At 72.2% G+C, this 228,144-nt stretch carries 195 protein-coding genes, 3 tRNA genes, 6 pseudogenes and 1 riboswitch (2 of these 205 only partly in view); of the genes and pseudogenes, 90 read left to right on the forward strand and 114 right to left on the reverse strand.

Features of this window, described 5'->3' with window-relative positions; genetic code table 11:
• Both DBP14_RS02740 and DBP14_RS02745 read left to right on the forward strand, forming a co-directional pair.
• On the forward strand, positions 1-270 hold the 3' portion of the coding sequence (locus DBP14_RS02740; protein WP_129305451.1) for an acyl-protein synthase. 897 nt of this gene lie to the left of the window's left edge; 270 of the gene's 1,167 nt are visible here — the last part of the coding sequence; the start codon falls outside the window, past its left edge; the stop codon is at positions 268-270.
• Positions 267-2,804, forward strand: a complete 2,538-nt coding sequence (locus DBP14_RS02745; protein WP_129305452.1) for an acyl-CoA reductase — start codon at positions 267-269, stop codon at positions 2,802-2,804. Before DBP14_RS02740 ends, DBP14_RS02745 begins: the two co-directional genes overlap by 4 nt.
• Before the next feature lie 122 nt (positions 2,805-2,926).
• Here DBP14_RS02745 and DBP14_RS02750 read toward each other — a convergent pair whose 3' ends face one another.
• Positions 2,927-3,967: a LacI family DNA-binding transcriptional regulator gene (locus DBP14_RS02750; protein WP_129305453.1), complete on the reverse strand. Its 1,041-nt coding sequence runs from the start codon at positions 3,965-3,967 to the stop codon at positions 2,927-2,929.
• A gap of 236 nt (positions 3,968-4,203) precedes the next feature.
• Between DBP14_RS02750 and DBP14_RS02755 the strand changes: the two are divergent.
• Positions 4,204-5,048 (forward strand): annotated as a pseudogene (locus DBP14_RS02755) (MBL fold metallo-hydrolase).
• Positions 5,049-5,076: 28 nt separating this feature from the next.
• Here DBP14_RS02755 and DBP14_RS02760 read toward each other — a convergent pair.
• The 5 genes from DBP14_RS02760 to DBP14_RS02780 all read right to left on the reverse strand — a co-directional run bounded on the left by DBP14_RS02760 (position 5,077) and on the right by DBP14_RS02780 (position 13,228).
• Complete coding sequence (locus tag DBP14_RS02760; protein ID WP_129305454.1) at positions 5,077-7,245, reverse strand: xanthine dehydrogenase family protein molybdopterin-binding subunit; 2,169 nt, start codon at positions 7,243-7,245, stop codon at positions 5,077-5,079.
• Positions 7,246-7,271: 26 nt separating this feature from the next.
• Complete coding sequence (locus tag DBP14_RS02765; RefSeq protein WP_129305455.1) at positions 7,272-8,267, reverse strand: xanthine dehydrogenase family protein subunit M; 996 nt, start codon at positions 8,265-8,267, stop codon at positions 7,272-7,274.
• Positions 8,264-8,824: a 2Fe-2S iron-sulfur cluster-binding protein gene (locus tag DBP14_RS02770; RefSeq protein WP_129305456.1), complete on the reverse strand. Its 561-nt coding sequence runs from the start codon at positions 8,822-8,824 to the stop codon at positions 8,264-8,266. The genes DBP14_RS02765 and DBP14_RS02770 overlap by 4 nt, the downstream gene beginning before the upstream one ends.
• Positions 8,825-8,942: 118 nt before the next feature.
• Positions 8,943-11,093: an RICIN domain-containing protein gene (locus DBP14_RS02775; RefSeq protein ID WP_241741155.1), complete on the reverse strand. Its 2,151-nt coding sequence runs from the start codon at positions 11,091-11,093 to the stop codon at positions 8,943-8,945.
• 224 nt (positions 11,094-11,317) lie between these two features.
• Positions 11,318-13,228 carry an ABC transporter ATP-binding protein gene (locus DBP14_RS02780; protein ID WP_206739416.1) on the reverse strand — a complete coding sequence of 637 codons (1,911 nt, stop codon included), beginning with the start codon at positions 13,226-13,228 and terminating at the stop codon, positions 11,318-11,320.
• A gap of 188 nt (positions 13,229-13,416) precedes the next feature.
• Between DBP14_RS02780 and DBP14_RS02785 the strand changes: the two genes are divergently transcribed.
• The 3 genes from DBP14_RS02785 (at position 13,417) to DBP14_RS02795 (ending at position 16,035) form a co-directional block, all read left to right on the forward strand.
• Complete coding sequence (locus tag DBP14_RS02785; protein ID WP_129305458.1) at positions 13,417-14,181, forward strand: crotonase/enoyl-CoA hydratase family protein; 765 nt, start codon at positions 13,417-13,419, stop codon at positions 14,179-14,181.
• 183 nt (positions 14,182-14,364) lie between these two features.
• A complete protein-coding gene (locus DBP14_RS02790; RefSeq protein ID WP_129305459.1) occupies positions 14,365-15,456 on the forward strand; it encodes a mechanosensitive ion channel family protein in 1,092 nt (363 codons plus the stop codon).
• Between the two features lie 81 nt (positions 15,457-15,537).
• Positions 15,538-16,035, forward strand: coding sequence for a DUF4186 domain-containing protein (locus DBP14_RS02795; protein WP_129305460.1), 498 nt, complete (start codon positions 15,538-15,540; stop codon positions 16,033-16,035).
• A gap of 59 nt (positions 16,036-16,094) precedes the next feature.
• Here DBP14_RS02795 and DBP14_RS02800 read toward each other — a convergent pair whose 3' ends face one another.
• Positions 16,095-17,249, reverse strand: coding sequence for a M48 family metallopeptidase (locus DBP14_RS02800; protein WP_241740779.1), 1,155 nt, complete (start codon positions 17,247-17,249; stop codon positions 16,095-16,097).
• Positions 17,250-17,624: 375 nt separating this feature from the next.
• Between DBP14_RS02800 and DBP14_RS02805 the strand changes: the two genes are divergently transcribed.
• The 10 genes from DBP14_RS02805 (at position 17,625) to DBP14_RS02850 (ending at position 29,113) form a co-directional block, all read left to right on the forward strand.
• Positions 17,625-19,844 carry an NADP-dependent isocitrate dehydrogenase gene (locus DBP14_RS02805; RefSeq protein WP_129305461.1) on the forward strand — a complete coding sequence of 740 codons (2,220 nt, stop codon included), beginning with the start codon at positions 17,625-17,627 and terminating at the stop codon, positions 19,842-19,844.
• A gap of 157 nt (positions 19,845-20,001) precedes the next feature.
• Positions 20,002-20,994, forward strand: a complete 993-nt coding sequence (locus DBP14_RS02810) for an alpha/beta hydrolase (protein ID WP_129305462.1) — start codon at positions 20,002-20,004, stop codon at positions 20,992-20,994.
• Between the two features lie 77 nt (positions 20,995-21,071).
• Entirely contained in the window at positions 21,072-21,851 is a 780-nt protein-coding gene (locus DBP14_RS02815) for an N-formylglutamate amidohydrolase (RefSeq protein WP_241740780.1), read from the forward strand.
• Between the two features lie 270 nt (positions 21,852-22,121).
• Positions 22,122-23,345, forward strand: a complete 1,224-nt coding sequence (locus DBP14_RS02820; RefSeq protein ID WP_129305464.1) for a cytochrome P450 — start codon at positions 22,122-22,124, stop codon at positions 23,343-23,345.
• Positions 23,346-23,476: 131 nt separating this feature from the next.
• Positions 23,477-24,637 carry an FAD-binding oxidoreductase gene (locus DBP14_RS02825; RefSeq protein WP_129305465.1) on the forward strand — a complete coding sequence of 387 codons (1,161 nt, stop codon included), beginning with the start codon at positions 23,477-23,479 and terminating at the stop codon, positions 24,635-24,637.
• Positions 24,634-24,936, forward strand: coding sequence for a (2Fe-2S)-binding protein (locus DBP14_RS02830; RefSeq protein WP_129305466.1), 303 nt, complete (start codon positions 24,634-24,636; stop codon positions 24,934-24,936). The genes DBP14_RS02825 and DBP14_RS02830 overlap by 4 nt, the downstream gene beginning before the upstream one ends.
• A 7-nt stretch (positions 24,937-24,943) precedes the next feature.
• The gene (locus DBP14_RS02835; protein ID WP_129311642.1) at positions 24,944-26,350 is read left to right on the forward strand and encodes an NAD(P)/FAD-dependent oxidoreductase; all 1,407 of its coding nucleotides are present in this window, start codon (positions 24,944-24,946) and stop codon (positions 26,348-26,350) included.
• Between the two features lie 103 nt (positions 26,351-26,453).
• On the forward strand, positions 26,454-27,350 hold the full coding sequence (locus DBP14_RS02840; RefSeq protein ID WP_129305467.1) for a dihydrodipicolinate synthase family protein: 897 nt from the start codon (positions 26,454-26,456) through the stop codon (positions 27,348-27,350).
• Positions 27,351-27,373: 23 nt separating this feature from the next.
• The gene (locus tag DBP14_RS02845; protein WP_129305468.1) at positions 27,374-28,375 is read left to right on the forward strand and encodes a proline racemase family protein; all 1,002 of its coding nucleotides are present in this window, start codon (positions 27,374-27,376) and stop codon (positions 28,373-28,375) included.
• 51 nt (positions 28,376-28,426) lie between these two features.
• A complete protein-coding gene (locus DBP14_RS02850; RefSeq protein ID WP_241740781.1) occupies positions 28,427-29,113 on the forward strand; it encodes a GntR family transcriptional regulator in 687 nt (228 codons plus the stop codon).
• Positions 29,114-29,156: 43 nt separating this feature from the next.
• Here the strand turns inward: DBP14_RS02850 and DBP14_RS02855 are convergent, their stop codons facing one another.
• The 3 genes from DBP14_RS02855 to DBP14_RS02865 all read right to left on the reverse strand — a co-directional run bounded on the left by DBP14_RS02855 (position 29,157) and on the right by DBP14_RS02865 (position 32,524).
• Positions 29,157-30,728 carry a cellulose binding domain-containing protein gene (locus tag DBP14_RS02855; RefSeq protein WP_129305470.1) on the reverse strand — a complete coding sequence of 524 codons (1,572 nt, stop codon included), beginning with the start codon at positions 30,726-30,728 and terminating at the stop codon, positions 29,157-29,159.
• 207 nt (positions 30,729-30,935) lie between these two features.
• A tRNA-Pro gene (locus DBP14_RS02860) sits at positions 30,936-31,009 on the reverse strand.
• A gap of 45 nt (positions 31,010-31,054) precedes the next feature.
• The gene (locus DBP14_RS02865; RefSeq protein WP_129305471.1) at positions 31,055-32,524 is read right to left on the reverse strand and encodes an MFS transporter; all 1,470 of its coding nucleotides are present in this window, start codon (positions 32,522-32,524) and stop codon (positions 31,055-31,057) included.
• 184 nt (positions 32,525-32,708) lie between these two features.
• Between DBP14_RS02865 and DBP14_RS02870 the strand changes: the two genes are divergently transcribed.
• Positions 32,709-33,287, forward strand: coding sequence for a TetR/AcrR family transcriptional regulator (locus tag DBP14_RS02870; RefSeq protein ID WP_129305472.1), 579 nt, complete (start codon positions 32,709-32,711; stop codon positions 33,285-33,287).
• 24 nt (positions 33,288-33,311) lie between these two features.
• Here DBP14_RS02870 and DBP14_RS02875 read toward each other — a convergent pair whose 3' ends face one another.
• The gene (locus DBP14_RS02875) at positions 33,312-33,836 is read right to left on the reverse strand and encodes a hypothetical protein (RefSeq protein WP_129305473.1); all 525 of its coding nucleotides are present in this window, start codon (positions 33,834-33,836) and stop codon (positions 33,312-33,314) included.
• Positions 33,837-34,021: 185 nt separating this feature from the next.
• On the reverse strand, positions 34,022-34,327 hold the full coding sequence (locus DBP14_RS02880; RefSeq protein ID WP_241740782.1) for a hypothetical protein: 306 nt from the start codon (positions 34,325-34,327) through the stop codon (positions 34,022-34,024).
• A gap of 313 nt (positions 34,328-34,640) precedes the next feature.
• Here DBP14_RS02880 and DBP14_RS02885 point away from each other — a divergent pair, with 313 nt between their 5' ends.
• The 3 genes from DBP14_RS02885 to DBP14_RS02895 all read left to right on the forward strand — a co-directional run bounded on the left by DBP14_RS02885 (position 34,641) and on the right by DBP14_RS02895 (position 36,667).
• The gene (locus DBP14_RS02885) at positions 34,641-35,510 is read left to right on the forward strand and encodes a helix-turn-helix transcriptional regulator (protein WP_129305474.1); all 870 of its coding nucleotides are present in this window, start codon (positions 34,641-34,643) and stop codon (positions 35,508-35,510) included.
• A gap of 2 nt (positions 35,511-35,512) precedes the next feature.
• A complete protein-coding gene (locus DBP14_RS02890) occupies positions 35,513-35,758 on the forward strand; it encodes a DUF397 domain-containing protein (protein ID WP_129305475.1) in 246 nt (81 codons plus the stop codon).
• Positions 35,759-35,842: 84 nt separating this feature from the next.
• Entirely contained in the window at positions 35,843-36,667 is an 825-nt protein-coding gene (locus DBP14_RS02895; RefSeq protein WP_129305476.1) for an SAM-dependent methyltransferase, read from the forward strand.
• Here the strand turns inward: DBP14_RS02895 and DBP14_RS02900 are convergent.
• Positions 36,657-37,667 (reverse strand): LacI family DNA-binding transcriptional regulator, encoded by a 1,011-nt coding sequence (locus DBP14_RS02900; protein ID WP_129305477.1) that lies wholly within the window; start codon positions 37,665-37,667, stop codon positions 36,657-36,659. The genes DBP14_RS02895 and DBP14_RS02900 overlap by 11 nt on opposite strands.
• A 198-nt stretch (positions 37,668-37,865) precedes the next feature.
• Between DBP14_RS02900 and DBP14_RS02905 the strand changes: the two genes are divergently transcribed.
• From DBP14_RS02905 to DBP14_RS02915, 3 genes are all read left to right on the forward strand, one after another.
• Positions 37,866-39,032: a Gfo/Idh/MocA family oxidoreductase gene (locus DBP14_RS02905; protein WP_277752684.1), complete on the forward strand. Its 1,167-nt coding sequence runs from the start codon at positions 37,866-37,868 to the stop codon at positions 39,030-39,032.
• A 62-nt stretch (positions 39,033-39,094) separates the two neighbouring features.
• Complete coding sequence (locus DBP14_RS02910) at positions 39,095-39,871, forward strand: SDR family oxidoreductase (protein WP_129305479.1); 777 nt, start codon at positions 39,095-39,097, stop codon at positions 39,869-39,871.
• Between the two features lie 35 nt (positions 39,872-39,906).
• The gene (locus tag DBP14_RS02915) at positions 39,907-40,911 is read left to right on the forward strand and encodes a Gfo/Idh/MocA family oxidoreductase (protein ID WP_129305480.1); all 1,005 of its coding nucleotides are present in this window, start codon (positions 39,907-39,909) and stop codon (positions 40,909-40,911) included.
• A 95-nt stretch (positions 40,912-41,006) separates the two neighbouring features.
• On the opposite strand, the gene DBP14_RS02920 is transcribed toward DBP14_RS02915, so the two are convergent.
• The 4 genes from DBP14_RS02920 to DBP14_RS02935 all read right to left on the reverse strand — a co-directional run bounded on the left by DBP14_RS02920 (position 41,007) and on the right by DBP14_RS02935 (position 44,375).
• Positions 41,007-41,255, reverse strand: coding sequence for a hypothetical protein (locus DBP14_RS02920; protein ID WP_129305481.1), 249 nt, complete (start codon positions 41,253-41,255; stop codon positions 41,007-41,009).
• 105 nt (positions 41,256-41,360) lie between these two features.
• A complete protein-coding gene (locus tag DBP14_RS02925) occupies positions 41,361-42,272 on the reverse strand; it encodes an ATP-binding cassette domain-containing protein (RefSeq protein WP_129305482.1) in 912 nt (303 codons plus the stop codon).
• A 7-nt stretch (positions 42,273-42,279) separates the two neighbouring features.
• Entirely contained in the window at positions 42,280-43,356 is a 1,077-nt protein-coding gene (locus DBP14_RS02930) for an ABC transporter permease (protein WP_164992236.1), read from the reverse strand.
• Positions 43,356-44,375, reverse strand: coding sequence for a sugar ABC transporter substrate-binding protein (locus tag DBP14_RS02935; RefSeq protein WP_129305484.1), 1,020 nt, complete (start codon positions 44,373-44,375; stop codon positions 43,356-43,358). The genes DBP14_RS02930 and DBP14_RS02935 overlap by 1 nt, the downstream gene beginning before the upstream one ends.
• Positions 44,376-44,896: 521 nt before the next feature.
• Here DBP14_RS02935 and DBP14_RS02940 point away from each other — a divergent pair.
• The 4 genes from DBP14_RS02940 to DBP14_RS35915 are packed head-to-tail and all read left to right on the forward strand — an operon-like array spanning position 44,897 to position 48,283.
• Positions 44,897-46,210 (forward strand): ABC transporter substrate-binding protein, encoded by a 1,314-nt coding sequence (locus DBP14_RS02940; protein WP_129305485.1) that lies wholly within the window; start codon positions 44,897-44,899, stop codon positions 46,208-46,210.
• Between the two features lie 32 nt (positions 46,211-46,242).
• Positions 46,243-47,229: a sugar ABC transporter permease gene (locus DBP14_RS02945; protein WP_129305486.1), complete on the forward strand. Its 987-nt coding sequence runs from the start codon at positions 46,243-46,245 to the stop codon at positions 47,227-47,229.
• Positions 47,226-48,113: a carbohydrate ABC transporter permease gene (locus tag DBP14_RS02950; RefSeq protein WP_129305487.1), complete on the forward strand. Its 888-nt coding sequence runs from the start codon at positions 47,226-47,228 to the stop codon at positions 48,111-48,113. Before DBP14_RS02945 ends, DBP14_RS02950 begins: the two co-directional genes overlap by 4 nt.
• 5 nt (positions 48,114-48,118) lie before the next feature.
• Entirely contained in the window at positions 48,119-48,283 is a 165-nt protein-coding gene (locus DBP14_RS35915) for a hypothetical protein (RefSeq protein ID WP_164992237.1), read from the forward strand.
• Between the two features lie 55 nt (positions 48,284-48,338).
• On the opposite strand, the gene DBP14_RS02955 is transcribed toward DBP14_RS35915, so the two are convergent.
• A complete protein-coding gene (locus DBP14_RS02955) occupies positions 48,339-50,945 on the reverse strand; it encodes a LuxR family transcriptional regulator (RefSeq protein ID WP_129305488.1) in 2,607 nt (868 codons plus the stop codon).
• A gap of 347 nt (positions 50,946-51,292) precedes the next feature.
• On the opposite strand from DBP14_RS02955, the gene DBP14_RS02960 reads away from it, so the two are divergent.
• Entirely contained in the window at positions 51,293-51,652 is a 360-nt protein-coding gene (locus DBP14_RS02960; protein WP_129305489.1) for a hypothetical protein, read from the forward strand.
• Here the strand turns inward: DBP14_RS02960 and DBP14_RS02965 are convergent.
• The 6 genes from DBP14_RS02965 to DBP14_RS02990 all read right to left on the reverse strand — a co-directional run bounded on the left by DBP14_RS02965 (position 51,643) and on the right by DBP14_RS02990 (position 57,411).
• Complete coding sequence (locus DBP14_RS02965; protein WP_164992238.1) at positions 51,643-52,374, reverse strand: sigma-70 family RNA polymerase sigma factor; 732 nt, start codon at positions 52,372-52,374, stop codon at positions 51,643-51,645. The genes DBP14_RS02960 and DBP14_RS02965 overlap by 10 nt on opposite strands.
• 17 nt (positions 52,375-52,391) lie before the next feature.
• Positions 52,392-53,021: an ATP/GTP-binding protein gene (locus tag DBP14_RS02970; protein ID WP_129305491.1), complete on the reverse strand. Its 630-nt coding sequence runs from the start codon at positions 53,019-53,021 to the stop codon at positions 52,392-52,394.
• Positions 53,002-53,478, reverse strand: a complete 477-nt coding sequence (locus tag DBP14_RS02975; protein ID WP_129305492.1) for a DUF742 domain-containing protein — start codon at positions 53,476-53,478, stop codon at positions 53,002-53,004. Before DBP14_RS02975 ends, DBP14_RS02970 begins: the two co-directional genes overlap by 20 nt.
• Positions 53,475-53,915 (reverse strand): roadblock/LC7 domain-containing protein, encoded by a 441-nt coding sequence (locus DBP14_RS02980; protein ID WP_129305493.1) that lies wholly within the window; start codon positions 53,913-53,915, stop codon positions 53,475-53,477. The genes DBP14_RS02975 and DBP14_RS02980 overlap by 4 nt, the downstream gene beginning before the upstream one ends.
• Positions 53,912-56,488: a nitrate- and nitrite sensing domain-containing protein gene (locus tag DBP14_RS02985; RefSeq protein WP_129305494.1), complete on the reverse strand. Its 2,577-nt coding sequence runs from the start codon at positions 56,486-56,488 to the stop codon at positions 53,912-53,914. The genes DBP14_RS02980 and DBP14_RS02985 overlap by 4 nt, the downstream gene beginning before the upstream one ends.
• A 176-nt stretch (positions 56,489-56,664) precedes the next feature.
• The gene (locus DBP14_RS02990; RefSeq protein ID WP_206739193.1) at positions 56,665-57,411 is read right to left on the reverse strand and encodes a GntR family transcriptional regulator; all 747 of its coding nucleotides are present in this window, start codon (positions 57,409-57,411) and stop codon (positions 56,665-56,667) included.
• A gap of 310 nt (positions 57,412-57,721) precedes the next feature.
• Between DBP14_RS02990 and DBP14_RS02995 the strand changes: the two genes are divergently transcribed.
• Complete coding sequence (locus DBP14_RS02995) at positions 57,722-58,864, forward strand: helix-turn-helix domain-containing protein (protein ID WP_129305495.1); 1,143 nt, start codon at positions 57,722-57,724, stop codon at positions 58,862-58,864.
• A gap of 9 nt (positions 58,865-58,873) precedes the next feature.
• Here the strand turns inward: DBP14_RS02995 and DBP14_RS03000 are convergent, their stop codons facing one another.
• The 3 genes from DBP14_RS03000 to DBP14_RS03010 all read right to left on the reverse strand — a co-directional run bounded on the left by DBP14_RS03000 (position 58,874) and on the right by DBP14_RS03010 (position 60,936).
• Positions 58,874-59,551 carry a hypothetical protein gene (locus DBP14_RS03000; RefSeq protein ID WP_129305496.1) on the reverse strand — a complete coding sequence of 226 codons (678 nt, stop codon included), beginning with the start codon at positions 59,549-59,551 and terminating at the stop codon, positions 58,874-58,876.
• Between the two features lie 395 nt (positions 59,552-59,946).
• Complete coding sequence (locus DBP14_RS03005; protein ID WP_129305497.1) at positions 59,947-60,555, reverse strand: hypothetical protein; 609 nt, start codon at positions 60,553-60,555, stop codon at positions 59,947-59,949.
• Positions 60,556-60,732: 177 nt separating this feature from the next.
• Positions 60,733-60,936 carry a hypothetical protein gene (locus DBP14_RS03010; protein WP_129305498.1) on the reverse strand — a complete coding sequence of 68 codons (204 nt, stop codon included), beginning with the start codon at positions 60,934-60,936 and terminating at the stop codon, positions 60,733-60,735.
• Between the two features lie 983 nt (positions 60,937-61,919).
• Here DBP14_RS03010 and DBP14_RS36630 point away from each other — a divergent pair.
• Positions 61,920-62,100 (forward strand): annotated as a pseudogene (locus DBP14_RS36630) (LuxR C-terminal-related transcriptional regulator); the annotation flags it as partial.
• Here DBP14_RS36630 and DBP14_RS03020 read toward each other — a convergent pair.
• The 3 genes from DBP14_RS03020 to DBP14_RS03030 are packed head-to-tail and all read right to left on the reverse strand — an operon-like array spanning position 62,049 to position 65,349.
• A complete protein-coding gene (locus DBP14_RS03020; RefSeq protein WP_129305499.1) occupies positions 62,049-62,654 on the reverse strand; it encodes a hypothetical protein in 606 nt (201 codons plus the stop codon). The pseudogene DBP14_RS36630 and the gene DBP14_RS03020 sit on opposite strands and share 52 nt — an antisense overlap.
• Positions 62,651-63,073, reverse strand: a complete 423-nt coding sequence (locus DBP14_RS03025) for a roadblock/LC7 domain-containing protein (RefSeq protein WP_129305500.1) — start codon at positions 63,071-63,073, stop codon at positions 62,651-62,653. The genes DBP14_RS03020 and DBP14_RS03025 overlap by 4 nt, the downstream gene beginning before the upstream one ends.
• A complete protein-coding gene (locus DBP14_RS03030; protein WP_164992240.1) occupies positions 63,070-65,349 on the reverse strand; it encodes a nitrate- and nitrite sensing domain-containing protein in 2,280 nt (759 codons plus the stop codon). The genes DBP14_RS03025 and DBP14_RS03030 overlap by 4 nt, the downstream gene beginning before the upstream one ends.
• Positions 65,350-65,641: 292 nt before the next feature.
• On the opposite strand from DBP14_RS03030, the gene DBP14_RS03035 reads away from it, so the two are divergent.
• Positions 65,642-66,448 carry a PucR family transcriptional regulator gene (locus tag DBP14_RS03035; protein WP_164992241.1) on the forward strand — a complete coding sequence of 269 codons (807 nt, stop codon included), beginning with the start codon at positions 65,642-65,644 and terminating at the stop codon, positions 66,446-66,448.
• An 18-nt stretch (positions 66,449-66,466) separates the two neighbouring features.
• Here DBP14_RS03035 and DBP14_RS36350 read toward each other — a convergent pair whose 3' ends face one another.
• A complete protein-coding gene (locus DBP14_RS36350; RefSeq protein WP_206739194.1) occupies positions 66,467-67,411 on the reverse strand; it encodes a polysaccharide lyase in 945 nt (314 codons plus the stop codon).
• 429 nt (positions 67,412-67,840) lie between these two features.
• Between DBP14_RS36350 and DBP14_RS03045 the strand changes: the two genes are divergently transcribed.
• The 4 genes from DBP14_RS03045 (at position 67,841) to DBP14_RS03060 (ending at position 72,070) form a co-directional block, all read left to right on the forward strand.
• A complete protein-coding gene (locus tag DBP14_RS03045; RefSeq protein WP_129305503.1) occupies positions 67,841-68,614 on the forward strand; it encodes a hypothetical protein in 774 nt (257 codons plus the stop codon).
• A 205-nt stretch (positions 68,615-68,819) separates the two neighbouring features.
• Positions 68,820-69,743 carry an alkaline phosphatase family protein gene (locus DBP14_RS03050; protein WP_129305504.1) on the forward strand — a complete coding sequence of 308 codons (924 nt, stop codon included), beginning with the start codon at positions 68,820-68,822 and terminating at the stop codon, positions 69,741-69,743.
• A gap of 27 nt (positions 69,744-69,770) precedes the next feature.
• Entirely contained in the window at positions 69,771-71,057 is a 1,287-nt protein-coding gene (locus DBP14_RS03055; protein ID WP_129305505.1) for an MFS transporter, read from the forward strand.
• Positions 71,054-72,070 carry a TolB-like translocation protein gene (locus DBP14_RS03060; protein ID WP_241740783.1) on the forward strand — a complete coding sequence of 339 codons (1,017 nt, stop codon included), beginning with the start codon at positions 71,054-71,056 and terminating at the stop codon, positions 72,068-72,070. Before DBP14_RS03055 ends, DBP14_RS03060 begins: the two co-directional genes overlap by 4 nt.
• A 47-nt stretch (positions 72,071-72,117) precedes the next feature.
• Here the strand turns inward: DBP14_RS03060 and DBP14_RS03065 are convergent, their stop codons facing one another.
• Positions 72,118-73,797 carry a sigma-70 family RNA polymerase sigma factor gene (locus DBP14_RS03065; RefSeq protein ID WP_129305507.1) on the reverse strand — a complete coding sequence of 560 codons (1,680 nt, stop codon included), beginning with the start codon at positions 73,795-73,797 and terminating at the stop codon, positions 72,118-72,120.
• A gap of 448 nt (positions 73,798-74,245) precedes the next feature.
• On the opposite strand from DBP14_RS03065, the gene DBP14_RS03070 reads away from it, so the two are divergent.
• From DBP14_RS03070 to DBP14_RS03100, 4 genes and pseudogenes are all read left to right on the forward strand, one after another.
• Positions 74,246-74,992, forward strand: a complete 747-nt coding sequence (locus DBP14_RS03070; protein WP_129305508.1) for an SDR family oxidoreductase — start codon at positions 74,246-74,248, stop codon at positions 74,990-74,992.
• Positions 74,993-75,209: 217 nt separating this feature from the next.
• A complete protein-coding gene (locus DBP14_RS03080) occupies positions 75,210-76,061 on the forward strand; it encodes a fumarylacetoacetate hydrolase family protein (protein ID WP_129305510.1) in 852 nt (283 codons plus the stop codon).
• Between the two features lie 212 nt (positions 76,062-76,273).
• A pseudogene (locus tag DBP14_RS03090) lies at positions 76,274-77,265 on the forward strand (IS3 family transposase); the annotation flags it as partial.
• 335 nt (positions 77,266-77,600) lie between these two features.
• On the forward strand, positions 77,601-78,593 hold the full coding sequence (locus DBP14_RS03100; RefSeq protein ID WP_241740784.1) for a site-specific integrase: 993 nt from the start codon (positions 77,601-77,603) through the stop codon (positions 78,591-78,593).
• 168 nt (positions 78,594-78,761) lie between these two features.
• Here DBP14_RS03100 and DBP14_RS03105 read toward each other — a convergent pair.
• A tRNA-Pro gene (locus DBP14_RS03105) sits at positions 78,762-78,835 on the reverse strand.
• A 112-nt stretch (positions 78,836-78,947) separates the two neighbouring features.
• Here DBP14_RS03105 and DBP14_RS03110 point away from each other — a divergent pair.
• Positions 78,948-79,472 (forward strand): DUF309 domain-containing protein, encoded by a 525-nt coding sequence (locus tag DBP14_RS03110; protein ID WP_129305513.1) that lies wholly within the window; start codon positions 78,948-78,950, stop codon positions 79,470-79,472.
• Positions 79,473-79,575: 103 nt separating this feature from the next.
• Positions 79,576-80,349, forward strand: a complete 774-nt coding sequence (gene cobF / locus DBP14_RS03115) for a precorrin-6A synthase (deacetylating) (protein ID WP_129305514.1) — start codon at positions 79,576-79,578, stop codon at positions 80,347-80,349.
• A gap of 36 nt (positions 80,350-80,385) precedes the next feature.
• Here cobF and DBP14_RS03120 read toward each other — a convergent pair whose 3' ends face one another.
• The 4 genes from DBP14_RS03120 to DBP14_RS03135 form a co-directional block, all read right to left on the reverse strand.
• Complete coding sequence (locus DBP14_RS03120; protein WP_129305515.1) at positions 80,386-81,147, reverse strand: cobalt-precorrin-6A reductase; 762 nt, start codon at positions 81,145-81,147, stop codon at positions 80,386-80,388.
• Positions 81,148-81,194: 47 nt separating this feature from the next.
• A complete protein-coding gene (locus DBP14_RS03125; protein ID WP_129305516.1) occupies positions 81,195-81,968 on the reverse strand; it encodes a sulfite exporter TauE/SafE family protein in 774 nt (257 codons plus the stop codon).
• Between the two features lie 79 nt (positions 81,969-82,047).
• On the reverse strand, positions 82,048-83,559 hold the full coding sequence (locus DBP14_RS03130; protein ID WP_129305517.1) for a long-chain fatty acid--CoA ligase: 1,512 nt from the start codon (positions 83,557-83,559) through the stop codon (positions 82,048-82,050).
• A 57-nt stretch (positions 83,560-83,616) separates the two neighbouring features.
• A complete protein-coding gene (locus tag DBP14_RS03135) occupies positions 83,617-84,804 on the reverse strand; it encodes a thiolase family protein (RefSeq protein ID WP_129305518.1) in 1,188 nt (395 codons plus the stop codon).
• Between the two features lie 154 nt (positions 84,805-84,958).
• On the opposite strand from DBP14_RS03135, the gene DBP14_RS03140 reads away from it, so the two are divergent.
• From DBP14_RS03140 to DBP14_RS03160, 5 genes and pseudogenes are all read left to right on the forward strand, one after another.
• Positions 84,959-85,768: an alpha/beta hydrolase gene (locus DBP14_RS03140; protein WP_129305519.1), complete on the forward strand. Its 810-nt coding sequence runs from the start codon at positions 84,959-84,961 to the stop codon at positions 85,766-85,768.
• A 327-nt stretch (positions 85,769-86,095) separates the two neighbouring features.
• Positions 86,096-86,623, forward strand: a pseudogene (locus DBP14_RS03145) (DNA starvation/stationary phase protection protein).
• 65 nt (positions 86,624-86,688) lie between these two features.
• Positions 86,689-87,021 carry a DUF3140 domain-containing protein gene (locus DBP14_RS03150; protein ID WP_129305520.1) on the forward strand — a complete coding sequence of 111 codons (333 nt, stop codon included), beginning with the start codon at positions 86,689-86,691 and terminating at the stop codon, positions 87,019-87,021.
• 5 nt (positions 87,022-87,026) lie between these two features.
• A pseudogene (locus tag DBP14_RS03155) lies at positions 87,027-87,744 on the forward strand (endonuclease).
• Positions 87,745-87,809: 65 nt separating this feature from the next.
• Positions 87,810-88,616 (forward strand): SAM-dependent methyltransferase, encoded by an 807-nt coding sequence (locus tag DBP14_RS03160; protein ID WP_129305521.1) that lies wholly within the window; start codon positions 87,810-87,812, stop codon positions 88,614-88,616.
• Between the two features lie 6 nt (positions 88,617-88,622).
• Here the strand turns inward: DBP14_RS03160 and DBP14_RS03165 are convergent, their stop codons facing one another.
• Positions 88,623-88,883, reverse strand: a complete 261-nt coding sequence (locus tag DBP14_RS03165; RefSeq protein ID WP_277752748.1) for an HAD hydrolase family protein — start codon at positions 88,881-88,883, stop codon at positions 88,623-88,625.
• Positions 88,884-88,899: 16 nt separating this feature from the next.
• Between DBP14_RS03165 and DBP14_RS03170 the strand changes: the two genes are divergently transcribed.
• Entirely contained in the window at positions 88,900-89,112 is a 213-nt protein-coding gene (locus tag DBP14_RS03170) for a hypothetical protein (protein WP_129305522.1), read from the forward strand.
• A 521-nt stretch (positions 89,113-89,633) separates the two neighbouring features.
• On the opposite strand, the gene DBP14_RS03175 is transcribed toward DBP14_RS03170, so the two are convergent.
• The 7 genes from DBP14_RS03175 to DBP14_RS03210 all read right to left on the reverse strand — a co-directional run bounded on the left by DBP14_RS03175 (position 89,634) and on the right by DBP14_RS03210 (position 96,513).
• Positions 89,634-90,383: an XRE family transcriptional regulator gene (locus DBP14_RS03175; RefSeq protein WP_347239633.1), complete on the reverse strand. Its 750-nt coding sequence runs from the start codon at positions 90,381-90,383 to the stop codon at positions 89,634-89,636.
• Positions 90,384-91,596: 1,213 nt separating this feature from the next.
• Positions 91,597-92,235: an HK97 family phage prohead protease gene (locus DBP14_RS03185; RefSeq protein WP_129305524.1), complete on the reverse strand. Its 639-nt coding sequence runs from the start codon at positions 92,233-92,235 to the stop codon at positions 91,597-91,599.
• A complete protein-coding gene (locus DBP14_RS03190; protein WP_129305525.1) occupies positions 92,235-93,668 on the reverse strand; it encodes a phage major capsid protein in 1,434 nt (477 codons plus the stop codon). Before DBP14_RS03190 ends, DBP14_RS03185 begins: the two co-directional genes overlap by 1 nt.
• Before the next feature lie 275 nt (positions 93,669-93,943).
• On the reverse strand, positions 93,944-94,279 hold the full coding sequence (locus tag DBP14_RS03195) for a hypothetical protein (RefSeq protein ID WP_129305526.1): 336 nt from the start codon (positions 94,277-94,279) through the stop codon (positions 93,944-93,946).
• 193 nt (positions 94,280-94,472) lie between these two features.
• On the reverse strand, positions 94,473-94,733 hold the full coding sequence (locus tag DBP14_RS03200) for a hypothetical protein (RefSeq protein WP_129305527.1): 261 nt from the start codon (positions 94,731-94,733) through the stop codon (positions 94,473-94,475).
• A 215-nt stretch (positions 94,734-94,948) separates the two neighbouring features.
• Positions 94,949-96,172 carry an AAA family ATPase gene (locus DBP14_RS03205; protein ID WP_164992243.1) on the reverse strand — a complete coding sequence of 408 codons (1,224 nt, stop codon included), beginning with the start codon at positions 96,170-96,172 and terminating at the stop codon, positions 94,949-94,951.
• Positions 96,173-96,246: 74 nt separating this feature from the next.
• On the reverse strand, positions 96,247-96,513 hold the full coding sequence (locus DBP14_RS03210; protein WP_206739195.1) for a hypothetical protein: 267 nt from the start codon (positions 96,511-96,513) through the stop codon (positions 96,247-96,249).
• Between the two features lie 149 nt (positions 96,514-96,662).
• Between DBP14_RS03210 and DBP14_RS03215 the strand changes: the two genes are divergently transcribed.
• Positions 96,663-96,878 carry a hypothetical protein gene (locus tag DBP14_RS03215; protein WP_129305529.1) on the forward strand — a complete coding sequence of 72 codons (216 nt, stop codon included), beginning with the start codon at positions 96,663-96,665 and terminating at the stop codon, positions 96,876-96,878.
• Here the strand turns inward: DBP14_RS03215 and DBP14_RS03220 are convergent.
• Together DBP14_RS03220 and DBP14_RS03225 are read right to left on the reverse strand one after the other, a co-directional pair.
• Positions 96,875-97,789: a tyrosine-type recombinase/integrase gene (locus DBP14_RS03220; RefSeq protein ID WP_129305530.1), complete on the reverse strand. Its 915-nt coding sequence runs from the start codon at positions 97,787-97,789 to the stop codon at positions 96,875-96,877. The two genes, DBP14_RS03215 and DBP14_RS03220, sit on opposite strands and share 4 nt — an antisense overlap.
• A 113-nt stretch (positions 97,790-97,902) precedes the next feature.
• Positions 97,903-98,613: pseudogene (locus DBP14_RS03225) on the reverse strand (HAD-IIB family hydrolase); the annotation flags it as partial.
• Positions 98,614-98,804: 191 nt separating this feature from the next.
• Here DBP14_RS03225 and DBP14_RS03230 point away from each other — a divergent pair.
• The 4 genes from DBP14_RS03230 to DBP14_RS03245 all read left to right on the forward strand — a co-directional run bounded on the left by DBP14_RS03230 (position 98,805) and on the right by DBP14_RS03245 (position 102,833).
• Entirely contained in the window at positions 98,805-100,208 is a 1,404-nt protein-coding gene (locus DBP14_RS03230; protein ID WP_129305532.1) for a glutamine synthetase family protein, read from the forward strand.
• 2 nt (positions 100,209-100,210) lie between these two features.
• On the forward strand, positions 100,211-101,386 hold the full coding sequence (locus DBP14_RS03235) for an amidohydrolase family protein (RefSeq protein ID WP_129305533.1): 1,176 nt from the start codon (positions 100,211-100,213) through the stop codon (positions 101,384-101,386).
• A gap of 16 nt (positions 101,387-101,402) precedes the next feature.
• Positions 101,403-101,930 carry an NUDIX hydrolase family protein gene (locus tag DBP14_RS03240; RefSeq protein ID WP_164992487.1) on the forward strand — a complete coding sequence of 176 codons (528 nt, stop codon included), beginning with the start codon at positions 101,403-101,405 and terminating at the stop codon, positions 101,928-101,930.
• A 111-nt stretch (positions 101,931-102,041) separates the two neighbouring features.
• Positions 102,042-102,833: a hypothetical protein gene (locus DBP14_RS03245; RefSeq protein ID WP_129305535.1), complete on the forward strand. Its 792-nt coding sequence runs from the start codon at positions 102,042-102,044 to the stop codon at positions 102,831-102,833.
• 116 nt (positions 102,834-102,949) lie between these two features.
• Here DBP14_RS03245 and DBP14_RS03250 read toward each other — a convergent pair.
• A tRNA-Pro gene (locus DBP14_RS03250) sits at positions 102,950-103,023 on the reverse strand.
• 153 nt (positions 103,024-103,176) lie between these two features.
• On the opposite strand from DBP14_RS03250, the gene DBP14_RS35925 reads away from it, so the two are divergent.
• On the forward strand, positions 103,177-103,353 hold the full coding sequence (locus DBP14_RS35925; protein WP_164992244.1) for a hypothetical protein: 177 nt from the start codon (positions 103,177-103,179) through the stop codon (positions 103,351-103,353).
• 323 nt (positions 103,354-103,676) lie between these two features.
• On the opposite strand, the gene DBP14_RS03255 is transcribed toward DBP14_RS35925, so the two are convergent.
• The 9 genes from DBP14_RS03255 to DBP14_RS03295 all read right to left on the reverse strand — a co-directional run bounded on the left by DBP14_RS03255 (position 103,677) and on the right by DBP14_RS03295 (position 112,604).
• On the reverse strand, positions 103,677-104,036 hold the full coding sequence (locus DBP14_RS03255) for an MmcQ/YjbR family DNA-binding protein (protein WP_129305536.1): 360 nt from the start codon (positions 104,034-104,036) through the stop codon (positions 103,677-103,679).
• Positions 104,037-104,077: 41 nt separating this feature from the next.
• Positions 104,078-104,980: a LysR family transcriptional regulator gene (locus DBP14_RS03260; RefSeq protein ID WP_129305537.1), complete on the reverse strand. Its 903-nt coding sequence runs from the start codon at positions 104,978-104,980 to the stop codon at positions 104,078-104,080.
• A 30-nt stretch (positions 104,981-105,010) separates the two neighbouring features.
• Positions 105,011-106,204: a glycine C-acetyltransferase gene (locus DBP14_RS03265; RefSeq protein ID WP_129305538.1), complete on the reverse strand. Its 1,194-nt coding sequence runs from the start codon at positions 106,202-106,204 to the stop codon at positions 105,011-105,013.
• A 143-nt stretch (positions 106,205-106,347) separates the two neighbouring features.
• Entirely contained in the window at positions 106,348-107,376 is a 1,029-nt protein-coding gene (gene tdh, locus DBP14_RS03270; protein WP_129305539.1) for an L-threonine 3-dehydrogenase, read from the reverse strand.
• A gap of 189 nt (positions 107,377-107,565) precedes the next feature.
• Positions 107,566-108,141 (reverse strand): GAF domain-containing protein, encoded by a 576-nt coding sequence (locus DBP14_RS03275; RefSeq protein WP_129305540.1) that lies wholly within the window; start codon positions 108,139-108,141, stop codon positions 107,566-107,568.
• A gap of 117 nt (positions 108,142-108,258) precedes the next feature.
• Positions 108,259-108,858: an ATP/GTP-binding protein gene (locus tag DBP14_RS03280; RefSeq protein ID WP_129305541.1), complete on the reverse strand. Its 600-nt coding sequence runs from the start codon at positions 108,856-108,858 to the stop codon at positions 108,259-108,261.
• Positions 108,836-109,207, reverse strand: a complete 372-nt coding sequence (locus DBP14_RS03285) for a DUF742 domain-containing protein (protein ID WP_129311649.1) — start codon at positions 109,205-109,207, stop codon at positions 108,836-108,838. Before DBP14_RS03285 ends, DBP14_RS03280 begins: the two co-directional genes overlap by 23 nt.
• Positions 109,208-109,209: 2 nt before the next feature.
• Positions 109,210-109,644 carry a roadblock/LC7 domain-containing protein gene (locus DBP14_RS03290; protein ID WP_129305542.1) on the reverse strand — a complete coding sequence of 145 codons (435 nt, stop codon included), beginning with the start codon at positions 109,642-109,644 and terminating at the stop codon, positions 109,210-109,212.
• Between the two features lie 83 nt (positions 109,645-109,727).
• A complete protein-coding gene (locus tag DBP14_RS03295) occupies positions 109,728-112,604 on the reverse strand; it encodes an ATP-binding protein (RefSeq protein ID WP_347239634.1) in 2,877 nt (958 codons plus the stop codon).
• A 474-nt stretch (positions 112,605-113,078) separates the two neighbouring features.
• Between DBP14_RS03295 and DBP14_RS03305 the strand changes: the two genes are divergently transcribed.
• The gene (locus DBP14_RS03305) at positions 113,079-114,176 is read left to right on the forward strand and encodes a vWA domain-containing protein (protein WP_129305544.1); all 1,098 of its coding nucleotides are present in this window, start codon (positions 113,079-113,081) and stop codon (positions 114,174-114,176) included.
• A 6-nt stretch (positions 114,177-114,182) separates the two neighbouring features.
• Here the strand turns inward: DBP14_RS03305 and DBP14_RS03310 are convergent, their stop codons facing one another.
• Positions 114,183-115,100 carry a class I SAM-dependent methyltransferase gene (locus tag DBP14_RS03310; RefSeq protein WP_129305545.1) on the reverse strand — a complete coding sequence of 306 codons (918 nt, stop codon included), beginning with the start codon at positions 115,098-115,100 and terminating at the stop codon, positions 114,183-114,185.
• Between the two features lie 144 nt (positions 115,101-115,244).
• Between DBP14_RS03310 and DBP14_RS03315 the strand changes: the two genes are divergently transcribed.
• A complete protein-coding gene (locus tag DBP14_RS03315; RefSeq protein ID WP_129305546.1) occupies positions 115,245-116,594 on the forward strand; it encodes a phosphatase PAP2 family protein in 1,350 nt (449 codons plus the stop codon).
• Between the two features lie 37 nt (positions 116,595-116,631).
• Here DBP14_RS03315 and DBP14_RS03320 read toward each other — a convergent pair whose 3' ends face one another.
• Complete coding sequence (locus tag DBP14_RS03320; protein ID WP_129305547.1) at positions 116,632-117,825, reverse strand: MBL fold metallo-hydrolase; 1,194 nt, start codon at positions 117,823-117,825, stop codon at positions 116,632-116,634.
• Positions 117,826-117,966: 141 nt separating this feature from the next.
• On the opposite strand from DBP14_RS03320, the gene DBP14_RS03325 reads away from it, so the two are divergent.
• A complete protein-coding gene (locus DBP14_RS03325) occupies positions 117,967-118,578 on the forward strand; it encodes a TetR/AcrR family transcriptional regulator (RefSeq protein ID WP_129305548.1) in 612 nt (203 codons plus the stop codon).
• Positions 118,579-118,879: 301 nt separating this feature from the next.
• On the opposite strand, the gene DBP14_RS03330 is transcribed toward DBP14_RS03325, so the two are convergent.
• From DBP14_RS03330 to DBP14_RS03340, 3 genes are all read right to left on the reverse strand, one after another.
• Positions 118,880-119,707 carry an SGNH/GDSL hydrolase family protein gene (locus DBP14_RS03330; RefSeq protein ID WP_241740787.1) on the reverse strand — a complete coding sequence of 276 codons (828 nt, stop codon included), beginning with the start codon at positions 119,705-119,707 and terminating at the stop codon, positions 118,880-118,882.
• A 146-nt stretch (positions 119,708-119,853) separates the two neighbouring features.
• Positions 119,854-120,759: a LysM peptidoglycan-binding domain-containing M23 family metallopeptidase gene (locus DBP14_RS03335; protein ID WP_129305549.1), complete on the reverse strand. Its 906-nt coding sequence runs from the start codon at positions 120,757-120,759 to the stop codon at positions 119,854-119,856.
• A gap of 4 nt (positions 120,760-120,763) precedes the next feature.
• A riboswitch (cyclic di-AMP (ydaO/yuaA leader) is annotated at positions 120,764-120,960 on the reverse strand.
• A 272-nt stretch (positions 120,961-121,232) separates the two neighbouring features.
• A complete protein-coding gene (locus DBP14_RS03340; RefSeq protein ID WP_129311651.1) occupies positions 121,233-123,305 on the reverse strand; it encodes an alpha-galactosidase in 2,073 nt (690 codons plus the stop codon).
• Between the two features lie 187 nt (positions 123,306-123,492).
• Here DBP14_RS03340 and DBP14_RS03345 point away from each other — a divergent pair, with 187 nt between their 5' ends.
• Positions 123,493-124,290, forward strand: a complete 798-nt coding sequence (locus DBP14_RS03345; RefSeq protein WP_164992245.1) for a tyrosine-protein phosphatase — start codon at positions 123,493-123,495, stop codon at positions 124,288-124,290.
• Between the two features lie 16 nt (positions 124,291-124,306).
• On the opposite strand, the gene DBP14_RS03350 is transcribed toward DBP14_RS03345, so the two are convergent.
• A complete protein-coding gene (locus DBP14_RS03350; protein WP_129305551.1) occupies positions 124,307-124,429 on the reverse strand; it encodes a DUF6126 family protein in 123 nt (40 codons plus the stop codon).
• On the reverse strand, positions 124,426-125,049 hold the full coding sequence (locus DBP14_RS03355; protein ID WP_129305552.1) for an XRE family transcriptional regulator: 624 nt from the start codon (positions 125,047-125,049) through the stop codon (positions 124,426-124,428). The genes DBP14_RS03350 and DBP14_RS03355 overlap by 4 nt, the downstream gene beginning before the upstream one ends.
• Positions 125,050-125,184: 135 nt before the next feature.
• Between DBP14_RS03355 and DBP14_RS03360 the strand changes: the two genes are divergently transcribed.
• Positions 125,185-125,475 carry a hypothetical protein gene (locus DBP14_RS03360; protein ID WP_129305553.1) on the forward strand — a complete coding sequence of 97 codons (291 nt, stop codon included), beginning with the start codon at positions 125,185-125,187 and terminating at the stop codon, positions 125,473-125,475.
• A 72-nt stretch (positions 125,476-125,547) separates the two neighbouring features.
• Here the strand turns inward: DBP14_RS03360 and DBP14_RS03365 are convergent, their stop codons facing one another.
• From DBP14_RS03365 to DBP14_RS03445, 17 genes are all read right to left on the reverse strand, one after another.
• Complete coding sequence (locus tag DBP14_RS03365; RefSeq protein WP_129305554.1) at positions 125,548-126,933, reverse strand: aspartate aminotransferase family protein; 1,386 nt, start codon at positions 126,931-126,933, stop codon at positions 125,548-125,550.
• Complete coding sequence (dxs, locus tag DBP14_RS03370; RefSeq protein WP_129305555.1) at positions 126,930-128,849, reverse strand: 1-deoxy-D-xylulose-5-phosphate synthase; 1,920 nt, start codon at positions 128,847-128,849, stop codon at positions 126,930-126,932. Before dxs ends, DBP14_RS03365 begins: the two co-directional genes overlap by 4 nt.
• Positions 128,850-128,896: 47 nt before the next feature.
• Positions 128,897-130,012 (reverse strand): flavodoxin-dependent (E)-4-hydroxy-3-methylbut-2-enyl-diphosphate synthase, encoded by a 1,116-nt coding sequence (gene ispG, locus DBP14_RS03375; RefSeq protein ID WP_129305556.1) that lies wholly within the window; start codon positions 130,010-130,012, stop codon positions 128,897-128,899.
• Positions 130,013-130,016: 4 nt separating this feature from the next.
• Positions 130,017-131,039: an adenosyl-hopene transferase HpnH gene (gene hpnH / locus DBP14_RS03380; protein ID WP_129305557.1), complete on the reverse strand. Its 1,023-nt coding sequence runs from the start codon at positions 131,037-131,039 to the stop codon at positions 130,017-130,019.
• Between the two features lie 5 nt (positions 131,040-131,044).
• Positions 131,045-131,740 carry a 1-hydroxy-2-methyl-2-butenyl 4-diphosphate reductase gene (locus DBP14_RS03385; protein WP_129305558.1) on the reverse strand — a complete coding sequence of 232 codons (696 nt, stop codon included), beginning with the start codon at positions 131,738-131,740 and terminating at the stop codon, positions 131,045-131,047.
• Between the two features lies 1 nt (position 131,741).
• Entirely contained in the window at positions 131,742-133,895 is a 2,154-nt protein-coding gene (gene shc / locus DBP14_RS03390; RefSeq protein WP_241740788.1) for a squalene--hopene cyclase, read from the reverse strand.
• A 116-nt stretch (positions 133,896-134,011) separates the two neighbouring features.
• Positions 134,012-135,145 (reverse strand): polyprenyl synthetase family protein, encoded by a 1,134-nt coding sequence (locus DBP14_RS03395; RefSeq protein WP_129305559.1) that lies wholly within the window; start codon positions 135,143-135,145, stop codon positions 134,012-134,014.
• Positions 135,145-136,572 carry a hydroxysqualene dehydroxylase HpnE gene (hpnE, locus tag DBP14_RS03400; protein ID WP_129305560.1) on the reverse strand — a complete coding sequence of 476 codons (1,428 nt, stop codon included), beginning with the start codon at positions 136,570-136,572 and terminating at the stop codon, positions 135,145-135,147. Before hpnE ends, DBP14_RS03395 begins: the two co-directional genes overlap by 1 nt.
• A 136-nt stretch (positions 136,573-136,708) precedes the next feature.
• Positions 136,709-137,659, reverse strand: a complete 951-nt coding sequence (hpnD, locus tag DBP14_RS03405; protein ID WP_129305561.1) for a presqualene diphosphate synthase HpnD — start codon at positions 137,657-137,659, stop codon at positions 136,709-136,711.
• Positions 137,656-138,582 carry a squalene synthase HpnC gene (gene hpnC, locus DBP14_RS03410; RefSeq protein ID WP_129305562.1) on the reverse strand — a complete coding sequence of 309 codons (927 nt, stop codon included), beginning with the start codon at positions 138,580-138,582 and terminating at the stop codon, positions 137,656-137,658. The genes hpnD and hpnC overlap by 4 nt, the downstream gene beginning before the upstream one ends.
• Positions 138,583-138,912: 330 nt before the next feature.
• Positions 138,913-139,692 carry an ABC transporter ATP-binding protein gene (locus DBP14_RS03415; RefSeq protein WP_129305563.1) on the reverse strand — a complete coding sequence of 260 codons (780 nt, stop codon included), beginning with the start codon at positions 139,690-139,692 and terminating at the stop codon, positions 138,913-138,915.
• Positions 139,685-140,614, reverse strand: a complete 930-nt coding sequence (locus tag DBP14_RS03420) for an ABC transporter permease (protein ID WP_129305564.1) — start codon at positions 140,612-140,614, stop codon at positions 139,685-139,687. Before DBP14_RS03420 ends, DBP14_RS03415 begins: the two co-directional genes overlap by 8 nt.
• Before the next feature lie 39 nt (positions 140,615-140,653).
• Positions 140,654-141,538, reverse strand: a complete 885-nt coding sequence (locus tag DBP14_RS03425; protein WP_129305565.1) for a glycosyltransferase — start codon at positions 141,536-141,538, stop codon at positions 140,654-140,656.
• Positions 141,539-141,543: 5 nt separating this feature from the next.
• Complete coding sequence (locus DBP14_RS03430) at positions 141,544-142,323, reverse strand: CDP-alcohol phosphatidyltransferase family protein (RefSeq protein ID WP_129305566.1); 780 nt, start codon at positions 142,321-142,323, stop codon at positions 141,544-141,546.
• Positions 142,301-143,362 (reverse strand): iron-containing alcohol dehydrogenase family protein, encoded by a 1,062-nt coding sequence (locus DBP14_RS03435; RefSeq protein ID WP_129305567.1) that lies wholly within the window; start codon positions 143,360-143,362, stop codon positions 142,301-142,303. Before DBP14_RS03435 ends, DBP14_RS03430 begins: the two co-directional genes overlap by 23 nt.
• Positions 143,350-144,102 carry a phosphocholine cytidylyltransferase family protein gene (locus tag DBP14_RS03440; protein ID WP_129305568.1) on the reverse strand — a complete coding sequence of 251 codons (753 nt, stop codon included), beginning with the start codon at positions 144,100-144,102 and terminating at the stop codon, positions 143,350-143,352. The genes DBP14_RS03435 and DBP14_RS03440 overlap by 13 nt, the downstream gene beginning before the upstream one ends.
• On the reverse strand, positions 144,099-145,931 hold the full coding sequence (locus DBP14_RS03445; protein WP_129305569.1) for a DUF5941 domain-containing protein: 1,833 nt from the start codon (positions 145,929-145,931) through the stop codon (positions 144,099-144,101). Before DBP14_RS03445 ends, DBP14_RS03440 begins: the two co-directional genes overlap by 4 nt.
• Before the next feature lie 278 nt (positions 145,932-146,209).
• Here DBP14_RS03445 and galE point away from each other — a divergent pair, with 278 nt between their 5' ends.
• From galE to idi, 3 genes are all read left to right on the forward strand, one after another.
• Positions 146,210-147,181, forward strand: coding sequence for a UDP-glucose 4-epimerase GalE (gene galE / locus DBP14_RS03450; RefSeq protein WP_129305570.1), 972 nt, complete (start codon positions 146,210-146,212; stop codon positions 147,179-147,181).
• A gap of 144 nt (positions 147,182-147,325) precedes the next feature.
• Positions 147,326-148,267, forward strand: a complete 942-nt coding sequence (locus DBP14_RS03455) for a cation diffusion facilitator family transporter (RefSeq protein WP_129305571.1) — start codon at positions 147,326-147,328, stop codon at positions 148,265-148,267.
• Between the two features lie 192 nt (positions 148,268-148,459).
• Positions 148,460-149,053: an isopentenyl-diphosphate Delta-isomerase gene (idi, locus tag DBP14_RS03460; RefSeq protein ID WP_129305572.1), complete on the forward strand. Its 594-nt coding sequence runs from the start codon at positions 148,460-148,462 to the stop codon at positions 149,051-149,053.
• A gap of 99 nt (positions 149,054-149,152) precedes the next feature.
• On the opposite strand, the gene DBP14_RS03465 is transcribed toward idi, so the two are convergent.
• Positions 149,153-149,647 (reverse strand): ATP-binding protein, encoded by a 495-nt coding sequence (locus DBP14_RS03465; protein WP_129311652.1) that lies wholly within the window; start codon positions 149,645-149,647, stop codon positions 149,153-149,155.
• 256 nt (positions 149,648-149,903) lie between these two features.
• Between DBP14_RS03465 and DBP14_RS03470 the strand changes: the two genes are divergently transcribed.
• Entirely contained in the window at positions 149,904-150,650 is a 747-nt protein-coding gene (locus tag DBP14_RS03470) for an enoyl-CoA hydratase/isomerase family protein (protein WP_129305573.1), read from the forward strand.
• A 13-nt stretch (positions 150,651-150,663) separates the two neighbouring features.
• Here the strand turns inward: DBP14_RS03470 and DBP14_RS03475 are convergent, their stop codons facing one another.
• On the reverse strand, positions 150,664-151,299 hold the full coding sequence (locus DBP14_RS03475) for a DJ-1/PfpI family protein (protein WP_129305574.1): 636 nt from the start codon (positions 151,297-151,299) through the stop codon (positions 150,664-150,666).
• Positions 151,300-151,367: 68 nt separating this feature from the next.
• The gene (locus DBP14_RS03480) at positions 151,368-152,327 is read right to left on the reverse strand and encodes a GlxA family transcriptional regulator (RefSeq protein ID WP_129305575.1); all 960 of its coding nucleotides are present in this window, start codon (positions 152,325-152,327) and stop codon (positions 151,368-151,370) included.
• A 195-nt stretch (positions 152,328-152,522) separates the two neighbouring features.
• Between DBP14_RS03480 and DBP14_RS37225 the strand changes: the two genes are divergently transcribed.
• Positions 152,523-152,654 carry an LPFR motif small protein gene (locus DBP14_RS37225; protein WP_277752685.1) on the forward strand — a complete coding sequence of 44 codons (132 nt, stop codon included), beginning with the start codon at positions 152,523-152,525 and terminating at the stop codon, positions 152,652-152,654.
• A gap of 103 nt (positions 152,655-152,757) precedes the next feature.
• The gene (locus tag DBP14_RS03485; RefSeq protein ID WP_129305576.1) at positions 152,758-155,151 is read left to right on the forward strand and encodes a Tex family protein; all 2,394 of its coding nucleotides are present in this window, start codon (positions 152,758-152,760) and stop codon (positions 155,149-155,151) included.
• Between the two features lie 192 nt (positions 155,152-155,343).
• On the opposite strand, the gene DBP14_RS03490 is transcribed toward DBP14_RS03485, so the two are convergent.
• On the reverse strand, positions 155,344-156,984 hold the full coding sequence (locus tag DBP14_RS03490) for an ABC-F family ATP-binding cassette domain-containing protein (RefSeq protein ID WP_129305577.1): 1,641 nt from the start codon (positions 156,982-156,984) through the stop codon (positions 155,344-155,346).
• Positions 156,985-157,099: 115 nt separating this feature from the next.
• Between DBP14_RS03490 and DBP14_RS03495 the strand changes: the two genes are divergently transcribed.
• The gene (locus DBP14_RS03495) at positions 157,100-158,038 is read left to right on the forward strand and encodes an FAD-dependent oxidoreductase (RefSeq protein WP_206739196.1); all 939 of its coding nucleotides are present in this window, start codon (positions 157,100-157,102) and stop codon (positions 158,036-158,038) included.
• 39 nt (positions 158,039-158,077) lie between these two features.
• Here the strand turns inward: DBP14_RS03495 and DBP14_RS03500 are convergent, their stop codons facing one another.
• Positions 158,078-160,045 (reverse strand): Xaa-Pro dipeptidyl-peptidase, encoded by a 1,968-nt coding sequence (locus DBP14_RS03500; RefSeq protein WP_129305578.1) that lies wholly within the window; start codon positions 160,043-160,045, stop codon positions 158,078-158,080.
• 207 nt (positions 160,046-160,252) lie between these two features.
• Between DBP14_RS03500 and DBP14_RS03505 the strand changes: the two genes are divergently transcribed.
• Positions 160,253-161,752 carry a M1 family metallopeptidase gene (locus tag DBP14_RS03505; protein WP_129305579.1) on the forward strand — a complete coding sequence of 500 codons (1,500 nt, stop codon included), beginning with the start codon at positions 160,253-160,255 and terminating at the stop codon, positions 161,750-161,752.
• A gap of 4 nt (positions 161,753-161,756) precedes the next feature.
• Here DBP14_RS03505 and DBP14_RS03510 read toward each other — a convergent pair whose 3' ends face one another.
• Both DBP14_RS03510 and DBP14_RS03515 read right to left on the reverse strand, forming a co-directional pair.
• Positions 161,757-162,671, reverse strand: coding sequence for a PfkB family carbohydrate kinase (locus DBP14_RS03510; RefSeq protein ID WP_129305580.1), 915 nt, complete (start codon positions 162,669-162,671; stop codon positions 161,757-161,759).
• Between the two features lie 234 nt (positions 162,672-162,905).
• Positions 162,906-164,372, reverse strand: coding sequence for an amino acid permease (locus tag DBP14_RS03515; protein ID WP_129305581.1), 1,467 nt, complete (start codon positions 164,370-164,372; stop codon positions 162,906-162,908).
• 222 nt (positions 164,373-164,594) lie between these two features.
• On the opposite strand from DBP14_RS03515, the gene DBP14_RS03520 reads away from it, so the two are divergent.
• Complete coding sequence (locus DBP14_RS03520; protein WP_129305582.1) at positions 164,595-165,374, forward strand: MerR family transcriptional regulator; 780 nt, start codon at positions 164,595-164,597, stop codon at positions 165,372-165,374.
• Here the strand turns inward: DBP14_RS03520 and DBP14_RS03525 are convergent.
• The 3 genes from DBP14_RS03525 to DBP14_RS03535 are packed head-to-tail and all read right to left on the reverse strand — an operon-like array spanning position 165,360 to position 170,015.
• Positions 165,360-167,543, reverse strand: coding sequence for a 3-hydroxyacyl-CoA dehydrogenase NAD-binding domain-containing protein (locus DBP14_RS03525; RefSeq protein WP_129305583.1), 2,184 nt, complete (start codon positions 167,541-167,543; stop codon positions 165,360-165,362). The genes DBP14_RS03520 and DBP14_RS03525 overlap by 15 nt on opposite strands.
• A gap of 42 nt (positions 167,544-167,585) precedes the next feature.
• Positions 167,586-168,800 (reverse strand): acetyl-CoA C-acetyltransferase, encoded by a 1,215-nt coding sequence (locus DBP14_RS03530; protein WP_129305584.1) that lies wholly within the window; start codon positions 168,798-168,800, stop codon positions 167,586-167,588.
• Between the two features lie 54 nt (positions 168,801-168,854).
• Positions 168,855-170,015 (reverse strand): CaiB/BaiF CoA-transferase family protein, encoded by a 1,161-nt coding sequence (locus tag DBP14_RS03535; protein ID WP_129305585.1) that lies wholly within the window; start codon positions 170,013-170,015, stop codon positions 168,855-168,857.
• A 240-nt stretch (positions 170,016-170,255) separates the two neighbouring features.
• Here DBP14_RS03535 and DBP14_RS03540 point away from each other — a divergent pair, with 240 nt between their 5' ends.
• Complete coding sequence (locus tag DBP14_RS03540; RefSeq protein ID WP_129305586.1) at positions 170,256-171,434, forward strand: saccharopine dehydrogenase NADP-binding domain-containing protein; 1,179 nt, start codon at positions 170,256-170,258, stop codon at positions 171,432-171,434.
• Between the two features lie 251 nt (positions 171,435-171,685).
• On the opposite strand, the gene DBP14_RS03545 is transcribed toward DBP14_RS03540, so the two are convergent.
• Positions 171,686-172,420: an endonuclease V gene (locus tag DBP14_RS03545; RefSeq protein ID WP_129305587.1), complete on the reverse strand. Its 735-nt coding sequence runs from the start codon at positions 172,418-172,420 to the stop codon at positions 171,686-171,688.
• Positions 172,421-172,481: 61 nt separating this feature from the next.
• On the opposite strand from DBP14_RS03545, the gene DBP14_RS03550 reads away from it, so the two are divergent.
• A complete protein-coding gene (locus DBP14_RS03550) occupies positions 172,482-172,778 on the forward strand; it encodes a YciI family protein (protein WP_129305588.1) in 297 nt (98 codons plus the stop codon).
• 9 nt (positions 172,779-172,787) lie between these two features.
• Here the strand turns inward: DBP14_RS03550 and DBP14_RS03555 are convergent, their stop codons facing one another.
• On the reverse strand, positions 172,788-173,126 hold the full coding sequence (locus tag DBP14_RS03555; protein WP_129305589.1) for a plasmid stabilization protein: 339 nt from the start codon (positions 173,124-173,126) through the stop codon (positions 172,788-172,790).
• Positions 173,127-173,260: 134 nt separating this feature from the next.
• Entirely contained in the window at positions 173,261-174,361 is a 1,101-nt protein-coding gene (locus DBP14_RS03560; RefSeq protein WP_129311654.1) for an oxidoreductase, read from the reverse strand.
• Between the two features lie 305 nt (positions 174,362-174,666).
• On the opposite strand from DBP14_RS03560, the gene DBP14_RS03565 reads away from it, so the two are divergent.
• From DBP14_RS03565 to DBP14_RS03580, 4 genes are all read left to right on the forward strand, one after another.
• On the forward strand, positions 174,667-175,083 hold the full coding sequence (locus DBP14_RS03565; protein ID WP_129305590.1) for an SsgA family sporulation/cell division regulator: 417 nt from the start codon (positions 174,667-174,669) through the stop codon (positions 175,081-175,083).
• 355 nt (positions 175,084-175,438) lie between these two features.
• Entirely contained in the window at positions 175,439-177,067 is a 1,629-nt protein-coding gene (locus DBP14_RS03570; RefSeq protein ID WP_129305591.1) for an ABC-F family ATP-binding cassette domain-containing protein, read from the forward strand.
• 127 nt (positions 177,068-177,194) lie between these two features.
• Positions 177,195-177,971, forward strand: coding sequence for a dimethylargininase (gene ddaH / locus DBP14_RS03575; protein WP_129305592.1), 777 nt, complete (start codon positions 177,195-177,197; stop codon positions 177,969-177,971).
• A 234-nt stretch (positions 177,972-178,205) separates the two neighbouring features.
• On the forward strand, positions 178,206-179,177 hold the full coding sequence (locus DBP14_RS03580; protein ID WP_129305593.1) for an acyl-ACP desaturase: 972 nt from the start codon (positions 178,206-178,208) through the stop codon (positions 179,175-179,177).
• A 2-nt stretch (positions 179,178-179,179) separates the two neighbouring features.
• Here the strand turns inward: DBP14_RS03580 and DBP14_RS03585 are convergent, their stop codons facing one another.
• Positions 179,180-179,425, reverse strand: coding sequence for a WhiB family transcriptional regulator (locus tag DBP14_RS03585; RefSeq protein WP_129305594.1), 246 nt, complete (start codon positions 179,423-179,425; stop codon positions 179,180-179,182).
• A 262-nt stretch (positions 179,426-179,687) separates the two neighbouring features.
• On the opposite strand from DBP14_RS03585, the gene DBP14_RS03590 reads away from it, so the two are divergent.
• Together DBP14_RS03590 and DBP14_RS03595 are read left to right on the forward strand one after the other, a co-directional pair.
• Positions 179,688-180,485, forward strand: coding sequence for a VOC family protein (locus DBP14_RS03590; protein WP_129305595.1), 798 nt, complete (start codon positions 179,688-179,690; stop codon positions 180,483-180,485).
• Positions 180,486-180,606: 121 nt separating this feature from the next.
• Positions 180,607-182,733: a HEAT repeat domain-containing protein gene (locus DBP14_RS03595; protein ID WP_129305596.1), complete on the forward strand. Its 2,127-nt coding sequence runs from the start codon at positions 180,607-180,609 to the stop codon at positions 182,731-182,733.
• 85 nt (positions 182,734-182,818) lie between these two features.
• On the opposite strand, the gene ligD is transcribed toward DBP14_RS03595, so the two are convergent.
• Positions 182,819-183,838, reverse strand: coding sequence for a non-homologous end-joining DNA ligase (gene ligD, locus DBP14_RS03600; RefSeq protein WP_206739197.1), 1,020 nt, complete (start codon positions 183,836-183,838; stop codon positions 182,819-182,821).
• Between the two features lie 73 nt (positions 183,839-183,911).
• Between ligD and DBP14_RS03605 the strand changes: the two genes are divergently transcribed.
• Entirely contained in the window at positions 183,912-184,976 is a 1,065-nt protein-coding gene (locus tag DBP14_RS03605) for an ATP-dependent DNA ligase (RefSeq protein WP_129305597.1), read from the forward strand.
• A 55-nt stretch (positions 184,977-185,031) separates the two neighbouring features.
• On the opposite strand, the gene DBP14_RS03610 is transcribed toward DBP14_RS03605, so the two are convergent.
• A complete protein-coding gene (locus DBP14_RS03610; protein WP_129305598.1) occupies positions 185,032-186,258 on the reverse strand; it encodes a zinc-dependent alcohol dehydrogenase in 1,227 nt (408 codons plus the stop codon).
• A 219-nt stretch (positions 186,259-186,477) separates the two neighbouring features.
• Here DBP14_RS03610 and DBP14_RS03615 point away from each other — a divergent pair, with 219 nt between their 5' ends.
• Both DBP14_RS03615 and DBP14_RS03620 read left to right on the forward strand, forming a co-directional pair.
• Positions 186,478-187,461 carry a DUF3048 domain-containing protein gene (locus tag DBP14_RS03615; RefSeq protein ID WP_241741160.1) on the forward strand — a complete coding sequence of 328 codons (984 nt, stop codon included), beginning with the start codon at positions 186,478-186,480 and terminating at the stop codon, positions 187,459-187,461.
• An 84-nt stretch (positions 187,462-187,545) separates the two neighbouring features.
• Complete coding sequence (locus tag DBP14_RS03620; protein ID WP_129305600.1) at positions 187,546-188,337, forward strand: SDR family NAD(P)-dependent oxidoreductase; 792 nt, start codon at positions 187,546-187,548, stop codon at positions 188,335-188,337.
• A 114-nt stretch (positions 188,338-188,451) separates the two neighbouring features.
• Here the strand turns inward: DBP14_RS03620 and DBP14_RS03625 are convergent, their stop codons facing one another.
• Positions 188,452-191,142, reverse strand: coding sequence for an AAA family ATPase (locus DBP14_RS03625; protein ID WP_129305601.1), 2,691 nt, complete (start codon positions 191,140-191,142; stop codon positions 188,452-188,454).
• A gap of 708 nt (positions 191,143-191,850) precedes the next feature.
• Here DBP14_RS03625 and DBP14_RS03635 point away from each other — a divergent pair.
• Entirely contained in the window at positions 191,851-192,843 is a 993-nt protein-coding gene (locus tag DBP14_RS03635; protein WP_129305603.1) for a DUF2510 domain-containing protein, read from the forward strand.
• Positions 192,844-192,985: 142 nt separating this feature from the next.
• Here the strand turns inward: DBP14_RS03635 and DBP14_RS03640 are convergent, their stop codons facing one another.
• Positions 192,986-193,600, reverse strand: coding sequence for a TetR/AcrR family transcriptional regulator (locus DBP14_RS03640; protein ID WP_129305604.1), 615 nt, complete (start codon positions 193,598-193,600; stop codon positions 192,986-192,988).
• 285 nt (positions 193,601-193,885) lie between these two features.
• Here DBP14_RS03640 and DBP14_RS03645 point away from each other — a divergent pair, with 285 nt between their 5' ends.
• Positions 193,886-194,734, forward strand: a complete 849-nt coding sequence (locus DBP14_RS03645) for a phosphatase PAP2 family protein (protein ID WP_129305605.1) — start codon at positions 193,886-193,888, stop codon at positions 194,732-194,734.
• Positions 194,731-195,705 (forward strand): hypothetical protein, encoded by a 975-nt coding sequence (locus DBP14_RS03650; protein ID WP_129305606.1) that lies wholly within the window; start codon positions 194,731-194,733, stop codon positions 195,703-195,705. Before DBP14_RS03645 ends, DBP14_RS03650 begins: the two co-directional genes overlap by 4 nt.
• 344 nt (positions 195,706-196,049) lie before the next feature.
• Here the strand turns inward: DBP14_RS03650 and DBP14_RS03655 are convergent, their stop codons facing one another.
• Positions 196,050-196,898 (reverse strand): phospholipid scramblase-related protein, encoded by an 849-nt coding sequence (locus DBP14_RS03655; protein ID WP_129305607.1) that lies wholly within the window; start codon positions 196,896-196,898, stop codon positions 196,050-196,052.
• Between the two features lie 65 nt (positions 196,899-196,963).
• On the reverse strand, positions 196,964-199,012 hold the full coding sequence (locus DBP14_RS03660) for a phospholipase C, phosphocholine-specific (protein ID WP_129305608.1): 2,049 nt from the start codon (positions 199,010-199,012) through the stop codon (positions 196,964-196,966).
• 399 nt (positions 199,013-199,411) lie between these two features.
• Here DBP14_RS03660 and DBP14_RS03670 point away from each other — a divergent pair, with 399 nt between their 5' ends.
• The 4 genes from DBP14_RS03670 (at position 199,412) to DBP14_RS03685 (ending at position 206,074) form a co-directional block, all read left to right on the forward strand.
• Positions 199,412-203,410, forward strand: a complete 3,999-nt coding sequence (locus DBP14_RS03670) for a BTAD domain-containing putative transcriptional regulator (protein WP_241740789.1) — start codon at positions 199,412-199,414, stop codon at positions 203,408-203,410.
• Between the two features lie 97 nt (positions 203,411-203,507).
• On the forward strand, positions 203,508-204,176 hold the full coding sequence (locus DBP14_RS03675; RefSeq protein ID WP_129305609.1) for a M15 family metallopeptidase: 669 nt from the start codon (positions 203,508-203,510) through the stop codon (positions 204,174-204,176).
• A 53-nt stretch (positions 204,177-204,229) separates the two neighbouring features.
• Positions 204,230-204,766 carry an RNA polymerase sigma factor gene (locus DBP14_RS03680; RefSeq protein ID WP_129305610.1) on the forward strand — a complete coding sequence of 179 codons (537 nt, stop codon included), beginning with the start codon at positions 204,230-204,232 and terminating at the stop codon, positions 204,764-204,766.
• Positions 204,767-204,901: 135 nt separating this feature from the next.
• Positions 204,902-206,074: an NlpC/P60 family protein gene (locus DBP14_RS03685; protein WP_129305611.1), complete on the forward strand. Its 1,173-nt coding sequence runs from the start codon at positions 204,902-204,904 to the stop codon at positions 206,072-206,074.
• Positions 206,075-206,139: 65 nt separating this feature from the next.
• Here DBP14_RS03685 and DBP14_RS03690 read toward each other — a convergent pair whose 3' ends face one another.
• The 7 genes from DBP14_RS03690 to DBP14_RS03720 form a co-directional block, all read right to left on the reverse strand.
• Positions 206,140-208,320: a discoidin domain-containing protein gene (locus DBP14_RS03690; RefSeq protein ID WP_129305612.1), complete on the reverse strand. Its 2,181-nt coding sequence runs from the start codon at positions 208,318-208,320 to the stop codon at positions 206,140-206,142.
• Positions 208,321-208,379: 59 nt separating this feature from the next.
• Positions 208,380-209,993, reverse strand: coding sequence for an alpha-amylase family glycosyl hydrolase (locus DBP14_RS03695; protein ID WP_129305613.1), 1,614 nt, complete (start codon positions 209,991-209,993; stop codon positions 208,380-208,382).
• Positions 209,994-210,028: 35 nt separating this feature from the next.
• The gene (locus DBP14_RS03700) at positions 210,029-210,904 is read right to left on the reverse strand and encodes a carbohydrate ABC transporter permease (protein WP_129305614.1); all 876 of its coding nucleotides are present in this window, start codon (positions 210,902-210,904) and stop codon (positions 210,029-210,031) included.
• Entirely contained in the window at positions 210,901-211,854 is a 954-nt protein-coding gene (locus DBP14_RS03705) for a sugar ABC transporter permease (protein ID WP_129305615.1), read from the reverse strand. The genes DBP14_RS03700 and DBP14_RS03705 overlap by 4 nt, the downstream gene beginning before the upstream one ends.
• A gap of 5 nt (positions 211,855-211,859) precedes the next feature.
• A complete protein-coding gene (locus DBP14_RS03710) occupies positions 211,860-213,212 on the reverse strand; it encodes an extracellular solute-binding protein (RefSeq protein WP_129305616.1) in 1,353 nt (450 codons plus the stop codon).
• A gap of 119 nt (positions 213,213-213,331) precedes the next feature.
• Positions 213,332-214,330: a LacI family DNA-binding transcriptional regulator gene (locus tag DBP14_RS03715; RefSeq protein ID WP_206739198.1), complete on the reverse strand. Its 999-nt coding sequence runs from the start codon at positions 214,328-214,330 to the stop codon at positions 213,332-213,334.
• 140 nt (positions 214,331-214,470) lie between these two features.
• Positions 214,471-215,142 carry a hypothetical protein gene (locus DBP14_RS03720; RefSeq protein WP_129305617.1) on the reverse strand — a complete coding sequence of 224 codons (672 nt, stop codon included), beginning with the start codon at positions 215,140-215,142 and terminating at the stop codon, positions 214,471-214,473.
• 245 nt (positions 215,143-215,387) lie between these two features.
• On the opposite strand from DBP14_RS03720, the gene DBP14_RS03725 reads away from it, so the two are divergent.
• From DBP14_RS03725 to DBP14_RS03735, 3 genes are all read left to right on the forward strand, one after another.
• Entirely contained in the window at positions 215,388-216,044 is a 657-nt protein-coding gene (locus tag DBP14_RS03725; RefSeq protein WP_129305618.1) for a helix-turn-helix transcriptional regulator, read from the forward strand.
• A gap of 32 nt (positions 216,045-216,076) precedes the next feature.
• The gene (locus DBP14_RS03730; protein WP_129311658.1) at positions 216,077-216,616 is read left to right on the forward strand and encodes a toxin-antitoxin system, toxin component; all 540 of its coding nucleotides are present in this window, start codon (positions 216,077-216,079) and stop codon (positions 216,614-216,616) included.
• A 176-nt stretch (positions 216,617-216,792) separates the two neighbouring features.
• Positions 216,793-217,020, forward strand: coding sequence for a hypothetical protein (locus tag DBP14_RS03735; protein WP_129305619.1), 228 nt, complete (start codon positions 216,793-216,795; stop codon positions 217,018-217,020).
• A gap of 113 nt (positions 217,021-217,133) precedes the next feature.
• On the opposite strand, the gene DBP14_RS03740 is transcribed toward DBP14_RS03735, so the two are convergent.
• The 3 genes from DBP14_RS03740 to DBP14_RS03750 all read right to left on the reverse strand — a co-directional run bounded on the left by DBP14_RS03740 (position 217,134) and on the right by DBP14_RS03750 (position 219,686).
• Positions 217,134-217,814 (reverse strand): 4'-phosphopantetheinyl transferase superfamily protein, encoded by a 681-nt coding sequence (locus DBP14_RS03740; protein ID WP_206739199.1) that lies wholly within the window; start codon positions 217,812-217,814, stop codon positions 217,134-217,136.
• A complete protein-coding gene (locus tag DBP14_RS03745; RefSeq protein ID WP_129305620.1) occupies positions 217,762-218,667 on the reverse strand; it encodes a metallophosphoesterase in 906 nt (301 codons plus the stop codon). Before DBP14_RS03745 ends, DBP14_RS03740 begins: the two co-directional genes overlap by 53 nt.
• 104 nt (positions 218,668-218,771) lie before the next feature.
• The gene (locus DBP14_RS03750) at positions 218,772-219,686 is read right to left on the reverse strand and encodes a GNAT family N-acetyltransferase (RefSeq protein WP_129305621.1); all 915 of its coding nucleotides are present in this window, start codon (positions 219,684-219,686) and stop codon (positions 218,772-218,774) included.
• A gap of 239 nt (positions 219,687-219,925) precedes the next feature.
• Between DBP14_RS03750 and DBP14_RS03760 the strand changes: the two genes are divergently transcribed.
• Positions 219,926-221,044 (forward strand): ATP-grasp domain-containing protein, encoded by a 1,119-nt coding sequence (locus DBP14_RS03760; RefSeq protein ID WP_129305622.1) that lies wholly within the window; start codon positions 219,926-219,928, stop codon positions 221,042-221,044.
• A 4-nt stretch (positions 221,045-221,048) separates the two neighbouring features.
• On the opposite strand, the gene DBP14_RS03765 is transcribed toward DBP14_RS03760, so the two are convergent.
• Positions 221,049-222,386, reverse strand: a complete 1,338-nt coding sequence (locus tag DBP14_RS03765; RefSeq protein ID WP_129305623.1) for a 6-phospho-beta-glucosidase — start codon at positions 222,384-222,386, stop codon at positions 221,049-221,051.
• Between the two features lie 364 nt (positions 222,387-222,750).
• Positions 222,751-225,438 (reverse strand): FAD/NAD(P)-binding protein, encoded by a 2,688-nt coding sequence (locus tag DBP14_RS03770; RefSeq protein ID WP_206739200.1) that lies wholly within the window; start codon positions 225,436-225,438, stop codon positions 222,751-222,753.
• 805 nt (positions 225,439-226,243) lie between these two features.
• Here DBP14_RS03770 and DBP14_RS03775 point away from each other — a divergent pair.
• A complete protein-coding gene (locus DBP14_RS03775) occupies positions 226,244-227,674 on the forward strand; it encodes a glycoside hydrolase family 16 protein (RefSeq protein WP_129305624.1) in 1,431 nt (476 codons plus the stop codon).
• Between the two features lie 76 nt (positions 227,675-227,750).
• Here DBP14_RS03775 and DBP14_RS03780 read toward each other — a convergent pair whose 3' ends face one another.
• A protein-coding gene (locus DBP14_RS03780) for an AraC family transcriptional regulator (RefSeq protein WP_129305625.1) crosses the window boundary here: on the reverse strand, positions 227,751-228,144 show its 3' portion. Its footprint extends 557 nt past the window's final position; only the last 394 of its 951 coding nucleotides appear in the window; its start codon lies beyond the right edge, outside the window — the gene reads right to left on this strand; it ends in the stop codon at positions 227,751-227,753.

Consider the following 228,144-nt stretch of genomic DNA (forward strand, 5'->3'; position numbering starts at 1 on the left):
CCGGTGTGGTCACGGGCGGCGGTCCGGGACGTGGGCACGCTGCGCCCGCTGCCGTACGGGGAGCGCGGCTTCCTGCACCTGGTCAGCCCGTACATCACGTCCGTGCCGGCGCACAGCGTGGTGATGGGCGACCTCGCCTCCCTGCACCCGGGCGAGGAGTGTCCCTGCCCGCTGTCCACCGACTTCTTCACCGTGCACGGGCGTGCCGGAGTGAGCCGCAACCGCAGCTGCGCGGTCGCCGCCGCCGAACTGATGAAGGGAATGTCATGACCAACTCCCACCTGTGGCAAGGCGAGTTCATCGACGACGCCGAGGCCGGCCGGCGGCTCGCCGGGCTGCCTGAGCTGGCCGGGCGTGTCCTCGGCCGGCCGCTGCCGACCGACGTCGTGCTCGGCGCCTGCGCCGCGGTCGGCCGTGACCTGGCCGACCCCGCCTCCGCCCTGTACGGCCGGCTGGCCGGGCTGCTGCCCGCCGACGAGGCCGCCGTCACCCTGGCCGAGCTGGCCGCCGCGCTCACCCGGCAGGCCCTGGAGCGCAAGCTGCGCCGCGAGCTGGGGGGCCTGCGTCCGGAGCGGCTGACCCGGCCGGACGCCCGGGAGACGGTGTACGAGGCCTGGGCTCCCGTCGGGCTGCTGGTGCACATCGCCCCCGGCAACGCGGCCGCCGTCGCACCGCTGAGCGTGGTGGAGGGCCTGCTGGCGGGGAACCTCAACGTCCTGAAGACCAGCCGGAACGACAGCGCGCTCGCCGCCGAACTGCTCGCGGCGCTGGGGGCGGCGGACCCGGCCGGGCTGATCGCCGAACGGATCGTCGTCCTCGGCTTCCCGTCCTCGCGCCGCGAGTGGCTCCAGGCGCTGTGCGGGCCGGCGGACGCGATCGCGGTGTGGGGCGGCGAGGACGCCGTCACCGCCGTGACCGAACTGGCGCCGCCCGGCTGCCGGATGGTCGAGTGGGGGCACCGGATCTCCTTCGCCTATCTGACCCGGGAGGCCGCGGCCGACGACCGTGTGCTGGACGCGCTCGCCGAGGACGTGTGCCGCTTCGAGCAACAGGCCTGTTCCAGCCCGCAGGTGGTGTACCTCGACACGGAGGGCACCAGGGACGTCGAGGGCGCTGAGAGCGGCGAGAGCGGCGAACTCTTCGCGTTCGCCGAGCGGTTCGCCGAGCGGCTGGCCAAGGTGTCCGGGGCCCGCCAGGCGCCGGTCCCCGGCCGGGCCGAGCAGGCGGAGATCACCACCGTCGAGCAGCTCGCCCGGCTGGAGCAACACCTGGGCCTCACCCGGGTGTTCGCCGCCCACGACGGCTCCTGGCGGGTGCTGGCCGACACCCGGCCGGCCCTGGACGCCTCCCCGCTGCACCGCAGCGTCCGGATCAAGCCGCTCCCCCGGCAGGCGGTCACCGCGACGCTGCGGCCGATGCGCCGCTACCTGCAGACGGCCGCCGTGGGCGGCGGCCGGTCGGACGTGGCCGAGCTGTCCCGCGCGCTGTTCGCGGCCGGCGTCACCCGCGTCACCCCGGTCGGCTCCATGCTCGACGGCTACGAGGGCGAACCCCACGACGGCGTCTACGCGTTGCAGCGCTACAGCCGCCGGGTCACGGTCCGCGCGGCCGAGCCCGGCTTCCGTACGGTGGCCTGCCTGGACGACCTGATCGCCGCCCCCGCGCTGCCCCCGGCGCCGGCCGCGCCGCTGCTCGGCAAGGAGGGCGTACAGCGTGCCCTCGCCACGCTGGAGGCCCGCCACACGCACCTGTACTTCCGCAGCGGGGGCTCCAGCGGTGCGCCCGCCCTGTCGGTGTTCACCTGCGACGACTACGACAACCAGATGCGCGCCGCCGCCGACGGGCTGCTCACCGCCGGTTTCGACCCGGCCCGCGACCGCGCGGCCAACCTGTTCTACTGCGGCGGGATGTACGGCAGTTTCATCAGCTTCTTCTCCATCCTGGAGCGGCTGAACGCCACGCAGGTCCCGATGGCGGCGGGCCCGGACCACGCCGTGGTCGCCGAGGCGCTGGTCACCCACGCCGTGGACACGGTCTTCGGCATGCCGTCCTACCTGTGGCAGCTGTTCCACGCCGAGGGCGAGCGGCTGCGCGGCTACGGCGGCATCCGCAAGGTGTTCTACGGCGGCGAGCACTTCACCTCCGAGCAACGGCGGGTGCTGACCGAGGAGTTCGGGGTGGAGGTGATCCGGTCCGCCGCGTACGGCAGCACCGACCTGGGGCCGCTGGGCTACCAGTGCACCGAGTCCGCGGGGTCGGTCCACCATGTGCTGACCGATCTGCACACCCTGGAGGTCCTCGATCCGCGTGAGGACCGTCCGGTGCCGCCCGGCGAGCCGGGACGGCTGGTGTTCACCTCCCGGGCCCGCGCGGGGCAGCGGCTGGAACGCTATGAGATCGGCGACCTGGGCCGGGCCGTGGCGGGCCCCTGCGGGTGCGGCAGCCATGTGCCGCGGATCGAACTGCTCGGCCGCTACGGCGATGTGGTGCGCGTCGGGACGTACTTCATCAACTACCGGAGCATCGTGCGCGCGGCCGAGGAGGGGCTCGGGTACCACGGTGAGGTGCAGGTGCTGGTGGCCTCCGGGGCCGGCCGGGAGCGGTTGACTGTCCGGCTGGACGAGGAGTACGCCGGCGGCGACCTTCGGGCCGCGCGGGAGGTCATCACCGGTGAGGTTGCGGAGTTGGCGGCGGCCGAGCAGGAGGGGTTGCTGGAGGTCGTTGTGGAGGCGGTCGCTCGGGAGGGGTTCGTTCGGACCGCTACCAGCGGGAAGCTGCGGACTGTCGTCGACCTGCGCGGGTAGGGCCGCGTTTCGGCTTGCGGTGCGTTGTGGCTGGGCGCGCCCACGCGGCGGAGCCGCATGTTGACACAGCCCCCCGCCCCTTCGGGGCGCGTCCCCGCAGGGGCGCGGCCCTAGGGGTGCGTTCAGGCTGTGGCCCTCTGGATCAGGCGGGTCGGGATGATCAAGGGGGACGGGGGCTGGTCGGCGGCGTGCTTTGCGTGGAGGTCGCGTAGGAGCAGGCGTACCATCAGGCGGCCCATTTCCTCGATCTCCTGGCGGACCGTCGTCAGGGGTGGGTCCGTCAGTTCGACGACGGAGGCGATGTCGTCGAAGCCGACGACGGCCACGTCCTCGGGGACGCGGCGGCCGTGTTCGCGCAGGGCGCGCAGCGCGCCGGTGGCCATGAGGTCGGAGGCGACGAAGACGGCGTCCAGTTCCGGCGCCCGGTGCAGGAGTTCCGTCATCGCCCGGGCGCCGCCCGCGCCGGTGAAGTCGCTGTGGGCGACGAGCCGGGGGTCGGCGTCCGGCAGGGCGTCGCGGTAGCCGTCGAGCCGGTCCACGGAGGCGGTCTGGTCGAGCGGGCCGGTGATCGTCGCGATCCGCCGGCGGCCGAGGGAGAGCAGGTGGCGGACGGCGTCTGCGGCGCCGCCCCGGTTGTCCGAGTCGACGTAGAGGACGCTGTCGTCCCCGTCGGCGCCGGGCCAGCCGGGGCGGCCGCCGAAGACCGTGGGGATGCCGATCCGGCGGGTGATGGCGGGCAGCGGGTCGTCGGCGTGCAGGGAGAACAGCAGGGCCCCGTCGACGTGGCCGCCGGCGAGGTAGCGGCCGACGCGGTCGTAGTCGGCGGAGCTCTCCACCAGCAGCACCACCGGCTGGGAGTCGTGGACGGTCAGCTCGCGGCTGATGCCGAGCATCTGTTGCCCGAAGAAGGGGTTGGTGAAGACCTTGGTCTCCGGTTCCGCGACGATGACGGCGACGGCTCCGGTGCGACGGGTCACCAGGGTGCGGGCCGCCTGGTTGGGGACGTAGCCGAGCTCCTCCACGGCGCGCCGGACCTTCTCCACCAGGACCTGGCGCACCCCGCTGCCCCCGTTGACGACCCGGGAGGCGGTCGCCCGCGAGACGCCCGCGCGTTCGGCCACGGCTTCCAGGGTGGGGCGGGGCGCGGAGATCTGGTCGGACAAGGAACGCTCCTCTCGGGACGGGACCAGCGTAGCCGTCGGCGGACCGGCGGGCGGGCCGGACGGAAAGCGCTCCCCGTACGGACCGCGGGCCCGCGCGGAGTCACTTCCCCGGGGGCTGGGTACTCGCGCGTCACCGGTACGGGGCGGTGGCCCGGGACCGGGCGGAAGGACGGAGCCGCCCCGCGGACGCGGTCCGTCGGAAGGAGCCCGCCATGGAGCCCGTCGTGGAGCCCGTCATGGGGCGCACGCCGCCCGAGGGCACCGTGGAGCTGCTGTTCATCGGCAACGCCACCGTGCTGATCCGCTACGGGCGGCTGACCCTGCTGACCGACCCGAACTTCCTGCACCGCGGGCAGCTCGCGCACCTCGGCTACGGGCTGGTGTCCCGGCGCCGTACCGAACCCGCGCTGAACGTGATGGACCTGCAGCACGCCGACCTGGACAGTGTGGTCCTCTCCCATCTGCACGGCGACCACTTCGACCGGGTGGCCAGGCGCGGTCTGGACCACGGCCTGCCGATCCTGACCACGCCGCACGCCGCGCGTCCGCTGAAGGGCCTGTACGGATTCCGGCACGCCACGGGCCTGCGCACTTGGCAGAGCCACACCCTGCGGCACGGGGACTCCGTTGTCCGCGTCACCTCCCTGCCCGGCCGGCACGCACCCGGTCCGGCGCGTGCGCGCTGCCGCCGGTGATGGGCAGCGTGCTGGAGTTCGGCGACCGGGCCGGCGAGGTGCGGCGGGTCCTCTACGTCTCCGGCGACACCCTGATGTACGACGGCCTGGCGGAGATCGCCGCACGGTACCCCGACATCCACCTCGCCGTCCTGCACCTGGGCGGCACGACCCTGCCGGGCGGTCTCGTCGTCACCATGGACGCGGCGCAGGGCGCCGATCTGCTCGACCTGCTGCGCCCGCGGCGGGCGATGCCGGTGCACTACGACGACTACACGGTGTTCCGCTCCCCGGTGGGGGACTTCCTGGCCGAGGCGCGGCGCCGGGGGCACGGGGCCCGGCTGCTGCGGTGCGCGCCCGGGGAGCGGGTGACGGTCGGCGCGGAAACGGTGGAAGCCGTTCGCTGACGGTGGTTCAGGCCGCCAGCACGGTGGTTCAGGCCGCCAGCAGACCGGTCAGCACCCGGTCGGGGGTCAGCGGGAGTTCGCGCAGCCGGACGCCGGTGGCGTGGTGGACGGCGTTGCCGATGGCGGCGGCGGTGCCGACGATGCCGATCTCGCCGATGCCCTTGCTGCCCATGGGGTTGAGGTGGGGGTCGTCCTCGTCGATCCAGTCGGCCTCGATGTCGGGGACGTCGGCGTGCGCCGGCACGTGGTAGGCGGCGAGGTCGGCCTCGGTGAAGTCACCGAACGCGGGGTCCAGGGTGCTGCCCTCGGTCAGGGCCATGCCGAGGCCCATGGTCATGCCGCCGGTGAACTGGGAGCGCGCGGTGCGGGCGTTGAGGATGTGCCCGGCGGCGAAGATCCCGAGCAGCCGCCGTACCCGGGTCTCGCCGGTCACGGTGTCGACGGTGACCTCGGCGAAGTGGGCGCCGAACGCGTGCCGGGCGTAGGGGCTGTCGGCGTCGGCGAGGCCGCGGGTGTTGTCGTGTGCGTCGAGGCCGCCGTCGGGCAGCGGGCCGGTGTGCACGGCGAGCCGGCCGGACAGTTCGGCGCAGGCCCGGTGTACGGCCCAGCCCCAGGAGGCGGTACCCGCGGAGCCGCCGGCGACCGGGGCCGGGGGCAGGTCGCTGCGGCCGATCTCGGTGCGCACCCGGTCCACGGGCACGCCGAGGGCGTCGGCGGCGATCTGCGCGAGGACGGTACGGGCGCCGGTGCCGATGTCGGCCGCGTTGACCCGGACGGTGAACGTGCCATCGGGCAGGGCGTGCGCGGACGCGGCGGACGGCCAGGCGTAGACGGGGTAGGTGGCCGCGGCCACGCCGGTGCCGACGAGCAGCGGGCCCTCGGTGCGGGAGCGGGGGCGCGGGTCGCGGTCCGCCCAGCCGAAGCGGCGGGCGCCCTCGCGCAGGCACGCCACGAGGTGCCGGCTGCTGAACGGCTTGCCGCTCCCGGGTTCGTGCTCCGGATCGTTGCGGACGCGCAGTTCGACCGGGTCCATGCCGAGCGCGTCGGCGAGTTCGTCGACGGCGGACTCCAGGGCGTACATGCCCGGTGTCTCGCCGGGCGCGCGCATCCAGGACGGGCTGGGCACGTCCAGCGCGACCACGCGGTGGGTGCTGAGCAGGTGCGGCGCCGCGTACATGACGCGGGAGGGCACGGCCGCCTGTTCCACGAACTCCTTGACCCGGGAGGTCTGGGTGGTGACCTCGTGCAGCAGCGCGGTGAGCGTGCCGTCGGGGCGGGCGCCGAGCCGCAGCCGGTGCAGGGTGGGGGCGCGGTGGCCGACGGAGGTGGGCATGAGGCGGCGCGGCCAGGCCAGGGTGACGGGCCGGCCGGTGTGCCGGGCGGCCAGCGCGGCGAGGACGGTGTCGGGGCGCGGGGTGCCCTTGGAGCCGAATCCGCCGCCGACGTGTTCGCCGACGACCAGGACGTGGTCCCGGGGCAGCTCGAACAGTCCGGCGAGCACGGCCCGGACGCTCGTGCCGCCCTGGGTGGAGGTGTACAGGGTGAGCCGGTCGCCGTCCCAGTGGGCGGTGGTGGTGTGCGGTTCCATCGGGTGGTTGTGCAGGGGCGGGACGTGGTAGGCGACGTCGACGCGGACGTCGGAGGCGGCGTACGCGCCCTCGGGATCGCCGTGTTCGACGCGGCCCGGGTAGCCGCCGTTGGCGGTCTCGGGTTCGTAGGCGTCGGGGTGTTCGGGGGTGAGACGCAGGTCGGCGGGTTCGGTGGCGTAGGTGACCCGGACGGCGTGGGCGGCGGCGCGGGCGGCTTCCAGGGTGTCGGCGACGGCGAGGGCGACGCACCAGCCGCGGTGCGGCACGTCCGGGTTCTGCAGGACGGCGAGGGTGGCGTCCTCCGGTTCGGCGAGGCGCGGGGCGTCGGCGTGGGTGAGGACGGCGAGGACGCCGGGCAGGGCGAGGGCCTCGGTGGCGTCCACGGCGGTGACCCGGCCGCGTGCCACGGCGGCGGGCACGGGCCAGGCGTGGGCGCGGCCGGGGAGGGCGTACTCGGCGGCGTAGCGGGCGGTGCCGGCGACCTTCTGCCGCCCTTCGCGGCGCTCCACCGGGGCGCCGAGGGCGGCCCCGGCGCCGTCCTGGGCGGTGCCGGTGCGGCGGCCCGCGGCGTCCGGGGTCGTGCCGGTGCGGTCCGTGGGGTCCTGCATGGGGGTCCTCCTCGGGCGTGGCGTGGTCAGACCGTCGCCGGCGCCGGGGCCAGGCGGTTCAGGACGTCCAGGGCGAGGTTGCGGGCGAGGGGCACCTTGTAGGCGTTGTCCCGCAGGGGTTCGGCGTGGGCGAGTTCGAGGGCGACGGCCCCCTCGAAGGCGGGCGGGGTGGCGGCCGCGCCGAGCAGCGCCTGCTCGGCGTGGCGGGCCCGCCAGGGCCGGTGGGCGAGGCCGCCGAAGGCGATCCCGGCGTGGTCGACGACGCCGTCCTGGACGCCTAGGACGACGGCCACGGACGCGAGGGCGAAGGCGTACGACGCCCGGTCGCGGGCCTTGCGGTAGGCGGACGGCAGCCCGGCGCGGGCGGCCGGGAGCAGCACGCCGGTGATGATCTCGCCGGGGCGGATCTCGGTGTCCCGCTCCGGATGGTCGCCGGGCAGCCGGTGGAAGTCGGCCACCGGGACGCTCCGGGCGCCCTCGTTGCCGTAGAGCTCGACGTCGGCGCCGAGGGCGGCGAGGGCCACGGCCATGTCGGACGGGTGGGTGGCGATGCACTGCGGGGAGTGGCCGAGGACGGCGTGGTCGCGGTGGACGCCGTCGCGGGCGCCGCAGCCGCTGCCCGGTTCGCGTTTGTTGCAGGGCTTGTCCAGGTCCTGGAAGTAGGGGCAGCGGGTGCGCTGGAGCAGGTTGCCGCCGGTGGTGGCCGCGTTGCGCAGCTGTCCGGAGGCGCCCGCGAGGAGGGCCTGGGACAGCACGGGGTACCGGTCGCGGACGAGGGGGTGGGCGGCGAGGTCGCTGTTGCGGACGGTGGCGCCGACGCGCAGGGAGCCGTCGGCCGTCTCCTCGACGGTGTCCAGCGGGAGGCGGCCGACGTCGATGAGGACGGCGGGCTGTTCGACGCCGAGTTTCATCAGGTCGACCAGGTTGGTGCCGCCCGCGAGGTAGCGGGCGCCGGGGTGGGCGGTGAAGGCCTCGGTGGCCTCCTCGACGGTGGTGGGCCTGAGGTAGTCGAACGCTTTCACCGGATCACGTCCTCGACTGCGTCGACGATGCGCGGGTAGGCGCCGCAGCGGCACAGGTTGCCGCTCAGCCGTTCGCGGATCTCGGGCCGGTCCAGCGGCATGGGCCCGCCGGAGGGGGTGGCCGGGTCGGTGATCTGCGAGGGGTGTCCGGCGCGGGCCTCGGCGAGCATGCCGACGGCGGAGCAGATCTGGCCGGGGGTGCAGTAGCCGCACTGGAGGGCGTCGCGGTCGAGGAACGCCTGCTGGAGGGCGTGCGGCTCCTCGCCGTCGCCGCTGAGCCCCTCGACGGTGGTGATCTCCGTGCCGTCGAGGGTGACGGCGAGGAGCAGGCAGCTGTCGACGCGGCGGCCGTCGACCAGGACGGTGCAGGCTCCGCACTGGCCGTGGTCGCAGCCCTTCTTGGAGCCGGTGAGGTCGAGGTCGTCGCGCAGTACGTCGAGCAGGACGCGCCGGTGGTCGAGGAGCAGGGTGTGCGGTTTCCCGTTCACCCGCAGGGTGACCTCGGACTGCCGGCCGGAGGCGTTGCCGCGGGTCCCGGTCTCGTTTTCGCTGGTCATGGCGGGGACGACCTTCCGCAGGGGCCGTGGGGGCCGTGGTGCCGTGCAGACCGCGTATCCAGGCGGCGACGGCTCACACGTCCCCTGCGGAACAGGTGGGTCGGGGAGGGGCGAGGAGTCAGGGATAGCGGACGAGGTCGGCCACGTTGCTCGCCGTGTTCGAGGGCCCTCCGGTGCCGTTGACGACGTGGCTGATGGTGCCGGTGCCGCCGAGGGACACGGTCACCATGCTGGTGAAGCGCACGCCGGGCGTGTCGGGCGCCTCGATGGCCCGGTCGGCGACGACGCCGGGGTTCGAGCTGAAGTAGCAGTAGCTGCCGAGGCCGTACGCCTGGTGGGAGGTGACGGAGTCGGCGACCTTGTAGGCGGCGTAGCCGCGGGTGGAGCCGTGGCTCCAGGCGGACTGGTTCGGCGGGTCGTACGGCATCTCGTTCTGGAAGAAGTAGGTGCGGCCGCCGTCGCCGTTCCACTGCACCTGGTACTTCTGGAAATGCTCCACGAACAGCCCGTACATGGTGACGCCGGCGCCGTTGACGACGAGCCCGGTGTCGGCGGTGTTGCTGGTCCAGCCGACGCCGCTGCCGTGGTCGGCGCGCCAGATCCACATGTGGTCGCCGATGACGTCGTCGCTGTTGACGACGAGGCCGGTGGCCGCCTTGCCGACGCCGGCGCCGCCGACGCGGAAGTACACGTCGTGCAGGGAGGTCGGGTCGGCCGCGTGGGAGGCGCCGGAGCCGGCCGGCCCGACCTCGACGAGGGTCTTCGAGCTGGTCGTGCCGGCGTCGAAGAGGAGCCCGGCGATCTTGACGCCGTCCACGTCGGCGACGGTCATCGCGGTGACGCCGCCGTCCGGCACGAAGGTGGCGAGCCCGAGACCGAGGACGACGGTGTCGGGGCGGGTCACCCTCAGGGTCTGGTCGAGGTGGTAGACGCCGGGGGTGACGAGGAGGTTCTTGCCGTCGGCGAGGGCGGCGTTGATGTCGGCGGCGGTGGCGCCGGGCTTGACGACGTAGAACGCGCTCAGCGGGAGCGAGGTGCCGGCCGGGTGGCCGTCCGCCCAGCTGGTGGCCGCCGAGTCGGTGCGCACGGCCGGCACGAACACCTGGTAGGCGCCGGAGCCGTCGACGTACAGGAACGGCTTCTCCCGGCTGACCGGGCTCGTGGCGACCGTGGTGTACGGCGGCTTGGGGAAGCTGGTGGCGGGGACGCCCTGGCTGCCGACGAAGACCATGTTCCAGTTGGAGCCGGTCCAGCCGCCGAGCCGGGAGTTGCGGGTCAGCCACTGCTGCTGGCTGCCGGAGTTCACCGTGCCGTCGATCCTGCTGTCGGCGAGGTAGCCGCCGGAGGACCAGCCGCCGTCGTCCAGGGCGAGGTCGCCGCGCAGGTGCATCCGCCGGTACGGCGCGGCCTGCGAGACCGCCCAGCGGTCGGCGCCCCCGGTGGGGTCGACGGACAGGTTCTCGGCACCGCGCCAGAAGTTCTGGGTGGCGTTGCCCTGGAACCAGTCGGCCTCGGCGTGGACTGCGCCGTCGATGCTGACGGCGTCGGGGGTCAGGCCGAGACCCAGGACCTGGGTGTAGAAGCCGACGTTGACGTCCGCGTCGTAGGCGCCGGGCTTGAACAGGACGGCGTAGCGCTGGGAGCCGAACTGGTTGGTCTCCTGCTGCTTGAAGATCGCGTCGAGCTTGCCCTGGATCGCGGAGGCGGACATGGAGGGGTCGAAGACGACGACGTTCGGGCCGAGGTCGGGGTCGTTCACGGACCGGTCCACGGGGACCACCTGGAAGCGCTGGGAGTCTGTGCCATTGCACGTGTACTGCTGCAACTGGACGCTGTTCGCGGTCGAGGCCCCGGGGTCGTCCAGGCACTTGCCGCTGTTGCGGTTGACGAAGTGGTAGGCGCCGCCGCCGTCGTCGACGGGCCGCCACTGCTGGTTGGCCCCGCCGCCGTACCCCCACAGGTGCACAGGCGCGCTGTCGGCGGTGGAGACGTCGGCGACGTCCACGACCTGACCGGTGTCGTTATGGGCGTTGATGCGGACGTATCCGTCGCCGGCGTCGGTGAGGCTCCACTGCTGGGCGCCGGTGCCATTGCACGTGTACTGCTGGACGACGGTGCCGTTGGCGGTGCCGGCCGAGCGGGCGTCCAGGCACTTGCCGCTCGCGGCGTTCAGCAGCGTGGCGAAGCCGGTGGGCAGCGCGGCCGCCGCCCGGGTGGCGGCGGCGGGAGGGGAAGCGGCGGCGGCGTGGGCGGGGGCGCCGGTGAGCAGGGCCGCGGCGGTCAGGGCGACCACGGCGGCGGCCGTGGCCGGTCTGCGGTGGGGGGTGTGGGGCAGCACGGGGGGCCTTTCGCGCGGGGATGGGGAGAAAGGGCGGGGCAGCACGCACAGCTTCAATTGAGACGGCTTTATTTAAGGCGTGAAGCTAAAGGTCTGCACCAACGACGTCAAGAGGTCGTACGTCAACTGCCCCGATGCGCCCCCCGCGTCGGGCCTCAGCCGACCGGCACCCCGGCGTCCGGCACCCCGGCGTCCGGCTCGTCCGGCTCCTGGCGCTTCGCGAACTGGGTGCGGTGCAGTTCGGCGTAGCGCCCGCCGGCCGCGAGGAGTTCGTCGTGGGTGCCGCGCTCCACGATCCGGCCGGCCTCGACGACGAGGATCTGGTCGGCGGCCCGGACGGTGGAGAGCCGGTGGGCGATCACCACGGCGGTGCGGCCCGCGAGAGCCTCGGTGAGGGCCTCCTGGACGGCCGCCTCGGAGGTGTTGTCGAGGTGCGCGGTGGCCTCGTCGAGGATGACCACGCGCTGGCGGGCCAGCAGCAGCCGGGCGATGGTCATCCGCTGGCGTTCGCCGCCGGACAGCCGGTAGCCGCGTTCGCCCACGACCGTGTCCAGGCCGTCGGGCAGGGAGCGTACGACCTCGTCGAGACGGGCCCGGCCGAGCGCGTCCCACAACTCCCCGTCGGTGGCGTCGGGGCAGGCCAGGAGCAGGTTGGCGCGGACGGAGTCGTGGAAGAGGTGGCCGTCCTGCGTGACCATGCCGAGGGTGGCGCGCAGCGAGGCCGCGCTCAGGTCGCGGACGTCGACCCCGCCGACGCGGACGGCGCCGCCGTCGACGTCGTAGAGGCGCGGGAGCAGGCTCGCGATGGTGGACTTGCCGGCACCGGACGAGCCGACCAGGGCGACCGTCTGCCCGGGTTCGGCGCGGAAGGTGATGCCGTGCAGCACCTCGGCGCCGCCGCGCGTGTCCAGGGCGGCGACCTCCTCCAGGGAGGCGAGGGAGACCTGGTCGGCGGCCGGGTAGGCGAACCGGACGTCGTCGAACTCGACGGCGACCGGCCCCTCGGGCACCTCGACGGCGTCCGGCTTCTCCTCGATGAGCGGCTTCAGGTCGAGCACTTCGAAGACCCGCTCGAAGCTGACCAGCGCGCTCATCACCTCCACGCGGGCGCCGGCGAGCGCGGTCAGCGGCGCGTACAGCCGGGTCAGCAGCAGGGCGAGGGAGACGATCGCGCCCGCCTGCAGGGTGCCCCGGATCGCGAACCAGCCGCCGAGGCCGTAGACGAGGGCCAGGGCGAGCGCGGAGACGAGGGTGAGCGCGGTGATGAACACCGACTGCGCGGTCGCCGTACGCACGCCGATGTCACGCACCATGCGGGCGCGGGCGGCGAACTCCACCGACTCCTCGTCCGGCCGCCCGAACAGCTTCACCAGCGTGGCGCCGGGGGCGGAGAAGCGCTCGGTCATGCGGGTGCCCATGGCCGCGTTCAGCGCGGCGGCCTCCCGCTGCATCCGGGCCATCCGGCTGCCCATGCGGCGGGCGGGCAGCACGAACACCGGCAGCAGGACCAGGGCGAGCAGGGTGATCTGCCAGGACAGGGTGAGCATGACGGCGAGGGTGAGCAGCAGGGTCACCAGGTTGGTGACCACGCCGGACAGCGTGTTGGCGAACGCCCGCTGGGCGCCGATCACGTCGTTGTTGAGACGGCTGACGAGCGCTCCCGTACGGGTACGTGTGAAGAACGCGACCGGCATGCGCTGCACATGATCGAACACAGCCGTTCTGAGGTCGAGGATGAGTCCCTCCCCGAGCGTCGCCGACAGCCGCCGCCCGAGGATGCCGAGCGCCGCCTCGGCGAGCGCGACGACCGCGATCAGCAGGGCGAGCCGGACGACCCGGCCGGAGTCGTGGCCCGCCACGATCGTGTCGACGACGCGGCCGGCCAGCACGGGGGTGGCCACGGCGAGCAGTGCGGTGAGCACCCCGAGCAGCACGAAACGGGCGATGCCCGCGCGGTGCGGGCGGGCGAAGGCGGCGATGCGGCGTAGCGTCGCGCGGGCGAAGGGGCGGCGTTCCGCCTGCGCGGTCATCACGCTGTGCAGCTGCGTCCAGGCGGTGGTCTCCATGCTCATGGGGAGACGGTAGGACGCGGGACGCCGTCCGGGTCAAGCTTCGCAGGGGTTTCACCTGGGCCGAGGGTGCTGTCCGACCCTGGGGGCGCCGGTGCGGGTGGGGGGCCGCTGAGGCAGAGTGATCCTCCCAGCCGAGGCGGCCCGGTGTGCCCGGCCGCCGCCCGAGGAAGGAGTCAGCCGTCGTGCCGGTGCGTACCGAACGCGGGGACCATGTCACCACCGTCATCCTGTCGCGGCCCGAGGCCCGCAACGCGGTCGACGGCCCGACGGCCGCCGAACTGGCCGCCGCCTTCCGGGAGTTCGAGGCCGACGACGACGCCCGGGTGGCCGTGCTGTGGGGCGAGGGCGGCACGTTCTGCGCGGGCGCGGACCTGAAGGCGATCGGCACCGGGCGGGGCAACCGGGTGGCCGCGGAGGGCGACGGGCCGATGGGGCCGACCCGGATGCGGCTGTCCAAGCCGGTGATCGCCGCCGTGGCCGGGCACGCGGTCGCGGGCGGCCTGGAGCTGGCCCTGTGGTGCGATCTGCGGGTCGCCGAGGAGGACGCGGTGTTCGGGGTGTTCTGCCGCCGCTGGGGGGTGCCGCTCATCGACGGCGGCACGGTACGGCTGCCCCGGCTCATCGGCACCAGCCGGGCCATGGACATGATCCTGACGGGGCGTCCCGTGCCGGCGCGTGAGGCGTACGACATCGGTCTGGCCAACCGGCTCGTGCCCCCGGGCCGTTCCCGGCAGGAGGCGGAGGAACTCGCGGCGTCGCTGGCCCGCTTCCCGCAGGCCTGCCTGCGCAGCGACCGGGCCTCCGTGCTGGACCAGGAGGGCCTGGACGAGGAGACGGCCGTACGGCGTGAACTGGCCCACGGTGAGGCGGTGTTGGCGGAGAGCCTCAAGGGGGCGGCGAGGTTCGCCGCGGGCGCGGGACGGCACGGGTCCACGGCGGACTTCTGACCGGCGCCGACCGCACGGACCGGGTGCGAACGACCCTGCCGGATGAGGCAGGATGAGCGTCCGCGCCGATCACCGCAGTCCGGGTGACCGGCGCGAACGCTTCCCGAACCCCGGACAGGTGACCCACGTGACGAGACTTCGCTTCCGGCCCCGAGTTGCGGCCTCGCGCCCGGGAGGTGCCCGGTGAACCGCGCACCGACCCTGGACGACTTCGTCCTCGCCGGAATCGCCCTGGCGGCGGGCCTGTTGCTGGCGTTCGTCGCCCGCGCGGTGCTGCGCTGGCTCGCCGGTCACGCCGAGCGGACGCGGTGGAGCGGCGACGACGTCATCGTGGACGCCCTGCGCACGGTCGTGCCGTGGGCGTCGGTGGCGGGCGGAGCGGCCTCCGCCGCCGCGGTGCTGCCGCTGACCCGGACCGTGCAGCACCAGGTGAACCAGACCCTCCAGGTGCTGCTCATCCTCGTGGTGACCCTGTCCGCGGCCCGGGTGGTCTCCGGCCTGGTCCGCACGGTCACCATGTCCCGTTCGGGTGTGGCGGGTTCGGCCACCATCTTCGTCAACATCACCCGCGTGCTGGTCCTCGCGATCGGCTTCCTGGTGATGCTCCAGACGCTCGGCATCTCCATAGCGCCACTGCTCACCGCCCTGGGTGTCGGCGGTCTGGCCGTCGCGCTGGCACTGCAGGACACCCTGGCGAACCTCTTCGCGGGCGTGCACATCCTCGCCTCCAAGACCGTGCAGCCGGGCGACTACATCCGGCTCAGCAGCGGCGAGGAGGGCTACGTGGTCGACATCAACTGGCGCCAGACGACGGTACGGCAGCTGTCCAACAACCTGGTCGTCATCCCCAACGGGCAACTGGCGAAGACCAACATGACCAACTACTCCCGCCCCGAGCAGCAGCTGACGATCGTGGTGCAGGCGGGCGTGGGCTACGACTCCGACCTGGAGCACGTGGAGCGCGTGACCGCGGAGGTGGTCACCGAGGTCATGACCGACATCACCGGCGCCGTCCCGGACCATGAGCCCGCCGTCCGCTTCCACACCTTCGGCGACTCCCGCATCGGGTTCTCCGTGATCCTCGGGATCGGCGAGTTCAGCGACCAGTACCGCATCAAGCACGAGTTCATCAAACGCCTCCACCGCCGCTACCACGCGGAGGGCATCACCATCCCGGCCCCGACCAGGACGGTCGCCCTCCAGCAGGGCGCGGTGCTGATACCGCAGCAGCGGAGCGGGGAGGACGCGGGGGCGGGGTACACGGGGGGCGAGTAGCGGGCGGACGGGGGCGGGGCGGCGGCGAGGCAGCCGGCGGCGGGGAGCCGGTTCCGCGTTCGACCGTATGCTCGAAGCGATATGTCCCGTTCCGCAGGTCCCCCGGACTCCCCCGGCTCCCCCTCTCCTGCCTCCCCCGGCTCCCCCGGCTCCCCCGGCTCCCCCGGCTCCCTCGACGAGCGTCTCGACGCGATCGCGCGGGAGCCGTTCCGGGCGCGGTTCCACCTGCGCGGCCGGGACCTGGCCACCGCCCGGCTGAAGGGGGCGGCGACACTGCGGTGGCACGCGTACGACCTGCTCTCCGTGCGGCTGGCCCCGGCCGAGCCGCGCAAGGACGGCAGGCAGACGCCGTACCGCGGGCACCCGGTGTTCGTCGCCCAGCACGCCACCGCGACCTGCTGCCGCGGTTGCCTGCAGCGCCGGCACGGCATCCCGAAGGGGCGCGAGCTGACCCGGGCGGAACTGGTGTACGCCGTGGACGTGATCTGCCGCTGGATCGAGCGGGAGGTCAGGGCCGCGGACGGCACGGGCCGCCCCTTAGCGAGGCCTCGTAGCGTGGCCCTTAGTGAGACCCCTTAGCGAGGCCCCTTAGCGACGCCTCGTAGCGACGCCTCGTGACCGGGGCGTCCACCCCCCGGTCAGTCGCCGAGGCCGTCGCGGACGATGCGGCGGGCCATCGCGACGCGGGCCGTGGCCAGTTCCAGGTCGATCAGGCGGTCCCGGCGGGCGTCGGCCGGGACGGACCCGGCCTGGGGCGGCCCGGCGAGCAGGCAGGCCCGGCGCAGGTGGGTCGGCGGGTGCGTCGAGTCCACGCTGTGCCCGCGTCGGGCCCCGGCCCGCCGGCGGCGCTCGTACTCGTACTCCGGAATGGACTGCGCGTACTCCCTGAGCCGGTCCCACAGCCCGTCGGCCCGGGCGTCCGCCGCGCGGGCGGTCCCTGGTCCGCCCAGGGCCGCGGCGCTCGCCTCGCGCTGCAGGGCCACCCGGAGCGCCCGCGCGACCAGCAGCCGGTCCATCAGCCCCACCGCGGCCTCGGTGGAGCCGACGCGCGCGGCCATGCGGTCGGCGAGGTACTCGGCTCGCTGCGCGGCCCGCAGGGGCAGCGGGTCCAGGGCCATCAGGACGCCCTCGACGAGCAGCCGGGGCACCAGGTAGAGCAGCTTGGCGATCATCTCGTACGCGTTGGGGCGGCGGATCGGCGCGAGGGTGTAGCGCCAGGCTTCGAGCGTCTCGAACGCCGTGCCCAGCAGGTCGCCGCGCCGGGTGTCGCCGTTGGCGTAGTGGCCGAGTTCGTGGCCGAGCAGGGCGATCCGCTGCCGCGGGGAGAGGGTCTCCCAGAGGGGCAGGCCGAGGGTGAGCAGGCGCCGCCCGCGCACGCCGAAGGCGGAGACGCCCGCGTTGACTTTGTGGTCCACGGCGATCGCGTCCACCCCGCGGGTGCCGACGGTCCGGGCGATCTCGTCGACGAGGGCGAACAGCTCCGGCGCCTCGTCCCGGAACAGCGGATGCCGCCCGGTCAGCCGCCGGAACCGCGGTCTGAGCACCGCGGCCATGGCCAGCAGGAAGATCCCCAGGAGCGTGTCGAAGCGGTTCCGGACGGGCACGAGACACCACAGGCCGCCCACGGCCAGGGCGACGGTGACGGCGTGGACGACGAGGGCGAGCACGAGGGCCAGCACGGCCGGGGCGTCCCGGTGCGCCCGCGCGTCCGGTGCGTCGATCATCCGCGTGAGCAGTTTCTCGCCGTGCCGGCGCGCCGCGGCCCCGCGCAGCCGCTCCACCCGCCCCCGCACCGGTTCCGGCTCCCGGGGTCCACGTTCCAGTCGCAGCCGGCGCACCAGGCGGTGAACCGGCTGTCGACGCGGATCTGCGCGCCGCACTCCGGGCACGGCTGAATCGTCTCTTCGGCGATGGCAGGCATGACGGCCCCGCCCTCTCCCTCCCCTGCGGCCCCTCCCCCGGGGCCGTACCGGCCATGAACCGAAAGAGCTGATCACGAGGGTGGGAGCGGGTAAAGCGGCCGGTCCCCGGCAGGGCGCAAAGTGATCCAACCGCAACCGGCCCGAAACCGCCGGGGCGGCGGTCCGGCGCGGACCCCTGTCGATGCAGCGCCGCTCACGAGATATCTTGATGTCGAGCAATGTTGCAGACGTGGAGCGGAGCACCCGGTGACTGACTCGACCATCATCTACACACACACTGACGAGGCCCCGGCCCTGGCGACGTATTCGTTCCTGCCGGTGGTCCGGGCGTACGCCTCGCAGGCGGGTGTCGCCGTCGAGACCCGCGACATCTCGCTGGCGGGCCGGATCATCGCCGTGTTCCCGGAGTACCTCGCCGAGGACCAGCGCATCCCGGACGCCCTCGCGGAGCTCGGCGAGCTGGCCAGGACGCCGGCCGCGAACATCATCAAGCTGCCGAACATCTCGGCGTCCATCCCGCAGCTGAAGGCGGCCGTCGCCGAGCTGCAGGGCCAGGGCTACGCGCTCCCGGACTACCCGGACGACCCGAAGACCGACGAGGAGCGGGAGATCCGCGCCCGCTACGACAAGGTCAAGGGCTCCGCCGTCAACCCGGTGCTGCGCGAGGGCAACTCCGACCGCCGCGCGCCCGCCTCGGTGAAGAACTACGCCAAGACGCACCCGCACCGCATGGGCGCCTGGACCGGCGAGTCGAAGACGAACGTGGCGACCATGGGCGCCGACGACTTCCGCTCCACCGAGAAGTCCGCGGTGATCGCCGAGGACGGCGCGCTGCGGATCGAGCTGGTTGGCGACGACGGCACCACGACCGTGCTGCGCGAGTCCGTGCCGGTGAAGAAGGACGAGGTCGTCGACGCCTCCGTGCTGCGTGTCGGCGCGCTGCGCGAGTTCCTCACCGCGCAGATCGCCCGCGCCAAGGCGGACGGCGTGCTGTTCTCCGTCCACCTGAAGGCGACGATGATGAAGGTCTCCGACCCGATCATCTTCGGTCACGTGGTGCGCGCCTTCTTCCCGAAGACCTTCGCGAAGTACGCCGAGACGTTCGCCTCGGCCGGCCTGACCCCGAACGACGGTCTGGGCGGTATCTACAAGGGCCTTGAGGCCCTGCCGAACGGCGACGAGATCAAGGCGTCCTTCGACGCCGAGCTCGCCGAGGGACCGGCGCTGGCCATGGTCGACTCCGACAAGGGCATCACCAACCTGCACGTGCCGTCCGACGTCATCGTCGACGCGTCCATGCCGGCGATGATCCGCACCTCCGGTCACATGTGGGGCGCGGACGGCCAGGAGCACGACACCCTCGCCGTCATCCCGGACTCCTCCTACGCGGGCGTCTACCAGGCCGTCATCGACGACTGCCGTGCCCACGGCGCGTTCGACCCCGCCACCATGGGCTCGGTGCCGAACGTCGGCCTGATGGCGCAGAAGGCCGAGGAGTACGGCAGCCACGACAAGACGTTCGAGATCCCCACCACGGGTACGGTCCGCCTGGTCGACGCCGGCGGCAACGCCGTCATCGAGCAGGCCGCGTCCGCCGGTGACATCTTCCGCGCCTGCCAGACCAAGGACGCCCCGGTCCGCGACTGGGTCAAGCTGGCCGTCACCCGCGCCCGCGCCACCGGCGACCCGGCCGTGTTCTGGCTGGACGAGGGCCGCGCCCACGACGCCAGCCTGATCGCCAAGGTCGAGCAGTACCTGCCGGAGCACGACACCGAGGGCCTGGACATCCGCGTCCTGTCCCCGGTGGAGGCGACCAAGCTGTCCGTGGAGCGCATCCGCCGCGGCGAGAACACCATCTCCGTCACCGGCAACGTGCTGCGCGACTACCTGACCGACCTGTTCCCGATCCTGGAGCTGGGCACCAGCGCCAAGATGCTGTCGGTCGTCCCGCTGATGGCGGGCGGCGGCCTCTTCGAGACCGGCGCCGGCGGCTCCGCGCCGAAGCACGTGCAGCAGCTGGTCAAGGAGAACTACCTGCGCTGGGACTCCCTCGGCGAGTTCTTCGCCCTGGTGCCCTCGCTGGAGCAGTACGCGGAGGCCACCGGCAACACCCGCGCCCAGGTCCTCGCCGACGCCCTCGACCGCGCCACGGCGACCTTCCTCGACGAGGACAAGTCCCCGACCCGTCGCGTCGGCGGCATCGACAACCGCGGCAGCCACTTCTACCTGTCCCTGTACTGGGCGCAGGAGCTGGCGCGGCAGACCGACGACGCGGAGCTGGCCAAGGCCTTCGCCCCGCTCGCCGAGACGCTGGCCGCCGCCGAGGCGACGATCGTCGAGGAGCTGAACGCCGTCCAGGGCAAGCCGGCCGAGATCGGCGGCTACTACCAGCCCGACCCGGCGAAGGCCGCCGCGGTCATGCGCCCGTCGGCCACGTGGAACGAGGCGCTGGCCTCCTTGAGCTGACGCCCCCGGGCCCCCGGGCCCGTCGTCTCCCTCCTCCGCCCCGGTCCGGCTCGCCCGCCGACCGGGGCGGAGGCGTGTCCGGGGCCAGGGTGGTTCTGGGTCCACCCCGGTAGGGGTGCTGGACCGCTGGTGGGCCCAACGGGCCGTTCATAGCGTTGTGTTCATGAGGAATGACACGAACGAAGAACGAGAAGGTGCCACCCGGCGGACGGCGCTGCGCGGGCTGGGACTCGCGGTGGGGGGCGTGGCGCTGGCCACCGGGCTCGGCACCTCGCCGACCGCGGCGGCCGCGCGTCGCGGGCCCGTCACGTACGTGCTCGTGCACGGCACCCACAGCGCCGGCGCGTTCTGGATGCCGATCGCACGGGAACTGGCGCTGCGCGGCCACCGCGCCGTCATGGTGGACCAGCCGCGGCACGGCGCGGAGGCTTTCGTGGCGGAGTCGTACCAGCGGCAGGACCTCGCGGCGATGGCGGTCGAGCCCTCCCCGCTGAAGGGCCTCGGGCTGGACGACTACGAGGCGCGCGTCACGGGCATCGTGCGGCAGGCCGCACGGAACGGCCCGGTGGTGCTGGTCGGGCACAGCCTGGGCGGCGTGTCGGTCAGCCGTGTCGGCGACGCCGTGCCGCACCTGCTTCACCACATCTGCTACATGGCGGCCTTCTGTCCCAGCCGGGTCCTGCCCACGGCGGACGCCTGCACCGCGGCACCCGAGAACGCGAACGCCGTCAGCCCCGTGGAGCTGACGGTGGGTGACCCGGACCGGCTCGGGGTGTTGCGGCTGAACTTCCGTACGGGTGTCAGCGGTGAGCTGGCCCTCCTGAAGGAGATGATCTGCGCGGACTACCCCGACGCCGACTTCCGCAGGATCCTGGCCGGCATGCAGACCGACGAGCCCGTCGCCGCCTACGCGGGCCGAGCGGTCGGCCGGCCCGGCACCTGGGGACGCGTTCCCCGCACGTACCTGCGTTTCGGCAGGGACCGTACGATCGCCACCGCGCTCCAGGACCGGATGATCGCGGAGGCCGACGCGTCCACACCCGGCAACCGCTTCCGCGTGCACGACTTCCCCAAGGCGTCACACCTCGGCCCGCTGGATCCCACCCCGGTCGCGGACGTCCTGGACAGGCTCGCGGGGCAGGGGGGCTAGGTTCTGGCGGCCGGATGTCAGTGGCGTATGGCACCTTGATCCACGTCAGCACACCGCCGATCGTCCAGGAGCCGCCCGTGTCCTCGTTCGCCCTTCTTCCCGGTGCCCCCGACTCGCCGGTCCTGCTGCACGTCCCGCATGCGGCGCGGGCGATACCGGACGGTGTGCGCGAGGGCATCGTGCTGGACGACGCGGCGCTGGAGCGGGAGCTGGACCACATCACCGACGCGTACACGGACCGGATCGCCGAGGCGGCGGCCGGGCTGGCGGGCCGCGCGCCCTGGCGGTTCGTGAACCGGCTGTCCCGGCTGGTCGTGGACCCGGAGCGATTCCCCGACGAGCGCGAGGAGATGCTCGCCGTCGGCATGGGCGCGGTGTACACGCGGACGACGCACCGGGGCGAACTGCGGGCCGCCGGCACCGCCCCAGAGCCGCTCGTCGAGCGGTACTTCCGGCCGTACGCCCGTGCCATGAGCGAGGCCGTCGCCGAGCGGCTGGCCGCCGCCGGGCGGGCCGTGATCGTCGACGTGCACTCCTACCCGGCCGAGGCGCTGCCCTACGAGCTGCACGGTGCCGGCCCGCGCCCGCCGGTGTGCCTGGGCACCGACCCGTTCCACACCCCACCGGACCTGCTGGCGGCGGCGCGGGAGGCGTTCTCGGTGTGCGGCAGGACAGGGCTGGACAGCCCGTTCAGCGGAACGTATGTGCCGCTGGAGTTCTACGGGCGGGACGCCCGGGTGAGCGCGCTGATGGTGGAGATCCGCCGCGACCTGTACATGACCGAGCCCGGCGGACCGGCGGGACCCGGCGTCGGCGTGCTCGCCGCCGCGCTGGCCGCGCTCGTCGACTTCCTTTAGGGCCTGTATTGAGTTCCCCGTCGTCGCCCGGAGGGCGGCCTCGCGGCGTCTGGTGCGGTGCATCGCCGTGCGCCCGTTTCACCCTCGTACTGGGCGTACTCGGGTGAAGCGGGCGTGCAGCGAGGTGCCGTGCCCGGCGTCGCGAGGCAGACGGGGAACTCAATACAGGCCCTAGCTCTCGTCGTGCGGCCCGGGCCCACCCGGCGGGTCCGACCTCCGGCTGGAGCACTCCGGCAGGACAGGGCGCGGAGCGCGTACGAGGGTGAGGGCATGACCGAGGAGACCAGTACGCTCACCGGCCAGGCCCCACCGCCCGTGCGGGACTGGCCCTCGCTCGACCTGGACGGGACGGACTTCGACCCGGTTCTCGCCGCCCTGATGCGCGAGGGCCCGCTGACCCGGATCCGGCTGCCGTTCGGCGAGGGGTGGGCCTGGCTGGCCACCCGCTACGAGGACGTCAAGCTGGTCACCAACGACCCGCGGTTCGGCCGGAACGAGGTGACGCGCCGTCAGGTGACCCGGATGGCACCGAACTTCGCGCCCCGGCCGGGCTCGCTCGCCTGGGCGGACCAGCCCGACCACAACCGGCTGCGCAAGGCCGTCGCCGGGGCCTTCACGGTGGGCGCGATGAAGCGGCTGCGGCCCCGCGCGCAGCAGATCCTGGACGACCTGATGGACGGGGTCGTACGGGACGGGCCGCCGGCCGATCTCGTGGAGCGGGTGCTGGAGCCGTTCCCGGTCACCGTCGTCAGCGAGGTGATGGGCGTGCCGGCGGACCAGCGGGACCAGGTGCACGCCTGGACGCGGCAGATCATCTCCACCTCGGGCGGCGCCGAGGCCGCCGACCGGGCCAAGCAGGGCCTGTACGGCTGGATCACCGAGACCGTCCGGGCCCGCGCGGCCGGCACCGGCGAGGACGTGTACTCGCTGCTGGGGGCGGCGGTGGCGCGCGGTGACATCGGTGAGGAGGAGGCCGTCGGGCTGGCCGGGCCGCTGCAGATCGGGGGCGAGGCCGTCACACACAACTGCGGCCAGATGCTGTATCTGATGCTCAGCCGGCCCGGGCTGATGGAGCGCGTGCGGTCCCGGCCCGGTGAGCGGGGTCCGGTTCTGGACGAGTTGCTGCGGTGGATTCCGCACCGCAGTTCGGTGGGGCTGGCCCGGATCGCGCTGGAGGACGTGGAGCTGGGCGGGCATCGGATCGCGGCGGGTGAGGCGGTGTACGTGTCGTATCTCGCCGCGAACCGTGATCCGGAGGTCTTTCCCGAACCGGAGCGTATCTGTCCCGAGCGGGATCCTCATCCGCATGTCTCGTTCGGGAACGGGCCGCATTACTGCACGGGGGCGCCGCTGGCTCGGCTGCAGATCGATTTGCTGGTCGACACGGTGGTGGAGCGGTTGCCGGGGGTGCGGTTGGCGGTGCCGGTGGAGGGGGTGGAGTGGCGGCGGAAGACGATGATTCGGGGGCCTCGGGTGTTGCCGGTGGTGTGGTGAGGTCCCCCCTTTTTTCGCCCCCGCCGCCCCTTCCCGTCCCGTCCTTCGGGGGCAAGCCCCCGGACCCCCTTTTGCAGCAGTTCCCCGCGCCCCCCTGTCGGGACGGCTGCGATATGTGACATAGTACTGGCGTGGCTAAGCGGCTGAGCTGTGATGTCGTGGTTGTCGGTGCGGGGATGGTGGGGGCTGCGTGTGCGCTGTACGCCGGGCGGGCCGGGCTTGATGTGACGGTGGTGGACCGCGGGGCGGTGGCCGGGGGGACCACCGGGGCCGGGGAGGGCAATCTGCTCGTGTCCGACAAGGGGCCCGGGCCCGAGCTGGAACTGGCCCTGCTGTCGGGCCGGTTGTGGGCCGAGCTGGCCGAGGAGCTGGGGGCGGCGGTCGAGTACGAGGCCAAGGGAGGGCTCGTCGTCGCCTCGACGCCGGACGCGCTCGCCGCGCTGCACGGCTTCGCCGAGGGGCAGCGGGCGGCCGGTGTCGTCGCCGAGACCGTGCCGACGGATCAACTCGCCGAACTGGAGCCGCACTTGGCCCCCGGCCTGGCTGGCGGCGTCCGGTATCCGCAGGACGCCCAGGTGATGCCCGCGCTGGCCGCCGCCCATCTGCTCCACGTGTCCGGCGCCCGGCTGTGCACGGGCCGCGCCGTGACGGGAGTGCTGCGCGCGGCGGGCGGCGCGGTGCTCGGCGTCCGCACCGACCGGGGCGACATCCACGCGCCCGCGGTGGTGAACGCCGCCGGGACCTGGGGCGGTGACGTCGCCGCGCTGGCCGGGGTCCGCCTGCCCGTCCGTCCCCGACGCGGCTTCGTCCTGGTGACCGAGCCACTCCCCCGGATGATCCGGCACAAGGTGTACGGCGCCGACTACGTGGCCGACGTGGCCAGCGACTCGGCCGCGCTGCGGACCTCACCCGTCGTCGAGGGCACGGCGGCCGGGCCGGTGCTCATCGGCGCCAGCCGGGAACGCGTCGGCTTCGACCGCTCACTGTCCCTGCCGGCCGTGCGGGCGCTGGCGGCCGGCGCCATCGGGCTGTTCCCCTTCCTGGAGCGAGTCCGCGCCCTGCGGACGTACGCGGGCTTCCGCCCGTACCTGCCGGACCACCTGCCGGCGATCGGCCCCGACCCGCGACTGCCCGGCCTGTTCCACGCCTGCGGGCACGAGGGGGCGGGCATCGGACTCGCCACCGGCACCGGCCGGTCGATCGCGCGCGCACTGACCGGGAAGCCGGCGGATCTGGACCTCACGCCGTTCCGTCCGGACCGGTTCGAGGCGGAGGAGGGAAACGGCGAGTGAATCCCCTGGAGTTGGCCGACGCGCGGCCCGGTCCCGCGTTCACCGTGACGTTCGACGGCCGGGCTGTGGACGCCCTGCCCGGACAGACCGTCGCCGCCGCGCTGTGGACCGCCGGCGTGACCGCCTGGCGGAGCACACGCGGGTCGGGCCGCCCGCGCGGTGTCTTCTGCGGGATCGGGGTGTGCTTCGACTGCCTGGTGACCGTCAACGGGGTGCCGAACCAGCGCGCCTGCCTGGTCCCGGTGCGGCCGGGCGATGTGATCCGCGCACAGGAGGGAACCGGGGGAACCAATGACTGATCCGACGATGACCGGACAGCCGCGTCTCGCCGTCGTCGGCGCGGGCCCGGCCGGGCTGGCCGGCGCCCTCGCGGCGGCCGCGAGAGGCGTGCACGTGACGCTCATCGACGCGGCCGACCAGGCGGGCGGCCAGTTCTTCCGGCAGCCGGCCACCGCGCTGCGCGCCCGCCGCCCGCAGGCCCTGCACCACCAGTGGCGCGCCTGGCAACGGCTCCGGGACGGGCTGGAGCGGCACGTCACGGAGGGGCGTACAGAGCACCTGGCGGGCCATCATGTGTGGTGTGCAGAGCGGGGCTCCGCTGGTTCCCTGATGGTCCACGCTCTGCGCGGTGCCGCCCAGGACGAGGGAGTGGCCGTACGCGCCGACGCCGTGCTCCTCGCCACCGGCGGCTACGAGCAGGTGCTGCCCTTCCCGGGTTGGACACTCCCCGGTGTCGTCACGGCGGGCGGAGCGCAGGCCATGCTGAAGGGCGGGCTGGTGCTGCCTGGCCGTACCGTCGTGGTCGCCGGAACGGGGCCGCTGCTGCTGCCCGTGGCCACCGGGCTCGCCGCGGCCGGCGCGCGGGTCGCCGCGCTGGTCGAGTCCGCCGACCCGCGGGAACTGCTGCGGCGGGCACCGGTGTTGGCGTCTCAGCCCGGGAAGCTCGCCGAAGGCGCCTGGTACGCGGGGCTGTTGCTGCGGCACCGCGTGCGCACGCTGGCCCGGCACACCGTGGTCGAGGCGCACGGCACCGACCGCCTGGAGGGGGTCACCGTGGCCGCGCTCGACCGGGGCGGGCGGGTACGGCCGGGCACCGCACGCCGTATCGACTGCGACACCCTCGCCGTCGGGCACGGCATGCTGCCCCACACCGACCTCGCCGAGACCCTGGGCTGCACACTCGCGGGGATGGCCGTCCGGGTCGACGGCGAGCAGCGCACCGACGTGCCGGGCGTCTGGGCCGCCGGGGAGAGCACCGGGATCGGCGGGGCGGCCCTGGCGCTCGCCGAGGGGCACATCGCCGGACGCTCGATCGCGGCCCGCCTGCACGGCACCGAACCCGACCCGCGCGGATGGGCGCCGGCCGCCCGGACCCGCGCCCGGCTGCGGACGTTCTTCGCGGCGGCCGACTCGGTGTACGCCCCGCCGGCCGGCTGGGCGGACCGGGTCGGCGACGACACGGTGGTGTGCCGCTGCGAGGAGGTCACCGCGGGCGAGATCCGGGGCGCCGTCGGCTCGCTCGGCGCCGGGGACCTGCGCACGGTGAAGCTGCTGACGCGGGCCGGGATGGGCTGGTGCCAGGGCCGGGTCTGCGCACCCGCGGTGGCCGGCCTCACCGGATGCCCGCTCAATCCGGGCCGACGCCCGTTCGCCCGGCCGGTGCCGTTGGGCGTCCTGGCGGCGCTACCGGTGGACCACGGGGAGAAGGACTGACGACCCTCCCGGGGCGGTTCGCCCGAAGAGACAGCCGCTCGCACCACCCGGATCCGGTTCCGGCACAGTAATATGTCACACCCTATTGGATTGGGGACCACACATGACCCTCTCGGAGAACCGCCCCTGGCGGGGCGTCCTCGTCGCCACCGCTCTCCCCCTGCGCGCCGACCTCACCGTCGACCTCGACCGGTACGCCGAACACTGTGCGTGGCTGGTGGCGAACGGCTGCGACGGTGTCGTACCGAACGGCTCGCTCGGTGAGTACCAGGTGCTCACGCCCGAGGAGCGCACCAGGGTGGTCGAGACGGCCGTGGCGGCCGTCGGCGGTGCGCGGGTGATGCCCGGCGTCGCCGCGTACGGCTCGGCCGAGGCGCGGCAGTGGGCCGAGCAGGCGGCCGAGGCCGGCTGCGGCGCGGTGATGCTGCTGCCGCCCAACGCCTACCGCGCCGACGAGCGGTCCGTGCTCGCCCACTACGCCGAGGTCGCGAAGGCCGGCCTGCCGGTGGTGGCGTACAACAACCCGGTCGACACCAAGGTCGACCTCGTGCCGGAGCTCCTGGCCCGGCTGCACGGCGAGGGGTGCATCCAGGGCGTCAAGGAGTTCTCCGGTGACGTCCGCCGCGCCTACCGGATCGCCGAACTCGCCCCGGACCTCGACCTGTTGGCCGGTGCCGACGATGTGCTGCTGGAGCTGGCCGTGGCCGGCGCGAAGGGCTGGGTGGCCGGCTACCCCAACGCGCTGCCCCGGGCCTCGGTGGAGCTGTACCGGGCCGCCACCACCGGGGACCTGGCCGCCGCGCTCCCCCTGTACCGGCGGCTGCACCCCCTGTTGCGCTGGGACTCGCGGGTGGAGTTCGTGCAGGCCATCAAACTGTCCATGGACATCGTCGGGCGGTATGGCGGCCCGGTGCGCCCGCCCCGCGTCCCCCTGCTGCCCGCGCAGGAGGCCGTGGTCCGGGCGGCCACCGAGAAGGCCGTCGCCGCCGGGCTCGCCTGACGTCACGACAAGGAGACCGGAGCATGCGCAGCAAGCTCGTCCTGCACGCCGTGGACTCGCACACCGAGGGCATGCCGACCCGTGTCGTCACCGGCGGGATCGGTACCGTGCCCGGTGCGACGATGAACGAGCGGCGGCTGTACTTCCGTGAACACCGGGACGACGTCAAGCGGTTGCTGATGAACGAGCCGCGCGGCCACTCCGCGATGAGCGGCGCGATCCTGCAGCCGCCGAGCCGCCCGGACTGCGACTGGGGTGTCCTCTACATCGAGGTGTCCGGGTATCTGCCGATGTGCGGGCACGGCACGATCGGTGTGGCGACCGTGCTGGTGGAGACCGGCATGGTCGAGGTCGTCGAACCGGTCACCACGATCCGGCTGGACACCCCGGCCGGCGTGGTGGTGGCCGAGGTGGCGGTGGAGGACGGCGCCGCCCGGAGCGTGACCCTGCACAACGTTCCGTCGTTCGCCGTGGCCCTGGACCGGGAGATCACCCTGCCCGGCGGGCGCACGGTGATGTACGACCTGGCGTACGGCGGGAACTTCTACGCCATCCTGCCGCTGGACGCCTTCGGGCTGCCCTTCGACCGCGCCCGCAAAGAGGACATCCTGCGGGCCGGGCTGACGCTGATGGAGGCGATCAACAGCGAGGGGGAACCGGTCCATCCGGAGGATCCGTCGGTCCACGGCTGCCACCACGTCCACCTCTACGCGCCGGGCGCCACCGCCCGGCACTCGCGGCACGCGATGGTCATCCACCCGGGCTGGTTCGACCGGTCCCCGTGCGGCACGGGGACGAGCGCGCGCATGGCGCAACTGCAGGCGCGGGGCGAACTCCCGCTGCACACGGAGTTCGTGAACGAGTCGTTCATCGGCACCCGGTTCACCGGCCGGCTGCTCGGCACGACGGAGGTGGCCGGTGCCCCGGCGGTGCTGCCGAGCTTCACCGGCCGGGCCTGGATCACGGGCACGGCGCAGTACCTGCTCGACCCGACCGACCCGTTCCCCGCCGGGTTCGTGCTCTAGGGCGGGCGCCGGTGACCTCCGTGGATCCACTAGACTTCGATGATGCGTGACATGGCACCAGGGCCGCGGCCGGCCGAGGCACCCGAACTCCCCCGGCTCGGCGGCCGCCGCAGCAGTTTCCGGGAGCGGGTCGCCGAGGCGCTGCGGGCCGCGCTGATCGCGGGCGAGCTGCGGCCGGGCGAGGTCTACTCGGCGCCCTCGCTCGCCGCCCGCTTCGGGGTCTCGGCGACCCCGGTACGGGAGGCGATGCTGGACCTGGCGAAGGAGGGGCTGGTCGACACGGTGCCCAACAAGGGGTTCCGGGTCACCGCCGTATCCGACCGGCAGCTCGACGAGTACACGCAGATCCGCGCGCTCATCGAGATTCCCACGGTGGTGGAGCTGGCGCGGACCGCCGACCGGGTGTCGCTGGAGGCGCTGCGGCCGGCGGCCCGGGAGATCGTCGCGGCCGCGGCCGCCGGGGACCTCATCGCCTACGTGGAGGCCGACACCCGCTTCCACCTGGGGCTGCTCGCCCTGGCCGGGAACGCGCACCTGGTCGAGGTGGTCGCCGACCTGCGCGGCCGGTCCCGGCTGTACGGGCTCACCGCGCTGGCCGAGGCGGGCCGTCTGCTCGCCTCGGCCGACGAGCATCTCCAGCTCCTCGACGCCCTGCTGGAGCGGGACGAGAAGGCCGTACACGCGATCATGACCCGGCATCTCGGGCACGTGCGGAGCCTGTGGGCCGCGTCGGACTGAGCGCGCGACGCGGCCCCCGGTCGTCGGCCGGTGCAGGCCGCTGTCAGCCGGTGTAGGCCGCGAAGATCTTCGCGAACTCGTAGGGTGACTGCGGGATGTTGGTGCACTTGTACAGCGCGCCCGTGCAGGCGTTGCGGTCCCGGGTGGCCTCCCAGAAGGCGAGTTCCCCGAGGTGCTTGCCCTGGGCGAAGGCGACCAGCTGCCGGGCGTCGGCCTGGTCGTAGACGTGGCCGTCGTCGTTCTGGCCGAGCATCGGGGTGACGCCGAGCATCGCCCAGAGCTGCGCGTCGGACTTCGCCGGGTAGAGGGACTTCAGCTGGGTGAAGGTGCTCTGCGCGGCCTGGACGGCCGCGTCGCCGTAGTCGGTGCTCCGGTAGTAGTCCATGGCCATGACGTTGACGAGGTCGAGGTCGACCCCGGCGTCCCGCGCGGCCTTGACCACGTTCAGCCCGTCCGAGGTGAGGCCCTCGGGGAGCACCGGCAGGGTGAGGGAGATCCTGAGGCCCGGGTGAGCCTGCTGGAGGCGTGCCAGGGCCTGCGAGCGCCGGGTGATGGAGGCGGTGTCCGCGACGGCGGCGCCCTCGATGTCGAAGTCGGCGTACCGCAGGTCGTAGGCCTTGACGACGGCGTCGTACTCGGTGAACAGGGAGTCCACCGAGTCGCAGGCCTGGGCGAGTTCGATGCCGGAGGCGCCGCCGAAGGAGACCTTGACGTCGCCGCCTCGGGCCCGGATCGCGTCGATCTGGTCCTTGGCCCAGCCGTCGCGCGGGTCGTAGGCGTTGAACCACATGGCCTTGCAGCCCGACGCGGTGATGAACGACATGGTGTAGCTGTCGGTGCCGCCGGCCGAGGCCATGTCGGGCATGCTCGGGGTGGGCCAGGCGCCCATGTCGATATAGGGCGCGGTGTGCACGCCGCCGCCCGGTGGGGTGCCGCCGGAGGTGGTCGTGGTGGCGCTGACGGCCGCGCTGTAGGCGGAGAGGTTGCCCGCGGCGTCCTTGGCGCGGACCCGGAAGGAGTAGCCGGTGCCGGGTTGCAGTCCGGTCGCGGTGTAGGAGGTGGTGGTGACCGGGACGGGCGTGCCGCCGTCGCGGGAGACCTCGTATCCGGCGACCGACCCGGAGTCGTCGGTGGCGGCGCTCCAGCGGACGGTCAGGGAAGAGCTGGTCGCGGAGCCGACGGTCACACCGGTCGGCAGGCTCGGCGGTGTGGTGTCGTTCCCGCCCGAACCCCCGGTGCAGGGTGCGCCGTTGAGCGTGCAGTTCGCCGGTGCGCCGGTGCCGCTGGACACCCAGCCGAAGGTGACGCTCGCGCCCGGCGCCAGCGAGCCGTTGTACTCACGGTTCTTGAAGGTGTAGTGGCTGCCGTCCTGGGTCAGCAGGGTGTCCCAGTACGAGCCGACCGTGGTGCCGGCGGGCAGGTCGAACCGGACGGTCCAGCCGGACAGCGCGCTGCCGCTTCCGTTGGTGATCGTGTAGAGGCCCTGGTAACCGCCGCTCCACTCCGAGGGCTTGGCGAAGGCCGCGGTCGGTGAACCCGCCGCGTGTGCGGGCGGGGCGAGTACGAGGAGCAGGGCCGTGACGAACACGGCGAGGAGTGCGGACGGTCTTCGCATCGCTGCCTCCAGGGGGTTGGGCGCCACAGGGGCGCCGAGGCCGCACAGGATTGGTCCATACCAGATGACTCCCCCTGTTGGTACAGACCAGCGGACGATCCGTCAAGACGGTGCGCGGGGAAAAGACCGGCACGGGTGTCCCGGAAATGAGCGAGAGGCCGCTCCGAGTCCTCCTCGGAGCGGCCTCTCGACCGCGTCTTCCGCACGTCGGGACGACAGGATTTGAACCTGCGACCCCTTGACCCCCAGTCAAGTGCGCTACCAAGCTGCGCCACGTCCCGTCGCGGCCCACGCGGTGGTGTTCCGCGTGATCACGCAGGTCAACCCTACCGCACGCGCGCGGGTGCCGGGGCCGCGTCCGTCGGGGTCGCGCCCGTCGGGGACGAGGTCGTCGGCGACGAGGTCGCGGCGGCGCGCGGTGTACGGCCGGCGCGGCGTGCCGGGACCAGGAGGGCGGCGCCCGACGCGGCCAGCATCAGGACGGCGAGGAGGGCCCAGCCGTGGGTGTAGCCGGAGGCGTAGGGCAGTCCCGAGGGCTGGAGCCGGCCGGTGACCAGGACGCTGGTGAGGGCGGCGCCGATGGAGCCGCCGATGGTGCGGATGTTGGCGTTCATGCCGGTCGCGGCGCCGGTCTGCTCGGGTGGCACGCTGCCCACGACCAGGTTCGCCATGGCGGCGTAGGCCAAGCCGATGCCGAGGCCGAACAGGGCCGCGACCACACCGATCTGCCACTGCTCGTCGTGCCACAGGGTGAGGACGCCGCAGGCGAGCGCGCCGAGAGCGGCGCCCGCGGTGAGCAACGCCTTGGCGCCGACGCGGGGTTCGAGGCGTCCGGCGAGGACACCGGAGAGGAACATCGCGAGAAGCATCGGCAGCATGAGCAGACCCGAGGCCGTGACGCTCGCCCCGAAGCCGTACCCGGCGGAGGACGGGGTCTGGACGAAGCCGGGCAGGAAGGACCAGATCGCGTACATGCCCGCACCGAAGAGCAGTGCGGCGGTGTTGGTCGTCCACACCGCGGGCAGGCGCATCACCCGCAGGTCGATCAGCGGGGTGCGGGAGCGGGCCTCGCTGCGCAGCCACAGGGCGAACAGCAGCACGGCGGCGGCGAACAGGCCGAGCACCCGCGCCGAGCCCCAGCCCCACTGCACGGCCTGGCTCAGCGGCAGCAGCAGGGCGACCAGCCAGGCGGACAGCAACCCGGCGCCGAGCCAACTCACCCTGCCTTCGGCACGGTTGGGCGACTCGGGGACGTAGCGCAGGGCTATCAGCACGGTCGCGGCGACGACGGCGACCGGGATCCAGAACAGCCAGCGGTAGTCGAGGGCGGAGACGATGGGGCCGGCGGCCACCATGCCGACGCCGCCGCCCGCGGCGATCACGGCGGACAGGTCGCTGATGCTGCCGCTGACCTCGGACGGGGCGAACTCGTCCCGGATGATGCCGAAGGAGAGCGGGAACAGGGCGCCGCCGACGCCCTGCACGACCCGGGCGACGATCAGGACGCCGATGGTCGGGGCGAGCGCGGCGACCAGGCAGCCGACAAGGACGGTCACCAGGACCGCGACGAGGGTGCGCTTCTTGCCTGCGAGATCGCCGACGCGGCCGAGGATCGGGGTGAAGACCGAGGCGGACAGCAGGTACGCCGTCATCACCCAGGTGGCGGTGGACTGCGAGGTGTGCAGGGCGTGCTGGACGGTCGGCAGGGCCGGCGCGATCAGCGACTGCAGCATGGCGAACACGCCCGCACCGGTCGCGAGGACCGCGAAGGTGAGGCGGGTGGACGTGCGGGGCATGGCGGAGCCTCTCCGGAATCCGGTGACACGGAGGATGGAGGAAGTGCTGAGTGAGGGAGCGCGGTGGGGTCACACCGGCACTGGTAAAGTGGAGGTACCCCTCCACTGTAGCGGAGGTACCCCTCCGGTTCAACTGATCGGAGGATCACCTCCGGTTCACCGAGTCCCGTCCGGGAGGCACCCAGTGACCGCCACGCCGTTGCCCGTCAGCGAGATCGTCGCCGCCCGCAGGCCGCACCGCAAGGACGCCGCCCGCAACTACGACGCCCTGCTCGCCGCCGCCCGGGAGGCCTTCGCTGAGCACGGAGCGGAGGCGTCGCTGGAGGACATCGCCCGCCGCGCGGGCGTCGGCATCGGCACCCTGTACCGGAACTTCCCCACCCGCCGCGACCTCTTCGAGACCGTGTACGCGGACGAGGTGAACACCCTGTGCCGGGCCGCCGAGGAGCTCGCCGACCGCGAGCCCTGGGAGGCGCTGACGTCGTGGCTGGGCCGGTTCGCGGGCTACATGGTCACGAAGCGGGCCGTGCGGGAGGCCCTGAACGACCAGTCGGACATCTTCCTGGCCTGCCGCGACTCGATGTACGGCGCCGGCGGCCCGCTCCTGGAGCGCGCGCAGAAGGCGGGTGTGGCCCGCACCGACATGGACTTCGGTGACCTGCTGCGGATGGTCGCCGGGATCACGGCGACGGCGTTCGAGGACGACGCCCAGCGCGACCGGGTCCTGGCGATCGCCCTCGACGGCGTGCGCACCGCCCGCTGAGGCCCACCGACGCGTCCGGCCCCCTTACTTGATCAGCGCGTTGGCCACCACCACGAGCACGCCCAGCAGCGCGTCCGCCGTGCCCAGCCGGATCGCGGACGGCCAGCTGCGGGACTGCCCGCGCGCGGCGATCAGGCCGAGGGTGAAGAGGATGACGATGTTGAGGCCGAACGCCTGTGACTCCACCCCGGTGGCCGGCCACCACCCCCAGCCCGCCCCCGCCAGCAGGAAGACCGTCGGCAGGACGACCGCGACCAGCGGCCACTCGTCACGCACGGCGCGCACGGCCTCCCAGCGGCGCTGCGGGGTGCGCTCGGCGATGTAGTGGGCGTAGCCGTGGGCGAGGGCCGACGCGAGCGCGGTGACCAGCACCCAGAGGGCGTCGTAGCGGCGGCTGGAGGCGGAGTTGTGGCCGTGCTCGATGAGCGCGGCCACCATGGAGCTGGCCAGGACGGCGCCGTAGACCCCGCCGAAGAACACCATCTCGCGGGTGTCGCGGGCGTGCGCGTGCGGCTGCGGTGCGGGGGCGGCGGTCGTGGGGTGGGCCATGCCTTCCACCCTTCCGCGCCGACCGGCCCGCCGCCACTCCGGTAACCCGACGAAGCGTCCTCCACCAGGCACGTTGCCCCGCGCACCGCCTACGGCGGGGCGGCGGCGGCCCGTACGCGCGCCGGATGACTCCGTGGTGCGCGCAAAGACGGCCGTGACGTACGGGAGCGAGGCGGTCTAGCGCCTCACGCCGTCCCTTCCGGGTAGCCGGCCGGCGTGATCGGTGCCGGATCCGTCAGGTTCTCCGGCGCCGTCGTCCATTCGATGCCGCCTCTCCGCGGGGCTAGCCAGGCGACCGGTGTCGGCGTCGTGTCCTCGGGGGCGATGGCACGCAGGATTCCCCGCCGTCCTGTCGCGGAGTCCGTCACCAGGTGGCCGAGCCAGGGGTGCGAGCGGTGCATCAGGCCCGTCGAGGTCGCGGCCGCACCGCGTGCGGAGCCGATGGATGCGCCTGAGGGCGTGGGGGCGAGGAGCGGCGTGTGGGGGGACATGGTGGTTGCCTTCCATCCGGGGCCGGGGCCGCGAAGAGGTGGAGCGGCGGCATTGCCTTCCCGACAGGTGTCTTCGATTCGGCGCTGCACCCTCGAACGATTGGGCGTCAACACCGTGCGCATCAGCGGTTGTTGGTGGCGAGGGCCCGAGTGTGCGGCGAGTCTGCTTACGCATGTAACTATGCTCCCAGCCGACTTCACGCTGCAACTGCTTCCCTGATAATTTCAGCCAGGCGGTATCCAACTGATGTCATCACTAGATCACCTCGCAGCACGGTACGGTGATGGACCATCAGAGAGGGGAGTTGCTGCGATGGAGGGTCGTTCGGGAGCGGGGAACCCCGCGCCGACGGTTCTGCGGATGATCCTCGGCCGGCGACTGCGGGAGAGGCGGCAGAGCGCCGAGGTGTCGCTGGAGGACGCTGCCAGTGCCCTGCGGGTGAAGCCGCTGACCATCCGGCGTCTAGAGAAGGCGGAGGTCGCGCTCAGGCCCCTGTACGTGGAGAGGCTGCTGGAGGCCTACGGAGCCGACCGGCAAGAGATCGACGAATTCGTCGCCCTGGCCGAGCGAGCCAACGAGCCGGGCTGGTGGCACGACTACCGCGATGTGCTGCCCGGTTGGTTCTCCGCCTTCGTCAGCCTGGAGACCGGTGCGAGGACTCTGCGCACCTATGAGCCGCACTACGTCACCGGGCTGCTGCAGACGTACGACTACGCGCGCGCCGTGCTGCGCGGCGGCTTTCCCAATGACGGCGGGGAAGATCTCGAGCGGCGCGTCCAGGCGCGACTGCGCCGGCAGACGCTGCTTCGGAGCGAGGAGGCGCCCACGCTGTGGGTGGTGATGGAGGAGGCTGTCCTGCACCGCGTCGTAGGCGGGCCGGAGGTGATGCGGAAGCAGATCGACCGGCTCCTCGACGTCTCGGAGCTGGAGCACGTCAGCATCGACGTCGTCCCGTTCTCCGCGGGCGCCCATGTCGGCGCGTGCGCCCCCTTCACCTATTTCCGGTTCGAGGAGCCGGAGCTGCCCGACGTCGTCTACAGCGAGGTCCTCACCGCCTCCATGTACCTGGACCAGCGCTCGGATGTCGCCGCCCACCTGGAAGCGCACAACCGGATGTCGCTGCTGACCTCCTCGGCGGACAGCAGGGCGCTGTTGCAACGCATGCGCAAGGAGTACTCGTGATCATGAGCCATGTCAGTGTCTACAACGGGATGCCCGCTTCCGACCTCGGTGAGCACGGCTGGGAGTGCCCGTGGAGCGGGCCCAACGGAGGCCAGTGCGTGGAGACGAAGCAACTCACCGACGGGCGCGTGGCGGTGCGCCAGTCGACGGATCCCTCCGGGCCCGCGCTGATCTACACCACCGAGGAGATCAGCGCATTCCTCGAAGGAGTCAAGAAGGGCCTCGCCGATCATCTGACGGCCGGCTGAACCTGAAGCATGGATCCGGAAAACGGCGCCACTCCTCAGGTCGCCCCCCGCTTTGCACGCCCCGCACCTACGGAAGGGAACAGCATGAGCAGCACGCCGGCCTCGCGGGACATCGACACCAGCAGGCCCCACTCCGCCCGCATGTACGACTACTACCTGGGCGGCAAGGACCACTTCGAGGTGGACAAGCAGGCGGCCGAGAATGTCGCGGCCGTCTATCCCGGCATCTTCGTGTGCGCCCGTGAGAACCGGTCCTTCATGCATCGCGCGACCCGGGTGCTCGCGCGGGAGCACGGCATCCGCCAGTGGCTGGACATCGGCACCGGCATCCCCACCGAGCCGAACCTGCACCAGGTGGCCCAGTCCGTCGTCCCCGACGCCCAGGTCGTCTACGCCGACAACGACCCTCTCGTCCTGAAGTACGCCGAGCGCCTGATGCGCAGCACGGCCCAGGGCCGCACGACATACATCGAGGCCGACGCCAAGAACCCCGATTCCCTGCTGGACGCCCCCGTCCTCACAGAGGTGCTGAACCTGGACGAGCCGGTGGCGCTGTCCCTCAACGCCCTGATGCACTTCATCACCGACCCGCAGGATCCGTACGGGATCGTCAGCCGTCTGCTCGACGCACTGCCCTCCGGCAGTGCCCTGGCACTGAGCCACTGCACGCCCGACTTCGATCCCTCCACCTGGCAGAAGGTCACCGACATCTACGTGAACGCGGGAACGCCCGTGCAGTTCCGCGCCCGCGCCGACGTCGCCCGCTTCTTCGACGGTCTGGAACTCCTCGACCCGGGCATCACGGTGGGCCACCGCTGGCGGCCCGATCCCGCGAGCGACGCCGATGCCACGGAGCCGCCCACCGACGCCCAGGTCAGCCTGTGGACCGGTGTGGGCATCAAGCCCTGACAACCGCCCGCGGCGGCCCGGTCGTCGTCCCCCGGATCTCCACTCTCGGCACGGCCAGTCGTACGCGCCGCTCCTTCCCGGGCCGCTCGAAGCGGTCGAGGAGGCAGCGGGCGGCGCGGCGGCCGACCTCGTGCGGGGCGGTGTCGACGGTGGTCAGCCAGACGTGCCGCAGCCGGGAGATGCTGGTGTTGTCGTAGCCGGCCACCGACAGGTCGCGCGGTACGGCGAGGCCGAGTTCCTCCGCCGCCGACAGGGCGCCGACACAGGCCATGTCGTTGACGGCGAAGACGGCCGTGGGCCGCTCGGGGCGGCTGAGCAGCCGTACGGTCCCCCGGTAGCCGCCCTCCTCGGTGAGATCACCCGGCTCGACGAGCGGCTCGGCGCCGTGCGCGCGCATGGCCGCCTCGAATCCCCTCCGGCGCAGCGCGCCGACGGCTCCGTGGCCGGCGAGGTGCGCGATCCGGCGGTGGCCGAGGCCGAGGAGGTGCTCGGTGACGAGCCGGGCCCCGTGCTCGTCGTCCCCGGTGACGACGTCCACCCCGGGGAGTTCCGGCTCCCGCGCGCCCGCCACGACCACCGGCATCCGCCGGGCGAGCGCGGCGAGCCCGCCCGCGTCCGGGACCGTGCCGACCACCACCAGACCGTCGACGCCCAGGTCCAGGAAGGGGCCCGCGAGGTCGTGTCCGGTACGGCGGTTCAGGCGGGCGTCGGCCAGCAGCATGTGCAGGCCGGCCGTGTGCAGCACGGAGTTGAGGCCGTCGAGGAGGTCGACGAACCAAGGGTTGCGCAGGTCGTCGAGGAGGACGCCGACGGTGCGGGTGCGCTGTTCGCTGAGGCTGCGGGCGGCGGCGTTCGGCCGGTAGCCCAGCTCCCGGACGGCCCGCAGCACGGCGTCGCGCTTCTCGGTTCGGACCGGCCCGGAGCCGCGCAGCACCAGGGAGACCAGCGACTTGGACACGCCGGCGCGTTCGGCCACGTCGCGGATCGTCGGCGGTCTCATGGGATGGACCGTTCCATGCCATCCGCCGCGCTGTCAAAGGCTTGACACGCTGGGCTTGTCAGGACAAAGGTGGGCCGCACAGGATGTGGACCGGTCCAACCGTTGTCGACGGGCGGGCGACAGGCCGAGGAGAGGACTGCCATGGCGGAAGCGGCGAGGGGCGGCGAAGCGGTGGCACCGGCGAGAGGAGGCCAGGCGGTGCCACCGGCGGAAGCGCTGGGGGTCGCCGTCGTCGGGTTCGGCTGGATGGGCCGGGTGCACACCCAGGCGTACGCCCGGGTCGCCCACCACTATCCCGGGCTCCCCCTGCGGCCCCGGCTGGTCACGGTCGCCGAGGAGGTGCCGGGCCGGGCCGAGGAGGCCGCCGAGCGGTTCGGGTTCGCCTCCGCCACCCGCGACTGGCGCGAGGTGGCCGCCGACCCGCGCGTGCGGGCGGTCAGCATCACCGCGCCGAACTTCCTGCACCGCGAGATCGGCGTGGCCATGGCCGAGGCGGGCAAGCACATCTGGATCGAGAAGCCGGTGGGACTCACCGCCGAGGACGCCCGGGCGGTGGCCGCCGCCGTGGCCGGGGCCGGGGTGCGGGGCGCGGTCGGCTTCAACTACCGCAACGCGCCCGCCGTGGAGGCCGCCCGCGATCTCGTCGCGTCCGGCGGGATCGGCGCGGTCACGCATGTGCGCGTCCGGCTGTTCAGTGACTACGCCGCACATCCCGAGTCCGCGCTGACGTGGCGGTACGAGCGGGAGCGCGGCGGCAGCGGGGTGCTCGGCGACCTGGCCTCGCACGGCGCCGACCTGGCCCGCTTCCTGCTCGGCGAGATCGCCGCCCTGACCGCCGACACGGCGGTCTTCGTGCCGGAACGGGCCCGCCCGGCCGGCGCCACCGCCGGGCACGCCCGCGCGTCCGGCGGCGAACCGGGGCGGGTGGAGAACGAGGACTACGTCGGCTGCCTGCTGCGTTTCGCCTCCGGCGCGCGCGGGACCCTGGAGGCCTGCCGGGTCTCCGTCGGCGAGCAGAACGCCTACGGCTTCGAGGTGCACGGCACGCGCGGCGCGGTGTTCTGGGACTTCCGCCGGATGAACGAACTGCGGGTCAGCCAGGGCACGACGTACCAGGACCAGCCCGTCAGCACGGTGTACGTCGGCCCGGGCGACGGGGAGTTCGCCGCGTTCCAGCCGGGCGCGGCCAACGCGATGGGCTACGACGACCTGAAGGTGATCGAGGCGTACCGGTTCCTGCGGTCCGTCGCCGAGGACAGGCCGTACGGCGCCACCCTCGCCGACGCGGTGCGCAGTGCCGAGGTACTGGACGCGATGGCCGTGTCCGCCGAGACCGGGACGTGGGTCGACCTGCCGGTGTCGTAGGCCGGTCGCGGGCGGGTCACAGGGCCGACGCGGAAAGTGGACAGGGAGAGGGCAGGCATTCCATGGGACTTCTCGACGACAAGGTCGTCCTCGTCAACGGCGGCAGCCAGGGCGTGGGGGCCGCCGTCGCGCGGGCCGCCGTCCGGGCGGGCGCCGTCGTGGCCGTCAGCGGCCGCCGCGCCGAACCTGGTGAGGCCCTGGTGGCCGAGCTGACGGCGGCGGGCGGCCGGGCGCTGTACGTCCGCGCCGACCTGTCCGAAGCCGAGGAGGCCAAGGCGGCGGTGACCGAGGTGGTGCGGGTCTTCGGGCGGATCGACTGCCTGGTGAACTCGGCCGGACTGACCTCCCGGGGCACGCTGCTGGACACCACGCCGGAGCTGTTCGACGCGCACATCGCGGTCAACCTGAGGGGGCCGTTCTTCGCGATGCAGGCGGCGGTCGCCGACATGCTGGCCCGCGAGGCGCCGGGCACGATCGTCAACATCATCACCTCGTCCGCGCACGGCGGGCAGCCCTTCCTCGCCCCGTACGTCGCCGCCAAGGCCGGGCTGGCCGGACTCACCAGGAACGCGGCGCACGCCCACCGCTGGGACCGGATCCGGATCAACGGCCTGAACATCGGCTGGACCGCGACGGAGGGCGAGGACGCCACCCAGCGCGCCTTCCACGGCGCCGGCGACGACTGGCGGGAGCAGGCCGCCGCCCGGCTGCCGATGGGGAGGCTGGGCCGACCGGACGAGATCGCGGACGTCGTCGTCCTGCTGCTGTCCGACCGGTCGGGCGTGGTCACCGGATCGGTGATCGACTGGGACCAGAACGTACTCGGCGGACTCGACTGACCGTCCGTCCGGCACTTTCGCACTCAAGGAGCACCATGCGTATCGGAATCCTCGGCCTCGGCCGCATCGGCGCCTTCCACGCCGAGACCCTCTCCGGCCTTCCCGCCGTCGAGTCCCTCGTCGTGTGCGACCCGTTCGCGGACGCGGCCAAGGCGGCCGCCGAACGGTTCGGGGCCGAGGTCGCGGACTCTCCTCAGGCGCTGCTGGCCGCCGGGGTGTACGGCCTCGTCGTCGCGGCGGCCACCGACGCCCACCCGGCGCTCATCGTGGCCGGGGTCGAGGCGGGCGTGCCCGTCTTCTGCGAGAAGCCGGTCGCCCGGACCATGGCGGAGGGCAGCGAGGTCCTCAGGGCCGTGCGGGGCAGCGACGTACCGATCCAGATCGGCTTCAACCGCCGGTTCGACGCGGGCTTCACCGCCGCACGGCAGGCCGTCCTGGCGGGCGAGCTGGGGAAGCTGCACACGGTCCGCTCGACGACGCTGGACCCGGCGCCGCCGCCGGCCGCGTACGTCGCCGCGTCCGGTGGGATCTTCCGCGACTGCTCCGTCCACGACTTCGACGTCATCCGCTGGGTGACCGGCCGCGAGGTCACCGAGGTGTACGCGGTGGGCGGCAACCGGGGCGCGGAGTACATCAGGGAGGCCGGCGACGCCGACACCACGGGCGCGATTCTGACGCTGGACGACGGCACGATCGCCGTGGTCTCCAACTCGCGCCACAACGCCCGGGGTTACGACGTGCGCATGGAGCTGCACGGCTTCCGGGACTCCATCGCCGTGGGCCTGGACGACCAGTTGCCGCTGCGGTCGGTGGAACCCGGCGTGACCTTCCCGGCCGGCACCCCGCACGACTTCTTCATGGACCGCTTCACGGCCGCGTACCGCGCGGAACTCACCGCCTTCACCGAGGTCGTGGCGGGCGGCCGGCCGTCCCCCTGCACCGTCGAGGACGCGCTGGAGGCCGGCTGGATCGCCGAGGCCTGCACGCTGTCGCTGCGCGAGCACCGGCCGGTGACGGTCGAGGAGGTCCGCGGAGCCTGATCCCGGGGCCCTGGAGGCCTTCGAAGTCCCGGAGGTCCAGCACGTTCAGGAGACCGGCGCCCGCGAGCGGGTGCCGGTCTTCTCGCGTCCGCAGGTCAGAGGCAGTAGCGCACCATCCACTCGTCCGGGTCGTACCGGTCGCGCGCCGGGTCCGGGAGGGTGGCGGGGCGGGTCTCGACCGTGTCCTCGGGCCGTATGCGCTCCGGGAGCGTGCCGAAGCGGAGCCGGCGCTCGGTGGCGCCGGACGAGTCGGCCGTACCGGCCACGGTGACCCCGGTGGCCGTACCGGCCGGCTCCTGAGGGGTGTGCCGGTGTTCCGTGCCGCGTTCCCTGCCGTGCTCCATGTCGTGTCCTCCCGTCGCGCGGGGACTCCCCGTCTTCCAGGAGAACGCCGGAGCCCGCCCGTCGGTTCCCGAAGGCACCGAGGGCGGGCGCGGGGGTTCACCGGGTCACGAGGGCCGTTCGCCGGTGGGCGTGGCGGGCGCGGTGAGGTCCTTCGACTCGGGGAGTTCGTCCACGTCGACGCCGCGCACCTGGGACAGCTCGTGCTTGAGGGCGGCGAGTTCGGCGCCGCCCGCCATGTGGTTGGTGAGTTCCTCCAGGGTGATGTCGCTGCGCGCGGCGGACAGTTCGAGGGTGCCCAGGCGCAGGACGCTGAAGTGGTCGCCGACCATGAACGCGTGGTGGGGGTTGTGGGTGATGAAGATGACGCCGAGGCCGCGGTCGCGGGCGGCGGCGATGTACTTCAGCACCACGCCGGACTGTTTGACGCCGAGGGCGGCGGTGGGCTCGTCGAGGATGAGGACCCGGGCGCCGAAGTAGACGGCGCGGGCGATGGCCACGCACTGGCGCTGGCCGCCGGACAGGGTGCCGATGGGCTGTTCGAGGTCGTCGAGGACGATGCCCATGTGGCGCAGTTCCTGGTCGGCGGTGGCCTTCATCCGGGCGATGTCGAGGCGGCGCACGGGCCAGGGGCCGCGGGTCATCTCGGAGCCGAGGAAGAAGTTCCGCCACACCGGCATCAGGGGGACGGTGGCCAGGTCCTGGTAGACGGTGGCGATGCCCCGGTCCAGTGCCTCGCGCGGGGTGGAGAAGCGCACGGGGGTGCCGTCGACTAGGAACTCGCCCTCGGTGTGCTGGTGCAGCCCGGAGATGATTTTGATCAGGGTGGACTTGCCGGCGCCGTTGTCGCCGAGCACACAGGTGACCTGGCCGGCCCGCACGGTCAGGTCGACTCCGTGCAGGGCGCGGATGTTGCCGTAGGACTTGCCCGCGCCGCGCAGTTCGACGAGGGGGCGGCCGGAGGCGGGCGGGGTGTCGGCGACGACCATGCCGTGCGTGCCGCTCTTGTCGCTTTTCATCGGGGTGCTACCTCCGGGTCGCCGTGCGCTGGACCCACAGATTGATCAGGACGGCGCCGAGGAGCATCACGCCGAGGAAGGCCTTGAACCAGTCGGGGTTCCAGCCGGCGTAGACGATGCCCTGGTTGACCATGCCGAACATGAAGGCGCCGAAGACCGGGCCGATCGCCGAGCCGTAGCCGCCGGTGAGCAGGCAGCCGCCGATCACCGCTGCGGCGATGTAGATCAACTCCTGGCCCACGCCCTCGCCGGACTGGACGGTGTTGAACGAGAACAGCTGGTGCATGCCGACGAACCAGGCGCCGAAGCCGACCAGCATGAACAGGGAGATCTTGGTGAACTTCACGGGCACGCCGACGGCCCGCGCGCTCTCCTTGTTGCCGCCGACCGCGAAGATCCAGTTGCCGTACCTCGTGCGCAGCAGCACCCAGGTGGCGATGGCGGCGAAGACCAGCCACCAGACCACCGTGATCTTCACCTCGACCCCGGCGACGTCGAACGACGACGCGAAGACCTTCTTGGCCTGGCCGAAGCCGTCCATGTCGCTGATGTCGTCGGTGGCCACGTTGCCGGTGACCAGCTTGGTCACCGCCAGGTTGACGCCCTGGAGGATGAGGAAGGTGCCGAGGGTGACCAGGAAGCTGGGCAGTCCGGTCTTCACCACCATCCAGCCGTTGAAGGCGCCCACGGCCAGGGAGACGACGAGGGCGACGATCACGCCCACCCAGACGTTCATGGTGAGCTGGTAGCTGAACATGCTCGCGGTCAGCGCCGAGGTGATCACGGCGACACCGGCCGACAGGTCGAACTCGCCGCCGATCATCAGCAGCGCCACGGGCAGCGCCATGATCCCGATGGTCGACGACTGGTAGAGGACCGTCGCCATCGAGCTGCCCTGCCGGACCGAGGGCGCCGCGATCTCGAAGAAGACCAGGACGGCCACGGCCCCCAGGAAGACGCCGACCTCGGGCCGGGCCAGCAGCCGCAGCACCAGCGGGCGCCGCGTGGTGCGGCCGTCGGTCTGCTTGGGGCCGGGGGCCGGCGGTTTTCCCACCGCCGGCCCTGCCTGCTGGGCCATGCTCATCACCGGGTGCCCTTCGCGGCGAACCGGGCGACCTGGTCGACGTTGGACTTGTCGACGAAGGCCGGGCCGGTCAGCACCGGCTGCTCCCCGCCGCCGCTGTAGTTGCCGTTGTTCTTGTAGAGCCAGAGGGAGTCCACCGCCAGGTAGCCCTGGAGGTACGGCTGCTGGTCGACGGCGAACTGGATGGTGCCGTTCTTGATGGCTCCGGTCAGCTGCTTGTTCAGGTCGAAGGTGGCGACCTTGGCCTTGCTGCCGGCGTCGGACACGGACTGCACGGCGGTCAGCGCGTAGGGGGCGCCGAGCGCGACGACGTAGTCGATGGAGTTGTCCTGCTTCAGCTTGGCCGTGATCGTCGACTTCACGGACGGCATGTCGGTGCCGTTCACGTACAGGGTCTCAGTCGTGCCGGAGAACGTCTTCTTCATGCCGTCGCAGCGCTGGGTGAGGCCCACGTTCCCCTGCTCCTGGATGACGCAGACGGCCTTCTTGGCGCCGACCTCGTCGAGCTTCTTGCCGAACGCCTCGCCGGCGACCGACTCGTCCTGGCCGAAGAACTCCAGCAGGCCGAGCTTCTTCCAGTCGCTGACGCCCGAGTTCAGCCCGACCACCGGGATGCCGGCCGCCGTGGCCTTGCCGATGACGCCCTTCATCGCGTCCGGCTTGGCGAGCGTGACGGCGATGCCGTCGACCTTCTGGTCGACGGCGTTCTGCACGAGGTTGGCCTGGTTGCCGGCGTTCGGGTCGGCGGAGTAGACGAGCTTGATGTTGTCCTTGGCGGCGGCGGCCTCGGCGCCCTTGCGGACGATGTCCCAGAAGGTGTCGCCCGGCGACTGGTGGGTCACCAGCGCGACCGTCATCCGGGGGGTGTCGGCCTTGCCCGCGGAGGCGTTCGACCCTCCCTCTTCGGCCTTCTTCCCCCCGGAGCTGCTGGAACAGCCCGCGAGGGTGAGGGCCGCCGCGGCGGCCACGGCCACGAACGGGGCCAGTCTGCGGGAGCGGGAGTGGGAAGAGCGGTCCATCGTTCCTGCACCTCACTGTTGCAACGGGGGATACGGGGCCTGCATGGATAAGGACGCGCTGTCGCGTTGACGGGATCAAAGTCGCTGCCGGGCCCGCTGTCAATACTTTGTTAAGACATCATTTCACGAACAGGTCAGAATGTAAGTACAAACTAGGGACGGCGCCCGTCTCCGCATCTCCATCCGTCCAGTACACCGCGCCGCGCGCCGCGCCACCCCTTCGCGTTCCAGTCGCTGGTCAGACCCCGAACCGGAACCCCCGAGTTCGCACAGCCCCCGCGGCCGGCCGCGCCACGAGGACTCTCCATTGTCCGCGGGCGCGGTAACACCGCTGGTGACGGTGACGGTTACGTTTCGAACAAGACACCCCCCAGAGCGCTCAGACCTATTGACGCATGAGCGGACATGACGCTGTTATTACGCCCACGATGTTCGGTCGAGTTGGTTTCTGATCGGTTTCGATGACCTTTCAGGGATCGGCTCATCCCCTTGGCCGAACCCTGCATGCCTCAGGAGCCGTCATGCGCCACTCTCCTTCCGGTCTCGCTCTCCCGGGTCCCAGCCGCCGTTCGCTGTTGCGCTCGGCCGGCGCCGCCGCCGTCCTCGCCGGCGCCGGGATACCCCTGCTGTCCGCGTGCGGCGGCAGCGGTTCGTCGTCGGACCCGAAGACCGTCTCCCTCGGCTCCAACGCCTCCGACGCCGTGCCGAAGAAGGCGTTCGCCGAGATCTACGCCGCCTTCAAGCAGAAGTCCGGCATCACGGTCGACGTGAACACCAAGGACCACAACACCTTCCAGGAGCAGATCAACTCGTATCTGCAGGGCACCCCGGACGACGTCTTCACCTGGTTCGCCGGATACCGCATGCAGTTCTTCGCGGCGAAGAAGCTCGCCACTCCCATCGACGACGTGTGGGCGAAGATCGGGGCCAACTTCCCCGACGCGATGAAGAAGCTCAGCCAGGGCGAGGACGGCAAGTACTACTTCGTGCCGCTGTACACGTACCCGTGGGCGGTCTTCTACCGCAAGAGCGTCTTCCAGCAGCACGGCTACGAAGTCCCCACCACCTGGGACCAGTTGGTCGCCCTGTGCAAGAAGATGAAGAAGGACGGCCTGGTCCCGATCGCCTTCGGCGACAAGGACGCCTGGCCGGCGATGGGCACCTTCGACCAGATCAACTTCCGCCTGAACGGCTACGACTTCCACAAGCAGCTCATGGCCGGCAAGGCCTCCTGGACCGACGCCAAGGTGAAGGCCGTCTTCGACCACTGGGCCGAGCTGCTCCCCTACCACCAGGACGGCGCGATGGGCCGTACCTGGCAGGACGCCGCGCAGGGCCTGGTGGCCAAGAAGTCCGGCATGTACGTCCTCGGCTCCTTCGTGGCCCAGCAGTTCACGAACAAGGCCGACCTGGACGACCTGGACTTCTTCGCCTTCCCGGAGATCAACTCCGCGTACGGGCAGGACACGGTCGAGGCCCCGACCGACGGGTTCATGCTCAGCAAGAGCCCGAAGAACCACTCCGCCGCGGTCAAGCTGCTGCAGTTCCTCGGCACCCCCGAGGCCGAGGCGACCTACCTCAAGGCCGACTCCAGCGTGGTGGCCGCCTCCAGCAAGGCCGACACCTCCACGTACACGGCGCTGCAGAAGAAGGCGTACACGATGATCAGCGGCGCCAAGAGCCTCACCCAGTTCATGGACCGCGACAGCCGCCCCGACTTCACCTCCACGGTGATGCAGCCGGCGCTGCAGAAGTTCATCCAGAACCCCAAGGGCGTGGACAGCCTGCTGTCGTCGATCGAGCGCCAGAAGAAGACGATCTTCGCCTCCTCGTGAACGAACCCATGACGACACAGATGTCGACAGAGATGTCACAGACACCGACGACGCCGGCGCAGACCCCGGAGGCGGCCGCCGCGCCGCCTCCGGGCCCCGTGCCCGGCGGACAGCGGGCCAGGCAGGGGCACCGGCGCCTGCTGACCCGCCGCGACCGGATCACGCTCGGCCTGATGGCGGGCGTGCCCACGGTCCTGCACGTGCTCCTGGTCTGGGTCACCGCCCTGGCCTCCATCGCGCTCGCCTTCACCAGCTGGGACGGCATCGGGTTCGACTCGATCAAATGGGTCGGCCTGGACAACTTCAAGCACCTGTTCGAGAACAACCCGCAGTTCTGGCCGGCCGTCCAGCACAACCTCATCTGGTTCGCGGTGCTCATCGCGGTCCCGACGCCGCTCGGCCTGTTCCTGGCCGTGCAGCTGGACAAGAAGATCCGGTTCAGCCGGGTCTACCAGACCGCGTTCTTCCTGCCGGTCGTCATCTCCATGGCCTGCATCGGCTTCGTCTGGCAGCTGGTCTACAACCCGGACACCGGCCTGATCAACAGCCTCATCGGGGCCAACAAGCCCGGCCACTACATCGACTGGATCGGCGACCCCGACCTCAACCTGTGGGCCGTCCTCATCGCCGCGTCCTGGCGGCACACCGGCTACATGATGATCCTGTACCTGGCCGGACTGAAGGGCGTCGACCCCTCCCTGCGGGAGGCCTCCTCGCTGGACGGCGCCAACGAGTGGCAGACGTTCAAGAACGTCATCTTCCCCACCCTGCGGCCGACCAACACGGTCGTCCTGGTGGTCACCATCATCGAGGCGCTGCGCGCCTTCGACCTCGTCTACGTCTTCAACAAGGGCGCCCAGGGCACCGAGTTGCTGTCGATCCTCGTCACCAACAACATCATCGGCGAGTCCAGCCGCATCGGTTACGGCTCCGCCATCGCCGTCGTCCTGCTGGTGATCTCGCTCGTGGTGATCATCCCCTACCTGGTGGCCACCTTCCGGAAGGAGCGGCGATCGTGAGCGCCTCCACCGTGGCGCCGGTGCGGCGCACCCCCGTCCGCCCGGCGCGGATCCTGCTGCACGTCTTCCTCGCGGGCACGGCGCTGGCGTGGCTCGCCCCCCTGCTGTGGGCCGTCTTCTCGGCCCTGCGCCCCTACAGCGAGACCTCCGACCGGGGGTACGTGTCCTGGCCGCACAAGCTGAGCCTGGACAACTTCACCAACGCGTTCCAGCAGTCCGACATGCTGCACTACTTCGGCAACACGCTGCTGATCGCGGTGCCGGCCGTGCTGATCACCCTGTTCCTGTCGTCGATGGTGGCGTTCTACGTCAGCCGCTTCGACTTCCGCCTCAACCTCGCCCTGCTGCTGGTGTTCACCGCCGGCAACCTGCTCCCGCAGCAGGTCATCATCACCCCGCTGTACCGGCTGTACCTGCTGACGGACCTGCCGGGCGTCACGGAGAGCGGCAAGCTGTACGACTCCGCGCTCGGGCTGGTCCTCATCCACGTGGCGTTCCAGTCGGGGTTCTGCGCGTTCGTGCTGAGCAACTACATGCGCTCGCTGCCGCACGAGCTGACCGAGGCCGCGCTGGTGGACGGCGCGTCGGTGTGGCGGCTGTACTGGCAGATCACCCTGCCGCTGTGCAAGCCGGCGATGGCCGCGCTGGCGACCCTGCTGTCGATCTGGATCTACAACGACTTCTTCTGGGCCCTCGTGCTGATCTCCACCGGCGAGAACATGCCGATCACCTCGGCGCTGAACAACCTCTCCGGCCAGTACTTCACGGACCCCAACCTGGTCGCCGCCGGTGCGCTGCTCACCGCGATCCCGACCCTGGTCGTGTACTTCGTGCTCCAGCGCCAGTTCGTCAGCGGCCTGACCCTGGGCTCCAGCAAGGGCTGAGGCGCATGCTGTGGCCTTCCGCCCACCGGTTCGCCTACACCCTGATGCTGCGGCACATCCGGGTGACCACCCACTTCTACTCGGGGGGGCGGCACAACTGGACGTACTGGCAGCACGAGTTCAGCCGGGCGTGGCGCGTGCTCGCTCCGGCCTTGGGCCTGCCGGTGTGAGGCCCGGCCGTGCCTGGCCGCGCGGTTGCCGGAGGGCGACCGCGCGCTGCGCCGGTCAGCCGTCGGCGGCCGGTGCGGGCAGCTGCTGCCGGGACTGCAGGTTCAGCTTGCGCATGGCCCGGCCCACATGCTGCTCCACCGTGCGTGGCGACAGGTGCAGGGTCACCGCGATCTCCCGGTTCGTCAGGCCCGCTCCGGCCAGGCCGGCCACCTCCCGCTCGCGCGGCGAGAGCCGGTCGCCATAGCCGGGGCGGCCGAGAGGGCGCCGCTCGGGCGTGGGGCTGTGCACGCGCAGCAACGCCCGTGCCCGGGTGGCGTCCCACTGGGCGCCGAGGTCGGTGAAGTGCTGGATGGAGGAGGTGAGTTCGGTGATCGCCTCGGCGCCGTCCGCGGTGCGTGGCGCCGCGTCGCCGAGGGCGGTCAGCGCGCAGCGTCCCGCGCCCTCGGCGGTCAGTGCCTGCGAGTAGGGCCGGGACAGCGCCGCATAGGCGGTGGAGGCCTCGCGATACAGCGGTACCGCCCGCGCCGCCCTGCCCGTCGTCTCGGCCAGCACCGCCCGGGACCAGGTCAGGGCGGCCGAGGCGCTGGGCGCGTCGATGCCGACGATTCCCATGGCGAAGGCGCCGACCATCGCCTGCGCCTCCCTCACGCGCCCGGCGCGGGCTGTCGCCTCCACCGCCCAGGGCGCCAGTTCGGCCGCGTCGGCCCAGATGCCCTTGCGGACGACGCGCTGCCAAGCGGTCCTGGACTCGGCGACCGCGGCCTGGATGTCGTCCCGGGCCAGGTCGAGGCGGATCAGCGCGCCGGAGGCGGCGGCGACAAGACCGAGCGAGGAGTATTTCAGTGCCGTGACCCGCTGCTCGGACAGCGACGACACGGTCCGGCCCCACTCGCCCTGGGAGAGTGCCAGCAGCCCCAGCACCAGCCGCCCGTCGCTGGCGATGTGCATGTCGGACGTGGCGGCCACGAACGCTTCGCAGCGCTCCGCCAGGCCCGCCCAGCGCCCGAGCATCCAGTCGAGTACCAGCCCGGCCCCGAGCGCCCCGTGCTCGGTGAAGGCGAAGCCATTCGTCGCCGTCAGTTCGGCGCCCTCGGCCAGCAGTTCCTCGGCTCGGTCGTAGCGTCCCAGCCACACGGCCGAGTCCGCGGCGTTGCACAGTGCGGCGACCGCGTGCCGGCGCACCTGCGGATGCGCGCTGTCCGTCGGCAGTTCCCGCACCAGGGACCATCCTTCCGGGTCGCCGCTCATGGTGGCCAACGTGACCCGCGCCGAGGCCACCGCCGCTCGCGCCGCCTCGTCACCGCTGTCGGCGGCCGCCTTGTCGGCGGCGCGCAGCCAGGTGCGGTGCACGTCGACGGGAGTGCCCAGCCAGCCGGGAACGGCAAGCCTGCACATCGCCTGCACGGCGAGAGCCGGCCGCTCCTCCCGCAGGTCGGACACCGCCTGTTCCAGGACATTCTGGTCCAGCGCCAGCAGCCCGAGGTCGTACCGGATCTCGCCGCGCACCGCCGCGGGCAGGCTCTCGTCCCGGAGCACGCGCCGGAGCGTCTCGATGGTCTCGTCCGAGCGCAGTCCGACGACCGCGTGGCGGGCCAGCACAGGAGCCAGCCGGGCCCGGGCCTGCGGCGGGACGAGCGGTGAGGCCACCGCTTGTTCCAGCAGACCGATGGCCTCCTGGTGGCTCGGGCCGTACCCGGCGGTCTGGGCCTGGTGTGCCGCCTGCTCGACGGCGCGCAGCCAGCCGCGGACGCGTCCGGCCGCGCGGCGGTGGCGCGCGAGTTCGGGCCAGGACACCGGCTGCGGGCCGGCCGCCAGCACGTCGGCCGCCCGCCCGTGCAGGTCCTTGCGCAGCGGACCGGGCAGCACGTCGTGGACGGCCGCCTGGGCCGCCAGCGGGCAAGGCAGCCGGTACCGGCCGTCTCCCGCCTCCACCAGCAGGCCGGCCGTCAGCGCGGCGTCCAGGGCCGCGCGGCCCTCCGGCGCGGACAGTGCCGCCACGGCCAGCAGTTCCCTGTCCGACACGGGCCGTTCCAGTACGGCCGCCGCCCACACCACCGGCCGGTGGCTCTCCGCCAGGGCTGCCGTGCGGGCGAGCACCAGATCGCTCAGGCGCACCGGAACACCTGCGGCATCCACGTCCGCCGGGGTGTACCACTGCTGGTCGGGCCGGTCGCGCAGGGCCTCGACCAGGTCTGCCACGACCTGCGGCACCCCTCCGGATCGCTCGTGCAACCGCGTGATCGCCTCCGGCGTACAGCGCTTGCCCAGGGCCTCGGCGACGACGTGGCACACCTGGTCGGCGGTCCACGGCCCGAGGCGGTGCCTGCGCACGGCCAGGTGTGAGGCGTAGCGCGGCGCCGGGACGCCCAGCGGCAGACCCGGCTCGGGCAGTTCCTCGGGCCGGTAGGTCACCACCACCGCCAGTCCGCGACCCGCCTCCTCCAGTACTCCGCGCAGCCATGCCACCGCGCGGTCCGGCGCCCGGTGCAGGTCCTCGACCACGAGGAGGAACGGCCGGCCGCCGGCGGGAAGCGCGGGCGGCTCGGCGTCCCGGCACGCCCAGACCGCACGCGGCAGCCGCGCGGCCCACGGGGCCGCGGTCAGTGACCGTACGAGCCGGGTCTTGCCGAATCCGGCCGGTCCCTCCACCAGGACGAGCACCGGCCGCGGTTCCTCACCGTCGAGCGTCCGCCGCACTCTGCCCGCCCATGGGGCGTCTCCTAGCTTCACTCACTTCTCCAGCTGTCGGCCCTCGGACCTGCGTGTATGTCGCGCCGACGATTCTCCGCGCGAGCACCCTGAATCTAAAGGTTTCGGCCATGCGACTTAATTGCGTATGGGTAGCCTCCGGCACCCGGATGGCCTGGAGCGATTCCTCACCCATAGGTTCCCGTCGGTGTGAGCACACTGAGGAGGAAACGCTTGCGAGGCCTGCCGGCGAACACATTCGGACCACCGGGACGGGCTCCCGCTCAGCCGCTGCGACAACCGCTGCCGAAGGGACGACGGTGATTTCGGCGGACGTCTTCCCTGCCCGTGCCGGCGTCGCGGCCTACCTGTGCTGCTATCCGGCCGATCCTCTGCAGGCGGCGACGCAGCGGTACGCGCTGCGCCGCCATGCCACGGAGTTGGGTCTCACCGCGCCGGTGGTGTTCCGGGAGCAGGGCGTCTGGGCCCACGGCGTCCGCCCGCAGTTGTGGCGCCTGGTCGCCGTCGCGGGCACCGGCGCGTTCCCTGTGGTGTTCCTGCCTGATCCTCGTCTGTCATGTCTCGACAGCCCGGACGCCGACGATGCCCGGACGCACCTCGCCGGCTCCAGATGCCGGCTCCTTGATCTGCCCGTATCCTGTCCGCGGCGTCATCTGTGATGTCCGGCCGGACACAACGTCAGAACGTATGCACTCCGTTGCCGCTCGCGGTGCCTGCCGACGTCGAGGCCGGAGAGGCGCACCGCGGCACCGAGCAGTGACGGCACACGGCCTCGCGCACCGTCGTCGTTGTCGGGCCCGGAGTGTGCGGCCCCGTAGGCCCGGCGCAGACCCGCACGGGCCCGGGAGGCCAGGGACGCCACGCCGCTCGGGCTGATTCCGAGAAGTTTGCCGACGGCCGCAGTGGACCTGCCCTCCACCGCCGTGTACCACAGAACGGCCTGCCAGCGTCGGGGCAGTGACCGGAACGCGATCCGGACCAGGTGTTCGCTCTCCAGTTGGAGGACGCGCTCCTCACCGGTCTCGGGCGCGGCGCCGTTCGGCGCTTGGGCCACCTGGCGTTCCAGGTCGTCGTACAGTTCCGTGCGCCGGGCGGTGGCCGCCCACCTGCCCGCGGTGTGCCGGACCACGCTGAAGAGGTAGGGACGCCAGGAGGCCGCGGGCCCCGCGCCCGTCCGCACGGCGTGCAGGGTGCAGGCGAACGCCTCCGAGGCGAGGTCCTCGGCCTTGTGCGGGTCGCGGGAGCACGCGAGGGCGTAGGCGATCACCGCGGGTCGGTGCCGCCGGAACAGCTCCTCCATCGCGGCCTCGGCCTGTGGGCCTCGCACGGCGGCGGTCAGCTCGGTGTCGGACCAGGCCGCCTGGGGTGTGGCGGTCACCATGCATCCGTCTCCTTCTGTCATGTGGTCAGCAGCGCGTGCTCGATGAGGGTGATGAGGACGTTCTTGGCGTCGTCACGGCGCCGCGCGTCGAGAAGGAGCACGGGGACACGGGACGGGACTCCGAGGGCGTCGCGGACACGTTCCACGGGGTGGAGACGTGCGCCGTCGAAGCAGTTGACGGCGACGACGAAGGGGATCCCGCGTTGCTCGAAGAAGTCGATGGCGGCGAAGCAGGACGGCAGGCGTCGTGTGTCCGCCAGTACGACGGCTCCCAGCGTGCCCACGGCGAGTTCGTTCCACAGGAACCAGAAGCGATCCTGGCCGGGAGTGCCGAAGAGGTAGACGGCCAGACGGGGGTTGATGTCGATCCGTCCGAAGTCCATCGCCACCGTGGTGGTGGACTTGGCCTCCACGCCGCTCGTGTCGTCGACCGGACGGCCGGCGGAGCTCAGCCGCTCCTCGGTGTACAGCGGCCGGATCTGGCTGACAGCGCCGACCAGAGTGGTCTTGCCCGCACCGAAGCCTCCGGCGACGAGGATCTTCAGGATGGTGGGAGGTGTCGTCGAGGAAGGCGACGTCGAGGAGGGTGAAGTCAAGGGGGGTGACGGGGACGTCCGACGGCGGGGCTCAAAGGGCGCGGATGCCATTGATCACTTCTCTCAGGATGTGTTCGTCCGGGAGTTGCGCGGGCGCGGCAGCCCGGCGGACATGGATCAGACCGTCACGGTGCAGATCACCGAGGAGGACGCGCACGACGCCCAGCGGGAGGCCGACGGCGGAGACGAGATCGGCCACCGTCGACGGGCCGCCCCGGCAGAGCTCGAGGAGCGAGCGTTCCTCCGGGCTCAGCGGATGACCTGGCGGTTCCGCTCCGGCGGTTGCCTCGACGAGGACCACCAGGCCGAACAGGCCGTCATGGTCCGTTCTGGTGCGGCCGCGGGTCATCGCGTACAGCCGGACCAGTGGGCCTGCCTCGTCGTCGTGCAGGGGATGCGCCGGGTACCCGGAGGCGTACCCGGCGGGTGCGGGGCGTCCGGCTGTCGGTGGTGTGAAGCGTTCGCCAGGGGATTCGTGCTCTGCGAAGGACCCGGCGGGATCCGTCATGCCTCTCCTCTCCCGGCGGGATCCGGTACCACTCCGGTTCGCGGTCCTGCGCCCAGGTGCTCGCCGACGCGCTTGACCAGGGTGGCCATTTCGAAGGCGACCAGTCCCGGGTCGGCGGACGCGCTGCTGAGGACGGCGAGACAACTTCCGTCTCCGGCCGCGGTGATGAAGAGGAAGGCCCGGTCGAGCTCGACCAGCGTCTGCTGGACTCCACCCACGTCGAAGTGGTGACCGGCTCCCTTGGCGAGGCTGTGCAAGCCCGAGGCGACAGCGGCCAGGTGTTCGCAGTCCTCGCGGGTGAGTGATGCCGAAGCAGCCGTGGGCAGACCGTCACTGGACAGCAGGAGGGCGTGCTGGACCTCGGGCACGTCACGGACCAGTTCGTCCATGAGCCAGCCGAGGCCGTTGGACGGTACTGGTGGCGACACGGCGTTCATGAGTTCTCTCCTCGTGCGGGGTTCGAGGGCGCTGAGGCGCGCTCGTGCGGGGCTGTGGGAGGCGCGGAGTCGGGACGCGGGGGTGTCGGGTTCCGGCCGCGCATGGTCCCGCGGTGAAAGGCACCGAACGTGGCGCGGGCCTGCTCGGGACGGAGCGGGCGCGCGGCGGGCGCGCCGTCGGCCGGGCGCGCGGCCGTCGGCGGCGTGTCGCGGAGGCGCGCGGTGAGGTGCGTCTGCGGGATCCGACGAGGAAGTTCACCGTCCTGCTCGGCCGGAGTGACGAGGGCGCGACCGGGTTCCTCCGACGGCTGCCGGCGGGAGGCCGGCTGTTCGGCGCCGGCCGGCGTGCGGCCCGGCTCGGGTGCCGCGGTGGCACCGGAGTGCGGTGGATGCGCACCGTGTGTTCCGCCGCGCCGGTGGCGTCCGCGAGGCGTCCGGTGTGGGTGTGCCGGCCGCGACGGAGTGCCACCGGTCCGCGAGGGCAGCGGCGGACGGCCGGCCTCATCAGCGGCGGACGGAGGGGTGCCGCCTTCGGCCGGAGTTCCGGGCCGCCCGCTGGTGTGCCGCAACTCGAAGGAACGTTTCTCCAGAGCGTCGGAGGGCAGCTCGGCCCGCCCGGGAGCAGGCTTTCGCGCCGCGGCCGACTCCTCCGCGGCGGCGGTTTCCTCGCCGGCCAGCAGGCTGTTCGGGAGGAACACGATGGCGCTGATGCCGCCGTACGGCGAGGGGCGCAGGACCACGCCGATCCCGTGCCGGTGAGCGAGCTGACCCACCACGAACAGGCCGAGCTGTGCGGCATCGATCAGCTTGAACTCCTGGTCCTCGCGCAGGCGGCGGTTGAACTCCTCCCGCGCCGTGGGGGTCATGCCGAGACCCCGGTCGCTGATCTCCAGCACGAACCCGGTGGACACCACTTCACCGGCGATGGTCACCTGGGTGTGCGGCGGGGACCAGACGGTGGCGTTCTCCACGAGTTCGGCCAACAGATGGGTGACGTCGGTGACGAGCGGACCGTCCAGCCGGATACCGGGCAGGCCGTGCACCATGACGCGGGTGTAGTGCTCGACCTCGGCGACGGCGGCGCGGACGACGTCGAGCATCCGCACCGGGTCACGCCACAGGCGTCCCGCGGGCCCGCCGGACAGGACCACCAGACCTTCCGCGTGCCGGCGCATCCGGGTGGCCAGATGGTCCAGGCGGAAGAGATCGCCGAGGTCGTCGGGGTCCTCGGTGCGCCGTTCCATCGCGTCGAGCACGGTGAGCTGGCGGTGTACGAGAGTCTGAGTGCGGCGGGCGAGGTTGACGAACACGGAGGCGGCGGCTCGCCGGATCTCCGCCTGCTGCACGGCCGCCTCGACGGCCGCGCGCTGTACGCTGTCGAACGCCTCGCCGACCTGGCCGATCTCGCCTCTGCCGTAGTCCAGGGGCGGAGCCGCCGCCGCGATGTCGACGAACTCTCCCTGGCGCAGCCGGGCCATGACGGCGGGCAGACGTGTGTCCGCGAGGTCCTTGGCGGCATCGCGCAGGACCACCAGCTCTCTGACCAGACCCCGGCCGATCCGGGACGACAGCACGACCGTCAGGGCCACGGCCGACAGGCCGACGGCTCCCGCCAGGACGGCGCGGCGAATGATGTCGGACGCGTCCCGGTCGCCCTGCCGGGCGATGTTCGTGGCCAGCCAGCCGTTGAGTGCGCCCAGCTGGTCCCCGACCTGTGAAGCGGCCGCCCGCCAGGAAGCGATCCGGGTGATGTGCCGGGAGCTGTCGGTCTCGCTGCTGAAGAACGCGTTCTCGTATCCCCTCAGTTCGCTCCACTGCCGGCTGCGCATGAAGGCGTCGTAGGGACGCCGGTCGGGCCCGGCCAGTGCCTGTTCGTGCAGCGAGAACAGCAGACGCTGGGATTCCAGGGCGCTGTCCAGGAGGCGGTACTGGTCCTCCTTCGGACGGGAGGTGGCCTGAAGTCCGGTGAGCGCGGCCTCCTCCTGTGACACGTACTCGTGGGCGCGGGAGAGTCCGGTGAGCACCGCGCTGCGCTCCGCGAGCCGGCCGGCACGCAGACCGTCGAAGGTCGTACGGAACTGGAAGGTGGGTTCGACCAGCTCGTTGTACCAGCGCATGGCCTCCTGCCAGGAGAGGCCGCGGTCACTCACCTGCTGGCGCACGGAGGCGAGCGGGTCCGTCGCGGCGAGCATGTCCGTGAAGCTGTGGCGCTGGTCGGACGTGAGGAGACCGAGATGGCCCTGGGTGATCTCCTGCCGCAGGCCTTTGAGGGCGCCGTCGGTGTTCGTCCGCGCCTCCTGGAGTTCGTTCCTGGACCGCACGGAGACCGCGGTGGTGAGCCATCGGACGGTGGCCAGCCGCTCTTCCTGGACGTCCTGGGCCAGGGTGTCGGTGCGCGCGGCGAAGTGCCGGGAGCTCTCCGACGCTCTGCGCAGATCCTGCAGGTCGCCCATCACGGTGACGACCGCGAAGGCCCACATGCCGACGAGAGCGGCCAGCGGCACCGCGAGGAGGGTCGTGATCCTGACGCGTATCGACCCGTTTCGGGCGAGCTTGGCCCCGCGCACGTTCATGGCTCCTCAGCTTGTGCCTTGTGGGAGGTTGCCTTCTGACCGGGAGAGGATGACACGACCACTCAATAGGATCAAGGTCATACCATTGAGTAATTAAGAGCGCCCGGATGGAGATCGTCGGCCCGGGCCGGGAGGTGAGAGAGGGAGGACGGCTTCCCGCGGGCGCGGGCGCGACGTCAGGCGAGCAGCTCGCGCAGCCGTGCTTCGGCGTGCTCCACGTGCTCTTCGGCCGTACGCCGGGCCGCTTCGGCGTCACCGACGAGGATTGCGTGGACGATGGCGCGATGCTGCTCGGCCTCGGTCTCGACGTGCTCGTCCGGCATCGGCATGGCGCACAGCACATCGTTGAGGCGCATACGCGTCTCGGCCACGCCGGTGGCCAGTGAGTGCGAACCCGTGAGCTCGGCGATGGCCAGGTGCAAGCGGGAGTCACACTGCTGGTAGGCGACGCGCGGAGCGTGTCCGACCTCGGACAGGCGTTCCTGCAGGGTCGCCCGCTGGGCGGCGGTGAGGGATCGCCGGGCCGCCTCCTGCGCCGCGCCGGCCTCCAGGATCCGGCGGAACATCAGCGCGTCGGCGAGATCGGGGCCCATGTCCCGCGCGACCCGGCGCACATCGCCGGTGTCCGATGCGGCCGCCCGGTAGGTCACGAAGTTGCCGCCGTACCGCCCCCGGCGGGACTCGACGCACCCGGCCTGCTGGAGCGTGCGCAGGGCTTCGCGCAGGGTGACGCGGCTCACCTTGAGTCGAGCGGCCAGTTCGCGCTCCACCGGCAGGCGGTCGCCGTACTTGAACACACCGAGCTTGATGGCCTGCAGGATGCGCTGCACGGTCTCGTCGAAGGTATTGCCATTGCGGACAGGCCGAAGGATCGCGCCGCCCGCCCAGTCGGCACCCTCTTCCCGCTCCAGTGACTCGCCCACCCCGGGATACTACCTACGCGGCAGTTGTACGGACAGGCATCACGATGACCCCTACGTCGACCGTCATCCACAAAAGGTCTGCTCTTTGACCTATTAAAATAACGAATCGACGCCGACGCGACTCCATTCCACAGCACCACATGGGCGGAGAAATTTGTGGATCTCTGACAAGAACACACCGCCTCCGTCGGCCAGTGTGGTTGATTCTGCGGACGGCGCTCCGTTGACCGACCCGCTATCGACGAGGTGTGGCGTGACCAGTCCACTGGGGTCTCCTTGGTCCTCTCTCCCGCATACGGTGATTCCGCTGATGAAGGGCCATCTGCCCGCGCTCGGCGAGGAGATCGTCCTGGCCATCCGGCAGGGAACCCCGTCGGACACGGACCCTGCGGAGGCAGCGATGAGACAGCGGATCAGGACGGGCGTGGGCCATGCCCTGGACGAGTTCCTGGCGCGCTTGTCCACGCGCGGCCCGAGGTCGCCGAACACGGCCGACCTCGCGGAGAACTGCCGCGCGCTGGGACGAGCCCAACTTCGTGAAGGCCGGGATCTGGAAGCCCTGCACACGGCGTACTGGTCCGCGGCCCGCGCGGCGTGGCGGCGATGTGTGCGGCTCGGGACGGGCGGACACATCGCGCCGGCGCACATGTACGCCCTCGCCGAGGCGCTGTTCGTCTACATCGACGAGCTGGCCAGTTACACCGTGCAGGGCTACACCGAGGAGCAACGCCGCACGGCGGACGAGTCCCGCAGGCGGCGTGAGCGTCTGCTGAGTCTGCTGACCGCACCGACGCCGCCCTCGCACCAGGCCGCCACCGACCTCGCGAGGGCCGCGGGATGGGGTCCGCCGCGGACGGTGCAGGTGGTCGCGCTGAGGCCGGCGCCGTCTCCCGCACACGGCGTTCCGGCGCCGCCGGCCGACCTGGACGCCCTGGCCGATCTGGACGAGCCTGAGCCGTTCTGGCTCGTCCCGGATCCAGGGCCGCACTCCCGTGGAGCGATCGAGCACGCTGTGCGGGGACGGGTGGCCGCCGTGGGTCTCGCCGTTCCGCTCACCCAGGCGAGGAAGTCGTTGTGCCTGGCCCGCAGACTGCTCGCGCTCCTACCCGCCGAAGCGGCTGGCGGGACACGTGTGGTCCATTGCTCGGATCACCTGGTCGAACTGCTACTCACCGGCGAGAGCACCCTCGTCCAGGCTCTGACCAGGCGGCGCCTCGGCCCGCTCCAGGGCCTCAGGGCGACCCAGCGGGACCGTCTCTCCGAGACACTTCTGGCGTGGCTGCAGTCCGGGCACAGCACGCCGGAGACGGCGCGCAGACTCGGTGTGCATCCTCAGACCGTTCGGTACCGGCTGCGCCAGATCCAGGAGTTGTACGGCCCCCAGCTCGACAGCCCGGACGTCCAGTTCGAGCTCGAACTCACGCTTCGGGCCCAACAGCTCAGCAAACACTGACACAGCCGGTCATCTGGTGCCCTTCCTCGTGGCCAGGCCGTCGAGGCTTGTGGCCAGTCCGTCGAGAACGCCGGCCGGAAGGAGCCGGGCCGGAAGCCGAGCCGGCTTGCGGTGCCGGCCCGGCGCGGGACGCGGTGCCGCGGCAGGCGGGTCACGCAGCGGTGAGGTGGCCCACTTGATCCGCAGGTACTCCTCGGCGGGCCACCAGCCCAACGTGCTGCGCGGCAGCCTCTGTTGGAGTCGCCGGTCGAGATCGACGACGTCGTAGTAGACCTCGCGACAGCTCAGACAGTCGACGAAGTGAGGAGACGGGCGCATCAGGGGCGACGAGGTCACGCGTCCGTGGGCGACCAGGGATCCGATGGCGTAACGACACGGCCGTCTTTCCAGACGCTGCAGATACACGTCCATGCGCGTGCGACGCAGCGAGTCCCGTGCCTTGTCGCCGAGTTCACCGAGGTGCCGGTACGGGTGTCCGGTGATCCGCGTGATGGACACGGCGTCGTCCCGTTCCACCGCCGCGTGCCACAGCAGGCACTGGGAGGCCGCGGGCTGCAGCTTGAACGCGGTCGCCAGCTGGCCGTCGTGCTCCAGAGGCCACCTGCCGCCGTCGTTCACCCATGCGCGGAACCCCGGAGCGAGGGAGGCCGAGTCGTCCTGTATCCGTGCGACAGCGGCCGTGCGCACCCATTCCTGTAACTGACGTCTGAGGCACCCGCGATGGCGGCCCAGAGTCCACTGGGCGTAGAAGCTCGCGGACTGACTCAGCCGCGCGAAGGCCATGTCCGTGAGGTCGTACGCATCGTACGGATCGGATGTGCAGCTCACGGCGTACGCGTACACCGCCGCATGGTGGCGACGACGCAGCTCTCGCGCCGCTGCCCGGGCTCCTCTGCCCAACCGGGCGACCAGTGCGTCGTCGGAGCAGCGCAGCGCGACGGCGGTCGGCGACAGGGCATGAGCGCCTCTGCTCAGTGCCGGCCCCACGAGGCGTCGGCACAGGAGCGGAGCGACGGACGGATCGGCGCGGTCCCGTGGTCCTGCGCCGTGCTCACCGCGCGGTAGGACGAGCCTCCGCATCGCTAGAACCCGCCGTGGCTGTACGCCGGGTCGCGGTCGCAGGCCCGGGCGATCGACCAGGACAGCACGCCGCCGCGGTCGGCGGGTGCGGAACCGGTGCTCGCGTACGCGGCGACCGCGGCCACTCCACGGCGGTTCGCCGCGAACTCCGCCACCCGGGTCCAGGTGACGAGGTTCCTGTTCTCGGCCGTCGACCACGGGACAACGTACGCGTCCGTTTCGGCATCCGCACCGCCGTCGCTCGGCGGTCGCACCACGTGCAGGATGATTCCCCGACGGCCCAGCCCGTCCATGAGCGGAGTGTTCGGGTCGACGCCGAACCTCGCCTTCAGCTCGCCGACGTCGGCGTCCACCAGGTGACCGGCGATCCGCTCGACGGTCAGGTCCTCCCCTTCGACGTGGACGCGCAGGATCCCGCCGGCGACCGCGGACGACTCCGGCTCGTAGGCATGTCCGGAGGCATGCCGTGGCTGCACGGCCAGATAGAAGGCTTTCCAGTCGTCGTCCGTGTGCCCGTGGTTCCCGCCGGGTCGCCGAATCCCGTAATCCCTTATGTAGTTCCAGTGCTCCGGCGTTTTGTAACCGTGATATCCGTCGAATCGCGCAGCCATCTTCTCTCCATGGACATCCCCGTGGACATGCGGCCGGGACCGGATCCCGGCCGTGTCATGTTTCACCGATTCTGACGCACTGACGTACCACGGACGGAATTTTTGTGGCTAAGCGACAAAAACCCTTTGGACTGTGTGGCCGACACGCGAAAACGCGTTTTGCGGTCACCGATTGTCTTACGTGTTGCGGTGAATCTCGTCCTCCCGGAACGTGACGACGACGGAACCGGGTCGCAGGGCGGCGTTCTTCCGATGGGCACGTGCCCCAGGGGTCAGGGCTTCCCGGGTAGCGATGGCGATGGTGTCCCTGGCTCGGCGTGTCCGGATCGCGAAGGTGTGCATGCCCGTGCTTCCGTCGGTGGTCTCGGTACCCAGGGTCACGATCCACACGAATTCCTTTTGCCGCAGCAGGTCGCCGGCAATCGAGGCGAAGGACCGGGGCCAGGTCGTCGGGGGAGGCGGCGGGAGCGGGGAGGCCGTCGTTCGGCTGCGACCGTCGCGGAGCGGGAACCGCGCTCGGGCCGCCGTGCTCCGGCAGCGAGGCGGTGTCACAGCGGTCGACGGGACCTGTGGCGGCATCGTGCGGGCTGCTGGGGGTGAGGGGTCCGCGCGCGGAGAGTCCGGCCCATGAGGCCGGTAGAGCGGCGCGTGTCCTCAGGTTCGGCGACGGACATCCCTCGGCACATCGGCCCCCGGGAGATACTCGGGCCTCCGCGGAGATACCTTCCCGGCGCGCGACTACTCCTTGAGGCCTACGCCGACCGGTCATGGAAGGTGCTGTTCCCGGGGGGCGGCTTACTGTGAGGTATGCGCGACAGGCTGCGAGGGAAGCCGTGGCCAAGCCCCCTGGCCGTGTTCGTCGCCGTGATCCTTCTCCCCGTGGTCGCCAAGAACCTGACCCTGACCTGGGTCCAGGTGGTGGCGGCCCGAGTGGGCTGCGGGGCGCTGCTGCGTGCACCGGCCGCTCGCGGTGTTCCTCGTGGTACTCCCGGCGACCTTGGTGGCCATGTACGCGGAGGATCTGGTCTTCCCGATGGCGCTGATGCCGATTCTGGCGCTGTTCCACGTCGGGCGGTCCTGCTCCCTCCGGATCGTCACAGCCTGCACGGTCCTTGCCGTCGCCACGGTGTACGTGACCGTCGACTTCGCGAAGGACATCGAGCACTTCGACCTGAGCAGCGCCAACCAGCTGGGCTGGTTCGTGACCGCCGCCGCGGGAGTGGCCGCCGAGAACCAGCTCCGGGCCCCGGTCGGAGGCCGACGGTGGGCGCGGCGTGCGGAGGAGTCGAGGCAGTCGGAGGCCAGGCGCCGGGTCAGCGACGAGCGGTTGCGCATCGCTCAGGGGGAGGTGGTGAATCTCGTCGGCGGGGGGGATGGCCAACGACGAGATCGCCGAGGCGCTGGTGCTGTCCCGGTTGACGGCCAAGACCGATGCGAGCCGGATTCTGACCAAGCTGGGGGGCCCGGGACCGCGCCCTGCTCGTCGTCCTCGCCTACGAGAGCGGGCTGCTGAGGCCCGGCGCGAGCGAGGGAGACGACAGCTGAGCACACCGGACTGCCGCGCCCGTGTCACCAGCCGCGTACATGATGTCGCCGACGGTCTCGAACACCGGGCCGTACGCCGGTGTTGGCGCATAGATCCACGCCCCGGCCAGCACCCTCTCACCCTTGTCCGCCAGCTCGTGCAGGGCCGTCATCCAGGCGGGCAGCGGGCCCGACGGCAGAAGACGGTAGCCGAGGACGCGGGCGAGCTGGGCGTCGGCCTCCCAGCGGTCGGCCGCTCCTGTCTGCGGGCAGTCCCGGTACACGTTTGGCCCGACGGTGTACCGGAAGGCGTGCTGCGCACAGGCGTCCGCCGCCGTAAGAGAGATCATCGTGAACGGCAGCAGCGCGAAGCCGGGCGAGTAGAAGCTGCGTTTGAGCGCGAGGACGGTGCTGGAGTACGACTCCAGGTTCAGGACCTTGAGGCGCAGCTCCGTGAAGTCGTCCAGCGGGAGCTGCGCGATCTTCTGGTAGAGCGCGGCGCTGAAACGGGCTCCGGGAAGCTCGCCGCAGGGCGCTCCGAAGGTGTTGCCGTACGCGTCCTTGATCAGGTTCATCGTCGCGGCCCCGCGACGGCTCGGGACGCCATGGCCGGGTGCGCGTCGAGGCGTTCGGCGAACCGGGCCGCTTCGACGGCGATCTGTTCCTGATCCGCGCCGGCGTCGCCGACCAGGGCGAGACGGCCGCCGTCGGCCGTCTCGCAGACGAACAGGAACCCCTCGGCGAAATCGATCACGACGTAGCGGACCCGGCTGGTCCCGAAGCATTCACCGGCGCCCCGCGCCAGGCCGTGCAGCCCGCAGGCCATGGCCGCCAGGCGCTCCGCCTCCGCGCGGTTCAGGGTGCGGGTGGCAGCGGTGACGAGTCCGTCACCGGAGAGCAGTACGGCGTGCCGGAGCGGCGCCACACGCCGCACCAGGTCTCCCAGGAGCCAGGTGGTCCCGCCGAGCGTCGAGGCTTCGAGTGGCGTGGTCATTGCGGCCGTCCTTCCGTCGGTTGACCGGTGTCCGGCGCGGCCTCGGAGGGCGGCGCCGAGGGGTACGGGGTGGCGGTGGCGACACGTCCCTGGGACATCCCGCGGTAGGAGGCGGCGCGGTTCACACGCGCCTCCTCGGGCGATGCCGGCACCCGGGGCGTGTGTCCCGACCGGTGGGTGCGCCGGGGCAGGCCCGACGGGGCCGGGCGGGGTTGTTGCGGGGCTGATCGGCGGCCGGCGGCAGCGGAGTCCGGGTGAGCGGCCGTAGCCGGCTGCTGGTCGTCGGCGGAGGACGGCTGGCGTGGGACCGCGGTCGGCCCCGGGAGCACGGAGCCGTCGCCGGACGGCGCCGTGGCCGTCGATGCCTCGGTCTTCTCCGGCGCGGGCGCCTGGGTGAGCAGGGTGTTCGGGATGAGGACGACGGCGGCGACCCCGCCGTAGGCGGAGCGGCGCAGGTTGACCTTGACGCCGTGGCGGTGCGCGAGCCGGCCGACGACCAGCAGACCCAGCCGTTCGGCGTCGGCGCGGTCGAAGTCGTTGTTCTGCGAGACGCGCAGATTGGCGTCCTCCAAGGCCTCCGGCCCCATGCCGAGGCCCCGGTCGTCGATCTCCACGACGAAGCCTCGCGCGGCGCTCATTCCGTCCACCGTGACCTGTGTGCGCGCCGGCGAGTGCTGCATGGCGTTCTCCAGCAGCTCGGCGATGAGATGGGTCAGATCGGTCACGGCATGGCCGTGGACATACTGGTCGGCGAACGACCGTACGACGATGCGGGAGTAGTCCTCCACCTCGGCCGCCGCCGCCCGCACCACGTCGAACAGCGACTCGGGCTGGTCCCAGGCCGCCCGGGAGGAGCCGCCCGTGAGGATGATCAGTCCCTCGGCGTGGCGGCGCATCCGCGTCGCCAGGTGGTCGAGACGGAACAGTTCCGCGAGTTCGTCGGGATCCGTGGTGCGGCGTTCCATGGCGTCCAGCGACGCGTGCTGGCAGTCCAGCAGCACCTGGTTGCGCCGGGCCAGATTGACGAACACCTCGGCGGCCGCACGGCGTCCCTCCGCCTGTCGCACGGCGGCGTCGACCGCCGCGAGCTGGACGGTGTTGAACGCGTGGCCGACCTCGCCGATCTCGTCGCGCCCGGACTTCATCAGCGGCGCCGCCTCGGCGACGTCCACCTCCTCTCCCGCGCGCAGCCGTTCCAGGACGTCGGGCAGCCGGTGATGCGCGAGGTCGCGGGCCGAGTTGCGCAGCCGGACGAGTCGTCTCGCGAGGTGCTGGCCGATCAGCGCCGACACGGCGACGGACAGAAGGATGGCCAGGACGCCGAGCGCCGTCGCACCGACGTTGCGCCTGAAGAGGTCGTCGGCACGCTCACCGGCCTGTGCGCCGATCCGCTGTCCCACCTGCTCGTTGACCCGGTCCAGGTCCACGCGCGCCTGCCGGGTGGCGGTGCGCCAGGCGTCGACTGAGCGGGCCTTGCCGATCGGGCCGTCGTCGTCGTGCAGGAACGCGCCCTCGTACCGTTCGAGTGTCATCCAGTGCCCGCTGCGCAGCAGTGCCTCGTAACCGGCCGCATCCGCGCCGTCGAGGTCGGGCAGATGGATGTCGAGCAGCAGCCGGTGCGCCTCCACCGCACCGTCGAGCAGCCGCAGCTGGCCCTCGTCGGGCTTGGCCGCGCCGGCGATCCCGGCCAGGGACGCCTCTTCCTGGGCGACGTATTCCTGTACGCGTGCCAGCTCGACGAGCACGGTGTCGCGCTGGGCGAGGCGGTCGGCCTGGAGTGAGGTGAACGCCGCGCGGAGGCGGAAAGTGGGCGCGATGAGGTCGTTGTAGCGCTGCAGGATCTCCTCGGGGGGAAGCGACCGGTCCTGGGTTTCCGTCCGGACGGCCTTCAGGCGGCTGGCGCTGTCGAGCACGATGCCGACCGCATCGGAGGCGCCATGTCCGAAAGGGCTGGACCGGGCCTTGCGCGCGTAGGCGTGCGCCGCCCCGGCGAGCCGGTCGGTGTGTGCGCCGGCCGCGCGGAAGGCCGCCTGGGCCGTGGCCGAGCCATGGGCGGAGAGGTCTTCCATCGCGGCCAGCCGCTCGGCCTGGAGTGCCAGCGTCCAGTCGCGCAACGGGGCGCCGGCCGGTCCGTGGGCGTCACTGACGGCCCGGAGCCCGGACACGTCGTCCGACACCGTGACGAGCGAGAACGACCACAGTCCGCACAGGGTGATGAGCGGCACCACGACCAGCACGATGAGCTTGGTCCTGATCGATAGGAGACGAAGGCTCATTGTTCGCGGGGTCCTTATGGTGACGGGAGAGCGCTGAATGCATGCGACGCATTCCGAGCGACGCAGACGTAAGAGCGATGACGGCGCCATCCATCCCGCCACTTTACTCACTCTTTACCTAATGGTTCGTCGTCGGTCACGTCCATCGATTTCTTGTAACCATGGGCAGAAATCGCGGGATCGTTTCCATCTCTCGCACTCCTACGGGTGCGTCGGGCTGTCTCTTCGCAGTCCGCGCATCGATTTCCGGCACACCCGCGAGGTGGAGATGCACAGAGACGACGAGAGCGCCATGAGACGGCCGGAGGGACGGGGCCTCGGCGGACCGGACGAGACTCTGGCGCGGCACTGGCTCGTCCGGGCGCTCACCAAGAGCCCCGGCCCGCCCGAGGAGACCCTGGCCGAGCTCGCCCACTCGGCGAACTGGCGGCTTCCGGACACCGTGCAGATCGTCGCGCTCACTCCGGCGCCCGGCCGGCACCGGGGGGTACTCCAGCAGTCCGACGTCCTGGCCGACTGGCACGCCGAGACCCCGTTCCTGCTGATCCCGGACCCGGCTCCGGACTCGCTCACGCTGGTGCGCCGCGCGCTCCGCGGCACCACCGCGGCCATCGCCCCGGTGGTGCCGCGCCCCTACGCCGCTGCCTCGCTGCGCTGGTCACGGACGATGCTCGCGCTCGTTCCCGAACACCGGGGTGCGCAGACACGGATGGTCCGCGTGGAGGAACATCTGGCGACGGTGCTTCTGCTGCAGGACGAGGCGCTGCTGCGGCTGTTCACCGGCCGGCTTCTGCATCCGCTGGCCGATCTGACACAACGCCAGAACGAACGGGCGACCGAGACACTGCTGGCCTGGCTGGAGAACGGCAACGGCGCCCGGGCCGCCGAGGCCCTGGGCGTCCATCCGCAGACCGTGCGGTACCGGCTGCGGCGGCTCGGCAAGCTCTTCGGGCCGCTGCTCCGGGATCCGCAGCGCCGCTTCGAGCTGGAACTGGCCCTGCGGGCAAGCCGCCTGGCCGACGAGCTGCGCAGAAAACACCTCCGCGTGCCGGCCCGGAGACGGCCGGACACGCCGGAGGTGTGGAGCCGTCAGTGTTGAACTGTCGGCGCTGAGCAGTCAGTGCTGAACCGTCGTGGACAGCGAGAAGTCCGCGAACTGGGCGCTCTCGTTCTTCTTCGGTCCCCACGAGGTGTCGTGGCCGCCGAAGAAGGTGGAGAAGAAGACTCCACCGAAATTGATCTTGGAGATACCGGTGGCCGCGTGCTTGGCGGCGAAGACCTGCTTGCCGTCGAACCAGACCGTGAGGTCACCGGTGCTGCGGTTCACCAGCTGCTCGACGCTGTGCCAGTTGCCGTCGGCGGTCCACTGCCAGTTGCCGACGCCGAGGTCGACGCCGTAACCGGTCGGACCGGAGTTGCTCGGGGTGTAGAGGTAGAGCTCGCCGTCGTTCGGGTGGGACTTGGCCCGGAACATGTGGCGCGTCGACCATCCGTTGCCGTGGGTGCCGCCGGACTCCTGCCCGATGACACCGCCGTACAGCCCGGGCAGCTTCCCGCCCTTGCCGAAGTCGAAACCCGACGGGAACTTCAGGTGGTACTTGAGGTCGAGCGTGGACGACTTGGCCAGCTCCGGTTTGCCGAGGCCGGTGAGCGAGGTGTAGAACTGCCCGCCGCCCTTCGTGGGGCAGTTGCGGCACGAGTTGGCCGACGAGCCCTTGCCGTACGTCACGCTCAGCGCGGTGCCGTCGCCGGGAGCCTTGGCGTCGCTGACCTGCTTGAGGTTCGCCTGGCCCCAGGCGCCTTTCGCCGCCACACCCCAGGACTTCTTCCAAGCCTTCGAGCCGTAGCCCTTGAAGTCTCCGGTCCAGGCCGCCCCGGACGGGGCCGTGGAGGAGGACGGGTGAGAGCCGGACGCCTGGGAGGCGGACGAGTGGGACGCGGACGGCTCGGGAGAGGCCATGGCCAGGGACGCGGTGACCGCGGCGGCGGCCGTGCCGACCGCGACGGCGAGGGCGACGCGGCGTTTACCGAAAGTCCGGCGGGCATGAGATGTCGAGGACATGATGCTCCTTCAGGGAGTGAGTGGACGGTTCAGGACTCGTCCGGCGGGACGGAGAACCCCGTCGTGGCGCGGAGGCCCGACGGGCGTACGGCCGGCACGGCGACGCGGGGAACGCGCGCTGCGCGACACGGTGGCCGGGACAGAAGGGGAAGCCGTACACGGTGCCACCCCAAGGCTCCGATCGCCTATATGAACGATGCCTGTTCCGAAGGAGGATCGAGCCGGGGCAAGCTAGCCGTGGCACGGAGATCAAGTCAATGCCCGCAACCGGCGGCCGTCGCCGCTTTGTCACTGGTGCACACATCGTCTCGGATTCTTGCCGCAATCCGGACCGCGGCCCTTGACGCTCCCGGAAGGCCGCTCCTAGATTTCCCGGTCGGTTCAGCACAACGAATTTGGTCCGCATACCTGAACGTAGGGAGATCCTCCATGGCACGGCCCGACGGCCACCGCAAGAGGATGACCCGGCGTCGACGGGGTCTTGGTCTCGCGCTGGTGTCCTTGGCCGGGACGTGCGCCGCACTGGTGGCCGTGCCACAGGCGTCGGCCTCCTTCGTCCCGGGCGGGCTGGTCTCGGCGCACTACGTGATCCGGGACGCGCCCCGCGGCGGACTCACCGGGATCGGCTTCCCGGTCACCGTGATCCACCGGCCCGACGCGGCGGGCCAGTACTGGGCCCAGCAGTTCTCGTTCACAGACGGCCACGGCGGCTACATCGGCATGGCCTCGAAAGGAGGCGGCCAGGCGAAGTTCAGCGTTTTCGGCAAGGGGTTCACCACGCATGACGCACGCTGCCGCAAAGGAGCGGACCTCGGGTCCGGTGTCAGCTGCAACATCAACCATCCCATCGCCACCGGCGTGACCTACCGGCTGGATGTCACCCGCGGTGCGCGCGGTTCCTGGCAAGGCTGGATCGTCGACACCTCGACGGGCCGCCGGACCGAGATCGGGCAATGGACCGCGCCTGCCGGTACGGGCCTGCTCAGGCCTAGCGGATCCGGTTTCGCGGAGTACTACCTCCCCGTCTCCTCCTGCGCCTCACTCCCGTACGCGCAGGTCCGGTTCGGCGCCCCACGCACGCTCGGGGCCGAAGGCGGCACGGGCTGCTTCAACAGCGCCTACGCCTACGGGAGATGCAAAGGCGCCGCCACGTCGAGCGGCCGGCCCGTGAACGACGGCGTCGACATCACCACAGGCCGTTGAGCCGGCCGGCCACTCCTGTCGCCGGCAATCGCGTCCCGGAGCGGTGACGGAGTCTTCCCGCTCCGTCGAAACGTCGGCCGCCGCGCCGGAGATCTTCGCTTCCGGCCGCCGTGTCCTGCGCGCGACATACACCGCCACCGGCGCGGAGCCCCTTCCACCGTTCCCGTCCCACCACACACATCTCATGTCTCATGGAGGAACAACCATGTCCACCGCACACACACCCCGTTCCCACCGCGCGCGGCGGCACCGCCGCAGTGTCATCGCCGCCGCGTCCGCGCTCGGCGTCGTCTCGCTCGGCCTGTGGGCCGGCCAGAGCTTCGCCTCCCAGACGGACAAGTCCCCGAAGACGACCGCGGGCCCCCGGCCCGACCACGTGGTCGTCGTCATGTTCGAGAACCAGCCCTTCCGATCGGTCATCGGATCGTCCAGCGCGCCGTACATCAACTCGCTGGCCAAACAGGGCGGACTCCTCACCGCCTCGACCGCGCTGAGCCACCCGAGCCAGCCGAACTACTACCAGCTGTTCTCGGGCTCCAACCAGAAGATCAAGAACGACAGTTGCCCGAAGCTCGGCACCATGACCGCACCCAACCTGGCCAGCGGGCTCCTGGCGGCCGGCAAGACCTGGGGCAGCTACAACGAGAACATGCCGTCCAAGACGACCACCTGCAAGAGCGGTCTCTACGGGGCCAAGCACAACCCGTGGTTCGGCTTCAAGAACGTGCCGGCCGCGACCGCACACGACTTCACGTCCTTCCCGAAGGACTACTCGAAGCTGCCCACTGTCTCGTTCGTCACGCCGAACCTGTGCAACGACATGCACGGAGTCTCCGGCACCTGCAAGAAGAGCGTCTCCACCGGTGACTCCTGGCTGAAGAGCAAGCTCGACGGCTATGCGCAGTGGGCCAAGGCCAACAACAGCCTGCTGGTCGTCGACTTCGACGAGGGTAAGGGTTCGGACCAGCGCATCACCACCCTCTTCGTCGGAGGGCCGGTGAAGCCCGGCAGCACCACCAGCACCAAGTACGACACCTACGACGTGCTCCGCACCATCGAGGACATGTACGGCGTGACGCCTTCGGGCAACGCGGCCTCCGGCACGGACATCACCGGCATCTGGAAGTAGTCCCGATCCTCTGGAAGCGGCACACACATGTATCTCGCGGACAGCCGTTCCGCGGACGGCGCCCGCTCGCCCGGCCGGAGCACCCGCTCCGGCCGGGCGGCCGTCGCCGTCCCCTCCACCGTCATCGTCCTCGGTACGGTCAGTCTGATCACCGATGTCTCCTCGGAGATGGTGACAGCCGTTCTCCCGCTCTACTTCGTCGCCCAGCTCGGTATGTCCCCGCTCGGCTTCGGCCTGCTGGACGGCGTGTACAACGGTGTCACCGCTCTGGTCCGGCTGGTCGGCGGACGCCTCGCCGACCAGGGCGGCAGCGCGCACAAGATGATCGCCGTCATCGGCTACGGCCTGTCGGCACTGTGCAAACCCTTCCTCCTCCTCGCGCACAGCGTGCCGCTGATCGGTGCGGTCCTCGCCGCCGACCGCACCGGTAAGGGCCTGCGCACCGCGCCACGCGACGCGATGATCTCCTTCGCCACCGAACCCGCCTCGCGTGGGCGGGCGTTCGGTGTGCACCGGGCCATGGACACGGGCGGTGCGCTGCTCGGCCCGGTCGTCGCCTTCCTCGTACTGCGCGTGGCCGCGGGTGGCTACGACGCGGTCTTCGGTCTCAGCGGATGCATCGCCGCGCTCGGTGTCGTCGTCCTGCTGCTCTTCGTGCCGAGACGCATCGCTGACGGGCCGGCGGCAGTGCCGGCGCCGGACGAACGCCGGGCACCTCTGCGCCGGCTGATCCGGCGGCCCGCGGTACGGCGGCTCACCGCCTGCGCGGTGCTGCTCGGACTGACCAGCGTCAGCGATTCCTTCCTCTACCTCGGCCTCCAGCGGCGGCTGGACCTGTCCGACACCTGGTTCCCGCTGCTGCCGCTGGGCACCGCCGCCGGCTTCCTGCTCCTGGCGTATCCGTTCGGCCGGGTGGCCGACCGGATCGGCCGCAGACGGCTCTTCCTCCTCGGCCACCTGGGCCTGCTCGGCGCGTACGTCCTGCTCCTGGCTCCCGGCGCCGGCAAGGGCTCGGTCCTGCTGCCGTGTCTCGTACTGAGCGTGCACGGCGCGTTCTACGCCGCCACCGACGGTGTGCTCGCCGCGGCCACCGCCGACGCCGTGCCCGAGGAGGAGCGTGGCAGCGGTCTCGCCGTCGTGCAGACCGGTCAGGCCGCGGCACGGTTCCTGTGCTCCATCGGCTTCGGCGCGGCATGGACGTCATGGGGCGACCGCGGCGCCCTGGCCATCGCCACGGCCGGGCTGGTCGCCGCCGTCGCCGTCAGCGCCGTATTGCTGCGCCCGGCCGCCGGCAGCCGGGAGGAGGAGCGGTGAACATCAAGCGCCGCCTGACGGTGCTGCTCACCGTCGTTCTCTTCCTGGGCTCCGTCGGTGTGGGAACGCTGCTGCACGCACACCGGCAGGCAGCCAGGACGTCACAGACTCAGGCCGGCGGTCCGCGCGTCGTCTCCGGCGACGTCGACCTCGACACTCCTGGCACGATCCTCTTCCGCAACACCGCCTGGGGCCCGCACTGGAACGAGATCACCTCGGTACCGGCCGCCGACCCGAACGGACCGCGCACGTCAACGGGCCTGGACTGCATGCGTTTCTACACGGCCAAGGGCACCGGTATCTGCCTCCAGGGAAACCACGGCACCGTGCGTGAGACTTACCGCGCGGTCGTGCTCGACGCGCGTCTGCACGAGGTGCGTCACTTCGCCCTGGCCGGCATCCCCACCCGTGCCCGTGTCTCGCCGAACGGCCGCATGGTCGCCTGGACGGTGTTCGTCGGCGGTGACTCGTACGCGGGCAGCAGCTTCTCCACCCGTACCACCATCGTGGACACCCGCACCTGGAGCACGGACCGGAACCTGGAGACGTACCGCTTCCTTCTGGGCGGGCGGCAGAAGGAGGCCGCCGACCTCAACGTCTGGGGTGTCACGTTCGCCGACGACATACACTTCTACGCGACCGTCGCCACCGGCGGCCGCACTTACCTCGTCCGCGGCGACCGCAGCGCCAGGACCCTGACGGCGCTGCACACCAATGTCGAATGCCCCTCGCTGTCCCCGGACGGCACCCGCATCGCCTTCAAGAAGCGTGTCAAGGGCGCCGATCCGGACGCACCCTGGCGGCTGTACGTTCTCGACCTGCGCACGATGCGCGAGACCGCCACGGCCGAGTCGAACAACGTCGACGACCAGGCCGCCTGGAGCGGGAACGACTCCCTGGTCTACGCGTTGCCGGGCGACTACGGCGACGACCTGTGGACCGTGGCCGCCGACGGAAGCGGCCACCCGCGCCGCCTCATGGTCTCGGCGATGAGCCCCGCCTACACCCGGTAGGTGGTGTGCGGGCTCAGTCGTCCTTGCGGGTCAGTCGTCCTTGAGGGTCAGTCGTCCTTGAGGAGAGTCCCGTCGTAGATGAAGTCAGAGCAGGGCGCGTCCTCGTCGTCCGTTTGCGTGGTGTTGGTGCCGATGGTGTGGCGGTGCGGTCTGCCCGCCGCCGCGTTCCGGCCGTCTTCGAGGCCGAGAAAGGCGCCCACGCTCGTGTCGACGAACGAGGCGACGCCTCGGGAGGTGTCGTCGACGACCGCCCAGTCCTGGAGGTCGTCGTCGGAGTCACAGGCATGCTGTGCCACGGGAGCGTCCTTGGTCGCCAGGCCCGAGCTGGTGAGGCACAGCCTGCTCGCTCCGTTCCGCAACTGCACGTGGAGGAGACCATCGTCGTTCACGTCGCCGGTCACGACCAGCACGTCCCAGTGCTGACGTGCGCTGCCGTCGCAGGCGGCCTCGTGCGGCTGAAGGCCGTCGACGGCCCTTCCTCCCTCGATCTCCATGCACCCGCCGGTGATCGCGACGCGCAGCCGCCGGCTTGTGTCCCCGGCGGGCCTCTTGGGCTGCGCCATAACCGTCGGACGACGCGACGGGGGCGGTCCTGAGCGCGACGGCCGGGTCGAAGCGGTCGGCCGCCTTGAACCCTTGCCGGGCCGGTGGCCGGGCGAGGAGGAGGCGTCGCTGCCGGAGGAAGGAATGGCGGATGGCGCCAGATCCGCGTGACGGGCGGACGGGACGGTCGGCGGCGCGGACCGGTTGTCCTGCTCCTGAGGCAACAGGGCGAAGCCTCCGAGCCCGGCCGCGACCACCGCCGTGGCGAGCGCGGCGCCCATCGGCGCCGACACCTTGGCCCGGGACCACAGGCTCTTCGGCCCGGCGAGCGTCGCATGGCCGGCGACGGCCGCCGCGGTGGCATCGGCTCCGGCGCACCGTGCGGCGACGTACGCCGGGCCGCCCCACAGGAGCAGTCCCACCGGAAGTGCCGTAGGCAGACGCTCGTTGACATCGGTGAGGTGCTCCAGAGCCTGGCGGCAGGGCAGGCACTGCGCGAGGTGACGGTCGAGTACGCGGCTGGTGTGGCGCCCGGAGCGGCGCACCGCGGCGCCCAGCAGGGCGGCGTGATGCCGGCACTCGGCCGAAGCCGTACCTCTTTCGGCATGCGCCGACAGATAGGCTTCGCGCAGGCCCTCACGCGCGCGGGCCGCGAGGGAGGCGACACCGCTCGCCGTCATTCCGAGCAACGAGCCCACCTGAGCGGCCGGTTCGTTCTCGATCACCGTGTGCCACAGGACGGCTCGCCAGCGTTCGGGCAGCGCGCGAAAGCCCCGCAGCATCAGGTCGCGGTCCTCCAGCCGCAGCACACGCTCCTCACTGCTCTCCGCCTCCGGACCCTCCGGAATCGCCGCCAGCCAGCCGGCGAAGTCGGGAGACAACTCCGTCCGCCTGGCGGTGTCGGCCCATCCGGCGGCCGTACGGCGCACGATGGTCAAGAGGTAGTGCCGCCAAGCCAGTTCGGGTCCGCTGCCGGCCCGGACGGCTTGCAGGGCACGGGCGAAGGCTTCGGACGTCAGGTCCTCGGCGGTGTCGGGGTCCCGGCAGCAGATGCGGGCATACGCGAGCACGGCGGGCTGGTGGCGGCGGTACAGCTCGGTCAGAGCTTCGTCGTCGCCTTCCCGTACGGCAGCAGTGATGTCGGCATCCGACCGGGACTGCTGCTGTTCCTCATTGGAGAGCATGAATGTGGTCCCTCGGAGACGGCAGACGGGGCGATACCTGGCCAACTCATGTGCAGTGAGGGCCGGTTACCGGCATCGCCTCGGGATCTCGGGCGGAGATTAGCACCGTGAGCACATTGGCCGGGGAAAGCTGTCACGGGACTGACAAAATCACGCAGAGGCCGGTTGCGTGAGACGCAGCTGGAGTTCACTTGACTGACCCAAGTGGTTCAGACCAATACGGATATCCCTTGACAATCATCGCGAGCGAGCGTAATTTCTGGGCGCCATGTTCCAGATCATGGATGATGTTCACATATGTGACTTCATCGCAGCCTGGAATTCGACGCCGCCATGCGGTCCGACCACCCATGTCGCTTTATGTGAATTTCCCTGCACCCAATCGGCGGGAGCGCTCGGAAGTTCTTCCATGTGTTCTTCGTGATCTTCTGTGTGAACGAGAGGGAAAATGACTCAACGACGCATCGTGGTCTCGGGCGGCGGTACGGGCATCGGACGCGCCGTTGCCGACGCGTTCGCGGCAAGCGGTGACCGCGTGATCATCATCGGCCGCCGCGAAAGAGCGTTGGAGGGGACGGCGGAACTGCTCAACGCGGAGCACGGAGACGGCCTTGTCACGTGGGTTGCGGCGGACCTGTCCGAACCCGAACAGGTCCGCCGCGCGGTCCAGGTCGTCACCCGCGGCGGCGGCGTGGACGTCCTGGTGACCAACGCGGGCGGCAATGTGGCTCCGGCCCGCGGCGATGATCTGGAGGAGATCGCTGACGGCTACCGCCGCAACTTCGCTGCCAACGTGCTGACGTCCGTTCTGCTGACCGAGGCTCTCCTGCCGCACCTGGCCCGCCCCGGCGGCCGGATCGTCCATCTCTCCTCCGTCGCGGCGCTGCGCGGCCCGGGCTCGTACGGCGGATCCAAGGCTGCCGTCAACACCTACACCTTCGAACTCGCCCAGCGACTCGGCGCGGAGGGCATCACCGTCAACGCGGTGGCTCCCGGGTTCGTCGCCGACACGGAATTCTTCGGCGACCGCGCCACACCCGAGTTCGTCTCCGCCCGTGTCGCCCAGTCACTCACCGGCAAGCCGGGCACGCCCGACGAGATCGCCGTGGCGATCCGTTACGTCGCCTCACCGGAGGCGGCCTACCTGACCGGTCAGATCCTGCACATCAACGGCGGTGCGGCGCTCGGCCGTTAGCTCCGGCCACAGCCGAACCGATCACGCCGAGCCGGCCGGCCGCCGATCGGACCCGTGTCCGCGGCGTGGTCTCGTCCCCCATGCGAGACCACGCCGCGCCGGTTCATCCAGCCGGTGCCACGTCACACCCGTACGCCATCCCCATCCTCCGACTTCCCCGACTTCCCCGACTTCCCCGACTTCCCCGACTTCCCCGACTTCCCCGAGGAGAATCCGCATGCGATTCCTGCGCGTGGGCGCGAAGGGCGCCGAGTTCCCCGTCGTGATCGACGCCGACGGCATCTCTCCTGACCTGTCCACGGTGACAGGCGACATCGACGGGGCCTTCTTCGCCGCCTTCGGCGTCGGCCTCGCACGGGACGCCCTGGACGCCGGCGAACTCGCGCCCATCGACGTGACCGGTCTGCCGGTCGGTGCTCCGGTGGCCGCTCCGGGGAAGATCGTGTGTATAGGGCTCAACTACTGTGACCACGCCGCGGAAACCGGCGCGGAGCTCCCCTACGAGCCGGTGATCTTCCTCAAGGCCGCGAACACCGTGGTCGGACCGGACGACACCGTCCTGATACCGCGGACCAGTGTGAAGACCGACCACGAGATCGAACTCGCGGCGGTGATCGGACGAACGGCCCGGTATCTGGACTCTCCCGACCGGGCCCACGCGGTGATCGCGGGGTACACGATCAGCGACGACGTCAGTGAGCGGGCCTTCCAGCACGAGCGCGGCGGCCAGTGGACCAAGGGCAAGTCCTGCGAGACCTTCAACCCGCTCGGCCCCTGGCTGGTCACACCTGACGAGACAGGCGACCCGCAGAACCTGACGATGCGCCTGTGGGTCAACGGAGAGCTGCGCCAGGACAGTCACACCTCGAATATGGTCTTCCCCGTGCACATACTCGTCTGGTACCTCAGTCAGTTCATGGTGCTGGAGCCCGGCGACGTCATCAACACCGGAACACCGGCGGGAGCCGCCTTCGGCACCACCCCCTTCCCCTACCTCGCCCCCGGCGACGTGGTCGAAGCGGAGATCGACCGCCTCGGCCGCCAGCGCCACGTCATCGGAAGCTCCTGATGGCTGCCGCCGGGCGCCGTACGTCGCATCGCGCCGTGTTGATCACTGCGGTCGTGGTAGCCAACACGGCGTCGATGGAGTGACCTCGTCTTTGTACGGGCGCGACTCGCCGGAGGTGTGCATGCGACCAGCGCGGAGATCGATGGGGACTGCTGCAGGGTTAGGTGACACCTGACCTGGCTTGCTGAGAAGCGGCCTGGAAGGACGTTGCAGTGCCCAAGCCGTATCCGAAGGAGTTCCGCGAGGACGTCGTGCGGGTAGCGCGTAACCGCGAGCCCGGCGTCACGCTGGAACAGATCGCCACCGACTTCGGGGTCCACCCGATCACCCTGTCGAAGTGGCTGCGCCGTGCCGACACCGACGAGGGCAACAGGCCCGCGACGACGTCGGGTGAGTCGGCCGAGCTGCGCGAGGCCCGCAAACGGATCCGGCTGCTGGAGCAGGAGAACGAGGTGCTCAGGAGGGCTGCGGCATATCTGTCGCAGGCGAACCTGCTGGCAAAATGATGTACCCGCTCGTCCGTGAGCTGGCCGCCGCCGATGCCCCTGACAGGGTGCCGGTGGCGGTGACGTGCCGGGTGCTCGGGCTGGCCCGCCAGCCCTACTACCGGTGTCTGGACCGGCCGGTCACCGATGCCGAACCGGCCGAGGCGAATCGGGCCAACGCGCTGTTCGACACTCACCGCGACGACCCCGAGTTCGGTCACCGCTTCCTGCTCGACGAGGCCCGCGCCAACGGTGAGCCGATGGCCGAGCGGACCGCCTGGCGGATCTGCCGGGACAACGGCTGGTGGAGCGTCTTCGGCGAGTCCAGGGGCCGCGGCAAGAATGCCAAGGCCGGGCCACCGGTCCACGATGACCGGGTGCAGCGCAACTTCGCCGCCGACGGACCGAACCTGTTGTGGCTCACGGACATCACCGAGCACCCCACCGGCGAGGGCAAGCTGTACCTGTGCGCGGTCAAGGACGTGTTCTCCGGCCGCATCGTGGGCTATTCCATCGACTCACGGATGAAATCCCGCCTCGCGGTGAACGCGCTGGCATCCGCCGTCGCGCGCCGTGGCCAGGTGGCCGGGTGCATTGTGCATTCGGATCGCGGCTCGCAATTCCGGTCACGGAAGTTCGTGTCCGTTCTCGCCCGGAACAACCTGGTCGGCTCGATGGGCCGGGTCGGGGCGGCCGGCGACAACGCGGCGATGGAGAGCCCGAAAGTAGCCGCATTTGCTCAATGGACCGATAGCAACCGTCGCCAACGCCGAACCGCATCGTGAGAAGGAGGCCGCTACGGACCGTGCAGTTGCTCGCCCTCATGCCGTCCTGCCTGATGGCCGAGCGTCTCTCCTGGTCAGCGCCTGGTATACGACCAGTGACCTCGCTGCCTGCCGGAGAGTGGACGCCTCAACCCTGCGCCGCTGGCGCACCGCTCAACCTCCCCAGGGGCCGTCTTTCGTCACCGTCTCGGAACGCGTCGTGATGTACAGCGCCCTCGACGTCGAGGAATGGCTCCGCCACCGGCGCACCGTCCCGAGCAAGGGACTCAATGGCCGATAAGACCAACGTTCCTGCCGGTGTCCGCCTCTCGACCGATGTCGAGTACCGTCCTGATCGCCCCACTCCTTATCGGGCGCGCGTCCGGTGGACCGATCCAACCAGCAAGCGCCGTCAGTCACTTTCCGAGGGAAAGGACAGCGAAGAAGAGGCGCAGGAATGGATCCCGGCCATCATCGAGGCCGCGGAGGCCGGCCTGAGCCCGTCGCTGGCCACCATGAAGCTCGCCGAATACGGCGAAGCGAACATGAATCTCGCCCTGCGCGGCCTGGAGTTGAAATCGCTGGACCCCTGTCTTTCGGGGTGGCGGATGCGTGTGGTTCCCGCCCTGGGCCACCTCGCCGTGCGGATGATCACCAATGGTGTCGTCGACCGCACCGTGCAGAACTGGATCGCCGACGAGCACAGCCGCTCCACGGTGAAGAACACCATCGCCGTCCTGGTCCGCGTCATGGAGCAGGCCGTCCGTGACGGCATTATCAAGGTCAACCCCGCCCGGGTGACCGGCCGGCGGAAACTCTACAAGCAGGCCGAGGACGAACTCCTCGCCCCACGGGCGCTGGCCCTGCCCAACTGGGAGACTCTCGTCGCGCTGGCTGACGCCCTCGTTGCCGCCTCTCACGACCGGTACCGCGGTTGGACCGTACGGCTCCAGACCACACCCGCGCCCGGCGGACTGACCGACAAGGGCACCAAGGGCAAGCGCGCCCGCAAGGTTCCTATCGTCGAAGAGATCCGCCCCCTCGTCGCCCAGCGTGTCCTGTCCGCCGGCCCCAATCCCGACGCCCGCCTGTTCACCGGCCCGCGTGGCGGACGCATCTCCACCGCCGTCCTACGAGACGCCACACACTGGGATTACGTGGTCACCAAGCTCGGCTACGAGCATTCGCGTCGTCACGGCCTCCGGTACACCGGACTGACCTGGTTCGCGATGCCGGAGTCCAGGTACACATCCTCCGCCGGATCGCCGGCCACGGTTCCCTGACCACCACTCAGCGCTACCTGCACCCAGACGTACACAAGATCACGGCCGCCGGAGCGGCGCTCTCCGCACACTTCAGCGTGGACGCTGGTCCCCAACTGGTCCCCAAGAATGATCAAGGGCCGGTTTCGGATACCTCCGAAACCGGCCCTGACCTGCGACTTCGTAAAGTCGGGACGACAGGATTTGAACCTGCGACCCCTTGACCCCCAGTCAAGTGCGCTACCAAGCTGCGCCACGTCCCGGTGCGCTCACTCGCGGTGACCCGCGTGATCGCGCGAACAGCACTTTACCCCACGTGCGGCGCCCCGCCGAAGAGGGGCCGGACGAAGGGGCGGGACGGGGGACAATCGTCGTATGAGCGACGCAGGCGCAGCGGCGGGACGGGCGGCGGGCACCCGGGACCGGGACACCGAGGGGCGGGCGCGCAACGCCCGGCCCCGGGACGGGCTGGGCCGGCCGCTGCCGTACGGGTCCGAGGGTGTGGACCGGCAGCCGGAAGGGGTCGTACGGTCCCCGGAGCAGACCGTCCGCGCGGCGCAGGCGCTGCTGGACGCGGGCAGGCCGTTCCACGCGCACGAGGTGTTCGAGGACGCCTGGAAGGCGCGTCCCGGGGACGAGCGGACGCTGTGGCGGGGCCTGGCCCAGCTCGCGGTGGGCCTCACCCACGCGGCCCGCGGGAACGCCACCGGCGGGGCCCGGCTGCTGCGGCGGGGGGCGGGCGCGGCGGAGGAGTGGGCGGCCGGGCGGGGCGAGGACCGGCCGTACGGGATGGACCTGTGCGGGCTCGTCCGCTGGGCGCGGGAGCTGGCCGACCGGGTCGGGGCGCCCGGCGCGGGGCCCGTCGACGCGGCCGCGGAGGCACCCCGGCTGCGGTCCTGAGCAGGCCCGGAAACGAGACGCCCGCACCCCGTTCCGGACGGTCGTCGCAGGCCGTGTGGAGGCGGTGCACGCACTGTCAGTGGCATGGGGCAGACTCGGGGACGTGCGAAAGATTCATGTCATCGGTATCGGCGCGGGCGACCCCGACCAGCTGACCCTCCAGGCGGTCAAGGCGCTCCGCGGCACGGACGTGTTCTTCCTCCTCGACAAGGGCGAGGTGAAGAGCGACCTGACCCGGCTGCGCCGGGACATGCTCGACGCACACCTGCCGGAGGGGTCGTACCGGGTGGTGGCGGCCCGTGACCCGGAGCGCGACCGCGCGGCGGGCGGCGCGTCGTACTCGCCGGCCGTGGAGGACTGGCGCAGCGCCCGCGCCGGGATCTACGAGCGGATGATCACCGAGGAGCTGCCCGAGGACGGCACGGGCGCGTTCCTGGTGTGGGGCGACCCCTCGCTGTACGACAGCACGCTCGGGATCCTCCAGGAGGTGCTGGAGCGCGGCTCGGTGGCGTTCGAGTACGACGTGGTGCCCGGCATCAGCAGCGTCTCCTCGCTGGTCGCCCGGCACCGCACGGGCCTGAACCGGGTCGCCCGGCCGGTGCAGATCACCACCGGGCGGCGGCTGGCCGAGGGTTTCCCGGAAGGAGTGGACGACGTGGTGGTGATGCTGGACGCGCACCAGGCCTTCCGGGAGTACGCCGGGGACGACATCGACATCTACTGGGGGGCGTACATAGGCACCCCGGACGAGATCCTGGTCTCCGGCCCGCTCGCGGAGGCCGGCCCGCGCATCGAGCGGCTGCGGGCCGAGGCGCGGGAGCGCAAGGGCTGGATCATGGACACCTATCTGCTGCGCAGGAACCCCGCCGAGTCCTGAGGGTCGAGGAGGCCCGGTGCCGGTCAGAGTGCCGGGTCAGGGCGCCGGGTGTCCCGCGCCACCGAGACCGAGCCGGTCCAGTACGGCCGCCACGTCGGGCAGCGCCGTCAGGCCGGACGGGAGCGGCGGGCGGCGTACGACGACGACGGGGAGCCCGAGTTCCCGCGCGGCCGTCAGTTTGGCCGCCGTCGCCTCGCCGCCGCTGTCCTTGGTGACCAGCACGTCGACGCGGTGGGCGCGCAGCAGTGCCCGCTCGTCGGCGAGGGTGAACGGGCCGCGGGCCAGGACGACTTCGGTGTCCGGCGGCAGCGGCGGCCCGGGCGGGTCGACGGAGCGGACGACGAAGTGCAGGTCCGTCAGGCCGGCGAAGGCGGCGAGGCCGAGGCGCCCGGTGGTGAGGAACACCCGGCGGCCGAGGCGGGGCAGCGCCTCGGCGGCGGCGTCCAGGGACGGGACCGTGTGCCAGGCGTCGCCCGGTCCGGGCCGCCAGCCGGGGCGGCGCAGGGCGACGGCGGGCACGCCGGTGCCGGCCGCCGCGCGTGCCGCGTTGGCGGTGATCGCCTCGGCGAAGGGGTGGGTGGCGTCGACGAGGGCGTCCACGGCGTGCTCGCGCAGCCAGGCGGCGAGGCCGGCGGCTCCGCCGAACCCGCCGACGCGGACGTCCCCGGGGACGGCGCCCGGCCGTGCCACCCGGCCGGCCAGGGAGGTGGTGACGCGGACTCCCGGGAGCGCGGTGAGGGCGGCGGCGAGCCGGCGGGCCTCGGTGGTGCCGCCGAGGACGAGGACGTGCGGGGCCATGGCAGGCAGCGTACGGGTGGACGGCACGCGGCCCGGCCTGGGGCGGGTCAGCGGATCAGCAGCTGCACGCCGCCCACCACGGTGGCCGCGATCACCAGTTGTTCGAAGAGCCGCTGGTTGATCCGGTGCACCGCCCACTTGCCGAGCAGTGCGCCGGGGACGACGAAGACCACGAGGGCAGCGTCGAGCAGCAGCGAGTGACCGTCGATCAGGCCGAGCCCGGCGCTGAAGGGCACCTTGGAGACGTTCACGATGAGGAAGAAGAACGCCGAAGTGCCGAGGAAGCCGAGTTTGCGGAAGCCGGCGGAGAGCAGGTACAGCGCCATCACCGGGCCGCCGGCGTTGGCGACCATGGTGGTGAACCCGCCGAGGACGCCGTAGGAGCGGGCCTTGAGCCGCCCCGCCCGGGAGGTGACGGCCGCGGGCTCGTCCCCGGTCTCGGCGCGGCGCCGCCGCCGGACGGTGAGGCCGGCCATGAGCAGCAGGATCGCGCCGATGGAGGCGCGGACCACGCCGTCGTCCGCCCACACGAGGAACAGCGTGCCGAACACCACGCCGGCCGCCACGGCGGGGAACAGCCGCCACAGGGTGGGCCAGTGGGCGTGCCGCCGGTAGGTGAGCACGGCGAGCACGTCGCCCGCGATCAGGATGGGCAGCAGGACGCCGGTGGAGGCGCGGGCGGGCAGGATCGCCGCGAAGACCGCGAGGCTGACCGTGTTGGCCCCGCTGACGGCGGTCTTGGAGAAGCCGACCAGCAGGGCCGCGGCGGCGAGGGCGGCGAACTCCCAGCCGGATATGTGCCAGAGCGTCATCGTGTCCATGCGGAGACCGATGCTATGCGCACGTATCCGGTGGCGTCAGGAGCGTCTCGCCTGGCGGTCCCTGCCGCCCCTGCCGTCCCTACCGGTCGCCGTACTGGGTGCGCAGTTCCCGCTTGAGGACCTTCATGCTCGGGCCGAGCGGCAGCGCGTCCGCGAACTCCACGCGGCGCGGGTACTTGTGCCGGCCCAGGTGGTCCTTGGACCACTCGGTGAGCGCGGCGGCGTCGAGGCGGCCGTCCGCGGCGGGCACGACGACGGCGCACACCTCCTCGCCGTGCAGTTCGTCGGGCAGGCCGATGACGGCCACCTGCGCGACGCCGGGGTGGCGCATCAGGACCTCCTCGACCTCGCGCGGGTAGACGTTGTAGCCGCCGCGGATGATGACGTCCTTCTTGCGGTCGACGATCCGCAGGAAGCCCTCGTCGTCCTTGGTGCCGAGGTCGCCGGTGCGGAACCAGCCGTCGACCAGGGCCTCGGCGGTGGCCTCGGGGCGGCCGAGGTAGCCGGAGAAGACGTTGTGGCCGCGGATGACGACCTCGCCGAGTTCACCGGGCGGCAGGAGTTCCACGCGGCCCTCCACCTCGGCGCGGGCGATCTCGACGTCGACGCCCCACAGCGGGTGGCCGATGGTGCCGGCCCGGGTGCCGAACACGGGCTGGTTGACGGTCGCCGTCGGCGAGGTCTCCGACAGTCCGTAGCCCTCGTAGATCCGCGCGCCGAACGCGGCCTCGAACCGCTCCAGTACGGCCACCGGCAGCGAGGCGCCGCCGGAGATGCACACGCGCAGTACGGGCAGGGCGTCCGCGTCGGCCGCCGCAGCGGCGAGGGCGACGAACATCGTCGGCACGCCCTGGAAGGTGTTCACGCCCTCCTTCACCATGAGGTCGATGGCGCGGGCCGCGTCGAAGCGGGGCAGCAGGACGAGCGTGGCGCCCGCCCGCCAGGTGGAGTTGAGCGAGACGGTCTGGCCGAAGGCGTGGAACAGGGGCAGGGCGCCGAGCGCGACGTCGTCGGGGCGGATGTCGTTGGCGTCGAAGGCGTTGACGGTCGCGTTCATCACCAGGTTGAAGTGGCTGAGGACGGCGCCCTTGGGGACGCCGGTCGTGCCGCTGGTGTAGAAGATCACGGCCGGGTCGTCGGCGGCGCGGGTGACGTAGGAGGGCAGCGGCTCGGCATCCGCGGCGAGAGCGTCGAACTCCTCGCCGAGGACGACGGTGCGCACGCCCAGGGCGTCCGCGGCGGCCCGCCCGGTCTCGGCCTGCGCCGGGTGGACGAGCAGCAGGGCCGCCCCGCTGTCCTTGAGGACGTGCTCGACCTCGGGCGCGGAGAGCAGCAGGTGCACGGGGACGACGACCGCGCCGGCCGCCGCGGCGGCGTAGTACGCCACCGGGAACTCGGCGGTGTTGGGCGCCATCAGGGCGACCCTGTCCCCCGGCCGGACCCCGAGTCCGGCGAGCGCGCCGGCCCGCGCCCGGGCCCGCTCCCACACCTCGGCGAACGTCAGCCGCAGGTCCCCTTCGACCAGGGCGGTCTTCCCGGGGCGGCGCCGGGCGTTCTCGGCGAGTACGGCGGCGACGGACAGGCTTGCCATGTGTGGTGCTCCGTTCCTCGTGTGTCTGGTCCCGCGTGGGGCGCCGGGAGCAGGGTGCTAGTGCCGTTCGACCAGCACCGCGCTGCCCTGTCCGACTCCCACGCACATCGTCGCAAGGCCTCGCCCGGCGCCGGTGCGCCGCATCCGGTGCAGCAGGGTCGTCAGGATGCGGGCGCCGGAGCAGCCGAGCGGGTGGCCGAGGGCGATCGCGCCGCCGCTGGGGTTGACCAGGTCCGGGTCGATGCCGAGCTGGTCGACGCAGGCGAGGGCCTGGGCGGCGAACGCCTCGTTGAACTCGGCCTCCTGGACGTCGCCGATGTCCCAGCCGACCCGGGCGAGCGCCTTGCGGGTGGCGGGCACCGGGCCGAGGCCCATCACGTCGGGGTGGACGCCCGCGGAGGCGCCGGCGACGTACCGGCCGAGGGACTCCAGGCCCAGCTCGTTCAGGGCCTCCTCGCTGACCAGCAGCAGGCCGGCGGCGCCGTCGTTCATCGGGGAGGCGTTGCCCGCGGTGACCGTGCCGCCCGCGCGGAAGACCGGCTTGAGGCGGCCCAGCTTCTCCAGCGAGGTGTCCTCACGGACGCACTCGTCCTGCGCGACGACGACGCCGTCGGGCCGTTCGACGGGCAGGATCTCGTCGTCGAAGTGGCCGTTCTTCCGGGCGAGGGCGGCCCGCTGGTGGCTGCGGAGCGCGAACGCGTCCTGCCGTTCGCGGGAGACGCCGTGGCGGGCGGCGACCTCCTCGGCGGTCTCGCCCATGGACAGCAGCCCGTGCAGGTCCTTCATCGCCGGGTTGACCAGCCGCCAGCCGAGCCGGGTGTCGTAGGTCTCGATGCGGTGCGGCAGTGCCTCGTCGGGGCGGGGCAGCACGAAGGGGGCGCGGCTCATCGACTCGGAGCCCCCGGCGACGACGACATCGGCCTCGCCGGCGGCGATGGTGCGGGCGGCGGCGGTGACCGCTTCGAGGCCGGAGGCGCACAGCCGGTTGACGGTGGCGCCGGGCACGGTCTCGGGAAGGCCGGCGAGCAGCGCGGCCATGCGGGCGACGTTGCGGTTGTCCTCGCCGGCCTGGTTGGCGGCGCCCCAGTAGACGTCGTCGATCCGGGCGGGATCGAGGGAAGGCACCTCGGCCACCAGACGGCGGATCACGTGGGCCGCCAGGTCGTCGGGCCGCACGGAGGACAGGGCTCCGCGGAGCTTGCCGATGGGGGTGCGGCGGGCGGCCGCGAAGTGGACGGGACGCACGGCTTGGACTCCTGACCGACGACGCTGTGGATCAGCGCGGACCGAATGGTTGTTCCGCAGAGCCTTAATTAGCACTGCTAGTTTTGGACTATAGACCGCCGACCGGCTCCCTGGGAAGATCCCACAGAACCTTCGCCGAGCCGCTGGAGCAGACATGGCCGACACGCGCGAGCACACCCTGACCGGGACCCGCGGCACCCTCGCGGTCCGCGAGTGGCCGCACCCGGCCCCCCGCTACCTGGCGCTCGTCGTGCACGGCTACGGCGAGCACGCCGGACGGTACGCCGAGCTCGCGGCGGTCCTGGGCGGCCACGGGGCGGCCGTGTACGGGCCGGACCACATCGGTCACGGCAGGTCGGACGGCGAGCGGGTGGTGATCGAGGACTTCGAGGACGTGGTCACCGACGTGCACGCGGTCGCCGGCCTGGCCCGCGCCGCGCACCCCGGCCTGCCGCTGGTCGTCGTCGGGCACTCCATGGGCGGGCTGATCGCGGCCCGCCACGCCCAGCGGTACGGCGCCGGGCTGAGCGCGCTCGTGCTGTCCGGGCCGGTCATCGGCGACTGGGAACTGCCCGGCCGACTGCTCGCCCTGCCCGAGATCCCGGACACCCCGATCAGTCCCGCCGCGCTCTCCCGCGACCCCGCCGTGGGCCCCACGTACGCCGCCGATCCGCTGGTCTGGCACGGGCCGATGAAGCGGCCGACGCTGCGGGCGTTCGTACGGACCCTGGAGAGCGTAGAGAAGGGCGGCGACGTCGGCCCGCTGCCGGTGCTGTGGCTGCACGGCGACGACGACCGGCTGGTACCGCTGCCGGGAAGCCGGACCGGCGTGGAACGCCTCGCCACGGACCGGCTGACCGAACGCGTCTTCCCCGGGGCCCGGCACGAGATCTTCAACGAGACGAACAGGGCGGACGTCTTCGCGGAACTGACGGGCTTCCTGGACGGGGTGCTGCCGCGCTGACGGGGCGCCTGGACGGGCGGTGCCGTAGTCACCGGCTTCGCGGACGGCACGCTGCCGCGCCTTCCGGCTGTCTGGACGGGCCGCCGCCGCGCCGATCCGCTGCCCGGGCGGGTTCCCGGCGCGCTGACCGGCTGTCCCCGCGGGGCACCGCCGCGGCCCGCCGCCGCCCGGTCCCGTGGCCCGGCCCCTCCCCCGGCTCTCCTCCGCTGATCAGGGGCGTTTTGCTGCCTTCCGGCCGGGCACCCGCCCTCCAGGACGTCCTGCGCCGAGGCGCGCGCCACGGCGTCCGGACGACGCAGTACGACGACGGAAGGGATGATCCGCGCCATGGCCGTGGTGAGGAGCACGCTGCCCGAGGAGGCGCTCGGGGTCACCGGAACCGCCCTGCAGGAGACCCTGGTGGACCTGCCGGGACTGTCGCTGATCGGCAAGCAGGCGCACTGGAACATCGTCGGGCCCCGGTTCCGCTCGATCCACCTCCAGCTGGACGAGGTCGTCGCGACCGCCCGCACCCACTCCGACACGGTCGCCGAACGCGCCGCCGCGCTGGGAGTGCCGCCGGACGGCCGGCCGGAGACGATCGCCGCGACCTTCGCGCTGCCCGGCACCAAGGACGGCTGGCTGCGCGACACCTAGGTCGTGGAACTGCTGGTGTCGGGGCTGGGGACGGCCATCGCGCGGCTGCGCTGGGGGTCCCCCCAGCTCGAACGAAGTTGAGAGCCTGGGGGAGCATCGACGCGACCGAGAAGGCCGACCCGGTCACCCAGGACCTGCTGATCACGATCACCGCCGACCTGGAGAAGGAAGCGCTGGATGTTCCAGGCCGAGAACCACCGGCCCGAGGACACCGCCTGAGCCGCCGGCCGGACGCGGCACAGGAACCGCGGCACAGCGAACGCGCCGCAGGAAAGGGGAAACCCATGGCCGACTCCCTCGAACTCGAAGCGCTGTGGGAGGACTTCCACCGCACGGTGAACATGACGTCGCAGGAGCTGGCGGCCTGGCTCCGGGTCCGGGACGCGGGCGAGGAGACCGAGCCCCTTCCGGACGAGGCGGGCACCGCCACCGGGCAGCACGTGCTGGCCATCCTGCAGAAGCGGCGCACCGACCTCACCGACGACGACGTACGGGTGATGTACCGGGTCGTCGACACGGTCGGCGACCTGGTGGACGTGGCGGACGAGCCAGAGCCCGAGAGCACCCGCCGCCGGCACCGGCTGATGACGCTGGGCCACGACCCGCTGAAGCCGTAGCCGCCGTGAACCGCGACGAGCAGAAACGGGTCGTCGACGCGCTGGTGTCGGAGTACGGGCAGACGTACGCCGAGGAGGCGGGGATCCGGCTGAAGGACACCCCGCAGCCGCTGTACCGGCTGCTGGTGCTGGCCCTGCTGCTCAGCGCCCGCATCCGGGCCTCCGTCGCGCTGGCCGCCGCCCGGGAACTGCACGAGGACCACCTCGACAGTCCGCGCCGGATGGCCGACGCGGACTGGCAGCGGCGGGTGGACGCGCTCGGCCGGGGCGGCTACCGGCGCTACGACGAGCGGACGGCCACCCTCCCCCGTAGCCCTTCGGGCACGGGGGTACCCCCAGTCGCTCCGACTCCGCATTCGCTCCGCTGCGCTCGGCGACGGCGCAGAGCTGCTGACGGACCGGTGGGGCGGCGACCTGCGCCTGCTGCACGAGGAGGCGGACGGCGACACCGGCGAACTCCGGCGCCTGCTCCAGGAAGCGCCGGGCGTCGGGCCGGCCGGCGCCGACATCTTCCTGCGCGAGGCACAGCGGGTGTGGCCCGAGGTCGGCCCCTACCTCGACGACAAGGCGCTGGCCGGCGCCGGCCGGCTCGGGCTGCCGAAGGACCCCGGCCGGCTGACCCGGCCGGCCGGGGACACCGAACCCGCCGTGCTGGCCGCCGCGTTGGTGCGGGCCGCCCTGGACAAGCAGGTCGCCGAGGACTGCCTGCGCCGGGCCGCATGATCGTGTCAGACTGCTCGCACGCCCCCAGGTGACCATCCGGGGCCGGTCGAGCGGAGGAGCAGCACGTGACGGGGACCGAGCAGGCCGCCCAGGGCATCGACACCACCCGGCCGCACCCGGCCCGGGTCTACGACTGGTACCTCGGCGGCAAGGACAACTACCCCGTCGACGAGCAACTCGCCCGCCGCATCACGGAGATAGACGGCGGTGCGCCGCGTGCCGCCCGCGCCAACCGGGCGTTCATGCGCCGGGCCACCCGCGCGCTGGCCGAGGAGGCCGGAATCCGGCAGTTCCTGGACATCGGCACCGGCATCCCGACCGAGCCGAACCTGCACCAGATCGCCCAGTCCGTCGCCCCGGACGCCCGCGTGGTCTACGTCGACAACGACCCCATCGTGCTGGCCCACGCGGGCGCGCTGCTGCGCGGCACCCCCGAGGGCGTGACCGAGTACGTGCAGGCCGACGCCCGCGACCCTCGCTCCATCCTCGACCAGGCCGGCGCGATCCTGGACCTGGACCGGCCCGTCGCCCTGTCGCTGATCGCCCTGCTGCACTTCCTCGCCGACGAGGACGGCGCCCACGACGTGGTGCGCACCCTGGTCGACGCCCTGGCGCCGGGCAGCTGCCTGGTGCTGTCGATGATGACGGCCGACTTCGAACCGGAGAACGTACGGCGGGGCATCACCGCGTACGCGCAGGGCGGGGTGACGCTGGTGGCCCGCTCGCAGGACGAGGTGGGCGCCTTCTTCACCGGCCTCGACCTGCTGGAGCCGGGGATCGTGTCCGTCGCGGACTGGCGGCCCGAGGAGGCCCCCGAGGGCGACGGACCGATCTCCCTGTACGGCGCGGTCGGCGTCAAGACGGCCCGGTGACCGTAGCTACAGCGGTATATGCGGTATATCGAGGACCCGGGCGACGGTCCGCAGCACCCCGTTGTCGTTGTTGGACGGCGCGAGGTGCCGGGCCCGCCGGACCACCTCCGGGTGGGCGTTGGCCATGGCGAACGACCAGTCCGCCGCGTCGAGCATCTCCAGGTCGTTGAGGTAGTCGCCGACTATGAGTGCATGAGCGCTGCGCTCACCAGGATCTTTGCAGGTACCTGGGGAAACGCAGAGCCTGCAATATCTCTGACTACCCAGAGCGGAGGCTCATGTCATGACTGTGACCAAGGCCACTCACCGCCGGACCCTCCCGAACGATCTGATCACCGCACTCCGCCGCTCCGCCCGTGTCGCGGTCGACGCCGAAGAACTTGAGGCCGTCGCGGGCGTCGTCGGAGCCTTCCGGTCCCAGTCGACCGACCGCCGGGAACGCCGACAGTACGACCGCCTCCTCCGCCGGGTATGGCGGCAGATGGACGCACGTTAGCCCCCCTTGCCCTGACCCGTCGGCGTGGTCACGTCCTTGAGGAGCGGGGGCGTACCGGAAGGCCACTATCTGGGACCCAGAAGCCGCTGGGCGGATGTTCCCGCAGGCAACCCGACCGGTAACAACGCCGACAGGCGGGCAGGGGCTCGTAGCGTTACGGTCCCCTCTATGAACGAATACACAGACGTGAGACTGACCGCAGAGAGCGATGCGGACTGGGCAGCTGCTTACCGGGTCTTACAGTCGCTCTCTGACACATATGAGCCCGACAGGCCGACCAACAGGGGGTTTGTCTGGTACAACTTCCGGGGCAGCCAGCATAGGGAGGTGCCCGTCACACTGGGGGTCTGCCTTGCGGGGGACGTTGAGGCGCACGTTCGAGCGAGCCTTGCCAGCCTGGCCCCACCGCACCTAGTCGATCAGTTCAGGGTCGAAGTAGAAGACGCCAATCCTCTGATCTAGATCCCCACCCCTCTGGGACCCTCCGTGCGGGGCATTCCCAGGGGGCTCTTTGCATGCTGTCAGGGGCTCCATGTCCTACCCCTGCCCCACAATTCCTCTGCGTGGTCGCGGAACCGGTCAAACATGCCGCCGTCGCCGTGCCGCCGCAGGTGCAGAAGGGGCGAGTCGTGTCCGACCAGCCGTGCAAGGTGCGGTGTCACCAGGGCGTCATCATCGAAGCGGAACACAGACAGGCTGACATGGTTCACAGCGTCCTCAGGCGCGCTGTAGCGGACTTCCACCCCGTCCAAACGGGCTAGGTGCTCAAGCGTGATGCGGATGCGCGTGGAGACGCTCAGGGCGGTGTCCTCGATGACTTCCCGCTGCCTGGTCACCTCCCCCTCAGGGTCGCCGAGCAGGAAGCGCACAGACACGCCATCCTGGATCTTTCGGGCAAGGGTCTGGGTGAACGCCGGGATCGACGTGAAGAAAAAGTAGTTGGTGTACCCGGCTAGGAAGATCTCCCGCGCGGCACCCTCGGTCAGGCCCGACCACACGGAGCCGGGGCAGGCGGACCGGTAGGGGTAGGTCCGGGCGATCTCCACGTCACCGCCGGTCTTGATTCGTTCCTTCACGGCCTTGGGCCAGAGCATCTCTTCGTTGACTCCCAACGCCTCTGCGGCGTCGTGACGGTTCCGAGCGTGCGGCACTAGGTCTTCGTCCGCCAGCCACCGTTCCACGGTCTTGCCGGTCACACCGATGTGTGCCGCGAGGCGTCTGGGCGGCACGCCGGCCGCCTCCATAGCCGTTCGTAAGCCGACGTTCAACACCCCTCCTACGGACGTTTGGGCGTTTTCCAAGGTACCGCCCAGAGGGATCAACTGTCCTTGTGACGCAGGCACATACGACTGTCCGGGGGAGCCAGGATCAAACCCATGGGAGCCAAGAGACAGACCACGCCCGCCAACCCCGTCTTCCTGTCGCATGCAGTCCATGAGGAGTGGCTACTCGACTGCACCCCGGCAGCGGGCTGCCGGGTGTGCGCGGCCAACTGGAAGCAGCTCGAAGCGGCCCGGGACGCCGGGAACATTGATCAGGCGGCCAGGCACGCGTCAGAGATCCGTGATCATCGTGGGGGTGGGCACTCGTGATCCGCTACGTCCGGCACAAGATCTGCGGGCACCCCGATATTCCGCCCGTCCATAACGCGAAATGCCAAGGATGCAGCTGGACGGCGCCGGAAGGCAGAGCCGCTGACGTCGATATCGACTGCATGAAACACACGGGGCTTTCCGGGCACACCCAATTCGAGCGAACAGCCCGATGGTCGACGTTCGTGGTGCGCGCAGAATAGGCGGCCAATAACGGGGGAATTGCCGCCTGAATTCACGGCCAGGGGCGCCCGATAAACGGCCGTCGCGGCGTCGATAAAGGGAGTCCGGTCGGCGATAAAGGCCGATATCGGGGGGCTCGGCGGGCGAGTGACGGCCATCGGGCTCGCTTCAGGGGATACCAAGGCGTGGCGGCGCTCTGACCTTGGGTCCCTGGGGGTCGATACCGCCTCTGACCTGCATCTTTGCGCCTTCGACCCATGATCATCCGTGGAATCCTGGGTGCGGGGAGAAAATAGGTCCCTAGGGCGTGGGGTCGCAGAGGGCCGCCTTGCAAGGCCGACAACAGCCCCCCTACCCCATTACCTAATTCCATTCCGCGTCGAGGTAATTCCTTTTCATCGGCTCCACCTTTCCTGAATTCCAAACTGCTTCGGGCGTCGTGAATTCAGCTCGCACTGCGGTCGACACGAAAGGCTTTATCGACATATTCAATGCAATTCACGTCACGACTTCAGCGAAACGCTTTGAATATGTCGAGCAGAGGCAATCCATTTCATCGACATTGCTTGCGATAACGTCGATGCGCGAACGGCGATAAACCGCGAATGTGTCATTGTATGTAGCAACGACAAAGCCTGTGTGATCACGATGGACGTAACCACACAGGCTGTCGGTCAGGCGAGGATCACGGCGCCTGACTTCTCACGCGTCACGAGAGGGCTGCGCGCAGCGTGAGGGTTCGGAGGTAGCTAGCGCGGGCACCGGGGCCCATGACCTGCCGCTGCTCGGCAGAGCGCACACCTACGGTGGTAGTGGTGTACGCAGGTTGCAGAACGGGACCACACTCGAAGAGGTCGACTCGCTGAAGACTGCGAGTCAACTCGTCGCCACGGTGCAGAGCACGCATAGCCGTGTCGGTGTCCAGTGTGCGACCGTTCGCGTCTTGCCACGTCTCAGAGATCACACGGAACCGAAAGCTCTGCCCACCGATGGCGCCTGCTGCCACGGCCTCACGAACGGCCTGGGCGGCGTCGCTCTCGAAGAGCCGGGCTTCCGTCCACAGGCCCACCGCGTCTTCCCGCGCGACTTGCATGGCCGCGATCGGGAGCGTGCCCACGCGAGGATCGGTACCGTGGGCGTACTGGACGAGGGGCGTGCGTCGGCTGAGGCTGTCCGTAAACGCTCCGGGCATGATCTGCTCCCGGAAGCTGACACCCATCTCGCGGATAATGGTGGGCTCATGGAACCTCGCGGCATACCCGACGAGAGTCCGCCCATCACCGGACGGGTTAGTGATGTCCCCGGAGGTGCGGAGTTCCACACCCCCGGGCCTGAAGGCCGCAGTCATCACGCAGTCGTGGGGACGTCGAGCAGGCGGAAGGCGTTCGTCGTCATCACATTGGAGCCGGTACGCAGCCAGAGCAGCGCTCCCCGCTCACCAGTCGGACGCCCATGCGATCCCATCAAGTTCGGGATGAACTCCAGTTGCGCCCCGACGCGATCGGCGATCACGAACTGCTGAAAGTCGCCGACGACCAACTGATAGTTGCTCTCGGTGACGCTTGCGCTCAGCGAGCCGTCCATGTCGCTGATCTCGTTCATGGGTCGGTTGAGGAGTCGCTGTGGTGACTGGGCCAACTCCGGGAACTTCAGAGCCCCGTTCGTGGTCTCCATCTGCCTTAGGCCGTTGATCACGCTCAGGTTCGCGGCCCACTGTGATCTTGCCTGGAAGCGCGGCGGCAGTGCCGCCTGGAGCGTGAACGGGTCCGCCGAGGACAGGGCCTCAGTGCCGCCACCTTGGATGACGCTAGAGCCATCGGAGACGAGGGCCGTGACGAGGCCGGTCGGCTGAGCGACGCCGGAGCCGGTGGTGTATGCGGTTGCCATCAACCGGTCTGCCGCATCCACCAAAATCATTTGAAGCGACTGGATGAAGCCGAGAGCGTCCCCGCCGACCTCAAACGAGTACGGGGTGAAGGCTGACGCCTTGTACACCGGCACAGCGGGCGACGCGAGCGCCGGAGACGCATCGGCGGCCTCTACTCCCTCACCCAGCCACTCGGCCGTAGTGCCAGCGCTTGTGACGCCCCTCCACTCACTGCTGACCGTTTGGACGACACGTGCGATGCGGCGCAGCGGGTTGGTACTACCGTCTGAAGTCAAGATCACCGTGGGGTCCAACGAAAGTGGCAGAAGGTAACCGCCTGACGACCCGGTGTTCTCGGCCATCGCCCGCTGCTCGCTGGCCACGGCGCGGACCTGGCGGAAAGCTTCATGTTCCTCCTGGCTCCAGTCCAAGTGGCCGCGTTCCGGATCTCCGGCCAGCGCCGCGAATGCCCGCTCGTAGGCCGGATTACCGGTCGCGATAGCCCAGCGGGCAGCCCAGGACTGCGCGGCCGGTGAACCCTTGCTGACGAGCCCCTCGACCTTCTCGGCGGCCTGGGAGGGAAGGATCCCGCCGGACGTCATCCGCTCCAGCGTCCGCATGGCGTTGTCCCGCATCGTCGGGGCCGTCGTCCGGGTGGCGGTGAGGCCGTCAGTCCCGCGCTCCACGTTGCCACCGCCACCGGCGGCAAGGGCCCTGATGCGCTCCACGGCGGCCTGGCCGGCCTTCTCGCGGGCAGTCAGCGCGTCCCACTCCTCCTGCGCCTCAGCGTCGAGTTCCCGGCCTTCAAACCGCTCGTGAAGGGCTTCCAGTGCGTCGCGGCATTCGGCCAACGTGAAACTGGCGATGTCGCGCTCTTCGCCGTCACCTTCGTAGGTCTTCTTACGTCGTGTCATGGTATTCAGTTGTTCCTTCGAAGCTAAGGGGAATTCCGAAGATCGTTCTTGGTAACCTGGGTTAACGTCGGCGATCTTCCGGACATGGGTTACTAGAGCCCTCAGACCGAAGGGGGCGACTACTGGCCCTGACTCGACGATCCACAGTTCCGACGGCTTTCAGGGGGCCCCTAGGCCCTGCTTTCAGCCGAAAGCGTCGAAACTCGGCGTTCTATTTTCTAGCTTACCATAAAATAAAGGGCCGCCCCATGATCAGGACGGCCCTTTTCTGGTTTTTACTGCCAGTCGTCGGGGATTTGGTTCGGCACTTCAGTGCTTATCCACCGAGCCCCGGGGAACTCGGTCACGTCGTCATCCATGATCCACTCGTAGGGGGCGGAAGCGATGTCCTCATAATCGACGTGGAAGAACACGACGGCGCCTTCCCTGCGCATACGCACAGCGAGTTCACCGGCCGCATCCCGCGCCCTCAGGGAAGCCTTCCAGTCGTCCTCAGGCAGATAGGCCATGGCGGCGCAGGGGACGTACCGCAGCTTCAGCCGTGCGAGTTTGCTGAGGTACTCAAGCTTAGGCATTCCGTCGTCACCGTACTCGATAGCGTCGTCGTTCACTTTGTGCCGCCTCTCTTCAGTTGTGTAGGCCGCCAGGGACACGCCCTGGCATGGGTGCCGGACAGCTCCACCTCTTCGCACACCAGGCAGTGCCGGGGTCTGGGAGCTTTCCTTCGGGCTTTCTGGGTCCGGCGGTATTCCGACCAGACGTCGACTTGAAGCAGGTCGGCGAGGGGGTCAGTTTCTGAGCCCACTAGAGGTAGTCCTCGCCGGGCGCATCCTGGGGCTGATACTTCCCGTCTGGTGTTTCGGCGAATAGCCATTCCCTGTCGATGGCGCCGAAGGTTTCCCCGCCGTAGGACATGCTGATCGTGTCGCCTTCGTGGCGGAAGATCACGAAGTTTTGGCCGGCCATGGCCCCTGCGACGCGGAGCCGGTAGCGGTCATCTTCGGAGAGGTTCAGCCATGCCGAGTCGATAGCGGCTTGGATCTTGATGCGCTGTTCTGCGTTCATGATCTCTTCTCCTTGTTCAGTTGTTGAGCAGGTCGCCGGGGACGGACCCTGAGCCGCGACCAGTCCGGCGCCCCCCTCCACCCAAGGGCTTTCATCTTCGCTTTCGGTGAAGCTGTCGGGTGAGGGTGTCGGGTGTCGGGAACCTAAAGGTTTCCCGACGCCGACAACACCCCCTCACAGGTGTTCTCCCGACATGTCGCGACACTGCGACACCCTTACTGACCTGCGTCGTTGTCGGCGAGGAGGATCCACCTCTTCTGCTGACCGGGTCCGGTATCCCCAACCGCGTCCGCGACACCCCTTCTGGCCATTTTGTTGAGGGCCTCAGAGATCGTTGAGCGCGTCAGCCCGTGGCCGTTCTTCTCCTTCACCGCGTCGCCGATCTCCTTTACCGACATGGCCCGGTCAGCGCTCAAGGCGTCGAGGATCTTCCGGTCTGCGGGGCTCAGCCCGTCATCAGGGCCGGAGCCGGAAGGCGTCTCGCTCACGCTGATCGAGTAGTGCATGGCGGAGCTGAGATCGTCCGGGTTGTCGGCCCGTACGCGGCGGATGAACGTCACATCCTCGTCGGCGACCTCATCTCCCGCGAACGACCACTTGAGGGCGGCCGTCGTCTCCTTGGTGACGGGGTCGGTGCTCTTACTGACCGCGGCCACGGAGATGAGGAAGCGTCCCCATTCGTTAGGGCCTGCTCCGGAACTGCGGTCGTGGCCTTTGCCCGAACCGGTCTTATTCCAGTGATGGCTGATGAGTAGCGTCGTCCCGGCGGCCTGCGTGATCTTCTGGACGCCGTTGAGGAGTGCGCCCATGGAGATGAGGTCGCTGCCTGTGGCGCCGCTCGCGGACAGGTACAGCGGGTCGACGATCACGAGTGCTGGTTTCCGCTCCGTGATGGCTTGCCGGATTAGTTCCAGATCACCCTGGTTTCCCAGCTTGGGCGCCGAGAACTCCGGGAAGATCGGGAGGGCGTTCACCTGCTCGCGGCTGAGTCCTTTGGCCGCGCCGATGGCGTGGATCCGGCGGAGTAGTTTCCGCTTGCCGCCCTCGCCATAGAAGATGATCACGGGGCCGCTCGTGTCGGTCGGGTAGTGACCGAGCCATGCCCCGCCGGATGCGCAGGAGACTGCCGCGTCGAGGACTGCCCACGTTTTGCCGGCCTTCTTCTCAGCGGAAAGCATCCCGTAGTCACCAGCCGAGATGACGGGCCGGAACAGCCATTGCGGGTCGCCTGCCGCAGCCACCTCGACGGCGACGTCAGCCAGTGACTGGACTGCGAACGCCGGGCCCCTCTCCTGTACGCGAAGGTACTGCACCACGTTGAGGACTTGGTCGAACTGGGCGCACTCGTCGGGAGACAACTCCCTGCGGATCTCATCGGCCGCGCCCGGGTCATCTGCACCTCGTTCAGCCAGGTAATGCAGGATGTTCGGTGTTATCATGTTAGGTAGCAACTCTCTCTGTTCAGTTGTAAGAGCGATGCCCTCGACGTGGCAGGTCGGGGGCATTCGTCTGTCTAGGCGGCCTCTGTGGAACGGCGCTTCGAGCGCGCGACGCTGGACGCGAAGGCGAGACGCTGGAAGTAAGCTTTGCGGGCGCTCTCGGCGCGCTTGGCGCGCTCCTGAGGGGGCAGGACACCCTCAGGGTCAACCTCCCGCTCGAAGCGGCTCAGAAACGCTTCGCGGGCGGGGGCGGTGTGGGCAGTGCGGTCGGCTGTCTTGGACCACTGGACATTCGCGGCGATCGACGCGCGGAGGGACCTCTGCTCGGGGGTGAGGGCCACTAGGGGCCTCCATTCGTGTTCTGTTGATGTTCAATTGTTTTGCGGATCTTTCAGGCTGTGCGCCCGGGTATCCCATTGTGTCCGGTTAGCGTAGCGTTTGGCTACTGTCTAGTAGGAAATGAGCTTGAGGTCACACGAGGGAGATCGACATGGAAATCAGGATCATGGGGCCAGGTTCGGGCGAATTCTGGACCCTCTCGCACAGGTACGCCGTGCTCGCCTATGGGTCACTGGTTGGCGACAGGGAGGGATGGCGACTCTCATGGTTCACGTCGCAAGGACTCCGCGATGAGTTCATCGGCTGCGGCGCGGATGAGCAGGCTAAGGCGTTAGAGCTTGCGCGGGAGTACCTACCCGAGGACTAGAGGTCGCCGAGATTGAGTTTCCGAGCCTCTTCTACGGCGCGGCGCTCGGAAGAGTGCTTTGTATACCGGTCGAGCATGTCGCGCCGTGTCCACCCGGCAACACTCATGAGTCCTTGCTCGGATCCGCCCGCCGCGAGCCATCGTGTAGCTGCCGTGTGCCGCAGCTTGTGCGGTGAGAAGCCGTCTATTCCTGCGACCTCTGACCGGCGGACCAAGGCGCCGTAGAGGGCCGGGTACTCGAAGGTGCGGCCACGGTCGCCAAGCCACAGATCCGGCAGGTGCGCCAGGCGGTGTTTCTTGCGCAGGGAGAGGTAGCGGTCTACCGCTGCGGCCGTCTGTGCGCTGAACGGCACTACCCGGCCCTTGCCGCCCTTGCCCCGTTCGATGGTCGCCTCAAATGTCTTGAGGTCGACGTCAGCCAGGGTCATGGCCACGACTTCACCGGCGCGGGCGCCTGTCTCGATCATGAAACGAACGATCGCTTCGTCCCGCCGGGCGCGGAAGTCCTTTTTATTCTTAGGGTTTTGGCACGCCTTGATCAAGTCCCGGCATTGATCATCAGACAGTGCCGGAACAACCTTCTGATCAACCTTCGGGGGCTTAAGACCGTCCAGTTTGTCACTGTCGATCTCACCCTCTTCGGCCAGCCACGCGGAGAAGCGGCGCAACGCCAACTGTCTTGACTTTGCCGTGGTTGCCGCCGCGCCGTCAGCGAGCAGTGAGGACACGAACGCGTTGGCTGTCGGCCGGTCGAGCAGCGGGGGGCGATCATGAGTCTCGCACCAGCGCAGGAACCCCTTCACGCCGTCGCCATAGACCTTGATCGTCTGCTGAGACTTCCGCTCTGCCGCGAGATGCAGTAGCCATGAGTTGAGGAGGCCGGATATGTCCGGGTCGTCTTGCTTCGACATGGCCGCAGTCTAGAGGCTGGATACCTACGACTAGAAGCGCTGCGCTCAAGAATAAAGTTGCCCCTATCCGTAAATTAGCAGGTCAGAGGCATCGATCAGGGCTTGACATATTTGAGGTAGTCGCCGAACACCATGGTCTGCGCGGGCGTGATGCCCAGCTCCCGCTGGAGGCCGCGCAGCGCGGCACCCTTATGCGCGGTGCGGTTCATGACGTCAACCCAGTGCTCCCCGGAGACGACGACCTGGTGGGTGGCCGCGAACCCGGCCAGGGCGGGGGCGGTGGTGTCCGCGGCGGAGCCGAAGTCGAACAGCGCCACCTTGATCACGTCGTCGTCGACGGCGGTGACGTCCTCGACGATCCGGTGCTCGACGTAGTACTTGCGGACCTCGGCCAGGAACGGTTCGTCGGTCCGCTCCACGTAGGCCGCCCGCTTGCCGCACACCACGGCGCCGGCGTCCACTCCGTCCGCGACCAGCCGTCGTACCGTCCGCGCGACCTCGGCGGCGACCGACCTGTCCAGCGGGTCGGAACTCAGCTCCGCGCCGTCGCGCACCACATACGTGCCGTTCTCGGCGATGAACACCATGCCGTCGGCCACCTCCGCGAACTGCCGGGCCAGCGTGGCGTACTGCCGGCCGCTCGCCGGGCTGAACAGCACACCGCGCCGGCGCAGTTCCGCGAGCATCGGCCACAGTCCGTCGGGGATCCGCTTGGCGTCGTCCAGCAGCGTGCCGTCCATGTCGGTGACGACGAGCCGGATGTCCGCCGCGCCGGCCGGCGGGCAGGGGGTGTCGATCAGGGGCGCGGGCGGCGTGGCGGGCATGTCGTTCTTCCGGTCGGCGGCGGGGGCGCTCTCCAGTGTCGCGTACGGCGGATTCCGGCCAGGGCGGCGGGGGTGGGGCCGCGCGGGCGCACCTTCGCGCCGACGTGCGCGTTCACCGGACAGCGGGAGTGACGAGCGGCACAATGACGGCGGAGCACCGCCCGGCCGGCCAGGACCGTCGAGGAGGACGTATGACCACCCTTGCCGACCCCGTGCCCGGCGGGCGCCCCGGCGACCTGCGCCGGGTCGCCGCGCTCACCGCGGACCTGACCGCGCGGGACGTGCACGGGATCGTCCTGGCGTACGTGGACACGGCGGGTGTCTGCCGGGTGAAGACGGTCCCGACGGCGCGGCTGGAGGCGGCCGTCTCGTGGGGCGTCGGCATGTCGCCCGTGTTCGACACGTTCCTCGCCGACGACTCGATCGTCACCACCGACGTCCTCGGCTCCCCCGACGGCGACCTGCGCCTCTACCCCGACCTCGACCAGCTGGTGCCCCTCGCCGCGCAGCCCGGCTGGGCCTGGGCGCCGGTGGACCGGATCACGCAGGAGGGCGAACGGCACCCGGGCTGCGCCAGGACCTTCCTGCGCCGGATCGTCACCGACGCCGCCGAACGGCACGGCATCGCCTTCAAGGCGGCCGTCGAGATCGAGTGGTGCGTCGGACTCGGCCCGGCGGCGGACGGCGCGTTCGTCCCGGCGGTGCGCGGCCCGGCGTACGGCGCGATCCGGCAGACCGGGCTGAGCGACTACACCGCCGCGCTGCTCGCCGCGTGCGCCGTGCAGGACATCGACGTCGACCAGCTGCATCCCGAGTACGCGCCCGGCCAGTTCGAGATCTCGGTGGGCGCGCTGGACCCGGTGGCGGCGGCCGACCGGAGCGTGCTGGTCCGGCAGACGATCCGGGCGGTGGCCGAACGGCACGGACTCACGGTGTCCTTCGCGCCCGCGGTGTCCGCCGAGGGCGTCGGCAACGGCGGCCATCTGCACCTGTCCGCCTGGCGCGACGGCGCCAACCTGCACGCCGGGGGCGAGGGCCGGTACGGCATGACGGCCGAGGCGGAGGCGTTCACGGCCGGGATCCTCGCCCGGCTCCCCGCGCTGACGGCCGTCACCGCGCCGAGCCCGGCCAGCTATCTGCGGCTCAGGCCGTCGCAGTGGGCCGGTGTCTTCACCGCGTGGGGCCGGGAGACCCGGGAGGCCGCGCTGCGGGTGGTGACCGGCACGGCGGGCCGCCGGGCGCACGACGCCAACCTGGAGGTCAAACCGGTCGACCTGGCGGCCAACCCGTATTTGGCGCTCGGCTGCGTGATCGCAGCCGGCCTCGACGGTGTGACCGCCGCCCTGCCCCTCGGCGAGGAGATCACCGGCGACCCGGCCCGCTACGGCCCCGACGAGGCCGCCGCGCTCGGCGTACGGCGGCTGCCCACCTCGCTGCCCGAGGCGGTCGAGGCGTTCCGCACCGACGACGTGCTGCGGGCCGCGCTGGGCCCGGTCCTGGCGGACGCGGTGACCGCTGTACGGCTCGGGGAGGCGGCCGCCGTGGACGGTCTCGACGACGCCCGGGTGGCGGCGGCCTACCGCTGGGCGTACTGACGATGGCGGCGCCCGGCCCGGTGCACGAGGCGCTCGCCGCCCTGCCGCTGGTGGACCACCACTGCCACGGCGCCGTCACCGCCGACCTCGGCCCGGCGGAGTTCGAGTCCCTGATCACCGAGGGCGAGCGCTGGCCCGGCATGTCGACGTTCGACAGCCCGGTCGGCGTGGCCGTGCGCCGGCACTGCGCGCCCCTGCTGGACCTCCCCCGGCACGCGCCCGCCGCCGACTATCTGGCCCGGCGCGCCGAGCTGGGCTGGCGGGAGGTCAACCGGCGGTTCCTCACCGCGGCCGGTGTGGAGGCGTTCTGCGTCGACACCGGGTACACCCCGCACCCCGTCACCTCCCCCGCCCGACTGGCCGCGGCCTCGGGTGCGGCCGGCTACGAGGTCGTACGGCTGGAGCAGCTCGCGGAGACGGTGGCCGCGCGGGGTGTGGAGCCGGGCGAGTACGCGGACGTGGTCCGGGCGGCCGCCGAGGAGGCGGTACGCCGGCCGGGCGTGGTCGGCGTGAAGTCGGTGGCCGCGTACCGCACCGGCTTCGCCCTGGACCCGGCCCGACCCGGCGCCGCCGACGTCACGGCCGCCGCCGCGCGGTGGCTCGCCCGCGGCGGCCGCCTGGACGACCCGGTCCTGGTACGGCACCTGCTGTGGAGCGCCGTCGGCCTCGGCCTGCCGCTGCAACTGCACACGGGGTTCGGCGACGCCGACGTCCGCCTGCACCACGCCGACCCGGCCCTCCTCACCGACTGGCTGCACCTGACCTCCGGCACGATCGACGTCCTGCTGCTGCACTGCTGGCCGTACCAGCGTCAGGCCGCCTACCTGGCCACGGTGTTCGAGCGGGTGCACCTGGACGTCGGACTGGCCCTGCACTACACCGGCCCGGCACGGGCGCGGGCGGTGCTCGCGGAGGCCCTGGAGATCACCCCGTACCGCAAGCTGCTCTACAGCTCGGACGCGTACGGCGTGGCCGAATTCCACCACCTGGGGGCGCTGTCCTTCCGGCAGGGTCTGGCCGACCTCCTCCAGTCCCGGGTGGACGCCGACGAGTTGAGCCTGCCCGACGCCCTGCGGTACGCGACCTGGGCCGGCCGCGACAACGCCCGACGCCTCTACGGCCTGACCGAAAACGAACCCGCCCGCGACAGCAGCGGATGCCCCACCCGGAAAGTATGATCAAGCAATGTCTGACATGACCGAAACCACGCCCGGCTGGCTGGCCACGGACGAGCTGGAAATGGCCAGGGCCCGGATGCCGATCCTGTACGTCGAGGCCGTGCCCGTGCGCGTGGACGACAGCGGCGAAGTCACCAGCATCGGGCTGCTGCTGCGCATCGGCCCGGACGGAACGGTCAGCCGGACCCTGGTCTCCGGCCGTGTCCTGCACCACGAGCGGGTCCGCGACGCGCTGCTGCGCCACCTGGAGAAGGACCTGGGCCCGGTCGCCCTGCCGCGCATCCCGTCCTCCCTGCAGCCGTTCACGGTCGCCGAGTACTTCCCGACGGCCGGGATCACCCCGTACCACGACCCCCGCCAGCACGCGGTGTCCCTCGCCTACGTGGTGCCGGTGACCGGTGACTGCCGGCCCCGGCAGGACGCGCTGGACCTGGTGTGGTTCAGCCCGCAGGAGGCGGCGTCGGCGGCCGTGCAGAACGAGATGCCGGGCGGGCACGGGGCGCTGCTGAAGCAGGCCCTCGCGCACGTCGGCGTCGTGTCCTGACCCCTGCGCCGGGTTTGTCGGCATCCCTGGGGCAACGCCTGCACCAGAAGCACCAAAACAATGGCAAAGGGGTCTGGGGAAACGGCGGTTGGCCGTGCGAAGGTGCGGGCCATGAGCACAGAGCACGTCCTCGACCAGCGGCCCCGCAGCCATGCCCGCCTCCTCGCACCCGCGAACAAGGTGCCGGAGGTGACCGTCTACTTCTGGATCATCAAGGTCCTCACCACCGGCATGGGCGAGACCGCGTCCGACTTCCTGGCCCACCTCTTCGGGCCCATCCCGGCGGTCGGGCTGGGCGGGGCCGGGCTGGTGGCGGCGCTCGTGCTCCAGTTCGCCGTCCGCCGGTACGTGGCCTGGATCTACTGGACGGCCATCGTCATGGTCAGCGTGTTCGGCACGATGGCCGCGGACGTGCTGCACGTCGGCATCGGCGTCCCCTACGCCCTGTCCACGCCGGCCTTCCTGCTGGTCCTGGCCGCCGTCTTCGCCCTCTGGTACGCCAGTGAGCGGACGCTGTCGATCCACAGCATCCGCACCCGCCGCCGGGAGACCTTCTACTGGGCGGCCGTCCTCGCCACCTTCGCCCTCGGCACCGCGGCCGGCGACCTCACCGCCTCGGTCGGGCTCGGCTACCTCGGCTCGGTCGTCCTGTTCGCCCTGGCCATCTGCGTCCCGGCGCTCGCCCACCGGGCCGGCACCCTCGGCGCGGTGACCGCGTTCTGGACGGCGTACGTCATCACCCGCCCGCTCGGCGCCTCGATCGCCGACTGGATGGCGGTGTCCAAGGCGCGCGGCGGTCTGGAGTGGGGGCTGGGCCCGGTCACCCTGTCGTGGACGGTGGCGATCCTCGGCTTCGTGGCGTACCTGGCGGTGTCGGGCCGGGACAAGGAGCGGCCGGCCTGACCGGCCGGGACATGCGAGAGGGCCCCTCGCGTGCCCGAAGGGCCCTCTCGCGTGCCAAGCCCCTGGCATACGAAAGGACCCCCGCGAGCTGCTGCCCGCGGGGGCCCTTCACACCGTCGGGACGACAGGATTTGAACCTGCGACCCCTTGACCCCCAGTCAAGTGCGCTACCAAGCTGCGCCACGTCCCGGTGCCGTTTGACCTGGGGTTTCCCCGGTCGAAACGCGCAGGGAAACAATACCGCACTCGGGTCGGTGGTCGCGCACCCGTTTTCGGGGACGCGGGGCGCCTTCTCCGGGACGCGGGGCGTCGGGGACGTACGGGATTCAGGTACGCCTCCCGCATGCCCGCCCGGCTCCGCCTCGCCGACGCGCCGCGCATCGGTGTTCCGCACCGCCTCGCCACCGGCCCGCACCCCGGTGCCACCCCTCTCCTCGCCCCGCCCATGTCCGCCCGATCCCGTCTCGCCGGCACGCCGCGCATCGGTGTCGCCCGTCATCCCTCGCGCTCCCTCCCCTGACCGCCGTCGTACTCGCCACTCCGGTGCACAGCGGACCGCTTTCCTGGCCGATGCCGCCGCGCCGGGCGGCCGGTGCCGCAGGCAGGGGCAGCGGTACACGCCCGGGTGCCGTCTCTGCCGGCCCTGCGCTCCAGCCCGCGCCCCGCCCGGATCCCGCCCGGTCCGCTCCCCCGTCCGCGCCCCGAGTCCGCGCCTCCGGCCGGAGGCGGTGCGCGGGGTGTCGCCACCGCCGGCCCGGCCGCCTCCCCCATGCCCCGGCACGGAATGCGCCGCGGGCGTCGCGCGGGATCATGTCATGTCGGGTCCCCGTGCGCCGGGGTATTTCAGGGTTCGCGCGAGACGCCCACCCCGGGGTGGGCGTCGAGGAGGCGGGGTGGGGCTGCCTGGCGCCAGGAGTCGGCCAGGATGGCGCGCAGTTCGTCCTCGTCGTCCAGGGCGGCGAGTCTCGCTCTCACCCAGGCGAACTGGGCCTCGTGGCCGGCGATCCAGAACTTCTCCGGCTCGGCCAGCACCAGTTCGTCGCGCTCCTCCTTGGGGCAGCGCACGGCGAGGGACGTCTCCTCCTCGGGCAGCGTGGCGAACATCTTCCCGGCGACCCGGAAGGTGGGCATGCTCCAGGCGATCTTCTCCGTCGTGTCCGGCAGGGACAGGGCGATACGGCGTACATCCTCGGCATCCGGCATGCCACGAACGTAGCCCGTGCCACTGACAACCGCCCCGGTGCTCAGTCCTGGGCCGCCGCTCCCAGGGCGTCGAGCACCGGCCGGATCAGCGGATGGCCCTCGGCGCCGCGTCGTACGGCGGCGAAGACGCGCCGGGTCGGGGCCACGCCGTCGACGGGGCGGACGACCACACCGGTGAGGTCCATGCCGCGCAGCGCGGAGCGGGGCACGAGGGCGACGCCCGCGTCGGCGGAGGCCAGCGCGACGACCGCGCGGAAGTCGTCGGAGGAGTGTTCGAGGCGGGGCTGGTATCCGGCGCTCTCGCAGGCCAGGACGACCACGTCGTGGCAGGGGTTGCCGGGATAGGGGCCGATCCACGGATCCTTCGCCAGTTCGGCGAGGGGGACCTCCGGGGCGTCCGCGAGCCGGTGTCCGAGGGGGACGACGGCGTCGAAGGGCTCGGCGTACAGGGAGACGTGGGTCAGCCGGGGGTCGTCGGCGGCCGGCGCCCCCCGGTACTCGACCGCGACGGCCACGTCGACCTGCCGGTCCAGGACCATGGGGAGGCTGGCGTCGCCCTCGGCGTCCTGGACGCGGATGCGTATGCCCGGCGCGCTGTGCGCGAGCCGGGCCACGGCGGGCGCGACGACTTGGGCGATGCCGGTCGCGAAGGCGGCCACGGTGACCGTGCCGGCCTCGCCCGAGCCGTACGCGGCCAGCTCGGCCTCGGCGCGCTCCAGCTGGGCGAGGACCGCGTTGGTGTGGCTGAGCAGGATCTCACCGGCCGGGGTGAGCCGTACGCCCTTTGCGCTCCGCTCGACGAGCCGGTGCCCGGTCTCCTGCTCCAGGGCCGTGAGCTGCTGGGAGACGGCGGAGGGGGTGAGGTAGAGCGCGGCGGCCGCCGCCGTGACCGTGCGGTGGTCGGCCACCGCACGGAGGATGTGGAGCCGCCGTGCCTCGATCATGCCCCCATTATCCCAGGGCGTCGGTCCTGGTCAGGCCCTCAGCTCCGCGCGCGCTGCGATGAACGCGTCGATCGCCCGGTTGACGTCCTCGGTGGAGTGCGCGGCGGACAGCTGGACGCGGATACGGGCCTGGCCCTGCGGGACGACCGGGTAGGAGAAGCCGATCACGTACACGCCGCGCTCCAGCAGCAGCTCGGCCATGCGGCCGGCCTCCGAGGCGTCGCCGATCATGACGGGCGCGATGGCGTGATCGCCGGGGAGGATGTCGAAGCCCTCCTCGGTCATCCGGCGGCGGAACAGCGCGGTGTTCTCGGCGAGGCGGACCCGCAGGTCGTCGGCCGACTCCAGGAGGTCGAGGACCTTCAGGGAGGCGGCGGCGATGACCGGGGCGAGGGTGTTGGAGAACAGGTACGGGCGGGAGCGCTGGCGCAGCAGGGCGACGATCTCGGCGCGGGCGGCGACGTAGCCGCCGGAGGCGCCGCCGAGGGCCTTGCCGAGCGTGCCGGTGATGATGTCGACGCGGTCCATGACACCGTGCAGCTCGGGCGTACCGCGACCGGTGGGGCCGACGAAGCCGACGGCGTGGGAGTCGTCGACCATGACCATGGCGTCGTAGCGGTCGGCGAGGTCGCAGATCTCCGCGAGGGGCGCCACGTAGCCGTCCATGGAGAAGACGCCGTCGGTGACGATCAGCTTGCGCCGGGCGTCGCCCGCGGCCTTGAGCTGGGTCTCCAGATCGGCCATGTCGCGGTTGGCGTAGCGCAGTCGCTGGGCCTTGCTGAGGCGGATGCCGTCGATGATGGAGGCGTGGTTGAGGGCGTCGGAGATCACCGCGTCCTCGGGGCCGAGGAGGGTCTCGAAGACACCGCCGTTGGCGTCGAAGCAGGAGGAGTAGAGGATCGTGTCCTCCTGCCCGAGGAACGCGGCGAGGCGGGCCTCCAGCTCCTTGTGCACCTCCTGGGTGCCGCAGATGAAGCGGACGGAGGCCATGCCGTAGCCCCAGCGGTCCAGGGCCTCGTGGGCGGCGGCGACCACGTCGGGGTGGTCGGCGAGGCCGAGGTAGTTGTTGGCGCAGAAGTTGAGGACCTCGCCGGGGCGGCCGCCCGCGGTGACGTTCACGGTCGCGGACTGCGGGGTGCCGATGACCCGCTCGGGCTTGTGCAGTCCGGCGGCACGGATCTCGTCGAGGGTGGTACGCAGGTCGTCTCGAACAGAGTTGAACATGAGGGACTCCATCAAGTGCGGGGCGAGTGAGCCGAAGGGGCGCGCCTGTGTCGAGGGACCGAGCGCGCGGAGGCCCGAAGGGTTGAGAACGGTCGGTTCCTCGACACAGGCTTTGGCGCCCCGGAGGTGAACCGAGCCGGAAATCAAGCAGTCCAGTCCAGGATGATCTTGCCGCTGGTGCCGGACGCCGCGTCGGCGAAGGCGGCCTCGTGGTCGCGGTAGCCGTAGCGGCCGGTGATCACGGGAGCGAGGTCCAGGCCGCCCTCCAGCAGGACGGACATCGCGTACCAGGTCTCGAACATCTCGCGGCCGTAGATGCCCTTGATGGTGAGCATCGAGGTGACGATCCGGGACCAGTCGACCGGGAACTCCTCGGCGGGCAGGCCGAGCATGGCGATGCGGCCGCCGTGCGTCATGTTGGCGATCATGTCCCGCATGGCCTCGGCGCGGCCGGACATCTCCAGGCCGATGTCGAAGCCCTCGCGCAGCCCCAGTTCGCGCTGGCCGTCGGCGATCGTGGACCGGGACACGTTCAGCGCCAGGCTGACGCCGATCTTGCGGGCCAGTTCCAGGCGCTCCTCGCTGACGTCGGTGATGACGACGTTGCGGGCGCCGGCGTGCCGGGCGACGGCGGCGGCCATCAGGCCGATCGGGCCCGCACCGGTGATCAGGACGTCCTCGCCGACCAGCGGGAAGGACAGCGCGGTGTGCACGGCGTTTCCGAACGGGTCGAAGATCGCGGCGACGTCGAGGTCGACGGGGACGCGGTGCACCCACACGTTGGACGCGGGCAGGGCGACGTACTCCGCGAAGGCGCCGTCGCGGCCGACCCCGAGCCCGAGGGTGGCCCGGCACAGGTGGCGGCGGCCGGCCAGGCAGTTGCGGCATTTGCCGCACACCAGGTGGCCCTCGCCGCTGACCCGGTCGCCGATGCGGATGTCGGCGACGTCGCGGCCGGTCTCGACCACCTGGCCGACGAACTCGTGTCCGACGACGAGGGGGGTGCGGATCGCCTGCTGCGCCCAGCCGTCCCAGGCCCGGATGTGCAGGTCGGTCCCGCAGATACCGGTCCGCATGACCTTGATCAGCACATCACCGGGTCCGATGGCGGGCTCGGGTACGTCCGTGAGCCGGAGTCCGGGCTCCGCCTTCTCCTTGACCAGCGCCTTCACGCGTGCCGCTCCTGTGGGGTGAGGTCCCGGCCGCGGGGCATGCCGAAGGAGCCCGCGCCGGGTCAGAGGGGTGGAATCACCCTGCAATCTGCCGTATCGGGGGCCCCGGGGTCCATCGAGCTTTTCTTAACCGCCGCCACAGCTTTCCTTCACGCCCCGCACTGCACGCCTGACCGCGGGCCCGGCCGGTCACGGCGGCAGGCCGTCCTCGGCCGACCGTTCGAGGCGTACGGCGAGGTCGGCGGCCAGCGCCTTGATGGTCTCCAGGCCTGCCTTCCCCCAGGCCCGCGGCGCCACGTCGGACACACTCACCGTGCCGAGGGCCATGCCGGAGCTATCGAGGAGCGGGGCGCCGAGGTAGGAGCGGATGCCGTACTCGTCGACGACGGGGTTGCCGGCGAACCGCGGGTAGTCGCTGACGTCCTCCAGGACCAGCGCCTTGCGGCGGACCACGACGTGCGGGCAGAAGCCGTGGCCGCGCGGCAGGACACGGCCGACCTCAGGGCTGGTGCCGTCCTCCCGGACCACGGGCGGGAACACCGGGACGCGCAGTCCGGCGAAGAACTGGCGTTGCTCGCCGATGAAGTTGACCATGGCGTAGGGCGCGCCGGTGAGCTGGGCGAGGTGGTCGGCGAAGGCGTCGAGGGCGGGTTCGGGCCGCTCGCCGAGGCCGAGCCGGCGCAGCCGGTGCACGCGGGCGGGGGCCTCCTTGTCCTCGGGGGTGAGCAGCAGGCCCCTGACGGGCCGGGGCGGCTCATAGCTCATGTCCGGGCTCCGTCGCGGTGGGCGAACCTCATGTGCGGGCTCCGTGGGCGGTGTGTCGGGTGACTGATGGTGAGTGAAGCGGGGTCGGCTGCGGGCGGTGGGGCGGGGTCGGACGGGTCACAGGTGGGCGCTGCGGCTCGGGGCGGGCGCCGGGGTGTGGGCGAGGAGGTGGCGGACGAGGACCAGCAGGGTCTGCACGCCGGAACTGGAGATGCGGGCGTCGCAGCGGACGACCGGGATCCGCGGGTCGAGGTCGAGGGCGGACCGTACCTCCTCGGGGTCGTAGCGGTAGCCGCCGTCGAACTCGTTGATGGCGATGATGAAGGCGAGGCCGCGTTCCTCGAAGAAGTCGACGGCCGCGAAGCACTCCTGGAGGCGGCGGGTGTCGGCGAGGATCACGGCGCCGAGGGCGCCCTCGGACAGTTCGTCCCACATGAACCAGAACCGCTCCTGTCCGGGCGTGCCGAACAGGTACAGGACGTGCTGCGGGTCGAGGGTGATGCGCCCGAAGTCCATGGCGACGGTCGTCTCGACCTTGTTCTCGATGCCGTCGAGGTTGTCCGTGGCGGCGCTGACCGTGGTGAGCAGTTCCTCCGTGCTGAGCGGGGCGATCTCGCTGACCGCGCCCACGAAGGTCGTCTTGCCGACCCCGAACCCGCCCGCCACCAGGATCTTGAGCGCGGTCGGGAACGGGTCAGAGCTGTCGTCGTAGTCCATCGAGCACTGCCTCCAGCAGAGACCGGTCAGTGGGGTTGTGGTGGAAGGCGGGGGGCTTGGTGGTCAGCGCCCCGCAGTCGACGAGGTCGGACAGCAGCACCTTGGTGACCACCGCGGGCAGGGTGAGGTGGGCGGCGACCTCGGCGACCGAGACGGGGGCCCGGCACAGGTCGAGCGCCTGGGCGTGCTCGGGGCCGAGGTAGCCGAGCGGGGTGACGCCGGTGGCCATCACCTGGGACATCAGGTCGAGGGCGATGCTGGGCTCGGTGCGGCCGTTGCTGACCGTGAAGGGTCGCACCAGGCGTCCGGCCGCGTCGTCGAGCCAGGGCCCGTCGCCGGCTGTGGCCACGCTCACGGCCTCGTCGCCGTGGGTTCGACGGCGTGCTGCCGGGGTGCGGTGACCAGATAGGGGCGGACGCTCTTGACGAGCATGGCCATCTCGTAGCCGAGCACGGCGGCGTCGGCCTCGCGGCCGGCGAGCACGGCGAGGCAGGTGCCGGAGCCGGCGGTGGTGACGAACAGCAGGGTCGAGTCGAGTTCGACGACGACCTGCCGTACGTCCCCGCCGTCGCCGAACCGGACGCCCGCGCTGCGGCCGAGGGAGTACAGGCCGGAGGCCAGGGCCGCCATGTGGTCGGCGCTGTCCGGGTCGAGGCCGTGCATGGACTTCACGAGTCCGTCGCAGGACAGCAGCACGGCGCTGGCGGTGTGCGGGACGCGTTGCACGAGGCCGCTGAGCAGCCAGTCGAGGTCGGATGCCTGGGCGGTCGGCGCATCGCTCGCCATGGTGGATCGACTCCTTGGGGTACGAAGGTCTGTGGAAGCGGGGGGTGGGCGGGTGAGGTCGCCACAGCTTCAGGCGTCGGGCGTCATCCGGCCGGTGCGCTCCCGTCGGCACGACCGGAAAACTCGGTCCCGGGCGCGGGGGCGTGCGCCTGGGCGCGGGGTATGGGTGGCTGACCGGGTGCGGCCGGAGCCGCCCCCGACGGACCGTCACCCACCGGCTCCTGGAACGGAACGGGCAACGCCCTGACGCGGGTCTGGTGTCCGGCGCCGCTGCCCCCCTCGGCGCCCGGGGCCAGATGAAGCATGTCCAGAGCCGACGGCGTCAACTCTCCGCCGGACCGTCCGCGTCCGAGCTCGGCCCCGTCGGAAGACTGACCCCGCCGCGGAAGTGCCGGCGCCGACGGCAGACTCCCACCGTGCCGCTCACGCTCGCCACCGGACGACTGGGACGCCGGATCGTACGACAGCGATTCGGCTGCCGGTGGCGGCACAGCCCGGGCCCGTACGGGGAGTTCGCTGCGGGCCGGTTCGCCGGACAGCTGCGGGCCCAGATCGTACGGAAGCGGATCGGCTGCTGATGGCCGCACCGCCCGGGTACGTACGGGGAGGTCGCTGCCGGCGGGCTCGCCGGACGGCTGCGCGGCCGAATCGTACGGAAGCGGATCGGCTGCTGATGGCCGCACCGCCCGGGCGCGTACCGGGAGTTCACCGCCGGCGGGCTCGCCGGTCGGGGCCTCATGGGGCGCCTTCGGCGTGGTGGGCTGCCAGGGTGCCGGGTCCGTGTGGCCGGCGGCCTCGCCCGTGGGCTCGCTCCAGGGGGGAGCCGCGTGCGCAGGCTCCTCGGGTCCGGGCTGCTCCAGGTGCTGCTGTGCCTCGGCCAGGCCGATACCGCGCTGGAAGGCGGCCATCAGGCCGGGGTCGTGGCCCGCGACGGTGTCGGTGTCCGGGCGGGGGGCGGGGCCGCCCCGCAGTTGGGGCACGATGTGCTCCTGGGCGCGGCGGCGGGGCAGTCGGGGCTTGTCCATAGTGCCGCGTACGGCGCCCGCGCGCGGGGTGGGCGCCAGGCCGGCGTGGGCCTCGACGGTCACCCGGTCCTCGGCGCTGACCCCGGGCACGGCCTCGGCGGGGTTGGCCCGCCGCTCCCCGGCCCCGCGCACGGGCAGGGGGGCCGGCGCGTCCCCGGCCCGCGCCCCCGCCGTCGAGCCGGTCCCGGTCCTCCCGCTCCCGCCCTGCGCGTCCCCGAGCGGCCCACGCTCGGGGTGCACGGACGCGAGCCGGGCGGTGCCGTTGGTTCCGTCGCCCACGGCCTCGCTCGGCGCGGCGCCGTTCCACGCGCTCCCGTTCAGAGGTGCGACGTTCGGCGCGGCGCCGTTCCTGGCCGCCGGGGCGGCGCGTCCGGGTGTGCGGAGTGCGTGCCGGCGGCGGCCGGCGGCGGGGGGCCGGGCGGGCGCGCTCGGCGCGGCGGACGGGTCGTCGGCCGGCGCGGCGCCCGGACCGTTCGCCCGGTCGTCGTCCGCCTCCACCGCCCCTGCGTCACCCGTCTCCGCCGTGGCCCGGCCCTGCGCGCCGCCGACGGAACCGGGGATGCCACCGGCCGGCACCGCCTGCCACTCCGCCTGCGGCCCTGCCTGCGCGGGAATCGCCGCTTCAGGACGGGCGCCCTGCGGGGAGTGCGGCGCCGGCACCGCCAACCGCCCGCCGGCCGACGCCTCCTGCGGTCCCACCGTTCCGGTTCGGGCCGCGGGCGCGGCCGGTGCCGTGCCCAGCAGGGCCTGGGGGACGACGAGTACGGCCTGTACGCCGCCGTAGATGTTGGTCTGCAGGCGCACATGGATGCCGTGGCGGCGGGCGAGTTGGGAGACGACGTAGAGGCCGATGCGGCCGTCGGCCAGCAGGCTGGCGACGTTGACCTGGTCGGGGTCGGCGAGCAGGGCGTTCATCCTGCTCTGTTCGCCGACCGGCATGCCGAGCCCGCGGTCCTCGACCTCCACGGCGAGCCCGGAGGTCACGAGGTTGGCGCGGAGCAGCACCTGGGTGTGCGGCGCGGAGAACACCGTGGCGTTCTCGACGAGTTCGGCGAGCAGGTGGATCACGTCGGCGACGGCGTGCCCGCGCAGTTCGCCGTCGATGGGCGGCACCAGCTTGACCCGGGAGTACTGCTCGACCTCGGCGATGGCGGAGCGCAGCACCTCGGTCATGTCGACCGGGTTGCTCCACTGCCTGCGGGAGACGGCGCCGCCGAGCACGGCGAGGTTCTCCGCGTGCCGGCGGATGCGGGTGGCGAGGTGGTCGACGTGGAAGAGGCCCTTGAGCAGGTCGGGGTCCTCGATCTGGTTCTCCAGGTCGTCCAGGATCGAGATCTCCCGGTGCACGAGGGACTGGAGCCGCCGCGCGAGGTTGACGAAGACCTCCAGTTTCTGCTCGCTGCCGGCCTGGCTGGAGAGCTGGGCCGCCTGCACGACGGCGGTGACGGCGCCGTCGTGCGCGCGGGCCAGGTCGGCGGCGAGGAGCTCGAAGTCGTCGGCGTCCTCCGGCGGCCCGCGGCGCGCCGCGCGGTGCGGCGGGTCCTCTCCCTGGCGGAGTGCCTCGACGAGGTCGAGCAGGTCGGCCTCGCCGCGGGCGGCCGTGCGGCGCAGGGCGCCGATCCGGTCGGCGACCTGGCGGGCCGCACGGTCCGCGGCCACGGCGGCGGTCAGCACTCCCGCGACGGTCACGGCGACCGCGCCCGCGAGCACGGCCCACAGGGTGGGCCCCGGGTGCGCGCCGGTGGAGCGGACGCTGAACAGCACGGCCGCGCTCGCGCTGAGCGCGACCGCGACGGGCGGCAGCACCGCGAGCCGCATCAGCTGTGGCCGTATGTGCGTCTCGGGCAGTGCGGGGGCGGGTCGGGCGACCGGTCGCCCGTGCCGGCCGCCCTCACGGCGGTCGGGTCGGGCGGCCGGTGCGCGGAGGTGAGACATCTGCGTCCTCGTACTGGTCCGTCGGGCTGCCATCCGGACACTCACAGTAGTCGCCAGAGCATCATGTGCGGTGGGCAGTTGACAAAGTCCCCCGCGGACAGTCCCGCTCTGGTATGAGGCTTCGTACGACAGACCGATGACCTTTTCGGACGGGTGAGGCAGACCCGAAAGGGTTCGATACGACCTGGTCAAAAGCGATCAGCGGCGCAAGGGGTGCCCGGAAGGTCTCGTGCGCCCCCTATCCCATCGCACGCCTCGATGCGCGCCGCCCCGCACCCCGGGCGGCACGCGGCACTCGCGCCCACACCCGCGGAACCGTCACTCACAGTATCGGCGTTGGCCTGCGCTCAGGGGCGTTGTCAGTGGTGCTCCGTACTGTGAAGCCATCATCCGAACGGACCGGCGTCCGCGGCGGGTTGGCCGACCCGTGGCAGACGTCCGCGCGCCCATGGGCACACAAAGGGGACTGACACGATGAGCGCCACGGTAAGGGACCGGCTCAAGAAGCACTTCGTGAACCACGTCGCTCTCGTCATCGACAAGTCCGGTTCGATGAGGGGGCATTCGGAGCAGCTCATCCGCGTGGTGGACGAGTTCGTGAAGGGCCTGGCGGAGGAGTCCGACCGGCTCGGCCACGAGACCCGGATCAGTCTCTACGCCTTCGACCACCTGGTGGAGAACCTGGTGTGGGACATGGACGTGAAGCACCTGCCGTCCATGCGGGGCCTCTACACCGTCGAGAACGGCGCGACCGCGCTCATCCAGGCATCGGTGAAGGCGCTGGACGACCTCGGCCACATATGGGAGGAGTACGGCGAACACAGCTTCCTCCAGGTCGTGGTCACCGACGGCGAGGAGAACGCCTCGGGCGCGGACCGGACGGGCTCGCGCCACGATCACCTGCCCGACGGCCGCGCCGTCCTCGACGAGTGGCGGGGGCGGATCGCGGACAAGCTGAACAGCCTGCCGGACCACTGGACCTCGGCCATCATGGTGCCCAACTCCCTGGCCAAGCGCACCGCTCAGCAGTACGGCTTTCCCACCGGCAACATCTCGATCTGGGACGCCGACTCGGCGCAGGGCGTCGAAGAGGCGATCGGCGCCGTCAAGTCGGCCGCCACGCGCTTCCTGCGGGACCGGGAGCAGGGTGTGCGCGGAACCAGGAACCTCTTCGCCATGGGCCAGGACCTCAGCACGGCCGACGTGAAGTCCAGTCTGCGGGCCCTCGACCCCGGCAAGTACGTGCTGATCCCGGTGGACCGGCAGACGCCGATCCGCGACTTCGTCACCAGCGCTGGGCACCCGTACAAGACGGGCTGCGCCTACTACGAGCTGTCCAAGCGCGAGAAGATCCAGGCCAACAAGAAGATCGCGGTGGCGGAGAAGGACGCCACCAGCGGCCGGATGACGGGAAAGGTGTTCACCGGCCCCGCGGCCCGCCGGCTTCTGGGCCTGCCGGAGACGGAGGTGACGGTGACGCCCGGCAGCAACGCGGAGTACACCGTGTTCGTCCAGTCGACCTCGGTCAACCGCAAACTCCTCCCGGGCACCAGGCTGCTGGTCCTCCTGTAGGGCGGGTCAGCGGCCTTCCGCGACGGCGACGCGCCCCGACCTCAGGGAGGCCCGCACCCGCGTCTGGCTGCCGATCGAGTGCGCGAGGGCGAGGAGCGTGTCGTCCGAGACCACCCGCAGGCCGTACTCCGCGAGCAGCGCGGCCAGTTGATCCGGCCGCCACAGCGAGCGCCACGGCTCGCCGGAGGTGACGGAACTGCCGAGCACGCGGGCCAGCAGCCGCCCGGTGGCCGCCTTCGCCGACGGCGTCTGGTAGTTGACGACGAGCGCGCTGCCCGGGGCCGTCCGGGCGGCGAGCGCGGCCACCGTGGCCCGCACCTCGTCCCGGGTGAGGTACGGCACGACCCCCTCCCACAGCCATGTCGTGGGCCGGGCCGGATCGTGCCCGGCGGCGTCCAGGGCCGCACCGAGGTCGTCGACGGTGAAGTCCACGGGTGTGAACCGTACGGAGCGGGCCGTGACCGGCGGTCCGGCAGGGCCGGTGTCGTCCGCGTCCATCCCGCGGACCCCGGGTGCGACAGCGGCGAGGCGGGCCCGTTTGTCCTCCTGGGAGGCGGGATGGTCGACCTCCCACACATCGGTGCCCGCCAGTTCGGGCAGCCGCCAGGCGCGGGTGTCCAGGCCGGCGCCGAGGATCACCAACTGGCCGGTCACTCGGGCGCGCAAGGCCTCGTCGATGGCGACCGTCCGCGGCACGACCACCTCGGCGCACGCCCGCACGCTCTCGTACGCGGTGCGCGCCCGCATTCCGTCGGGCGGAGTGCTCGCGCGCACCTGGTCCACGGGCACGCGCTCCGGGGCCCGCAGGAGCCGTCCCGCCACCGGATCGGCGAACCGCCCCGGAACGGCCCTGCCGTCCGCGGCCGCCCGTCCCTGGCAGACCAGCACCGCCGTCCGGCTCGCCGTTCGCCCGCTCTCGTCCATGGGACCGCATTCAACACCAGCCTCCGGGGGCGCCGAACCATTCCGATAGCATGTTCGAGCTTGCGATGATTGGCGTCGTCGCTGCTCGTCCGTCAAACCCGAATCGAATCGGCCAAACGATTGATGTCCAGAGCGTCGCGGGTGATGTCACACATAGGCGGCAGGTCCGCGTCGGCCCTGGGGGGTCCCCGGCGGGCCGTGCTGTGGACCGCGGCGGGGGCGGCGCTTCTCGGGCTCCTCATAGCCATGGAGATCGTCTCGCGCCGCTACGGCGAACCGGGCCCGATGTCCACCCTGGCCCGCGGTCTGTTCCTCGCCCCGAAGCCGGGTCCGCTGTACGGCGGTCTGGCGTTGATGATGGTGGTGCTCACCTGGCGGCAGCGGTTCGTGGCCGCCGGTGCCGCCCTCGGTATCGACCTCGTCTTCGTGCTGGTGCGCTGGGCGGCCGGCGTCAGGCCGAGCGACGGGCACGGCTTCGGCAACGGCGCGCTGTGGGTGATGCTGGGCTGCGGGGTCTTCGCCGTCACGCGCCGCACCGGCGCCGACCGTGTGCTGCTGCTGAAGGGCGTCGGTCTTGGCCTGCTGCTGGCGGCCGGGCGCAAGACCGGCGACACCTGGCTGCTCATCACCTCCAAGGCCCGCCCGGCGGTGCTCGACCAGTACGTGGCGACCGCGGACCACGCGCTGGGCAACCCCTCATGGCGGATGGGCCGGGCCGTCCGGGCCACCGACCCGTTCGGCCCGCACCTCCTGCACCTGGTCTACGCCCAGCTCGCGGTGGCCGCGATCGTCGTCGCGCTGTACCAGCTGCGGAACGTGGCGGCCGAGGGGCGCTTTCCGCGCCACCATCTGGTGCGCACCTTCCTGGTGATAGGTCTCCTCGGCCCGGCCGTCTACATGATCTTCCCGGTGGTTGGGCCGGTCTTCGCCTACGGCCCGGGCGCCTCCGGCACCGGCGGCGTCGAATGGGCGGTGGCGAACCTCTGGCCGCACACGCCGCCGCCGGTCGGCTCCCCGCACCCGGTGCCGTACGACGGGATCACGCCCCGCAACTGCATGCCCAGCCTGCACACGGCGTGGGCCACCGCGATCTTCATCCACACCCGCGCCGCCCCCCGGGCCCTGCGGTACGCGGGCACGTTCTGGCTGGTGGCCACGCTCAGCGCGACCCTGGGGTTCGGCTACCACTACGGCGCGGACCTCATCGCCGGCGTGGTGTTCGCGCTCACCATCGAGACGGCGCTGCGCTCGCTCGACCGCGGCTGGGACCGGGCGGGCGTACGGCTGGTCGTCTACGGTACGGCGGTCTTCGCCGCGCTCCTGGTCTCGTACCGCTGGCTGCCGGAGGAGATGGCCGCCCGGCCGTGGCTGTTCGGGCCCCTTCTGCTGCTGGCGCTGATCTCCGTGGTCTCCGGCTACGTGCGGACCACCAGACAGTGGGAGCGGCCCACCGCACCGGCGCCACGACCGGAGTCGCAGCTCGAACCGGTGTGAGCCGCCTTCCCGCCGTGCCGGGTTCAGCCCCTGACCGTCACCGGTCGCCCGCGAGGTCGAGGTCCGCCGGCCGCTCCTCCGCGGGCGCCTCCACCGGGCGGACGCCGCGCCAGTGGTGGGCGATCGGCTGGGATACGGTCCGCCACCAGGGCTCGCCGGGCACCTTGCCTCCGGGCTCGAAGGGTTCGCCCGGCCGCGGGAGCGCCACCGGCTGTCCGGCCTCGTCGCCCGCGTCCTTCGTCCACTCCCCCGGCTCCGCCCAGGCGTGCGGGGCGAGGTTGAAGGTGCCCCAGTGGATCGGCAGCAGCACCCCGTGCGGGGCGCCGCCCTGGAGGTCGAGGTGGGCGCGCAGGCCCTCCTCGGGGGTCATGTGGATGTCCGGCCAGAACGGGGAGTACGCGCCGATCTGGATCATGGTGGCGTCGAACGGGCCGTGGGCGGCTCCGATGTCCTTGAAGCCCTCGAAGTAGCCGGTGTCCCCGCTGTGGTAGATCCGGTGCTCCTCGCCGGCGACGGCCCAGGAGGCCCAAAGGGTGTGCTGGGTGTTGCGCAGGCCCCGGCCGCAGAAGTGGCGGGCGGGGGTCGCGGTGAGGGTCAGGCCGCCGACCCGGGTCGACTCGTGCCAGTCCAGCTCGCGCAGCCGGTCGGCCGCGACACCCCAGCGTTCGAGGTGGGCGCCGACGCCGAGGGGCACCGCGAACAGGGTGTCCGTGCCGGCCAGCGCCTTGATCGTGGGCATGTCCAGATGGTCGTAGTGGTCGTGGGAGATGACCACGACGTCGACCGGGCCGAGGGCGGCCAGCGGCAGCGGCACCGGGTGCAGCCGCCTGGGCCCGACGAAGGGGAACGGGGAGCAGCGCTCGCCCCAGACCGGGTCGAACAGGGCCCGGTGTCCGTCGATCTCCGCGAGCACGCTGGAGTGGCCCATCCAGGTCAGCCGCAGCCCCGTGGCGGGCGGTCTGGCCAGGTCGGCGTAGGTCGTGGCGTGCACCGGGACGGTGCCGCCCGGCGCGCGCAGCGGGCGCTGCTCCTTGTCGAGGAAGACCTTCGCGAGGTCGCGCCGGGACCCGGAGGGAACCGTACGGACGGTGCCGCCCGGGTTCTGGAAGACGCCGTCCTTGAAATGCGGGGAGCGGCGGATGCGTGCCATGCGCTCACCGCCGGGATCCGCGCCGAAGGCGGCGGGCCGCAGCCCTCGGAGCCCGGGACTCTGGGAACGCGGACCGGTCACGGTACCTCCAGGTGGAGTCGCTGAGGCCTTCCATTATGGTCGGCCCGTCCGACAAGCAGACCGACGGCGCCCCGCCCCCGGTGTCCCCGCCACTGGCCGGACACGTTCGGTGTCGTACTGGTGACGGATTAGGGTGGCCGCGTGGCGAGAGTGCGGTTGAGCGTGGCGGAGCGGCGCGAGGAGCTGCTGCGCGCGGCTGTCGAGCAGATCGAGGTGCGGGGCGTGGCGGCGCTCAGGATCGCCGACGTGGCGTCCGCGCTCGGGGTGAGCAACGCGCTGGTGCTGTACCACTTCTCCACGAAGGAGCAGCTGGTCGCCGCCGCGTTCGCGCACGCGGCGGAGGGCGACCTCGCGCACCTGCGGGGGCTGCTGGGCCGGCGGACGTCGGCGGTGCGCCGGCTGCGGTCGGCCGTCCGCTGGTACGCGCCGTCGGGTGCGGCCAAGGGCTGGCGGCTGTGGATCGAGGGCTGGGCGGTGTCACTGCGCGAGCCGGCTCTGCGCGAGGTCACCCGGGAACTGGACCGGCAGTGGAAGGCGGCGATCGCCGCCGTCATCACAGAGGGCGTCGCCGCGGGCGAGTTCGCGTGCGCCGATCCCGAGGGTACGGCCCTGCGCCTGACGGCCCTCCTGGACGGGCTCGCCGTCCAGCTGACCTCCTATCCGGGCGGCGTGCCCCGCACCCGCGCGCAGGAGTGGGGCGAGGCGGCGCTGGCCCGGGAACTCGGGCTGGAGCAGGAGTCCCTGAGGGGCTGACGTCCCGCGGTGTGCGCGAGGAGGGCCGGCCGATGCCCCGCGGCGCGCCTGGACCTGGGCGCTGCCGGGGGCCGGTCCCGCCGCGTTCAGTCCCGTCCGCGCCCTGTGCCGTCCGCGCCCCGTGTGGTCGTGTCCCGTGACGGCCGCGCCCTGTGCCGTCCGCGCCCCGTGTGGCCGTGTCCCGTGACGGTCGTGTCCCGTGACGGTCGTGTCCCGCGGCGCGCCGGTCGGGCGCCGCGGGGCGCCGGTCGGGCGCCGCGGGGCGCCGGTCGGGCGCCGCGGGGCACGGTGCGTCGGGGTGTCAGGCCACCGACGCGATCCGCGTCTTGATGTCGTCCGGTGACAGCGTGCCCTTCGCCGTGACGTGGTCGCCGGAGGACTCGCCCCGCAGCCGGCGGCCGATCCACGGGACGAGGTACTCGCGGGCCCAGTGCACGTCGTCGCGGCGGACCTCCAGCGTGCCCCGGGGCGGCAGGGGCGGCCAGGGCTGCTCGGGGTCGGCCGGGATCTCCAGGCCGAGGGCCTGACCGGCGCGCAGGGCCACGCGGGTGTGGCCCTCCGCCGACAGGTGGAGCCGGTCGTCGTCCCACGCCCGGCGGTCCTGCACGGACTTCAGGGACCACAGGTCGAGCACCGGGCAGCCGTACCGGTCGGCGATGGCCCGCACGTGCCCGTTGTACGTGGCGATCTTGCCCCGCAGGTGCTTGAGCACCGGGACGCCACGCGTGTCGAAACCGGTCGTCACGAGGACCGTGCCCGCCGCCTCGGCCAGCCGGGACACCGACCGCTCGAAGCGTTCGGCGACCTCGTCCGGGTCGGTGCCGGGGCGGATGATGTCGTTGCCGCCCGCGCAGAAGGAGACCAGGTCCGGGGCGAGTTCGAGCGCCTTGGGGACCTGGTCCGCCACGATCTGGTCGAGCAGCTTCCCGCGCACCGCGAGGTTGCTGTACCGGAAGTCTCCTTCGGGCCGCCGGTCGGCGAGCAGGACCGCGAACCGGTCGGCCCAGCCGACGAACGCCCCGTCGGGCCCCGGATCGCCGACGCCCTCGGTGAAGCTGTCCCCCACCGCCACGTACGACCCGATCGACCCGATCACCGATGTGTTGTCACTCTTCGAATCGTCTGCCACGTCGGACCATGATTCACCTTCGGATGTGACTTACGCGACCGTAGGCGGGGGTTGACGGACGGTGAGAAGTCCCACTGCTTATTCATTTGCCATTCAGGAATACTCCGGGGCAGCCGGGTCGGCCAGGACCACCGGGACCGGCCGGGTCAGCCGACGGTGACTCCGTGCCGGCTGAGGTAGGCGACGGGGTCGATGTCCGAGCCGTAGTCCGGGGTGGTCCGGATCTCGAAGTGCAGGTGCGGTCCGGTCACGTTGCCGGTGGCGCCGGACAGGCCGAGCTGCTGTCCCTCCGTCACGCTCTGCCCGGCGGACACGGAGAGCTGGGAGAGGTGGGCGTACTGGGCGTAGTGGCCGTCGTTCAGCTTGACGACGACCTGGTTGCCGTACGCGCCGCCCCAGCCCGCGGAGACGACCGTGCCGGCGGCGACGGACTTGACGGAGGTGCCGGTCGGGACGACGAAGTCGACGCCGGTGTGGTAACCGCTGGACCACATGCTGCCCGCCACGTGGTAGCCGGTGCCGATGGTGGCGCCGGTCACCGGGAGGGTGAAGCCGGTGGAGGGGGTGGCGGCCGGGGGCGGGGTCTGCGGCTTGGACGGGTGGGTGGACGGGGTCGCGGAGTGCGCGTCGGAGGACGGGTGGTGTGCCGCCGCCGCGCGCTTGCCGAGCGTGAGCTTCAGGCCGGGGTGGATCAGCGACGGGTCGTCGCCGACGGCCTGCCGGTTGTCGTCGTAGAGCCGGTGCCAGCCGCCGCGGACGTCGTGGTCGTCGGCTATCTTCGCCAGGCAGTCGCCGGACTTCACCGTGTAGGTGCGGACGCCCGGAGCGCGGTGCGCGGCCGCCGGCTTCGCGGCGGTCGCCTTCACCGCCGTGCCCTTGGCGGCCGGGAGGGCCTGGGTGACGTGCGCGGAACCGGACTGCGGGGTGGCGGCGTGGGCTCCGGCGGCCCCGACGAGCGGCAGGGCGAGGGCGGCGCCGCCGGTTCCGGCGACGGCGATGGAGCGGGTCAGACGCTGGGTCTTGGGACGACGGTGCTTACCCTTCGCGGGCATGGCGCATTCCTCTCCGGCGCCTGCGAGGTGAGCTGTCGGGTTCGGACTGGAGCTGCCCGGCCGCGCGGTGCGCGGCTTCACCCCGAGCCTGTCGCGGAGACCGGGACAGGCAGTCGTACCTGGTGGGTCCCCCGCTCCTGCCGTACACGGGTCATGTGTGTGGGGACTCCGGACGGCGGCAGGATTCGGCGTTCCGTCCGGAATTGGTGGCGAACGTAAGCGAGCGGGACGCACGGCGACAAGGAGCCGGTTCCCGCCTCCGCCGTTTCGGATGATCGGATACCGGAAAGCGCGGTCACCGTGCGTGCATGTCCGCGCTCTCGCTCGCCTCAATTGCCGCCGGGCGCCCGGACATTACGTGAGCATGACGTGCGACGGTCGGTCACCACTATGACGCTCCTCACGCACGCCATACCCACCTCCCCCTATTTCGTAGCGAGTTGGAGCGAAGCCGCAAAATTCGGGCAGACGACTCAGATGCGACACAGACGGAGAACCGTCGCATCGAGATCGCCGCGCAGCCCGGTCCGCAGACCGTGGTGCCGGAGGACGGCACCTCGGTGCACTTCGCCCGTTTCACGGCATTCGTACGACGCGGCCGGGTCGAGTCCGCGCAGCCGCAGGGCCGGGACCGGTTCGCCGTACCGCTGCGACTGGAGCCAGGCGAGCACCACCGTCTCGTCGCCGAGGACGTACTGGACGGCGCTGAGGCCGCCCGCCGGCGGGCGCAGCCGGTACAGGTCGCCGTGCTGGACGACGGGCCGTATCTCCTTGTAGAGGTCCACCCAGGCGCGGGCCTCGGCGAGGTCCTCCTCGCTCCACTCGGTGAGGTCGCCTCCGACGCCGAGGACTCCCGCCATGGCGCTGACGAAGCGGTAACGCAGGCTGCTCAACCGGCCGTTGAGCTGGCTGTTCGGGCTGTCGGTGACCCAGGCGGCCATGACCCGGGCGGGGTGGACCTGGCTGAACCCGTGCTGGATGGCGAGCCGGTCCAGCGGGTCGGTGTTGTCGGAGGTCCACACCTGGTCGGTGCGGCTCAGCACCCCCAGGTCGATCCGGCCGCCGCCGCCCGAGCAGGACTCGAAGGCGACCTCGGGGTGCGCGGCGCGCAGCCGGTCCAGCAGGGCGTACAGGGCGTGGGTGTGGTCGGTCCACAGGCGTTGCGGGTACGGCTCCCCCGGCCAGCCGGCGTCGGTGAAGCAGCGGTTGAAGTCCCACTTCACATAGTCGACGGGCGCACTGGAGAGCAGGGTGTGCAGCTGCTCCCACAGGTACTCCTGGACGTCCTCGCGGGCCAGGTTCAGGACGAGCTGATTGCGGAATTCCGTCCGCTTTCGCCCCGGTTGATACTGCACCCAGTCAGGGTGCGCGCGGTAGAGATCGCTGTCGGGGTTGACCATCTCGGGTTCGACCCAGATGCCGAACCGCATGCCGAGGCCGTGCACCTGGTCGGCGAGGGGCTTCAGGCCGTGCGGGAAGCGGTCGGGGTTGGGCGTCCAGTCGCCGAGTCCGGCCCGGTCGCTGGTGCGGGCGCCGAACCAGCCGTCGTCCACGACGAACAGCTCGACGCCGATGGCGGCGGCCCGCCGGGCGAGCGCGGTCTGCTGCTCCTCGGAGATGTCGAAGAAGGTGGCTTCCCAGGAGTTGAACAGCACCGGCCGGTCCCGGTCCGCGTCCGGGATCACGTGCGCGCGCTGGTAGGCGTGCCAGGTGCGGCTGGCCCCGCCGAAGCCGCCGTCGCTCCACAGGCCGGCGAAGACCGGGGTGGTGTAGGAGCGGCCCGGCTCCAGGAGGAGCAGACCGGAGTCGTCGTGGCCGGCGCCGCCGGTGATCTGCACGCGCGCGTCCGGGAGCTGGGCGACCGCGATCCGCCAGGAGCCGGACCAGCCGAGGGCGCAGCCGTAGACCTCGCCGCGCTCCTCGGTGGCGTCGGTGTCGAGGGCGACCCAGGGCAGGTGCTGGTGTCCGGTGTGGCCGCGGCGGCTGCCGATGACCTTCTCGCCGTAGGTGAGGGGCGCGCTGGTGAGCAGGGACTCGGCGGCCCAGCGGCCGTGCAGCTGGGAGAGCCGCCAGCCGTCGCGGTCGGGCAGGGTCCAGGTGGCGGCGTCGGCGCGCAGCAGTTCCACGGGCGCGGGGCCGCCGTTGTGCAGGGTGACCCAGCGCTCGACGACGTCGCCGCGCATCCGGTAGTGCAGGGTGATCGCGAGCCCGTCGTCGTCGAAGCGCAGTCGCAGCGCGTCGTCGTCCGTCTCGTACGACACGAAGCACCACTCGGTGCCGCGCCGCTCACCGGTGCGGACGGACAGGGCGGGGCGGGTGAAGCGGGGGCCACCCTCGACGGGGTACTCCTCGCGGCCGTCCAGCGGGGACTCGAAGGGGCGGTACGCGGGCAGCGGGTCCGCCGCCAGGGCCTCGGCGTCGGCGAGGGCGATGCGCGGGCCCCAGTGCAGGTGGACCAGCTCGTCCGCCTCCGCGAGGTGGAGGGCATAGCTGCTGCCGGGGCCGGACAGGAGCCAGGTACGGCCGTTCTCGGCGATCTCCGCCATCTCCGCCATCTCCGCCATCAAGACCTCACAGGTGTCAACAGAGCCGATCAATCCCGAACATCATCGGGTGTGAGGTACGCCCTGACAATGCCTGTGGACAACTCATTGCCCGAGGAAATCGATGTCGTATCGTCGACGGGTGCCCGTCGGCGAGCCGCGCCGGCGGCGCCGACCGGGAGGAGCCCCCGTGACGCAGCAGGTCCCGTCGACCGAGCCCGAGCTGGCCGGAGTCCGCAACTTCCGCGACGTCGGCGGACTGCCGGCGCGGGACGGACGGCGGGTGCGCCACGGCGTGCTGTTCCGCAGCGGGCACCTCGCCCACGCGACCTCCGAGGACGCCGCGTTCCTCGCCTCGCTGGGCCTGCACACGGTCTTCGACTTCCGCAACGCCGCCGACCAGAAGCTGGAGGGGCCGGACGTCGCGCTCCCCGGGGTGCGCAATGTGAACCTTCCGCTGAGCGACCCGGCGGACGGCGCGGAGTTCTGGAAGATGGTCCGCGACGGCGACCTCGACCAGCTGCGCGGGATCCTCGCCGACGGCAAGGCGGCCGGCCGGATGATCGCCTCCTACCGGCAGATCGTCAGGGACCGCACCGCCGAGCACTCCCGGGTGCTGCACGCGCTCGCCGAGGACAGCGTGCCCGCGCTGATGCACTGCGCGGCCGGCAAGGACCGCGCGGGCATCTCGATAGCCGTGACGCTGCTCGCCGTGGGCGTGGAGCGGGACGCGATCGTCGCGGACTACCTGGAGTCCAACGCCAGGCACCGCCGCTACAAGGTCCACCGCAGCGGCAGCGCGGAGACCGCGTACACCCCCGAGGTGATGGAGCTGCTCAGCCCGTTGTTCGAGGCGCGCGCCGAGTACCTGGCGGCGGCCTTCGACAGCATCGAGCAGCGGTGGGGCGGGACCGAGACCTATCTGGAGCAGGGCCTCGGGCTCACCGCGCCCACCAGGGAGCGGCTGCGCGAGCGCCTGCTGGACTGAGCACCCGCCGACCGGCTCAGCTCTTGGCGCCCACCGCGAACAGCAGATACAGGAACGCGGCCAGGAGATGGCCCACGGCGATGTAGATGATCAGCCGGATCCACAGGGATCGGGGGAACTTCTCCTCGAAGTCGCTCATGGCAGCTCTCCGGTCAGCGGGCCCAGGCACAGCGTTGCCGTGGGGCTTTGAAGCAGGGTGTGGACGAACAGCAGCTCGACGCCGTCGTGGTCCTCGGCGGCGAGGCGGTGCGGGGTGAGTGAGTCGAAGTGCGCGCTGTCGCCGGGTGCGAGCAGGTGCGCGCTGTCACCGAGGCGCAGCCGCAGCCGGCCCTTGAGGACGTACAGCCACTCCTCGCCCGGGTGGACGCGCACGACGTCCCCCTGGGCGCCGTAGGGGACCTGGACGCGCAGCGCCTGCATGCCGCGCCCGGGGGCCCCGGCCTGGAGATAGGTCCAGCCGCCTGCCCGGATCGGCTCCATGTCGGCGGCGCGCAGGACGGCGTCCCGGTCGGCGGGCACCTCACCGAGCAGTTCGGCGACCGTCGTACCGTAGATACGGGCGAGCCCGAGCAGCATCGGCAGCGAGGGCTGCCGCCGGCCGGTCTCCAGCCGCGACAGATGCGCGGGCGAGAGCCCGGCGGCCTGCGCCGCGGCCTCCAGCGTGAGGCCGGCGCGCCGCCGCAGGGCACGCAACTGCGGGGCTACGGCGGACAGCTCGCCGCCTGGCTGTTCCGGCCGGCCCGCGTCTGAGGCGTTCATGCCTCCATTCAGCCCGAGCCTTGTCCGATCGGCAAATCTCTTGCCTGTGAGGCAAATCCGCCCGTCCGGTCCCGTCCTGCGAAGCGCCTGCTAAGCTCCGCCCCAGATTTTGAACACGTTCAAAAGGGGGAGTTCATGGCAGGAAGCACCACACCGGGCGGAGTCGAGTCGCCTGCCGCCCTGTTCGGCCCCACCTCGCTCGGACTGGGCCTCGCGGCCGCGGCGGGCCTGTGTCCCTGGCTCTTCTTCGGGCTGTTCCCCGTGATGCTCATCTGCGGGGCGCTCGCCTTCGCCTTCGGCCTCTCGGGCGTCTACTCCGCACAGCGTGGCGTCGGCCGGATGTGGATGGCCACCGCCGGGACCGTCCTGGGTGTGGTCGGCTTCGCCTGGCCCGTCGTCCTGCTCGCCGGGTCCGGGTACTACTGACCGGTGTCCCGGAACACCCGCGCCCCGCGCCCCACGGGGTCGGTACGGGGCGCGGGCCCACGGCCACGTGGATCAGCGGTTGGCGACCGCCTGTTTGATGAGGGTCTTGCCGAAGTCCCACATCAGGGTGCCGCCGTTGTGGGCGTCGTCCATGACGGCGGTGAAGGCGGTCACGAACCGGTCGACGTCGGCCTCGTCGATGATCAGCGGCGGGATGAGCTTGATCACCTCCAGGTGGTCGCCGGAGACCTGGGTGAGGATCCGGTGCCGTTGCAGCAGGGGGACGACGACCATCTGGGCGAAGAGGCCCTTGCGGGCGGCCTGGAGCATGGTCCAGCGGCTGCGCAGTCTCAGTGAGCTGGGCCGCCCGAACTCGATGCCGATCATGAGGCCCCGGCCGCGGACGTCGGCGAGCAGTTCGTAGGTGTCGATCAGCGCGGTGAGGCGGGACTTGAGCAGCTCGCCGGTCCTGCGCACACCCGCGACGATCTGCTCGTTCTCCATCACCGACAGCACGGCGAGCCCGCACGCCATAGCCTGGGCGTTGGAGCCGAAGCTCGCCGAGTGGACGAGCACGCGGTCCATGGACGAGTAGACCTTCTTGAAGATCTCATCCGTGCCCAGGGTGGCGCCGACCGGGACATAGCCGCCGGAGAGCGCCTTGGCGACGCACACCAGGTCCGGTTCGACGCCGTCCTCGTGCTGGTAGGCGTAGAAGTCGCCGGTGCGTCCGAGCCCGGTCTGCACCTCGTCGGCGATGAGCAGCGCCTTGTGCCGGCGCAGCAGCTCCTGCGCGGCGCGCAGATAGCCGGGCGGGGCCTCGTGGACGCCCTTGCCCTGGATCGGCTCGACGATGAGGGCCGCCACGTCGCCCTTCCCCAGCTCGCGGGCGAGCGCGTCGAGGTCGCCGAGGGGGACGGCGGTGTCGGGCAGCAGCGGGGCGAAGCCGTCCCGGAAGCCGTCCTCGCCGTTGACGGACAGCGAGCCGGTGGTCAGGCCGTGGAAGGCGTGCTCGCAGTACAGGACCCGGGGCTTCCCGGTGGCGTACCGGGCGAACTTCAGGGCGGTCTCGACGGCCTCGGTGCCGCTGTTGCCGAAGAACACCCGGTCCAGGTGCGGGCTGTGCGCGAGCAGCCGCTCGGCGAGCAGGCCGGGCAGCGGCTGGCAGTCGAACCGGGTCAGGTCGGCGAGGCCGAGGTCGAGGACGTCGTGCAGCGCCTTGCGGACGACCGGGTGGTGACGGCCGAGCCCCATCACGCCGAACCCGGCGAGCATGTCGAGGTGGTCGTTGCCGTCCGCGTCGAAGAAGTGGGCGCCCTCGGCCCGCTCGTAGACCTTGTCGAAGCCGATGGTGTGCAGCATGCGCGGGAGCTGCGGATTCAGGTGCCGCGCGTGCAGGTCGTAGCGTTCGGCTCCGCGCTCGGCGAGGAGTGCGCCGAGGTCGAACTCGGTGGTCATCGACTGTTCTCCAGGTTCTCGAGTCTCGGCTCGCCCGCCCGGCCGGCGTCCATGACGGCGAGGCTCGCGCTGATCCGGCCGGCCACCTCGACCGGGGTGAGCCCGATGTCGGCCAGCACCTCGGCGCGCTTGGCGTGGGCGAGGAACTGGTCCGGGATGCCGAAGCGCCGTACCGGCACGTCCACGTCGGCGTCGCCGAGGGCGAGTGCCACGGCCGAGCCGACCCCGGCGGCACGGCTGTTGTCCTCGACGACCGCCACCAGCCGGTGTTCCGCGGCCAGGCCCGGCAGCGCGGGGTCGACCGGCTTGACCCAGCGCGGGTCGACGACGGTGCAGCCGATGCCGCGCGCCGCCAGCAGGTCGGCGGCCTGAAGGCAGACCGGCGCCATCACGCCGACGGCCACCAGCAGCACCTCGGGATCCTCGGCGCGGTGCAGGACGTCCATGCCGCCGACGTGGTCCACGGCCGGGATGTCCGGGCCGACCGACTCCTTGGGGAAGCGGACCAGGGTGGGCGCGTCGTCGACGGCGACGGCCTCGCGCAGCTGGGCGCGCAGCTGGGTGGCGTCGCGCGGGGCGGCGATGCGCAGGCCCGGCACGACCTGGAGGACGGACATGTCCCACATGCCGTTGTGGGAGGCCCCGTCGACGCCGGTGACCCCGGCCCGGTCCAGGACGAAGGTGACGCCGCAGCGGTGCAGCGCGACGTCCATGAGCAGCTGGTCGAAGGCGCGGTTGAGGAAGGTGGCGTAGACGGCGACGACGGGGTGCAGTCCCCCGGTGGCGAGGCCGGCCGCGGAGACCGCCGCGTGCTGCTCGGCGATGCCGACGTCCCACACCCGGCCCGGGAACCGCTCGGCGAACCGGCCGAGGCCCACCGGGTGGAGCATGGCCGCAGTGATCGCCACGACGTCGTCGCGTTCCTCGCCGATCCTGACGATCTCGTCGCCGAACACCGACGTCCAGGACGGTCCCTTGGCGGGCGCGAGCGGCGCGCAGGTGAGCGGGTCCATCACGCCGACGGTGTGGAAGTGGTCCTCCTCGTCGGCGAGGGCGGGCTCGTAGCCGCGGCCCTTCTGCGTGAGGCAGTGCACCAGGACGGGCCCGTGGAAGCGTTTGGCGCGGCGCAGCGCGGACTCGACGGCGAGGATGTCGTGGCCGTCGATCGGGCCGACGTACTTCAGGCCGAGGTCCTCGAACATGCCCTGCGGGGCGAACGCGTCCTTGAAGCCCTTCTTCGCGCCGTGCAGGGACTCGTAGACGGTGGTGCCGACGACCGGGGTCCGCAGGAGCACGCCCTTGCCCCAGGCGAGGACCTTCTCGTAGCCGTCGGTGGTGCGCAGGGTGGCCAGGTGGTTGGCGAGTCCGCCGATGGTGGGGGCGTACGACCGCTCGTTGTCGTTCACCACGATGATCAGCGGGCGGTCCTTGGCGGCCGCGATGTTGTTCAGCGCCTCCCAGGCCATGCCGCCGGTCAGCGCGCCGTCGCCGATGACCGCGACGACGTGGCCGCGCTCCCCCCGCACCTGGTTGGCCTTGGCGAGTCCGTCGGCCCAGCCGAGCGCGGTGGAGGCGTGGCTGTTCTCGATGACGTCGTGCTCGGACTCCTCGCGGGAGGGGTAGCCGGACAGGCCGCCCTTGCCGCGCAGCTTGGAGAAGTCCTGGCGCCCCGTCAGCAGTTTGTGCACATAGCTCTGGTGGCCGGTGTCCCACAGGATCCGGTCGACCGGCGACTCGAAGACCCGGTGGAGCGCGATGGAGAGTTCCACCACCCCCAGGTTGGGCCCCAGGTGACCGCCGGTCCGCGACACCGCCTGCACCAGGAACTCACGTATGTCGTCCGACAGTTCACCGAGTTCCGCCTCGGACAGCGCCTTCAGGTCGCGTGGTCCCCGGATGCTCTCCAGAATGCTCACGCTCGGGCCCCCTCTCGGTCCGTGCTGATAGTGGACTCAACTCGTCCTCAACTCGTCTGCTCGGCGAGCTTCATGGCCTCTTCGATGAGGGTTTCCACGATCTTGGACTCGGGGACGGTCTTGATGACCTCGCCCTTGACGAAGATCTGGCCCTTGCCGTTGCCGGAGGCGACGCCCAGGTCGGCCTCGCGGGCCTCACCGGGGCCGTTGACGACACAGCCCATCACCGCGACGCGCAGGGGGACGTCCATGCCGGTAAGGCCCGCGGTGACCTCCTCGGCGAGCTTGTAGACGTCGACCTGGGCGCGGCCGCAGGAGGGGCAGGAGACGATCTCCAGACCTCGCTGCCGCAGATTCAGCGACTCCAGGATCTGGATGCCGACCTTGACCTCTTCGACGGGCGGGGCGGAGAGGGAGACGCGGATGGTGTCGCCGATGCCCTGGGAGAGCAGCGCGCCGAAGGCCACCGCGGACTTGATCGTGCCCTGGAAGGCGGGGCCGGCCTCGGTGACGCCGAGGTGGAGGGGGTAGTCGCACTGCTCGGCGAGCTGGCGGTACGCCTCGATCATCACGACCGGGTCGTTGTGCTTCACGGAGATCTTGATGTCCCGGAAGTCGTGCTCCTCGAAGAGGGACGCCTCCCACAGCGCCGACTCCACCAGCGCCTCCGGCGTCGCCTTGCCGTACTTCTCCAGCAGACGGCGGTCCAGGGAACCCGCGTTCACGCCGATGCGGATCGGGGTGCCGTGGTCCTTCGCGGCCCGCGCGATCTCCTTGACCTTGTCGTCGAACTGCTTGATGTTGCCCGGGTTCACACGGACCGCGGCGCAGTCGGCCTCGATCGCCGCGAACACGTACTTCGGCTGGAAATGGATGTCCGCGATCACCGGGATCTGCGACTTGCGGGCGATCGTCGCCAGCGCGTCCGCGTCGTCCTGCGTCGGACACGCCACGCGCACGATCTGGCAGCCCGACGCCGTCAGCTCCGCAATCTGCTGCAACGTCGCACCCACGTCCGACGTCCGCGTCGTCGTCATCGACTGCACCGACACCGGCGCGTCCCCGCCGACCGCCACGGACCCGACCTGGATCCGCCGGGACGGGCGGCGGTGCGCGACGGGCCGGGCCGGCACCTCGGGCAGGCCCAGCGGCACGGCCGTCACGGCGTCACTCCCGGTTCCCGGAGACGGTCTCGCGCATGGCCCGCAGCGACTCCTTCAGGGAGCCCATGGTGGCGAGGACGGCGGTCGGCTCGTAGCCGCAGTGCGCCATGCAGTTGGCGCAGCGCGGGTCCTTGCCACGCCCGTACTTGTCCCAGTCGGTCTCCTCGATGAGTTCGCGGTACGTCGGCACGTAGCCGTCGCTCATCAGGTAGCAGGGGCGCTGCCAGCCGAAGAGGGAGTAGTTGGGGATCGCCCACGCGGTGCACGGGAAGTCGACCTTGCCCTCCAGGAAGTCCAGGAACAGCGGGGAGTGGTTGAGCCGCCACTTGCGCCGGTTGCCGCCCGCGAAGGCCTTCTTGAACAGCTCGCGGGTCTGCGTCACGCCGAGGAAGTGCTCCTGGTCGGGGGCCTTCTCGTAGGCGTAGGCGGGCGAGATCATCATCTCGTCGACCTTCAGGTCGTCGTTGAGGAAGTTGAGGACCTCGACGACGGTCTGCGGGGTATCGGTGTTGAAGAAGGTGGAGTTGGTGGTCACCCGGAAGCCGCGCCGCTTGGCCTCCTTGATGGCCTCCACCGCCTCGTCGAACACCCCTTCCTTCGCCACGGACTCGTCGTGCCGCTCACGCAGCCCGTCGATGTGCACCGCGAACGCGAAGTAGGGCGACGGTGTGAAGTTGTCCATCTTCTTGCGCAGCAGCATGGCGTTGGTGCACAGGAAGACGTACTTCTTCTTGGCCACCAACTGCCGCACGATCTCGTCGATCTGCGGGTGCATCAACGGTTCGCCACCGGCGATGGACACCATCGGCGCACCGGACTCCAGCACCGCGCCCACGGCCTGGGCAACCGGCATGCGCTGCTTGAGCACCCCGGCCGGGTGCTGGATCTTGCCACAGCCCTCGCATTTGAGGTTGCAGGCGAACAGCGGTTCCAGCTCGACGATGAGCGGGAACTTGTCGCGCCTGCGCAGCTTCTGTTCGGCCAGGTATGTAGCGACCTTGATGGACTGACGCAACGGCATGGCCATCTGGCTCACCTCCGAGGGAGCAACAAAGAACGGTGCCATTCGAAAAAAGCGGGAAGGACCGAGCGAAGAACGCGGAAAGCCGATATTCCACCGCGCACCGTGCCGATCCGGACGAGTTCGTGTTCTGGAGCGTCCACGACCACCCGGACGGCCGCAACCGGGCGCTCGCCCGCCCGGACGGCGCCCAGCAGCGTGGCCGCCGACTCCATGTCGACGGCGATCGCGCCGGTTCCGAGCAGGTCGGCGCGCTCGTGGCCGCGGACGACGTGGTCGGAGCCGGTGACCGGGCCGGTGTGGACGGTGCGGCCGGGCAGGGTACGGACGAGTTCCTTGACCAGCAGGTCGGTGCCCACGCAGGGGACGCTGCCGCGCGGGTCGCGGGTCTCCTCGGCGACGACCAGGTCGCCGGGGTGCATGCCGGGGGCGAGCCCGGCACAGAACCCGGTGGCCAGCACGGCCGCGTCGGCCAGGGCCGGCTCGGCGAGCAGCCGGGTGACGGACCGTTCCGCCGCCCGGGGGCCCATCCCGGTCCGCACGAAGGTCACCGGCCCGGACGCGCCCTGGGTGCCCGGTTCGCCGCCGGGGCGCGTACGGCCGGTGGCCCTGCGCCGGGCGCCGCGGTCGCCGGTGCGCAGCGCGAGGTGCTCGATGCCGAGCGCGCAGGCGATCAGCAGCGGGACCGGGGCGGGCTGGGCACTCATGTCAGGTCCCCTTGACCTCGGCGCCGGCCCGGAGGGATTCGCCGCCCTCGGTGAGCGGGGTGGCCTGGGTGAGCGGGGTGGCCTCGGTGAGCGGACCGGCCGCGGTGCGCGGGCCCGCCTCGGTGGGCTGTTTCGGCGTCTCCCGGCGCGGCTTCCTGGCCTGGGCGAGCGGCGGTCGCTCGAAGGGATCGCCGTGCAGGTACCGGCCGAGGGCGGTGAGCGGGAAGACCTGGCGGTAGAGGTGGTAGTTGATGGAGAAGTCCCAGGGGAAGCCGGTCCCGGTGAAGTACGGCTCGTCCCAGGAGCCGTCCTCGCGCTGGGTGCCGGCGAGCCACGCGATGCCGCGCTCGACGGCCCCGGACTCCCGCTCCCCCGCCGCGAGCAGCGCCATCAGCGCCCAGGCGGTCTGCGAGGCGGTGGAGGCGCCGCGGCCGCTCCACTCCTTGACGTACTTGTAGGAGCGCAGGTCCTCGCCCCAGCCGCCGTCCTCGTTCTGGACCTTCTCCAGCCAGGCGACCGCCCGGCGGATCGCGGGGTGCGAGCCCGGCAGGCCCGCCGCGGTCAGCGCGGGGACGACGGAGCCGGTGCCGTAGACGTAGTTGACGCCCCAGCGGCCGAACCAGGAGCCGTCCTGCTCCTGTTCGGCGAGCAGCCACCCGATGCCGCGCCGGGTGCGCGGGTCGTGGGCGAGGCCCTCGGCGGCGAGCATCTCCACGACGTGCGCGGTGACGTCGGCGGACGGCGGGTCGATGACCTCGCCGAAGTCGCAGAACGGCAGCCGGTTCGGGAACGGGCTGGTGTTGTCGACGTCGAAGGCGCCCCACGCGCCGTTCTTCGACTGCATCCCGAGGTTCCAGCGCACCGCGCGCCCGATGGCGTGGTCCATCCGCTCCGGGTCGTGGTGGCGGACCCGGCGCAGGGCGAGGGCGACCTCGGCGGTGTCGTCGATGTCCGGGTAGTTGTCGTTGTGGAACTCGAACGCCCAGCCGCCCGGCGGGAGTTGGGGCCGCTTCACGGCCCAGTCGCCGGGCCGGACGATCTCCTCGCCGAGCATCCAGTCGGCGGCCTTGACCAGTTGCGGGTGGTCGGCGGGCAGGCCCGCGTCGGCCAGGGCGATGGTGGCGAGGCAGGTGTCCCACACCGGCGACTGGCACGCCTCGATCATCCGGGCGCCGTCCTCGCGCCAGACCGCGAACCGGTCCAGCGAGGCGAGGCCCTCGCGCATCACCGGGTGCTGGAGGTCGTAGCCCATCAGGTGCAGGGCGATGACCGAGTACACGGCCGGCGGCTGGATGCCGCCCCAGCAGCCGTCGTTCTCCTGCCGCTCGATGATCCAGCGGGCGGCGGTGTTCATCGCGGCCCGGCGCAGCCGGCGCGGGGCGACCTTGCGGAGCCGGTGCAGCGCCTTGTCCAGCCGCTGGAACGCGCCGTCCCAGCTCGCCACGGGCGCCAGCGGGCGGACCGGGTTGGGCCGGGCCGGGTCGGTGTGCAGCTCGTCCAGCGCGAACGGGGCGGGGCGGACCGGGCGCTTGGCCGAGACGATCGTGAGCGGCACGATGGTCTGCCGCGCCCAGCACCCGAAGTCGTAGATGTTGAGCGGCATCCAGCTCGGGAACCAGATCAGTTCCGGCGGGAGTTCGGGCAGGTCCTCCCACTTCCACCAGCCGAACAGGGCCAGCCAGATCCGGGTGAAGACGCGGGCGGAGGCGATGCCGCCGCGCTCGCGGACCCAGGCGGAGGCGCGGGCCATGTGCGGCGTGTCGGGCGCGTCGCCGGCCAGCCGCAGGGCGACGTAGGCCTCGATGGTGGCGGACAGTTCGCCGGGGCCGCCGTAGAAGGTCGCCCAGGTGCCGTCCTCGCGCTGCTCGCCCCGGATGAACAGGGCGGCGGCACGGGTCGTCGCCTCGTCGCGGATGCCGAGGAACTGGCGGAGCAGCAGGTCCTCGGCATCCATGGTGACGTTCGTCTCCAGGTCGCCCTTCCACCAGCCCTGGGCGTCCTGCCGGGAGAGCAGGAAGTCGGTGGCCCGGCGGGCGGCGAGTTCGGCGGCTTGGTGTACCCCGGCCGCCGCGGGGGTGGTGAGGTCGGTGTCGCTGGCCGCGGCAGCGCGGGGCGGCAACGTCGCCCCGGTGCTTCCGTCGGTCGTCGCTGTCATGGCTTCCCCTTCGTGCAGTCGTGCGAGTCGTGCTGCTGTGGGTCCGCCGTCGGCCGGTGCGCTGGCTGCTCGCCGCACCGGCCGGCGACTACGCGAGGACTATTGACCGATAGTGATCATCTCTTTCGTACGACGACGAAGTCGGCGAGTGCCGTGAACGCGGCCCGCACCCGGTCGGGCATGTCGACGGCGTCGAGGGCTTCGATGGCGATGGCGTGCTGACGGCGCGCCTCCTGGGCCGTCCACTCGCGACCGCCCGCCTCCTCGATGAGGGCGGCGCGGGCCGCGAACTCCTCCTCCGAGAAGTTCTCGAAGTCGCTGGCCTTGGCGTCGGCGGCGAGGATCTCGCCGAGCCGCTCCGAGGCGTCGCCGCCCGCCGCGAGCGCGGCCACCACCGGCAGGGACTTCTTGCGCTGGCGCAGGTCGCTCCAGGTCTGCTTGCCGGTGGCGTCCGGGTCGCCCCAGATGCCGAGGAGGTCGTCGACGGCCTGGAAGGCCAGGCCCAGGTGGTAGCCGTACCGCTCCAGGGTGTCGGCCGTGCGGTCGTCGGCGCCGCCGAGGACCGCGCCGATCGAGGAGGCGCACGCGAGGAGCGCGCCGGTCTTGTTGCCCTCCATCTCCAGGCACTCCTCGACGCTGACCCGGTCGCGGTGCTCGTAGGAGATGTCCTGCGCCTGACCGTCGATCAGGGCGCGTGTGGCGGTGGTCAGCCGGCGGGTGGCGCGGCCGGCCTCGACCGAGCCGAGTTCGAGGAGGACCTCGTTGGCGAGGGCGAACAGGGCGTCGCCGACCAGGATGGCCTGGGCGGGTCCGTGCACCTTCCAGACGGTGTCGCGGTGCCGGCGCTGCTCGTCGCCGTCCATCAGGTCGTCGTGCAGCAGGGAGAAGTTGTGGACCAGTTCGACGGCGACCGCGCCGGGGACGCCGGTCTCCGGCATGGCGCCGGTGACCTCGGCGGAGAGCACGGCGAGGGCGGGGCGGACGGCCTTGCCGCCGTCGCCGTCGGCGGGGTTGCCGGCCGCGTCGATCCAGCCGAAGTGGTAGGCGGCGACGGTGTCCATGGGAGGCGCCAGGCGGTCCACGGCCGCCCGCAGGACCGGGGTGGCCAGCGTCCGGCCGCGCTCCAGCAGCGCGGTCACGTCCACCGCGTCGGCGGCTGTCGGGGCCGGGGGCACAGTGGGCACAGTGTCTCCTCTTGTTGCGGTACCGGAGGTGCGAGGGCCTGCCGCCGGGCCGTCCTGATCGAGCATCAGGCCGCCTCCTCGAACGCGAAGAGGTGGCTGGGGCGGGGCCGGCCCAGGGTGCGCAGCGCGGCGTCGGCCGCGCTGACTCCGCTGCGGACCGCACTCTCCATGGTCGCGGGCCACCCTGTGGCGGTCCACGCTCCGGCCAGGTACAGGCCGGGGGCCTTGGTGCGGGCGCCGGGCCGCAGCCGGCCGACGCCGGGGGTGGGCGCGAACGTCGCCGTACGCTCCCGGGTCACGAAGAAGTCCTGCACCACGGCGCGGCGGGTACCCGGAACCAGCCGTTCCAACTCCGGCAGGTAGCGCTCGCGCAGGACGGCGACCGGCGTGTCGATCTCGTCCTGGGCGGCGGACTGGGACACCGCCAGGTACTGGCCGGTGCGCAGCCCGGACGCGGCGGTGCGGTCGAACACCCACTGCACGGGGGTGCCGAGGGCCGCGAAGAAGGGCCGGGCGAGCACCGTGCGGTCGTACACGACGTGGAGGTTGAGGATCGGGGCGGTGCCGATCCCGAGGAGCCGTTCGGGGGCGTCGAGGGCGCCGGGCGGCAGCAGGTCGTGGGCCTCGCGCTGGGGCACGGCGAGGACGACGGTGTCGGCGGTGAGCGTCTCGCCGGGAACCTGAACGCTCCACCCGCCGTTCTCGTAAGGGGAGATGGAGGTGACGCGTGTACGGACCTCGGTGCGCACACCCGCGGAGTCGAGCGCCTTGCGGGCCAGCCGGTCGTGCAGTTCGCCCAGCGGGACGTGGGCCCAGCCGATGTCGGCCGCGCCCGGCTCGGACAGCAGACCGGTCTTGAACACCATCGCGGCGAGCCCCAGCGAGGCGTCGCCCGCGACCGCGTTGAGGGTGGCGACCCCGACCAGGTCCCACAGGGCCTCGACGGCGCGCGCCGACTGGCCGTGCGCGGCCAGCCAGCCGCCGAAGTCCTGGGTGTCCAGCGCCGGGTCGGCGAGGTCGAGCCCCTTGAGCGCGAGCGCGGCACGCCCGACGGCGGCGCGCTCGGCGAGCGAGAGGTGCGGGTAGGTGGCCAGGCTGCGCCCCAGGTGGAGGGGGACGGGCAGCGGGTCGCGCCGCAGCCGGCCGAGCCGTCGGCCCTCGGGCTTGGCGAGGTCGACGACGGGCACGTCCAGGCGGTCCTGCAGCGGTGCCAGCGCCGCGCCCTCGATCCGGTCGAGGAACCAGCGGTAGGCGGTGCAGCAGCGCAGGTACACGTGCTGGCCGTTGTCGACGGTCAGGTCGCCGCGCTGGAAGGAGAAGGCGAGGCCGCCCAATCTGGGCCTGCCTTCGAGCAGGGTGACGCGGACGCCGGCGTCGGCGAGGGCGAGCGCGGCGGTGATGCCGGCGAGTCCGCCGCCGATCACGACGGCGCTGCGGCCTGCCGGTCCGGGTGTGTCAGCGTGCGCCCCCGCCGGGCGCGAGCCGTCGCTCATCGTGCGTCCTTCCGTGCGTGCCGGCTGTGCTGGTTGCACCGTGCACGTCCGGCCGTCGCAGTCAGGGACGCCACGCCGCAGCGGAGGGTTGCGTCATGGAATACAGCGGTGGCGGACACCGGGGCCACGGGGTCCATCAGGCGCGCCTCCTGACGGTGCGTCGGGTCACGTGCCGGGTGTCCAGGCCGGACAGGCCGCGTACGGCGACGTAGGCCTTCTCGCGTCCGGGCAGCGAGACGCGGCCGCGCAGCACGGCCTCCGGCGCGCGCTCGATGCGGTCCAGCAGCCGGCGGTAGATGCCGGCCATGGCGGCGACGCAGGCGCCGCTGCGCCGGTCGAGCATGGGCAGCAGCCGGTAGCCCTCGGCGAACAGGGCGCGGGCCCGGCGGACTTCGAAGTGCACGAGGCCCGCGAAGTCCGAGCCCTCGGGTGGCGTGGGCCCGTCGAACCCGGCGGAGCAGCCGAACTTGGCGAGGTCGTCGGCGGGCAGGTAGGTGCGGCCGCCCTCGGCGTCCTCGCGGACGTCCCGGAGGATGTTGGTCAGCTGCAGCGCGAGACCGAGGGTGTCGGCGTACTCGGACGCGCGTTCGGCGCCGCGCGCGCCGGGTTCGGTGCCGAACACGCCGAGCGAGAGACGGCCGATGGCCCCGGCCACGCAGCGGCAGTAGACCTTCAGGTCGTCCCAGGTCTCGTAGGTCTCGCCGCGCACGTCCATCTGGACGCCGTCGATCAGCTCGTCCAGGCCGCCCAGCGGGATCGGGAAGGCGCTTGCGGCGTGGCTGAGGGCGACGGCCACCGGGTCGGTGTCGTCCTCCTCGACCTCGCCGGCCCGGATCCGGGTGAGCAGCGCCCGGGTGTCCTCCAGGCGCGCGACCTTTGCCTCGCCGGGCAGCTCGCCGTCGCCGATGTCGTCGACACGCCGGGACAGGGCGTAGAGCGCGGACATGGCGCGCCGCTTGGGCGCCGGCAGCAGCCGGATGCCGTAGGCGAAATTGCGGGCCTGCTGCCCGGTGACGGTCTCGCAGTAGCTGTAGGCGGCGAGTACCGGTGCGGACGCGTGTGGCTCGGGATCCACGGTCCGGATCACCTCTCTCCTCGCAGGGTCACGCCCACCTCACGCAGCAGCTGAACCCTGCCGGATGCGGGCGGGCCGGGAAGTACGTCGTAATCGGCGGCGGCGATCGCCCTGATCGCCGCCCTTCCCCCCGCCACGAACCCTGCGAGCAGCAGCTTCAACCTGCCGTGGACGCTACCCACCAGGGGGGCGCCTTCATTCAGCAGATCGCGGGCGCGTTGGGCTTCGTATGCAACCAGGGCGCGCACCGACGCGCCCGTGGTTTTCGCGGCGAGGTCCGCTTCCTGGACGTGAAAGCGTTTCATGTCCTCGGCGGGCAGGTAGATCCGGTCGCGGCCGAAGTCCTCGGCGACGTCCTGCAGGTGCTCGACGATCTGCAGGGCGGTGCAGACCGCGTCGGACAGCCGGACCCGCTCGCGGCTGGCGGTGCCGGTGACGGCGAGGACGAGGCGGCCGACGGGGTTGGCGGACAGCTCGCAGTAGGCGAGGAGGTCGTCGTAGGTCTCGTACCGGGTGACGAGCTGGTCCTGGCGGTTGGCCGCGATCAGGCCGAGGAACGGTTCGGGGGTGAGCGCGCGGCGGCGGACGGTGGGCTGCAGGCGGCGCAGCAGCGGGTGGTGCGGGCGGCCGTCGAAGACGCGGCGCAGGTCGGTCTCGAAGGCGTCGAGGAGGACCATGCGGTCCTCGGCCTCGGTGGCCGACACGCCGAGGATGCGGGCGTCGGCGCCGCCGGGGGCGAGGTCGCCGTCGCCGATGTCGTCGACGAGACGGGCGAAGCCGTACACGGCCATCAGGTCCTCGCGCCACGCCCGGGGCAGGAAGAAGGGGGCCACGGGGAAGTTCTCGCTCGCGGCCTTGTCGAGGGTGGCGCGCTCCGGGCCGGGCGCCGTGTCGCCGCCGGTCACCGCTCGCTGCCCGGGAAGGGGACGGCACATGCTGCGTTGAGCTGGGGAGTTTCCGTAGCCATTGCCGTCACATCTCCCGTTCTACACTGCCGACCCAATACACACTATTTCGGACACGCCGCCCGGCCGTCCGTGGGGCCGCACCGGCGGAGGGTGTCGCGCATTATCGCCCCACTTGCCGCTTTCCGGGACCGGTACAGCTTACGTTGTACAACGCGGCGTGGCCCGTCGGGGGTGTCCTGCACATCACAACAACACACCGATTGGTGTCAAGATTCCTGAGCCTGACCGGAGTTGACGCTTCCTTTGCAGACTCGGGCCCCGCCGGACGGGTTCCGGCGGGGCCCTGGGCCAAACGGGTTACTTGCCGGTGAACTTCTCGTACTCCTTGAGGACCTCTTCGGTGGGGCCGTCCATGCGCAGCTCACCGCGCTCCAGCCACAGCACCCGGTTGCAGGTGTCGCGGATGGACTTGTTGTTGTGGCTGACCAGGAAGACCGTGCCGGCCTCCTTGCGCAGCTCGCGGATCCGCTCCTCGGAGCGCTTCTGGAAGGCGCGGTCACCGGTGGCGAGCGCCTCGTCGATCATCAGGACGTCGTGGTCCTTGGCCGCGGCGATGGAGAACCGCAGCCGGGCCGCCATGCCGGAGGAGTACGTCCGCATCGGCAGGGTGATGAAGTCGCCCTTCTCGTTGATGCCGGAGAAGTCGACGATGCCCTGGTAGCGCTCCTTGACCTCCTCCCGGGACATGCCCATGGCGAGGCCGCCCAGGATGACGTTCCGCTCACCGGTGAGGTCGTTCATCAGGGCCGCGTTGACGCCCAGCAGGGAGGGCTGGCCGTCGGTGTAGACCTTGCCCCGCTCGGCGGGCAGCAGCCCGGCGATGGCGCGCAGCAGCGTCGACTTGCCGGAGCCGTTGGAGCCGATGAGGCCGATGGCCTCCCCCCGGTAGGCGACGAAGGAGACGCCCTTGACGGCGTGCACCTTGCGCACGCCGCGCTCCTCGCCACGCCTGATTATCCGGCTGAGCGCGGCGGTCGCGCTGCCCTTGCCGGTCTTGGCCCCGTTGACCCGGTAGACGATGTGCAGTTCGTCCGCGATGACGGTCGGACGCCGGTCCTGGATGTTCTGCTCAGCCACGGCCGTACCTCTCCTCCGCCTTCCAGAAGTACACGAAGCCGCCGGCGAACACGGCCACGGCCCAGAACAGGGCGAGCGCCCACACGTGCGGCGGCAGGTTCGAGGCGCCGTAGCCGTCGATCAGCGCGTAGCGGATCAGGTCCATGTAGACGGCGGCCGGGTTGGCCTGGAGCGCCCGCGCGATCCACTCGGGGCGGCCCGCCAGCATCGTGGTGATGGAGAACATGACGCCGGACGCGTACATCCAGGTGCGCAGGATGAACGGCATCAGCTGCGCGAGGTCCGGGGTCTTGGCGCCCGCGCGGGCCACGATCAGCGCGAGTCCCGTGTTGAACAGGAACTGCAGCGCCAGCGCGGGGATGATCAGCAGCCAGGACAGGCTCGGGTAGCTGCCGAAGCCGACCGCCACGATGAACAGCACGATCATCGAGAACAGCAGCTGCTGGAGCTGCTGGAGCGCGAAGGAGACCGGCAGCGCCGCGCGCGGGAAGTGCAGGGCGCGGACCAGGCCGAGGTTGCCGGAGATCGCGCGGACGCCCGACAGCACCGAGCTCTGCGTGAACGTGAACACGAAGACGCCGGTGACCAGGAACGGGATGTACACGTCGTGGGACATGCCCCGGCTGGCCTTGAGGATCAGGCCGAAGATGAGGTAGTACACGGCCGCGTTCAGCAGCGGGGTCGCGACCTGCCACACCTGGCCGAGCTTCGCCTGGCTGTACTGGGCCGTCAGCTTCGCCTGGGAGAAGGCGAGGATGAAGTGGCGCCGTCCCCACAGCTGCCGGACGTACTCGCCGAGCGAGGGCCGGGCGCCGCTCACGGCGAGCCCGTACTTGTCGGCGAGCCGTGCCGCCGTCAGTCCCTCGTCGGGCGACGGGGCCGCGCTCACCGCGACGCCTCCGTCATGGGTTCTCTCACTCACAGGTGGAAACTTTCGTCCTCGAGTTCGTCTTCGAGCTTGTCAGATGATGGGGGGCCGGCCCAGTCGGGTCAGCCGCCACACCGTACGCCACCGCATGGGCCGGCGGGGACCGCAGGGGCTGGTCCAGCCCTCCCGGAAACCGCCGAACCAGGCCTTCAGGGCCGCTCCGGAGGGGCGGCGCGCCAGCGTGAGCAGCAGCCACACCCCGAGGTAGACCGGGACCAGCGGCGCGGGCAGGTTGCGGCGGGCGAGCCAGACCCGGTTGCGGGCGACCATGCGGTGGTAGACCGCGTGCCGGGACGGAGCGGTCGTCGGGTGGAACAGCACCATGTCGGACCGGTAGTCGATCAGCCAGCCCGCGTCCAGGGCCCGCCACGCCAGGTCGGTCTCCTCGTGGGCGTAGAAGAACTCGTCCGGCAGGCCGCCGACCTCGGCGAAGACCCGGGTGCGCACCGCGTTGGCACCGCCGAGGAAGGTGGTGACCCGGGAGGAGCGCATCGGGTCGGAGGCACGCAGCCGCGGCACGTGCCGCCGCTGGGTGACACCGGTCTCCGGGTCGGCGATGCGGAAGCTGACGATGCCGAGCTTCGGGTCCGCGGCGAAGGCCTCCCGGCACAGTTCGGCGGTGTCGTCCTGGGCGAGCAGCCCGTCGTCGTCGAGGAAGAGCAGGACGTCGACGTCCTCGCCGCCGGGCCCGAAGGCCTCGATGCCGACGTTGCGCCCGCCGGGGATGCCCAGGTTCTCGGGCAGTTCGACGGTCCGCACGCCCGCGGGGACGTCCGGGACGGGCGAGCCGTTGCCGACGACGACGACCTCGACCGGGTCGCCCTTCTGCCGGGCGACCGAGTCGATCAGGGCGCGCAGTTCGTCGGGGCGGTTGCCCATGGTGATGATCACCGCGCCGACTTTGAGGCCGGAAGCCATCGCACTCACCTCAGCCTGCTGGACGCGAGGATGGACACCAGGTGCAGAAGGGTCTGCAGTACGGCGATGCCGGCGAGGACGGCGGTGCCGAGCCGGGTGAAGAACAGGTCGCCGCGGATCTGGTCGATGATCGCGAGGACCAGGATCAGCAGGGCGGCCTCGATGCCGAGGATCAGCCGGTGGAACTTCAGCGCGGAGGCGGCCCGGCGGGCCAGCGCCATGCCGGAGGAACGCGGCTCGGACGCCGCCTCCTTGACGGGCGGCCGCCCGGTCTGGTGCCGGGCGACACCCACCAGGTCGGTCTCGGCCTTGATCAGGATCGCGCCGAGCGCGGCGAGGGTGCCGAGGAAGGCCCACAGCCAGTCGATACGGCCCTCGCCCCACAGGTCGGCGGCGCGCAGCCCGAGTCCGACCAGGACGGCCGCGTCGGTCAGGTAGGCGCCGACCCGGTCGAGGTAGACCCCGGCCAGCGAGTACTGCTTGCGCCAGCGGGCGATCTCGCCGTCGACGCAGTCCAGCAGCAGGTACAGCTGGGTGGCGACGACACCGAGGACGGCGCCCGCGACGCCCGGCACCAGCAGGGCCGGGGTCGCGAGGACGCCGCAGACGGTCATCAGGTACGTGAGCTGGTTGGGCGTGATCCTGGTGTTCACCAGGAAGCGGTCGACGCGCAGGGACACCTCGCGCATGTAGAGGCGTCCCGCCCAGTGCTCACCGCTGCGCCGGTCCTTCACCCCGGCGGGGTGGACGACCGGTCTGAGTTCAGCTACCGATGGCCTTGACATAGTCGGCGTAGATGTCCTTGATCTGGGTCGTCTTGAGGTCGAGGTGTTCGAGGATCGTGTAGCGGCCGGGCCTGGTCTCCGGGGCGAAGGCCACGGCGCGGACGAACTCGTCCACGGTGAAGCCGATCTCCTCCGGCAGCACCGGGAGGCCGTGCCGGCGCAGCACGGTGGCCATGTACGCCGACTCCTCGTGCGCCCCGCGCAGGTACATCGCGAAGGCGGCGCCGAGGCCGCACTGCTCACCGTGGGCGGCGGCCCGCTTGGGGTAGAGCAGGTCGAAGGCGTGGTTGATCTCGTGGCAGGCGCCGGAGGACGGGCGGGAGTCGCCCGACACGGACATGGCGATACCGGTGAGGACCAGGGCCTCGGCCAGGACCTGGAGGAAGCCGTCGTCGCCGATGCCGCCGGGGTGGCGCAGCACCGCCTCGCCGGCCTGGCGGGCCATGGCGGCGGCGAGTCCGTCGATCTTCTCGCCGTTGACGCGGTGGGACAGTTCCCAGTCGGCGACGGCGGAGATGTTGGAGATGGCGTCGCCGATGCCCGAGCGGACGTACCGGACGGGTGCCTCGCGGATCACGTTGAGGTCGATGACGACCGCGATCGGGTTCGGCACCCCGTAGGAGCCGCGGCCCGCGTCGTTGTCGAGGGTCGCGACCGGTGAGCACAGGCCGTCGTGCGCGAGGTTGGTGGCGACGGCGACCAGCGGCAGGCCGACGCGGGCCGCGGCGAACTTGGCGCAGTCGATGATCTTGCCGCCGCCGAGGCCCACGACCGCGTCGTAGTGGCCGCCCTTCATGTCCCCCGCCAGGCGGACCGCGTCGTCGATGGTGCCGCCGCCGACCTCGTACCAGGTGGCGCCGGGCAGCGAGGGCGCGATGCGCTCGCGCAGCCGGGCGCCCGAACCGCCGCTGACGGCGATGGCGAGCCGGCCCGACTGCGAGATCCGCTCGTCGGCGAGGACGCATCCCAGGTCGTCGAGGGCACCCGCGCGGATGTCGACGACGACCGGTGAGGGGATGAGCCGGGTCAGTACTGGCACGCGATCTCCCGTCCCCGGGCGAGATCGTCGTGGTTGTCGATCTCCACCCACGCGACGTCGCCGATCGGCGCAACGTCGATCCGGAAGCCGCGGTCGACCAGCTCCTGGTAGCCGTGCTCGTAGAACTGCTGCGGGTCGGCCTCGAAGACGGTCTTCAGCGCGTCGGCCAGCTCGGCCGCCGCGTCGCCCTCGATGAGGGTGACGCCGATGTACTCGCCGGTCGCCTCGGCCGGGTCCATCAGCTTGGTGATCTTCGTCATGCCCTTGGCGGGGTCGACGACGACCTTCATCTCCTCGTCGGCCAGCGACTTCACCGTGTCCAGGGCGAGGATGATCTTCTTGCCCTCGCCGCGGGCCGCGAGCAGCGTCTTCTCGACGGAGACCGGGTGCACGGTGTCGCCGTTGGCGAGGATCACGCCGTCCTTGAGGGCGTCCCGGCCGCACCACAGGGAGTAGGCGTTGTTCCACTCCTCGGCCTTGTCGTTGTCGATGAGGGTCAGCTTGACGCCGTACTTCTGCTCCAGGGCGGCCTTGCGCTCGTACACGGCCTCCTTGCGGTAGCCGACGATGACCGCGACCTCGGTCAGACCGATCTCCGCGAAGTTCGCGAGGGTCAGGTCCAGAACCGTGGGCTCCCCCTCTATGCCCGCGGGGCCCACCGGCACCAGAGCCTTGGGGAGGCTGTCGGTGTAGGGGCGAAGACGCCGTCCGGCGCCGGCCGCCAGCACGAGGCCGATCATGCGGGTTCTCCTTCATCGTGTACGGCTGGGGCTCCTGCGGAGACCCAGAAGCGGATGCTCTCGAAGAGCACCACGAGGGCGACGGCCACGGCGAGGACCGTGAGCGCGACCGTGAACTGTGCGGCGGTGAGCACCGCGGCGAGGACGGTGACGAGCAGCGTCCGCCCTTCGTGCCCCCCGATGGCGCGCACCAGCCCGGCCGGCGGCGCTCCGGCGTTGCCGCGGATGCGGTACACCGTGTCGTAGTGATGGTAGGCGACCGCCGCGACCAGGCCGAAGGCCGCGGGGAGGGCCCCAGGCACGTCCGCGTGGGCCGCCAGGATCAGCACGGTGCCGTACTCGGCGGCACGGAAGAGGGGCGGGACCAGCCAGTCGAGGGCGCCCTTGAGGGGGCCCGCGACGGCGAGGGCCGAGGTGAGGACGTAGAGCACGGCTCCGGCGACGGGCAGCGGCCCGCCGAAGCCGGTCAGCGCCGAGCAGGCCGTGACGGCGGCGCCGCCCAGCAGCGCGACGGCGGGCACGGCGAGGCCGGGCAGCCGCTTCCCGGACACCCGGGCCACGGCCTGCGCGAGGGGACCCGAGTCGGCCAGATCCGCCAGCGCCCGCGCCGCCCGGTCGGTGCGCCGCGCCTTCCGCGTCAGCGTGCGCAGCACCCGGCCGGCGGTGGTGTAGGTCGCGGCGAACGCACAGCCGATCAGGAGGACGTAGAAGGTGATCCGGGGGGTGGTGACGGCGGTGAGGACCGCGATCATCGCCCAGCGTTCACCGATCGGCAGGACGATCATCCGGCGCAGCCAGACCGTCCAGCCGACGCTGTCCAGCTTGTCGGAGAGGGCGGCGGTGGGGCTGGTGTTGGCGGTCGCGTCGTGGTTGGCCTCGTTGAAGGAGAAGTCCACGACGTGCCGGCAGGTCTGCAGGACCATCGCGCCGAGGGCGAGGGCCCACACGTCGTCGCCGCCCCGGGCCGCGCCGAGGGCGAGGCCGGCGTAGTAGGCGTACTCCTTGGCCCGGTCGAAGGTGGCGTCGAGCCAGGCGCCGAGCGTGGAGTACTTCAGCGCGTAGCGGGCGAGCTGGCCGTCGGTGCAGTCCAGCACGAACGACGCGATCAGCAGCACACCGGCCGCGACGAACCCGCCGCGGCTGCCGGTCGCCGCGCAGCCGGCCGCGATCAGGGCGGTGAGCAGCGAGGCGGTGGTGACCTGGTTCGGGGTGAGGCCGCGGCGGGCACACCAGCGGGCCAGGTAGCGCGAGTACGGGCTGATGCAGAAGGTGGTGAAGAAGCCGTCGCGGGACTTGACGGCCGACTTCAGGCGTACGGCCTCCTCGTCGACGGCCGCGACGGCCTGCCGCGCCTCGTTGCGGGCCTGCGGGTCCGCGGGGACGGCGGCGACGAGGCTGCCCAGTTCCGGGCGGTGCACGGCACTGCCGTCGGCGTCGAGGGCGGTGCCGACGCGGTCGGCGAGACTTTCTACGTCCCCCAGGGTCGACCGCACCCCCGTGGGGGATCCGGTACCGGCCGTGCCGCCGCCGGAGGTCTCGCGGGCCATGGCCCGGGTCAGCGCCTGCCGGGCGGCGGGCTGGGCGGTGACGGCACCGGTGACCGCGGCGAGCGGGAAGCGGGGGTCGGTGAGGCCGAGGCGCAGCGCGTGGGTGTGTCCGACGAAGCGGGCGTCGACGAGGGCCACGCGCCGGTCACCGGGGACGGCCGCGAGCAGGGTCTCCGCCTCGGCGGCGTCGGCGGCCACTCGCACGTCGAAGCCGAGGGACCGCAGATCGTTCTCGAGGGACGATCCGGGGACCGGCTGACCGGTGACGATGGCGGTCGACAACCGAACTCACTCCCTGGGTGCCGGCGTGTCGACGCCGGTCTGCTGCGTGGTGGGGCACCCTTGCTGCGCGGCACCCGGGCGGCTTGTCGGCAGAGGCTATCGGATGCCGCGAGACCTCGGTTCACCGGCCGTTCACGGGCCGGCCCACGGTTGCCGCCCCGGCCGTTGCCGAGATCATCATCGGGGATCCGGGGGCCGCCCGACAAACCCGAGGGCGCAGATCCGGGCATCGGGGACATGGGCGTGGGGGCGGATTCCGCGGCATAGGGTGGGCGACCATGACGTGGCTGATCACCGGCGGGGCCGGATACATCGGGGCGCACGTGGCGCGGGTCATGGCCGGGGCCGGGGAGCGCGTGGTGGCGCTGGACGACCTGTCGTCCGCCGTGCCGGAGCGGCTGCCCGCCGAGGTTCCGCTGGTGAGGGGCTCCACACTGGACGGGGAGCTGCTGGGGCGGGTCTTCGCCGAGTACGGCGTGACGGGCGTGGTGCATCTCGCGGCGCGCAAGCAGGTCGCCGAGTCGGTCGCCGAGCCGGTCCGGTACTACCGGGAGAACGTGGGCGGTCTGGCCACCCTGCTGGACGCCGTGGCCGGCGCCGGGATCCGGCGGCTGGTCTTCTCCTCGTCGGCGGCCGTGTACGGCAACCCGGACGTGGACCTGATCACCGAGGACACCCCGTGCGCGCCGGTCAACCCGTACGGCGAGACGAAGCTGGCCGGGGAGTGGCTGGTGCGGGCCGCCGGGCGGGCGCACGGGATCTCGACGGTGTGCCTGCGCTACTTCAACGTGGCGGGCGCGGCCGCGCCGGAACTCGCGGACACCGGGGTGTTCAACATCGTGCCGATGGTCTTCGACCGGCTCACCCGTGACGAGGCCCCGCGGATCTTCGGCGGCGACTACCCGACGCCGGACGGCACCTGTGTGCGGGACTACATCCACGTGGCCGACCTCGCCGAGGCGCACCTCGCGGCCGCGCGCCGGCTCACCGGGGAGGACCACGGCGGCGATCTCACGCTGAACATCGGCCGCGGCGAGGGCGTCTCGGTGCGGGAGCTGATCACGGTCATCGGCGAGGTCACCGGCGACCGCCGCGCCCCCGTGATGGAGGCCCGCCGTCCCGGCGACGCGCCGCGCGCGGTCGCCTCCGCCGAGCGGGCCGCGAAGACCCTGGACTGGCGGGCCCGGCGCGGGGTGCGCGAGATGGTGGAGTCGGCCTGGGAGGGCTGGCGGCTGCACCACTGCCAGTGAGACGCCGGCGCCCTGACCTGCGGTTGGTTTGCCCAGGTCAGGGCACATGACAACGGTGTTCAGTGCCGCGTTGCCCGATACCCCCCACCCGTAGTTGACTGGCCTTCCGGACCGAACGCGGAAGAGGCGGAAGAGGCGGTTTTCATGGGGGCTGGGCACGACCACGGGCACGCGCACACCCACGTGCCGGCCACGGGTACGGCCACGGCCGCGTACCGGGGACGGCTGCGCGTCGCGCTGGCGATCACGCTGGGCATCATGATCGTGGAGATCGTGGGCGGACTGCTCGCGGACTCCCTGGCGCTCATCGCGGACGCGGCGCACATGGCGACGGACGCGCTGGGCCTCGGCATGGCGCTGCTCGCCGTGCACTTCGCGAACCGCCCGCCGAGCACGAACCGCACCTTCGGGTTCGCGCGCGCCGAGATCCTCGCCGCCCTGGCCAACTGCCTGCTGCTGCTCGGCGTGGGCGGCTATGTGCTGTACGAGGCGGCGCAGCGGTTCGTGACGCCCGCGGACACCCGGGGCGGCCTGATGGTCGTGTTCGGTCTGATCGGCCTGGTGGCGAATTCCGTGTCGCTGACGCTGCTGATGCGCGGGCAGAAGGAGAGCCTGAACGTGCGCGGCGCCTTCCTGGAGGTGGCGGCGGACGCGCTGGGCTCGGTGGCGGTGCTGATCTCGGCGGCGGTGATCCTGACCACCGGCTGGCAGACGGCCGACCCGGTGGCCTCGCTGGTGATCGGCCTGATGATCGTGCCGCGGACGCTGAAGCTGCTGCGCGAGACGCTGGACGTGCTGCTGGAGGCGGCGCCGAAGGACGTCGACATGGCCGAGGTGCGGGCGCACATCCTGGACCTGGACGGCGTGGAGGACGTGCACGACCTGCACGCCTGGACGATCACCTCGGGCCTGCCGGTGCTGTCCGCGCACGTGGTGGTCAGCTCGGAGGTGCTGAACGCGATCGGCAACGAGAAGATGCTGCACGAGCTGCAGGGCTGCCTGGGCGACCACTTCGACGTGGAGCACTGCACGTTCCAGCTGGAGCCGGGCGGGCACGCGGAGCACGAGGCCCGGCTCTGCCACTGAGGGCGTCCGGGCGCGCTCAGGTGTTCGACGGCCCGGGAATGTTCCGTGGCGGCGGGCGCCGGGCACGATGATCTACCGGGTCCCGCGTCCGGCATCGCACCGCGCGCGGGACATGCGGACGTGCGGGAAGTGCCGGGAGTGCCGGATTCGTACGGCAGACTTGGGGTGCGAAGACCGAGGCGAAGGATGGGTATGCCGATCACACCTGCCACCGCGACGCACAGCTCGTCGAACGGCACCGCAGAGGCGATTTTGCTGGAACTGGTCGACGAGAAGGGCATGACGACCGGTACCGCGGAGAAGCTCGCCGCCCATCAGCCGCCGGGGCAGCTGCACCGGGCGTTCTCGGTGTTCCTGTTCGACGAGCGGGGCCGGCTGCTGCTCCAGCAGCGCGCGCTGGGCAAGTACCACTCCCCCGGCGTGTGGTCCAACACCTGCTGCGGTCACCCCTACCCCGGCGAGGCGCCGTTCGCGGCCGCGGCCCGGCGGACGTACGAGGAGCTGGGTGTGTCTCCGTCGCTGCTCGCGGAGGCCGGCACGGTCCGCTACAACCACCCGGACCCCGCCTCGGGCCTGGTCGAGCAGGAGTTCAACCACCTCTTCGTGGGCCTGGTGCAGGCGCCGCTCGCGCCGGACGAGGACGAGGTCGCCTCGACCGCGTTCGTGACGGCGGCGGAGCTGGCGGAGCGGCACGCCCGGGACACGTTCTCGGCGTGGTTCATGACCGTCCTGGACGCGGCCCGCCCGGCGGTACGCGAACTGACCGGCCCGTCGGCGGGCTGGTAGCGGGCGGTACGAAGCCCCGACGGCGAACCGGCGGGGCTACGGCGGTGATCCGGCCGGGGGCCGAGCCGGCCGGGGCTACGGGCTCTGAACCGGCCGGCGCTACGCCAGTGTCGCCGGCTTGAGCGGCAGGGCGGCCCAGATCACCTTGCCGCCGCTCGCCGTGTGCTCCACGTCGACCACGCCGCCCGCCTCCCGGGCCACCTCGCGCACCAGGAGCAGCCCCCGGCCGCCGGTCTGGGCGTGGTCGGCCTCCAGGGCGGTCGGGCGGTAGGGGTGGCTGTCCTCCACGGACACCCGCACCCACTCGGCGCCGACGGCGACCTCCACGGCGAGCACGGGCGAGAGCAGGGCCGCGTGCCGGACCGCGTTGGTGACCAGCTCGGAGACGATCAGCAGCAGCCCGTGGACCAGGTCGTCGGGGACCGGTACGCCCTGGCGCAGCAGCAGGTCCCGTACGGCGTGCCGCGCCTGCGGGACCGAGGCGTCCACGGCGGCGGCGGTGAACCGCCAGACCCCCTCGTACGGCAGTGCGTCCGGCGGCCGTTCGGCGCCCCCCGCTGGGCCCGGGTCGCCCCCGTGCCCGTGGTTGTCCATCGTCCGGTCGCCACCCTCGCGCTCGATTGTCACCACACGTCGAGTGTTGGTAACGATGTGCTCTGTCCCACACGACTGAACACAAGTCAGCGGTTATCGAGCGGTTCTGACCGGTCGCGCCCGGCTCGGTCGTCCGCGCGACCGTTCCTGCCGTCCACCACGCCGTTTCGCGAACTCTTCGGGTTGTACGGGTTGGCCGGTCCGGAGCGCGGGGTCGTGCGTGGGGGCGGCGGGGCCTGCGGATAGCATCCGGCGCATGGAGCCCCAGCTGCTGCACCGGGTCGCCGACTCGGTCGCCACCGTCGTCGTCCACCACCCGGCCAAACGCAACGCCATGACGGCCGCGATGTGGCGGGCTCTGCCGCCGTTGCTGGACGGCCTGGCGGCCGACCCGGCGGTGCGGGCCCTGGTGCTGACCGGCGAGGGCGGGACCTTCTGCGCGGGCGCGGACATCTCCACACTGCGGGGCTCACCGCGGGAGGCGCAGACTCTCGCGGTGGCGGCCGAGGAGGCACTGGCAGCGTTCCCCAAGCCGACGCTGGCCGCCGTGCGGGGCCACTGCGTGGGCGGCGGCTCCCAGCTGGCTGCGGCCTGCGATCTGCGACTGGCCGAGGAGGGCGCGCTGTTCGGCGTGACCCCGGCGAAGCTGGGCATCGTCTACCCGGCGTCCTCCACCCGGCGGCTGGTGGCGCTGGTCGGCCCGGCCGCGGCGAAGTACCTGCTGTTCTCCGGCGAGTTGATCGACACGGAGCGGGCGCTGCGCACCGGACTCGTCGACGAGGTGCTGCCCGCGGGCGACCTGGACAAGCGGGTCGCCGAGCTGACCCGGACCCTGGTGTCCCGCTCGCAGCTGACCCAGGCCGCCGCGAAGGAGTTCGCGGACGGCCGCGCCGACCGTGACGCCCACTGGGCGGCGCAGGCGGCCGGCAGCGGCGACACCGCGGAAGGCGTCGCCGCGTTCCTGGAACGCCGGCAACCGCACTTCACCTGGGCCGTGTCCTAGGACGCCGTCGCGTTCAGTCCAGGACGAAGCGGCTCTTCTCGCGCCACTCCTCGACCAAGTGTGCGGGCGCCTTCTCCGGGGAGCCGGCGTCGTAGGGCGGCTGCGGGTCGTACTCGGTCAGCAGCTGCACGGCCATGGCGGCGTCGTCGCCCGCGATCCGGCCCAGCAGGGTCAGACCCATGTCGATGCCGGAGGACACTCCGGCGGCGGTGACGTACTTGCCGTCGGACACGACGCGCTCGCCGGTCGGTTCGGCCCCGTACCGCTTGAGGGTGTCCAGGGCGAGCCAGTGCGAGGTCGCCCGGCGGCCGTCGAGCAGTCCGGCGGCGGCCAGCAGCAGGGAGCCGGTGCACACGGACGTCGTCCAGGTGCTGGTGGCGTCGGCGGCGCGCAGCCAGTCCAGCAGCACGGCGTTGTCCATCTGCGGGGTCTGGCCGGGTCCGCCGGGGACGATCACGATGTCGGGGGACGGCACGTCGGCGAGAGTGCGGTCGGCGGTGAGCGCGAGGTTCCCGGTGTCGGTGCGGACCGGCCCGGTGTGCTCGGCGACGAAGACGGTGTCCGCGCCGGGCAGCCGGCCCAGGGTCTCGTAGGGCCCCACGGCGTCGAGGGCGGTGAAGCGGTCGTAGAGGACGATGGCGATCTGCACGGGGCTGCCTTTCGGTCGGCGTGCTCGGTGGGCGGTCGGTGAGTGGTGGGTGGTCAGGGGGCCGGCGGTCAGAGGGCCGGGGCGGGGCGGAATCTGCGGCGGTATTCCGCCGGGGAGGCGCCGAGCGTGCGCAGGAAGGCGCGGCGCATGGCCTCGGGGGTGCCGTAGCCGCTGGCGCGGGAGATCTCCTCGACGCCGCCGGCGGTGTCCTCCAGCAGGCGCCGGGCGTGTTCCAGGCGGACCCGGTCGACATACCGGCCCGGCGTCATGCCGGTCTCGGCGCGGAAGGCGCGGGCGAAGTGGCGGGGCGAGAGGGCGGCGCGCGCGGCCAGGGAGTCGACGGTCAGATCGCCGTCCGGATGCTCGGTGATCCACTGCTGCACGTCCCTGAGCGGCTCCCGGTGGGCGGTCTGCGCGGCGAGCTGGGCACTGAACTGAGCCTGGTTTCCGGGCCTGCGCAGGAACACGACTAGCCGGCGGGCGACGGTCAGCGCGGCGTCCCGGCCGAGGTCCTCCTCGACGAGAGCGAGCGCGAGGTCGATGCCCGAGGTGACTCCGGCCGAGGTGGCGACGTTGCCGTCGCGGACGAAGATCGGGTCCGGGTCGACCCGGACGGCGGGATGCCTGCGGGCGAGCGTGTCGCAGTACGCCCAGTGCGTGGTGACCCGGCGGCCGTCCAGGAGCCCCGCGCGGGCGAGCGGGATCGCGCCCGTGCACACCGAGACGAGCCGCCGCGCGCGCGGGCCGTGCTCGCGCAGCCACTCGACCAGCGCCGGATCCGCCTCCCGCGTTCCCTCACCGCCGGGCACCACCAGGGTGTGCGGCGCGGGCGCCCCGGCCAGCGATCCGTCCGGTACGACGGTGAGCCCGCTGGAGGAGCGCACGGCGGAGCCGTCCAGGGAGGCCGTATGGATGCGGTACGTCCCCGGCGCGTACTGCTCGGCACCGGCGAACACCTCCACGGGGCCGGTGACGTCGAGACTCTGGACGCCGTCGAAGAGGACGACGAGGACGGTTCGCTGCGTCATGCTCCGATTCTTGGACCGCCCGGCCACGGCCGCAACGACGGGTTCCCCACCTTTCCTGCCATGCGGGCCGGCCGCTCCTGCCATGCGACACCGGCCGCTTCGCCGGCCCCCGGAGCGGTGGGAGCATGGCGGGCGGGGACGGAGGTACCCGGCGGGCGCCCGGTCACGGTGGCCGGGAGGAAGGAGACGTTTCCCGTGTTCCGAGCCATCGCAGACGTACTGCGGCAGATGGGCGGCGCCATCGCCACAGTGGTCACGCTGCCGTTCCGCGCCCTGGCCCGCCTCTTCGGCGGCGCCTCGTCCACCGCACGCCGCGGCGGGGCCTGAGCCGAGCGGCCCGGCGCCCCGCCGGGTGCCGCCCTGATCCCCGGTTGTCGGTGCCACCTGCCACAATTGCCGCGCAACCTCAGTGAGAAGGCGGTACGGGATCGTGACCACACCCGGGCCCCTGGAAACAGGGTCCATCGAAGGCAGGATCGCCGGGGAACTCGGCGTACGGGAGCGGCAGGTGAAGGCCGCGGTCGAGCTGCTCGACGGCGGTTCGACGGTGCCCTTCATCGCCCGCTACCGCAAGGAAGCGACCGAGATGCTCGACGACGCGCAGCTGCGCACGATCGAGGAGCGGCTGCGTTACTTGCGGGAGCTGGAGGAGCGGCGGACCGCGATCCTGGAGTCGGTGCGCGAGCAGGGCAAGCTCACCGAGGCGCTGGAGGCGCAGATCCGGGGCGCCGAGACGAAGGCGCGCCTGGAGGACGTCTACCTGCCGTACAAGCCGAAGCGGCGCACCAAGGCGCAGATCGCACGGGAGGCGGGCCTGGAGCCGCTGGCCGAGGGGCTGCTGGGCGATCCGTCGGTCGATCCGCAGGCGGCCGCCGCCGCGTTCGTGGACGCGGACAAGGGTGTCGCCGATCCGCAGGCCGCCCTGGACGGCGCCCGCGCGATCCTCACCGAGAGGTTCTCGGAGGACGCCGACCTGATCGGCGAGCTGCGCGAGCGCATGTGGGTGCGCGGGCGGCTGGCGGCGAAGGTCCGGGACGGCAAGGAGGAGGCCGGCGCCAAGTTCGCCGACTACTTCGACTTCACCGAGCCGTTCACCGAGCTGCCGTCGCACCGGATCCTGGCGATGCTGCGCGGTGAGAAGGAGGAGGTCCTGGACCTCGTCCTGGAGCCGGAGGAGCCGACCGACGGACCGTCGTCGTACGAGGGCATCGTCGCGCACCGGTTCGGGATCGCCGACCGGGGCCGGCCCGGCGACAAGTGGCTGACGGACACGGTCCGCTGGGCCTGGCGCACCCGCGTCCTGGTGCACCTCGGCATCGACCTGCGCCTGCGGCTGCGGACGGCCGCCGAGGACGAGGCCGTGAACGTGTTCGCGGCCAACCTGCGCGACCTGCTGCTGGCCGCCCCGGCCGGCACGCGCGCGACGCTCGGCCTGGACCCCGGGTTCCGTACGGGGGTGAAGGTCGCCGTGGTCGACGCGACCGGCAAGGCCGTCGCCACGGACGTCATCCACCCGCACGTCCCGGCCAACAAGTGGGACCAGGCGATCGCCACGCTGGCCCGGCTGGCGAAGGAGCACTCGGTCGACCTGGTCGCGATCGGCAACGGCACGGCGTCCCGCGAGACGGACAAGCTCGCCGCTGAACTCATCGCGAAGCACCCGGAGCTGAAGCTCACCAAGGTGATGGTGTCCGAGGCGGGGGCGTCCGTGTACTCGGCGTCGCAGTACGCCTCGCAGGAACTGCCCGGCATGGACGTGTCGCTGCGCGGCGCGGTGTCGATCGCGCGGCGGCTGCAGGACCCGCTGGCCGAGCTGGTGAAGATCGACCCGAAGTCGATCGGGGTCGGCCAGTACCAGCACGACCTCTCCGAGGTGAAGCTGTCCCGCTCGCTGGACGCGGTGGTCGAGGACTGTGTGAACGGCGTCGGCGTGGACGTCAACACGGCGTCCGTGCCGCTGCTCGCCCGGGTGTCGGGCATCTCCGCGGGTCTCGCCGAGAACATCGTCGCCCACCGGGACGCCAACGGTCCGTTCACGTCCCGGTCGGCGCTGAAGAAGGTGCCCCGGCTGGGCCCGAAGGCGTACGAGCAGTGCGCGGGCTTCCTGCGCATCCGCGGCGGCGACGACCCGCTGGACTTCTCCAGCGTGCACCCCGAGGCCTACCCGGTGGTCCGGCGCATGGTGAAGACCGCCGGCCAGGAGGTCGCCTCCCTCATCGGCAACACGGCCGCCCTGCGCTCGCTGCGGCCCGCCGACTTCGTGGACGAGACCTTCGGTCTGCCGACCGTCACCGACATCCTCAAGGAGCTGGAGAAGCCGGGCCGCGATCCCCGCCCCGCCTTCAAGACGGCCACGTTCAAGGAGGGCGTCGAGAAGATCTCCGACCTGTCCGCGGGGATGATCCTGGAGGGCGTCGTCACCAACGTGGCGGCCTTCGGCGCGTTCGTGGACATCGGCGTCCACCAGGACGGCCTGGTGCACGTCTCCGCGATGTCCAGGACGTTCGTCAAGGACCCTCGTGACGTGGCCAAGCCGGGCGACATCGTCAAGGTGAAGGTCCTCGACGTGGACATCCCCCGCAAGCGCATCGCCCTGACCCTCCGCCTGGACGACGAGGCGGCCCCGAAGGACCAGGGATCCGGCCGCCCACAGCGCGGCAACGGCAACCGCCCGCCCCAGCAGCGCCAGGGCCAGCGGCAAGGGCAGCGCCAGGGCCGCGGCGGCGGCAACGACCGGGGCGGCCGTCAGGCCCCGCCCCCGGCCAACGGCGCGATGGCCGACGCCCTACGCCGCGCGGGCCTACTGGACCCGAAGAAGCGGTGAGTCCCCGGGTCCGGGCAGAACAACCTGCCCGGACCCGCTGCGCCGGTTGGCCTTGTCGATGTACCTGGGGGCTCAGCGCCCCGTAAGGGGCGCGGGGCTGTGTCGACATGCGGCTCCGCCGCGTGGGCGCGACAAGCCTCCACCGGCCCACGGCCAACGCACTACCAGTCACCCTCGGTCACACCACCCCCGTCACCGCTCGGTGACTTTCCCCGCCGCAACCTCCAGCCGTCGGCCGACCCGCACCGCGTCCGACATCCGCCGATCATGCGTCACCAGCAACAACGTCCCCGCATAAGAATCCATCGCCGACTCCAGTTGCTCGATGGCCGGCAGGTCCAAATGGTTCGTCGGCTCGTCCAGCACCAGCAGATTCACGCCCCGCCCCTGAAGCAACGCCAGCGCGGCGCGGGTCCGCTCCCCCGGCGACAGCGTCGCCGCCGGCCGCAGCACATGCGCCGCCTTCAGCCCGAACTTGGCGAGCAGCGTCCGCACCTCGGCCGGCTCGGTATCGGGCACCGCCGCCTGGAACGCGTCCAGCAGCGACTCGCCGCCGAAGAACAGCCCGCGGGCCTGGTCGACCTCGCCGACGACCACACCCGGGCCGAGGGCCGCGTGCCCGGCGTCCAGCGGGACCCGGCCGAGCAGCGCGCCGAGCAGCGTGGACTTGCCGGCCCCGTTCGCACCGGTCACCGCGACCCGGTCCGCCCAGTCGATCTGCAGCGAGACCGGTCCGAAGGTGAAGTCGCCGCGCCGTACCTCGGCGTCCCGGAGCGTGGCGACGACGGCGCCGGACCGCGGGGCCGCCGCGATCTCCATGCGCAGCTCCCACTCCTTGCGCGGCTCCTCGACGACCTCCAGGCGCTCGATCATGCGCTGGGTCTGCCGCGCCTTCGCGGCCTGCTTCTCGCTGGCCTCGCTGCGGAACTTGCGGCCGATCTTGTCGTTGTCGTTGCCGGCCTTGCGCCGGGCGTTCTTCACGCCCTTGTCCATCCAGGAGCGCTGCATCTGCGCGCGGTCCTGCAGGGCGGCCCGCTTGTCGGCGTACTCCTCGAACTCCTCGCGGGCGTGCCGGCGGGCCACGTCCCGTTCCTCCAGGTAGGCCTCGTAGCCGCCGCCGTAGAGGTTGATCTGCCGCTGGGCGAGGTCGAGTTCGAGGACCTTGGTGACGGTGCGGGTGAGGAACTCGCGGTCGTGGCTGACGACGACCGTGCCCGCGCGCAGGCCGGTGACGAAGCGTTCCAGGCGCTCCAGGCCGTCCAGGTCGAGGTCGTTGGTGGGCTCGTCGAGGAGGAAGACGTCGTAGCGGGACAGCAGCAGGGAGGCGAGGCCGGCGCGGGCCGCCTGGCCGCCGGAGAGGGAGGTCATCGGCTGGTCCAGGCCGACGGCGAGGCCGAGGGAGTCGGCGACCTCCTCGGCGCGCTCCTCCAGGTCGGCTCCGCCGAGGTCCAGCCAGCGTTCCAGGCTCGCCGCGTAGGCGTCGTCGGCGCCGGGCGCGGAGTCGACCAGGGCCTGGGTCGCCTCGTCCATCACGCGTTGCGCCTCGGCGACGCCGGTGCGGCGGGCCAGGAACTCCCGGACCGTCTCCCCGGGCCGGCGCTCCGGCTCCTGCGGCAGGTGGCCGACGGCCGCGGTCGGCGGGGAGCAGCGCAGTTCGCCCTGTTCGGGCGGGGTGAGCCCGGCGAGCATGCGCAGCAGTGTGGACTTTCCCGCGCCGTTCGCGCCGACCAGTCCGATCACGTCGCCGGGCGCGACGACGAGGTCGAGCCCGGCGAAGAGGGAGCGGTCGCCGTGTCCGGCGGCGAGGTTCTTGGCGACGAGGGTGGCAGTCATCAGGAGGCCGATCCTAATGGCCCGCGGCCCCGCGCCCGGCCGCGCTCTCGCGGGTCCGGTGGGAGGTGGCACCGCGCAGCGGACAGGTGCCGGGGCCGGGTCTTATCGTCCTGGGATGGAACACGAGCCGGGTGACGATGTGATCGTGGTCGGTGGCGGGGTCGTCGGGCTGACGACGGCCGTCGTGCTGGCCGAGTCGGGCCGCCGGGTGCGGGTGTGGGCGCGGGAGCCCGCCGAGCGGACGACCTCGGCGGTCGCCGGTGCGCTGTGGTGGCCGTACCGCATCGAACCGAAACCCCTGGTCGGGGCGTGGGCGCTGGAGAGCCTCGCCGTGTACGAGGAGTTGGCGGGCCGGCCCGGGGAGACGGGCGTCCGGCTGGTCGACGGTCTGTGCGCGGGGGTGCGGCTCGGCGAGCTGGGCGAGTGGGCCGGGCGGGTGCCGGGGCTGCGGACGGAGTCCGGCGGGCTGGCCGCCCGGCTGCCACTGATCGACATGCCGGTGCATCTGACGTGGCTGCGGGAGCGGCTCGCGAGGGCCGGGGGCTCGGTCGAGGAGCGGGAGGTGACGGACCTGGCGGGGGTGCCGGCCGGGGTCGTCGTCAACTGCACGGGTCTGGGCGCCCGTTCGCTGGTGCCCGACCCCGCCGTACGGCCCGTGCGCGGTCAGCTGGTCGTCGTGGCGAACCCGGGGATCACGACCTGGTACACGTCCGCCGGTCCCGCCTCGGCCGCGTCCACCTACTTCTTCCCGCAGCCGGGCGGGCTGGTCCTCGGTGGTACGGCGGAGGAGGACGCCTGGTCGCTGGAGCCCGATCCGGCGACCGCCTCGGCGATCGTCGCGCGGTGCGCGGCGGTCCGCCCGGAGATCGCCGGCGCCCGGATCCTGGCTCACCGGGTGGGCCTGCGGCCGGTCCGGGACACGGTACGGCTGGAGCGGCGGCCCCTGCCGGACGGCCGCACCCTGGTGCACAACTACGGGCATGGCGGCGCCGGGGTCACGGTGGCGTGGGGCTGCGCCCGCGAGGCGGCCGGCCTGGCGGGCCCGGCCGCCTGAGCCGGCGGACGGGCGCCGCCCCGTGCCTGCCGGCCCCCGTCAGGGGGCCGGGACCGTCTGGGCGCCCCGGGGTGCCCGGACTCCGGTCGGCGGACCCGGTTCGGGTGCGGCGGGGGCGGCGGGTGCCGTGGCCGGGAGCGCGTGGGTGAGGGCGGGTGCGCCGCCGACGAGCGGGAGCCGGGCCGTCGTACGGGACAGGTCCAGCGTCAGGGTGGGCCGGGTGGACGGCGGGTCGATGAGGTTCCGGTCGGTTCCGGCGATGACGAGGGCCAGCCGGTGTCCCCGGGGGACCACGTGGTCGGTGGCCGCGAGGTCGAGGGTCATCGTGTACGCCCGGCCGGGGGTGAGCGGGACGCCCTTGCTCAGCGAGGCGTGATGACCGAGGTCGGCCCAGCCGCGGCTGAACACGGTGTAGTCGACGGCGGTCGTCTTCGCCTCGGTGTCCTTGAAGCAGGCGCTGTCCCCGGCGGTGCTCGCGCCCCAGCAGCTGCGGTGGGTGAGGGTGGTGATGCCCTCGTCGGCGTCGGCGTAGTCCCGGATGGTGTCCGGGCCGAGGTCCACCAGGACGGCGGTCAGGTGGGCCGTGGCGGTGGTCGGGGTGACCCGCACGGTGACGCGGCCCGAGCCGGACAGGCGCAGGTCCCGGGCGAGCGGGGCGGTGAGGAATCCGGCCTTGTCGGGGGTGGGGGTGGTCAGGTGGGCGGCCCAGTCGGTCTCGCCGTGCCGGGGGTCGTCGGTGAAGGTCGCGGTCCCGGTGGCCGCCGGGCGCGCGCCGAGGGTGCCGACGCCGGGCCGGCTGCCGGGGGCGGGGTGCAGGGTGGTGGTCCGGGTGCCGTGGGGCGGCCAGGCCCGGGAGGTGACCCAGTGGTCGGGGTGGCGTTCGATGTCGGCCATCGGCGCGCGGTCGATCCCGTTGTCGTAGCCGAGGAGTTCGTGGTCGAACCAGCGGTGCAGGGTGTCGACCCAGGCGCCGCGGCGGTAGTCGAAGGGGTCGACGTGGCCGGTCTGGGACAGCCAGATCTTGCGCCGGACGCCGTGCCGGGCCAGCGCGTCCCACCACTGCCCGAGGTGCTTGGTGCGGACGTTGAGATCCTGCATGCCCTGCACGGCGAACACGCTGGCCCGCACCTTGGCCGCGTCCTTGACGTAGTCGCGCGCGGTCCACAGCGGGGTCCAGTCGCCGCTGGGCGGGCTGCCGTCGGCGAGTTCCTTCCGTACGGCGGCGCAGTGGGCCTGCGCCGCGTCGCTCTGCACGTATCCGGCCAGTTCGTCGGGGCCGCCGTCGTACAGGGCGGCGCCCTGGGCGAAGTAGTAGTCGTACCAGGAGGAGATCGCGCTGATCGGGACGATGGTCTTCAGTCCTCGGACGCCGGTGGCCGCGACGCCGTTGGCGATGGTGCCGTCCCAGCTCTTGCCGATCATGCCGGTCCTGCCGTTGGTCCAGGTCGCCCTGACGGTCTTCCGGCCGGTGCGGGTGGTGTAGGCGGTGGCACGGCCGTTCAGCCAGTCGATGACGGCTTTCGCGGACCGGGTGTCGGAGCGGCCGCCGACGTCGACGCAGCCGTCGGAGCGGTTGGTGCCGGCGAGGTCGACGCCGACGACGGCGTAGCCGCGGGGCACGAAGTAGTTGTCGTAGAACAGCGGCATTTGGACGATGCGGCCGTGCGCGTCGTACGTCTTGACCTGGCTCTCGTTGCCGCGCCCGCAGCAGGAGTAGTACGGGCTGGCGTCCATGATCACCGGCACCCTGCGGCCCTGCCGGGCGGGTTCGGCGGGCCGGACGATGTCGGCGGCGACGCGGTCGGTCCGCCCGTCGCGGTCCTCGTCGAGCCCGGTGTCGACCCAGACGGACTCGCGGACGGCGTGCGCGTAGGAGTACACCGGCCGGCTTTCGCGGGGCGCGGCCTGTGCGACGGCGGCGGCCGGGGTGAGGAGGGCGGCGGTCAGGGTGGCGACGGCCGCGGTCGCGAGCGTTCTCCAGATCGTGAAGCGCGTGCGTATCGGCATGCGCGGACGGTACAGCGGTCAACTCCCGTGGAGTAGGGCGCTCTTCGGACACGGCCGGTGCTGTGACGGCCGAATGGCGATCGTGTGACACGAGGGGCCATGGACAGGTCAGGGGCCACAGGGACTCAATAGGCTCCGAACAGAGTTCTGGGCCCACTCCGGCCGGAACTCCGAACGGCACTGCTGTCCCGACGACTTGGAGCTGACGTGCACCGCAGAATCTTCGTGCCGGGCGCTCTCGCGGCGGCCTCCCTGATGCTGGCGATCCCGGCATCGGCCGCGAGCTACACCCCCGGCGCGCCGGGCATCGGCGACCCCTACTACCCGTACTACGGCAACGGCGGCTACGACGTCTCGCACTACGACCTGAGGCTGCGCTACCAGCCGGAGACGGACGAACTGCAGGGCACGGCGACCGTCCTGGCCCGGACCACGCAGGACCTGTCCAGCTTCGACCTGGACTTCCTGCTGGACGTGAGCGAGGTGCGGGTCAACGGCGCGAAGGCGGCGTTCACGCACACCGGCGAGCACGAATTCGTCGTCACCCCGAAGCGGCCGCTGGCCAAGGGCACGCCGATCACGGTCGTGGTCCGCTACAGCGGGGTACCGTCGACGAAGAGCGCGTACGGCTTCACCACCTGGCACCGCACGCCGGACGGGGCGGTCGCCGCCGACGAGCCCGAGGCGGCCTGGTGGTGGTTCCCGAGCAACGACCACCCGAGCGACAAGGCCACCTACGACGTGTCGGTGGCCGTGCCGGACGGCACTCAGGCGATCTCCAACGGCACGCTGCAGTCGACGAGTTCGCAGCGCGGCTGGACCCGCTACAGCTGGCGGCAGAACAAGCCGCAGGCGACGTATCTGGCCACGCTCGCGCTGGGGAGGTTCGACATCACCACCAGCACCTCCGACGGGGGCATCCCGGTGATCAACGCCTACAGCACGGACCTCGGCGACAACGACGACGCGGCCCGGGCGAGCGTGGAGCGCACCGGGGAGATCGTCGACTGGCTGAGCGACTGGTTCGGGCCGTATCCGTTCAGCACGGCCGGCGGGTACGTGCCGAACACCACCACCGGGTACGCGCTGGAGACGGCAAGCCGGGTGTACTACAGCCCGAAGCAGTTCGCGAAGGGCTCCAACGTCTCCGTGGTCGTGCACGAACTCGCCCACCAGTGGTACGGCGACGACGTGTCGGTCAAGGACTGGAAGGACATCTGGCTCAACGAGGGCTTCGCCACGTACGCGCAGTGGCTGTGGTCGGAGCACGAGGGCGAGGGCACCACGCGGGAACTCGCCGACTACGTGTACGCCTCGCACCCGGCCGACGACCCGTTCTGGACGGTCGCGCCCGGCGACCCGGGCGCCGACCACCAGTTCGACGACGCCGTGTACGACCGGGGCGCCGCCGCCATCCAGGCGCTGCGGGACGAGGTCGGCGACACCGCGTTCTTCGCCATCCTCAAGGGCTGGCCGAAGGAGCACGCGTACGGCAACGCCTCCGTGGCCGACTTCGAGCGGTACGCCGAGGAGGTGTCCGGCAAGCCGCTGGCAGGCCTCTTCGACACGTGGCTGTTCCAGCCGTCGAAGCCGGCGGCGTCCGCCGCGCGTTCCCTGGCGAAGGGCGGCGACGGTGCGGGCACGTCGGTGACCAGGCCGAAGTCGTGGCAGAGCATCGAGGCGGCCCACGGCGGCCACGGCCACTGAGGCGTCACCGGTCCGCTGCGGCGGCCGCCTGCTCGATCAGGGCGTCCCGGCCCATCGCGTCCGCGCGGGTGGCCGGGACGGTGCACGCGTACGCCCCGGCGACGGCCCCGAACAGGGCGCACCGCCGGGGCGGTTCGCCGGTGAGGCGGCCGTAGAGGAACGCGGCGGCGAAGGCGTCGCCCGCGCCGTTGGAGTCGACCACCGGCGCGGGCGGGGTCACGGCCGGTACGCGGGTCAGCTCGCCGTCCGCCAGCAGGTACGCGCCCTCGGCGCCGGCGGTGGCGACGACCGTCTCGGCGCGGCCCCGTTCGGCGATGTGCCGCATCGTGCGCTCGGGGTCGGTCAGGGCGGCGGCCGAGAGGAAGACGACGTCCGCCGCGTGGGCGAACGGCACGTGGTACGGGTTCTCACCGTCCCAGTCGTGCAGGTCGGTGGAGAGGGGCACGCCGGTGTCCCGGAGCACGGGCAGGGCGTGGGCGCCGGGCTGGGTGATGGTGAGGTGCACGTGCCGGGCGCCGGCGGCCAGTTCACGCAAGGTGCCCTCGGGGAAGCGGTCGCCGGGGTCGGCGCGGCTGGTGTCGTACAGCGACAGCCGGCGGCCGTCCGGGCTCACCAGGTTGACCGCCCGTTTGGTCCCGGCGGGCTGCGGGATCGCGGTGAGCGCGATGCCCCGCTCCCGGTGCAGGTCACGCACGAGGTCGCCCTCGGGATCGTCCCCGAGCAGATCGATGTGGTGCGTGACCAGCCCGAGCGCACTCAGCCCCACGGCGACGAAGTCCCCGGTCTGCCCGGCCCGGGTCCGGATCCCAGAGTCGATCATGTAACTGTCCGCATACGGCAACGGCAGCACGGGAACGCACACGATCGTGTCCACCCCGGCCCCACCCACCACCAGCACGTCTGCCCGTCGGCGGCTCATCAGCGGTCCTCCCCCGTGCTCGTACACCGCGTCGCCCCGCTCAGTGAACGGTGACTCCTCGCCGTAGATCTTCACGCAGTGGGCACGTGCGGGTCCAGCGTGGCTGGTCGCGCAGTTCCCCGCGCCCCTTCGGGGCGCGACCCGGCCACATCGCCGAAGCAGCCGAGCGCGCCCAGGCAGAAGCCCTTGCCCCAGCGGAGTGACCCGGGGCTCTTCCGGCGGCAGCGGCCGTCGCTACTTCGTCAGTCGGGCGAGTTCCTCGTCGGTGTGGGTGGCGACTCGGCGGCGGACGGCGAACCAGCCGGCGATGAGGAGGGCGGCGAGGAGGGGGACGAGGTAGAGGGTCTTGCGGCCGACGTCGGGGTCGTTCCACATCATGCCGAGGCAGGCCAGGAGGAAGGCGATCGTGGCGATTTCGGTGACGGGGCTGAACTTCAGCTGGAAGGACGGGCGGGCGACGAGGCCGGCGCGCGCGCGGCGGACGAAGACCAGGTGGCAGATCATGATGATCACCCAGGTGCTGACGATGCCGAGGGAGGCCACGTTCAGCACGATCTCGAAGGCCTGGCTGGGCACCAGGTAGTTGAGGCCGACGCCGAGCACACAGACGCCGCAGGTCAGCAGGATGCCGCCGTAGGGGACCTGGCTGCGGTTCATGCGGGCGGTGAACTTCGGCGCGGAGCCGGCCATCGCCATCGAGCGCAGGATGCGGCCCGTGGAGTACAGCCCGGAGTTCAGGGAGGACATGGCCGCGGTCAGCACGACCAGGTTCATCACGTCACCGGCCGCCGGGATGCCGATCTTCGACAGCACCGTCACGAACGGGCTCTCGTCGGCCGAGTACACCGACCCGGGCAGCAGCAGGGCGAGCAGCACGACGGAGCCGACGTAGAACAGGCCCACCCGCCACATGATCGAGTTCACCGCGCGCGGGACGACCTTCTCCGGCTCGGCGGTCTCGCCGGCGGCGACGCCGACCAGTTCCAGCGCGGCGTACGCGAAGATCACGCCCTGCATGACGAGCACGGCGGGCATCGCGCCGTGCGGCAGGAGGCCGCCGTGGTCGCTGATCACACTGATGCCGGGCGTCTGCCCGTCGACCTGGTGCTGCGTGGCCAGCAGGAAGATGCCGATCAGCATGAAGGCGACGAGCGTGGCCACCTTGACGATGGAGAACCAGAACTCCATCTCGCCGAAGATCTTCACCGAGATCAGGTTCACGGCGAGCACGACCGCCAGGGCGATCAGCGCCAGCACCCACTGCGGGATGGACGTGAACATGCTCCAGTAGTGCGTGTACAGCGCGATCGCGGTGATGTCGGCGATACCGGTGGTCGACCAGTTCAGGAAGTACATCCAACCGGCGACGTACGCGCCCTTCTCGCCGAGGAACTCGCGCGCGTAGCTCACGAAGGACCCGGAGGAGGGGCGGTAGAGGACCAGCTCGCCCAGCGCCCGTACGACGAAGAAGGCGAAGACCCCGCAGACCAGGTAGGCCACCGCGAACGCCGGTCCCGCGGTGTGCAGGCGGCCGCCGGCGCCGAGGAAGAGGCCGGTGCCGATGGCGCCGCCGATGGCGATCATGTTGATGTGGCGGGCCTTGAGGTCCTTGCTGTAGCCGGCGTCGCCCGCGTCGGCGGGCGTTCGGGCCGCCTCGGGGCGGGCGGCGACCGGTGCCGAGGGCACGGCGTCCTTGCTCACGGGTGGTACCACTTCCTGTGCCCCGGACCTCGTGGGCCCGGGTGTCCGTACAGTTCGGCCCGCACCACCCCTGGGTGTGTCGCGGCACAGACCAAGGCAGCAGCTTCCCAGAGAAGCCACCCGGTATGCGGTGTTCCGGATCACAGAGCGGCACTTCTCACAGGGGTCCCGTAGCTAGCCCACGGGTTTCACAGCACTGGTGAGACAGCGATACTGCTGCACATGACGACCGACGCGAGGACCGGTGCCCCGACCGGCGCGCCCGACGCCGAGGAGACGGCCCTCACCATCGACGAGCTGGCCGCCCGGGCCGGCGTCACGGTCCGGACCGTCCGCTTCTACGGCAGCAGGGGGCTGCTGCCGCCGCCGGTGATCGGCCCGCGCCGGGTGGGGCGCTACGGGCCGGGGCACCTGGCACGGCTGGCGCTGATCGAGGAGCTGCAGCGGCAGGGCATGACGCTGGCGGCGATCGAGCGGTACCTGCGGCAGCTGCCGGCGGACCTCTCCCCGCACGACCTGGCCATCCACCGCGCGGTGGTCGCCTCCTGGGCCCCGGACGTGGTGGAGACGCTCCCACGCGCGGAGCTGGAGCGGCGGGCCGGCCGGCCACTCGACGACACGGACCTTCAGCGGCTGGCGGCGATGAACGTCGTCCTCACGGAGGACGACGACACGGCCTCGGGCGGCGGCGCGGCGGCCGACCGTGCCGACACGGTCCGGGTCGACGCCGGGCTGTTGCGGCTCGGTGTCCAGCTCCTGGACGTGCCGCTGTCGCAGGAGGTGATCCTCGCGGCGCGCGAGGTGCTCGCCGAGCATTCGCGCGCCGCGGCCCACGAGCTGGCCCGGCTCTTCCGCGGCGAGGTCGCGGAGCGTGACGCCCGGGACGTGAAGTCCCTGTCGGCGCACATGCACCCGCTGGTGGTGCAGGCGCTGCTGACCACGTTCCAGCGGTCGCTGCGGGAAGAGCTGGGCGAGTGGCTCGCGGGGTCAGACGCGGGCTGAGTCGGTGAACCGCTCTCCCTTCCCGGCCTTCTCCACGAGCAGCGCGGGCGGGGTGAAGCGCTCGCCGTAGCGCTCGGCGAGTTCCCGCGCGCGGGCCACGAAGCCGGGCAGGCCGCCCTCGTAGCCGTTGATGTACTGCAGGACGCCGCCGGTCCAGCCGGGGAACCCGATGCCGAGGATGGAGCCGATGTTGGCGTCGGCGACGGAGGTCAGGACGCCCTCCTCCAGGAGCTTGACCGTGTCGAGGGCCTCGGCGAAGAGCATCCGCTCCTGCATGTCCCGGAACGGGATCTCCTGGCCCGCGTGCCCGAAGTGCTCGCGCAGGCCCGGCCAGAGCCCCGCCCGCTTGCCGTCCTCGCCGTACTCGTAGAAGCCGGCGCCGCCGCTGCGGCCGGGGCGGCCGAACTCGTCGACCATGCGGTCGATGACCGCCTCCGCGGGGTGCGCCGCCCAGGTGCCGCCCGCCTCCTCGACGGCCCGCCTCGACTCGTTGCGGATCTTGCGGGGCAGGGTGAGCGTGAGCTCGTCCATGAGGGAGAGGACCTTCGCCGGGTAGCCGGCCTGGGCCGCCGCCTGCTCGATCGAGGCGGGTTCGATGCCCTCGCCGACCATGGCGACGCCCTCGTTGATGAAGTGGCCGATCACCCGGGAGGTGAAGAAGCCGCGCGAGTCGTTGACGACGATGGGCGTCTTGTTGATCTGGCGGACCAGGTCGAAGGCGCGCGCGAGGGCCTCGTCCCCGGTGCACTCGCCCTTGATGATCTCGACCAGCGGCATCTTGTCGACCGGCGAGAAGAAGTGCAGCCCGATGAAGTCGGCCTGGCGCTCCACGCCCTCGGCGAGGGCGGTGATGGGCAGGGTGGAGGTGTTGGAGCACAGCAGGGCGTCCGGCTCGACGACGTGCTGGATCTCCTGGAAGACCTTGTGCTTGAGGGACGTGTCCTCGAACACGGCCTCGATGACCGCGTCGCAGCCGGCGAGGTCGGCGGCGTCGGCGGTGGGCGTGATGCGGGCGAGCAGCGCGTCCGCCTTCTCCTGGGTGGTACGGCCCCTGGCGACGGCCTTGGCGCACAGCTTCTCGGAGTAGCCCTTGCCCTTGACGGCCGCCTCCAGGGAGACGTCCTTGAGGACGACCTCGATGCCCGCGCGGGCGCACGAGTAGGCGATGCCGGCGCCCATCATCCCCGCGCCGAGCACGGCGGCCCTGCGCACCTGGCGGGGCTCGACGCCCTTGGGGCGGTTGGCGCCGGAGTTGACGGCCTGGAGGTCGAAGAAGAACGCCTGGATCATGTTCTTCGAGGTCTGGCCGGCGGCCAGTTCGACGAAGTAGCGGGCCTCGATGACCTGGGCGGTCTCGAAGTCGACCTGGGCGCCCTCGACGGCCGCGGCGAGGATGTTGCGCGGCGCCGGGTAGGGGGCGCCGTTCGTCTGCTTGCGCAGGGTGGCCGGGAACGCGGGCAGGTTGGCGGCGAACTTCGGGTTGGCGGGCGTACCGCCGGGGATCCGGTAGCCGGGCTTGTCCCAGGGCTGCTGCGACTCGGGGTGGGCGTCGATGAAGGCGCGGGCCTTGGCGAGGAGCTCCTCGGGGGTGGCGGCGACCTCGTGGACCAGGCCGTTCTCCTGGGCGCGGCGCGCGTTGTACTGGGTGCCCTGGAGGAGCACCTTCAGCAGGGCGTCCGCGATGCCGAGCAGCCGTACGGTGCGCACGACCCCGCCGCCGCCGGGGAGCAGACCGAGGGTGACCTCGGGGCAGCCGATCTTGGTGCCGGGCGTGTCGAGGGCGACCCGGTGGTGGCAGGCCAGGGCGAGCTCGAATCCGCCGCCGAGCGCGGCGCCGTTGACGGCGGCGACGACCGGCTTGCCGAGGGTCTCGATGCGGCGCAGGTTCCGCTTGATGGCGAGGCCGCCGTCGAGGAGCTGCTGGGCGGTGCCGGGCGTCACGCGGATCAGGTCGCGCAGGTCGCCGCCGGCGAAGAAGGTCTTCTTCGCCGAGGTGAGGATGACGCCGCGGATGGAGTCCTTCTCGGCCTCCAGGCGGTCGGTGACCGCGGTGAGGGAGTCGCGGAACGCCTGGTTCATGGTGTTCGCGGACTGGTGGGGGTCGTCGAGGACGAGGGTGACGACGCCGGTGTCGTCCTGCTCCCAGCGGATGGTGGTGCTCTCGGTCATGACAGTGGTCTCCGTTGAGGTCTGGGGGTTTCCGCGGGGAGTTCAGACGCGCTCGACGACGGTGGCGATGCCCATGCCGCCGCCGACGCAGAGGGTCGCGAGGCCGTACCGCTTGTCCTGGCGCTCCAGTTCGTCGATGAGGGAGCCGAGGATCATCGCGCCGGTGGCGCCGAGGGGGTGGCCGAGGGCGATGGCGCCGCCGTTGACGTTGACCTTGTCGAGGCTGAGGCCCATGTCCTTCACGAAGCGCAGCACGACGGCGGCGAACGCCTCGTTGATCTCGACGAGGTCGATGTCGTCGATGGTCAGCCCGGCCTTGGCGAGGGCCTTGCGGGTGGCGGGCGCGGGCCCGGTGAGCATGATGGTGGGCTCGGAGCCGGAGACGGCTGCGGAGACGATCCGCGCGCGCGGGGTGAGGCCGTGGCGTTCGCCGACCTCGCGGGAGCCGATGGCCACCAGGGAGGCGCCGTCGACGATGCCGGAGGAGTTGCCCGCGTGGTGGACGTGGTCGATCTTCTCCACCCAGTGGTACTTCTGCAGCGCGACGGCGTCGAAGCCGCCCAGCTCGCCGATGTCCGCGAAAGAGGCCTTGAGCTTCGCGAGGGAGTCGGCGGTGGTGCCGGGGCGCAGGTGCTCGTCGTGGTCGAGGACGACGAGGCCGCTGCGGTCCTTCACGGGGACGACGGAGCGGTCGAAGCGGCCTTCCTTCCAGGCGGTGGCGGCGCGCTCCTGGGACAGGGCCGCGTACTCGTCGACGTCGCGGCGGGAGAAGCCCTCGATGGTGGCGATGAGGTCGGCGCCGATGCCCTGCGGCACGAAGTTGACGGCGAGGTTCGTCATCGGGTCGTTGAACCAGGCGCCGCCGTCGGAGGCCATCGGGACGCGGGACATGGATTCCACACCCCCGGCGAGGACCAGGTCCTCCCAGCCGGAGCGGACCTTGGCGGCGGCCAGGTTGACGGCCTCCAGGCCGGAGGCACAGAAGCGGTTCTCCTGGAGTCCGGCGACCGTGTCGGGCAGTCCGGCGGCGATGGCGGCGATCCGGGCGATGTCGGACCCCTGGTCGCCGACAGGGCCGACGACACCGAGGACGATGTCGTCGACGGCGGCCGGGTCCAGGCCCGGGAAGCGGTCGCGGATCTCGTGGATGAGGCCGACGACCAGGTCGATCGGCTTCGTGCCGTGCAGGGCGCCGGTCGCCTTGCCGCGGCCGCGCGGGGTGCGGATCGCGTCGTACACGTACGCTTCGGTGCTCACTTCGGTGCCTTTCGGAGGGTGGGCGGAGCGGGGCGGGAGCAGGGAGGGTCGGGGTCAGTCGCGGTCCGCCACGGGGTCGTCGTCGAGGAGGGCGGGTGTCTCCCAGTCCCGGGCCACCGCGCGCGTGTCGGCGCCCGGCAGAGCGGGGCCGGAGCGGACGGCGGTGGGGGTGGCGGAGAAGCGGGGGGCCGGGGCGGGCTGGGTGAGGCCGCCGTGCTCGGTGAAGGTGCCGCGGGCGGCCAGGTGCGGGTGGTGCGGGGCCTCGCGCAGGGACAGCACGGGGGCCACGCACGCGTCGGAGTCCGCGAAGACGGCCGTCCACTCGTCCCGGGTGCGGGACTTGAAGCGGGCGGCGACGCGCTCGCGCAGCTCACTCCAGCGGGTGACGTCCGTGCGGGCGGCGGCCAGGTCGTCCAGGCCGAGGAGGCGCAGGAACTCCGCGTAGAAGCGCTCCTCCAGGGCGCCGACCGCCATGTGTCCCCCGTCGGCGGTCTCGTAGGTGCCGTAGTACGGGCAGCCGCCGTCCAGGAGGTTGGCGCCGCGCCGGTCCTGCCAGCCGCCGGCGGCCAGCATGCCGTGGATCATCGAGGCGAGGTGGGCGGAGCCGTCGACGATGGCCGCGTCGACCACCTGGCCGGCGCCGGTGGCGCGCGCGTGGTGCAGGGCCGCGAGGACGCCGACGACCAGGTAGAGCGAGCCGCCCGCGTAGTCGCCGACGAGGTTGGCGGGGATCGCCGGGGGTTCGCCTGCCCGGCCGATCAGGCCGAGGGTGCCGGTGACGGCGATGTACGCCACGTCGTGGCCGGCGCGCTGGGCGAGGGGGCCGTCCTGGCCCCAGCCGGTCATCCGGCCGTAGACCAGCCGGGGGTTGCGGGCGTGGCAGGTCTCGGGGCCGACGCCGAGGCGCTCGGCGACGCCGGGGCGGTAGCCCTCGATCAGGATGTCGGCGCGCTCGGCGAGGTCCAGGACGCGCGCGGGGCCGTCCGGTGCCTTCAGGTCGACGACGACCGAGCGCTTGTTGCGGTTGGTGATGTCGTAGGCCGGGTCGATCCCGAGGCCGGGGCCGCCCGGACGGTCGACGCGGACCACGTCGGCGCCCAGGTCGGCGAGGAGCATCGCGGCGAACGGGCCGGGCCCGATGCCGGCCAGCTCGATCACGCGCACGCCGGCGAGCGGGCCGTGTCCCGGCGCTCCTGCCGTCCCTGCGGTCGTCATGCCGTCCTGCCCGTCATGCCGTCCTGCCCCCAGCCCTTGTGACACAACTGATGTAACACCAGTGATGTTAAGAACACGTTCCACCGGACACAAGACCTGAACGAGCAAGCGCTTAGCCAAGTGCCCGACGCGCCGCGGTTCACCCGGGTGAGTGAGGCCCCGGGCCGGTCGTCCGGCCCGGCACTCCTCACGCTAGCCTCAGCGACCGACAGCGGCGCGGCTGCGGAACCGAGGGGTGTCATGAATAGGCCAAACAGGACGGACCGTCCCTACGACGTCGTGCTCTTCGGGGCCACGGGCTTCGTCGGCGCGCTCACGGCGGAGTACCTCGCCGCGCACGCGCCGCGCGAGCTGCGCTGGGCGATCGCCGGCCGCGACGAGCTCAAACTGGAGCGGCTGCGCGAACGGCTGCCCGGCGGCCGGCACGTCCCGGTGCTGCGGGCCGACGTGAGCGACCCGGCCGGCCTGCGCGCCCTCGCCGAGCAGGCGCGCGTGGTGGCCACGACCGTCGGCCCGTACCTGACCCACGGCGAGGAGCTGGTCGCCGCCTGCGCGGACACGGGCACCGACTACCTCGACCTCACCGGTGAGCCCGAGTTCGTGGACCTGATGTACGTCCGGCACGACGCACGCGCGCGGGAGACCGGCGCCCGGCTGCTGCACGCCTGCGGCTTCGACTCCGTCCCGCACGACCTGGGCGCCTACTTCACCGTTCAGCAGCTGCCCGAGGACGTACCACTGACGGTGGACGGCTTCGTGACCGCGGACGCGGCCTTCTCCGGCGGCACGCTGGCCTCGGCGCTCAACCAGTTCGCGCGCGGCCGGCACATGCTGGCCGCCGCGCGGGACCGCGGCCGGCACGAACCCCGGCTGGTGGGACGCCGGGTGGCGGCGCCCACGGGCGCGCCGCGCTTCGCGAAGGAGATCGGCGCGTGGGCGCTGCCGCTGCCGACCATCGACCCCCAGATCGTGCGCCGCTCGGCCAAGGCCCTGGACCGCTACGGCCCCGACTTCCGCTACCGGCACTACGCGGCGGTCCGGCACCTGCCGGTCGCCGTCGGCGGGATCGCCGCCGTCGGCGCGGTGGCCACGGCGGCCCAGCTGCCGCCGGCCCGTCGCTGGCTGTCCGACCGGCTCAAGCCGGGTGACGGGCCGAGCGCCGAGAAGCGGGCGGAGAGCTGGTTCTCGGTGCGCTTCGTCGGCGAGGGCGGCGGGCGGCGCGTGTTCACCGAGGTCGCCGGCGGCGACCCGGGCTATGACGAGACCGCGAAGATGTTCGCCGAGGCCGCCCTGTCCCTGGCGTTCGACGACCTGCCGCCCACGGCCGGCCAGGTGACCACGGCCCAGGCTATGGGCGACGCGCTGATCGAACGGCTCCGCGCGGCGGGCATCACGTTCCGGGTGGCGGCGAAGCGGTAGCCGCCGACCGGGCCGGAAGCCGACGGCGGGGCGGGAGCCGACGGGGCTCGCCGTCCGCACCCCGTCGACGCGCCCACGAGAGGACGGCCTGCTCGGCCGCCGCCCCGCCGCGGGACCTGGACGCAGGGGGGCGGACGACGGCTCCGCCCCGCCTGCCGTATCCGGCGCTTGCCGGCGGGCGGGTGGATCACGGGTTCGAGGCCCGGCGCGCCGCCGCCCCGGGTGCGGTCACGCCGACGTCCCGGGTGCCGTCACGCGGACGTCCCGGACCGTGCCGCCGCCGTCCCCCCGGGCCCCTGACCGACCGCCTCGCGCAGAGCCCGGCGGCAGAGGGTGTCCGCTCTGCGGGTCGTCTCCGGGAGGCGGTACGCCGGGGTCAGGGCGAGGACGTGGGCCACGGCGTTGTCCAGGCCGACCCGGTGGCCGACCGAGACGAAGACGGGCTTGACGCCGTCCCGGGTGCGCAGGGCGCAACCGACCTCCTCGGTGCCCGCGAGGAGCGGCGCGGTGCTGCCCCGGCGCGGGCCGGGATCGTCGTAGGTGAAGGTGAACGGGTTCTTGGCGACGCCGATGGTGGGCAGGCCGGTGAGCACGCCGAGGTGGCTGGCGAGGCCGAAGCGGCGCGGGTGGGCCAGGCCGTAGCCGTCGCACACCACGAGGCCGGGCGGGCACGGCAGGGCGTCCAGGGCCGCGCGCACGGTCGGGACCTCACGGAAGGCGAGCAGCCCGGGCACGTACGGGAAGGAGACCCGGCCGACGGCCGTGGTCTCGGCCACGACCGCCAGGGTGGCCGCGTCCAGCACGACGGCCGCCGCTGCGACGAGGTCGCGCTCGTCGTCGTAGGCGACGTCGACCCCCGTGACGTGGCCGCTGCCGGGCGGCGGGCCGGTCTCGTCGAGCACCACGCGGAGCCGCAGCACGTCCTGGACGGCGCGCGCCTCTTCCTCGGTCGCGGGCCCGCCCGCGCCTTCGCCTACGGTCGTCATCGTGACCCGACTGTACGGGGCGGGTGACGGTCCGTGGAACCTCGGGGGTAGGCTCGCGATCATGTTCGTACTGGAGCTGACCTACACCGCCCCGCTCGACGCCGTGGACGCCGCGCTGCCGGCCCATGTGACCTGGCTGGAGCAGCAGTACGAGAAGGGTTCCTTCCTGGCGTCGGGGCGCAAGAACCCCCGCGACGGCGGGGTGATCCTGGCCGTCGCGGAGGACCGCGCGCGGATGGAGGAACTGGTGGCGTCCGACCCGTTCGTCGCCGCCGGGGTGTGCGAGTACCGGGTCACGGAGTTCGTCGCGACGAAGACCGTGCCGGAACTCGCCGGTCACCGGCAGACCCTGGGCTGAGCCCGCGGGTCAGCCCTTCTTGGCGTTCAGCGCGTTGCGCAGCTGGTCCTTGTTCATGTTCGAACGGCCCTCGATGCCGCGCTGCTTGGCCTCGTTGTAGAGCTGGTCGCGGGTCGGCCCCTGGGAGCCGGTCCGGTTGCCCGACCGCTGCCCGCCGCGCTTGCTCGACGACATGTCCTGGGTGGAGCTGCGGCTGGCCGTCTTGGACTCGCCGGAGCGGGCCCGCTCCTTGTTCACGGTCCGTGCCGCGATCTCCTTGGCGCGTCCCGCGCTCTCCCCGCGGTCCTGCGCGCTCTCCTTGATGTGCTCGTACTGACGTTCCCGCTTGGGGCTGGAACCGGCCGGCATGATCACTCCTTTCCTCTCCGCCGCGGAGGATCGCGTGACACGAGATCACGTGGGACGGGATCGCGTGAAACAGAACAAAGTAGGACGGGATCACCCGCGGCGGGAGACGAGTACCCGGCTCGCCGGTCCTTACGTCAGCGTTCCAGCCGGGCTACCCGGCCCTGTTCCCCGGCCGCCCAGCAGCTCAGGTCCGGCGTGCAGTCCACGGTGTCGTACGAGCCGGTGTCGATCGTCCGCCAGGTGCGGCCGCCGTCGGTGGTGAGGTCGGTGCCGGTGGGGCCGACGGCGAGCGCGGCGCTGCGGCTGTGCGGCAGCCAGGCCACGCCGGAGCGGTACGCCGGCACGGGCGCGGCGGCCGGCCGCCAGGTGCGGCCGCCGTCACGCGTGACGGCGGCGGCTTGCGGGGAGGCCTGCCCGGCGCGGTAGTCGCCGCCGACGGCCAGACCGTGCGTGCGGTCGCGGAAGGCGAGCGCGAACACCCCGCGCGCGGGGTCGCCGGCCGGGATCGGCGTGTCGGCGGCCGTCCAGGTCAGGCCTCGGTCGGCGGAGTGCAGCACGCGCGCGTGGGCGCCGCCGCCGGTGGCGAGCCAGGCGTCCCTCGGCCCGGAGATGACCAGGCACTGCCCGCTCGCGGCGAAGCCCGCCTCGCCCGCCAGGGCGGCCGGCATCCCGGCGGCGGGCAGGACGTGCCAGGAGCGGCCGCCGTCGCCGGTGGACAGGATCCGGAACCTGCCGTCGACCGGGTCGCTCATCGCGAGGCCGTGGCGGTGGTCGAAGAAGGCCATGCAGTCGTAGAACGCCTTGGGGTCGGTGTTGCGGAAGGACTCCGTCCAGGTCGCTCCGCCGTCGTCGGTGCGGTACATCCGGGAGGCCTCGCCCTCGCCGATGGCCAGCACGACCGCGCGCCGCGCGTCGAACGCCTCGACGTCCCGGAACTCCAGGCCGGCGGCGCCCTGCGGAGAGACGTTCCGCCAGCTCGCTCCGCCGTCCGTGGTGCGCAGCACGGTGCCGCCGGTGCCGGCCAGCCAGGCGGTGCGCCGGCTGACGGCGGACAGTCCGCGGAACCGCGCCTGCGGGGCACCGCTGTCCTTCGGCGCCCAGTGCGCGCCCGGTGCGCCGTGGCCGCCGTCGTGCCCGGCGCCGAGGCCGGAGCCGTGGCCCAGCGGCCGCGCCTCTGCGGCCGGCACCGTCAGCACGGCCAGGGCCGCCCCGCAGGCCACCCCGGCGGCCATCATCCGGGCCGTACGTCCCTTGCGTCGCGTGTTCCCCAAGCGCCTCATGGCGGGCGAAGCTAGCCCACGGGCACCGCGCCGTCCAGAGGGCCCAACACGCCCGCCGGACGGCACACATGGGCCGGAACGGATCGGCACCTGGGCCGGAACGGATCGGCGCGCACGGGCCGGCGCCGATCGGGTGCATGAACGCGGTGACCGAGGTCACTCGTCCCGCGTGTGCACGCTCTGGCCGATTCCGACGTCTCTTCCAGTGCCAGGCCTCGCACGCCGCCGAGCACGTCCAGCCGTCACAAGGGAGCAAGGCGTTGTCCACCGTCATCGAGCAGCCCGTAGAGGCCCGTCTCGTCGCCGCCGCACCGCGCATGCCGAGCATTCCCGCCACGCTGCGCTACGACCGGCGCGACCCGTTCGCCGTCCGCATGACCTTCCCCGCGCCGGCCACCCTGGAGGGGGTCGAGGTCTGCTGGACGTTCTCCCGCGAGCTGCTGACGGCCGGCCTGCACGCCCCGGAGGGGCACGGCGACGTCCGCGTGCGGCCGTACGGCTACGACCGCACCGTGCTGGAGTTCCACGCCCCGGAGGGCACCGCGGTGGTGCACGTGCGCAGTGGTGAGATCCGGCGGTTCCTGGAGGCGACCGGCGCGCTGGTGCCGGTCGGCCTGGAACACCTCCAGCTGGATCTCGACCACGACCTGGCCGAGCTGATGCGGGACGCCTGCTGAGGGACGCCTGCTGACCAGGGGCGGATGACAGCAACGCGCGCGTGGGTCAGCTCCCGCTCCACGCGCGCGTGGACCGGCTCCCGTCCGCGCACACCGGTAATTCCGTTGACACTCCTCCCGCCGTCTCCGTACGGTGTATGACGGTTCTGTTGCCGCCGATAGGAGAAGGACGTTGCTCGTCTGAGGTCTTGAGACACCGCGTCACACCGGTGAGGTGTGCGTGGCGTACGACCTCGGCGTCCGAGCCGTCCCCCTGGCACAGGCCCTTTTTTCGTGCTCCAGGCTTTCGGTTTCCGCCTCGCGGTGTCTCGACACGCGCTCGCCCCGACCGCACTCCAGTACCCGCGAGGCCTGTATGTCATCTTCCCTCACCTGTACGTCCCTGTCCTTCGCCTGGCCCGACGGCACCACCGTCCTCGACGGCCTCGACATCGCGTTCGGTCCCGGCAGGACCGGGCTCGTCGGCGTGAACGGATCAGGAAAATCGACCCTGTTGAAGCTGCTCGCCGGTGAACTCGTCCCGGCGGACGGCACCGTGAAGGCGACCGGCGAGATCGGTCACCTCCCGCAGAACGTCACGCTCGACACCTCGCTCCGCGTCGACGAGGCCCTCGGCATCGCCGGCAAGCGGGCCGCGCTGCACGCCATCGAGGCGGGCGACGCGGCCGAGGAGCACTTCGAGACCGTCGGCGACGACTGGGACGTGGAGGAGCGCGCCCTGGTCACCCTCGGCGAACTGGGCCTCGGCCACATCGGCCTGGACCGCACGGTCGGCGAGGTGTCCGGCGGCGAGTCGGTCCTGCTGCGCCTGGCCGCGCTGCTGCTGCGCCGTCCCGACGTCCTGCTGCTCGACGAACCCACCAACAACCTGGACCTGTACGCGCGCCGGCGGCTGTACGCGGCCGTCGCCGCCTGGCCCGGCGTGCTGATCGTGGTCAGCCACGACCGCGAACTGCTGGACCTGGTCGACCAGATCGCGGAGCTGCGCTCCGGTGAGGTCGCCTGGTACGGCGGGAACTTCTCGGCGTACGAGGAGGCACTCGCCGTCGAACAGGACGCCGCCGAACGGATGGTGCGCGTGGCCGAGGCGGACCTGCGCAAGCAGAAACGCGAACTGGCCGACGCCCAGGTCAAACTGGCCCGCCGCAAACGGTACGGCCAGAAGATGTGGGAGTCCAAACGCGAGCCGAAGATCGTGATGGGCGCCCGCAAACGCGCCGCGCAGGAGTCCGCCGGCAAGCACCGCATCATGCACGAGGAGCGGCTCGCCGGGGCCAGGGAGCGCCTGGACGAGGCGGTGGAGGCCGTACGGGACGACGACGAGATCCGCGTCGACCTCCCGTACACGGCCGTACCGCCCGGCCGTCAGGTGCTCACCCTGGAGAACCTGCGGATGGCCTACGGGGCCCGGGTGGACGGGATCCTCGATCTGCGGGGCCCGGAGCGGATCGCGCTGATCGGGCGCAACGGCTCCGGGAAGACGACGCTGCTGCGCACCGTCGCCGGGGAGCTGGCGCCGGACGGCGGGGAGGCGCGGGCGCATGTGCCGCTGCGCTTCCTGCCGCAGCGGCTCGACGTCCTGGACGAGGAGCTGACCGTGGCGGAGAACGTGGCCCGGTTCGCGCCGGGCGCCACCAACAACCGGGTCCGGGCACGACTCGCCCGCTTCCTGTTCCGGGGCGGCCGGGCCGACCAGAAGGCGGCCACGCTGTCCGGTGGCGAGCGGTTCAGGGCGGCCCTGGCCGCGCTGCTGCTCGCCGAGCCCGCTCCCCAGCTGCTGCTGCTCGACGAGCCGACGAACAACCTCGACATGGCGAGCGTGCGGCAGCTGACCTCGGCCCTGGAGTCGTACGAAGGGGCCCTGGTGGTGGCGAGCCACGACCTGCCGTTCCTGGAGTCCCTCGGGATCACCCGGTGGCTGCTGATGACGGACGGGGAACTGCGGGAGACCTCGGCCGAGGAGGTGGCGGCGGCCGGCCGCTAGGCGGTCTCAAGAGGGCCACAGCCCCGCGACGGGGGTTTTGTCCGCGCCGGTCCGCCCTGCATGATGGCGGACCGGCGCCGCATCACGGGGCGCCGGAGCCGCACCCCCGAATCCGGAGATATTCCTCGTGCCCAGCAAGAAGGCCCTCGTCCGCCGTCCCGGCCCGCGCCTCGCCGAAGGCCTGGTGACCCACATCGAGCGGGAGAAGGCCGACGTGGACCTCGCCGTCGGGCAGTGGGAGGCGTACGTCGAGGCGCTGGGTGCGCACGGCTGGGAAACGATCGAGGTCGAGGCCGCCGACGACTGCCCGGACGCGGTGTTCGTCGAGGACACCGTCGTCATGTACCGCAACGTCGCCCTGATCACGCGGCCCGGCGCCGAGTCGCGGCGCGCGGAGACGGCCGGTGTCGAGGAGGCGGTGGCCCGGCTCGGCTGCTCGGTGAACTGGGTGTGGGAGCCCGGCACGCTGGACGGCGGCGACGTACTGAAGATCGGCGACACCGTTTACGTCGGCCGGGGCGGGCGGACGAACGCGGCCGGTGTGCAGCAGCTGAGGGCCGTGTTCGAGCCGCTGGGCGCGCGCGTGGTGGCCGTGCCGGTGAGCAAGGTGCTGCACCTGAAGTCCGCGGTGACCGCGCTGCCCGACGGGACGGTGATCGGGCACATCCCCCTGGTGGACCGGCCCTCGCTGTTCCCGGGTTTCCTCGCGGTGCCGGAGGAGTCCGGCGCGCACGTGGTGCTGCTGGGCGGTCACCGGCTGCTCATGGCGGCGAGCGCCCCGAAGACGGCGGACCTGCTGACGGATCTCGGGCACGAGGTGGTCACGGTGGACATCAGCGAGTTCGAGAAGCTGGAGGGATGTGTGACGTGCCTCTCGGTGCGGCTGCGGGGGCTGTACGCCTGACCGGGTGACGCCGTCACTCTTCCGGCCCTGGGACCTGCGGGTCGGGGAGCTGTCCGGCATTCGCCGGAACCCCGTACCCACCCGACCTGATCAGCGGTGTTTACGGCGGCCTTAACCTACGGCTTCGTAACCTACGGATTCGTAGCCTACGATCTCGTAGGTTTCCGGCACCGCTCGCCGGTTCGCCCCTCTTCTCCCCTGTTGTTCATGTTCGGCGTCCCCCTGGAGTACCCCGTGACGATCACTTCCCCTCACCTCGCCGGCCCGTCCGTGTGGACCGACGCGCGGCTGCTGTACGCGCTGGAGGAAGTGGTCGAGACGGAACTGAACCGGCATCTGAAGGTCGCCAAGGACTGGATGCCGCACGAGTACGTGCCGTGGAGCGACGCCCGCAACTTCCCGGGCCTGTTCGAGGACGGCGAGGCCTGGTCCAAGGAGCAGTCCCAGGTCACGGAGATCGGCCGGACGGCGCTCGTGGTCAACCTCCTCACCGAGGACAACCTGCCGAGCTACCACCACGAGATAGCCTCGCTCTTCGGCCGCGACGGCGCCTGGGGCACCTGGGTGCACCGCTGGACGGCGGAGGAGGGCCGGCACGGCATCGTCATGCGGGACTACCTGCTCGCCTCGCGCGCGGTGGACCCGGACAAGCTGGAGCAGTTCCGCATGGCCCACATGAGCGAGGGGTTCGAGTCCGACAACCGGCACTCGATGCTCCACTCGATCGCCTACGTCGCCTTCCAGGAGCTGGCCACCCGGATCTCGCACCGCAACACCGGGCACCAGTCCGGCGACCCGGTCTGCGACCGCATGCTGGCGCGCATCGCGACCGACGAGAACCTGCACATGGTCTTCTACCGCAACCTGCTGAAGGCCGCGTTCGAGCTGGCCCCCGACCTGACCATGCAGGCGGTCCGCGACGTCGTGGTGAACTTCCGCATGCCCGGGCACGGCATCCCCGGCTTCGAGCGGGCGGCCGCGCAGATGGCCATCGGCGAGGTCTACAACATGCGCATCCACCACGACGACGTGCTCCAGCCCGTCCTGCGCTTCCTGAAGGTCCTGGAGCTGGACGGCCTGGGCCCGGAGGGCGTGCAGGCGCAGGAGGAACTCGGCCTGTTCATGGGCGGCCTGAACGACGAGGCCCTCAAGTTCGACGAGAAGCTGGCCGCCCGCAAGGCCCGGATGGCGGCCCGGGGCCGCTGAGCTCACCGGGGCGTGCGTCGCAGCGCGAGGCGCTCCTTCTCCGACAGGCCGCCCCAGACGCCGAAGCGTTCGTCGTTGTCCAGCGCGTACTCCAGGCAGGCGGGACGCATCTCGCACATGGCGCAGATGCGTTTCGCCTCACGGACCGAGCTGCCCGGCTCGGGGAAGAAGAACTCGGCCCCGGTCTGCGCGCACAGGGCCTGTGCCTGCCAGGCGGGGTCGGCCGGGGTGATCGTTTCGGTGTGCATGGTCAGGATCGTGCCGGGCCGCGAAAAACGTTCGATCAACGCGGCATCAACGCCGCGGCACGGAGCCCCGCCGCCTTGATGATGCTCCGCCGCCGCGGGCCGGCGCACGGCGGCGCGCGGAGCGGGACGGGTTTTCGCCGGGCGCGGACGGCGGCGCCCCGGCGGCGAGTGTCAGTGAGCGGTGCCAGACTCGGCAGTGCGGGCGGCGCGTCCCCGCCGCCCGGCCCGACAGGCAGCGGGACCCCTTCCGAGGAGGGCCGGAATGCTCACCACCCGTTTCGTCGACGGCGCCCCGAACTGGATCGACCTCGCCACATCCGATCTCGACGGCGCTCTCTCGTTCTACGGCGCCCTCTTCGACTGGCGGTTCGAGTCGGCCGGACCGGACGCCGGCGGTTACGACTTCCTCCAGCTCGACGGCAGAACGGTGGCCGGCGCGATGCAGTCCGGCCCGGACCAGGGGCCGCCGGCCTGGACGGTGTACTTCCGCAGTGAGGACGCGGCCGCCACCGCCAAGACGGCCGAGGAGGCGCGCGGCCGGGTGCTGGTCCAGCCCATGGACATCATGGGGCAGGGGCACATGGCCGTCCTCACGGACCAGGCGGGCGTACCGTTCGGGATCTGGCAGCCCGGCCGGATGGCGGGCGTGGACGTCGCGAACGAACCCGGCGCCCTGTGCTGGGTCGAGCTGTACACGCCGGACGTCGCCGCCTCCGCCGCGTTCTACAGCCGGACCCTCGGCCTGGAGACGTCCGCCGTGCCGTTCCCCGGTGGTACGTACACCTGTGTGAATCCGGGTGGCGCGGGGGAGGACGCGATGTTCGGCGGCATGGTCCCCCTGGCCCCCGACACGACCGACGACTCGCCGTACTGGCTGCCGTACTTCGAGGTCGGGGACACGGACGTGGTGGTCGCCCGCGCCCAGGAGCTCGGCGGCACGGTCCGCATGCCCGCGTCGACCGTGGAGGGCGTCGGCCGCATGGCACGGCTCGCCGATCCGTACGGCGCCCGCTTCGCCGTCATCAGGAGCGCGTCGGGACAGGGACAGGGACAGGGCTGAACCGGGGCAGCGGGCTCCGCCCGGCGTGCGGGCGGAGGGTGCTGCGGGGGCGTTGTCAGTGCCGTGCGGCATGCTGTGATCAGCGGCGGGACGAGCGCCGGGGCCAGGGGGAGGACAGGGCGTGTTCAGGGGGATCGACGACGTCGACTGGGCGTCGCTGGGGCATGCGTACACGGATTCGGCGACGGACGTGCCGGAGCTGCTGTGGGGACTGGCGTCGGACGACCCCGAGCTCCGGGAGATCGCCCTGGACGGGATGTACGGCGCGGTGCACCACCAGGGCGACGTGTACGACAGCACGCTCGCCTGCGTGCCGTTCCTGTTCGAGCTGATCGCGAGCGAGGCGATCGCCGACCGGGGCGCCGTGGTCGGGCTGCTGTGCAGCATCGCCGGCGCCTCGGAGGACCACGACACGGCGGACGACGACTGGTTCGGCGAGTCCGCCGCCTACGACCCCGAGGTGCACGAGGATTGGCAGCGGCCCTTCCTCGACGCGCGGGACATGGTTCGCGCCCGGGCGGGCGTCTTCCTCGGGCTGCTCGACGATCCGGACCCCGGTGTGCGGGCCGCGGTGCCGGCCGCGCTGGCCCGGCTGCACGCCGAGCCGGTGCGGGTGCTCGGCGTGTTGCGCGGCCGGCTGGCCGCGGAGACGGATCCGGAGGCCGCCCGGTCGCTGGCGCGCGCCCTGGGCACCCTGGCCGTACGGCTCCCGGCGGACGTGGGCGCCGAGGCGGGCGGATTGCTGCGCGAGCTGGTCGCCGGTGTCCCTGATCCGGAGCTGCGGATGACAGCCCTGACGGAGCTGGCCCGCTGCGCGCCCGGCGAACTGCCCCCGGACACCGTGGAGATCGCTCTGGACGTGATGCGCCTCGCCCGGGAGACCGCCGAACTGCCCCCGGCTCCCCCGGCGCCCGGGCGACCGCGCACGGACACGCTGATCTCCCATCTGCGGGAGCTGGAGGCGGAGCACCGCCGCGGCCTCGGTCTGCACGAGGCGGACGAGCTGCTCGCCGCGTTCCACGGGGAGTTGCGCGACCGCGCCGACATCCGGTTCCCGCTGCTCGTCGGCATGCTGGAGAGTCCCGACGGCCGTCAGCGTCGGCACGCCGTCTCCATGGCGGGACGGCTGCTGACCGGATGGCGGGCACCCGACGACGAGCCGGTCCTGGCCCTGGCCCGGCTGCTGCGCGAGGACGACCTGCGGCTGCAGAAGGAGGTGCTGCGGGAGCTACGGCACCTGGCGCCGGTCTCGCACGGCGCGTCGGCGGAGCTGGTCTGCTACGTGGAGGCGTGGGAGGAACGCCCCGTCGAGACGGGCACGCCGTTCGCGGAGATGGCCCTCGGGCTGGCCTTCGAGGTGGTGGCCCTCCAGGGCGACGAACGGATCGTGCCGGGCCTCGGCCACGTCCTGGAGGTCGTGGAGATCCCGGAGAACCTGCCGCGGTGGATCGAGGCGCTGGGGCCCGTGGCGGCGGCTCCTCTGGGACCGGTGCTGCACGCCCGGCTCACCGCACTCGGTCACCCCACCCCGTCTGCCGGCCTGGACGCGCTGACCGGTGCCCTGGGCCTCCTGCGGCACGGCCCGTCGGTGCCGCTGCTCACCCGCATCCTGCGGGAGACAACCGACGTGCGGACGCGGCGGGCCGTGCTCGGCGCGTTGTGCGACTACGGTCCGTCGGCGGCCGAAGCGGCGGAGCCTGTCCGCCAGTGGTGGGAGACCGCCGAGCTGCGTGAGGAGGAGCGTGTCGAGGCGGCGAGAGCGCTGTGGGCGCTGACCGGGGACGCGGAGGCGGTCCTGCCGCTCGTCCGCGAGAGCCTGCGGTCGCGGAGCTGGGGCCCGTGGTACGGGGCGATTCGGCTGACCGGGGCGCTCGGCCGCTCCGGTGCGGCGCTCGCGCCCACTCTGCGGGACATGATCGCGGCCGGCGAGACACCCGCCCGGGCCGCGGCCGCTCTGTGGCAGGTCACCGGGGACCCCGAAGAGGTCCTCCCGTCGATCACGGAGCAGTGGCCGGCCGCCCCGAAGGAGCGTCCCGCGCTGGCCGCCGCGCTGGCCGGGATGGGCCCGGCGGCCGCGCCCGCGCTGCCGCTGATACGCGCCGAGCTGGCCTCGGTCCGTCGCCACAACAACGACGGCTCCGGAGGGAACATGCGCTACGACGTCCGCCCGGACGTGGCGCTGCTCGCCGACTGCCGGCGCGTCCTGGCCGCCTGCGGCGGGCAGAGCGACGAGGAGCCGACGGGCTGAACCACGCCGAAGCGCCGGGCCACACCGTAGGGCTGGGCCACGCCGAAAGGCCGGGCCACGCCGAAAGGAGGGACCGCTGCCGCCCTCACGTGCCCTGTTCGCGGCGGGCGCGGCTGGGCTGGACCCGTTTGGGTTCGCCGGGCATCTTCGGGTACTCCGGCGGGTACGGCAGATCGCCCAGCCCGTGGTCGTGTTCGTCGCGGCGGGCCAGTTCCAGCAGCGTGTCCAGGCTGAAGGCGTGCTGGTCCATGTCGGCGTGCACGTCACCGAGTTCGGCGAACCGGGCCGGCATGGTGGCGAGGTCGAAGTCCCTGGGGTGGGCGTCGCCGACCTCCTCCCAGCGCAGCGGCGCCGAGACGGGGGCGTGCGGGCGGGGCCGTACGGAGTAGGCGGAGGCGATGGTGCGGTCGCGGGCGGTCTGGTTGTAGTCCACGAAGATGCGCTCGCCGCGCTCCTCCTTCCACCACTTGATGGTCACCCGGTCGGGCATACGGCGTTCCATCTCCCGGCCCACGGCGATCGCGGCGCGCCGGACCTGGGTGAAGGTCCAGCGCGGTTCGATGGGCACGAAGACGTGCAGGCCCCGCCCGCCGGACGTCTTGGGCCAGCCGCGCAGTCCGCCGAACTCCTCCAGGACGGCCCGCAGTTCGTGGGCGGCGCGGACCGCGTCGGAGTAGTCGGTGCCCGGCTGCGGATCGAGGTCGATGCGGAGTTCGTCCGGGTGGTCGACCCGGTCGCGGCGCACCGGCCAGGGGTGGAAGGTGAGGGTGCCGTACTGGGCGGCCCACACCACGGCGGCCTGTTCGGTGGGGCACATCTCGTCGGCGCTGCGGCCGCTGGGGAAGGTGATGTGGGCGGTGGGGATCCAGTCGGGCATGCCCTTGGGGGCCCGCTTCTGGTAGAACCACTCGCCGCCGACGCCGTCCGGGTAGCGCTCCAGGGTGGTGGGGCGGTCGCGCAGGGCGCGCAGGATGCCGGGGCCGACGGCTGCGTAGTACTGGGCGAGGTCCAGCTTGGTGAAGCCGCGCTCGGGGAAGAAGACCTTGTCCGGGCTGGACAGCCGTACGGTCCGGCCGTCCACCTCCAGTTCCACCGCGTCACCCATGCGGCCACGGTAGGCGCACCCGGTGCGCCGCGCACACCGGGCGGAGCGGGGCGGGTGCGCGCAGAATCGGGGCATGGACCTGCCGGTGATGCCGCCCGTGAAGCCGATGCTCGCCAAGTCGGTGGCGAGGATCCCGCCGGGCATGCACTACGAGGCCAAGTGGGACGGGTTCCGGGCGATCGTGTTCCGCGACGGGCCGGAGGTCGAGCTGGGCAGCCGTACCGGCAAGCCGCTGACCAGGTATTTTCCGGAGCTGGTGGAGGCCCTGCGGGACCGGGTGCCGGAGCGGTGCGTGCTGGACGGGGAGATCGTCATCGCGCGGGACGGGCGGCTGGACTTCGACGCGCTGACCGAGCGGATCCACCCCGCCGAGTCCCGGGTGCGGACGCTGGCCGGGCGGACACCGGCCTCCTTCGTCGCGTTCGACCTGCTGGCCCTCGCCGGCGAGTCACTGCTGGACGAAGTGCTGACCGACCGCCGCGCCCTGCTGGAGCGGGCCCTGTCGAACGCCACTCCCCCGGTCCACCTGGCACCGGCGACCACCGACGCCGACGTGGCGCAGCAGTGGTTCGAGCAGTACGAGGGTGCCGGTCTGGACGGGGTCGTCGCCAAGCCGCTCACCCTGCGCTACCGGCAGGACGAGCGGGCCATGTTCAAGATCAAGCACGAGCGGACGGCGGACGTCGTGGTCGCCGGCTACCGCCTCCACAAGAGCGGCCCGGTGGTGGGCTCGCTGCTGCTGGGCCTGTACGACGACCGGGGCGCGCTGCAGCACGTGGGCGTGTCGGCGGCGTTCACCATGAAGAGGCGGGCCGAGCTGGTGGACGAGCTGGAGCCGCTGCGCATGGACGACGTGGCCGGCCATCCTTGGGCCGCCTGGTCCGAGGAGACGGCCCACGAGACGGCCCGGCTGCCGGGTGCGCCGAGCCGCTGGTCGGGCAAGAAGGACCTGTCGTGGGTGCCGCTGCGGCCGGAGCGCGTGGCCGAGGTGGCCTACGACCACATGGAGAACGGGGCCCGGTTCCGGCACACCGCCCGCTTCCGCCGCTGGCGGCCCGACCGGACCCCCGAGAGCTGCACGTACGCGCAACTGGAGGAGCCGGTGCGCTACGACCTCGCGGAGATCCTGGGCGGGTAGCGCGCGGGATCACCGACCGGGCCCGGCCCCGGCGGCTCAGGCTGCATCAAGGTCTTCAGGGCTGCATCAAGACCTTCACCGCGCCGTCCTGCTTGCGCTGGAACATCTCGTAGGCGTGCGGCGCCTCGGCGAGCGGGACCCGGTGGGTGGCGAAGTCGTCGACGCCAAGGGGGTCCCCCCGCGCGAGCGAAGCCGAGCGTGGGGGAGGGTCCTCGTCGGTGAGCAGCGGGATGATGTCGTCGGTCCAGCGGCGGACGTTGGCCTGCCCCATCCTCATCTGGATCTGCTTGTCGAACAGGGTGAGCATGGGCATCGGGTCGGCCATGCCGCCGTAGACGCCGCTGAGGGAGATCGTGCCGCCGCGCCGGACGAGTTCGATGGCCAGGTACAGGGCGCCGAGCCGGTCGATGCTGAAGCGTTCCGCGAGGGGCGCGCTCAGTTTGCGCGGCATCGCCGCGGTGGCCTGCTGGGCCAGCCGGGCGGCGGCGCTGCCGTGGGCCTCGGTGCCGACCGCGTCGATCACGGCGTCCGGGCCCCGGCCGTCGGTCTGGTCCTGGATCGCGGCGATCAGTGCCTTCTCGTCGTCGAAGGCCCTCAGGTCGTAGGTCCGCACGCCGCGCCGGCTCGCCCGGGCCAGCCGTTCGGGCACCAGGTCGACGCCGAAGACGTGTTCGGCGCCGCGGGCCAGGGCGACCCGGCAGGCCATGTCGCCGATCGGTCCCAGGCCGAGCACGGCGAGGGAGCCGCCCGGCGGGACGGCGGCGTACTCGACGGCCTGCCAGGCGGTGGGCAGCACGTCGGAGAGGTAGACGAAGCGGTCGTCGGAGGGGCCCTCGGGCACCTTGATCGGCCCGAACTGGGCCTGCGGCACCCGCAGGTACTCGGCCTGCGCACCGGGCACGGCCCCGTACAGGCGGGTGTAGCCGAACAGGGCGGCGCCCATGTGCTCGCCGGTGACCTGGGTGGTCTCGCACTGGGTGGGCAGCCCGGCCGAGCACATGAAGCAGTGCCCGCAGGCGATCTGGAAGGGCACCACGACCCGGTCGCCGGGCTTGAGGCCGGTGACCTCCGGGCCGACCTCCTCGACGATGCCCATGGGTTCGTGGCCGAGGATGTCACCCGGGGTCATGAACGGGGTGAGCACCTCGTAGAGGTGCAGGTCGGAGCCGCACAGCCCGGTGGACGTGATGCGGATGACGGCGTCGGTGGGCTCTTCGATCCGCGGGTCGGGCACGTCGTCCACGCGCACGTCCCGCTTGCCCTGCCAGGTGACTGCCTTCATGGGGTCGCGCTCCCTTGGTCACGTGCGCGCCGGTTCGCCCTGGCGCGTCCGGTTTGCGGTGGCGGCCGGGTACCCGCACCGGCACCGCCGAACCGCCCGCCTCCGTCTTCTGGGTTCCGTCCCCCGGGCTCCACCCCCCGTGACCGCTTCCGATCCGGAATGGCCACTCATGACCGGATGAGCGCACAATCGACAACACGAACGGGGGCAAGCGTGCACATACGACACCGGGCGCGCAGACGACGCGCCACACGAGCGGCGGCGTTCCTGGCCGCCGCGCTGACGGCCTCCCTCCTGGCGGGCTGTACCGGGAACGGCCGCCCCCACGGCGGCCACACGCCCACCGGCGCCCCGACACCGAGCCGCAGCGCCACGGCCGGCGCCACCGGCTCCGTACTGGCCGTGAAGATCGACAACGTGCCCGCGGCCCGCCCGCAGACGGGCCTCGACGCCGCGGACGTCGTCTACGCCGAGCAGGTGGAGGGCGGCCTCAGCCGGCTGATGGCCGTGTACGCCACCCGGATCCCCGAGGCCGTCGGACCGGTGCGCAGCGCCCGCGAGTCCGATCTGGAACTGCTGCGCCAGTTCCACCGCCCGATGCTCGCCTTCTCGGGCGCCCAGAGCAAGCTGCTGCCCCTTATCCACCGGGCCCCGCTGCGCGCCGAGTCGCCCGACGAGGCCGCCGGCGCCTACTACCGGGGCACGGACAAGCCCGCGCCGCACAACCTCTACCTGCGCCCCGGCCGTCTGCTGCCCACCGCCCCGGGCCGGGCGGCGCTGACCACCGGGTTCCGCTACGGCCCCGCCCCGTCCACCGGGGGCACGCCCGAGACCTCGCTCACCGTGCGCTACCCCTCGGCGCGCTTCACGTTCACCTGGAGCACACGCGAGCACCGCTGGCTGGTCGCGATGGACGGCACCCCCACGGTGACGACCGCGGGCACACCGGTGGCGCCCGCGACGGTGGTCGTGCAGTACGTCAAGATCCGCGCGTCGGCTTACCACGACTTCCTCGGCAACAACACGCCGTACACGCAGACCGTCGGCACGGGCACGGCGCGGGTGCTGCGGGACGGGCGGTCCTACGACGCCAGGTGGTCGCGGCCGGCCCCGGCGGACGGTACGACGTTCACGGCGGCGGACGGCCGCCCGCTGGACTTCGCCGCCGGCCAGGTGTGGGTGGTGTTCGCGGCGGCACCCTGAGGGCGCGACGGCGAGGGTGACCCTGGTGGTCGTAGTCTCAACGGCACCTCGTACGGGCCGCCCCACCGTGCCTAGGGTGGGCGCATGTCGACTGTTCTGATCACCGGTGCCACCTCCGGGCTCGGCCGCTACGTCGCCTTCGAACTGGTCCGCGGCGGCCATGTCGTCCTCGCCCACGGCCGCGACCGGGCCAGCACCGAGCAACTCGTCACGGAACTGAACGGCCAGGGGCGCGCGGAGGGGTTCGTGGCCGATCTGGCCCGGCTGGCCGAGGTGCGTGAACTGGGGGAGCGGGTCGCGAAGGCCCATCCCGAGCTGGACGTGCTCATCAACAACGCCGGTGTGGGCGCCGGCCCGCGCGGGTCCGGGCGCGAACTCAGCGCGGACGGACACGAGTTGCGGCTCGCGGTGAACTACCTGGCGCCCGTTGCGCTGACCCGGGCCCTGCTGCCGGTGCTGCGCGCCAATCCGCCGGCCAGGATCGTCAACGTGGGCTCGGTCGGGCAGGAGCCTCTGGACTTCGAGGATCCCGAATTCACGTGCGGCTACAGCGGGATGCCGGCCTACTGCCGCAGCAAGTTCGCGCTCGCGGCACACACGTTCACGCTGGCCGAGGAGTTGGCGGGCAGCGGGGTGGCGGTGAACGTCCTGCATCCCGCGACCTACATGGACACGGCCATGGTCCGCGAGAGCGGGATCGGCCCGTGGAACTCGGTCGCGGACGGCGCGCCCGGCGTGCTGGCGCTGGCGACCCGGGACCTCGGCTCGGGCGGCTACTTCGACGGCACGCGCTCGGCCCGGGCGCACGAGGGGACGTACGACGGGGAGGTGCGCAGGCGGCTGGAGGCGGTCACCGAACAACTGCTGACTGCATGAAGGCCGCTGTATGCGGTTCACCGCATACAGTTCGGGCGGACGGGTGACATGCAGTCGACTGCATACAGCCGACTGCTCACCCCAGCCAGTTGCCCGACCGTCTCCCCCGCCCGCCTACCGCAGCCCCCGTCCCGCCTCCAGCGCCTCGCTCGCCTGAGTCACCAGTCCGTCCGCGCCGCACGCGCGTGCCAGGGCGAGGCCCCGGTCGAGTTCGGCGTCCGAGCGGGAGGCGATGCCGAACTCCACGCGGGCCGCCGCGTGTTCGTACTGGCAGGGCGAGGCCTCCAGGTAGGCGACGGCCTGCGCGGCGAGGCGCACCGCGCGCTGGCCGGTCTCCAGCGCTGCCGCGCAGCGCAGGGCCTCGCCTATGGCGGTGTCCGTGCCGAAGCGCTCCGCCTGCCGCCGGGCGTCGGCGGCGAGCCGGGCGGCACGGGCCGGGTCCTGGCCGGCGAGAGCCCGGGCGAGGCCGATGGACCAGGGTGAGAGGACCGGGTTGTGGCCGCCGCGGGAGGCGGCGGTCTTCTCGGCGGCCTCCAGTTCGCCGATGCCCTCCCGGGTCCGGCCCACGGCGAGCAGCAGCCGGCCGCGCACGGAGCGGATGTCGGGCAGCACGATCGTGGACGGGTAGGGCGGGGCGAAGCCGTACTGCTCGGCGACGGACCAGGCCTCGTCGACATGGCCGCGGGCCAGCAGCGTGTCGACGAGTCCGCAGGTCGCCGACCAGTACAGCGGCAGTCCGCGGCCGACGCGCTCGGCCAGCGTGAGCGCCTCGCGCAGCGCGGACTCGGCGTCCCGCAGCCGGCCCTGCCTGCGGTAGGCGAGGCCGAGGAAGGCGTTGGCCAGGGAGAGGTGCCCGCCGCGCCAGCCGGCGCTGGTGTAGGCGCGCAGGGCCTCGGCGAACAGGCTTTCGGCGCGGTCGAGCCGGTCGGCGTAGCTGTAGGCGCTGCCGAGCATCATCAGCAGTTCCACGCCCCACTCGGGGTCGGTCCAGCCGAGGCCGGGGGCGAGCCGGCCGTTGACGAGGGCCCGGTCGCACAGTTCGACGACCTCCTCGGCGCTCTCCCCGTGGGTCATCGCGTCGAAGCCGCGCAAGATCAGCATCGCCCGCTCGGAGTTGTCCCGGCCGGTGCAGGTGCCGGCCAGTTCGGCGAGGCGCCGGGAGCGCTGCTGGGAGACGGTCTCGCCGTGGATGCCCTCCCACATGAACTGCACGGCCTGCAGCCGCATCCGGACCGGCCCCGGAGGGTGGCGGGCGGCCTCGGTCTCGACCGTGCGGACGGCCTCCTCCAGTTCGTCGTTGTGGAGCAGGGCCTGGGAGAGGCGGACGAGGGCCTCGACGCGCCGGCCCTCGTCGAGGCCGGACGCGGCGAGGGCGCTGCGCAGGTGGTCGACGGTGACGGCGGGCGCGGTCAGCAGGGTGGCGCAGCCGAGTTCGTAGAGCACGTGCGCGTGGACCTCGGGCCGGGGCGGTTCGTCGAGGGCGCGTTCCAGGCAGCGGCGGGCCGCGTCGGGCGCGCCGACGGCCAGGTGTTCGGCGGCCGCCTCGCGCAGTTGCGCGACGAGTTCCTCGTCGTCGTCCGGGTGCACCTTCAGCAGGTGCTGGGCCGCCTCGGCGGCACCCCGCCCCTGGTCGATCAGGATCTGCGCGGCGACGCCGTGCATGGCGGTGCGGATCCCGGACGGGATGGAGTTGTAGACGGCGGAGGCGATCAGCGGGTGGACGAACTCCAGTGCCCCTTCCTCCGGTTCGGTGCCGCCGGTCTCGGGTTCGGTGAGGATGCGGGCGGCGCGCAGCAGTCCCGCGCAGCGCTCGGCGTCGTCGAGGCTCATGGTGGCGAGCTGGGCGACGAGGTCGACGGAGATGCCGGTGCCGAGGATGGCGGCCGCCCAGGCGAACTGGGTGGCGTCGATGCCGAGTTCCTTCAGGCGGGCGACGAGGCCGCCGCCGCGGGCGGAACGGTTCAGGGCGCGCAGTTCACCGGCCCGGGACTCGACGGGCTGCAGTTCGCCGTCCTGGACCTTGGCGAGGAGTTCGACGGCCTCGTAGGGGTTACCGCCGGTGACGGCCCAGACCTCGCGGCAGAACGGGTCGTCGGCGTGCCGGCCGAGGGTGGCCCGGGTGAGTCCCTCGGTGGCGGCCGGGGTGAGGGCGCTGAGGCTGTGCGTGGGCCGGCCGGCCGCGGCGGCGACCGCGTCGAGGTGGCGGGCGCTGTCGCCGCTCGCCTCGCCGGGGCGGCGGGCGACCACGACGAGCACGGACAGGTCGTCCAGGCGTTCGGCGAACGCGGCGAGCCAGCGCAGGGTCTCCTGGTCGGCCCAGTGGGCGTCGTCGACGAGCAGGACCAGCGGCCACTCGCGGCGGGTGAGCCGGCGTACGGCGGCGACGAGTCCGTCGCAGACGTACTGCGGGTCGGGCGGGTCGGCGCTGCGGTCTCCGGGATCCACTATGCCGAGGGCGGGGCCGGCGATGTCGTACCAGTCGCCGAGGTACTCGCGAGCCTCCTCGGGGAGCAAGGAGATCAGCGCCGGCTGGAGCAGTTGCCGTACGACGTTGAACGGGACGGACTTCAGGGTCTCGCCGCCGCGGGCGGTCCACACGGTGCAGCCGCGGCGCTCGGCGATGCGGCGGGTCTCGGCCAGCAGCGCGGTCTTGCCGATACCGGCCTCGCCGCGGAACACCAGCAGGCTGCCGGCGGACGACCGGTCGGTGCACAGCACGTCGAGCGCCTGTGTGACGGTGGTGAGCTCCGCGTCCCGCTCCCACAGCGAAGCCGTGGCGGCCTCCGGGGGCCGTACCTCCGTCATCCCGATACCTCCCCGAGTCGCCCGAATGACGTACAGACCACGAGCGTAGCCGTCGGAGGTGACCCGTGGAGGCCGGTCCGGGCAGCTGTTGCCTCGACGGGTGAACGAGAGCACGGCGAGGCGACGCGCGCACCGCCCGACCTGCCGGTGTTCAGGTGACCGTCCGTCAACATGGCTGGGTGCACGGCCCTTTGGAGCGGCGTCTGTGAAATGGGGGGAGGAGGGTGCGCGCGGGCGGCGGTGCGACGCGGTGAGACCGGGCGGTGGCGGTGGAGACGTGGGGGGCGGCGGTGGGACGGCCGGGAGGGCGGACGGCCCGTCCGGCGGGTGCCGGGGGGACGACGCCTCAGGCCTCGCGCCCCCAGTCGCGGCGCCGCCGCCGGGCCATGATCGGCCGCCGCCGGGACCACGGCGCGGCCGAGCGGGCGGAGCCATCGGCGCGGGCCCGCCGGCCCCGCGCCGGCGGTCCACGAGGTCGGCCGCGAGACCGCACGCGCGCCCGACCGTCCTCGCCGACCTGACCGGCTTCCCCCCACTGCCGGCACGGCAGGACCGGCAGGACCGGCGGACACGGCAGACCACCAGGCCCGGCAGGACTGGCAGACCCGGCGTGCGAGATCCCCGATTCGGGTGTGAAATGCCCTACTCCACGGCATTCGCTGCAGATCCTCTCATCCGACTTTCACCGATGCCTCATACGGTGGGGTCATGACGCAGGTGACTCCTCCCGGGTGGTACGCCGACCCCGGGCAGACGAATGACGGTCCGCCCACCGAGCGCTGGTGGGACGGCAAGGCCTGGACGGACCAGACGCGCCCCGCCGGGTCGGCCGCCGCCTGGGGTCCGCCGGGGCAGCCGCCGGCGTACGGCGCACCCGCGGCTCCGTCGGCCTACGGCGCGTACCCGGGGTACGGGTATCCCGCCCAGCCGCCCGCCGGGCCCCGGCGCGGCCTGCGGATCGGCATCGCCGTGGCCGCGGCGGTCGCGGTGCTGGCGAGCATCGGCGTCGGCGCGTACGCGCTCACCCACGACGACGGCGGCAAGGACCGGGCGACCTCGCGGCAGCAGCGGCCGGACGGTCCCGGTGGCGACTCGGGTGGCTCCGGCGGGGACTCGGGCGGGCCGGGCGGGGACTCCCCGTCGCCGGCGCCGTCCGAGGCGCCGAAGGTCAAGGGCGGCGGCACGGTGCAGGACCCGTTCAACGGCATCAGCATGCCCGTGCCGGAGGGCTGGACCGGGCAGACGATCAGGGGCGGCGCGGCGATCACCTCCGACCACGCCTACAAGTGCCCCGGCGCCGCCTCCCAGCAGTGCACTCCGGGCGGCGCCTACTCGGCGCCCGCCCTGGTGCTGGGCACGAAGGGCGACACGGCCGAGCAGGTCGCCAAGGCGGACGTCGCGGCCAACGCCAAGCAGTCCTACGGCGGCTCCGCCTACGGCGGCATCACCTCGCACCAGGTGCTGGCCGCCAAGCCGGTGACGGTGGCCGGGCAGAAGGGGTACCTGGTCCGCTGGAAGGCGGTCACCAGCAAGGGCGCCGACGGCTACGTCGAGTCGCTCGCGTTCCCCTCCCCCAACGACGCCAAGCAGATCGTCGTCGTCCGGTTCGGCGTGGACGTCGGACAGCCGCTGTCCGTGATCGACGACGTCACCAAGGGCATCAAGGTCTCGTCCGGCGGCGGGAACGGCCAGAGCGTCTGAGACACCTGGACGATGCGGCCGGGTGGGGCGCGCCTCCGCTCAAGGGGCGCCCCACCCGGCCGGGGGTGCGCGCCGCCCCCGTCCCCACGGTGCGGCGCGAGCAGGTCGCCGTCCAGTCATCCCGTGGACGGCGGCCTGGGTCTCAGGTCAGTCCGAGTGCGGGCAGCACGGTGGCCTCCACGAAGCGGACGAGGTAGTCGGAGTCGGCGTACTCGCCGGTGAGCACCGGGCGGACGCGCAGGACGCCGAACATCATGGCGGGGACGTACTCCAGCGCGGGGTGGCCGGCGGGCACCTCGCCCCGCTCGACGCCCCGGCCGAGGATCTCCTGGAGCGCGGCGATCTCCGGGGTGACCAGCGCGTCGCGCAGCGCCTGCGCCAGCTCGTGGTCCGCCGTGACGGCGTGCCCGAGCGCCTGCAGCAGCTTGGTGTCCTTGCCCGACCAGTCGCCGGCGGTCCGGGCGGCCTGGCGCAGGTCCTCGGCGAGGGAGCCGGTGTCGATCCCGCTGAAGCGCACCCGCCGGTTGGCGCGCAGCGCGGCGGCGACGAACTGCGGCTTGTTCCGCCACTGCCGGTAGAGCGTGGACTTGCTGCACCGGGTGGTGGCGGCGACGCCCTCCATGGTCACGGAGTCGTAGCCGCATTCGCGGATCTGCTCCAGCACGGCGTCGAAGAACTCCCGCTCACGCTCGGGCGTGATCTTGGAGCGGCGCGAGGCGGCGACCGTCTCCGGTCCGTCCGCGGCCTGCGACGTCATGCGCTCTCTCTCCCTCGATGTGGGCCCGCCCAAGCTGCGCGCTAGGGCTGTGGCCGACCCTCACTCCAGTGTGTCTCATGTCTATCGATACGCCAGTGTACCGGTACCGGATCGTATCGGTACACTGGCGTATCGGTACACTCTCGTATCGGTACTGGCGCGTATCGATGAGGCCGGGGGCCGTACCGATGAGTCCGGGCCGCAGCCCGGGTCTGTACACGGCACACCGCACATCGCATACCGCACACCGCCTATACGACCGACCGTCAGCGAAGGGGCCGGGGGATGAACGACCGAACCGCGCCTGTACCGGCGGGGCCGGCACCGGACGCGACCGCGCGACCGCCGCTCCTGCGTGAGTTCTTGCTGGTCGCCGGGCTCTTCCTGGTCTACAAACTCGGCCGGCAGCTGGCCACCGGGCACACCGCGGCCGCCTTCGGCGACGCGCGGGACGTGTGGCACCTCGAACGGGTCCTGCACCTGCCCCACGAGAACGCCGTGCAGACCGCGCTGCTGCACAGCAGCACCCTCGTGCACCTCGCGAACACCTACTACGCGACCGTCCACTTCCCGGCCACGCTGGCCTTCCTGGTCTGGCTCTATCTGCGCCGGCCCGCGCACTACGTGTGGGCCCGCCGGGTGCTCGCCGCGGTGACCGCCGCCGCGCTGGTGCTGCCGTTCACCTTTCCGCTGGCCCCGCCGCGCATGCTGACCGGCACCGGGCTGGTCGACACCGGCCGCCTCTACGGCCCCTCGGTCTACGGCCCGCCCGCCCGCGACCACCTCTCCAACCAGTTCGCCGCGATGCCCTCGCTGCACTTCGGCTGGGCGCTGATGCTGGCGATCGGCCTGATCGCGGCCACCCGGACCCGGTGGCGCTGGCTGTGGCTGCTGCACCCGCTGATCACGCTGGTGGTGATAGTGGGCACCGCGAACCACTACTGGCTCGACGCGTTCGTGGCGACGGCCATGCTCGGCCTGGCCCTGGCGGTCCTCCGCCCGCCGCACCGGACGGCCACCCCAGGCACGCCGGGCACGCCGGGCATCCCGGCCGCGTCGGACACCCCGGTCGACCTGGTGAAGTACGGCCGGCCCGTCCCGAAGCCGTCCGCCCTGGCCGGAGCGGGCCGATGAGCGGCGCGGCGCTGGTCGCGGTGGCGCTGTCCCTGGTCTCGGCCGTCGCCTACGCCGCCGCGGCCGTCGCCCAGGAGCGCCTGGCCTCCCGCGACTCGGGGGCGGGCGTACTGCGGTTGCTCGGCAGCGGCGCCTGGTGGTCGACGGTCGGGCTGAACGCGGCCGCCGCGCTGCTGCACGTCGTGGCCCTGAAGTACGGGCCGCTGACCGTCGTCCAGCCGCTGGGCGCACTCACTCTGGTCGCGGCCGTACCGCTGGGGGCGCGGGCCGCCGGACGGCGGGTCGGCGCGGCGGAATGGCGCGGTACGGCACTGACGCTGGCCGGGCTGGCCGCCCTGCTGGTCACCGCCTCCGGCCCGGCGCCCACGCGGGTGCTGAGCCTGCCCGAGGCGCTGGCCGTCGCCGGTACGACCGCCGCCCTGATCGGCGCGCTGTCCCGGCCCGGCGCCCGGCCGGGCCTGCGGCACGCCACGGCGTCCGGCTTCGCCTCGGGTGTCGCCTCCGCGCTCACCCAGACCCTGACGGTGGCGGTCACCGGCCGCTCGGGGACGCCGGGCGTCGAGGTGGTCGTGGTCGCGGTCCTCGTCGCCGCGTTCGCCGCCGGCGGCCTGCTGCTGTCCCAGACCGCCTACCGCGGCGGGCTCGGCGCCCCGCTGGCCGTCGTCACCCTGGCCAATCCGGTGGCCGCCGCGGTCATCGGGCTCTCCCTGCTCGGGCAGGGCCTGCGGGGCGGTGCCACCGGCGTGCTGCTGGCACTGGCCGGGGCCGCCCTGGCCGCCCGCGGCGTGGTCCTGCTGACCCGATCGGCGCCCGCACCCGTGCCCTCCCCCGGGCCGCTGCCCGGCGAGGAACACCCCGTCGCCGCGGTCCTGGCCCTGGCCCCGGACACGGCGACCGCCGAACCGTCACCCGTACCCAGGCAGCCGACACCGAGAACACCGTCGGAACCGGGCCGGCTCAGCACGCTCTAGTACCCCGGACAGGGGCACTGGCCGACCCGCAACCCGGCCCCGTCGGTCCCGCCGCCCGCAGCCCGCGGCCCCGGACCTCCAGGGCCGTCGGAGCCGGGACGGTTCAGCTCCAGCCCCAGGACAGGGGCACTGGCCGGCCCAGAAACCGGCCCCCTCGGTCCCGCGGCCCGCAGCCCGCGGCCCCGGACCTCCAGGGCCGTCGGAGCCGGGACGGTTCAGCCGCTCCAGTACCCCGAGAGGGCACCGTCCGGCAGGGCACTGGCCGACCCGGCACCCGGCCGCTTCGCCCCAGAGCCCCAAGACCCCAAGACCCCGCGGCCCCGCGGCCCCGCGGCCGCGGACCTCTAGCCCAGCCCCCGGGAGTCCTGCTTGAGGGCGGTGTCTACGGTCAAAGCCGTCGCCACCACGAGGCTCAGGAGCGGCTCGGGGAGTTGGTAGTGGATCTGCAGGACGTAGTTGTCCGCGGTGGTGAACAGCGTCTTGGCGAGGCCTTCCCAGGTCTTGGTGATCCGGGCGACCTCGTTGTCCGCGTGGTCGACGATCGCGAAGTTCCAGGCCCGCCAGTTCTCCGCCTTGATCGCGCCGACCTGCTGCCCGCCCGCGTTCATCGCGAAGTTGATCTTTCCGATCATGTTCTGCTGGACGATCTCACCGACCGGCGAGCCGTCCGGACGCGTCACGATCACCCGCGACTTCAGGAACTTCGCGGGCCGGGTGAGCACCAGCTGCGGCTGGCCGTAGGCGTCGCGGATCTCCAGCCTGTGCGTCATGAACTGGTCGAGGCTGGAGACGAAGCGCAGGACCTTCTTCAGCGCGCTCTGGCCGACCTCCACGACCGAACCGATCTCCCGGCCGCCCTGGTCCATGACCTTGTACTCGTTGGTCACCTCGATCAGCTTGGCCTTCTGGTTCACCACCAGGACCGGCTCGGTGAACAGGGTGCCGCCGCCGGGGCCGCCGGCGGCGACCCCGGCCTGCTGCTGGACCTGTCGCTGGACCTTGGGGTCGGCGCCCTGCTGCTGCGGGAAGGCCGCGGCGGGCTGCTGCGGAGCGGCCTGCGGCGGGACCTGCCCGGCGGCCTGGGCCGGGTTCGTGTGCGCGGTCCACTGCGCGCCGTCCCAGTAGCGGAGCGTGTCGGCCGCCCCGTGCGGGTCGGGGTACCAGCCTGCAGGAGTGTTCGATTGCGTGGTCACCGGGGCACACTACCCCGAGGTGACCGGTACCTGACCAGCCCGCACGGAGCCCTGTCCACAGGCCGTCACACCGTGGCGATGGCGGGGTCGCTGACCCCGGGCGCCCCGTTCTCCACGTGCCCGGCGAACGCGCGCAGGTAGGCCGGGTCCCCCTCGCAGGTGACCGTCAGGTCGTACCAGCGCCGGCTCGCCGCCAGGTCGACGGTCCGCCGCACGTTCGCGCCGGGCCGCACGGTCACGGTGACCGGGCTTCCACCGTAGCCGTCGGCGAGTGTCAGCCGCACGGTGCCGGATCCGTGCTGGGTGAAGGTGAGGGTGATGTCGTCGCCGGTGTGACGGGCGGTCACCTCGGGTCCGGCGACCTTGTTACGGCCCTTGAAGACGCGCAGGAAGCCGTTCGGACCGTGCGCGGCGAGGTCGTAGGAGCCGCCCGAGTAGACCGAGTTCCAGGTGTCGGCCAGGGACTTCCCGGCCTCCGTGGTGTAGGTCCAGGGGCCGTCGCCGCGGTTGCCGGACGTGACCAGGAAGGCCGCTCCCGCGCAGGGCCCGGAGGCGAAGGTGAGCGTGAACTTCCCGGCCGCCGTGTCCGCGGCGCCGTCCACGGCCGGGGCGTACCGGAGCGGGCGGGTGGGCCGGCTGCCGCGTTCCTGCCGGGGCAGGGCCGGGTGCGCGGGCGGCTTGGGCACGTAGTCGGGGTGGCGGTCGTGGTCCGGCGGGGCGTAGCCGGCCGTCGAGGGCAGCGCCACCGGGGCGGTGCTCCCGCGGGAGAAGTCGAACGCTGCGGTCAGGTCGCCGCACACGGCCCGCCGCCAGGGCGAGATGTTGGGTTCCGTCACGCCGAAGCGGCGCTCGATGAACCGGATGATCGAGGTGTGGTCGAGGGTCTCGGAGCACACGTAACCGCCCTTGCTCCAGGGCGAGACGACCAGCATCGGCACCCGCTGGCCGAGGCCGTAGGGGCCCGCGGTGTATCCGCCGCCGCCCGGGAACAGGTCGAGCGCGGGGTCGACGGTGGACCTGCCTCGGCCGGCGTCGGTCGGCGGGTGGGGCGGGACGACGTGGTCGAAGAAGCCGTCGTTCTCGTCGTAGGTGATCAGCAGCGCGGTCCTCGCCCATACGTCGGGGTCGGCGGTGAGGGCGTCCAGGACCTGGGAGACGTACCAGGCGCCGTAGTTGGCCGGCCAGTTGGGGTGCTCGGTGAAGGCTTCCGGGGCGACGACCCAGGAGACCTGCGGCAGCCGGCCCGCGCCGACGTCCGCCTTCAGCCGGTCGAAGAACCCCTCGCCCTTGCTCGCGTCGGTGCCGGTGCGCGCCTTGTCGTAGAGCGGGTCGCCGGGCCGGGCGTCGCGGTACTGGTTGAAGTAGAGCAGCGAGTTGTCGCCGTAGTTGCCGCGGTAGGCGTCGGCGATCCAGCCCCAGCCGCCGTTCGCGTCCAGTCCGTCGCCGATGTCCTGGTAGATCTTCCAGGAGACGCCGGCCGCCTCCAGGCGTTCGGGGTAGGTCGTCCAGCCGTAGCCCGCCTCGTCGTTGCCGAGGACCGGTCCGCCGCCCTTGCCGTCGTTGCCGGTGTATCCCGTCCACATGTAGTAGCGGTTGGGGTCGGTGGAGCCGATGAGCGAGCAGTGGTAGGCGTCGCACACGGTGAAGGCGTCCGCCAGGGCGTAGTGGAACGGGATGTCGTCGCGGGTCAGGTACGCCATCGTGGTCGGCGACTTGACCGGCACCCACTGGTCGTAGCGGCCGCCGTCGAACGCGGCGTGCCCGTCGTTCCAGCCGTGCGGGAGGTCCTGGATGAACGCCAGGCCGAGGTCGTCGGCGTCCGGGTGGAACGGCAGGACGTCCTTCGTGCCGTCGGACTGGTGCCAGACGGACCTGCCGTTCTGCGTGACCGGGCGCGGGTCGCCGAAGCCGCGGACGCCCCTCATCGTGCCGAAGTAGTGGTCGAAGGAACGGTTCTCCTGCATGAGGACGACGATGTGCTCGACGTCCTGGAGGGAGCCCGTGCGGTGGTGGGCGGGCAGAGCGGCGGCGCGCTGGATGCTGTTCGACAGCGCGGTGAACGCGGTGGTCGCGCCCGCGAGCTGGAGGAATCGGCGCCGGTTGACTTCGGGCATGCGTGGGGGTCCTCTCGTCGTGGCGTACGGAACAGCCGTCACCGGATGGCGTCCGATGACGGAATCTGCGCGCAGCGAGTGTTCCAAGAGCAGCAAACGTCAGGGAAGGGTCTGATGGCGCCAAGGTGAAAGTCGTGGATACGGGGGGAGTTGGGGCGGTGTGACGCCTTTGGCCGTATACACGTTCCGGTCGACGGCATACGGCACACCGGGTCATACGACGGCGCCCCCGGCCCCGTCCCACGTGTGGCACACCGGGCGTCGGCCGGGGTTGCCGGCCGCGCGGGCAGCGGGCCGGATCCGGACGGGACGACCCGGCTTCCGGCATGTCCCGGGGGTGTTCGCGGATATCGTTGTCGCCATCCGCTCGGCTGCGGACGGTACGGCGATCGGGGTTCGATGTTCGAGGTACGTCTGCTCGGGCCGGTGGAGGTGTGGGAGGGGAACCGGCGGGCACCGCTGGGCGGTTCGCGGCCTCTCGCCGTCCTCGGCGCCCTGGTCGTGCATCTCGGCGAGGTGGTGTCCACCGAGCGGCTCGTGGACCTCGTCTGGGACGAGCGGGCGCCGGCCACCGCGGGGGCGCTGGTCGCCACGCACGTCTCGGCGGCACGGCGCGCGCTGAACCGGATCGGCGTGGCCGACGTCATCCGCACCCGGCCGCGCGGCTACGTCGTCGACCTCGATCCGGGTCGCGTCGACGCCCGCCGCTTCGAGCAACTCCTCGCCGGCGCACGCCTGGAGGCCGCCGGCGGCCGCCCGGCCGACGCCGTGGACGTCCTGGCCGAGGCGCTCGGGCTGTGGCGCGGCCAGGAGGCCCTGGAGGGGCTCGGGCAGTCGTTCGCGCGGATCGAGTCGGCCCGGCTCGCGGAACTGCGCCTCGTCGCCCACGAGGAGTCGTTCGCGCTGCGGCTGGAGCTGGGCCGCGCGGACGAGACGATCGCCCCGCTGCTCGCCCACGTCGCCGCGCACCCGCTGCGGGAGCGCGCCCGCGGCCAGTTGATGACCGCGCTCTTCCGCACCGGCCGCCTCTCCGACGCCCTGCGCACCTACCAGGAGGGCCGCACACTCCTCCGCGACGAACTGGGCATCGACCCCGGCCCCGAACTACGCGCCCTGCACCAGGCATTGCTCACGAACGACACGGACCTGCCGGGTTCCCCGCCCGGCCGGTCTCCGGCGGCCGGGCGGGGCGGCGACGCCCCGTCCCCCGCACGCGGCCGGTCCACGCCCGCCGGCCCGAGGACGGGGCCTTGGACCGGCCCGAGGACAGGGACAGAGTGGGCAGAGACCGGCCAAGCCGGCCCGGCCCCAGGGCCGGGAGCAGGGTGGCACCAAGGCCCGAGCGCGGACGCGGGCGCCGACCCGCCCCCAGGCATTGGAGCAGGGGCCGACGTCGGGCCTGGCGCAGCCGCCGGACCGGGCGCGGGACGGCACCCCGATCCGGGCACCACGGCCGCGCGAGGGTGGGCCAGGCATGCGGGACGGGGCGCGAACACCGACCCGGGAGAGGGCCGGCACCACGACGCGCTTGCAGCGGGCGAGCCGGCCGAAGACGGCCACCACAGCACAGGTGCAGCGGGCAGGCCGGCCGAAGACGGCCACCACAGCACAGGTGCAGCGGGCGAGCCGGCCGAAGACGGCCACCACAGCACAGGTGCAGCGGGCGAGCCGGCCGAAGACGGCCACCACAGCACAGGTGCAGCGGGCGAGCCGGCCGAAGACGGCCACCACAGCGCAGGTGCGGCGGGCGGGCCGGAAGAAGGCTGGCACCACGACACGGGCACGGCGGGCGGGCACGGGCCGGACCAGCTTCCCGGCCGGGGGCCGGACCGGTTCCCCGGACAGGCGCCGGGCCGGGTTCCCGGACAGCGGCCGGATCGACATTCCGGACAACCTCCAGAGCGGTATTCCGGGCAGGGGCAGGGCCCGTATCCCGGGCAGGGCGGTGCCGGGGCCGCAGGGCCGGGGTCCGGCGTCCCCATCGCGGGGGCCGCAGGGCCGGGGTCCGGCGGGCCGTTCGCCGGGGCTGGGGACGCCCCCGCCCAGGCCCACGCGGGTGCCGGGCCCGGGGAGGGGCACCGGGGCGTGCCTGCCGGGGCCCCCGTCGCCGGTGTCGTGCCCGGGCCGCGCACGGAGCCCGTGCCCTCTCATCTGCCGCCCGACATCGCCGACTTCGTGGGGCGGGCCGAGCAGGCCGCGTGGGCGGTCGGGGTGTTGCGGGGGGCGGGCGGTGCCGGGCGGACCGCGCCGCCGATCGGGGTGATCTCCGGGCGGTCCGGCACCGGCAAGACCGCGCTCGCCGTGCACGTGGGCCACCGCACCGCCGAACTCTTCCCGGACGGGCGCCTGTTCATCGACCTGCGGGCCGCCGACGCCACCCCGCTGCAGCCCGCCGACGCGCTTGCCCGGCTGCTGCGGGCCATGGGCGCGGGGCCCCGGACGCTGCCCGCCGGCCTGGAGGAGCTGACCGGACTGTACCGCACCCACATCGGGCACCGCCGGGTGCTGCTCATCCTGGACAACGCGGCCGGCGAGGCGCACGTACGACCGCTGCTGCCACCCGGGCCCGGCTCGGCCGTGCTCGTCACCAGCAGGCGCCGGCTGGTGGCGCTGGAGGGCGCCGCGCACCTGGATCTCGCCGTGCCCGACGAGCGGGACGCGCTGGAACTGCTGAGGCGCGTGGCCGGAAACGAGCGGACGGGCGCCGAGCCGGACCAGGCCGCCGAGATCGTCGCCCTGTGCGGCCGGCTGCCCCTCGCGGTGCGCATCGCGGGGGCCCGGCTCGCCGCCCGCCCGCACTGGCCGCCGGGCCGGCTCGCCGGCCGGCTGCGCGACGAGCGCCGCCGCCTCAACGAACTCAGCGCCGGCGACCTGGAACTGCGCTCCAGCCTGGAACTCGGCTACCAGGACCTCGCCCCGCCCGAGCGGCGGGCACTGCGCCGGCTGGCCCTGCTGGACCTGCCCGACTTCGCCGCGTGGGTGGCCGCCCCGCTCCTCGACATCGGCACCGACGACGCCGAGGAGGCCGTCGAACGGCTGGTGGACTGCCACTTCATCGACGTCCTCGGCGTCGACGGGACCGGCCGGACCCGCTATCGCATCCACGACCTGGCCCGCGAACACGCCCGGGAGCGCTGCCTGTCCGAGGAGGGCGCCGAGGAACGGGCGGCGGCCGTGCTGCGCCTGGTGGCCTGCTGGCTGGACCTCGCCAGGAAGGCCGCCGCCCGCGGTCCGGGCGGTGCGGCCCGGCACTTCCCGGAGCCGGCCGCCGTACGCGCCCTCGACCCGGAGACCGAGGAGTCGCTGCTGGCGCGGCCGGCGGCCTGGTTCGCCGCCGAGCAGGCCGGCCTGCTCGCCGCCGCCGTCCACTGCGCCGACCACCAGCACGTGCGCGCCGCCCGAGATCTCGCGGGGGCGCTGATGGCCGGCTCGGCCGCCCTCTACAACCGGTTCGACGCCTGGTCCCGCTCCCACACCGCAGCCATGACGGCGGTCCGCCGCGGCGGCGACACCCAGGGCGAGGCCTGGCTCCTCAGCGGCCTCGGCCAGCTCCGCTACGAGCAGGACGACTTCGACGCCTCGTACGCCTACTTCGCCGACGCGCTCCGCCTGTTCGAGGAGCCCCCCGGCACACCGGCCGGCGCGGCCCGCGCCCTCGCCGGCATGGGCACCGCCCGGCGCGAACAGGCGCGGTACGACGAGGCGTCGGCGCTCCTGCGGGCCTCGCTGGAGCACTACGGCCCCGCCGGCGGCGTCGACGACAGCGGCGCCCGGGCGCGGGTGCTGTACGGCCTGGGGTACGTGCACCGCGAGCAGGGCCGTACGGAAGCCGCCCGGCAGGCGCTCACCGAGGCCCTGGAGCTGTACCGCGCGGCGGCCGACCGGCACGGCGAGGGCCTCACCCTGCGCTCGCTGGCCCTGTGCCACCGCGCGGAGGACGAACACGCCGAGGCCGAGCGGGTGTTGGGGCAGGTGTTGGAGATCTTCGGCGAGCTGCAGGACACCTTCGGGACGATGTACACCGAGCAGTCGCTGGCCAAGGTGGAGCTGCGCACGGGCCGTCCCGGCCGGGCCAGCGAACGGCTCGGCCGCTGTCTGGAGGTGGCCCGGGAGCGGCGGGACCGGTTCGGCGAGGCACTGGTGCTGCGCACCCTCGGCGAGGCGCACCTCGCGGACGGCGACCCGGCCGGGGCCCGCGAGCCCCTGGAACGGGCGCTGGCGCTCTGGGAGGAGCTGCGGCTGCCCCTGTGGCGGGCGCGGACCCTGTGGGACATGGCTCAGGCGCGGGCGGCATCCGGCGAGGAAGAGGAGGAGGAAGAGGCGGCGCGCGGGGACCGGGCGGAGGCGCTGGCGGTGTTCCGTGCCCTGGGCTGCAGGGAGGCCATGGAGCGCGGCTGACCCGCTTGCGGAGGCCCCCTTGTACAGAACCTCTTGCACAGAACCGCTTGCAGAGAACCTGCAGAGGCTTTGCAGGGACCGGCGCCACTCTGGTCCTGTGACGGACATCATCACGCTCTCCGACCCGCGGGTCGCCCAGGTCACCGAGCAGGAGTGCGGTGAACCCCTGGTCGACCTGCGCACCACGACACCCGAACTGCGCCTGGATCCGCGCCAGGCCGACGACACCGGCGCCTACGCCCATCTCAGGTCCGGCGCGCTGCGCCGCCTGGTGCACGCCCAGCGGCTGCTGCCGGCCGGGGTGCGCTTCCTGGTGGTGGAGGGGTACCGGCCGCCGGACCTCCAGCGGCGCTACTTCGACAGCTACGCGGCGGCCCTGCGCGCGACCCGCCCGGACGCCGGCCCCGGCCTGATCCGCGAACTCGCGAGCGCCTACATCTCCCCGCCGGAGGTGGCCCCGCACGTCAGCGGCGGAGCGGTGGACCTGACGCTGTGCGCCGAGGACGGCACGGAGCTGCCGCTGGGCACCGAGGTCAACGCGACCCCGGAGGAGAGCGCGGGCGCCTGCCGCACCTCGGCCCCCGGCCTCGACGCCGAGGCCCGCGCCAACCGGGCCCTGATGGACCGGGCCCTGACCGCGGCCGGGTTCGTCAACTACCCGACGGAGTGGTGGCACTGGTCGTACGGCGACCGGTACTGGGCCCTGCTCAGCGACGCCCCGGCCGCCCGCTACGGCCCGGCCGCCCCACCCGCCCGGGCCGCCTGACCACACCGGCAGGAGCGGCAAGAGCACCAGGACACCGACCCGGGGGAACCTTCATGAAGACGAGCGGTGGCGCCTGCCCAGGCCCCGCTTCCCGTACCGCCGGCCACGTCGGACCGGACCAGTTCGACGCGGCCTTCACCGCCGACATGCCGCGACTGCGCAGACGCCTGCTCGCGCTGACCGGCGATCCGCACGACGCCGACGACCTGCTGCAGGAGACGTATCTGCGGCTCTCCCGGCGGGCCCGCGGCCAGGGGCTGACGCCGCAGCGGCACCCGTACGCCTACACCTGCGCCGTCGCCCTCAATCTGCTGCGCGACTCCTGGCTGCACCCCTCCCGGCGGGAACGGGCCACGGACCGGCTGCCGGAGGCGGGCTGGGACGGCGGGCTCGGCTCGTACGAGGCCGGCGCCACGGCTCTCGCGCTGCTGAGGCTGCTCTCCCCCAAGGAGGCGGCCGCGGTGATCCTCGTGGACTTGGAGGGGCTGAGCCACGACTCCGCCGGTGAGCGCCTCGGCGCGCACCGCGGCACGGTGCAGCGCAACAGGATGCGCGCACTGGCGAAGATGCGGGCCGCGCTCCTGCCGTAGATTCCGGTGCCGCGCCCCTACGGGGGTGGGGCGCGGCACCGGTGACGGCATCGCGGCCGCGGGGTCCGGTGCCGTGAGCAGACCCCCCACCGCCCCGGTCCGCACCGTGAGGTGACGGGCCGTAGACGACGAAGGATGTGTCCCGTGCAGATCAGTACGACCCGCCGCCCCGCCGGCCGGGTACTCGCGACGACGCTGGCGGCGGCCCTGGCCGCCTTCCTGCCCACGGCCGCGCACGCGGTCACGGCGCCGCACGCCGGCGCCGCCGTCCAGGACGCGGCCTGCGGGGCGCTCGCCCCGGGCGCCTCGGCGACCGCGAAGGCCGCGGTGGACGCGGCCTGTTCGCAGATCGGCGTCTGGTACAGCTGGGGCGGCGGCCACGGCGCCACACCCGGCGCCACCTACGGCTACTACGACGGCTCCGATCCGGACAGCCTCCACGACAACGAGCGCAAGGGCTTCGACTGCTCGGGCCTGATGCGCTACGCGTACTACCGGGCCACCGGCAAGGACCTGCTGAACGGCACGGCCGACGACCAGTTCCACAGCTCCCACGCCGCGGCCCGCTTCTCCGCCGGCCAGGGCACCGGTCCGCTGGTGCCCGGCGACCTCATGTTCTGGGGCAGCGGCCACATCCACCACGTCGCCATGTACCTGGGCGCGGGGAAGATGGTGGAGGCGTACGAGTCCGGCACGCACATCCGGGTCACCGGGGTGCGCACGGGCGGGGACTACGCGGGCGCGATCCGGGTGAACCCGCAGGGCAGTCCCACTCCCCCGCCGGCCGACGGCGGTACGGTCTTCGAGACCTGGGGGACGAGCGTGCGCACGCACTCCTCGCCGAGCGTGCACGCGTCCGTGCGGGACACCTTCTCCGGTCCCACGCAGGTCTCCGTGCAGTGCCAGGAGCACGCGGAGACGGTGACCGCGGAGGGCTACACCAACGACATCTGGGCCAAGCTGGCCGACGGCTCCTGGCTGACCAACATCTACATCAAGGGCCCGGCTCAGCTGCCCGGCGTGCCGGACTGCGGCGGCAGCAGCGCGCCGCCGCCGAGCGGGGGCAGCAAGGCGTTCCAGACGTGGGGCACCGGGGTGCGCACGCACAGCCAACCGAACGTCAACGCCTCGGTGGTGAACTACTTCGCCCAGCCGACCACGGTCAACGTGGTCTGCCAGGCGCACGCCCAGGAGGTGACGGCCGACGGCTACACCAACGACGCCTGGGCGAAGCTGACCAACGGCTCGTGGCTGACCAACATCTACATCAAGGGCGGCGCCTGGCTGGCGGGCGTGCCCTCCTGCTGACGCGCCACGACCCGGGGCCCGCGCCGCGTCCGGCGGGGCCCCGGGAAGGGACGGTGCAGGCGGGGTCAGGAGCCGAGGTATGCCTCCACCTCACTGAACTGCCCGGTCGGCCAGCCCGAGTTGGCGCTGACGGTGAGCCGCAGATAGCGCAGGTTCGCGCTGTCGGGCAGGGTCACGGTCGCGGTGTTGCCGGTGGCCGGGTCGAAGCGGTAGTCGTGGGAGGCGACCACCGTCGAGTACGCCGAGCCGTCGGTGCTGCCGAGGACGGTGATGGTCTGCGTGCGGGCGCCCCAGGCCGGGGACGGGGGCAGCTTCAGCACGAGCCGGCGGACCGCGTACGACGAGCCGAGGTCGACCGTCCAGGACTGCGGGAAGGCGTGGTTCGCCGACTCCCAGTAGCTGTTCGCGTCGCCGTCGACCGCTTTGCCGGGGGTGTATACGTCCTGGGAGCCGGTCGCGGTGGCGGGGCGGCCCTTGGCGAGGTTGCGGCCGGGGTCGGGTTCGGGGTTGCCCTGGCCGGGCTGCGGCCAGGTGGTGCAGTCCGCCCAGGTGCTCGACCAGCCGGAGTTGCCGCCGCCGTCGGCGAGGGTGAAGGCCCCGGAGTTCGCCGGGTAGGGGCAGTTGTAGATCCCGGCGGAGCCGGTCTGGGTGGCGGTGACTTCCTTGAACGTGGCCGCGCCCTGTGCCTCGGCCTGTACGACGACGGTTCCGGTGTTCCTCACCGTGGCGCCGGTGACGTCGACGTTCCGGACGGGGTAGCCGCGTCCGCCGCCGGAGACGAACTCGAAGGCGCTGTACGGGCTGTCGGTGATCGTGGTGTCGGTGATGTTCACGGAGGCGTCGATGGCGCTGTCGTAGGAGTCGACGCGCAGGGCGCCCATCGGGTGGTTCCAGTTGGGGTTCATGGCGCCGGTGCGCACGAGGGTGTTGCCGTCGACGGTGATGGTGCCGGCGAGGGGGTGGAAGGGGTCGAGGAACTTCTGGTTGGAGATCGCGATGCCGCTGCCGAGGGCGTTGGTGTCGGAGACCAGGTTGTCCTTGACGGTGATGTCGGTTCCGCCGTAGATGGCGATGCCGTTGGCCAGGTTGGGCTGGGTGACGGTGTTGTTCTCGAAGCTGGAGTCGGTGTCGGGGGCGTACAGCGACCACATGGCGAGGGCGTCGTCGCCCTGGTTGCGCAGGAAGTTGTCGCGGACGCGGACGCCCTTGGCGGTGCCGTTGAGGTTGATGCCGTCGGCGGTGGTGTCGAGGAAGCGGCTGTTCTCCACAACGAGGTTGTCGTTGTCGCCCATCAGCCACATACCGCACTTCATGTGCTGGATCCACATGCCGGAGACGGAGGAGTCCGGGCCGAGGGAGCCGTTGACGAAGTTGTCGGGGTTGGAGTCGACGCGTTCGGTGACCTCGCCCATGACGGCGAAGTCCTTGAGGTGGACGTGGCCGGAGGAGCTGGACTGGTCGATGAACCGGGAGGTGTGCACGACCGAGTGCCAGCTGCCGGCGCCCTGGAGCGTGACGTTCTGCACGCCGTTCAGCGAGGAGGTGATGCGGTAGTCGCCTGGCGGGATCCAGACGGTGCCGCCCTGGGCCGCCGCGACGGCGTCGCGGAAGGCCTGGGTGGAGTCGCCGTTGCCGCTGGGGTCGGCGCCCTTGGAGACGACGGACACCGAGCCGGCGGGCTGGGTGGCGGCCGGGGCGACCTGTTCGAAGTCGGCGACGTCCACGGTGACCTGGGTGCCGGTGGCCACGACGGCGACCGTGTCGCCGGCCTGGACGTCCCGGCCGAGGAGCAGCCGGGAGTCGTCGAAGAAGTGGTGCGTCTTGGAGCCCGGGATCCAGCCGGTGTCGATGTAGGAGTACTTGGAGGTGACCGGGAGGGTCTTGGTGAGCTTCGTGCCGTTGACGTACACGTCCAGCGAACCGGACTGGCCGTCGGGGACGCTGTAGGAGAGGTTCACCGCGTTGGCGGCGCGCGGCACGGTGAACTCCACGCGCTGCCCGGCGGACAGCCGTACGGCCTGCCGGCCGGAGGCCTCCGAGGCGAGGGTCCCTTGGGTGTAGTCGGGGCCGATCTTCGTGCCGGTGGTGGCCGCCGACTCGGCCTCGACGGAGGTGAACGGGAGGGTGGCGCCCGCGGCGGCGTGCGCGGCGGGGGCCAGGGCGACGAGCGTGCCGGCGGCGAGGGCGACGACCGCCCCGATCGCTGGCATGCGCCTGACATGTCTGGCGGTGCTGCTGCTGTGCATGTGCCGATCCCTTCGTAGTGGGGGTGCGTGGGATGGAACAGCCGGGGGGCGCCGGCGGCTCAGGCGGCGAGCCAGGCCGCCGTGTCCTGCGGCAGCCGGCCCGCGTCGTCGAGCGGGCCGCTGGTGAGCAGGAGCCGGGAGTGCGGGGGCAGGCCGGCGGGCGTGGCGGCGAGGTTGACCACGCACAGCGCGCCCTTTGCGCGGGAGAAGGCGAGGACGCCGTCGGGGGCGGGGAGCCAGGTCAGGGGGGCGTCGCCGAAGAAGGGGCGGGCGGCGATCGCCCGGCGGTAGAGGGTGAGCATGGAGTCGGCGTCGTCCTGCTGACGGTCGACCGCATACGATGCCCAGTCGACCGGCTGCGGCAGCCACGGTTCCTCGCGGGACCCGAATCCCGCGTACGGCAGACCGGCGGCCCAGGGCAGCGGCACCCGGCAGCCGTCCCGGCCCGGGTCGGCGCCCGCCGAACGGAAGTACATCGGATCCTGTATGCGGTCCACCGGGATGTCCGCCTCCGGCAGCCCCAGCTCCTCCCCCTGGTACAGGTACACGGCGCCGGGCAGCGCCAGCGACAGCAGGGCCGCCGCCCGCGCCCGGCGGGTGCCGAGGGCCAGGTCCGTCGGGGTGCCGAAGGCCTTGGTGGTGAAGTCGAAGGCGGTGTCCTCGCGGCCGTACCGGGTCACCGTGCGCGTCACGTCGTGGTTGCACAGCACCCAGGTGGCGGGGGCGCCCACGGGGGCGTGTTCGGCGAGGGTCGTGTCGACGGCGATGCGCAGCCGTGCCGCGTCCCAGGGGCAGGACAGGAAGGAGAAGTTGAACGCGGTGTGGAGTTCGTCGGGGCGCAGGTAGCGGGCGAAGCGCTCGGGGTCGGGCAGCCAGACCTCGCCGACGAAGACCCCGTCGTGGTCGTCGGCCACGCGCCGCCAGGAGCGGTAGATGTCGTGCAGTTCGTCGCGGTCGACGAACGGGTGCGGGCGTGGATCCGGCCGGCCGGCCAGGTCGGGGAGGGCCGGGTCCTTGGCAAGGAGGGCCGCCGAGTCGATGCGTACGCCCGCGACGCCTCGCTCGAACCAGAAGCGCAGGATGTCCTCGTGCTCCTGGCGCACGGCCGGGTGGGCCCAGTTGAGGTCCGGCTGTTCGGGGGTGAACAGGTGCAGGTACCAGTCGCCGTCGGGGAGCCGCGTCCACACGGGTTCGGTGGAGCCGGCGAACTGCGACGGCCAGTCGTTGGGCGGGAGTTCGCCGTTCTCGCCGCGTCCGGGCCGGAAGTGGAACAGTTCCCGCTCCGGGCTGCCGGGGCCGGCGGCGAGGGCGCCCCGGAACCAGGGGTGCTGGTCGGAGACGTGGTTGGGCACGATGTCGACGATGGTGCGGATGCCCAGCTCGCGGGCCTCGGCGATGAGCTTCTCCGCCTCGGCGAGGGTGCCGAACGCCGGGTCGATGGCACGGTAGTCGGCGACGTCGTAGCCGCCGTCCTTCAGCGGTGACAGGTACCAGGGGGTGAACCACAGGGCTTCCACACCGAGTTCGGCGAGGTAGGGCAGCCGGGCGCGGACCCCGGCGAGGTCGCCGGTGCCGTCGCCGTCGCCGTCCGCGAAGCTGCGGACGTACACCTGGTAGATGACGGCGGACCGCCACCAGTCACGGTCTTTTCGGGCAGGGGTGGGCTGTCCCACTGAGCTTGACCTTTCTGACGAGACGGGCGGCGGCGTCAGCCCTTGGTGCTGCCCGCGCTGATCCCGGCGATGATGTGGCGCTGGAAGACGAGGAACAGGGCCACCATCGGGATGCTGGCGATCACCATCGCGGCGATGAGCACGGTGAGCTGGATGTTCTGCGACAGCTGGACGAGGGCCACGCTGATCGGCTGCTTGCCGGTGTCGGAGAAGACCATCAGCGGCCACAGGAAGTCCTGCCACACGGCGACCAGGGCGAAGATCGACACCACGCCGAGGACGGGCCGGGACATCGGCAGGACCACCGACCACAGCACCCGGAGCTTTCCGGCGCCGTCGATCTCGGCGGCCTCCAGGACGTCGCGGGGCAGTTGGTCGAAGAACCGCTTGAGCAGATAGAGGTTGAAGGCGTTGGCGACGGCCGGCAGCCAGATGCCGAGGGGGTCGTTGAGCAGGCTGGTGTGGATCAGCGGCAGGTCGGCGACCGTCAGGTACTTGGGTACGACGAGGGCCTGCGCCGGCACCATCAGGGTGGCGAGGATGCCGCCGAGGATCACGGACCCGAAGGCCGGTTTCAGCTTGGACAGGGCGTAGGCGGCGGCCGTGCAGAACACCAGCTGGAACGCCCATGCGCCGGCCGCCTGCACCACCGTGTTCCACAGGTGCCCGGGGAGCTGCATCAGGTCCCAGGCGTCGGTGTAGCCGGTGAGGTGCCAGTGCCGCGGGACGAGGGTGGGCGGGGTCCGGGCGACCTCGTCCGGGGACTTCATCGCACCGGTCACCATCCAGTACACGGGGAAGAGGAAGGCGAGCGCGAAGAGCACGACGACGGTGGTGAACACGGTCCAGTAGACGGCCTTGCCGCGCGGGCGGGCCAGGGTGGCCGGGGAGATGAGGGTGCGGGTGCTCATGCGTCCCCCTCGGTGCGGGTGAGCCGCAGGTAGCCGGCGGAGAAGACGCCGAGCAGCACGAGCAGCATGACGCTGAGCGCGCAGGCGCCGCCGAAGTCGTCGTAGAGGAAGGCGTACTTGTAGATGAGGTAGAGGATGGTGACGGTGGCGTTCTCGGGTCCGCCGCCGGTGATGACGAACGGCTCGGTGAACACCTGCATGGTGGCGATGATCTGAAGGAGCATCAGCATCAGGATCACGAACCGGGTCTGCGGGACCGTGACGTGCCGGACGCGCTGGAGCAGGTTCGCGCCGTCCAGTTCGGCGGCCTCGTAGAGCTCGCCGGGGATGGACTGCAGGGCGGCCAGGTAGATCAGGACGGTGCCGCCCATGTTGGCCCAGGTGGCGACGATCACCAGGGAGATCAGCGCCGTGTCCGTGCCGTTGGACCAGTTCGAGGTGGGCAGTTGGAGGAAGCGGAGCGTCTCGTTGGCGAGGCCGGCGCCGGGGTCGTAGAACCACTTCCACAGCAGGGCGCTGACCACGGGCGGGATCATGACGGGCAGGTAGACCACGACCCGGAAGAACGCCTTGGCGTGGCGCAGTTCGTTGAGGACGAGGGCGAGGACGAAGGGCACGGCGAAGCCGAGGAGCAGCGCGAGCAGGGTGAAGGTGAGGGTGTTGCGCCAGGCAGCGGAGAACTCGGGGTCGTGCCAGACGCGGGTGAAGTTGGCCGTGCCGACCCATTGGGGGTCCGCGCCCGGGGTGTACTTCTGGAAGGCGATGACGACCGCGCGGATCGCGGGGTACCAGGAGAACAGGGCGAAGCAGATCAGGCCGCCGAGGAGGAAGCCGTAGGCGCGCAGCTGGTCGAGGAGGCGGCGCCGCCCCCGGCCCCCTCGTGGGGGCGGCGCCGCGGCCGTGTGGGCGGCGGCCCGCTGGACGGGCCGCCGCGTGGCCGTCTTGGTCATGGTGGTCAGCTCCGGGCCAGGATGCTGTCGATCTTGCCGGAGGCGTCCTTGAGCAGCTGGTCGATGTCGGCGTCCTTCTTGGTGAGGACGGCGGAGACGGTGCCGTCGAGGACGGAGTAGATCTGCTGCGCGTCCGGCGGCTCGATCTTCATCCGGAGCTGCTGGTCGCCGTCGAGGAAGGCCTGATAGTTCTCCACGGGGACGTTGGCGTTGGCCTTCTTGACCTGCTGGTCCTTGGCGTCGGCGGCGCCCGTGAACAGGCGGGGTTCGGGCAGGCCGACGGGCGCGTCGTTCTTCTTGGCGCGGGCGTAGTCGCCGAGGAAGCCCTTGCCGGGGGTGAGGAACATGTGGTCCAGCCACTTCAGGCCGGCGCGGATCTGGGCGGGGGTGTCGTGCTTGTTGAACATGTAGCCGTCGCCGCCGATGAGGGTGCCCTTGCCGCCGGGCATCGGGCCGAGGGCGAGGTCCTTGTAGTCGCCGCCCTTCTCCTTGACGAGGATCGGGATGTTGTCGGGGGCGGAGAGGTACATGCCGAGCTTGCCGGACCCCATCATCTGCTGCACGTCGTTGATGACGAGGAGCTGCTTGCTGCCCATGGAGTCGTCGGTCCAGCGCATGTCGTGCAGGTTCTGCAGGACGGCGTGGCCCTCGGGGGTGTCGATGGTGGCCTTCTTGCCGTCGGCGCTGACGACGTCCCCGCCCTGCGAGTACAGCTCGGCGGTGAAGTGCCAGCCGCCCTGGTTCTGGGCGCTGTAGTCGGCGTACCCGACGGTGCCGTCGCCGAGCGCCGCGATCCGCTTGGCGTCGGCGCGGACCTCCGCCCAGGTGGCGGGCGGCTTCTCAGGGTCGAGGCCGGCCTTCTTGAACAGGGCGCGGTTGTAGATCAGCCCCATGCTGTATCCGGTACGCGGTATGCCGTAGACCTTCCCGTCCACGGTGTAGATGTCCCGGAGCTGCTTCTGCAGGGTGCCGTAGCTCTTGAGGTCCTTGAGGTACGGGGTGAGGTCGGCGGCCTGGCGGATGTCGACGACGTGCCGGGCGTCGGTGAAGTACGTGTAGAACACGTCCTCCATCTGGCCGCCGGCGAGCTTGGCGTCGAAGGTCTTCGGGTCCTGGCAGGGGAAGGCGTCGTGGGCGACGACGTCGATGTCCGGATGCTGCTTCTCGAAGGAGGCGACGTCCTGCTCGAAGAATCTCCGGTCGGTCTTGGCGCTCTTGGGTGGCTCGCAGTTCACGGTGATGCGGGTCTTGCCGCCCGCCGCGCTGTCGTCGTCCGAGCCGCAGGCGGATGCGGTGAGGACGAGGCTGGAACAGACGCCGATCGCGGCGACGGTACGGCGGAACCCGGTGCTTGTCATCGGTGGACCCCTCAAGGCAGGAGCGGTGGGCGACGCACACTCAAGCACCCACGACACCGTGCCGCAAGATGTCGCGCAGACTCTGTAATTATTTGACAGCCGAATGGATCTTCTGGATCTCAGCCGCGCGGGGCTTGCCCGGTGGATCCGCGCACCACCAGTTCCGGCTCGAACAGCAGCTCCTCGGCGGGTACGGCGGTGCCGCCGATCCGGGCGTGCAGCAGCTCCACGGCCGCGCGCCCCATGGCCTCGATGGGCTGGCGGACGGTGGTGAGCGGCGGCTCGGTGCAGTTCATGAACGCCGAGTCGTCGTAGCCGACCACGGAGACGCGCCCGGGGACGTCGTGGCCGCCCCGGCGGGCGGCCCGGACGGCGCCGAGCGCGAGGGGGTCGCTGGCGCAGATGAGGCCGGTGACGCCGCGGTCGATGAGTCGCGCGGCGGCCGCGTGGCCGCCCTCCAGGGAGAAGATGGCGCGGGCGACGAATTCCTCGGGCAGGCCGGGTGCGATGGCTCGCGCGGCGGCCAGTTTGCGGGCCGAGGGCACGTGGTCCTCGGGGCCGAGGACCAGGCCGATCCGTTCGTGGCCGAGGGAGGCCAGGTGCCGCCAGGCCTGCTCGACGGCGACCGCGTCGTCGCAGGACACGGCCGGGAAGCCGAGGCGCTCGATGGCCGCGTTGACGAGGACGACCGGGATGTTGCGCTCGGCGAGCAGCCGGTAGTGGTCGTGGGGCGCGTCGGCCTGGGCGTACAGGCCGCCGGCGAAGACGACGCCGGAGACCTGCTGCTGGAGCAGCAGCTCGACGTAGTCCGCCTCCGAGACGCCGCCCTTGGTCTGCGTGCACAGCACCGGGGTGAGGCCGAGCTGGGCCAGCGCGCCGCCGATGACCTCGGCGAACGCGGGGAAGATGGGGTTCTGCAGTTCGGGCAGGACCAGGCCGACCAGCCGGGCGCGTTCGCCGCGCAGCTGGGTGGGGCGCTCGTAGCCGAGCACGTCGAGGGCGCTGAGCACCGCCTGCCGGGTGGACTCGGAGACTCCCGGCTTGCCGTTGAGCACCCGGCTGACCGTGGCCTCGCTGACCCCGACCTTCTTCGCCACTTCCGCAAGTCGTCGCGTCATGGACGCAAGAGTAGCGCAAGTTACGCAAGCTGTTTGCGTAAAGGTGGCACGGGAAATCGGCGACGCCTGGGGTGACAGTGGGCGGCCCCTGCCGGGGCGGACCCGGCCCCGTCGGCGACCTGAACGCCGACGGAGCCGGGTCAGCTCTCCGGTGCCGGAACGACGGTGAGGTGCGCGGCCGCGGCGCGCGGGCGGCGCGGCCGGCGGGGCGCCGCCGCGGGGCGGCGGGGGTCGCGCAGGACCATGGTCAGGCGGGTGCAGCCCAGCTCCCGGAGGGTCCGGGGGGTCTCGTCGACGATGCGGCACTCGGTGGTGCCCCGCCGGGGGTCCGGGTGGAACAGCAGACGGACCGCGCCGTCGAGTTCCGTGGCGGCCTCACCGACCGCGCGGATCCAGTGCGGCAGACCCTGCCGGTAGGCGGCCTCCATGATCGGGTCCTGGCCGACCTCGCGCCGGATCGCCTGGAGTTCGTGATCGTGGCCGTACAGCTCCAGGGCGGCCTTCAGGCGGGCCAGCATCGGCAGGCACCACCCCGCCTCGTGCTCGCCGAGGACCGTGGCCGCGTCAGGATGGAACAGGACGAACCGGAGGAAGTTGGCGTCCGGCATGGCGGTCGCGTGCGGTCGCACGCCACGGAAAAGTGTCTCGAACGCGCTGTTCGCCACGACGACGTCCCAGCGGTGGTCGACGACCATGGACGGGAAGGACACGGCCTCCACCAGCGCGGCGCAGTCCTGGAGATACTCCTGGGCCTCGCGGCTCGCGGGGACGGGCCACGGCGCCTGCCGCTGCCCTCCTGCCTGTTGTGCCATCGGGAGGTCACCCCTCTTGCCTCTGCGCCCGTTCACGCGGCGATGCGATCCTGCTGCCCGTCCTGACGCATGTCAACTATCGTGGCATTTCATGCCTGTTGACGGCTGAAATTCGCCACAGTTGTGGCGAGACCTGGATGTGAGTTCGAAGCACCGGATACTCTCCGGGAAGTTCACGGCATCCGTTGGTGAACGTCACGACCTCACCTGGGACCTGCCCCACACGAGACGTAGGAGTTCTGTCGGTGACGGATGGCTACGAGGATCCGGGCGCCGCGGCGACCGCTCAGCTGCCGGCCGTCGTCGCCCGCGTCACCGCGCTCGCCGACCGGCTCGGCGTGCCGCACGCCGAGGTCTTCGACGTGGGGCGGCTCAGCGTCGCCTGCGGCGTGCCGGAGCCCGTCGTACGGGCGCTGCTCGGCGGCCGGCCCGCGGGCGAGCCGGACGTGCAGGCGCGCTTCCTGCAGCGGCTGGACCTGCTGCGCCGCACCCGGCTGAAACCGGGCGGCCGCAAGTACACGCAGCAGGAGATCGCCGACGGCGCGGGCATGTCCCGGCAGCAGGCGGGCGCCCTCATCAACGGCGACCGGCGGCCCACCATGGAGCACTGCGACGCGCTGCAGCGGTTCTTCCGGGTGCACGCCGGATTCCTGACGGCGGAGGACCCCGAGGCACTGGCGGGCGCGCTGCAGCGCACCGAGCAGGACCTGCTGCAGAAGCTCGCCGACCGGGAGCGGGCGGCGGAACAGGCCGCCCAGGATCCGCTGGAGCGGCTGCTGCAGGACCACGGGGTGCGCGGGATCGCCTGGCGGGCCGCCCAGCTGCCCACCGACCAGCACCGGGACAAGGTCGCGGAGTGGCTCGACATGCTCCTGGAGAGCGTCAAGCGGCCCGAGTCGTGAGCCGGGGGAGGACAGTGGGCATCGGCAGGGACATGCGCCGGCTGTGCGCGGAGCTCGTCGGGGGACTGACCCTCCCCGCGCCCGCCCCGCCGCACGAGCTGTACCGGGCGCTGTGCGAGGCGATGAGCCGCCGGCGCGGCCGCCCCGTCGTCTTCCGTACGGCCGTCTTCCCGCCCGGCACGGCCAGCGGGCTGTGGCTGGACATGGCCGACCGCGACCTGGTGGTCGTCGAGGAACGCACCGCCCCCGACCACCAGTTGGTGATCCTGGGCCACGAACTGTGGCACATGCAGGCCGACCACTGCGGCCACCCCGTCGAGGGCGCCGGCGTGGCCACCCGGCTGCTGACCGACGACACCGACCGGGCCGCCCTCCAGGCCACGGTCCACCGGGTCGCCGCGCGCACCCGCTTCGACCAGGCCGAGGAGCGGGACGCCGAGACGTTCGGGCTGCTCCTCGCCAGCAAGTGCCGCACCTGGCTGGCCGGTTCGGCCCTGCGCGGTCCGGGCCGGCGCGACGGTGTGGCGGGCCGGATCGAGCTGTCCCTGGGCTATCCGGGACCGCAGGGCTGAGCGGCGGCCCCCGGGGGCCCGTCGGAGCGTTTCGGATCAGCCGAGCGGGCGAAGCGCCGCGGAGCGGGGCGGCGTTGTCAGTGGTGGGCGGCAAGCTGGACCCGTGCGCCGTACGAGGCGGCGCACGGCGCCGCAGGGCGCGCGAGACGTGACGCCGAATCGGGGAGAGCCGACCGATGACCACCGCCGTACTGACCGACCGTGAGCGCACCGCCGTCCAGGCTTATCTGCGGCTGCTGCACACCGTGCGCGCCGCCTTCGACGGGCCGCCGGACGGCACCGGCCCCGCGGTGGTGCCGCCCGGCGTGCTCGCCGAGGCCGAACAGGCCCTGGCCCGGGCGGGCCTGACGGGGAACGAGGAGCAGTTCTTCCGGCTCCTCGGCGACTGGTGCCCACCCGTGTGACGCCGATGCTGTCCGGCGGGCCGGTGGCCGGGGCAGGTGACAGCGGGTGTGGGCCCCGGGGGCCGGTGACCGGTGTGGGCCCGGCAGGCCGGTGACGGGGTGGACCCGGCGGATCAGGGGTGCGGGACGACGACGGCGGTGGTGAGCACGCCGTCGCGTACCGCCCAGCGGCCGTCGAAGGTCTGCCGGCGGACGCCGCCCAGCACGGGGCCGGGCACGAGGAGTTCGGCGCGCAGGGTGCCGTGCGGCGCGGCGCCCTGTTCCGGCCGCAGGTCGATGTCGGCCTCGGAGAAGTCCAGCCAGTTGCCGGTGAGGGGGAACCACGCCTTGTAGACGGACTCCTTGGCGCTGAACAGGAGACGGTCCCAGTGCACCTCGGGCGCGCGGCGGGCGAGCAGGCGCAGCCGTTCGGTCTCGGTGGGCAGGAAGACGTAGGAGACGACCTCCTGCGGGAGCGGCTCGTGCGGCTCGGCGTCGATGCCGAGGGAGGCCAGGTCGGCGGCGCGGGCCAGGGCGGCGGCACAGTAGCCGTCGCTGTGGGTCATGCTGCCGATCAGGCCGTCCGGCCAGCGCGGCGCGCCGCTCGCGCCGGTGACGACGGGCTGCGCGGGCACGCCGAGCTTCTCCATGGCCTGCCGGGCGCAGCCGCGTACGGCGGCGTACTCGCGGCGGCGCTTGGCCACCGCGCGCACCATGACCGCCTCCTCCTCCGGGTGCAGCGGGGCGTCCCACAGCGGGCTGTCAGCGTGCGCCTCCACGGCCACGACCGCCTGCGGGAGCAGCTCCTCGATCACCGGATTCGACCTCCATCGGCAGGATGCGGCGCGGCTGTCCCGGGGTTTCCGGGCGCCCTCGCCATTCGCGGGGGTATCCCACGGAGACCTCTTCGAAGCGCACGCCGTCGTGCCAGGTGGTCCGCGGGATGTGCAGATGACCGTAGACCATGGTCCGGACGCGGAACCGGCGGTGCCAGTCGGCGGTCAGTTCCGTGCCGCACCACATGGCGAACTCCGGGTGCCGGAGCACGTCCGTCGGGTGCCGGTGCAGCGGGTAGTGGGCCGCGAGCACCGTCGGCAGGTCCTCGGGCAGCTCGGCGAGCCTGCGTCCGGTCTCGGCGACCCGGGCGCGGCACCAGTCCTCACGGCTCGGGTAGGGATCGGAGTGCAGCAGGAACTCGTCGTTGCAGACGATGCCGGTGCCGTGCGCGTAGGCCAGGCCCTCGTCCTTGGTGGCGCAGCCGTCCGGCAGGAACGAGTAGTCGTACAGCAGGAACAGCGGGGCGACGACGGCCGGGCCGCCTGGGCCCCGCCACACGGGGTAGGGGTCCTCGGGCGTGGTGACGCCCAGTTCCCGGCACAGTTCGACCAGATGCTCGTAGCGGGCGACACCGCGCAGCGTGACCGGGTCCTTGGGGTGGGTCCACAGGTCGTGGTTGCCGGGCGCCCACAGGACCTTGCGGAAGCGGCCGGCGAGGGTGGCGAGGGTCCAGCGGATGTCGGCGACGGTCTCGGCGATGTCACCGGCCACGATGAGCCAGTCCTCGTCCGTCCCGGGGCGCATCCGCTCGACCAGGGCGCGGTTCTCGCGATAGGAGACGTGCAGGTCGCTGATGGCCAGCAGCTGCCCGGCCCCGGCCGTCGACTCCACCCGTACCCCTCCCGGTCACTCCCGATCATGTCGTCCGCACCACGAGAACACATTCGGGGGGAGGGGACAAGGGGCCCATGAGCCAGGTCGCGCGCCCCGGCCCGTCAGACCCGGGCGCGGGGCAGGTCGAGGGAGCGGCTCTCCTCCACGACCTGGTAACCGGCGCTCGTGTACAGGTTCATCGCGACCTCGTTGCCGCCCCAGACGGTGAACATCAGCGCCGTGTCGCCGGCCGCGAGAGTCGCCCGTTCGCCGGCCGCCATCGCGGCCCGGCCGTAGCCCTTTCCGCGGTACCGCTCCTCGATGTGGAGCGAGTAGCCGTAGGTGACGCCCGGGAGATGGCGGTGGCACAGCCAGCCCGTGCCGATGGGCGCGCCCGCGGCTTCCAGCACCAGAAAGGTGTTGTCGGGCGCCGCCAGGCCGTCCGGGATCAGCTCCGCGAAGTCCCGGTCCGACTTGCGTACGGCCTCCTCACGGCTGCGCGCCCCGGACCGGGCGATGTCGTCGGCGTACGACGCCTTCTCCGCGGCCAGCCAGCCGGGATACTCGGCGGGGGTCATCGGCCGTGCGGTGACGCCGTCGAGCGGTTCGGGCGGGGACGCGAGGGGCCGCGCCCTGACCTGGCCGCGCACGCCGTAGTCGTCGAAGAGGGTGCCCGCGGGTTCGGTGAGCCGTATGTGCAGCTTGCGGGCGCCGCGCCCGGCGCACCAGTCCTCGGCCCAGTCCCGGGCGGCCCGTTCGTGGCCGCGGCCGGTGTGGGGCGCGTCGACGTGGAGGTCGCCGATCCGGCCCGCGGGCGCGCCGTCGTCGTCGGACAGGGACACGGCCACGTGCCCGACGCGGGTCCCGGCGTCGGTGATCTCGGCGACGGTCCAGTCGACGGCGCGTTCGCGCTCGGTCGACAGCATACGGTCGACCGCCGCCGCACCGAGGCCGGTGCGGGAGTAGGAGGCGCGCAGCCGGCGTTCGAAGTCGTGCTGCCAGGGCGCGGTGTCGGTGAGGACGCTGATGTCTGTCACCTGATCACACTAGTCCTGGCGGCGCGGGGCCGAACGGGTGACGCCGGGGCCGCTGGGACCGGGGAGGCGGGATTTCGTGGTGTCCGCGGTGTACGCGCGGGCCGGGCGAAGCCGTATGATCGCCCCCGACACCACCGCCCCGACTCCCTTCGCCGCAGGGCGGGTTCGGTGTCCCTTCCTCTCTCCTGCCCGGGCCCGGGCCGCTCAGCCCTGCCCGCACACCGCGAAAGGCGGCCTGCATGATCTCTCGCGTACGCGTCTGGCTCAATCGTACGTACGCGGAGAACGTGTTCTTCATCGATCAGCTGCGGGGTAATCCCGCCGGCCGCGCGATCGAGGTCCACGCGACGCACGGCGACGCGGACTCACCCGTGCTGGCCGCCGCCGACACCGCCGACCTGGAGCCGGAGGGCCTGTCCGCGGCCGGGTACGTCGAGTACGCCCTCGACCAGTGCGCGCGGCGCGGGATCGACGTGTTCGTGCCGCGGCTGCACCAGGCGGCGATCGTCGCGCACCGCGCCGAGTTCGAGGCCGCCGGCACGGCTCTGCTGGCGCCGACGGCGCGGGCGGTGGCCGTGTTCGAGGACAAGGTGACCGCGTACGAGGCGGTCGCCTCGGCCGGTGTTCCCGTGCCGCCGTGGTGGCGGGTCCGCTCGGCCGGCGAACTCGTCGCCGCCGTGGAGGAGTTGGAGGCGGCCGGGGACACCGCGTGCTTCAAGCCGGCCGCCGGGGCGGGCGGGGTCGGCTTCCGCGTGCTCACCCGGTCCCCCTTCTCCCTCGCGCACCTCGGCGGCTTCCCCGGTCCGCAGGTGCACCTGGACGGCGTCGTCGAGGCGTTGCTGCGGTCGGGCGAGCCCGTGGACTGGCTGGTGATGCCGCGGCTGGGGCAGCCGGAGGTGTCCGTGGACTGTCTGACCGGACCGGACGACCGGGTCCGGCTGGCGGTGGGACGGACCAAGAACGGCCGCCGCCGGGGCTTCACGCTGCACGAGCAGTGGCTGGGACCGGCCCGCACCATCGCGGAGGGCTTCGGCCTGCACCACCTGTCCAACATCCAGTTCCGGATGTACGGCGACCGTCCCGTCCTGCTCGACGTCAACACGCGGGCCGCCGGCGGTCTGCACCAGCTGTCGTTGTGCGGGGTGAACGCGCCGTGGACGGCGGTCAGGCTGGCCCTGGGCGAGGAAGTGGGCGTGGTCGAACCGCCGTTCCTCGGGCCGGACTACACGGTGGTGTCCGGGCCCCGGCCGCTGCGGGCGGTGTCGCTGCCGCAGCAGCGGGGCGAGTCGCTCCCGTCGCTGCCCGCGCCCGCCGGCCGGCAGAGCGGGAGCAGCCCGGCGCGGGCGCTGCCCCTCTAGGCCCTCACTCCAGGTACGCGAGGCCCGGGTGGACCTCGGTGTACGCCTCCACCAGGCGCCGGGCCACGCCGACGGAGTCGATCAGCGGGTGCAGGGCGAAGGCCTTCACCGCCGTGGCGCGGGAGCCGGACTCGGCGGCGGCGAGCACCTCGCGCTCGACGGCCTTGACCGAGCAGACCAGGCCGGTGGCGTGGCCGGGCAGCGGGTCGGCGGCGAGGGGGTGGGCGCCGCCCGCGTCGACCAGGCAGGGCACCTCGACGACCGCGTCGGCGTCGAGGACGGACAAGGTGCCCCGGTTGCGGACGTTGAGGATCAGCGTGGTGCGTTCGTCGCGGGCGACGGCCCGCATCAGGGCGAGGGCGACCTTCTCGTAGCCGCCGGACAGGTCGTCGTCCTCGCGTTCACCGGCGCCCGCCGTTCGGCGGTTCTCCGCCATGTAGGTAGCCTCGCGTTCGGCGCGGGTGCGGTTCCACAGGTCCAGGGCGGGGGTGCCGGGGCGGCCGGCCTCCTCGTAGAAGCGGGCCTGCTGGTCCAGGAGGAAGGCGCCGCGGGTCTTCTCCGCCTGCTGGCAGGCGCGTACGGCCTCGCGGTTGAAGTAGTAGTAGTGCAGGTACTCGTTGGGAATCGCGCCCAGGGAGCGCAGCCAGTCGGCGCCGAACAGCCGCCCCTCCTCGAAGGAGCCGAGCAGGGCGGGGTCGGCCAGCAGCCGGGGCAACTGGTCGCGGCCGTCTACGCGCAGGGCACGCACCCAGCCGAGGTGGTTGAGGCCGACGTAGTCGACGGACGCCCGGCCCGGGTCGGCGCCGAGGACGCGGGCGATACGGCGGCCGAGGCCGACCGGCGAGTCGCAGATGCCGATGACCCGGTCGCCGAGGTAGCGGGACATGGCCTCGGTGACCAGGCCGGCCGGGTTGGTGAAGTTGATGACCCAAGCGTCGGGGGCCAGGCGGGCGACGCGCTGGGCGATGCCGACGGCGACGGGTACGGTACGCAGGCCGTAGGCGATGCCGCCGGCGCCGACCGTCTCCTGGCCGAGGACGTCCTCGGCGAGGGCCACCCGTTCGTCGGCGGCCCGGCCCCGCAGTCCGCCGACGCGGATGGCGGAGAACACGAAGTCGGCGCCGCGCAGGGCCTCGTCGAGGTCGGTCGTCGCGGTCACCCGGGGCGCGTCCGGGACGCCGACGGCCTGGGCGTCCAGTACACGGGACACCGCATACAGTCGACCGGCGTCCAGGTCGTGCAGCACGACCTCGGTCACCCGGCCCTCGGCGCGGTCCGTCAGCAGCGCCCCGTACACGAGCGGCACCCGGAATCCGCCGCCGCCCAGAATGGTCAGCCTCACGCTCGCACCTTCCCCACCGCTCCGCCCACACCACACCCGACCGGTCACCTCGACGCCCCCTCCATCTTCACCGACGACCACCGTGGCGGGTGACGACCCGCCGTGGGGGGAGGACGACGAAGCGGCCGATTCCTGGGACCGGCGAGGCGGCCGCCGCCCGGGACCGGGCGAGGCGACCCGGCGTCCCGGGACCGGTGCGCAGGTTTGCCCTCCGGTGACCGGCGAAGCGACCCGCCGATCGGGCCGATGCGTCGTCCCCGCTCGCCACCCGGCATCGGGCGGCCGGCCGGCCGGGGCCCCGTGGCCGGCCGGGCAACGGCGTCGAACCAGGGCCGGAGAGACCGCAGCCCGCGTCGCGGTGTCCTCAGCGCGGGAGGGCGGCCAGCAGGCGGCGGTCTCGGGGGGCCGGTTTGCGGTCGAGGCGGGTGTCGAGGAGACGGCGGGCTGCGTCGGTGCGGCCGTCGGCCACCAGGGCGTACAGCAGGGTCTCCTCCACCACCTCGCGTTGGGCCGCGCTGCCGCCGACCCCGCTCAGGGCGGGCAGAAGGGCGTCGAGTCCGCGGGCCGCCTCATGGAAGCGCCGCTCCACGAGAGCCGCGAACGCCTCGCACAGCGGGACGATCACCTCGCGCTGCACCGCGTCCGCGCCCGCCGCGTGGTCGCGGAGCCGGCGCAGCGCGGGCAGGTCGCCGTCGGCGGTCAGGACGACGGCCGCGTGCAGGGCGGTGAACGCGGTCGCGGGGTGTTCCAGCACGTCCCGTTCGACGGCGTCGAGGACGTCCGCCACCGGCAGCTCGCCCGGCCAGCTGTCGCTCAGCCGCGCCCGCCACAGCAGCGACCCGGAGTCGACGAGCGCCCGTACCCCGGTCACCCGCCGGGGCGCCAGCTGGGCGAACCAGCGCCTGCGCAGCGCCGCCGGGTCGTCCAGGGCGAGTTCGTGCAGCGCGATGTGCCAGGAGAAGTGGGCCCGGTGGACGGCGCCCCGGCCGCGCCCGGCCACCCAGCGGTCCAGCCAGTCGCGGCCCGCCTCGTGGGCGCCGGTCTCGTAGTGCACGTGGGTTAGGGCGTGCACGGCGTGCCCGGAGCCGGGTTCGGCGGCCAGCGCCCGGTGGGCGAGTTCACCGGCCTCGTGCAGCCGGCCCTGCCCCTGCCGGAGGAAGGCGAGCAGCGAGGTGTGGAACCAGTGTCCGTCGTGGGCCGGGGAGGTCAGGTCGAGCAGGGCGAGGGCGTCGTCGGCGGCCAGGTCGCGTACGCCGGAGAAGGCGATGGTGGGGACGGCGGCGGCCAGCGCGAGCGCGTCGGCCGGGTGTGCGCGCAGGTGCCGTACGAGGGCCCGGTCGCCGTCGTCTCCGGTGATGCGGCGGCCGACGGTGTCGACGAAGGACCGCTCCCGTTCGTCGGCCCGCTCGCGGGCGCTGCGGCGGGCGTCGGCGAGGGCGCGGGGCACGTCCACAGCGGCCCCGCACTCGTGGCCGAGCAGGGCGAGGGCGGCGTGGCCGAGGGCGAAACCGGGGTCCAGGGCGACCGCGCGGGCGAGGGCGTCCCCGGCGCCGGAGCGTACCTTCAGGATCCGGTCGAGGCCGGTGCGGTAGGCGGCGGCCGCCTCGGCGTGCGTGGACAGGGGCAGCCCGTGTCCGTCGGCCGGGCGGCGGCTCCGACGGCGCGGCGCGGCGGCCGGCGCGAGGATGCGGCCCGCCAACTCGGCTGCCTGGACGCGGATTTCGGGGACCGCCGTGGTCTCCCACAGTTCGCCCCGTCGGGGTGCGCCGAGGGTGTGGAGCGCCAGCCGGGCGCGTCCGTGGGCGTCGAGGAGGCGGCCGTCGCGGGTGGCGACGCCCATGCCGAGCGGGCCGGGGACCGCGAGGCCGTCGGCGAACAGGCCCTGCCACAGGGGGCCGTCGGGCAGGCGTCCGGGACCGGTGCAGTCGATCACCCAGCCCACGTGGAGGGCGCGGCCGTCGGACAGGAGGACGGTGAGGGTGCCGTCGTCGCGGGCGGTGGCGTCGGTGACGGTGCCGGTGTGCACGGTCAGCCGGCGTGCGGTGCGGGCCCGTTCGACGTGCTCGGCGGTGGCCGGGGCCATGCGGTGTCGGTGGGTGTTCCACAGGGCGCCGTCCCGGACCAGGAACTCCTCCCGCTCGCCCGGCGTGAGGGCGCGCCACAGGCGTGCGGTGTGTGGGCGGAGGCTGTCCAGGGCGGGCCGCCAGTCGCCGTGGACACGCAGGGAGCGGCTCAGGTGGCGGAGGACGGTGCGGCGCAGCCGGTCCAGGGGCATCGGGCCCAGTCCGGCGGGTGCGGCCATCTCACCGGCCGGGCCCAGCGCGTGCGCCTCGGGCAGCAGGCCGCCGCGGGAGACGGTGTGCACGCGGCGCCCGGGCCGGTCCAGGGTCAGAGCCAGGTCGACGGCGGTCAGGCCGCTGCCGACCAGCAGGACGTCCCCGCCGTGGTCGCCCGCCGGTCCGTCGAGGGCGCCGGGCACCCAGGGCCCGGTGACGAACCGGGGTGAGCCGAGCAGGGCGGGCGGCGCCCAGTCGGCCACCGCCCCGGCCGGTCCGGTGGCGAGGACGACGGCGTCGGCGGTCAGGGCGTCCCCGTCGGTGAGGCGCAGCGTGATCCGGGCACCGGGGGCGGTGTCCGTGGCGGTGGTGGTGCAGTGGTGGGCGCGGGTGCGCAGGCGTCGTACGGCGACCGTGCCCTGCGCGCGGACGATGGCCCGGCCGAGGGTGTCGGCGAGGTAGGCGCCGTAGCGGTGGCGGGTCGCGAAGTCGGCGGCGGTGACCTGGGGTTCGCCGTGCCGGCACAGCCAGCGGGTGAAGTGTCCTGGTTCGTCGGGGTAGGCGCTCATGCCACCGGCCGGCACGTTCAGGCGGTGCCGGGGGTCGGTGGTGGCGTAGGCGGTGCCGCGCCCGGCCTCGGGGGCGGGGTCGATCAGGACGAGGTCGAGGGGGGTCCGGCGGCGGGTCGCCGTCTCGCAGAGCTGGACGGCGGTCAGGGCGCCCGCCGCTCCCGCTCCGACGATCGCCACGGTGGGCCGCTTGCGCGCTTCTGTCACGGATGCCTCCGGCGGGGTGGGCGTGCGGGTGTCTCCTGGTGTGTCCTTCCTGCCGATCGAGCGGGCTGGGGAGGGCCGGACCGGGATGCGGGGTGCGGGGCGCAGGGTGCGGTGTGCGGGGCGCAGGGTGCGGGTTGCACGCCATGGCGCACCCGCAGGACCACGGTCCCGGCCGGAACGCCGGTCGGTGTCCCCACTCTGGTCACAGTCGCCGGACCGGGGACAACCATGGTTCCGGCCGACTCCGCGGGCACGCCGGAGATGGCCCACAACCGCCGTACGAGGGCTGCCCGTCGGGCCGTGTGCACGGGGCCCGGCGGGCGTATACACGCCGCGGTAGGCGATATGCGGCTACCGGCTACCACCCACGCGCTGTTTGCCATCTCCACGGAGCCCGTCCGCGATCCGCACGCGGCTGTCCGCCGTACACACCCGGCCGTCAACCGCACGCACGCTGCCCATGGCCGCACGCACGCTGCCGTCCGTGATCCACACCCGACTGCCCACCGCCTACACGCGGCCGTCCGCCGTATACACGCGGCTCGTCGACCGCATGCACGCGACCCCTCAGCCGTACGCACGCGGCACCTCCACCTCACGCACGCGACCCCTCGGCCGACCACCCGCCTTCACCCGACCCAGCCCCAGGACGCTCCCCCACTTCACAGAGTGAACTCCACCCGGACAAAAGGACTTTCCTTGTTTTAAGTCTTGACGGCCCGGCGGCCGGAGAGCACATTGACGCCAGTCCTGAGAGCGCTCTCAGGGCACTCCCCGCATCTCCCCGTACCTGAGAGGCCTCCCCATGAGCGAACCCTCCGGAATATCCAGATCCGGGTCGCCCGGCCGCGGCGGAGCGCACCGCGCCCGTTCCTTCCGCCGTGCCCTCGTCGCGGTGGCCGCCACGATCGGTCTGGCCGCGGCCGCCGCCACGGTGGCCACCGCGCCCGCGAACGCGTCCGCGCCCACACCCCCTTCGGGCTGGTCACAGGTCTTCCTGGACGACTTCAACGGCGCGGCCGGCTCGGGCGTGAACACGGCGAACTGGCTGTACGACACCGGGACGTCCTACCCGGGCGGCGCCGGCAACTGGGGCACCGGCGAGGTCGAGTCGATGACGTCGTCCACCAGCAACGTCTCGCTCGACGGCAACGGCAACCTGCTGATCACGCCGCGCCGGGACTCCTCCGGCCACTGGACGTCCGGCCGGATCGAGACCAACCGCACCGACTTCCAGCCGCCGGCCGGCGGCAAGCTGCGCGTGCAGGCCCGGATCCAGATGCCGAACGTGACCGGCGCCGCCGCCAAGGGCTACTGGCCGGCGTTCTGGATGCTGGGCTCGCCGTTCCGGGGCAACTACCAGAACTGGCCCGGCGTCGGCGAGCTGGACATCATGGAGAACGTCCAGGGCCTCAACACCGACTGGGCCACCATGCACTGCGGCACCAACCCGGGCGGCCCCTGCAACGAGACGTCCGGCATCGGCAACTCCACGTCCTGCACGGGCAGTACCTGCCAGGCCGGCTTCCACACCTACGCGATGGAGTGGGACCGCTCGACCAGCCCCGAGGAGATCCGCTTCTACCTCGACGGCGTCAACTTCCACACCGTGAAGGCGAACCAGGTCGACGCGACCACCTGGGCCAACGCCACGAACCACGGCTACTTCGTCATCCTCAACGTGGCGATGGGCGGCGGCTTCCCGGGCGCCTTCGGCGGCGGCCCGGACAGCGGGACCGAGCCGAACCACCCGATGGCCGTGGACTACGTCCAGGTGCTGACGTCCGGCGGTGGCGGCGGCACCACTCCCCCGCCCACCGGCAACCGTGACGCCTACAGCGCGATCCAGGCGGAGTCGTACGACAGCCAGTCCGGGGTGGCCACCGAGACGACGTCGGACTCCGGCGGCGGCAAGGACATGGGCTGGCTCGCGAACGGCGACTGGGCGCTCTACAAGGGAGTCGACTTCGGTTCCTCGGCGGCCCGGCAGTTCACCGCGCGCGTGGCGAGCGGCGCGGCCTCCGGGGTCAGCGGCCTGGTGGAGGTGCGGCTGGACAGCCGGAGCAACGCGCCGATCGGCAGCTTCGCGGTGGGCGACACCGGGGGCTGGCAGAGCTGGCGGTCGATCCCGGCGAACATCAGCGCGGTGACCGGGACGCACGACGTGTACCTCACGTTCACGAGCGGACAGCCGGCCGACTTCGTGAACGTGAACTGGTTCGACTTCGGCCACTGACGCCGACACGCCCTGCCGGACCCCGGTCGCGGTCCCGAAGGCCCCTCACCCCCCGGGCCTTCGGGGCCGTTCGCCGTCACGGGCCGGCCGGTCCGGCCAGCTCCGCCCGGAACGCCACCGGGGTGACACCGGTGTGCAGGTGGAAGAACTTGGAGAAGTTGGCCGCGTCGGGGAAGCCCACGGCCGCCCCGACCCGGCCGATCGGCAGGTCCGTGTGCGCGAGGAGGCGTTTGGCCTCCAGGACGACGCGTCGGTCGATGAACCCCTTGGGGGTCTGCCCGGTCGCGGCCCGGACCGCGCGGACCAGGGTGCGGCGCGAGTACCCCAGACCGTCGGCGTAGGCGCTGACGCTGTGGTTGGTGGCGAAGCCCTGCTCGACGGCGTCACGGAAGAGCGTGAAGGGGGTGTCCGCCGCGTCCGCGCGCCACCGGTCCGCCTCCTCCGGACCGGCCGCCAGGTGCGCGAGGCGC

Origin of the sequence: Streptomyces sp. L2 (assembly GCF_004124325.1) — a bacterium.
Taxonomy (GTDB): domain Bacteria; phylum Actinomycetota; class Actinomycetes; order Streptomycetales; family Streptomycetaceae; genus Streptomyces.

Excerpts from the sequence above, each read along its gene's own strand:
- DBP14_RS02880 (WP_241740782.1), bottom strand. The coding sequence starts at position 34,327 with ATGTCCCCCCACACGCCGCTCCTCGCCCCCACGCCCTCAGGCGCATCC.
- DBP14_RS03150 (WP_129305520.1), top strand. The coding sequence starts at position 86,689 with ATGGCCGACTCCCTCGAACTCGAAGCGCTGTGGGAGGACTTCCACCGC.
- DBP14_RS03200 (WP_129305527.1), bottom strand. The coding sequence starts at position 94,733 with ATGAACGCAGAACAGCGCATCAAGATCCAAGCCGCTATCGACTCGGCA.
- DBP14_RS03275 (WP_129305540.1), bottom strand. The coding sequence starts at position 108,141 with ATGAGCTATGAGCCGCCCCGGCCCGTCAGGGGCCTGCTGCTCACCCCC.
- DBP14_RS03025 (WP_129305500.1), bottom strand. The coding sequence starts at position 63,073 with ATGACCACGCCACTCGAAGCCTCGACGCTCGGCGGGACCACCTGGCTC.
- DBP14_RS02890 (WP_129305475.1), top strand. The coding sequence starts at position 35,513 with ATGAGCCATGTCAGTGTCTACAACGGGATGCCCGCTTCCGACCTCGGT.
- hpnC (WP_129305562.1), bottom strand. The coding sequence starts at position 138,582 with ATGTGCCGTCCCCTTCCCGGGCAGCGAGCGGTGACCGGCGGCGACACG.
- DBP14_RS03070 (WP_129305508.1), top strand. The coding sequence starts at position 74,246 with ATGACTCAACGACGCATCGTGGTCTCGGGCGGCGGTACGGGCATCGGA.
- DBP14_RS03100 (WP_241740784.1), top strand. The coding sequence starts at position 77,601 with ATGGCCGATAAGACCAACGTTCCTGCCGGTGTCCGCCTCTCGACCGAT.
- DBP14_RS02895 (WP_129305476.1), top strand. The coding sequence starts at position 35,843 with ATGAGCAGCACGCCGGCCTCGCGGGACATCGACACCAGCAGGCCCCAC.
- DBP14_RS03500 (WP_129305578.1), bottom strand. The coding sequence starts at position 160,045 with ATGCCGATACGCACGCGCTTCACGATCTGGAGAACGCTCGCGACCGCG.
- DBP14_RS03425 (WP_129305565.1), bottom strand. The coding sequence starts at position 141,538 with ATGGCTTCCGGCCTCAAAGTCGGCGCGGTGATCATCACCATGGGCAAC.
- DBP14_RS02970 (WP_129305491.1), bottom strand. The coding sequence starts at position 53,021 with ATGGCATCCGCGCCCTTTGAGCCCCGCCGTCGGACGTCCCCGTCACCC.
- DBP14_RS02840 (WP_129305467.1), top strand. The coding sequence starts at position 26,454 with ATGACCCTCTCGGAGAACCGCCCCTGGCGGGGCGTCCTCGTCGCCACC.
- DBP14_RS02910 (WP_129305479.1), top strand. The coding sequence starts at position 39,095 with ATGGGACTTCTCGACGACAAGGTCGTCCTCGTCAACGGCGGCAGCCAG.
- DBP14_RS03005 (WP_129305497.1), bottom strand. The coding sequence starts at position 60,555 with ATGGCTGCGCGATTCGACGGATATCACGGTTACAAAACGCCGGAGCAC.
- DBP14_RS03020 (WP_129305499.1), bottom strand. The coding sequence starts at position 62,654 with ATGAACCTGATCAAGGACGCGTACGGCAACACCTTCGGAGCGCCCTGC.
- DBP14_RS03650 (WP_129305606.1), top strand. The coding sequence starts at position 194,731 with ATGAGCGGCGCGGCGCTGGTCGCGGTGGCGCTGTCCCTGGTCTCGGCC.
- DBP14_RS03185 (WP_129305524.1), bottom strand. The coding sequence starts at position 92,235 with ATGACTGCGGCCTTCAGGCCCGGGGGTGTGGAACTCCGCACCTCCGGG.
- DBP14_RS03700 (WP_129305614.1), bottom strand. The coding sequence starts at position 210,904 with ATGAGCACCCGCACCCTCATCTCCCCGGCCACCCTGGCCCGCCCGCGC.
- DBP14_RS03290 (WP_129305542.1), bottom strand. The coding sequence starts at position 109,644 with ATGGCGAGCGATGCGCCGACCGCCCAGGCATCCGACCTCGACTGGCTG.
- DBP14_RS03455 (WP_129305571.1), top strand. The coding sequence starts at position 147,326 with ATGGGGGCTGGGCACGACCACGGGCACGCGCACACCCACGTGCCGGCC.
- DBP14_RS03535 (WP_129305585.1), bottom strand. The coding sequence starts at position 170,015 with ATGACGACCGCAGGGACGGCAGGAGCGCCGGGACACGGCCCGCTCGCC.
- DBP14_RS35915 (WP_164992237.1), top strand. The coding sequence starts at position 48,119 with ATGCTGTGGCCTTCCGCCCACCGGTTCGCCTACACCCTGATGCTGCGG.
- DBP14_RS03710 (WP_129305616.1), bottom strand. The coding sequence starts at position 213,212 with ATGACAAGCACCGGGTTCCGCCGTACCGTCGCCGCGATCGGCGTCTGT.
- DBP14_RS03625 (WP_129305601.1), bottom strand. The coding sequence starts at position 191,142 with ATGACGGAGGTACGGCCCCCGGAGGCCGCCACGGCTTCGCTGTGGGAG.
- DBP14_RS03240 (WP_164992487.1), top strand. The coding sequence starts at position 101,403 with ATGACCGAAACCACGCCCGGCTGGCTGGCCACGGACGAGCTGGAAATG.
- DBP14_RS02920 (WP_129305481.1), bottom strand. The coding sequence starts at position 41,255 with ATGGAGCACGGCAGGGAACGCGGCACGGAACACCGGCACACCCCTCAG.
- DBP14_RS03055 (WP_129305505.1), top strand. The coding sequence starts at position 69,771 with ATGTATCTCGCGGACAGCCGTTCCGCGGACGGCGCCCGCTCGCCCGGC.
- DBP14_RS02965 (WP_164992238.1), bottom strand. The coding sequence starts at position 52,374 with ATGGTGACCGCCACACCCCAGGCGGCCTGGTCCGACACCGAGCTGACC.
- DBP14_RS02900 (WP_129305477.1), bottom strand. The coding sequence starts at position 37,667 with ATGAGACCGCCGACGATCCGCGACGTGGCCGAACGCGCCGGCGTGTCC.
- DBP14_RS03080 (WP_129305510.1), top strand. The coding sequence starts at position 75,210 with ATGCGATTCCTGCGCGTGGGCGCGAAGGGCGCCGAGTTCCCCGTCGTG.
- DBP14_RS03315 (WP_129305546.1), top strand. The coding sequence starts at position 115,245 with ATGTCACACATAGGCGGCAGGTCCGCGTCGGCCCTGGGGGGTCCCCGG.
- DBP14_RS03730 (WP_129311658.1), top strand. The coding sequence starts at position 216,077 with ATGCGCCGGCTGTGCGCGGAGCTCGTCGGGGGACTGACCCTCCCCGCG.
- DBP14_RS02995 (WP_129305495.1), top strand. The coding sequence starts at position 57,722 with ATGAAGGGCCATCTGCCCGCGCTCGGCGAGGAGATCGTCCTGGCCATC.
- DBP14_RS03230 (WP_129305532.1), top strand. The coding sequence starts at position 98,805 with ATGACCACCCTTGCCGACCCCGTGCCCGGCGGGCGCCCCGGCGACCTG.
- DBP14_RS03685 (WP_129305611.1), top strand. The coding sequence starts at position 204,902 with ATGTGTCCCGTGCAGATCAGTACGACCCGCCGCCCCGCCGGCCGGGTA.
- DBP14_RS03760 (WP_129305622.1), top strand. The coding sequence starts at position 219,926 with ATGATCTCTCGCGTACGCGTCTGGCTCAATCGTACGTACGCGGAGAAC.
- DBP14_RS03680 (WP_129305610.1), top strand. The coding sequence starts at position 204,230 with ATGAAGACGAGCGGTGGCGCCTGCCCAGGCCCCGCTTCCCGTACCGCC.
- DBP14_RS03030 (WP_164992240.1), bottom strand. The coding sequence starts at position 65,349 with ATGAGCCTTCGTCTCCTATCGATCAGGACCAAGCTCATCGTGCTGGTC.
- DBP14_RS03245 (WP_129305535.1), top strand. The coding sequence starts at position 102,042 with ATGAGCACAGAGCACGTCCTCGACCAGCGGCCCCGCAGCCATGCCCGC.
- DBP14_RS03335 (WP_129305549.1), bottom strand. The coding sequence starts at position 120,759 with ATGCCCGCGAAGGGTAAGCACCGTCGTCCCAAGACCCAGCGTCTGACC.
- DBP14_RS02760 (WP_129305454.1), bottom strand. The coding sequence starts at position 7,245 with ATGCAGGACCCCACGGACCGCACCGGCACGACCCCGGACGCCGCGGGC.
- DBP14_RS03065 (WP_129305507.1), bottom strand. The coding sequence starts at position 73,797 with ATGCTCTCCAATGAGGAACAGCAGCAGTCCCGGTCGGATGCCGACATC.
- DBP14_RS03035 (WP_164992241.1), top strand. The coding sequence starts at position 65,642 with ATGAGACGGCCGGAGGGACGGGGCCTCGGCGGACCGGACGAGACTCTG.
- DBP14_RS03610 (WP_129305598.1), bottom strand. The coding sequence starts at position 186,258 with ATGAAGGCAGTCACCTGGCAGGGCAAGCGGGACGTGCGCGTGGACGAC.
- DBP14_RS02845 (WP_129305468.1), top strand. The coding sequence starts at position 27,374 with ATGCGCAGCAAGCTCGTCCTGCACGCCGTGGACTCGCACACCGAGGGC.
- DBP14_RS02795 (WP_129305460.1), top strand. The coding sequence starts at position 15,538 with ATGTCCCGTTCCGCAGGTCCCCCGGACTCCCCCGGCTCCCCCTCTCCT.
- DBP14_RS03545 (WP_129305587.1), bottom strand. The coding sequence starts at position 172,420 with ATGACGACCGTAGGCGAAGGCGCGGGCGGGCCCGCGACCGAGGAAGAG.
- DBP14_RS02850 (WP_241740781.1), top strand. The coding sequence starts at position 28,427 with ATGGCACCAGGGCCGCGGCCGGCCGAGGCACCCGAACTCCCCCGGCTC.
- DBP14_RS03260 (WP_129305537.1), bottom strand. The coding sequence starts at position 104,980 with ATGATCGAGGCACGGCGGCTCCACATCCTCCGTGCGGTGGCCGACCAC.
- DBP14_RS03215 (WP_129305529.1), top strand. The coding sequence starts at position 96,663 with ATGGAAATCAGGATCATGGGGCCAGGTTCGGGCGAATTCTGGACCCTC.
- DBP14_RS03395 (WP_129305559.1), bottom strand. The coding sequence starts at position 135,145 with ATGCTCGATCAGGACGGCCCGGCGGCAGGCCCTCGCACCTCCGGTACC.
- DBP14_RS03385 (WP_129305558.1), bottom strand. The coding sequence starts at position 131,740 with ATGAGTGCCCAGCCCGCCCCGGTCCCGCTGCTGATCGCCTGCGCGCTC.
- DBP14_RS03635 (WP_129305603.1), top strand. The coding sequence starts at position 191,851 with ATGACGCAGGTGACTCCTCCCGGGTGGTACGCCGACCCCGGGCAGACG.
- galE (WP_129305570.1), top strand. The coding sequence starts at position 146,210 with ATGACGTGGCTGATCACCGGCGGGGCCGGATACATCGGGGCGCACGTG.
- DBP14_RS03720 (WP_129305617.1), bottom strand. The coding sequence starts at position 215,142 with ATGGCACAACAGGCAGGAGGGCAGCGGCAGGCGCCGTGGCCCGTCCCC.
- DBP14_RS03520 (WP_129305582.1), top strand. The coding sequence starts at position 164,595 with ATGACGACCGACGCGAGGACCGGTGCCCCGACCGGCGCGCCCGACGCC.
- DBP14_RS03645 (WP_129305605.1), top strand. The coding sequence starts at position 193,886 with ATGAACGACCGAACCGCGCCTGTACCGGCGGGGCCGGCACCGGACGCG.
- DBP14_RS03125 (WP_129305516.1), bottom strand. The coding sequence starts at position 81,968 with ATGGACACGATGACGCTCTGGCACATATCCGGCTGGGAGTTCGCCGCC.
- DBP14_RS03430 (WP_129305566.1), bottom strand. The coding sequence starts at position 142,323 with ATGTCAAGGCCATCGGTAGCTGAACTCAGACCGGTCGTCCACCCCGCC.
- DBP14_RS02875 (WP_129305473.1), bottom strand. The coding sequence starts at position 33,836 with ATGGCCCACCCCACGACCGCCGCCCCCGCACCGCAGCCGCACGCGCAC.
- DBP14_RS03265 (WP_129305538.1), bottom strand. The coding sequence starts at position 106,204 with ATGTTCAACTCTGTTCGAGACGACCTGCGTACCACCCTCGACGAGATC.
- DBP14_RS03490 (WP_129305577.1), bottom strand. The coding sequence starts at position 156,984 with ATGACTGCCACCCTCGTCGCCAAGAACCTCGCCGCCGGACACGGCGAC.
- DBP14_RS03140 (WP_129305519.1), top strand. The coding sequence starts at position 84,959 with ATGGCCGACACGCGCGAGCACACCCTGACCGGGACCCGCGGCACCCTC.
- DBP14_RS03585 (WP_129305594.1), bottom strand. The coding sequence starts at position 179,425 with ATGCACACCGAAACGATCACCCCGGCCGACCCCGCCTGGCAGGCACAG.
- DBP14_RS03440 (WP_129305568.1), bottom strand. The coding sequence starts at position 144,102 with ATGATCGGCCTCGTGCTGGCGGCCGGCGCCGGACGGCGTCTTCGCCCC.
- DBP14_RS03220 (WP_129305530.1), bottom strand. The coding sequence starts at position 97,789 with ATGTCGAAGCAAGACGACCCGGACATATCCGGCCTCCTCAACTCATGG.
- DBP14_RS03280 (WP_129305541.1), bottom strand. The coding sequence starts at position 108,858 with ATGGACTACGACGACAGCTCTGACCCGTTCCCGACCGCGCTCAAGATC.
- DBP14_RS02980 (WP_129305493.1), bottom strand. The coding sequence starts at position 53,915 with ATGAACGCCGTGTCGCCACCAGTACCGTCCAACGGCCTCGGCTGGCTC.
- DBP14_RS03305 (WP_129305544.1), top strand. The coding sequence starts at position 113,079 with ATGAGCGCCACGGTAAGGGACCGGCTCAAGAAGCACTTCGTGAACCAC.
- DBP14_RS03705 (WP_129305615.1), bottom strand. The coding sequence starts at position 211,854 with ATGACCAAGACGGCCACGCGGCGGCCCGTCCAGCGGGCCGCCGCCCAC.
- DBP14_RS03360 (WP_129305553.1), top strand. The coding sequence starts at position 125,185 with ATGGCAGGAAGCACCACACCGGGCGGAGTCGAGTCGCCTGCCGCCCTG.
- DBP14_RS03365 (WP_129305554.1), bottom strand. The coding sequence starts at position 126,933 with ATGACCACCGAGTTCGACCTCGGCGCACTCCTCGCCGAGCGCGGAGCC.
- DBP14_RS02940 (WP_129305485.1), top strand. The coding sequence starts at position 44,897 with ATGCGCCACTCTCCTTCCGGTCTCGCTCTCCCGGGTCCCAGCCGCCGT.
- hpnH (WP_129305557.1), bottom strand. The coding sequence starts at position 131,039 with ATGGCCATGCCGTTGCGTCAGTCCATCAAGGTCGCTACATACCTGGCC.
- DBP14_RS03045 (WP_129305503.1), top strand. The coding sequence starts at position 67,841 with ATGGCACGGCCCGACGGCCACCGCAAGAGGATGACCCGGCGTCGACGG.
- DBP14_RS03190 (WP_129305525.1), bottom strand. The coding sequence starts at position 93,668 with ATGACACGACGTAAGAAGACCTACGAAGGTGACGGCGAAGAGCGCGAC.
- DBP14_RS03170 (WP_129305522.1), top strand. The coding sequence starts at position 88,900 with ATGACTGTGACCAAGGCCACTCACCGCCGGACCCTCCCGAACGATCTG.
- DBP14_RS03470 (WP_129305573.1), top strand. The coding sequence starts at position 149,904 with ATGGAGCCCCAGCTGCTGCACCGGGTCGCCGACTCGGTCGCCACCGTC.
- DBP14_RS02975 (WP_129305492.1), bottom strand. The coding sequence starts at position 53,478 with ATGACGGATCCCGCCGGGTCCTTCGCAGAGCACGAATCCCCTGGCGAA.
- idi (WP_129305572.1), top strand. The coding sequence starts at position 148,460 with ATGCCGATCACACCTGCCACCGCGACGCACAGCTCGTCGAACGGCACC.
- DBP14_RS03775 (WP_129305624.1), top strand. The coding sequence starts at position 226,244 with ATGAGCGAACCCTCCGGAATATCCAGATCCGGGTCGCCCGGCCGCGGC.
- DBP14_RS03660 (WP_129305608.1), bottom strand. The coding sequence starts at position 199,012 with ATGCCCGAAGTCAACCGGCGCCGATTCCTCCAGCTCGCGGGCGCGACC.
- DBP14_RS03570 (WP_129305591.1), top strand. The coding sequence starts at position 175,439 with ATGTCATCTTCCCTCACCTGTACGTCCCTGTCCTTCGCCTGGCCCGAC.
- DBP14_RS03205 (WP_164992243.1), bottom strand. The coding sequence starts at position 96,172 with ATGATAACACCGAACATCCTGCATTACCTGGCTGAACGAGGTGCAGAT.
- DBP14_RS03340 (WP_129311651.1), bottom strand. The coding sequence starts at position 123,305 with ATGGCGGAGATCGCCGAGAACGGCCGTACCTGGCTCCTGTCCGGCCCC.
- DBP14_RS03350 (WP_129305551.1), bottom strand. The coding sequence starts at position 124,429 with ATGAGCGACTTCGAGGAGAAGTTCCCCCGATCCCTGTGGATCCGGCTG.
- DBP14_RS03310 (WP_129305545.1), bottom strand. The coding sequence starts at position 115,100 with ATGGACGAGAGCGGGCGAACGGCGAGCCGGACGGCGGTGCTGGTCTGC.
- DBP14_RS03540 (WP_129305586.1), top strand. The coding sequence starts at position 170,256 with ATGAATAGGCCAAACAGGACGGACCGTCCCTACGACGTCGTGCTCTTC.
- DBP14_RS02925 (WP_129305482.1), bottom strand. The coding sequence starts at position 42,272 with ATGAAAAGCGACAAGAGCGGCACGCACGGCATGGTCGTCGCCGACACC.
- DBP14_RS03605 (WP_129305597.1), top strand. The coding sequence starts at position 183,912 with ATGGACCTGCCGGTGATGCCGCCCGTGAAGCCGATGCTCGCCAAGTCG.
- DBP14_RS02745 (WP_129305452.1), top strand. The coding sequence starts at position 267 with ATGACCAACTCCCACCTGTGGCAAGGCGAGTTCATCGACGACGCCGAG.
- DBP14_RS03560 (WP_129311654.1), bottom strand. The coding sequence starts at position 174,361 with ATGATGGCCGCCGGGGTGGCCTGCGGGGCGGCCCTGGCCGTGCTGACG.
- DBP14_RS03355 (WP_129305552.1), bottom strand. The coding sequence starts at position 125,049 with ATGAACGCCTCAGACGCGGGCCGGCCGGAACAGCCAGGCGGCGAGCTG.
- DBP14_RS02865 (WP_129305471.1), bottom strand. The coding sequence starts at position 32,524 with ATGCCCCGCACGTCCACCCGCCTCACCTTCGCGGTCCTCGCGACCGGT.
- DBP14_RS02835 (WP_129311642.1), top strand. The coding sequence starts at position 24,944 with ATGACCGGACAGCCGCGTCTCGCCGTCGTCGGCGCGGGCCCGGCCGGG.
- DBP14_RS03050 (WP_129305504.1), top strand. The coding sequence starts at position 68,820 with ATGTCCACCGCACACACACCCCGTTCCCACCGCGCGCGGCGGCACCGC.
- DBP14_RS35925 (WP_164992244.1), top strand. The coding sequence starts at position 103,177 with ATGCCCGCCCGGCTCCGCCTCGCCGACGCGCCGCGCATCGGTGTTCCG.
- DBP14_RS02885 (WP_129305474.1), top strand. The coding sequence starts at position 34,641 with ATGGAGGGTCGTTCGGGAGCGGGGAACCCCGCGCCGACGGTTCTGCGG.
- DBP14_RS02945 (WP_129305486.1), top strand. The coding sequence starts at position 46,243 with ATGTCACAGACACCGACGACGCCGGCGCAGACCCCGGAGGCGGCCGCC.
- DBP14_RS03640 (WP_129305604.1), bottom strand. The coding sequence starts at position 193,600 with ATGACGTCGCAGGCCGCGGACGGACCGGAGACGGTCGCCGCCTCGCGC.
- DBP14_RS03480 (WP_129305575.1), bottom strand. The coding sequence starts at position 152,327 with ATGACGCAGCGAACCGTCCTCGTCGTCCTCTTCGACGGCGTCCAGAGT.
- DBP14_RS02985 (WP_129305494.1), bottom strand. The coding sequence starts at position 56,488 with ATGAACGTGCGCGGGGCCAAGCTCGCCCGAAACGGGTCGATACGCGTC.
- DBP14_RS03110 (WP_129305513.1), top strand. The coding sequence starts at position 78,948 with ATGAGCGACGCAGGCGCAGCGGCGGGACGGGCGGCGGGCACCCGGGAC.
- DBP14_RS03510 (WP_129305580.1), bottom strand. The coding sequence starts at position 162,671 with ATGAGCCGCCGACGGGCAGACGTGCTGGTGGTGGGTGGGGCCGGGGTG.
- DBP14_RS03550 (WP_129305588.1), top strand. The coding sequence starts at position 172,482 with ATGTTCGTACTGGAGCTGACCTACACCGCCCCGCTCGACGCCGTGGAC.
- ligD (WP_206739197.1), bottom strand. The coding sequence starts at position 183,838 with ATGGGTGACGCGGTGGAACTGGAGGTGGACGGCCGGACCGTACGGCTG.
- shc (WP_241740788.1), bottom strand. The coding sequence starts at position 133,895 with ATGACAGCGACGACCGACGGAAGCACCGGGGCGACGTTGCCGCCCCGC.
- DBP14_RS02855 (WP_129305470.1), bottom strand. The coding sequence starts at position 30,728 with ATGCGAAGACCGTCCGCACTCCTCGCCGTGTTCGTCACGGCCCTGCTC.
- DBP14_RS03620 (WP_129305600.1), top strand. The coding sequence starts at position 187,546 with ATGTCGACTGTTCTGATCACCGGTGCCACCTCCGGGCTCGGCCGCTAC.
- DBP14_RS02770 (WP_129305456.1), bottom strand. The coding sequence starts at position 8,824 with ATGACCAGCGAAAACGAGACCGGGACCCGCGGCAACGCCTCCGGCCGG.
- DBP14_RS02930 (WP_164992236.1), bottom strand. The coding sequence starts at position 43,356 with ATGAGCATGGCCCAGCAGGCAGGGCCGGCGGTGGGAAAACCGCCGGCC.
- DBP14_RS03735 (WP_129305619.1), top strand. The coding sequence starts at position 216,793 with ATGACCACCGCCGTACTGACCGACCGTGAGCGCACCGCCGTCCAGGCT.
- DBP14_RS02915 (WP_129305480.1), top strand. The coding sequence starts at position 39,907 with ATGCGTATCGGAATCCTCGGCCTCGGCCGCATCGGCGCCTTCCACGCC.
- DBP14_RS03465 (WP_129311652.1), bottom strand. The coding sequence starts at position 149,647 with ATGGACAACCACGGGCACGGGGGCGACCCGGGCCCAGCGGGGGGCGCC.
- DBP14_RS03590 (WP_129305595.1), top strand. The coding sequence starts at position 179,688 with ATGCTCACCACCCGTTTCGTCGACGGCGCCCCGAACTGGATCGACCTC.
- DBP14_RS03130 (WP_129305517.1), bottom strand. The coding sequence starts at position 83,559 with ATGGCAAGCCTGTCCGTCGCCGCCGTACTCGCCGAGAACGCCCGGCGC.
- hpnE (WP_129305560.1), bottom strand. The coding sequence starts at position 136,572 with ATGAGCGACGGCTCGCGCCCGGCGGGGGCGCACGCTGACACACCCGGA.
- DBP14_RS02820 (WP_129305464.1), top strand. The coding sequence starts at position 22,122 with ATGACCGAGGAGACCAGTACGCTCACCGGCCAGGCCCCACCGCCCGTG.
- DBP14_RS03495 (WP_206739196.1), top strand. The coding sequence starts at position 157,100 with ATGGAACACGAGCCGGGTGACGATGTGATCGTGGTCGGTGGCGGGGTC.
- DBP14_RS03715 (WP_206739198.1), bottom strand. The coding sequence starts at position 214,330 with ATGACGCGACGACTTGCGGAAGTGGCGAAGAAGGTCGGGGTCAGCGAG.
- DBP14_RS03235 (WP_129305533.1), top strand. The coding sequence starts at position 100,211 with ATGGCGGCGCCCGGCCCGGTGCACGAGGCGCTCGCCGCCCTGCCGCTG.
- DBP14_RS03670 (WP_241740789.1), top strand. The coding sequence starts at position 199,412 with ATGTTCGAGGTACGTCTGCTCGGGCCGGTGGAGGTGTGGGAGGGGAAC.
- DBP14_RS03555 (WP_129305589.1), bottom strand. The coding sequence starts at position 173,126 with ATGCCGGCCGGTTCCAGCCCCAAGCGGGAACGTCAGTACGAGCACATC.
- DBP14_RS36350 (WP_206739194.1), bottom strand. The coding sequence starts at position 67,411 with ATGTCCTCGACATCTCATGCCCGCCGGACTTTCGGTAAACGCCGCGTC.
- DBP14_RS03295 (WP_347239634.1), bottom strand. The coding sequence starts at position 112,604 with ATGTCTCACCTCCGCGCACCGGCCGCCCGACCCGACCGCCGTGAGGGC.
- DBP14_RS02935 (WP_129305484.1), bottom strand. The coding sequence starts at position 44,375 with ATGGACCGCTCTTCCCACTCCCGCTCCCGCAGACTGGCCCCGTTCGTG.
- DBP14_RS03525 (WP_129305583.1), bottom strand. The coding sequence starts at position 167,543 with ATGACCGAGAGCACCACCATCCGCTGGGAGCAGGACGACACCGGCGTC.
- DBP14_RS03690 (WP_129305612.1), bottom strand. The coding sequence starts at position 208,320 with ATGCACAGCAGCAGCACCGCCAGACATGTCAGGCGCATGCCAGCGATC.
- DBP14_RS03255 (WP_129305536.1), bottom strand. The coding sequence starts at position 104,036 with ATGCCGGATGCCGAGGATGTACGCCGTATCGCCCTGTCCCTGCCGGAC.
- DBP14_RS03120 (WP_129305515.1), bottom strand. The coding sequence starts at position 81,147 with ATGGCCCCGCACGTCCTCGTCCTCGGCGGCACCACCGAGGCCCGCCGG.
- DBP14_RS02780 (WP_206739416.1), bottom strand. The coding sequence starts at position 13,228 with ATGGAGACCACCGCCTGGACGCAGCTGCACAGCGTGATGACCGCGCAG.